Source organism: Apibacter sp. B3919 (genome assembly GCF_026537405.1).
Taxonomy (GTDB): Bacteria; Bacteroidota; Bacteroidia; order Flavobacteriales; family Weeksellaceae; genus Apibacter.
In genome coordinates this window covers 1-230,686 of the sequence record NZ_JAFNMG010000002.1, presented here as the reverse complement: position 1 = coordinate 230,686, position 230,686 = coordinate 1, and the positions used below count along the sequence as shown (strand labels likewise).

Annotated in this window: 202 protein-coding genes, 6 tRNA genes and 1 riboswitch (1 of these 209 cut by a window edge); of the genes, 80 read left to right on the top strand and 128 right to left on the bottom strand. The window is 30.8% G+C overall.

The window, feature by feature from the left end; translation table 11 throughout:
- On the top strand, positions 1-683 hold the 3' end of the coding sequence (gene aspS / locus J3U20_RS04340) for an aspartate--tRNA ligase (RefSeq protein ID WP_160541780.1). The gene continues 1,069 nt to the left of window position 1, outside the view; 683 of the gene's 1,752 nt are visible here — the last part of the coding sequence; the start codon falls outside the window, past its left edge; it ends in the stop codon at positions 681-683.
- Between the two features lie 294 nt (positions 684-977).
- Here the strand turns inward: aspS and J3U20_RS04335 are convergent, their stop codons facing one another.
- A complete protein-coding gene (locus J3U20_RS04335) occupies positions 978-3,446 on the bottom strand; it encodes a tetratricopeptide repeat protein (protein WP_160541779.1) in 2,469 nt (822 codons plus the stop codon).
- 155 nt (positions 3,447-3,601) lie between these two features.
- Here J3U20_RS04335 and J3U20_RS04330 point away from each other — a divergent pair, with 155 nt between their 5' ends.
- Positions 3,602-4,357: a Kdo domain containing protein gene (locus J3U20_RS04330; RefSeq protein ID WP_160541778.1), complete on the top strand. Its 756-nt coding sequence runs from the start codon at positions 3,602-3,604 to the stop codon at positions 4,355-4,357.
- Positions 4,358-4,364: 7 nt separating this feature from the next.
- Here the strand turns inward: J3U20_RS04330 and J3U20_RS04325 are convergent, their stop codons facing one another.
- The 3 genes from J3U20_RS04325 to J3U20_RS04315 form a co-directional block, all read right to left on the bottom strand.
- Positions 4,365-6,020, bottom strand: a complete 1,656-nt coding sequence (locus J3U20_RS04325; protein WP_160541777.1) for an ArnT family glycosyltransferase — start codon at positions 6,018-6,020, stop codon at positions 4,365-4,367.
- Between the two features lie 97 nt (positions 6,021-6,117).
- Positions 6,118-6,783 (bottom strand): lipid-A-disaccharide synthase N-terminal domain-containing protein, encoded by a 666-nt coding sequence (locus J3U20_RS04320; protein ID WP_160541776.1) that lies wholly within the window; start codon positions 6,781-6,783, stop codon positions 6,118-6,120.
- Complete coding sequence (locus J3U20_RS04315; protein ID WP_160541775.1) at positions 6,780-7,496, bottom strand: glycosyltransferase; 717 nt, start codon at positions 7,494-7,496, stop codon at positions 6,780-6,782. Before J3U20_RS04315 ends, J3U20_RS04320 begins: the two co-directional genes overlap by 4 nt.
- Positions 7,497-7,651: 155 nt before the next feature.
- Between J3U20_RS04315 and mdh the strand changes: the two genes are divergently transcribed.
- Positions 7,652-8,590, top strand: coding sequence for a malate dehydrogenase (gene mdh / locus J3U20_RS04310; RefSeq protein ID WP_160541774.1), 939 nt, complete (start codon positions 7,652-7,654; stop codon positions 8,588-8,590).
- A gap of 323 nt (positions 8,591-8,913) precedes the next feature.
- The gene (locus J3U20_RS04305) at positions 8,914-10,191 is read left to right on the top strand and encodes a UDP-N-acetylmuramoyl-tripeptide--D-alanyl-D-alanine ligase (RefSeq protein ID WP_160541773.1); all 1,278 of its coding nucleotides are present in this window, start codon (positions 8,914-8,916) and stop codon (positions 10,189-10,191) included.
- Positions 10,192-10,352: 161 nt separating this feature from the next.
- Here the strand turns inward: J3U20_RS04305 and J3U20_RS04300 are convergent, their stop codons facing one another.
- From J3U20_RS04300 to J3U20_RS04280, 5 genes are all read right to left on the bottom strand, one after another.
- The gene (locus tag J3U20_RS04300; protein WP_160541772.1) at positions 10,353-10,877 is read right to left on the bottom strand and encodes an OmpH family outer membrane protein; all 525 of its coding nucleotides are present in this window, start codon (positions 10,875-10,877) and stop codon (positions 10,353-10,355) included.
- Positions 10,878-10,893: 16 nt separating this feature from the next.
- On the bottom strand, positions 10,894-11,883 hold the full coding sequence (locus J3U20_RS04295) for an OmpH family outer membrane protein (protein WP_160541771.1): 990 nt from the start codon (positions 11,881-11,883) through the stop codon (positions 10,894-10,896).
- A gap of 99 nt (positions 11,884-11,982) precedes the next feature.
- Positions 11,983-14,547: an outer membrane protein assembly factor BamA gene (gene bamA / locus J3U20_RS04290; protein ID WP_160541770.1), complete on the bottom strand. Its 2,565-nt coding sequence runs from the start codon at positions 14,545-14,547 to the stop codon at positions 11,983-11,985.
- Positions 14,548-14,565: 18 nt separating this feature from the next.
- Positions 14,566-15,315 carry an isoprenyl transferase gene (locus J3U20_RS04285; RefSeq protein ID WP_160541769.1) on the bottom strand — a complete coding sequence of 250 codons (750 nt, stop codon included), beginning with the start codon at positions 15,313-15,315 and terminating at the stop codon, positions 14,566-14,568.
- A gap of 13 nt (positions 15,316-15,328) precedes the next feature.
- Positions 15,329-16,195 (bottom strand): DUF6089 family protein, encoded by an 867-nt coding sequence (locus J3U20_RS04280; RefSeq protein WP_160541768.1) that lies wholly within the window; start codon positions 16,193-16,195, stop codon positions 15,329-15,331.
- A gap of 262 nt (positions 16,196-16,457) precedes the next feature.
- Between J3U20_RS04280 and J3U20_RS04275 the strand changes: the two genes are divergently transcribed.
- On the top strand, positions 16,458-17,435 hold the full coding sequence (locus J3U20_RS04275) for a polyprenyl synthetase family protein (protein WP_105296706.1): 978 nt from the start codon (positions 16,458-16,460) through the stop codon (positions 17,433-17,435).
- A 205-nt stretch (positions 17,436-17,640) separates the two neighbouring features.
- Here J3U20_RS04275 and J3U20_RS04270 read toward each other — a convergent pair whose 3' ends face one another.
- Entirely contained in the window at positions 17,641-19,686 is a 2,046-nt protein-coding gene (locus J3U20_RS04270) for a S9 family peptidase (RefSeq protein ID WP_160541767.1), read from the bottom strand.
- Between the two features lie 269 nt (positions 19,687-19,955).
- Between J3U20_RS04270 and J3U20_RS04265 the strand changes: the two genes are divergently transcribed.
- On the top strand, positions 19,956-20,273 hold the full coding sequence (locus J3U20_RS04265) for a YbjQ family protein (protein WP_160541766.1): 318 nt from the start codon (positions 19,956-19,958) through the stop codon (positions 20,271-20,273).
- Positions 20,274-20,286: 13 nt separating this feature from the next.
- Positions 20,287-20,961: a hypothetical protein gene (locus J3U20_RS04260; protein WP_160541765.1), complete on the top strand. Its 675-nt coding sequence runs from the start codon at positions 20,287-20,289 to the stop codon at positions 20,959-20,961.
- 22 nt (positions 20,962-20,983) lie between these two features.
- On the opposite strand, the gene J3U20_RS04255 is transcribed toward J3U20_RS04260, so the two are convergent.
- The 5 genes from J3U20_RS04255 to J3U20_RS04235 form a co-directional block, all read right to left on the bottom strand.
- Positions 20,984-22,378, bottom strand: coding sequence for a DUF6056 family protein (locus J3U20_RS04255; RefSeq protein ID WP_160541764.1), 1,395 nt, complete (start codon positions 22,376-22,378; stop codon positions 20,984-20,986).
- A gap of 362 nt (positions 22,379-22,740) precedes the next feature.
- A complete protein-coding gene (locus J3U20_RS04250) occupies positions 22,741-23,985 on the bottom strand; it encodes an NADH-quinone oxidoreductase subunit D (RefSeq protein ID WP_160541763.1) in 1,245 nt (414 codons plus the stop codon).
- A gap of 30 nt (positions 23,986-24,015) precedes the next feature.
- A complete protein-coding gene (locus J3U20_RS04245; protein WP_160542066.1) occupies positions 24,016-24,510 on the bottom strand; it encodes an NADH-quinone oxidoreductase subunit C in 495 nt (164 codons plus the stop codon).
- A 17-nt stretch (positions 24,511-24,527) separates the two neighbouring features.
- Positions 24,528-25,076, bottom strand: a complete 549-nt coding sequence (locus J3U20_RS04240) for an NADH-quinone oxidoreductase subunit B (protein WP_055424507.1) — start codon at positions 25,074-25,076, stop codon at positions 24,528-24,530.
- Positions 25,077-25,114: 38 nt separating this feature from the next.
- Complete coding sequence (locus tag J3U20_RS04235; RefSeq protein ID WP_105296712.1) at positions 25,115-25,480, bottom strand: NADH-quinone oxidoreductase subunit A; 366 nt, start codon at positions 25,478-25,480, stop codon at positions 25,115-25,117.
- A gap of 245 nt (positions 25,481-25,725) precedes the next feature.
- Between J3U20_RS04235 and J3U20_RS04230 the strand changes: the two genes are divergently transcribed.
- Positions 25,726-28,203 (top strand): TonB-dependent siderophore receptor, encoded by a 2,478-nt coding sequence (locus J3U20_RS04230; protein WP_160541762.1) that lies wholly within the window; start codon positions 25,726-25,728, stop codon positions 28,201-28,203.
- A gap of 300 nt (positions 28,204-28,503) precedes the next feature.
- On the opposite strand, the gene J3U20_RS04225 is transcribed toward J3U20_RS04230, so the two are convergent.
- From J3U20_RS04225 to J3U20_RS04200, 6 genes are all read right to left on the bottom strand, one after another.
- A complete protein-coding gene (locus J3U20_RS04225) occupies positions 28,504-29,268 on the bottom strand; it encodes a TIGR03915 family putative DNA repair protein (protein WP_160541761.1) in 765 nt (254 codons plus the stop codon).
- Between the two features lie 16 nt (positions 29,269-29,284).
- Positions 29,285-30,541, bottom strand: coding sequence for a putative DNA modification/repair radical SAM protein (locus J3U20_RS04220; RefSeq protein WP_160541760.1), 1,257 nt, complete (start codon positions 30,539-30,541; stop codon positions 29,285-29,287).
- 248 nt (positions 30,542-30,789) lie between these two features.
- A complete protein-coding gene (locus J3U20_RS04215) occupies positions 30,790-31,932 on the bottom strand; it encodes an efflux RND transporter periplasmic adaptor subunit (RefSeq protein ID WP_160541759.1) in 1,143 nt (380 codons plus the stop codon).
- 10 nt (positions 31,933-31,942) lie between these two features.
- Positions 31,943-36,250 (bottom strand): CusA/CzcA family heavy metal efflux RND transporter, encoded by a 4,308-nt coding sequence (locus J3U20_RS04210; protein WP_160541758.1) that lies wholly within the window; start codon positions 36,248-36,250, stop codon positions 31,943-31,945.
- 193 nt (positions 36,251-36,443) lie between these two features.
- Complete coding sequence (locus J3U20_RS04205; RefSeq protein WP_160541757.1) at positions 36,444-36,860, bottom strand: hypothetical protein; 417 nt, start codon at positions 36,858-36,860, stop codon at positions 36,444-36,446.
- 69 nt (positions 36,861-36,929) lie between these two features.
- Positions 36,930-38,345 (bottom strand): exopolysaccharide biosynthesis polyprenyl glycosylphosphotransferase, encoded by a 1,416-nt coding sequence (locus J3U20_RS04200; RefSeq protein ID WP_160541756.1) that lies wholly within the window; start codon positions 38,343-38,345, stop codon positions 36,930-36,932.
- Positions 38,346-38,485: 140 nt separating this feature from the next.
- Between J3U20_RS04200 and J3U20_RS04195 the strand changes: the two genes are divergently transcribed.
- The gene (locus tag J3U20_RS04195; protein ID WP_185150285.1) at positions 38,486-39,589 is read left to right on the top strand and encodes a glycosyltransferase; all 1,104 of its coding nucleotides are present in this window, start codon (positions 38,486-38,488) and stop codon (positions 39,587-39,589) included.
- Here the strand turns inward: J3U20_RS04195 and J3U20_RS04190 are convergent.
- From J3U20_RS04190 to J3U20_RS04140, 11 genes are all read right to left on the bottom strand, one after another.
- Positions 39,531-40,673: an O-antigen ligase family protein gene (locus J3U20_RS04190; RefSeq protein WP_160541755.1), complete on the bottom strand. Its 1,143-nt coding sequence runs from the start codon at positions 40,671-40,673 to the stop codon at positions 39,531-39,533. The genes J3U20_RS04195 and J3U20_RS04190 overlap by 59 nt on opposite strands.
- A gap of 118 nt (positions 40,674-40,791) precedes the next feature.
- On the bottom strand, positions 40,792-41,859 hold the full coding sequence (locus J3U20_RS04185; RefSeq protein ID WP_160541754.1) for a hypothetical protein: 1,068 nt from the start codon (positions 41,857-41,859) through the stop codon (positions 40,792-40,794).
- On the bottom strand, positions 41,859-42,914 hold the full coding sequence (locus tag J3U20_RS04180; RefSeq protein WP_160541753.1) for a glycosyltransferase family 4 protein: 1,056 nt from the start codon (positions 42,912-42,914) through the stop codon (positions 41,859-41,861). The genes J3U20_RS04185 and J3U20_RS04180 overlap by 1 nt, the downstream gene beginning before the upstream one ends.
- Positions 42,911-43,927, bottom strand: a complete 1,017-nt coding sequence (locus J3U20_RS04175; RefSeq protein WP_160541752.1) for a glycosyltransferase family 2 protein — start codon at positions 43,925-43,927, stop codon at positions 42,911-42,913. The genes J3U20_RS04180 and J3U20_RS04175 overlap by 4 nt, the downstream gene beginning before the upstream one ends.
- Positions 43,917-45,071, bottom strand: a complete 1,155-nt coding sequence (locus tag J3U20_RS04170) for a glycosyltransferase (protein ID WP_160541751.1) — start codon at positions 45,069-45,071, stop codon at positions 43,917-43,919. Before J3U20_RS04170 ends, J3U20_RS04175 begins: the two co-directional genes overlap by 11 nt.
- Positions 45,053-46,570 carry a lipid II flippase MurJ gene (locus J3U20_RS04165; protein WP_160541750.1) on the bottom strand — a complete coding sequence of 506 codons (1,518 nt, stop codon included), beginning with the start codon at positions 46,568-46,570 and terminating at the stop codon, positions 45,053-45,055. The genes J3U20_RS04170 and J3U20_RS04165 overlap by 19 nt, the downstream gene beginning before the upstream one ends.
- Positions 46,571-46,831: 261 nt before the next feature.
- On the bottom strand, positions 46,832-47,071 hold the full coding sequence (locus tag J3U20_RS04160; protein ID WP_160550005.1) for a hypothetical protein: 240 nt from the start codon (positions 47,069-47,071) through the stop codon (positions 46,832-46,834).
- A gap of 40 nt (positions 47,072-47,111) precedes the next feature.
- A complete protein-coding gene (rfbD, locus tag J3U20_RS04155; RefSeq protein WP_160541748.1) occupies positions 47,112-47,966 on the bottom strand; it encodes a dTDP-4-dehydrorhamnose reductase in 855 nt (284 codons plus the stop codon).
- Positions 47,967-47,969: 3 nt separating this feature from the next.
- Positions 47,970-48,527 (bottom strand): dTDP-4-dehydrorhamnose 3,5-epimerase, encoded by a 558-nt coding sequence (gene rfbC, locus J3U20_RS04150; protein ID WP_160541747.1) that lies wholly within the window; start codon positions 48,525-48,527, stop codon positions 47,970-47,972.
- A gap of 7 nt (positions 48,528-48,534) precedes the next feature.
- A complete protein-coding gene (locus J3U20_RS04145) occupies positions 48,535-49,023 on the bottom strand; it encodes an acyl-CoA thioesterase (RefSeq protein ID WP_105296729.1) in 489 nt (162 codons plus the stop codon).
- Positions 49,024-49,176: 153 nt separating this feature from the next.
- Positions 49,177-50,268, bottom strand: a complete 1,092-nt coding sequence (locus J3U20_RS04140; RefSeq protein ID WP_160541746.1) for a DegT/DnrJ/EryC1/StrS family aminotransferase — start codon at positions 50,266-50,268, stop codon at positions 49,177-49,179.
- Between the two features lie 202 nt (positions 50,269-50,470).
- Here J3U20_RS04140 and der point away from each other — a divergent pair, with 202 nt between their 5' ends.
- On the top strand, positions 50,471-51,778 hold the full coding sequence (gene der / locus J3U20_RS04135; protein WP_160541745.1) for a ribosome biogenesis GTPase Der: 1,308 nt from the start codon (positions 50,471-50,473) through the stop codon (positions 51,776-51,778).
- 67 nt (positions 51,779-51,845) lie between these two features.
- Here der and J3U20_RS04130 read toward each other — a convergent pair whose 3' ends face one another.
- The 7 genes from J3U20_RS04130 to J3U20_RS04100 form a co-directional block, all read right to left on the bottom strand.
- The gene (locus J3U20_RS04130; RefSeq protein WP_160541744.1) at positions 51,846-53,186 is read right to left on the bottom strand and encodes a quinol:cytochrome C oxidoreductase; all 1,341 of its coding nucleotides are present in this window, start codon (positions 53,184-53,186) and stop codon (positions 51,846-51,848) included.
- A gap of 7 nt (positions 53,187-53,193) precedes the next feature.
- Positions 53,194-53,835, bottom strand: a complete 642-nt coding sequence (locus J3U20_RS04125; RefSeq protein ID WP_105296733.1) for a c-type cytochrome — start codon at positions 53,833-53,835, stop codon at positions 53,194-53,196.
- Positions 53,819-54,361, bottom strand: coding sequence for a DUF3341 domain-containing protein (locus J3U20_RS04120; RefSeq protein ID WP_160541743.1), 543 nt, complete (start codon positions 54,359-54,361; stop codon positions 53,819-53,821). Before J3U20_RS04120 ends, J3U20_RS04125 begins: the two co-directional genes overlap by 17 nt.
- The gene (gene nrfD, locus J3U20_RS04115) at positions 54,348-55,748 is read right to left on the bottom strand and encodes an NrfD/PsrC family molybdoenzyme membrane anchor subunit (RefSeq protein WP_160541742.1); all 1,401 of its coding nucleotides are present in this window, start codon (positions 55,746-55,748) and stop codon (positions 54,348-54,350) included. Before nrfD ends, J3U20_RS04120 begins: the two co-directional genes overlap by 14 nt.
- A 19-nt stretch (positions 55,749-55,767) precedes the next feature.
- Positions 55,768-58,959, bottom strand: a complete 3,192-nt coding sequence (locus tag J3U20_RS04110; protein ID WP_160541741.1) for a TAT-variant-translocated molybdopterin oxidoreductase — start codon at positions 58,957-58,959, stop codon at positions 55,768-55,770.
- Between the two features lie 26 nt (positions 58,960-58,985).
- Positions 58,986-60,308 (bottom strand): c-type cytochrome, encoded by a 1,323-nt coding sequence (locus tag J3U20_RS04105; RefSeq protein ID WP_160541740.1) that lies wholly within the window; start codon positions 60,306-60,308, stop codon positions 58,986-58,988.
- 259 nt (positions 60,309-60,567) lie between these two features.
- Positions 60,568-61,698 (bottom strand): ATP-binding protein, encoded by a 1,131-nt coding sequence (locus J3U20_RS04100; RefSeq protein ID WP_160541739.1) that lies wholly within the window; start codon positions 61,696-61,698, stop codon positions 60,568-60,570.
- A 320-nt stretch (positions 61,699-62,018) separates the two neighbouring features.
- On the opposite strand from J3U20_RS04100, the gene dnaB reads away from it, so the two are divergent.
- On the top strand, positions 62,019-63,575 hold the full coding sequence (dnaB, locus tag J3U20_RS04095; protein WP_160541738.1) for a replicative DNA helicase: 1,557 nt from the start codon (positions 62,019-62,021) through the stop codon (positions 63,573-63,575).
- A gap of 123 nt (positions 63,576-63,698) precedes the next feature.
- Here dnaB and rplT read toward each other — a convergent pair whose 3' ends face one another.
- The 18 genes from rplT to nuoE form a co-directional block, all read right to left on the bottom strand.
- Complete coding sequence (rplT, locus tag J3U20_RS04090) at positions 63,699-64,046, bottom strand: 50S ribosomal protein L20 (protein WP_105296739.1); 348 nt, start codon at positions 64,044-64,046, stop codon at positions 63,699-63,701.
- 122 nt (positions 64,047-64,168) lie between these two features.
- Positions 64,169-64,366, bottom strand: a complete 198-nt coding sequence (gene rpmI, locus J3U20_RS04085; RefSeq protein ID WP_105296740.1) for a 50S ribosomal protein L35 — start codon at positions 64,364-64,366, stop codon at positions 64,169-64,171.
- Between the two features lie 513 nt (positions 64,367-64,879).
- Positions 64,880-65,398, bottom strand: coding sequence for a translation initiation factor IF-3 (infC, locus tag J3U20_RS04080; protein WP_255410571.1), 519 nt, complete (start codon positions 65,396-65,398; stop codon positions 64,880-64,882).
- Between the two features lie 48 nt (positions 65,399-65,446).
- Entirely contained in the window at positions 65,447-67,369 is a 1,923-nt protein-coding gene (gene thrS / locus J3U20_RS04075; protein ID WP_160541737.1) for a threonine--tRNA ligase, read from the bottom strand.
- Positions 67,370-67,554: 185 nt separating this feature from the next.
- The gene (ybaK, locus tag J3U20_RS04070; RefSeq protein WP_160541736.1) at positions 67,555-68,037 is read right to left on the bottom strand and encodes a Cys-tRNA(Pro) deacylase; all 483 of its coding nucleotides are present in this window, start codon (positions 68,035-68,037) and stop codon (positions 67,555-67,557) included.
- 47 nt (positions 68,038-68,084) lie between these two features.
- Entirely contained in the window at positions 68,085-69,419 is a 1,335-nt protein-coding gene (locus tag J3U20_RS04065; protein WP_160541735.1) for a dihydroorotase, read from the bottom strand.
- Positions 69,420-69,441: 22 nt separating this feature from the next.
- On the bottom strand, positions 69,442-69,774 hold the full coding sequence (locus J3U20_RS04060) for a DMT family transporter (RefSeq protein WP_160541734.1): 333 nt from the start codon (positions 69,772-69,774) through the stop codon (positions 69,442-69,444).
- 1 nt (position 69,775) lies between these two features.
- The gene (ruvB, locus tag J3U20_RS04055; RefSeq protein ID WP_160541733.1) at positions 69,776-70,801 is read right to left on the bottom strand and encodes a Holliday junction branch migration DNA helicase RuvB; all 1,026 of its coding nucleotides are present in this window, start codon (positions 70,799-70,801) and stop codon (positions 69,776-69,778) included.
- A gap of 415 nt (positions 70,802-71,216) precedes the next feature.
- Entirely contained in the window at positions 71,217-72,689 is a 1,473-nt protein-coding gene (locus J3U20_RS04050; RefSeq protein WP_160541732.1) for a complex I subunit 4 family protein, read from the bottom strand.
- Between the two features lie 27 nt (positions 72,690-72,716).
- The gene (gene nuoL, locus J3U20_RS04045) at positions 72,717-74,609 is read right to left on the bottom strand and encodes an NADH-quinone oxidoreductase subunit L (RefSeq protein ID WP_160541731.1); all 1,893 of its coding nucleotides are present in this window, start codon (positions 74,607-74,609) and stop codon (positions 72,717-72,719) included.
- Between the two features lie 3 nt (positions 74,610-74,612).
- Complete coding sequence (nuoK, locus tag J3U20_RS04040; RefSeq protein WP_105296749.1) at positions 74,613-74,936, bottom strand: NADH-quinone oxidoreductase subunit NuoK; 324 nt, start codon at positions 74,934-74,936, stop codon at positions 74,613-74,615.
- Positions 74,937-74,968: 32 nt separating this feature from the next.
- Complete coding sequence (locus tag J3U20_RS04035) at positions 74,969-75,463, bottom strand: NADH-quinone oxidoreductase subunit J (RefSeq protein WP_105296750.1); 495 nt, start codon at positions 75,461-75,463, stop codon at positions 74,969-74,971.
- 5 nt (positions 75,464-75,468) lie between these two features.
- Complete coding sequence (locus J3U20_RS04030; protein ID WP_105296887.1) at positions 75,469-75,966, bottom strand: NuoI/complex I 23 kDa subunit family protein; 498 nt, start codon at positions 75,964-75,966, stop codon at positions 75,469-75,471.
- A 79-nt stretch (positions 75,967-76,045) separates the two neighbouring features.
- On the bottom strand, positions 76,046-77,095 hold the full coding sequence (gene nuoH / locus J3U20_RS04025; RefSeq protein WP_160541730.1) for an NADH-quinone oxidoreductase subunit NuoH: 1,050 nt from the start codon (positions 77,093-77,095) through the stop codon (positions 76,046-76,048).
- A 15-nt stretch (positions 77,096-77,110) separates the two neighbouring features.
- Complete coding sequence (locus tag J3U20_RS04020; protein ID WP_160541729.1) at positions 77,111-78,103, bottom strand: 2Fe-2S iron-sulfur cluster-binding protein; 993 nt, start codon at positions 78,101-78,103, stop codon at positions 77,111-77,113.
- 24 nt (positions 78,104-78,127) lie between these two features.
- Complete coding sequence (locus tag J3U20_RS04015) at positions 78,128-78,931, bottom strand: hypothetical protein (RefSeq protein ID WP_160550006.1); 804 nt, start codon at positions 78,929-78,931, stop codon at positions 78,128-78,130.
- Between the two features lie 13 nt (positions 78,932-78,944).
- Positions 78,945-80,276, bottom strand: coding sequence for an NADH-quinone oxidoreductase subunit NuoF (nuoF, locus tag J3U20_RS04010; protein WP_160541727.1), 1,332 nt, complete (start codon positions 80,274-80,276; stop codon positions 78,945-78,947).
- Between the two features lie 31 nt (positions 80,277-80,307).
- Positions 80,308-80,838, bottom strand: coding sequence for an NADH-quinone oxidoreductase subunit NuoE (gene nuoE / locus J3U20_RS04005; protein ID WP_160541726.1), 531 nt, complete (start codon positions 80,836-80,838; stop codon positions 80,308-80,310).
- 410 nt (positions 80,839-81,248) lie between these two features.
- Here nuoE and J3U20_RS04000 point away from each other — a divergent pair.
- Positions 81,249-81,330 (top strand) — tRNA-Leu (locus tag J3U20_RS04000).
- A gap of 282 nt (positions 81,331-81,612) precedes the next feature.
- Here J3U20_RS04000 and J3U20_RS03995 read toward each other — a convergent pair.
- The 4 genes from J3U20_RS03995 to J3U20_RS03980 form a co-directional block, all read right to left on the bottom strand.
- A complete protein-coding gene (locus J3U20_RS03995) occupies positions 81,613-81,816 on the bottom strand; it encodes a hypothetical protein (protein ID WP_160541725.1) in 204 nt (67 codons plus the stop codon).
- An 80-nt stretch (positions 81,817-81,896) separates the two neighbouring features.
- Positions 81,897-82,814, bottom strand: coding sequence for a type II CAAX prenyl endopeptidase Rce1 family protein (locus tag J3U20_RS03990; RefSeq protein WP_160541724.1), 918 nt, complete (start codon positions 82,812-82,814; stop codon positions 81,897-81,899).
- Positions 82,815-82,917: 103 nt separating this feature from the next.
- Positions 82,918-83,049, bottom strand: a complete 132-nt coding sequence (locus J3U20_RS03985) for a hypothetical protein (protein ID WP_255448155.1) — start codon at positions 83,047-83,049, stop codon at positions 82,918-82,920.
- A gap of 471 nt (positions 83,050-83,520) precedes the next feature.
- Positions 83,521-83,850, bottom strand: a complete 330-nt coding sequence (locus tag J3U20_RS03980) for a DMT family transporter (protein WP_160541723.1) — start codon at positions 83,848-83,850, stop codon at positions 83,521-83,523.
- A 326-nt stretch (positions 83,851-84,176) separates the two neighbouring features.
- On the opposite strand from J3U20_RS03980, the gene thrA reads away from it, so the two are divergent.
- The 6 genes from thrA to J3U20_RS03950 all read left to right on the top strand — a co-directional run bounded on the left by thrA (position 84,177) and on the right by J3U20_RS03950 (position 91,638).
- Entirely contained in the window at positions 84,177-86,624 is a 2,448-nt protein-coding gene (gene thrA / locus J3U20_RS03975) for a bifunctional aspartate kinase/homoserine dehydrogenase I (RefSeq protein WP_160541722.1), read from the top strand.
- Positions 86,625-86,886: 262 nt separating this feature from the next.
- On the top strand, positions 86,887-87,828 hold the full coding sequence (locus J3U20_RS03970) for a homoserine kinase (RefSeq protein WP_160541721.1): 942 nt from the start codon (positions 86,887-86,889) through the stop codon (positions 87,826-87,828).
- Between the two features lie 24 nt (positions 87,829-87,852).
- Positions 87,853-89,148, top strand: coding sequence for a threonine synthase (gene thrC / locus J3U20_RS03965; RefSeq protein WP_160541720.1), 1,296 nt, complete (start codon positions 87,853-87,855; stop codon positions 89,146-89,148).
- A 250-nt stretch (positions 89,149-89,398) separates the two neighbouring features.
- Positions 89,399-90,106 (top strand): UMP kinase, encoded by a 708-nt coding sequence (gene pyrH, locus J3U20_RS03960; protein ID WP_105296761.1) that lies wholly within the window; start codon positions 89,399-89,401, stop codon positions 90,104-90,106.
- A gap of 43 nt (positions 90,107-90,149) precedes the next feature.
- Positions 90,150-90,704 carry a ribosome recycling factor gene (gene frr, locus J3U20_RS03955; protein ID WP_160541719.1) on the top strand — a complete coding sequence of 185 codons (555 nt, stop codon included), beginning with the start codon at positions 90,150-90,152 and terminating at the stop codon, positions 90,702-90,704.
- A 79-nt stretch (positions 90,705-90,783) separates the two neighbouring features.
- Positions 90,784-91,638 (top strand): prephenate dehydrogenase, encoded by an 855-nt coding sequence (locus tag J3U20_RS03950; protein ID WP_160541718.1) that lies wholly within the window; start codon positions 90,784-90,786, stop codon positions 91,636-91,638.
- Positions 91,639-91,796: 158 nt separating this feature from the next.
- Here the strand turns inward: J3U20_RS03950 and J3U20_RS03945 are convergent, their stop codons facing one another.
- The 6 genes from J3U20_RS03945 to J3U20_RS03920 all read right to left on the bottom strand — a co-directional run bounded on the left by J3U20_RS03945 (position 91,797) and on the right by J3U20_RS03920 (position 95,261).
- On the bottom strand, positions 91,797-92,306 hold the full coding sequence (locus J3U20_RS03945; RefSeq protein WP_160541717.1) for a DUF2480 family protein: 510 nt from the start codon (positions 92,304-92,306) through the stop codon (positions 91,797-91,799).
- A 21-nt stretch (positions 92,307-92,327) separates the two neighbouring features.
- The gene (trmD, locus tag J3U20_RS03940; protein ID WP_160541716.1) at positions 92,328-93,008 is read right to left on the bottom strand and encodes a tRNA (guanosine(37)-N1)-methyltransferase TrmD; all 681 of its coding nucleotides are present in this window, start codon (positions 93,006-93,008) and stop codon (positions 92,328-92,330) included.
- Positions 93,009-93,414: 406 nt separating this feature from the next.
- Complete coding sequence (locus tag J3U20_RS03935) at positions 93,415-93,555, bottom strand: hypothetical protein (RefSeq protein ID WP_160541715.1); 141 nt, start codon at positions 93,553-93,555, stop codon at positions 93,415-93,417.
- An 11-nt stretch (positions 93,556-93,566) separates the two neighbouring features.
- Positions 93,567-93,968 (bottom strand): hypothetical protein, encoded by a 402-nt coding sequence (locus tag J3U20_RS03930; RefSeq protein WP_160541714.1) that lies wholly within the window; start codon positions 93,966-93,968, stop codon positions 93,567-93,569.
- Positions 93,969-94,083: 115 nt separating this feature from the next.
- On the bottom strand, positions 94,084-94,779 hold the full coding sequence (locus J3U20_RS03925) for an NUDIX hydrolase (RefSeq protein ID WP_160541713.1): 696 nt from the start codon (positions 94,777-94,779) through the stop codon (positions 94,084-94,086).
- A gap of 5 nt (positions 94,780-94,784) precedes the next feature.
- Complete coding sequence (locus J3U20_RS03920; RefSeq protein WP_105296768.1) at positions 94,785-95,261, bottom strand: Lrp/AsnC family transcriptional regulator; 477 nt, start codon at positions 95,259-95,261, stop codon at positions 94,785-94,787.
- A 228-nt stretch (positions 95,262-95,489) separates the two neighbouring features.
- On the opposite strand from J3U20_RS03920, the gene J3U20_RS03915 reads away from it, so the two are divergent.
- Complete coding sequence (locus tag J3U20_RS03915; RefSeq protein WP_267434461.1) at positions 95,490-96,395, top strand: ion transporter; 906 nt, start codon at positions 95,490-95,492, stop codon at positions 96,393-96,395.
- Between the two features lie 21 nt (positions 96,396-96,416).
- On the top strand, positions 96,417-96,848 hold the full coding sequence (locus J3U20_RS03910) for a nucleoside deaminase (RefSeq protein WP_160541712.1): 432 nt from the start codon (positions 96,417-96,419) through the stop codon (positions 96,846-96,848).
- A 12-nt stretch (positions 96,849-96,860) separates the two neighbouring features.
- Here the strand turns inward: J3U20_RS03910 and J3U20_RS03905 are convergent, their stop codons facing one another.
- The 4 genes from J3U20_RS03905 to J3U20_RS03890 form a co-directional block, all read right to left on the bottom strand.
- The gene (locus tag J3U20_RS03905) at positions 96,861-97,925 is read right to left on the bottom strand and encodes an inorganic phosphate transporter (protein WP_160541711.1); all 1,065 of its coding nucleotides are present in this window, start codon (positions 97,923-97,925) and stop codon (positions 96,861-96,863) included.
- 9 nt (positions 97,926-97,934) lie between these two features.
- Positions 97,935-98,576, bottom strand: a complete 642-nt coding sequence (locus tag J3U20_RS03900; protein ID WP_105296771.1) for a DUF47 domain-containing protein — start codon at positions 98,574-98,576, stop codon at positions 97,935-97,937.
- Between the two features lie 68 nt (positions 98,577-98,644).
- Positions 98,645-100,579 carry a DNA primase gene (dnaG, locus tag J3U20_RS03895; protein ID WP_160541710.1) on the bottom strand — a complete coding sequence of 645 codons (1,935 nt, stop codon included), beginning with the start codon at positions 100,577-100,579 and terminating at the stop codon, positions 98,645-98,647.
- Positions 100,580-100,840: 261 nt separating this feature from the next.
- A complete protein-coding gene (locus J3U20_RS03890; RefSeq protein ID WP_105296773.1) occupies positions 100,841-101,953 on the bottom strand; it encodes an efflux RND transporter periplasmic adaptor subunit in 1,113 nt (370 codons plus the stop codon).
- A 224-nt stretch (positions 101,954-102,177) separates the two neighbouring features.
- Between J3U20_RS03890 and J3U20_RS03885 the strand changes: the two genes are divergently transcribed.
- Positions 102,178-104,058, top strand: a complete 1,881-nt coding sequence (locus J3U20_RS03885; protein ID WP_160541709.1) for a RecQ family ATP-dependent DNA helicase — start codon at positions 102,178-102,180, stop codon at positions 104,056-104,058.
- Positions 104,059-104,107: 49 nt separating this feature from the next.
- Positions 104,108-104,767, top strand: coding sequence for a uracil-DNA glycosylase (locus tag J3U20_RS03880; protein ID WP_160541708.1), 660 nt, complete (start codon positions 104,108-104,110; stop codon positions 104,765-104,767).
- A gap of 39 nt (positions 104,768-104,806) precedes the next feature.
- Here the strand turns inward: J3U20_RS03880 and J3U20_RS03875 are convergent, their stop codons facing one another.
- The 3 genes from J3U20_RS03875 to J3U20_RS03865 all read right to left on the bottom strand — a co-directional run bounded on the left by J3U20_RS03875 (position 104,807) and on the right by J3U20_RS03865 (position 107,856).
- Complete coding sequence (locus J3U20_RS03875) at positions 104,807-105,856, bottom strand: hypothetical protein (RefSeq protein ID WP_160541707.1); 1,050 nt, start codon at positions 105,854-105,856, stop codon at positions 104,807-104,809.
- A 116-nt stretch (positions 105,857-105,972) separates the two neighbouring features.
- Entirely contained in the window at positions 105,973-106,551 is a 579-nt protein-coding gene (gene lptC, locus J3U20_RS03870; protein ID WP_160550007.1) for an LPS export ABC transporter periplasmic protein LptC, read from the bottom strand.
- A 33-nt stretch (positions 106,552-106,584) separates the two neighbouring features.
- The gene (locus J3U20_RS03865; protein WP_160541705.1) at positions 106,585-107,856 is read right to left on the bottom strand and encodes an OmpP1/FadL family transporter; all 1,272 of its coding nucleotides are present in this window, start codon (positions 107,854-107,856) and stop codon (positions 106,585-106,587) included.
- A gap of 170 nt (positions 107,857-108,026) precedes the next feature.
- Here J3U20_RS03865 and J3U20_RS03860 point away from each other — a divergent pair.
- The 3 genes from J3U20_RS03860 (at position 108,027) to J3U20_RS03850 (ending at position 110,990) form a co-directional block, all read left to right on the top strand.
- A tRNA-Phe gene (locus tag J3U20_RS03860) sits at positions 108,027-108,099 on the top strand.
- Positions 108,100-108,778: 679 nt separating this feature from the next.
- Positions 108,779-109,042 carry a hypothetical protein gene (locus J3U20_RS03855; protein ID WP_146105549.1) on the top strand — a complete coding sequence of 88 codons (264 nt, stop codon included), beginning with the start codon at positions 108,779-108,781 and terminating at the stop codon, positions 109,040-109,042.
- Positions 109,043-109,106: 64 nt separating this feature from the next.
- The gene (locus tag J3U20_RS03850) at positions 109,107-110,990 is read left to right on the top strand and encodes an ABC-F family ATP-binding cassette domain-containing protein (protein WP_160541704.1); all 1,884 of its coding nucleotides are present in this window, start codon (positions 109,107-109,109) and stop codon (positions 110,988-110,990) included.
- 18 nt (positions 110,991-111,008) lie between these two features.
- Here the strand turns inward: J3U20_RS03850 and J3U20_RS03845 are convergent, their stop codons facing one another.
- Positions 111,009-111,722, bottom strand: a complete 714-nt coding sequence (locus J3U20_RS03845) for a Crp/Fnr family transcriptional regulator (RefSeq protein ID WP_255448154.1) — start codon at positions 111,720-111,722, stop codon at positions 111,009-111,011.
- Between the two features lie 85 nt (positions 111,723-111,807).
- On the opposite strand from J3U20_RS03845, the gene J3U20_RS03840 reads away from it, so the two are divergent.
- From J3U20_RS03840 to J3U20_RS03800, 9 genes are all read left to right on the top strand, one after another.
- Positions 111,808-114,192 (top strand): heavy metal translocating P-type ATPase, encoded by a 2,385-nt coding sequence (locus J3U20_RS03840; RefSeq protein WP_160541703.1) that lies wholly within the window; start codon positions 111,808-111,810, stop codon positions 114,190-114,192.
- Between the two features lie 143 nt (positions 114,193-114,335).
- Positions 114,336-114,518, top strand: coding sequence for a cbb3-type cytochrome oxidase assembly protein CcoS (gene ccoS, locus J3U20_RS03835; protein ID WP_160541702.1), 183 nt, complete (start codon positions 114,336-114,338; stop codon positions 114,516-114,518).
- Positions 114,519-114,539: 21 nt separating this feature from the next.
- Positions 114,540-116,771 carry a cytochrome-c oxidase, cbb3-type subunit I gene (gene ccoN / locus J3U20_RS03830; protein WP_160541701.1) on the top strand — a complete coding sequence of 744 codons (2,232 nt, stop codon included), beginning with the start codon at positions 114,540-114,542 and terminating at the stop codon, positions 116,769-116,771.
- A 209-nt stretch (positions 116,772-116,980) separates the two neighbouring features.
- Positions 116,981-117,985, top strand: a complete 1,005-nt coding sequence (locus J3U20_RS03825; protein ID WP_160541699.1) for a cbb3-type cytochrome c oxidase N-terminal domain-containing protein — start codon at positions 116,981-116,983, stop codon at positions 117,983-117,985.
- Between the two features lie 159 nt (positions 117,986-118,144).
- Positions 118,145-119,605 carry a cytochrome c oxidase accessory protein CcoG gene (gene ccoG / locus J3U20_RS03820; protein WP_160541698.1) on the top strand — a complete coding sequence of 487 codons (1,461 nt, stop codon included), beginning with the start codon at positions 118,145-118,147 and terminating at the stop codon, positions 119,603-119,605.
- Positions 119,606-119,607: 2 nt separating this feature from the next.
- A complete protein-coding gene (locus J3U20_RS03815; RefSeq protein ID WP_160541697.1) occupies positions 119,608-120,069 on the top strand; it encodes a FixH family protein in 462 nt (153 codons plus the stop codon).
- Positions 120,060-120,791 (top strand): sulfite exporter TauE/SafE family protein, encoded by a 732-nt coding sequence (locus J3U20_RS03810; protein ID WP_160541696.1) that lies wholly within the window; start codon positions 120,060-120,062, stop codon positions 120,789-120,791. The genes J3U20_RS03815 and J3U20_RS03810 overlap by 10 nt, the downstream gene beginning before the upstream one ends.
- 65 nt (positions 120,792-120,856) lie before the next feature.
- Positions 120,857-121,603, top strand: coding sequence for an MlaE family ABC transporter permease (locus J3U20_RS03805; RefSeq protein ID WP_166004694.1), 747 nt, complete (start codon positions 120,857-120,859; stop codon positions 121,601-121,603).
- Between the two features lie 3 nt (positions 121,604-121,606).
- Complete coding sequence (locus J3U20_RS03800; RefSeq protein ID WP_105296789.1) at positions 121,607-122,383, top strand: ABC transporter ATP-binding protein; 777 nt, start codon at positions 121,607-121,609, stop codon at positions 122,381-122,383.
- Positions 122,384-122,397: 14 nt separating this feature from the next.
- On the opposite strand, the gene J3U20_RS03795 is transcribed toward J3U20_RS03800, so the two are convergent.
- The gene (locus J3U20_RS03795; RefSeq protein WP_160541695.1) at positions 122,398-123,495 is read right to left on the bottom strand and encodes a mannose-1-phosphate guanylyltransferase; all 1,098 of its coding nucleotides are present in this window, start codon (positions 123,493-123,495) and stop codon (positions 122,398-122,400) included.
- Positions 123,492-124,106, bottom strand: a complete 615-nt coding sequence (locus J3U20_RS03790) for a SprT-like domain-containing protein (protein WP_160541694.1) — start codon at positions 124,104-124,106, stop codon at positions 123,492-123,494. Before J3U20_RS03790 ends, J3U20_RS03795 begins: the two co-directional genes overlap by 4 nt.
- A 168-nt stretch (positions 124,107-124,274) precedes the next feature.
- Here J3U20_RS03790 and J3U20_RS03785 point away from each other — a divergent pair, with 168 nt between their 5' ends.
- The 9 genes from J3U20_RS03785 (at position 124,275) to J3U20_RS03745 (ending at position 136,223) form a co-directional block, all read left to right on the top strand.
- Positions 124,275-125,504 carry a PSP1 domain-containing protein gene (locus tag J3U20_RS03785; protein ID WP_160541693.1) on the top strand — a complete coding sequence of 410 codons (1,230 nt, stop codon included), beginning with the start codon at positions 124,275-124,277 and terminating at the stop codon, positions 125,502-125,504.
- A 19-nt stretch (positions 125,505-125,523) separates the two neighbouring features.
- Positions 125,524-125,976 carry a gliding motility lipoprotein GldH gene (locus tag J3U20_RS03780; protein ID WP_160541692.1) on the top strand — a complete coding sequence of 151 codons (453 nt, stop codon included), beginning with the start codon at positions 125,524-125,526 and terminating at the stop codon, positions 125,974-125,976.
- A gap of 21 nt (positions 125,977-125,997) precedes the next feature.
- Positions 125,998-128,406: a penicillin-binding protein 1A gene (locus J3U20_RS03775; protein WP_160541691.1), complete on the top strand. Its 2,409-nt coding sequence runs from the start codon at positions 125,998-126,000 to the stop codon at positions 128,404-128,406.
- Between the two features lie 225 nt (positions 128,407-128,631).
- Positions 128,632-129,309, top strand: a complete 678-nt coding sequence (locus J3U20_RS03770) for a LysE family translocator (RefSeq protein WP_105296795.1) — start codon at positions 128,632-128,634, stop codon at positions 129,307-129,309.
- A gap of 83 nt (positions 129,310-129,392) precedes the next feature.
- Positions 129,393-131,837, top strand: a complete 2,445-nt coding sequence (locus tag J3U20_RS03765; protein ID WP_160541690.1) for a TonB-dependent receptor domain-containing protein — start codon at positions 129,393-129,395, stop codon at positions 131,835-131,837.
- Between the two features lie 360 nt (positions 131,838-132,197).
- Positions 132,198-132,767 (top strand): Crp/Fnr family transcriptional regulator, encoded by a 570-nt coding sequence (locus J3U20_RS03760; protein ID WP_160541689.1) that lies wholly within the window; start codon positions 132,198-132,200, stop codon positions 132,765-132,767.
- 86 nt (positions 132,768-132,853) lie between these two features.
- Entirely contained in the window at positions 132,854-133,189 is a 336-nt protein-coding gene (locus J3U20_RS03755) for a cupin domain-containing protein (protein WP_160541688.1), read from the top strand.
- 400 nt (positions 133,190-133,589) lie between these two features.
- On the top strand, positions 133,590-135,434 hold the full coding sequence (locus J3U20_RS03750) for a M1 family metallopeptidase (RefSeq protein WP_160541687.1): 1,845 nt from the start codon (positions 133,590-133,592) through the stop codon (positions 135,432-135,434).
- Positions 135,435-135,443: 9 nt separating this feature from the next.
- Positions 135,444-136,223 carry a type III pantothenate kinase gene (locus J3U20_RS03745; protein WP_160541686.1) on the top strand — a complete coding sequence of 260 codons (780 nt, stop codon included), beginning with the start codon at positions 135,444-135,446 and terminating at the stop codon, positions 136,221-136,223.
- Positions 136,224-136,408: 185 nt separating this feature from the next.
- On the opposite strand, the gene J3U20_RS03740 is transcribed toward J3U20_RS03745, so the two are convergent.
- The 4 genes from J3U20_RS03740 to J3U20_RS03725 form a co-directional block, all read right to left on the bottom strand.
- Entirely contained in the window at positions 136,409-137,275 is an 867-nt protein-coding gene (locus J3U20_RS03740; protein ID WP_160541685.1) for a hypothetical protein, read from the bottom strand.
- A gap of 305 nt (positions 137,276-137,580) precedes the next feature.
- Positions 137,581-138,606 carry a uroporphyrinogen decarboxylase gene (gene hemE, locus J3U20_RS03735; protein WP_160541684.1) on the bottom strand — a complete coding sequence of 342 codons (1,026 nt, stop codon included), beginning with the start codon at positions 138,604-138,606 and terminating at the stop codon, positions 137,581-137,583.
- On the bottom strand, positions 138,599-139,252 hold the full coding sequence (locus tag J3U20_RS03730; protein ID WP_160541683.1) for a uroporphyrinogen-III synthase: 654 nt from the start codon (positions 139,250-139,252) through the stop codon (positions 138,599-138,601). The genes hemE and J3U20_RS03730 overlap by 8 nt, the downstream gene beginning before the upstream one ends.
- 252 nt (positions 139,253-139,504) lie before the next feature.
- Positions 139,505-140,488 (bottom strand): ABC transporter ATP-binding protein, encoded by a 984-nt coding sequence (locus tag J3U20_RS03725; RefSeq protein WP_160541682.1) that lies wholly within the window; start codon positions 140,486-140,488, stop codon positions 139,505-139,507.
- Between the two features lie 308 nt (positions 140,489-140,796).
- On the opposite strand from J3U20_RS03725, the gene J3U20_RS03720 reads away from it, so the two are divergent.
- Positions 140,797-142,893, top strand: a complete 2,097-nt coding sequence (locus J3U20_RS03720; protein WP_160541681.1) for a type IA DNA topoisomerase — start codon at positions 140,797-140,799, stop codon at positions 142,891-142,893.
- A 70-nt stretch (positions 142,894-142,963) separates the two neighbouring features.
- Positions 142,964-143,356, top strand: coding sequence for a large-conductance mechanosensitive channel protein MscL (gene mscL / locus J3U20_RS03715; RefSeq protein ID WP_160541680.1), 393 nt, complete (start codon positions 142,964-142,966; stop codon positions 143,354-143,356).
- A 45-nt stretch (positions 143,357-143,401) separates the two neighbouring features.
- Here mscL and J3U20_RS03710 read toward each other — a convergent pair whose 3' ends face one another.
- Both J3U20_RS03710 and J3U20_RS03705 read right to left on the bottom strand, forming a co-directional pair.
- The gene (locus tag J3U20_RS03710) at positions 143,402-144,838 is read right to left on the bottom strand and encodes an OmpP1/FadL family transporter (protein ID WP_160541679.1); all 1,437 of its coding nucleotides are present in this window, start codon (positions 144,836-144,838) and stop codon (positions 143,402-143,404) included.
- Positions 144,839-144,861: 23 nt separating this feature from the next.
- A complete protein-coding gene (locus J3U20_RS03705) occupies positions 144,862-146,232 on the bottom strand; it encodes a hypothetical protein (RefSeq protein ID WP_160541678.1) in 1,371 nt (456 codons plus the stop codon).
- Positions 146,233-146,409: 177 nt separating this feature from the next.
- Here J3U20_RS03705 and proS point away from each other — a divergent pair, with 177 nt between their 5' ends.
- Positions 146,410-147,882, top strand: a complete 1,473-nt coding sequence (gene proS / locus J3U20_RS03700; protein WP_185150286.1) for a proline--tRNA ligase — start codon at positions 146,410-146,412, stop codon at positions 147,880-147,882.
- Between the two features lie 168 nt (positions 147,883-148,050).
- Positions 148,051-149,295: a 3-deoxy-D-manno-octulosonic acid transferase gene (locus J3U20_RS03695; RefSeq protein ID WP_255448149.1), complete on the top strand. Its 1,245-nt coding sequence runs from the start codon at positions 148,051-148,053 to the stop codon at positions 149,293-149,295.
- 90 nt (positions 149,296-149,385) lie between these two features.
- Here J3U20_RS03695 and J3U20_RS03690 read toward each other — a convergent pair whose 3' ends face one another.
- From J3U20_RS03690 to J3U20_RS03680, 3 genes are all read right to left on the bottom strand, one after another.
- Positions 149,386-150,087 (bottom strand): RsmE family RNA methyltransferase, encoded by a 702-nt coding sequence (locus J3U20_RS03690; RefSeq protein ID WP_160541677.1) that lies wholly within the window; start codon positions 150,085-150,087, stop codon positions 149,386-149,388.
- Positions 150,088-150,353: 266 nt separating this feature from the next.
- Complete coding sequence (locus tag J3U20_RS03685) at positions 150,354-150,680, bottom strand: iron-sulfur cluster assembly protein (protein WP_105296810.1); 327 nt, start codon at positions 150,678-150,680, stop codon at positions 150,354-150,356.
- A 1-nt stretch (position 150,681) separates the two neighbouring features.
- Positions 150,682-151,095 (bottom strand): BrxA/BrxB family bacilliredoxin, encoded by a 414-nt coding sequence (locus J3U20_RS03680; RefSeq protein WP_160541676.1) that lies wholly within the window; start codon positions 151,093-151,095, stop codon positions 150,682-150,684.
- Positions 151,096-151,251: 156 nt separating this feature from the next.
- Between J3U20_RS03680 and rnpA the strand changes: the two genes are divergently transcribed.
- On the top strand, positions 151,252-151,623 hold the full coding sequence (gene rnpA, locus J3U20_RS03675) for a ribonuclease P protein component (protein WP_160541675.1): 372 nt from the start codon (positions 151,252-151,254) through the stop codon (positions 151,621-151,623).
- 236 nt (positions 151,624-151,859) lie between these two features.
- On the opposite strand, the gene J3U20_RS03670 is transcribed toward rnpA, so the two are convergent.
- The 8 genes from J3U20_RS03670 to J3U20_RS03635 form a co-directional block, all read right to left on the bottom strand.
- Positions 151,860-152,453, bottom strand: a complete 594-nt coding sequence (locus J3U20_RS03670) for a MarC family protein (protein WP_105296814.1) — start codon at positions 152,451-152,453, stop codon at positions 151,860-151,862.
- A 61-nt stretch (positions 152,454-152,514) separates the two neighbouring features.
- Complete coding sequence (locus J3U20_RS03665) at positions 152,515-154,341, bottom strand: BatD family protein (protein ID WP_160541674.1); 1,827 nt, start codon at positions 154,339-154,341, stop codon at positions 152,515-152,517.
- Complete coding sequence (locus J3U20_RS03660) at positions 154,341-155,168, bottom strand: tetratricopeptide repeat protein (RefSeq protein ID WP_160550008.1); 828 nt, start codon at positions 155,166-155,168, stop codon at positions 154,341-154,343. Before J3U20_RS03660 ends, J3U20_RS03665 begins: the two co-directional genes overlap by 1 nt.
- Positions 155,169-155,187: 19 nt before the next feature.
- Positions 155,188-156,201 (bottom strand): VWA domain-containing protein, encoded by a 1,014-nt coding sequence (locus J3U20_RS03655; protein WP_160550009.1) that lies wholly within the window; start codon positions 156,199-156,201, stop codon positions 155,188-155,190.
- Positions 156,202-156,210: 9 nt separating this feature from the next.
- Positions 156,211-157,212 (bottom strand): vWA domain-containing protein, encoded by a 1,002-nt coding sequence (locus J3U20_RS03650; RefSeq protein ID WP_160541671.1) that lies wholly within the window; start codon positions 157,210-157,212, stop codon positions 156,211-156,213.
- Positions 157,202-158,116 carry a BatD family protein gene (locus J3U20_RS03645; RefSeq protein ID WP_160541670.1) on the bottom strand — a complete coding sequence of 305 codons (915 nt, stop codon included), beginning with the start codon at positions 158,114-158,116 and terminating at the stop codon, positions 157,202-157,204. Before J3U20_RS03645 ends, J3U20_RS03650 begins: the two co-directional genes overlap by 11 nt.
- Positions 158,117-158,118: 2 nt before the next feature.
- Positions 158,119-158,985, bottom strand: coding sequence for a DUF58 domain-containing protein (locus J3U20_RS03640; RefSeq protein WP_160541669.1), 867 nt, complete (start codon positions 158,983-158,985; stop codon positions 158,119-158,121).
- A gap of 20 nt (positions 158,986-159,005) precedes the next feature.
- A complete protein-coding gene (locus J3U20_RS03635; RefSeq protein ID WP_160541668.1) occupies positions 159,006-160,010 on the bottom strand; it encodes an AAA family ATPase in 1,005 nt (334 codons plus the stop codon).
- Positions 160,011-160,210: 200 nt separating this feature from the next.
- Here J3U20_RS03635 and lipA point away from each other — a divergent pair, with 200 nt between their 5' ends.
- A complete protein-coding gene (gene lipA / locus J3U20_RS03630) occupies positions 160,211-161,068 on the top strand; it encodes a lipoyl synthase (protein WP_160541667.1) in 858 nt (285 codons plus the stop codon).
- A gap of 98 nt (positions 161,069-161,166) precedes the next feature.
- Here the strand turns inward: lipA and J3U20_RS03625 are convergent, their stop codons facing one another.
- Genes J3U20_RS03625 through yidD form a run of 3 tightly spaced genes read right to left on the bottom strand, consistent with a single transcriptional unit; the run spans position 161,167 to position 163,303 of the window.
- Positions 161,167-162,201: a glutaminyl-peptide cyclotransferase gene (locus J3U20_RS03625; protein WP_160541666.1), complete on the bottom strand. Its 1,035-nt coding sequence runs from the start codon at positions 162,199-162,201 to the stop codon at positions 161,167-161,169.
- Between the two features lies 1 nt (position 162,202).
- Complete coding sequence (gene lgt / locus J3U20_RS03620; RefSeq protein ID WP_160541665.1) at positions 162,203-163,057, bottom strand: prolipoprotein diacylglyceryl transferase; 855 nt, start codon at positions 163,055-163,057, stop codon at positions 162,203-162,205.
- 6 nt (positions 163,058-163,063) lie between these two features.
- Positions 163,064-163,303, bottom strand: coding sequence for a membrane protein insertion efficiency factor YidD (yidD, locus tag J3U20_RS03615; protein WP_160541664.1), 240 nt, complete (start codon positions 163,301-163,303; stop codon positions 163,064-163,066).
- 183 nt (positions 163,304-163,486) lie between these two features.
- On the opposite strand from yidD, the gene J3U20_RS03610 reads away from it, so the two are divergent.
- The 3 genes from J3U20_RS03610 to J3U20_RS03600 are packed head-to-tail and all read left to right on the top strand — an operon-like array spanning position 163,487 to position 165,555.
- Positions 163,487-164,728 (top strand): U32 family peptidase, encoded by a 1,242-nt coding sequence (locus J3U20_RS03610; RefSeq protein ID WP_160541663.1) that lies wholly within the window; start codon positions 163,487-163,489, stop codon positions 164,726-164,728.
- 23 nt (positions 164,729-164,751) lie between these two features.
- The gene (locus J3U20_RS03605) at positions 164,752-164,982 is read left to right on the top strand and encodes a ferredoxin (RefSeq protein ID WP_105296827.1); all 231 of its coding nucleotides are present in this window, start codon (positions 164,752-164,754) and stop codon (positions 164,980-164,982) included.
- A 3-nt stretch (positions 164,983-164,985) separates the two neighbouring features.
- Positions 164,986-165,555: a 5-formyltetrahydrofolate cyclo-ligase gene (locus J3U20_RS03600; RefSeq protein ID WP_160541662.1), complete on the top strand. Its 570-nt coding sequence runs from the start codon at positions 164,986-164,988 to the stop codon at positions 165,553-165,555.
- On the opposite strand, the gene J3U20_RS03595 is transcribed toward J3U20_RS03600, so the two are convergent.
- Complete coding sequence (locus J3U20_RS03595) at positions 165,522-166,088, bottom strand: hypothetical protein (protein WP_160541661.1); 567 nt, start codon at positions 166,086-166,088, stop codon at positions 165,522-165,524. The genes J3U20_RS03600 and J3U20_RS03595 overlap by 34 nt on opposite strands.
- Positions 166,078-167,205 (bottom strand): hypothetical protein, encoded by a 1,128-nt coding sequence (locus J3U20_RS03590; protein WP_160541660.1) that lies wholly within the window; start codon positions 167,203-167,205, stop codon positions 166,078-166,080. Before J3U20_RS03590 ends, J3U20_RS03595 begins: the two co-directional genes overlap by 11 nt.
- 164 nt (positions 167,206-167,369) lie before the next feature.
- On the opposite strand from J3U20_RS03590, the gene J3U20_RS03585 reads away from it, so the two are divergent.
- The 3 genes from J3U20_RS03585 to J3U20_RS03575 all read left to right on the top strand — a co-directional run bounded on the left by J3U20_RS03585 (position 167,370) and on the right by J3U20_RS03575 (position 168,408).
- Positions 167,370-167,630 (top strand): hypothetical protein, encoded by a 261-nt coding sequence (locus J3U20_RS03585; protein WP_160541659.1) that lies wholly within the window; start codon positions 167,370-167,372, stop codon positions 167,628-167,630.
- Positions 167,631-167,841: 211 nt separating this feature from the next.
- Positions 167,842-168,003: a hypothetical protein gene (locus J3U20_RS03580; protein WP_267434411.1), complete on the top strand. Its 162-nt coding sequence runs from the start codon at positions 167,842-167,844 to the stop codon at positions 168,001-168,003.
- Positions 168,004-168,048: 45 nt separating this feature from the next.
- Positions 168,049-168,408, top strand: a complete 360-nt coding sequence (locus tag J3U20_RS03575; protein ID WP_160541657.1) for a hypothetical protein — start codon at positions 168,049-168,051, stop codon at positions 168,406-168,408.
- Between the two features lie 86 nt (positions 168,409-168,494).
- Here the strand turns inward: J3U20_RS03575 and J3U20_RS03570 are convergent, their stop codons facing one another.
- Together J3U20_RS03570 and prfB are read right to left on the bottom strand one after the other, a co-directional pair.
- The gene (locus J3U20_RS03570; RefSeq protein WP_160541656.1) at positions 168,495-169,406 is read right to left on the bottom strand and encodes an SPFH domain-containing protein; all 912 of its coding nucleotides are present in this window, start codon (positions 169,404-169,406) and stop codon (positions 168,495-168,497) included.
- A 62-nt stretch (positions 169,407-169,468) separates the two neighbouring features.
- Positions 169,469-170,587, bottom strand: coding sequence for a peptide chain release factor 2 (gene prfB / locus J3U20_RS03565; protein ID WP_160541655.1), 1,119 nt, complete (start codon positions 170,585-170,587; stop codon positions 169,469-169,471).
- Positions 170,588-171,022: 435 nt separating this feature from the next.
- Here prfB and J3U20_RS03560 point away from each other — a divergent pair, with 435 nt between their 5' ends.
- Together J3U20_RS03560 and J3U20_RS03555 are read left to right on the top strand one after the other, a co-directional pair.
- Complete coding sequence (locus J3U20_RS03560) at positions 171,023-171,541, top strand: mechanosensitive ion channel family protein (protein WP_160541654.1); 519 nt, start codon at positions 171,023-171,025, stop codon at positions 171,539-171,541.
- A 24-nt stretch (positions 171,542-171,565) separates the two neighbouring features.
- Entirely contained in the window at positions 171,566-172,528 is a 963-nt protein-coding gene (locus tag J3U20_RS03555) for an MBL fold metallo-hydrolase (RefSeq protein WP_160541653.1), read from the top strand.
- Between the two features lie 53 nt (positions 172,529-172,581).
- On the opposite strand, the gene sucC is transcribed toward J3U20_RS03555, so the two are convergent.
- From sucC to J3U20_RS03535, 4 genes are all read right to left on the bottom strand, one after another.
- Entirely contained in the window at positions 172,582-173,775 is a 1,194-nt protein-coding gene (gene sucC / locus J3U20_RS03550; protein WP_160541652.1) for an ADP-forming succinate--CoA ligase subunit beta, read from the bottom strand.
- A 216-nt stretch (positions 173,776-173,991) separates the two neighbouring features.
- Complete coding sequence (locus J3U20_RS03545; protein WP_160541651.1) at positions 173,992-176,178, bottom strand: thiol protease/hemagglutinin PrtT; 2,187 nt, start codon at positions 176,176-176,178, stop codon at positions 173,992-173,994.
- A 235-nt stretch (positions 176,179-176,413) separates the two neighbouring features.
- Positions 176,414-178,564 (bottom strand): thiol protease/hemagglutinin PrtT, encoded by a 2,151-nt coding sequence (locus J3U20_RS03540; RefSeq protein ID WP_160541650.1) that lies wholly within the window; start codon positions 178,562-178,564, stop codon positions 176,414-176,416.
- Positions 178,565-178,889: 325 nt separating this feature from the next.
- A complete protein-coding gene (locus tag J3U20_RS03535; protein ID WP_160541649.1) occupies positions 178,890-180,857 on the bottom strand; it encodes a S9 family peptidase in 1,968 nt (655 codons plus the stop codon).
- A 168-nt stretch (positions 180,858-181,025) separates the two neighbouring features.
- Here J3U20_RS03535 and J3U20_RS03530 point away from each other — a divergent pair, with 168 nt between their 5' ends.
- Entirely contained in the window at positions 181,026-181,631 is a 606-nt protein-coding gene (locus tag J3U20_RS03530; protein ID WP_185149843.1) for a 2,3-bisphosphoglycerate-dependent phosphoglycerate mutase, read from the top strand.
- A gap of 726 nt (positions 181,632-182,357) precedes the next feature.
- Positions 182,358-182,711 (top strand): DUF1493 family protein, encoded by a 354-nt coding sequence (locus J3U20_RS03525; RefSeq protein ID WP_160541648.1) that lies wholly within the window; start codon positions 182,358-182,360, stop codon positions 182,709-182,711.
- A gap of 271 nt (positions 182,712-182,982) precedes the next feature.
- On the opposite strand, the gene J3U20_RS03520 is transcribed toward J3U20_RS03525, so the two are convergent.
- The 6 genes from J3U20_RS03520 to J3U20_RS03495 all read right to left on the bottom strand — a co-directional run bounded on the left by J3U20_RS03520 (position 182,983) and on the right by J3U20_RS03495 (position 185,789).
- Positions 182,983-183,054, bottom strand: a tRNA-Glu gene (locus tag J3U20_RS03520).
- A 15-nt stretch (positions 183,055-183,069) separates the two neighbouring features.
- Complete coding sequence (gene rpsT / locus J3U20_RS03515; RefSeq protein WP_105296844.1) at positions 183,070-183,324, bottom strand: 30S ribosomal protein S20; 255 nt, start codon at positions 183,322-183,324, stop codon at positions 183,070-183,072.
- 89 nt (positions 183,325-183,413) lie between these two features.
- A tRNA-Gln gene (locus J3U20_RS03510) sits at positions 183,414-183,484 on the bottom strand.
- 49 nt (positions 183,485-183,533) lie between these two features.
- Positions 183,534-183,608: transfer RNA gene (locus J3U20_RS03505), tRNA-Val, on the bottom strand.
- Between the two features lie 96 nt (positions 183,609-183,704).
- Positions 183,705-184,928: a bifunctional folylpolyglutamate synthase/dihydrofolate synthase gene (locus J3U20_RS03500; RefSeq protein WP_160541647.1), complete on the bottom strand. Its 1,224-nt coding sequence runs from the start codon at positions 184,926-184,928 to the stop codon at positions 183,705-183,707.
- Between the two features lie 99 nt (positions 184,929-185,027).
- Complete coding sequence (locus tag J3U20_RS03495; RefSeq protein WP_160541646.1) at positions 185,028-185,789, bottom strand: class I SAM-dependent methyltransferase; 762 nt, start codon at positions 185,787-185,789, stop codon at positions 185,028-185,030.
- Positions 185,790-186,064: 275 nt separating this feature from the next.
- On the opposite strand from J3U20_RS03495, the gene nhaA reads away from it, so the two are divergent.
- The gene (gene nhaA / locus J3U20_RS03490) at positions 186,065-187,252 is read left to right on the top strand and encodes a Na+/H+ antiporter NhaA (RefSeq protein WP_160542059.1); all 1,188 of its coding nucleotides are present in this window, start codon (positions 186,065-186,067) and stop codon (positions 187,250-187,252) included.
- 43 nt (positions 187,253-187,295) lie between these two features.
- Entirely contained in the window at positions 187,296-190,211 is a 2,916-nt protein-coding gene (locus J3U20_RS03485) for a M16 family metallopeptidase (protein WP_160541645.1), read from the top strand.
- Positions 190,212-190,368: 157 nt separating this feature from the next.
- Here the strand turns inward: J3U20_RS03485 and J3U20_RS03480 are convergent, their stop codons facing one another.
- The 4 genes from J3U20_RS03480 to aroQ all read right to left on the bottom strand — a co-directional run bounded on the left by J3U20_RS03480 (position 190,369) and on the right by aroQ (position 193,049).
- Positions 190,369-190,992, bottom strand: coding sequence for an L-threonylcarbamoyladenylate synthase (locus J3U20_RS03480; RefSeq protein WP_160541644.1), 624 nt, complete (start codon positions 190,990-190,992; stop codon positions 190,369-190,371).
- Between the two features lie 32 nt (positions 190,993-191,024).
- On the bottom strand, positions 191,025-191,414 hold the full coding sequence (msrB, locus tag J3U20_RS03475) for a peptide-methionine (R)-S-oxide reductase MsrB (protein ID WP_255410572.1): 390 nt from the start codon (positions 191,412-191,414) through the stop codon (positions 191,025-191,027).
- Between the two features lie 153 nt (positions 191,415-191,567).
- Entirely contained in the window at positions 191,568-192,584 is a 1,017-nt protein-coding gene (locus J3U20_RS03470) for an AI-2E family transporter (protein ID WP_160541643.1), read from the bottom strand.
- Between the two features lie 36 nt (positions 192,585-192,620).
- Entirely contained in the window at positions 192,621-193,049 is a 429-nt protein-coding gene (gene aroQ, locus J3U20_RS03465; RefSeq protein WP_105296851.1) for a type II 3-dehydroquinate dehydratase, read from the bottom strand.
- A 96-nt stretch (positions 193,050-193,145) separates the two neighbouring features.
- Between aroQ and J3U20_RS03460 the strand changes: the two genes are divergently transcribed.
- Positions 193,146-193,229: transfer RNA gene (locus J3U20_RS03460), tRNA-Leu, on the top strand.
- A 171-nt stretch (positions 193,230-193,400) separates the two neighbouring features.
- On the opposite strand, the gene J3U20_RS03455 is transcribed toward J3U20_RS03460, so the two are convergent.
- From J3U20_RS03455 to J3U20_RS03440, 4 genes are all read right to left on the bottom strand, one after another.
- Complete coding sequence (locus J3U20_RS03455) at positions 193,401-194,564, bottom strand: HNH endonuclease (RefSeq protein WP_160541642.1); 1,164 nt, start codon at positions 194,562-194,564, stop codon at positions 193,401-193,403.
- Positions 194,557-196,380 (bottom strand): AAA family ATPase, encoded by a 1,824-nt coding sequence (locus tag J3U20_RS03450; RefSeq protein ID WP_160541641.1) that lies wholly within the window; start codon positions 196,378-196,380, stop codon positions 194,557-194,559. Before J3U20_RS03450 ends, J3U20_RS03455 begins: the two co-directional genes overlap by 8 nt.
- A 444-nt stretch (positions 196,381-196,824) precedes the next feature.
- Complete coding sequence (locus J3U20_RS03445) at positions 196,825-197,460, bottom strand: NAD(P)H-dependent oxidoreductase (RefSeq protein ID WP_160541640.1); 636 nt, start codon at positions 197,458-197,460, stop codon at positions 196,825-196,827.
- A 20-nt stretch (positions 197,461-197,480) separates the two neighbouring features.
- On the bottom strand, positions 197,481-197,945 hold the full coding sequence (locus J3U20_RS03440) for a MarR family winged helix-turn-helix transcriptional regulator (protein WP_160541639.1): 465 nt from the start codon (positions 197,943-197,945) through the stop codon (positions 197,481-197,483).
- Between the two features lie 295 nt (positions 197,946-198,240).
- On the opposite strand from J3U20_RS03440, the gene metN reads away from it, so the two are divergent.
- From metN to J3U20_RS03380, 12 genes are all read left to right on the top strand, one after another.
- Positions 198,241-199,272 (top strand): methionine ABC transporter ATP-binding protein MetN, encoded by a 1,032-nt coding sequence (gene metN, locus J3U20_RS03435; protein ID WP_160541638.1) that lies wholly within the window; start codon positions 198,241-198,243, stop codon positions 199,270-199,272.
- Entirely contained in the window at positions 199,265-199,918 is a 654-nt protein-coding gene (gene metI, locus J3U20_RS03430; protein WP_105296857.1) for a methionine ABC transporter permease MetI, read from the top strand. Before metN ends, metI begins: the two co-directional genes overlap by 8 nt.
- Positions 199,919-199,949: 31 nt before the next feature.
- Positions 199,950-200,753 (top strand): methionine ABC transporter substrate-binding lipoprotein MetQ, encoded by an 804-nt coding sequence (gene metQ / locus J3U20_RS03425; protein ID WP_105296858.1) that lies wholly within the window; start codon positions 199,950-199,952, stop codon positions 200,751-200,753.
- A gap of 29 nt (positions 200,754-200,782) precedes the next feature.
- Positions 200,783-201,442 carry a monofunctional biosynthetic peptidoglycan transglycosylase gene (gene mtgA, locus J3U20_RS03420; protein WP_160541637.1) on the top strand — a complete coding sequence of 220 codons (660 nt, stop codon included), beginning with the start codon at positions 200,783-200,785 and terminating at the stop codon, positions 201,440-201,442.
- Between the two features lie 26 nt (positions 201,443-201,468).
- Positions 201,469-202,713 (top strand): type IX secretion system plug protein domain-containing protein, encoded by a 1,245-nt coding sequence (locus J3U20_RS03415; RefSeq protein WP_160541636.1) that lies wholly within the window; start codon positions 201,469-201,471, stop codon positions 202,711-202,713.
- Between the two features lie 113 nt (positions 202,714-202,826).
- Positions 202,827-203,258 (top strand): hypothetical protein, encoded by a 432-nt coding sequence (locus J3U20_RS03410; protein ID WP_160541635.1) that lies wholly within the window; start codon positions 202,827-202,829, stop codon positions 203,256-203,258.
- A 36-nt stretch (positions 203,259-203,294) separates the two neighbouring features.
- Complete coding sequence (locus J3U20_RS03405) at positions 203,295-204,302, top strand: aspartate-semialdehyde dehydrogenase (RefSeq protein WP_160541634.1); 1,008 nt, start codon at positions 203,295-203,297, stop codon at positions 204,300-204,302.
- 107 nt (positions 204,303-204,409) lie between these two features.
- Positions 204,410-206,167 (top strand): ABC transporter ATP-binding protein, encoded by a 1,758-nt coding sequence (locus J3U20_RS03400; protein WP_160541633.1) that lies wholly within the window; start codon positions 204,410-204,412, stop codon positions 206,165-206,167.
- Positions 206,168-206,287: 120 nt separating this feature from the next.
- A complete protein-coding gene (locus tag J3U20_RS03395; protein ID WP_105296864.1) occupies positions 206,288-206,671 on the top strand; it encodes a DUF3276 family protein in 384 nt (127 codons plus the stop codon).
- Between the two features lie 216 nt (positions 206,672-206,887).
- Complete coding sequence (locus J3U20_RS03390) at positions 206,888-207,598, top strand: C40 family peptidase (protein WP_160541632.1); 711 nt, start codon at positions 206,888-206,890, stop codon at positions 207,596-207,598.
- A gap of 11 nt (positions 207,599-207,609) precedes the next feature.
- Positions 207,610-207,704: riboswitch (TPP riboswitch) on the top strand.
- 59 nt (positions 207,705-207,763) lie between these two features.
- A complete protein-coding gene (locus J3U20_RS03385) occupies positions 207,764-209,902 on the top strand; it encodes a TonB-dependent receptor (protein ID WP_160541631.1) in 2,139 nt (712 codons plus the stop codon).
- An 89-nt stretch (positions 209,903-209,991) separates the two neighbouring features.
- Positions 209,992-210,489, top strand: a complete 498-nt coding sequence (locus tag J3U20_RS03380) for a thioredoxin family protein (RefSeq protein ID WP_160541630.1) — start codon at positions 209,992-209,994, stop codon at positions 210,487-210,489.
- On the opposite strand, the gene J3U20_RS03375 is transcribed toward J3U20_RS03380, so the two are convergent.
- Entirely contained in the window at positions 210,476-212,470 is a 1,995-nt protein-coding gene (locus tag J3U20_RS03375; RefSeq protein ID WP_160541629.1) for a ComEC/Rec2 family competence protein, read from the bottom strand. The genes J3U20_RS03380 and J3U20_RS03375 overlap by 14 nt on opposite strands.
- 161 nt (positions 212,471-212,631) lie before the next feature.
- Between J3U20_RS03375 and J3U20_RS03370 the strand changes: the two genes are divergently transcribed.
- Together J3U20_RS03370 and J3U20_RS03365 are read left to right on the top strand one after the other, a co-directional pair.
- Complete coding sequence (locus J3U20_RS03370) at positions 212,632-215,094, top strand: TonB-dependent receptor (RefSeq protein WP_160541628.1); 2,463 nt, start codon at positions 212,632-212,634, stop codon at positions 215,092-215,094.
- A gap of 188 nt (positions 215,095-215,282) precedes the next feature.
- Positions 215,283-215,891, top strand: a complete 609-nt coding sequence (locus J3U20_RS03365) for a TetR/AcrR family transcriptional regulator (protein WP_160541627.1) — start codon at positions 215,283-215,285, stop codon at positions 215,889-215,891.
- On the opposite strand, the gene J3U20_RS03360 is transcribed toward J3U20_RS03365, so the two are convergent.
- A complete protein-coding gene (locus J3U20_RS03360; protein WP_160541626.1) occupies positions 215,888-217,099 on the bottom strand; it encodes a mechanosensitive ion channel family protein in 1,212 nt (403 codons plus the stop codon). The genes J3U20_RS03365 and J3U20_RS03360 overlap by 4 nt on opposite strands.
- Before the next feature lie 95 nt (positions 217,100-217,194).
- On the opposite strand from J3U20_RS03360, the gene J3U20_RS03355 reads away from it, so the two are divergent.
- Both J3U20_RS03355 and J3U20_RS03350 read left to right on the top strand, forming a co-directional pair.
- Positions 217,195-217,695, top strand: coding sequence for a DUF456 domain-containing protein (locus J3U20_RS03355; protein ID WP_105296872.1), 501 nt, complete (start codon positions 217,195-217,197; stop codon positions 217,693-217,695).
- Between the two features lie 40 nt (positions 217,696-217,735).
- On the top strand, positions 217,736-218,599 hold the full coding sequence (locus tag J3U20_RS03350) for an MBL fold metallo-hydrolase (protein ID WP_160541625.1): 864 nt from the start codon (positions 217,736-217,738) through the stop codon (positions 218,597-218,599).
- A 59-nt stretch (positions 218,600-218,658) separates the two neighbouring features.
- On the opposite strand, the gene pta is transcribed toward J3U20_RS03350, so the two are convergent.
- Positions 218,659-220,752 (bottom strand): phosphate acetyltransferase, encoded by a 2,094-nt coding sequence (gene pta, locus J3U20_RS03345; RefSeq protein ID WP_105296874.1) that lies wholly within the window; start codon positions 220,750-220,752, stop codon positions 218,659-218,661.
- 141 nt (positions 220,753-220,893) lie between these two features.
- Entirely contained in the window at positions 220,894-221,667 is a 774-nt protein-coding gene (locus tag J3U20_RS03340; protein ID WP_160541624.1) for an MBL fold metallo-hydrolase, read from the bottom strand.
- Positions 221,668-221,701: 34 nt separating this feature from the next.
- Here J3U20_RS03340 and J3U20_RS03335 point away from each other — a divergent pair, with 34 nt between their 5' ends.
- Together J3U20_RS03335 and J3U20_RS03330 are read left to right on the top strand one after the other, a co-directional pair.
- Entirely contained in the window at positions 221,702-223,129 is a 1,428-nt protein-coding gene (locus tag J3U20_RS03335) for a TonB-dependent receptor (RefSeq protein WP_160541623.1), read from the top strand.
- Between the two features lie 12 nt (positions 223,130-223,141).
- On the top strand, positions 223,142-223,459 hold the full coding sequence (locus tag J3U20_RS03330) for a DUF4286 family protein (protein WP_160541622.1): 318 nt from the start codon (positions 223,142-223,144) through the stop codon (positions 223,457-223,459).
- A gap of 61 nt (positions 223,460-223,520) precedes the next feature.
- Here J3U20_RS03330 and hemL read toward each other — a convergent pair whose 3' ends face one another.
- The 5 genes from hemL to J3U20_RS03305 form a co-directional block, all read right to left on the bottom strand.
- Positions 223,521-224,807: a glutamate-1-semialdehyde 2,1-aminomutase gene (gene hemL, locus J3U20_RS03325; RefSeq protein WP_160541621.1), complete on the bottom strand. Its 1,287-nt coding sequence runs from the start codon at positions 224,805-224,807 to the stop codon at positions 223,521-223,523.
- Positions 224,808-224,821: 14 nt separating this feature from the next.
- Positions 224,822-225,907, bottom strand: coding sequence for a glucosaminidase domain-containing protein (locus tag J3U20_RS03320; protein WP_160541620.1), 1,086 nt, complete (start codon positions 225,905-225,907; stop codon positions 224,822-224,824).
- Positions 225,904-226,809 (bottom strand): 1-aminocyclopropane-1-carboxylate deaminase/D-cysteine desulfhydrase, encoded by a 906-nt coding sequence (locus J3U20_RS03315; protein WP_160541619.1) that lies wholly within the window; start codon positions 226,807-226,809, stop codon positions 225,904-225,906. Before J3U20_RS03315 ends, J3U20_RS03320 begins: the two co-directional genes overlap by 4 nt.
- Before the next feature lie 141 nt (positions 226,810-226,950).
- A complete protein-coding gene (locus tag J3U20_RS03310) occupies positions 226,951-228,339 on the bottom strand; it encodes a peptide MFS transporter (RefSeq protein ID WP_160541618.1) in 1,389 nt (462 codons plus the stop codon).
- 33 nt (positions 228,340-228,372) lie between these two features.
- Positions 228,373-229,875 (bottom strand): peptide MFS transporter, encoded by a 1,503-nt coding sequence (locus J3U20_RS03305; RefSeq protein ID WP_185149844.1) that lies wholly within the window; start codon positions 229,873-229,875, stop codon positions 228,373-228,375.
- Between the last annotated feature and the right edge of the window lie 811 nt (positions 229,876-230,686).

Sequence of the window (230,686 nt, the reverse complement as noted above, 5' to 3'; positions counted from 1 at the left end):
ACGGAAGTATTAAATCTTCTGTAGATAAGTTTTATTCTGAAGAAAAATTAAAAGCAGTCATACAAAAAGCAAATGCTCAACCCGGTGATTTGATCTTAATTTTATCGGGGCAAGCTCATAAAGTACGCCCTCAATTAAGCGCGCTACGTATGGAATTGGCTGAACGTTTAGGCTTACGAAATCCTGAGGTTTATGCTCCTTTATGGGTTGTCGATTTTCCATTACTTGAATGGGATGAGGAAGAAAACAGGTATGTTGCCATGCATCATCCGTTTACCTCTCCAAAACCTGAAGATATTCCTCTTTTGGATACCCATCCCGGAGAAGTTAGAGCCAATGCTTATGACCTCGTTTTAAACGGTAATGAAATTGGAGGAGGTTCCGTTCGTATCTATAATAAAGAATTACAAGGAAAAATGCTTTCTTTATTAGGATTTTCTCAAGAAGAGGCCGAAGCTCAATTTGGTTTTTTAATGAATGCTTTTAAATTTGGTGCTCCTCCTCATGGCGGAATAGCTTTTGGCTTTGATCGTTTTGTAGCTATTTTAGGAGGACAAGAAGTAATCCGAGATTATATTGCATTTCCAAAAAACAATTCGGGAAGAGATGTTATGATAGATGCTCCTTCCTATATTCATGAGCAACAATTAGAAGAATTAAACTTAAAAATAACCAAAGAATAAATCAATTCTTATAGTATCCCTAGTAAAAAATAAAAAGCAAAATTTTTGTAACCAAAAATTTTGCTTTATAAACTAAATAAAATAAAACCAATTTTGTGAGAACACACAGTGAAAATTACTCCTTTACTTTATTTATATAAAATAAATTTTTCATTTATCAATTCAAAGGTATGTTTTTTATTTAGAATGATTTTAAATAATTATATGATTTAAATCATATTATCCGGTAGATAGCATTTAGTTAGCTAAATTCAACTTTTTAAAAATTATACTTACTAAGTTAAGCGAACCCGTTTAATCTATACTATCGATATCCACGTCATTGTTTTGCCAATTTTCCAGTGTAGGCAAATTCATTGAATTTGTTTCTGATACCGGGACATTAGCTTTGATTTCAGGATCATTGGCTTTTACAGATTTTTTGTTGTTTTCCTTTTCTTTATCTTTAAAGAATTTTAATAAATCTGCAGCCTTCTTTCCCTCTTCTTTATCTTTATATAAGACAGCAATGTGTTCTAACGATTGTTCAAACTCTTCTTTATTTCCTAATTTTGCATCACAAAAAGCGGAAAGTAAGGCAAATTTAGCTATAATTTCATCTTTGGGATATTTGGAAAGTGCCTCACTTGCCATGTCTTTTACTTCTGAATAGTTACCGTTTTTGTATTTTTGATAGGCATTTTCATAAAACAAGATTGCATCTGAAGAATTAGTTTTTAATTCGTTAACTTGAGGATGCAAAATAGCGTAAGCATATTTAGTATCAGGATATTGGGTAGTTATTATATCTGAGTATTTTTTTGCTAACACTTGATTATCTCCTTGATTAAATCGATACAAGTTATACATTGCCAAAACTTTTATTTCCTCATTGTAAGGTTGAGTTGATAATAAATGTTCTAAAGTGGAGGTAGCTGATTTTACATCATGTAACTGATCGTAATATAAAATTCCTAATGATAATTCCACAGAATCTCTCTGATTTTTTAAAACATCTATTTCTGATTGACTTTTAGGTAAATTTTCTGTATAATATTCAACCTCAAATCGTCTAGGATTCTTAGAATCCGATTGACCCGATAATTGCGTTTTAACATCATCTAAATTAGAAATCTTATTGCTTATTCGCCAGTTATCCTCCAACATTCTATCCCCCCATTGTTTTCTAAATTCTGATTGACCTACTTGCTTCAGATTATTATTATAAAAATACCATTTTCCTTTGGTATTGGGTGTAATCATCGTAAATGCAGATGTTGTATTTTCAAAAGATTCGGTAGCAAACTCGGTATTATTTTCTCTTCTTTGATTCTTTTCTTGTTGTAATCTTTCTTTTTCTTCTTTTTCTTTTAGTTGATTTATATATTTTTGATAATAATTATTTCTTTGCTCAGGTAACATTTTAGCAACCGTTATAATACTATCATTCTTTTTTACTAAGTAATATTTTTTGGTTACTTCTCCTAAAACTTTATTTTTAGCTGTTAATTTTCTTTTCATTGCCGGATCAACAAATCTTGAAATTGCGCTATCATAATAGGCACTTGCATAGACATAGTCAGGTTTTGAAAAATAATTATCTCCTATTTCTTGATAAACTAATGCTCGTATTTGAGGATCACTCTCTTCCTCTTTTAAAGAGGTAAAAAAATAGTTCATCGCATCTTTATTTCTTTCTTCTTTTAGGGATGTTAGACCCATTGCATAGTATATTTCATTTTTTCTGGATTGGTACAATCCTTTTTTGGTTAACCCTTTTAAAAATTTAATTCTATTCGTATAAGCTAAGCTATCCTCTTTTTTATACAATCTAGATAAAGCAATTTGTGATTTGATCTCCAACTCGGGAGTAGATTTTTTCTTAAAAGCTAAATTATAATAGTTTCTTGCCAAATCCTTTTCGTTCAATTTTTCTGATAATTGACCTTGAATAAAACTAAAACGAGCTTGGTTTGTATTGCATTTATTATATTTTTTTGCAACGTCTAAAGCTTTAACAGCTTCTGAATATCTTTTTTCATCAATTAAAAATTGAGAATATATTTTAGAGATAAATTTTGCATCTCTTTTTTTTAATTTTTGATTGATGAGTTTTTCATAAATCTCATTTGCTTGAAAAGAATTTCCTGATTGTGCTTGTGCTAAAGCCATATAACCTTCAACTTGAGCTTTTTTAGTATTTTTTACTAAGGTTGAATTCATATAATTCAAATAGTTAAGAGATTCAAACGGATCTCTTTTATAATAATAAGCTCTGGCTAATAAAAGATAAGCCTCACTCATCATGGAATTATATTCTTTTCCTTTTATAAGCATTGAATGTTTTTCAATGGCTTTCTTTCCTTTTTCTATAGCTTTGTCATAACCTTGCGCTTTTGAATCATTACCCGCACCTAACATCTTCCCAAAAGCGTCAGATAAGGAATTTATGGCTCCTTGGGCATCTAAATTTTTTAAATTATCTTTTAGTTCTCCTGATAGATTTGCAGTGTTATTATCTGAACTTGCTAAGAAATTATCAAGAGAATTTTCTTTTTCCTCCACAAAAGGATTACCCGGTTCTACCGGTAAAATGGCAGAAAAATTATCCCTGTATCTTGAGTTTCTTGATTTCAATTCTTCATTTAATGCTTCTTGGCCGTTGAATAAAGTATTGTTCCATGTGGTAATCCGATGATATGTACGATGAGTTATCCCGTTTTTTTTGGTTGAACAGCCTCCCAAAAGGCTTAAAATCAGAATTGAATATATAATTTTCTTCATTTATTTCTTATAATTGACAAAGCTAATAAAAAAACGAAAATTTATTAAATTTGTTGTTTTTAAATGCCTACTATTTCACTTATTATCTCTTATCTTATAAAACCTTAAATATAAGCTAAATTTGTTATTAAAAATAATTATAATTTTTATATTAAATGCGCAAATACATTCTAAACAAAAAATATCAGGAAAGCAAAGATGAATTATTAAACATTATCAATAATTTTGATAGTTATGATGAAATACTTGGAAACCCGGAAAGAAATGTTATAAAAAAAGTTCCTTTTAAGGGAGATTATATTACAATTAAAAGTTTTAAAAAACCTCACTTAATTAATAAATTTGTATATCGATATTTTAGAAAATCCAAAGCTAGAAGATCTTTTGAACACGGAACAAAACTTTTGGAATTAGATATATTAAATCCTGAACCTTTAGCCTATATTGAAAATTTTGATATCATGGGTTTAACTTCCAGTTATTACATATCAAAATATGTTTCCTATGATTTTACCTTGCGTGAATTATATGATCAACCGGATGGTTTTGAATGTGTGAAAGCCTTTGCTCGGTTTTCCTACTATGTTCATACTAAAGGAGTATATATTAAAGATAATACACCCGGAAATACTCTTATTATCCGTAAAAATAACGATTACGAAATGTATTTGGTAGATTTAAACAGAATGGAATTTCATGAAGAGTTATCTTTTGATATTAAGATGAAAAGTTTATCAAATAATATTAAGGAGCAACCCTATTTAGACCTATTAATTGAAGAATATTCTAAGGTTTCCGGATATCCTTTACATGAAGTAAAATCTAAAATTGCTCATTATCAAAAAGAATTTAATCGTAAAATTGAATCTAAAGCAAAATTTAAACGTTTTTTAAAAAAAATATTTAAATAGCTATCATTTATTCCTGATTTGAATTTGATTTTTTATAAATAATTAGGAAGTCACGAGCTAATCTCTCTTTGTATGATTTGCCGGAAGGAGCCACAGTATTTAAATCAACATACGAAACTTTCTTAACGTTATAAATTGAGCTTAATTCTTTAATTAAATTTTCCGTATCTTTTTGAAAGCAAAGAACTCCGACATAATTTTTATTTTTTAATACCAATTGATCTCTAATTCCTACCTTGTCAATAGGTGGAATCTTATCTTCATAATCCCAAACAATTTCGGGTGACATGTATTTATAATCATACAAGGTCATTTTATTCGTAGTAAATCTATGCAAATCTTTTACAGATTTGTAATTGGGATTATATAAAAAACTCTTGGCTAGAGGGAAAACAAAAATTATAACCACACATTGTAATAGTATAATTGAATTAAATGCACGGTGCCAAGATTTTTTAATAAGGAAATACATAATACTAATTCCTACTATAAATAAAACCAGGGATGAGTATAATGCCCAATCGGATTGTCGCGTAATTTTTTCTTTAAAAAATAAATATATTACCAAAGGATAAACAATTCCTACTAAACCTAATAACCCAAAGTTTATCTTAATCAACACAGAATCTTTTTTATTTTTAATTCCCTTAAGAATGAATTCTATATAGAATCCTGTATTCAAAGCAAGAGGAATTAAGGTGGGCAAAATATACCGTACTTTTTTTTCCGGAATAAAACTGAGTAAAAGCAAGGAAAATAGTGTCCACAGTAAGGTAAATTGATAGGCTTTAAGGTTGGAAACCTTATTTTTCATATAAGGATAAAAGAGAGCTACTAAGGAAGATATCGTCCATACTCCGGATTGAGTAAAAAAGCTCCAATAATAAAAAAAGGATTTCGAGTTATAATCATTAATCCAACGGGCTGTTTCTTTTTTTGCCATTGAATTCAAATGTTCCGGATCCATCCAATGTACATAAGCCGACCAAGAAAGGCCTCCTATAAGACCAATAAGTATATAAATGCATAGTGGTTTTAGAATCTTTTTATTTTTAAAATTAAATTTATAAATACAACCGTAAGAAATTAAAAACGGAAGCAGCAAAGCATATAATGAAACAGGTCCTTTACTAAGCATGGAAAAGGCAAGAAAAATTCCTCCCAGTATTGAATTTTTTATTGTACCGTTTTTCAAACGTAATAAATTCCATAGATAAAATATTGAAACAATCATAAAACTGTGACAATAAATATCCCATTGATTATCTCTACCTGCAAAATAAACGTAAAAAGAAGTTAATAGAATTAATCCGTTTTGAAAACCGGTTTGTCCCGTAAGCCCTAATTTCAGTGAAAATTTATAGATATAAAATACGAGGAGCATAGTCACAAGAACTACGGATATACGTAAAATTGCCACAGAATGAAATCCGAATAAATACCCAAAAAAAGCAGTCATCCAAGTTGGAAGAGGTGGTTTTTCATACCTTGGTTCTCCGTTTAATGTAGTCAAAAACCAATGTCCGTCTTGCACCATTTCTCTTGCAGTGATAAAGTTTCGTGCCTCCATTATATTAACCGGCATGACTCCTAAGTTTACCCCTAATATAATCAGAGAAGTGCAAAACAATATTGTTATATGCTTAGTGTTATTATTTTTCATGCATATTTTATTTTATTTAAAATGATATTTTTAAATAAAAAATTTTCATTACTATATAATCGAAAAATAGTCAAATATATTTTATTAACTATTTTATTTAACTATCACTTTTCTTCAGGATAATTATGTTTCTTGTATAAACAATAATTCCTATAATGTGCCCGGCAAATAATACAGGGTCTTTTCTGATAATTGAATAAATAAAGATCATCAATGATCCGGTAAGACTTAAAATCCAAAAGCCCATAGGTAATTCCGATTTCTTAATTTTTTCCGAATAAATCCATTGATAGATAAATCGCATGGTAAATAAAACTTGTCCGAGGCTTCCCCATATTAGTAACCATAAGGGTATATTTTGCCTGCTAAAAAGTTTATGTAAATCAAAAGCACTGTTCCAAAGGCTAAATATAATTGCCACAACAGGAAATAAATATAATATATATCTAAAAACTACATGATATTTCATCCAGGCATCATGAAGCTGAATATTCCTAATGTAAATGTAATAAGTTATCAATTGCCCTAACATGATTGAAAAATCATGTCTCAAATATCCGTAAACGAATAAAAAGAATGAAGCAACTAGACTTACCTGCCAAAAGATGAGATCAGAAGTAACCTTTTTATTTTTTTCTGCTGAAATCCATTGAATTATCATCCTACTTGAAAAAAGTATTTGTGCAAGAAAACCTAAACTTAAGGTAAAATACTTTGCAAATAGATCATTAAAAAAAAGATTCTCAGCTAAGATATTTTTCATATTTTTTTCTCAGCTACTTTATAATTGATATATTTATTTTTCATCCAAATGTAAGCAAAGCAATCACTTAGAGGCCCAATCAGACGATTCCATAAATGAAATTTGGATTTACCGGCTATTCTTTCGAAGTGCTGCACCGGAAGTTGTTTAATTTTCCCGTTTTGAAGTAATATCATTGCCGGTAGAAAACGATGCAATCCTTTAAACATCGGAATTTTTTTCGCATATTCACTTTGAATAATTTTTAAAGGACACCCCGTATCATCCATCCCGTCATGAGTAAAAGCACGTCGGATTCCATTCGCAATTTTCGATGAAAGATTTTTAACTTTACTGTCTTTCCTGTTGGATCGAACTCCTGTAACCAATTGGTATTGATCCGCATAATCTAAAAGAATGTTGAAATCCATGGGAGATGTTTGAAGATCTGCATCAATATATCCGACCCATTGTGTATCGGCATAATCAAATCCGGCCTTTATTGCGGCACTTAACCCATAATTTTTATCGAATGATATATAAAAGAATTCTTGATTTTCGTTGCAAATTTTTTGAATTACCGAAAGACTTGAATCTTTAGAACCGTCATTAACAAAAAGTACTTTTGACTTTTTCTTAGCAGCATGTAGAAATGCCAACATTTCTTCTTTAACTCGTTCAAGATTATCTTCTTCATTAAAAACCGGTATGATTACCGTTAATTCATATTCCATGTATGTGGGATGTAAAATAATTATCAAATTTATTAAAAAAATAGTGAATTTAAAATTGGAGAGTTATGTTTTAAAAGATGATAAACGACATTTTATTATAATTAAACTTATTATACCTTTGAGAAGATTATTAACAATAAATTAAGTATAAAAATATGAAAGTAACTGTAGTAGGCGCCGGAGCCGTAGGGGCTACTTGTGCTGATAACATTGCAAGGAAAGAAATAGTTGACGAACTAGTAATCGTTGATATAAAAGAAGGTTTTGCCGAAGGTAAAGCTTTAGATTTAACACAAACCACATCACTTTTAGGATTTGACACTACTATTACGGGAAGTACTAACGATTATTCTAAAACTGCCGGATCTCATGTTGCCGTGATTACTTCAGGTATTCCCAGAAAACCAGGAATGAGTCGTGAAGATCTTATTGGTACTAATGCAGGAATTGTTAAAGACGTTGCAACTAACATATTAAAATATTCTCCGGATGCTATATTGGTAATTATTTCGAATCCTATGGATACAATGACCTATTTAGCTCTTAAATCTTTAGGATTACCTAAATCTAGAGTTATTGGTATGGGAGGGGCATTGGATTCATCTCGATTCAAAACCTACTTATCTTTAGCTAGTGGAGCTTCTCAAAACGATATTCAAGCTACTGTTATAGGGGGACACGGGGATACAACGATGATTCCTTTAACTCGTTTTGCTTCTTGTCAAGGGGTACCTTTTTCAAAAATATTATCTGCAGATAAACTAGAAAAGGTTGCTTCCGATACAATGGTAGGTGGTGCTACATTAACTAAACTATTAGGAACTTCAGCATGGTATGCTCCCGGGGCTGCCGGAGCTGCAGTGGTTGAATCTATTATTAGAGACGAGAAAAAAGTAATTCCTTGTTCCGTTTACCTAGACGGTGAATATGGTGAAACCGATATTTGTATTGGAGTACCTGTAGTTTTAGGTAAAAACGGTATTGAAAAAATTGTTGAACTGGAACTCAATGACACTGAAAAAGCTAAATTTAAAGCTTCAGCTGATGCGGTAAGAAATATGAATAATGTTTTATACGAAATGAAGGTTCTATAAAGTTGTAAAAACTAAATAAATTTAAAACAGCTTATTAGTAAGCTGTTTTTTTTTCATATAAATTTAACATCTATATTATAATCAGATTCTCTACTACAAATCAGAAGAAATAATTTCAATCTAATTAACCGTTCGTTAGCTTCATAAATTTATTTATTTGAAATTTTTGATTTTTTTTAAATAAAACATATATCAAAAACGACTTTTGTTTGTTCTGACTATATTTATATGATTGAATTATTAAAGAATGATTATTGATCTATGTAGCTAACAATTATTTATTTTTGTATAGTAAATTTCAAAGTAAACCAGGAAGATTATATATGACAATTATTGAATTATATTCCATTTTTTTGCAATCTTCAGGAATTGCAACGGACACCAGAAAAATTGAAAAAGGCAATTTATTTTTTGCTTTAAAAGGAAATAATTTTGATGGAAATAGATTTGCTGAACAAGCAATACAGAATGGTGCTTTAGCTGCCGTTGTAGATGATATTGATGTATCAAATCCTGAAAAAGGCATTTTCTATTTTGAAAATTCTTTAGTTGCTTTACAAAATTTAGCAAGATATCACAGAAATCAAATAAACATACCTGTTATTGGTTTAACCGGAAGTAATGGTAAAACTACTTCTAAAGAACTAATAGCTTCCGTTTTAAGTGAAAAATTTCATGTTTTATACACACAGGGTAATCTAAATAACCATATTGGAGTGCCGCTTACCATCTTATCTATAAATCCCGAGCATGAAATTGCTATCATTGAAATGGGGGCCAATCATCTTAAAGAAATTGAATTATTAAGCGGTATTTCACAACCAACTATCGGCTATATAACAAATTTTGGTAAAGCTCATTTAGAAGGCTTTGGAGGCAAAGAAGGAGTAATTAAAGGAAAATCAGAACTTTATGCTTTCTTGAGAGAGTATAAAAAAACGGCTCTGATAAATACCGATGATCCTTTACAAGTTTCCTTGAGTCAAGGAATAGAAAAAATAACTTTCGGTTCTCATGGCTCATATACATTCTCTCTATTAGAAAATAACCATCGGGTTAGCATTCAATATAAAGACCTTGTAATTAATTCTCAACTTACCGGTCAATACAATTTTACAAATATTTGCGCCGCTTTTTCCTTAGGGCTTTATTTTGGTATAGATATAAATACGATTAAAAAAGGAATAGAAAATTATTCCCCTCAAAATCAACGTTCACAAGTTGTGGAAAAGGAAAACGTAGTTTTAGTATTAGACACCTATAATGCTAATCCGAGCAGTATGGAAGTATCCTTAGAAAATTTTTCTCATTTTAAAGGAACTAAATCTATAATTATTGGAGATATGTATGAATTGGGCAGCGAATCGGTTTTAGAACATCAAAAGATTGTAAATCTTGCAGAAAAGTTAAATTTTGATTTTATTTATTTAGTTGGTGAAAATTTTTATTCTACCAAGACAACGACGACTAGGGTTCAAAAATTTCATACAACTAATGATATGAGAGAATATCTTAAAAACCATACCCTACCAACGCAAAATATTTTATTGAAAGGTTCTCGCGCCATGGCTTTAGAAAGACTCATCGATTTTTTACCTTAAAATTATTTAGGAGTAATTTCTTGGGTAAATTATTATCATATAAGATGTTTATTACATCATAAATTCTTTACCATAAATGTTAAAGTTTTAATCTAATTTTTTGTTTTTATATATAAAAAAAGAGGCTATTAAGCCTCTTTTATTTTGTTCTATCTTAATTCTTATTTTATTCCTAATTTAGCTTTAACATCATTTAGAATATTTGGTCCTTCAGCATATAAAAGAGAAGGTTGAGAAGTATCAAAAACATAAAGGTAACCTTTAGATTTAGCAACACTATCAATTGCATCTTGTGCTTTTTTCATGATAGGCTCATATAAATCTGCTTGTTTTTTATCTAAAGCTTTTGCTGCTTCTTCTCGTAAAGCTACTAGACTTTGTTGATCTTTTTGGAAATCTTCTTCGTATTTTTGAAGTTGATCTTTCATTTTTTCAAGATCAGCTTGTGATTTTCCTTGCAAATCTTTTTGAATTTTTTCATACTTAGCAGAAAAACTGTCTTCTTGTTTTTTAATTTCTGCCTTTTTTTGATCTGCTAATGTTTTTAATTGATCATCAGCTGCTTTTTTTTCAGGCATCAGGCTTAATAATTCCATTGAATTAACATGAGCTATATTTTGAGCTTTAACTAATTGAAAAGCTCCAACAAATGCAGTTAAGAGGAATACTAATGTGATTTTCTTCATTTTTATTCTAATTTTATTATTTACTTGTTTTATCATTAGTTTGATTATTATTTTGAGTTTTTTTCTTAGGTATATATTTACTACCATATCCTGATTTTGGTTGCGATTTAATGGTAGTTTTAGACTCATTATTTACTGTTTTACTTTCTTTATTCTTAGGAGCCGGTGCAGTTATTTCATGTACATCTTCCTCCTTAGGATAATCTTTACTTTTTACGTTATTTATATTTTTTACCTCTGAAACTTCATCTACTTTTTCAGAAGAAACTTCATTTACTTCTTCTTTTTGAATTTGTTCCTTTTTAGTTTGTTTGTTTTTAGGAACATACTTTCTTCCCCATCCTGATTTTTGTTGCTTTTTAGTAGACTCTTTATCTTTTTTATCTATTGCAGTTTCATCAGAATTCTTAACATTTTTAATTTTAACTTCTTTGTCATCAACTTCATCTGAATTGGATATCATAGAAGATGATTTACCATTTTTATCCTCTTTCTTTTTGGTTGCAATTCCTAATTGTTTCAACACTTTATCTGTGATGTCATATTTGGAATCTGTATAAACCATAATTAAATCTGACGATTTGTCTAAGATTAAATTATATTTATCTTTTATAGCTATGGCATTTATTGCATTCCAAATTTGATCTTGTATAGGTTTAACCAAATTAATTCTTAAATTGACTGATTCTCCTTTTGATCCGAATTTTTTTTCAATAAATTCATGAAGCGCCTTATCTGTGCTATCAATTGACATCAACCTTGACTTTTGCTGATCCTCTGTTAATAAAACCTTTTCATTCTCATACTCAATACGAAGTTTTTCTAACATGGATTGTCTGTTAACAATCTCTTCCTGCCATTTTTTAACTTCATGGTCAAGTCTTTGTTCTGATTGTTGATATTGCGGCAATTGTTTTAAAATATACTGCGTATCTACGTAAGCCATTTTTTGAGCAATGCCAAAACTAAAAAGCAAGAGCAGAGCATATGTCAATGTTTTCTTCATGGTAACTATATATAAGGCTTTTCTAAAATCATACCAAGTTTTTATAAACTTTATTTTGCTATAAATATATTATTATAATTCAATATAAGCAAAAATCATCTAAAATTGTTGACCAAATATGAAATGGGTTTCCCATCCATTGGCACTGTTTGAATTAATGGTTGAATCAAATCCTTTAGCAAAATCAAAACCTAACATTCCGAATTGTGGCATAAAAATTCTAATACCAAAACCGGCAGATCTTTTTAGCTCAAACGGATTAAATGATTTATTATTGCTCCAAGTATTTCCTCCTTCCGCAAATGTTAATGCATAAATTTTCGTAGCTCCTCCTAATAATACCGGATAACGCAATTCCAACATAAACCTTGAATATGAGGTACCCCCTCCTAATGGGGTAATGTCTTCACCGGAAACTCCTCCGAAGGATGTAGCATCTCTATACCCACGTAAAGGGATAATTTCTCTACCATCAAATCTATTTCCATATAGCCCGGTTCCTCCTAAATAGAATCTTTCAAAAGGAGGAATTCCTACTTTAGAATTATAATTACTTAAAAATCCGAATTCTCCACCTGCTTTTAAAACAAATTTACCTACTAATTCCTGATACCAATAGGCTTTCATCTTTATTTTATAATATTCCAGCCATTTGTATTTTTCCTTATCGGTTTTTTTGCTGTAATCTTCATTGTTAAATGCGGAATATGGGGGAGTAAATTTCACTGAAAGCTCAAATTCAGAACCCATTGTCGGGAATATAGGATCAAATCCTGCTGAATATCTACCTAAACTTGCATAAAAACTGAAATTGTTACTTTCTCCATTATCCCATGTTGTATATCCTAAGGCATTTTCATCAGCTATATTAAACGGATAATTTCTAAAAGAGTATAATTGATAATTGATACCATAGGAAAGCCTGAAATAATTATCCGGCCAATTTAAACGAGTGGTTAAACCGACTTGACCTCCATATATATTTAGTTTGTTTCTTCCTTCTGCATAATAGTTATTATAATTCAATATCGTGCTGTAAAGAGAAACAGTCATGGAAGTAGGCCTTTTACCTGTAATCCATGGTTCTGTGAATGAAATGCTGTAATTCTGATAATTACTTCCTGCTTGGGCTCTTAAAGATATACTTTGTCCATCACCGGAAGGAATAGGTTTCCAAGCTTTTTTCTTGAAAAAATCATTAAATGAGAAATTTCCAAAAGTTAAACCTAAAGTTCCAATAAAACGATTTCCTCCATAACCTCCTTGTAATTCTATTTGACTGTTTGTTCCCTTTTCTTCTAATTTATAATTAACGTCTACCGTACGAGTTTCAACATTAGGTGTAATATCAGGACGCAAAGTCTGTGCTTCAAAGTATCCCATTTGGGCTAATTCCATAATGGTTCTTTGTATATCTTCTTTTGAGAAAAGATCTCCGGGTCTTGTACTCAATGATCGTTGGATCACGTGATCATGGGTTTTGGTATTTCCTGAGAAAGTAACTTTGTCCCAATAAGCTTGTTCTCCTTCTCTTATTTTAATTTCTATATCTATCGTATCATTTCTAACTGCTTTTTCAATGGGAACTACATTGGCAAAAACATAACCGTTATTATAATATAGTGTTGAAATATCATCGTTTTTTTCTGATCCTGATACTTTTTTATTGAAACCTACTGCATCATAGGGTTCTCCTTTTTTATATCCGATAACTTTTGAAAGTGTCTCACTAGAATATGCAGAATTTCCTGAGAAAGTTACATTTCCCAGATAATATCTTTTTCCTTCTGATACATGAACATCTATATCAAAATTCTTTTTATTGGCTCTGAGTACAGTATCTGAAGTTATTTTCGCATCTCTAAAACCGTACGATTGAAAAGTTTCAACAACTCTATTTAAATCTTCCAGGTATTTTTCAGGAACATATTTTGATTTCTTCCAAAAGCGATAAAATCTTTTTTGTTTAGTATTTTTGAAAGCTCTTGATCTGACGGTTGAAGCTTTTAATACTTTAGTTCCTTCTATTTTAATTGTTTTAACTTTAACTCTAGGACCTTTATCTATGGTTACATTCCAATTGACTAAGTTAGGATCTGTTGGATTGGTCGATTCTTTTATTATTGCTTTGGCATCCGGAAATCCTTTGTCTGTATATTCATTTCTTATGGAGTTTTGAAGTTTAGAACGCAGATCATCGGTAATTTTAGCCTTTGTTTTAAGACCATTGTCTTTTATCAACTTTTCGCCTTTAGATTTACTAATTCCATGAAATTTTACAGTACCTAAATCCGGAAGTGCTACCAAATTTATACGAAGGTACACCTCATTGTTGATTACTTTAGTTAAAAAAATTTCTACGTTAGCGAAAAGCTTAGAATCCCAAAGTTTTTTGACTGCCGTGTTAATTTGCATTCCCGGTATTTCCACAAAATCTCCTTCATACAACCCCGTATACCTCATGATTTGATTCTTAGAATATTTATCGGTTCCGGTAATTTTGATTTCTTTAATACGTAAAGCAGAATCGTCTTTTTTAATAGGGTCTATATCTTTTTGAACATCAGCCTTTGGTTCTTGTGGTGATATTTGAACACTGTCTGCAACCTGACCAAATATAAATATGTTTACTGAGAATAAAACGGCCGCTAATAATTTCTTCATGTACACTTTTTACTTCTTTTACTTTACTTTTATTTGTTCACTTATTTTCCCGAATCTTCTTTCTCTGCTCTGATAAAAATCTAATGCTTTTAAAAATTCTTCTTTATTAAAATCAGGCCATAATGTATCTGTAAAATATAATTCTGCATATGCTATTTGCCAAAGTAAAAAATTACTTATTCTTTGCTCTCCACTCGTTCTAATGAGAAGATCTACATCCGGTAGATCGTTTGTATATAAATATTGATTAAAGGTATCTTCATTTAATTGTTCCAAAGATATTTCGTTATTTGAATAATCCAGAGCAATTTTTTTGGCAGCATCGAGAATTTCATTTTTAGCCCCATAACTTAATGCCAATGTCAATGTGCCCCTTTGATTATTGCATGTATCTGTGGTAAGCAGGATTAATTCCTCTCGGACGTTAGTTGGAAATTTATCAATATTGCCGATAACTTTAACTCTAATACCTTTTTCTTTTAATTTTTTTGTCTCTTTTTTTATAGTGTTAATCAATAGACTCATCAAAGAATTCACTTCTAAAATGGGTCTATTCCAATTTTCTGTTGAAAAAGCATATAAGGTAAGGTAAGGAATATTTGCTTCATCACAAAATTCAATCGCCTCTCGAACTGCTTTAATAGCATTTTGATGGCCAAGACTACGAATCATACCTCTTTTTTTAGCCCATCTTCCATTACCATCCATAATAATGGCAACGTGTTTAGGCATTTTATTTTCTTCTATAAATATATCTTTTTTAGACATTAATAATTATAATTTAATAACAATAACATGGAGGTCTTCCAAATGTGTAAGTAAGATTTATCCCCCATATTAAATACCAATCGTTACTTTTATATGTATTACCTGTTTGATGTTTTCCTATGATTTTAGCATTTCTTCTATTTATCTCATCCTTAAGTTTAGGGTCTACAGTACTTATATTGTTTAATTGAGGATCTATGTTTATAGTTATATTTTTGTTTTTTATAGAACTATAATCAAGATTATCCTGGAATGTATATCTTGCTCCTATTTCAAGAGATAATAACCAATCGTATTTAATTTTAAATTTATATCCCACGCCAAAAGGAATATTAAAATCGAATTTCATAGATTTCTTATAATTTTCTTCTGTTACAAAATCCTGAAAATTTAAAGGATCCCTGTAAGAACCATCATAATTTTTAGCTCTCGTATGATTGATTGTATATTTCCTGTCATAAAACCCATATCCGCCCACTCCGGCAAATATATATGGAGAAGAACCTGAATATTTTATATCATTGATATCAAAGAAATAATATTCAAATAAAACTGAGGTTTCAAAAATGGTATTACTTCCTGATATTTTTCTTTTAAATCTATAATCTTCACTTGCTTTCTCATCGTCAAAATAGACTCGGTTATAAATTAAATTTAAACGTAAACTTTGTCTATTATCTAAATTATACCTATAAAGTACTCCTAGAGAAATTGGAATTCTATACCTATCCATAGGAAATATTTCAATATAATCGGTTTTACCTATATCACCAATTATATTGGCTCTTCCAATAGATATTCCTACTTCATTACGTTGAGCTTTTATATGCATTAAACAACAAGTACAAATCAGAATAACCAGTAAGAAAACTTTTTTCATTTTAATTTAATATTATTTCACGTAATTGCATAATTGCTTTAAACGTGAAATAAAGTCATTTTGTTGCATTATCCTCTGCAATATTATGTATCTTCTCAAGCAACAAAGATAATAATTCTTTTTATGTTTATACTCTTTATTTTGTTATTAACTTATTTTTAGTATATAACCTTTATTTTAATTATCTTTTTACCCCTTCTTTATAAAATAAAATGGAAATTTCAAATTAAAATATGTAAAATTTGATTATTTTTGAAACCTAATGTCCAAAGTTACTGAACAAATTAAAATTCCAATAGCTGATGAAATGAAGCTTTTCGAAAAAAGGTTCTATGAATCCATGAAAAGTAAAGTTCCCTTATTGGATAGAATCACCCAGTTTATAGTTAGAAGAAAAGGTAAGCAAATGCGCCCTATGTTTGTTTTTTTAACTGCTAAGCTTACCGGTACTGTAACGGATAAAACATATCGAGCAGCTTCATTGATCGAACTTATCCATACTGCCACACTTGTTCATGACGATGTAGTAGATGAAAGCTACATGAGACGAGGTTTTTTTTCAATAAATGCTTTATGGAAAAATAAAATTGCTGTTTTAGTGGGCGATTATCTTCTATCGAAAAGTGTATTATTAGCTACTGATAATCAAGATTTTGATTTATTATCTATTATTTCCAGAACTATACGAGAAATGTCTGAGGGAGAACTGCTGCAATTGGAAAAAAGTAGAAAACTCGATATTACGGAAGAGGTCTATTTCGAAATTATACGTCAAAAAACAGCTGTATTAATATCTGCGTGTTGTGAATCCGGAGCACGTTCTACCTATGCTTCGGATGAAAATGCCGAAAAACTTCGCCTTTTTGGAGAATATACCGGAATTGCATTTCAAATAAAAGATGATTTGTTTGATTATACAAGTACTAATTTAATCGGGAAACCGGTCGGTATTGATATTCAAGAAAGAAAAATGACGCTTCCATTAATTTATGTGCTTAACAACGCAAGTAAAGAGAATAAAAAATGGTTGATAAATTCCATTAAAAATCACAATAAAGATAAAAAAAGAGTTGCTGAAATAATCAAATTTGTAAAGGAAAACGGGGGGATTAATTATACGATTGATAAGATGAATGAATATAAGCAAAAAGCGCTCGATATTTTAGTTAATTTTCCAAAAAATGAAAATAGAGATTCGTTGGAATTGATGCTTAAATACGTTATTGAAAGAAAACACTAAATTACCTCTACTTATTTCTTCAATTTGCAATTATTTTCATATTAGTAAAATCCAAAAAATTATTTATTAATTATTTTTTACCTATAAGTAAACTTATATTTACGACTCGCCTATATATAAATATCTATAAAAAAATTATATTGGAATTAGGTAAGGAAATTTAAAAAATGATTTAATCATTTTTCAAATTTCCTAAAGTCATTTACTAGTTTAATTTATTTTCTAAATATAAATAAAAGGCATATTCTAAGGCTACTTCTTTTAAGGATTCAAAACGTCCGCTAGATCCTCCATGCCCTGCATCCATATTTGTTTGAAGTAATAAAAGGTTAGAATCTGTTTTCATATCTCTGAGTTTTGCCACCCATTTGGCCGGTTCCCAGTATTGTACTTGAGAATCATGTAAACCGGTTGTTACCAACATATTGGGATATTCTTTATTTTCAACATTATCATAGGGTGAATACGATTTCATATAATTATAGTATTCTAGTTGATTCGGATTACCCCATTCATCGTATTCTCCCGTCGTTAAAGGAATACTGTCATCTAACATAGTTGTAACTACATCTACAAACGGTACATCTGCCACTACTCCATGAAATAGTTTGGGGGCATAGTTAATAACTGCTCCTATTAATAATCCACCGGCACTACCTCCATTGGCATATAAATGATTAGACGATGTATATTCTTTTTTGATTAAATATTCAGCACAGTCTATAAAATCGTAAAATGTGTTTTTCTTTTTTAACATTTTTCCATTTTCATACCAAGGCCTTCCTAAATCTTCTCCACCTCTCACGTGAGCAATTACATAAATAAAGCCACGATCTAACAAGGATAACCGTATGGAGCTAAATGTTGCATCCATTGAATATCCATAGGATCCATAAGCATACAATAACAAAGGGGTATTTTTAGATGGCTGAGTATCTTTCTTCATTACTAAAGACAAAGGGATTTGTACTCCGTCTCGAGCTTGAACCCAAATTCTTTTAGTAACATAGTTATCTTTATTAAAATTACTCAAAACTTCTTGCTCTTTTAAAACCTTTTTTTCTTTGGTGCGCATATTAAAATCAATATCGCTCCATGGGGTAGTCATTGAAGTATAACGATATCTGATAGTATCCGTATCGAAATCTCTGTTTACAGAAGTTCCTACTGTATAAACTTCTTCTTCGAAAGGTATCTCATAATTAATTGAATTATCCCAACTCTTAATTTTTATATGAGTCAACCCTCTTTCTCGTTCTTCGGTTACTAAATAATTTTTAAATAGCTCAAAACCCTCCAATAAAATTTCCTCATTGTGTGGTATTACTTCAATCCAATTATCAATTGAAGTATCCGATATAGGGGTTTTCATTAATTTAAAATTAGTTGCCCCGTCTTTGTTCGTAAGTATATAAAAAAATCCTTCAAAATGATCAAAGGAATATTCCAATCCCCTGATCCTTTCTTGAAATATTTTCCATTCAGCTTCGGGATGATCGGCAGGAATAAATCTATATTCATCTGTTAAAGTACTTCCGGAGGCTATTACAATGTATTGTAAGGATTTAGTTTTGGTGACATAGACATTAAATGTTTCGTCATGTTCTTCAAAGATCAAAAGGTCTTCCTCTTGAGAAGTTCCTAAAATATGTTTATATATTTTAGATGAACGTAAAGTTTTAGGATCTTGTACAGAATAAAAAATGGTTCGGTTATCATTGGCCCATACTACATTTCCTGTGGTATCTTTTAATTCATCGGAAAGTATTTCGCCGGTTACCAAATTTTTTATTTGAATGGTATATATTCTTCGACTCACTGTATCAACTGAATAACAAGCCATGGTATTATCCGGACTAACGCTAACACTTCCAATTTGGTAAAATTTATGTCCTTTGGCCATCTCATTGACATCAAACATGATTTCTTCTTTGGCTTCTAAAGAGTCCTTTTTTCTTATATAGAGAGGATATTCTCCTCCTTTTATGTATTTGGTGGTATACCAATATTGATTAAATTTATAGGGAACGGACTCATCATCTTCTTTTATCCTGGACTTCATTTCCTCAAATAATTTTTTTTGCAATAAATCGGTAGATTTCATCTGCTCTTTTGTATAAGCATTTTCTTCCTCCAAATATTTTATTACTTCAGGGTTTTCTCTATCATTAAGCCAATAATAATTATCAATTCGAATATCGTTATGAGTAATTAATTTTTTAGGAATTTTTTTTGCTACCGGTGCCTTCATAAATACTTTATTTATATAAACATCAAAAATAAGGGTAATACTATAGAAAATCAATTATATTAGTCTTTTTATTTAAAAGCGTTTTTTTAATTGAAATATATCTATTGTATTTATAACTAATTGTCATTAATTTAACAATCAACTTATCTCATTGGGCTAGAAATTTTTTCTAAACTTCATACGTATAAATTGGTAATTTATGTGACTATGCATTCAAATTATAAGAATATATTTATATTTACTTTTTTATCATTTAAATTTAATAATCAATGATTTTAACTACAACTAACTCTATTGAAGGATCTTCAATCAAAGAGTACAAAGGAATTGTAACCGGAGAAACTATAATTGGTGCTAATTTTATTAAGGATTTTAAGGCTAATCTTACAGATTTTTTCGGTGGCCGATCTAACGCTTATGAAAAAGTATTGGTTGAAGCTAAACAAACCGCATTGAAAGAATTGGAAGAAAAAGCAATTCTTTTAGGAGCTAACGCTGTAATTGGTATTCATATTGATTATGAAGCCTTAGGAGCTAAAGGCAGTATGTTGATGGTTTCGATCTGTGGCACTGCAGTTGTAATTTAAAATCATATTATTTATGAAAGTTATTTTACTATTTTTTCTTTTGTGGAGCGTTTATAGCTATTCCCAAATGGAAATAGATCAAGAAAATGTTACTGTACTGTTTGAAATAAAAAAAGATACTAGCGGAAAATATATTAAAAGAAGTTTTAAGGATCTTGCTTCAGGGACAGTCTTTGAAATGGAAGCTAATCCCTATCAATTTAATTATGAGGTACGTGAAGATGTTTTACAATATTTTAAAAAAAGAACTCAGAAAAAATTTAAAATAAAAGATTTACACGGAGCCTGGATTTTAAAATCTGTTTCGGATTTTTCGGGAAAAAATTTCGAAGAATGGGAAAAATATGAAATTAATGAAACATTAGAGTTCAACTATTTTACTCATTTATTTATAAAAAAGCCTGTATCTTCTACAAATACATATACAGGATGTTTTAACTTAAATAAAAAAAGTGGAATTCTAACTACTGAATCTGTTTCTGAACCATCCGAAATAACTTTTCCGAAAAATAAAACGGATAAATTTTTAAAAAAATGTATAAATTCTCAATATAACCCGATTCAAGATAGCTTTTATTTATATAAATTAGATTCTGAACATATGATTATTTATAAGTTTGTACCTCTTGATGAAAATAATGAATTATATCGAACGCTGTTTATAAATTACATGAAAATTCATTTTTGATTATCCACCATTTTAAGGATTTTTATTTTCTAAGTATTATTGCACTTTTACCAAAGAAATTTGCCATATTTTTGTTATAAAAATGGTCATTAGTTTCCTTTAAATCACTTCTAAAAATAGTTTCTGGTTTAATCTTAATAGGCTTAACATAGATTGTATCTTCTTTAGAATTGCGTATAAATTCATACCTTTCCTCCATTTCTTTTTTATATTTTATCATATCACCGCTTACTATGTCTTTATAAGAATGATATAGATTATTTGTTAAATCATAAACTTTCTTATCTTGAACAGCAAATACATAACTAAAAATAGTTACAAATAAGATTACTACTAAAAAATAGGGTGAAATATTAATAGTATCGAAATACGGCATTATAACTATTTTATGTGCTATAATCATGGAGAAGATTAACATTTCAAAGAAAATCACATTTACCGTTCGCAAAGGCGGAAAAAAACCAACGGACCATAAACTTGGAAAAGAACCTAAAAATAAAACAGCTAGTAAAAGAAATATAAAAAATGCTATTGAATGTTTTAAATATGAAAAATTTCTTTTTTTTAGCCATTCCCTTATATTAAATAATACTAAAAGTTGAATTATAAAAACTAATATGAAATATCTTACAATGATCGTTATTGACTTTTTTATAGTTTTTAAAATACATTGAGACAAAGACAAATGATGAGCAATTGTTGATGAAGACCTGAGTTGGTTTCCGGGCGATGCAAAAATGAGCAATGTTAATGCCCCCGCAAAAATAAACAATGACAAATATAATACATCGATTTTCTTATTATTAAAATATGAATAGACGAACAATAGGAAAATAAAAACATCTATATAGATCATGGATATTTCATTGCATCCAATAATTAAAAATACTAATACAAAAACAATGATCTTATAAAAATAATTATCGCATTTTTTTGCCTTTATTATGCTTCCTATAAAAAATAAAGAAAGAATGTTACCTAAATTATAAGTAGCTGAACCCGCCAACCAGTAAAAAGCCGAGGTTATATCCGGTAACATAAAAAAATAGGTAAAGCAAAATGCAGCCATTAAAACCACTGTGATTTTTTTATTTCTTGAAATCTGATAAAACATAAAATATGATCCCAAGACAAATAAAAATATCATTAAGAATGAAAGTACATGATATCCCCCAAACCATCCAAAATAAATTGGATTAGTAATTAATATTCCGGTCGCTGTATACCTACTACCCCAATACATATATTCATAAACTTGTACGTCAAAAAAAGATCTCGATAAAAGTTTAATGGCATATACATAATCATCAAGGATCGGTTCTGAATAAAAACTTAAAAGTAATAAGGGAAATAAAGTTGCTAAAAATAATATTATAATACTCCAATTAAAAAATTTGTAGGGGAAGGTTGATTTCATAAATTATGCTTACACGCTATATACCCCGCAAAATTATTAAATTTAAACTAAAAATAAATAAATTTGTCCCATATTGAAATATATATAAAAATTAATTAGTATTTATATTATAATAAAATATTAGTAAAAATTAAATTACTATTAACCCATAAAAACAAACATTTAATATCTATTAAGCTATAATTCAATAAATATTATTACACATAATGTTATTATTTTTTATTAACAAAGTATCTTCGAGCAATTATTAAAATTATAATTATAAAACATTAAATTACAATGTCAATTATTTCAAAATAAAAAAACTCTCAAAAATGAGAGTTTTTTTATTTATATTAATTCAATTTTGTATTGAGTAATTTTTATGCATCCAGTTCACCAGCAATTACGTTTAAACTTCCTAACGTAATAATAGCATCAGACAGCATTTGGTCTTTGATCAATTCCGGATAGGCTTGATAGTAAATAAAGCAAGGTCTTCTAAAATGCAATCTATAAGGACTTCTCCCTCCGTCACTAACCATATAAAATCCTAATTCACCATTACCTCCTTCAACTGAATGGAAAACTTCACCGGTAGGAATATCTGTTTCTCCCATGATAATTTTAAAATGATAGATAAGAGCTTCCATACTGGTATAAACATCCGGTTTATCCGGTAGATAATATTCGGGAACCTCTACATGATAATTTCCTTCAGGTAAATTTTCATAAGCATTTTTAACCAATTTGAAACTTTCTCTCATTTCTTGCAAACGTACCATAAATCGATCGTAAGCATCTCCAGATGTCCCAATAGGAATAATAAAATCAAAGTCATCATAAGAAGAATAAGGGCTCATGACTCTCACATCATAGTCTACCCCTGCTGCACGTAAGTTAGGACCGGTAAATCCATAATTCAATGCTCTTTCAGCGGAAATACCTCCTACCCCGATCGTACGGTCCATAAAGATTCGATTTCTTTCCAATAATTTAGCGAATTCTTCCAATCTTTTTGGAAATTCTGCAATAAATTCTTTTATTAATTGATGGAATTTTGGACTAAAATCACGCTCAAACCCTCCAATTCTTCCAATATTGGTAGTCATTCGAGCTCCGCAAACCTGTTCATAGAGGTCATATATCTTTTCTCTATCCTGAAATACATAAGTAAATCCGGTTAAAGCACCTGTATCAACTCCCATTACTGAATCGCAAACCAAATGATCCGCAATTCTTGCCAACTCCATAATAATGATACGCATATAATCAATCTTTTTGGATACTTTCACGCCCAAAAATTTTTCCATGGTCATATGCCATCCCATATTATTTATGGGAGAAGAGCAATAATTAAGTCTATCGGTTAAGGTGGTTATTTGAGAATATGTTCTTCTTTCAGAGATTTTTTCAAATGCACGGTGAATATATCCAACGGTTGATTTTGCTGAAACAATCCTTTCCCCATCCATTAATATTTTATTTTCAAAAATACCATGGGTAGATGGGTGTGTTGGTCCTAAATTTATTTTTTGTAATTCTCCATCGACTTGTTCCTTAACAATGTATTTGTCCACCGTATTGGATAAATCGACCAAATCACTTATATTTTTTTGTTTAGACATTTTTTAATTCTAACTTTTTTAATTTACTAATTATCTGCCGAACATGGCATCATTCTTATCCGTACGGGTAGTATCTTCCAGCGTATATTGTTTTAAAAGCGGATGATAGTCCATATCATCCATGTTTAAAATCCTTGTTAAATTAGGATGTCCTTTAAATACTATTCCGTAAAAATCAAAAGTCTCTCTTTCCTGCCAGTTAGCTGCAGAATAAATTGAGGTAACCGAATCAATTTCAGGATTCTCAATAGAAAAGAATGCTTTAATTCGTATTCTAAAGTTGTTTATGAAACTATGTAGATGGTAAATAACTCCTAATTCCGATCCTTTATTATCGGGATAATGTATTCCACACACATCAGTTAAAAAATCAATTTTTATCTCATGATTTTTAATAAATGTTAGTAAGGATAGTACAATATCTTTTTTTATTTCAATGGTTAAAATTCCATCCGGCTCGTATGCCCTTATAATACCATCACCAAACTCATCTGATATGAGTTGCAATACCAATTGATTATCTATAATTTTTCCTTCCATGATTACGATATTTCATAGGATTTTAACAACTCTTTATATTCAGCAGATTCTCTTCTTCTTAAGCTTTCATTTCTAGCTATTTCTTGTATCTGCATAAAACCTTCTATAATTTGTTCGGGTCTTGGAGGACAACCGGGCACGTATACATCTACAGGTATGACTTTATCTATTCCTTGCAATACAGAATAGGTATCAAAAATTCCACCGCTGGAAGCACAAGCTCCGACAGCCATTACCCATTTTGGTTCTGCCATTTGAGTGTATACTCGTTTTAAAACCGGAGCTAATTTTTTGGATATCGTTCCGCAAACCATTAAAAGGTCTGCCTGTCTTGGCGAAAAACACATGTTTTCTGCTCCAAAACGCGATAAATCATAATTGGCAGCTTGTATAGCCATAAACTCAATTCCGCAACAAGAGGTAGCAAACGGTAACGGCCATAAGGAATATGACCTTGCCAATCCTATAATTTTATCAAAACTTCCGGCAAAATATCCGGGCCCACTTACTCCTTCAGGAGCATCAACAATCTTAACTTTTTTTTCTGCCATGTCTTTTTTAAAAAATATTTAAAATAGATATTTTATTCCTATTTTTCCCAATCTAACGCTCCTTTTTTAACAACATATACGAATCCTAAAAGAAAAACCGAGATAAAGGTTAATACTGCTAAAAAGCCTTCTACTCCAAAATCTCTGATGTTCAACGCATAAGGATAAAAGAAGATAATCTCAATATCAAATAGTACAAATAATATTGCTGTCAAAAAATATTTAACTGAAAAAGGCGAACGGGCATCACCTTCATAAGCAATCCCGCATTCAAAGGTATCATCCTTAACTTTACCGTGTACTCTCGAACCTAACATTGCTGAACCGACCAGTGCTATCACACTGAAACCCAAAGCAACTGCAACCTGTATAAGTACCGGAACATAATCTATAGGTAAACTCATCCTTTCTAATTTATTATACTTTCTAATTTAGATTGCAAAGTTAATATATTTTTTAGAGTTGATCTCTATTTAAACCTGTAAACATCACCCAATTAGTCCTTATTTTATTCATATTAAAAAAACCGTTCAAAAAACACATATCTTATTATATTTCAACTGTTTATAAAAAAAGATAATATAAAACAACCTTTTTATTTGTAATTGGTCTAAATTAAAATTATATTTGCCTAAAAATAAAAATTATTATGAAAAAAACATACATAGCTTTTGTTCTTTTATGTTTAGGGCAGCTTCTATTAGCGCAATACACATCAGGGATCAAAGGATATTTATTTGATGTAGAAGACAAACCGATAAAAAAAGCAACTTTCTACATTGACGGTGAAAAAATTTCTGAGATCGACAATCAAACCGGTTTTTTTGAAATATCGGGATTAAGTGATGGATTTCATAAATTGACCATTTCTTCTCCTAAATTCAATGATTATAACGAATCCGTTATTCTCAATCCTGATGAGGTAAAAGAAATTAATATAACATTATACGGTAAAGGAGATATTGATGATGTTACCATATACGGAACTAAACAAATACATGGTTTAGACATGATTACTCGTTTGCCGGTTGCTCCCAGAGAATTACCACAAAATATATCCGTAATTTCCAGTGAAATTATCAACGAACAGGGCGCTCTTACTATAACCGATGCAGTTAGAAATGTTCCGGGGGTTAACTTATTCGGTACTTATGGAGGTTCTTCGGAAAGTATGTCTATCAGAGGATATCGTGGGACTCCTGTATTGAAAAACGGAGTTCAGGTTGATTCAGATTTTCGTTCTGCTTCTCTTTTGACTGATATGCAAGGGGTATCAAGCATTCAAGTTTTACGTGGTTCAGCAGCTATAACTCAAGGTATTGGAAACGGATTAGGAAGTCCGGGAGGCGTAATTAATGTAGTTACCAAGACTCCATTATTTTTAACCGGAGGAAATGTTGCTATTGAAACCGGTAGCTGGGGGTTATTTCGACCAACTTTTGATTATCAAACCATTTTGGACAAAAAAGGTACTGCAGCATTTCGTTTAAATGGTGCATATCAAAGAGCGGACAGCTATAAACCAAGAGTTGACAATAATAGAGTTTATATAAATCCTTCTTTTGAATGGAGACCGGATGATAAAACGACTGTTACTTTAGAAATGGATTATATTAATAACAATATAACTCCCGACAGAGGTACTGTAAATTCAACTGATGCCGATAAAAATAATTTATTAGATACTACGCATAAATTTTTTGGCTGGGCAACGGATAATCAGAATACTAGGACTACTACCTATAGCGCCAAAATTGTACGAAAATTAAATGAAGTATTAAGTTTACGTGCCTTATACGCGGCATCAATAAACAACGAAGAAACCTATGGATTAGGTTCCATAGCTAGTCCATATACCTTTAATGTGGAAGCAAAAGGACAAAAAATTTCGGATTTTTTAAGACGTACAAGAAATCTAACTTGGTCTGAAAGTGAAGATAAAAACAAAGTGATTCAGATTGATTTAATTGGAAAAAATTTATATACCGGCAAGGTAAAACATACTTTTCAGACAGGATTTGATTATAAGATCAATAATACGAATTCTACCACTCACGGAAAATACAGAAAAGATAAAGACGGAAAAGTTATCTTAGATCCAAAAACCGGTTTGCCTCTTATTGACAGATCCATTGAAGTAGATGTTATTAATATATTTGACAAAATACCTAACGTATTACCTAAGGGAATCAATAAATCATCTTTTGATGCCATTGCTTCTACCAGCTCCAGCGAATCTGAAGTTTATGGTATTATGATTCAAGATGCTGTGGAAATCAATGAATATATAAGAGCCAATGTTGGATTACGTTATAGTCAAGATGCTAAAAAACCCAATATAGGAGCTGCTAATGAAGCATGGGATCCTTTTGTAGGAATCATGGTTAGTCCGGTAAAAAATATAAGTCTTTTTGGTAATTATGCTACTACAACCAATTTGCGTTCAGCAAGTAATCCTACTAAAGATGGAGGGACTATCGGATCTTCAGTTACCAACCAATTTGAAGTTGGAGTAAAATCTGATTGGTTTAATAAAAAATTAGATTTCAATGTAACCTATTACTTTATCAAAAATAATGATATTTCATATCAGATATACGAAAATGGAGTGGGAACAGGCTTTTACTCTAAAGCAGGTGATTTAAGAAGAAACGGTGTTGAAATTGAGGCAAACGGACATATTTTAGAAAATTTACAAGTAATTTTAGGATATTCTTATTCGGATGTTCAATATAAAAACAGCGTTGCTTATGTAAACGGTTCCAGACCAATGAATGCTCCTTATTCTACCGCTAATGGATGGGTACAATATTTATTTAATCGAGGAACATTAAAAAATCTTGTTTTGGGTGTAGGTGTTTATTATGTGGGAGATCGCCCAATTAATGACTATAGTTCAAACTTAAGAGCAGATGGACACGGTTCAACACCGGGCATTAAACCTTTCAACATGCCGGATTATACAACTGTTAATGCTCAATTGGGATACACGTATAAAAAAGTTGGTTTGAAATTCTTCTTTAATAATATATTCGACAAAATTGGTTATACTTCTTATTATAGAGGAGGTTATATTAATCAAATCGATCCTAGAAATTTTAAACTTCAACTTTCATATAATTTCTAATTTTTTCATAAAATAATTTTTAATTACACTATAAAAACTACCTGCTTTGCAGGTAGTTTTTTGTTTAAAAAAGATTTTTATTTCTTGATAATTCAATATGATATAAATAAGTTTGATAATTTTTGAAAATTAACTTATGACTTATACCACTTTTGCCAGGTTTAAAATTCCGTATGTATTACGTAATTTTTCATCTGTCTATTAAAAACTTGTTTACATTTTTTGAAACGAAATTGAATATATGAGTTATTCTTCAAAATAGATGACCTAAGAAATTAGAGTTCAAATACCTTTTTATATTTATTGCATTTCTGTGAGATATTTCCAATATCTTTTAGGCATATGTTGTTTTTGAAGTTTCAAATTAATTCTCTCTTTTATTGATAAAGCTTGAAAGTATTTTTTCCACGATTCTTGAAATAAAATTTCTTTTGAATCTAATAATTTTTCGTTGGGTTGATCTGAATTAAAATATTCATTATCGCTTTCCAAAGTCATTTCAATCACTACTTTTCCATCATAATAAAATCCATAATTGCGGTTTAAATCATAAATAATCCAAGACTGTGAAGAAAATCGATCTTTAAAATGAGGAATCGCCAATGGTAAACTATTATAAATTGGATATACGGGAGCAAAATAAATTCCGTCTTTTGACTTTTTAAATCTTACAAATTGTTTCCAATTATAGCCTTCTTTGTATACTTTTTTAGCCAAATTGTGAATGTTAATAATGACTTCATCCCCAAAATCAGTATGTCCTGTAAATTTTGTATCAATGGCTTTTTTAATAAATTTATATAATAGCCAATCTCTATCATCTTGTTCTGACAACCATACAGCTTGCATTATATTAAGAGATTCTTTAGACATCTTTTTATCTAAATATGCCCAAGTTTTACTAACAATTTCATCTCGTGTTTGTATTTCAAGTAATTGATCAACAAACAATGGGGGTATTTCTCCCGATTGAATTAATAGTTCAGGAAAAAGTTTTCTTTCGTATGCTTCATAAATTACACATAAAAGCCCATCCAACGATTTATCGTAAGAGAATACAATCATAATTTTAATAGCTTTTTTAAGGGAAAATCAAAGATATTTGATTGGTGTTTTGGGATGTATGTTTTTTGTTTACAAGTATTTTTTTTACGAATTCAGGCTTTATTTCATTAATTGTTGTTCCTGACGAATCTCTACAGGTAATAAAATATTGGGCTCTTTTTATGATAACACCTATTTTTTTTAATTGATACCTATCTAATTTACCAAATTTACGGGAGGCTATAATCAATTTAGCCGATTTAATTCCGATGCCGGGCACTCGTACTATTTGCCTATATTCTGCTGTATTTACATCAACAGGAAACATTTCGGGATGACGAAGAGCCCAGGATAATTTTGGATCTACTTCCAAATCAAGGTTTGGGTTTGTATCATCAATTATTTCATCAGCCGTGAAATGATAAAATCTCATTAACCAATCTGCCTGATATAATCGATTTTCTCTTACTAGAGGTGCTTGTTGTAAAGCAGGAAGCCTATTATCGTGAGGATTGACCGGTATGAATCCCGAATAATACACTCTTCTCATGCTAGATTGCATATATAAAAGTGAAGAAACTTTCAATATATCTTGATCGGTTTCATTGGTTGCTCCAATAATCATTTGTGTACTCTGCCCGGCTGGGGTGAATTTAGGAGTAGATTTATATTTTTTCTTTTCTTCTTTATATTCTAATACCCCATTTTGAATGTACTTCATAGGTGCAAAGACACTTTTATGGTCTTTTTCGGGAGCTAAAAATTTGAGATTTTTTTCTGTGGGTATTTCAATATTTACGCTGAGCCTGTCTGCATACAATCCGGCTTGTGTAACTAATTCTTTACTGGCGCCAGGGATGCTTTTCATATGGATATATCCATTGTATTTATGAACCGTTCGGAGTTCTTTAATTACCCGCACCATTCTTTCCATTGTATGATCCGGACTTTTAACCACTCCCGAACTTAAGAACAAACCTTCTATGTAATTCCTTTTATAAAATTCTAGGGTTAATTCCACCAATTCCTTAACGCTAAACGAAGCTCTTTTTATATCATTGCTTTTACGACTAATGCAGTAGGCACAATCGTACATGCAATAATTGGTCATCATAATTTTTAATAAGGAAACACATCGTCCATCTTCAGTAAATGTATGACAAATTCCTGAAGATGAAGTTGAGCCTATACCTCCGACTTTACTCTTTCTTCCAACTCCACTTGAGGAACAAGAAACATCATATTTAGCTGATTCTGCTAAAGTTGCGAGTTTATTGATAATTTGTTCATTCATATATAACAAAATTACAAATACTGCTATTTTTAAGGAAATATTAAATCATAAAAGAAACTTAAATATTTAATTAACAACTACTTAAGATAAATTTTTTATTTAGTTTTTTTAAATTTAGCCATTAAAAAAAACTATTTTCATAATTGGATGTTATTGATCATTTAATTATGCCAAGTTGTGTTTATTAACTTGCCATAACCAAATGATTGATTTTTATTATTTATTCAATAAGTTTAGTAATTTTTTAATCAGTGATTATGTCCGGATTCCATTTCTCCTGATTGTAGATAATAAACCCCTGAAATTACAAGTTCTTGATGAGGATCTAAATTAATCACTTCCACAAAATTATTATTTGAACTTCCAATTAGTACTTCTTTTTGTTCTATTTGATTATTTTTTCTAATAAATACATAATTTTTACCTTCTTCTTCATATACTGCCTCTTTAGGTACAGTTAGCACTTCTTTACTTTTATTAATTATATATGCATTTACAAATCGATTTTCATAGAAATTTGTGTCAGGCAATTTTGTTTGAATATCTGCATGAACCTGTATGGTGTTGTTTTCGGTACTTGTTACTTTTCCTATAATGTGAATAGTTCCTTGTAAGGTATCTGAAATTTCAGGCAAAGTGAATTCAATTTTTTGTCCTACAAAGAGGGTTGAAGCATATTTTGCGGGAACATTTAATTCTACATGTAGTTTTTCCTGATTTATTATTAAGAATAATTCTTCTGTGGTAGTTATTTGTTTACCGGGAGAAATTTCCTTTGCTTGAATAAATCCGCTTAAAGGACTTATAATTTTTAATTCCGGATTAATTTTTCCTGTTTTAATTATAGTAGCAGGAGAAAATCCCAGTAATTGTAATTCAGATTTCAGACTTTCATATTCTGCAGTTGAAACTTGATACGTTGCTAAAGATTGTTCATACGATTTTCTGCTAATTGCATCACTTTCTAATAGGGCATTTTTTCGCTGATAATCCTTATATGCCAAGTTCATTGTATAATAACTCTCTAAAAATTGTTTTTGTAAAGAGATGAATGAAGGATTATTTACCGTTGCCAATTCTTGCCCCTTACGAACGAAATCACCGGTTATGAAGTTTATTTTTCCAATAAATCCATCTACTTTACTATGTATAGATGCCTTATTTTGAGGCAAGGCATGTATTACACCGGTAACCATAATTTTGGATTCAATGGGACGTAATTCTGCAGTACCGAATTTTATATCATTGGTTTTAATCTGTTCTTCGCTCAAAGTAATTCCTGAATGTACACGGGATTCTTTTTCGATAGAGTTTTCTTTATTTTTGGATGAACAGGAATAACCAAGCAATATTGAAATAAAAAGTAAGATTATATGAGTTATTGTTTTCATGATGGATAAATTAATTGGATTGTGTTAAATAGTTTAGCTCAATTAAGGTTTGATTGTAGTTGTTCAATAAATCTAAATAGGTGGTTTGAGCATCTATGGAAGATTTTAGTATACTGCAATATTGCAAATAGTCTATTTCTCCGTATTGGTATTTAATCGTCGCTATTTTTATCATTTTTTGTAGTTCTTCTGAATGTGAAGTTCCAAATATGCTTAATTCCTTATCTAAATATTTTTGCTGCTTTTTTAATTGCCTGATTCTTAAATTTAAATTTCGTGTTATCTCCTTTTTTTTAAATTCAACATTGTTATTTTCAAGAAGAGTCTGTTCTTTAATTTTTTTATAAACATTGTTAAATAAGGGAATGCTTATATTAACCACACCCGCAAAATAACTGGTTTTGTGTTCAATGCTTTGCATTAATCCGCCAATTGAAAATTCAGGTAATTTTTTGGCTTTTTCCAGAATCAATGTTTTGTTATTAACATGCAGCTCTTTATCTAATTCATCCAAGTATAGATTATTCAAACTATCCGTCAAGGGATTTTTTTCTAATTTTTTAAATGATTCAAGAGGTACTATATTTTCATCTGCACTTATTCCACATAATGAATATATCTTATTTTCAACTTCCATATTTTCTTGCTCATTTATAGTTTTTTGCTGAATTACTTGTTCTAATTCTGCCTTAAAAAATTGTTTTTCCATATAATCCGTCTCTCCTTTTACATATTTTAATTCAGCTTTCTTTAATCCTTCTCTATATATGGAATCTATTCGGATAAATAAATTATTCTTTTCCAAGATGTAAATCCATTTATTATATAATTGTTCTAAATGATAGGTTATTATATGTTTTTGTAAGTTAGATTTAGCCGTCAACCATTCTAACTGACTATCAATGAGGCTCTTTTTTTTGGTTTGTGAAAATAGATTTCCTAAATCTTGTGACACTTCCCATTGATAATCAGCATCTTTATTGTTAAATTGTCCAAAACCGATAGTCATTGAAGTAGAATTGATTGTATAGGCATATTTTTTTTCAATCTTTTCTTTTTGAATTTGCAATTGACTGGATTTAAGCTCTCTATTTTCTTTATAAGCTCTTTCTACAAGGTAGGAAAGAGAAACTTTTTTTTGAGCACTCACTGAGCCAATACTGCCTAAAAAAATTAGTATGATTAGCATCTTTTTTACATTTATATTCTTTTGAAAATTTTTATTTTCAAAAACATAATATAAAGCCGGAATAACGAGTAAGGTTAATAAAGTTGAGGTAACCAGTCCTCCAATAACTACAGTAGCCAAGGGTCTTTGTACCTCTGCTCCGTTTGATGTTGACATGGCCATTGGAATAAAGCCTAAGGTTGCAACCATTGCCGTTATAACCACCGGACGCAGACGGTTTAGTCCTCCTTTTTTAATTATTTCTTTGAGTGAAATATAGTTGCCTGAATTTTTCAGTCTATTTAATTCACTTACTAACACGATTCCATTTAAGACAGCAACTCCAAAAAGGGCGATAAAACCTATTCCTGCTGAAATGCTGAATGGCAATTCACGTATCCATAAAGCTATAACTCCTCCTATGGAAGCCAGGGGTACGGATGTAAAAATTAATATTGCATCTTTAAAGCTTTTAAAGGTTGTATACAATAATATAAGTATAATTACTAAAGCTATGGGAATTGCAATGCTCAGTCTCGAAGTTGCTTCTTGTAAATTTTTAAATGCTCCACCATATTCAATTGAATATCCCGGTGGTAATTTGATATTTTCTTCTACTCTTGATTGAATTTTTTGTACCAGGGAATTTATATCGGAATTACGCACATTTACTCCTATATTAATTTTTCTTTGCGCTTGTTCCCTTGAAATCATCATTGGTCCGGATTCATAATTCACGGTAGCCACTTCGGAAACGGGAATTAAATTTTGGGTAGCCGTACGTATTGGTAATTGATCTAAATTTAAATCTTTTCTATATTTTTCATCCAGTCGCATTATTAAATCAAAACGGCGTTCTCCTTCCATTATAACTCCTGATTTTACTCCCGCTACCCAAGATCGGATAACTTCATTTAAGGTAGTTATATCCAATCCATATTGTGCTAATTTATTTCTATCATAACTTATTTTCATTTGTTTTAGCCCTTCGGTTTGTTCTACTTTTACATCGGCTGCTCCTTCTATTTTATTTATAATCTGAGCCGTTTGATCTGCCACCTTTTTTAATTCTCTTGCATCCTCTCCATAAATTTTAATTACTATGTCTGATTTTGCTCCTGTCATAAGCTCATTAAATCTTAATTGTATTGGTTGAGAAAATTCAAAAGAAGCTCCTAATATTGTCGACAGCTTTTCTTTTATTTTTTCCACTAATTCATCTTGTGTTTTGGCTGAAACCCACTGATTTTTTTCTTTTAAAACAATCATGATATCTGAATCTTCTATACCCATTGGATCCGTAGGTATTTCGGCCGTTCCTATTTTTGAAATTACATGTACTACCTCCGGAAAATTGTCTTTAATTATCTTTTCAACTTTTGAAGTAGTGCGTATACTCTCTTCTAATGAACTTCCGGGCTGGATGCTCATTTGCATCGCTATATTTCCTTCTTGTAAGGTGGGTACAAATTCGGCTCCCATATTGGAGAAAACAAAGAGAAAAAAAAGCCAGATTACAAAAATGCTACCTATGAGAATATAGGGTATTTGCAACACTTTATCCAAAACAGGCAAATAAATTGATTTTAATTTATTCATGATTTTATCTGAGAAGGTTACTTTGTTTTCAATATTTTTTTTAAGGACAAATGTTGACAATACGGGTACATAGGTTAATGATAATATAAAAGCTCCAACTATGGCAAAACTAACAGTGAAGGCCATGGGCCTAAACATTTTACCCTCTATTCCCTGTAAAGTCATAATGGGAATAAACACTAAAATGATAATAAGGATTCCGAAAGCTGCTGATTTATATATTTCTCCTGCTGTTTTAGATACTACGTTATCTAATTCTTTTTGAGTAAGCTTTTTTCCTAAATAGTTTGCATGTAAAACTGAAATGACCGATTCTATAATTATAATTGCCCCATCTACAACTATTCCAAAATCTATAGCTCCTAAGGAAAGTAAATTTGCTGAAACTCCGAATAAATTCATCAGTATCAGAGCAAATAATAATGAAAGTGGAATAATGGATGCTACTATTAGCCCCGCTCTTATATCGCCTATTAAGATAATAACCACTAACATTACTATTATTCCACCTTCTAGTAAATTTTTTTTAACTGTTGAAATAGTCTTTTCTATAAGATTTGCTCTATCTAAATAAATATAAAGATCTAGGCCTTCAGGTAATGTTTTTTTAATTTGATTGATTCTTTCTTTTACCTTGTTAACTGTTTTATAAGAGTTTTCTCCTTTTAACATCAACGTGATTCCTCCAACCACTTCTCCCTTTCCATCCATTGTCATGGCTCCAAATCTTTGGGCAGAAGCATATTTTACTATCGCTATATCTGAAATTTTAATGGGTACTTGATCTTTTACTGTTATAACCGTATTTTCAATATCTTGAAAATTTTTTAGTCTCCCTTCTGTTCGTATGTAGAACAAATTATGCTTTTGTTGAATGTAACCGGATCCGGAATTTTGATTATTTTTCTCTAGTGCATTATTAACTTCTTCTAAAGTGATATTGTAACTTTGTAATAAGATAGGATCTATAGCTACTTCATATTCTTTTACTTTTCCTCCAAAACTTGAGATTTCTATTAATCCTTCGATTCCGTTGAGTTGCTTTTTAATTATCCACTCTTGAATGGTCCTTAACTCTTCAAGATTATAAGTAGATTCATATCCGGGATTAACTTTAATTATATATTGGCAAATTTCTCCTAATCCTGTAGTAATAGGCATTAATTGCGGTTCTCCTATTCCATCGGGTATTTCACTTTTAGCGACATCAATTTGTTCTTTAACCAGCTGTCTGGCTTGTATTATGGGAATGTCTTCTTTAAATACAACGGTAATTATGGATAAACCAAATCTTGAAATAGATCGTACTTCTATAGCTCCGGGAATATTTCTTAATTCTGATTCAAGGGGTATGGTTAATAATTGTTCTACTTCTTGTGGAGCTAAGGTAGGTGAGGTAGTTACTACCTGTACTTGATTATTGGTTATGTCAGGGGTAGCATCTATGGGTATATGTTTAAAAGAATAAAGACCCCATACCATTAATGCTACTACTCCCAATGCAACCAATAATTTATATTTTATTGATAAATCAATTATGGTTTGAAACATGATTAAATTGTTTGAATTATGAATTGAAATGGATCATTATTCTCATTATTTAAACAATAGTTTAAATAATGAGTTGTAATTCATCAATATTATTTTTTATGTAAAAAATAACTGTTACTTAATTTTTTGAATAGAAACTTTAGTTAAGGAGAATAAGAATCAATAATATATTTATTATCTCCAAATACTTAAATCAGTTTGAGTTTAAGGGATTTACTAATGGGGGAGCTCTCAAACCTCTTCCTAAAAATTTTTCAGAAGTGGTTTTTGTATATGCATAGTAGAAATTTGAATCTTTATTCGAAGAATTTAATAATAGAAAATTATGCCCCAAAAAAGATTCCGGTATAATATAAATGAGTTGTTGAGAAAATTCATAATTAGAAATAGATAATTTAAAATCGTCTAAATTTTTTTCTCCTAAATTTATATGTTTGATTATATCTTCGAGTTTCTCGAATAAGTTTACAGAATGATTATTTTTAGCCTCAGATAAAAAACATTCGTGAAGAACAATTTCAAATTTAACCTTGTGTTGATGAGGAACAAAGGAATGTGCTACAATTAATAACGTAGCAAAAAATATGAATATTTTACTTATTATCTTCAAACACTACAAAAATATATATTTTATTAAAATAAATTATATATTTTATGTATTATTTCACTATAAAAGAATTTAAATTGCTTTTTTATCTCCTCCAATAGTCTTAAATACGGTTCTCAAGATTATAATCATATCTAAATAAAAAGTCCATTTTCTAACATAATAAATGTCTGCAATTATTCTTTTTTGCATATCTTCTCTGGAATTTATTTCCCCTCTGAAACCTTTTACTTGAGCTAATCCGGTAATTCCGGGTTTAACATGATGTCTACGACTATATCTTAATAAAAGATCATTATAATAATTATCTTGAACAACCATATGAGGTCTTGGTCCAACAACAGACATATTTCCTTTCAATACATTAAAAAACTGAGGCATTTCATCTAAACTTGATTTTCGTAATATTCTACCTAATTGGGTAACTCTGGAATCATCTTTCACGGTAGCTTTAATGTCATTATCTTCACTGTTTTTCATCGTTCTGAATTTATAGCAATAAAATATATTCCCTCCTAATCCCACTCTTTTTTGAGCATAGATTACAGGTTTGCCCGATTCTAGCAAAATTGCTATTGCAATAAGAGGGTATAGCCAACTTAAAATAAAAATTATAACAAACAATGAAAATAGAATATCAAATAGCCTTTTTATAAATTGATTCCAAAAATCATCTAAAGGAAATTTTTTAAATAACAATATTGGATACGTATCATAATATTCTAAATCCAGACTATAAAATGAATTGTATAAAGTGCTTGGAATAAATCTAATTTCCATATGAAGTTTTTGTGCTAATACGACTAATTCATCATGAACAGAATGCGATAGTTTACCGTTTAATGAAAAAAATATGATTAGTATTTCTTCTTCAAGTATAAAACTTTTTAACTTTTCTAAATCAAATTTGTATTTATTTTTTTTTATATCGTCTTTAATATTTGCTAAAAAACTTCCACAATTAACATATCCATAATCTTTTCTTTTAGACAAAAATTTTATAAATGATAAGGTATTATTATTCTCATCAACAAAAATAACTCTTATATAATTTCCTCCTAGACTTCTATATATTTTTAAAAATAGAAAAAGAACAACTCTAATAAAAAAAGTAATCAGAAAAAGTGATATTAAAAAATATATAGTTACTTTATTTGAAAAAAGATCATCCTTTTTTAATCCGGAGACAAAGAAGGTTATGACACCAAATAAAATAATCTGAAAAATGTTATTTTTTAAAATTATCCCAATACCGGTATTCCTTTTAATCTCATATAAATGGGTTTTTAGTGAAATAAAATACCAGCTCATCAAAAGTAATATTAATACCTTATAATGTGCATCTAATAATTCTTTTAATGAAACAACATATATCCCTAAATGATAATACTGAATTTTTAAAAAATAAAAGAATAAAATAATTATGAAAACTATATCGAACAATAGTTGTAAAAAATAACTATTTTTTAAATATCGAGTATATCTCATACATCCTATAATTTATAAAAAAAAAATAAATATTTATTAATTGATAAAAATAGTTATTTTTTATTAAACAAATATCTATAATTTTACTATATTAGACTAAATTAATGTGAACTTAATAAATATTAAATAATTTTATATTGATGAAAAAAATAAAAGTTTTACATATAGTTGAAGCTCTAGGTGGAGGGGTATATACATATATAAAAGATTTATCTATTTTTTTTGGAAAATATAATAATATATTCGATACTACTATTGCATATAGTTCTAAACGCCCGGAGGTATCCAATTTAGATTTAAAAAAAGAGTTATCAAATGGGGTTAGATTAATAGAATTGGATATGAATAAAGAAATCTCTTTAAAAGATTTTAAAAGTACTTACGAACTTATAAATTTATGCAAATCTCTACAACCTCAAATAATACACCTTCATTCTTCTAAAGCAGGAATATTGGGTAAATTTGCATCATTATTTTATAAAAAAGCTCTGCTGTTTTATACTCCACATGGATACTCTTTTATAAGAAAAGATATTTCTCCTGTTAAAAAAAAATTATATTATAACATTGAAAAATTTACTACTAAATATTTGGGAGGCACCACAATTGCCTGTGGAGATAGTGAATTTGAAAATGGCACTAAATTAGGTAAGACCTTATTAATTAGGAATGGAATTAATTTAGAATCTATATTACCTAAATATGTAGAAAATAAGATCATTAAAAATCGCCTAAGCATAGGAATTGTAGGAAGAATAACCTATGCTAGAAACCCAACTCTTTTTGACAAGATTGCAAAAAATAATTTGGATATTGACTTTTTATGGATTGGCGATGGTGAATTAAGAAATGTTATTACTTCTCCTAACATTACAATTACCGGATGGTTAGACAGAGATAAGATATTTGACTATTTAATTAAATTAGACATATATATTCAAACATCTTTATGGGAAGGCCTGCCTATTGCCCCCTTAGAAGCTATGGCGTTTCAAAAGCCGGTTCTAGCAACAAATATTATTGGAAATAAAGACATTGTAAAACACGGAGAAACCGGATTTTTATTTACGAATGAAAATGACATTCAAGAATTTATTGAAGCTTTAAAAGACCGTTCAACACGTGAAAAAATGGGTAAATTAGGATTAAAAAGGTGCGTAGAATATTTTGACCTTAATAAAAATTTTACTCTTTTAAAAAATATTTATCTTGATTCCTTACATATAAATACCCAAAAAAACTAACTAAAATACAGCTAAATACGATTCCATCAAAACGAATTAAAAAATCATCCGTTATATTGGCTACTATAAATGATAGAGAATAATAAATTATTAAAGAGTTATGCAATTTAAATCCAATATAAAGTGGTAATGCCATAAAAATAATTAATAATACGAAACCTAAAATTCCAAATCTAACTAAATAATCTAAGTATTGATTGTGAACCGGAAATTTATATTTAAACAAAAACATTTGGTCTGTTTCATAGTAGTAATCGAATAGTTTTCTTTTTCCGTCTGAAGCTCCTACTCCAAACCAGATATTTCTTTTAGACAAATCAAAAGCTGATTTCCAAATACTTAATCTTGTTACTAACGAATTGTAAATTTCACCTTCAGGGTTCTCAACTTCATCCAGCTTTCCGATTTTATCCATGTTCCCAAACGAAACCGTTGTATATTTCTTTATTGTATAGGGGAAAAGTGTTATAAAAACGACTATAAATATAAAAACTATGGCTGTAATTAAAACGCTTTGTTTTAAAGTAAACGATGATTTAAATTGATACAAGGTTATGAATACAGAACCTAGTATTGAACTGCAAACAGCTATTCTAGTATTTATTAAGAAAACAAAACCCAGCAATATTGTATAGGTTATAAAATTAGTTATCTTTTCAAGACGTCTTTTGGAGTTAGTATTATAGAAATTATATAACGAACTAATACAACAAAATGATACAATTAAATTGAGTGCCGGTGCATGATTGTTGTCGATACTTCTCGAAAAGCTATACCCCATATCCCACACATCTATTCCATTTAAATAATTATTTATATTATCTTGATAAAAAATCACATACCTAATTAAAAAGAAAAACAGCATCAAGCATATAATTTTTGTCCAATAATTAATTATTTTAAAAATGTCAATTTTAAAAGGAGATAAAATAATAAAAAAGGGAAAAAATAAATAGATAATTTTTTTCTCTAAAGACTTAAATCCATAATAAGCATAATCATTATTCCAAAACATTAAAACTTCAATAAGAAAAGGCATCGATAATAAAAATATCAACCCATTTAATTTTATTTTGACTTTCAAATTTATAAAAGCAAAAATTTGGAACACAATATAGGAAATAATTAAAATCGTACAAATCGATCTGAATAGTATAGTACTTAAAATTAATATTAAAAAAATAAAATTTATCTTTTCAAAATTATTTTTCTTTATCATCATAAAATAAAATAAAATAAATCAATGGAAATATACCCGCTTTATGTCTAATGGAAGATCCTAAGTCAGGTTCAAACAAGCCTTGAACAATAAAAAATGAAAATGTTATATAATATGCCCATCTAATATTATTATTTTTTTTAACCTTCAAAATTTGATCAAATTTTAAAGATAAACAAAAAAATAATGTCAATTGCCAAATTGAAAATAATGAAACTTGTGGTGAGGCAGAAAAAATTGATGTGATAGGAATATTAACTACCATAAATCCGTATATTATTGACACAGCATCTCCATACCAAGTATTGGTCGGTAATGGAGGGATTATAGCAGATCTTGATTCTTCTTTTATTTTAGGATCATCTAATCGTCTTTCATTTAGCTCCGTGCGAGTTTTATCTGAAAGATATCCATGTTTTACCATATTATGTCCACAACTTATAAGAATAATCATTATCAATCCGTATATTATAATTAAAAATGAATTAAGCTTTAAATTACAATAACTCAAAATACTAATAAATATAGATAAAATTAGAACTAAATAATAATATTCCCTAAATATATAGGAATATAATAAAATCATTAAACAAATAATTATCCTATTTCGAAAAACATATTCTTTATTTTTATTTTTAATTAATTTAACAAGAATAGCACAAAATATAAATGTTATAAACTCTTTAGTTTGCATTGATATAAATATACCAATAACAAAAAAAGAGGCATACATCAAAAGATTGTTTACTTTTACCTTATCAAAATTAGAAGGAATACCAATTTTAGTTAAAATATATATTAGAATCGGATATTGTATTAAAGCCACTAAAGAAAAAGGCATCCACCTCATACCTGTAATGGAATAAAAAAAAATTGAAAGTTGAAAGCCTCCAACTACTCCCTTTAAATTCCATGGATTATGAATGATCGTTAATGCATCTGAAAAATATTTTTTAGGTAATACATAGCTACTGCAGATTGCAGCTATTAATCCTAAAAAAGAAAAACTGAAAAAAATAAACTTACTTTTTGTAATCGTCAGATTATTCATTAGTATTTTAAAAATTTAAATATTTGCAATGAAATTCTATCCCAACTAAGGGATGTTTTCTTTTTATGCATTTGTTTAATTAAATAGTCTCTTTGAAATTGATCTTCAATTAGATGTACTAAACCTTTTTTTAATGAATCTTTATTGGGCTCAACCCAAACACATTCATCTTGATCTAATTGTTCACAAAAACCTCCAACATTTGTACAAACCATAGGTAATTCTGAACTAATCCCGAGAGTAATAACTCCCGATTGTGTCGCTTCCAAATATGGTAAAACTAAAATATCAGCCCAATTTAAAAGTTTACCTATTTCCAAATCTGACAGGTATTTATCCTGTATCTTTAATTTTTCTGTATCTTTGATTTTTAATTCGTAAATGCTTTTTCCGGCAATTATACATCTATCTATTTTATCTCTTATATCTTCAACAACTTCAGCTAAAAGCTCTACCCCTTTATAGGGACTAATCCTGCCTATAAAAAGTATATTTTTTCCCCTATTTATTTTCGCAGGGGAATCACTTAATGACGTTGTTTCAATTAATCCATGTGGAACTATAATACTCGGTTTAATTAATTTTAATGTTTTCTCTACATTAACTTTAACATAGTTTGTCAAAAATATTAATTTAGAGCTCAATCTAATATTTAAATTAGAATATTGCTGGATCAATAAACTATTTTCTCCTTTATGTAAAACACCATCATGTACTGTCAATATTACGTCGCGACCTAATAATCTAAAGAGCATAATAAAGGGTAAATTCCATAAATGAAAATACGGTAAATATAGTATTCTATAATTTTTCACTATTTTAGGTAAAAGAACTATACAATAAAATGGAAGTATAAATAGTGTATTTAAAATAAATGAAAAAGCTGATTTATAGGTTATTAATGATTTTTGATTAGGTATTGAAATTCCTTCTATAGCAAATTTAGATTTATAGTAATCGTAACTATTTTCAGGAAAATGTAAAACTATATTGTCAGAATATAGAGGTAAACTTCCTGTCCTACCTAATGATAAGATCATAATCTTACGACTCATTTTAAATTATATTTTAATCCTAAAATTATTTTAAATATCATCATTATCCTATCCCATTGCCCTCGTCTTATTCTATTAATTAAGATGGGTACAAAACTTAAATAAACTGATGGTAAATGATACCATTTTAAGTTTTTCTTTGCAAAAACCAGTTTATTAATTAACAAATAATAATCTGAAAATAAAGTTTTTGATTTACCTTCATTATTTCCGTTATCTATAGTTGTTCCATGTTTATGAAAAATATATAAATCAGTAAATATTATAGATTTCCAATCTTTTTTCTTTGCTCTACTAGTATAATCCCACTCTTCAAAATACAAGAAATAATCTTCTTCGAGAAAACCTACTTCCATAAAACATTCTTTTTTTATAAACATTGAAGCTCCTATGGGGATTAAATTATAAATTGCTTTTTTAGGAATATCTGAATAATTCATGCATTCATATAAAGGAAAGGTATGAGCAAGCCAATCATTATATTTATTTGCTGTACATTGCAATATTTCCGGCTGATTATAATAACATAAAGAATTACCAATTATACCAATAGTATTCTGCATTGTTTTAAATTTTTCAGATATATTATGCAAAAAATCAACGGGTACTACTGTATCATTATTTAAAAGCCAAATATAATCAAATTTATCCTGTTTTTTCAAATATTTTAAAACAATATTATTTGCAGCTGAAAATCCTTTGTTTTCCTTTGCTTTAATAAAAACAATTTTTTGTTCAATATCTTTTAACTCATATAATTCTTCTTCATTTAAATACAACAGATCTTGACTCGACTTTTCTGAAATTGGAAAAACTAATTCCGGAAATTTAGTTTCTATTTTCATGGAAATGTTTTGACCCCATTTCTTAAACATTTCAAAATCATCAAATTTCAATGAATTATCTACAATAAACAACTGAAAGTTTTGTATGGTAGATTTTAATAATGATTCCAAACATTCTATAGTGTCTGAACATCCATTATAGTTTACAATAATAATTTTATACTCCAATTTTATTATTTTTAATACTATCAACTAATGATTTTAAACATATTTGCCAAGAATTATCTGAATGATCCTTATCAGGATATTTAATTAAATAATTATTATCATTAATTATTTGTTCCAAAACAGATTTTAAATCTTCATCATTATTCTGTCCCACTAATTTTCCAAAATTTTCATTTTTTTCTATGGTTTCTTTTGCCCCACCTACATCCGTAGAAATAATATAATTATTAAATCTATAAGCTTCCGAAAAAACGATAGCATATCCCTCCCATATTGACGTCAATACAAAAACTTTTGCTTTATTATAATATTCCCATAAAATTTTCTTTTCCAAAATTGGCCCAGTAAATATTACCTTATTTTTTAATGATGGATTTTTATGATAAAATAATTTAATTTCTTTTTGGAAATTTTCCTCTATTGTACCTATAAAATAAAATTTCCAATTTTTAAAATTTGAAATTTTTTCAATAGCTTTTAAAAACATTACTGTATTTTTTTGAGATGTACCTAACCGCCCAACAGTTATAATTTTATTTTCTTTTTCTGAAAAAGGAATAACATTAAGTGATAATTTCATTAATTCCTCTTCATCAAATCCATTTTCAACCAAGAAGATTTTTTCTGAAATATTTAAATTTTCATTCCATAATTTAAATGATAAATGAGTTTCAACTGATATATAATCGCATTTCTTCAATAACTTATTATAAATTTGGTTTTTAATAAATGAAGAATTATTTTTAACATCTAAAATATCTTCTCCTCCATCCACTTTTAAATAAAACTTTCCATTAGGATTAATCATTTTATATAAAATGCATAAAATGGCACTTGTAAATCTGAAATGAAAAGTCATTAATAAATCAATCTTTTTACCATTCTTAATAACATAAAGCAATGAAGATAAAAAAAATGATATATTTTGTAATTTTTTTAGCTTAAATATATTTATTAACGAACGTAGTTTAACTCCTTTGTAGTTATTATTTTTAAATAAATTGTTTGTTTTAGTTTTTTTATATACAATGGTTACTTCATAGGATAATTCTTTTCCAAGGTAATAAGGGACAAGAAAAACATCTTTTCCTAAATGTTCTTTTTCAAAATGAGCAAAAACTAAGGTTAAATTTTTAGATTCCATTTATTTAAAAGCTGATTAAAATAAAATAAAACATTTATTCCTAACAAAGGTGTGAAAGCTAAAATAATAATTGACATTATTCCGGTTTTAAATAAAAGTGAAAAATAAATATTATCAAAATGGATAAAACGGTTTATTATTTCTCCAATTACTAGTAATAATATTAAAATTAAGATAGATTTAAATAGATATAAAAAAATTTTCTTCTTATTATGAATAGATATTATATAAAGCATTATAAAAACTATTAATAAATGAAAAAGACCTATAGAAACAGGAAATGTAAATTGATTAAATAGCTTATAAAAAAAACAATTAAATATTATAATTCCTATTTGAGTTAAAACGCCCAATACCGCTTGTTGTTTATTTTTTAATTGAGAAATCATAACCGGTGATATATAAACATATAAACAAATAGCTATAAAAGATATGGAATATAATTTTGTTAAAAGGGAAATTTGTTCTATGTTACTTATGCTAACTTCTCCTTTTTTAAAAAATATATAATTAATTTCATAGGCATTTAAATATAATAAGGGTACAAAAAAACTTATTATTAAAATGATAAATTTCAAATAATTATAAAAGGAAATATAATATTCTTCCCATTCCTTTCTATAAAAATTTTTAGTAAGTTGGGGGATTATAGCTGTTAATATAATACTGGTAATAACAACCTGAAATAATAAAGTGAATTTTTGAGCATAATCAATCATTGAAATTATACCTACTCCCATTTTATTGGATAAGCTTTTTTCAATTAATGAATTTATTTGACCAACTATATAAGGAAAATAAAAAGGAATACCAAATACTATAAACACCTTTGCTTGAGATATAAAAGTTTTATTCCATTTAAAAATAGGTAATAATTTTTTTTTTCTTAAAAAATAAAGTATTACTAAAGATAAAATAAATAAATTAAAGTATTGCCCTACATATAAAGAAAATATACCTATATATGCTGTACCAAAATATATTATCCCTAAGTTAAAAAAAGATGTAAAAAATGATGTTATTTCCGGTATATAAAATATATTATTAGCATTTAAGATACCTATCCCTATTGAAGTAAATTGCGTAAACAAAATACTATAAAGTAAAATATTAACAAATAAACAATATCTATTTAGTAATATACCATCCACAGTGAATAAACTATGAATAATATTTTTACCGTAAAAGAAAAAAATAATGACTAATAAAATAACCATAATAGCATAGACAAGTAACAAAGAACCCGTTTTAGTTAATGCTGATTGAACCGATTCTTCCTCTTTCACTTGAACATATTTTATCCTAAAAACATCTGATATAGGATTAAAAAATGTATTATTTAAGTTGATAATAAATGCGGTAGCTATAATCCAAATATCCCTATCTATAGATAATCCAAAATACTTTGCAGAAACACTAACAATTAATAAATTTATAACAAGAGTAAGTGCCTTTATAATAAAGATATTTAAACTAATTTTGCGTGATGAAATTGCCATTTCCTACAAAATAATTTATTATCAAAATAAGAACTTATATCCCTACTTATAAAGCAGAAATAATTTTTTTACTTCAATCATATTTATTTTTATATAGTGTAGAATATGATTGATTAAAAATTATGATTCGTATATAAATAGTAAAAAAACTTTATAAAATATTTTTTAATAAATTAATGCTTTACTTTGATAATATAAACAATTAAAAACTCTCCATTATTTTTATGTAATAATTAAGAGCTACTTAGAAATATTTATTTTTTAATTATTTTTTTGCGCAGTTTTAATTCCGGAATCATTCCACCATTTTCCGTCAGGTGTTCTAACGAAAACGTCTCCAGTTTTACCATCGAAAACATAGGTTCTTAATCCGTCAGCAGACTCAATAACTTGAAAAGAATACCTGTTTGATGGTGCTACTTCTTGACCGTTAACCGGTTTATCGCAACTTGTAAGCAGTAAAGTTAGTCCTAACATGAAGAATGAAATAAATTTTATCATATTTTTTTTATACAAATATAGATAATTCATGTCATTATATTCATTTATTAAGCATTTCTTTTAAGCTATCTTTCCATTCAGGGATTGAAATTCCAAAAGTATTTTTAATTTTAGTTTTATCTAACAAACTATATTGTGGTCGTTTTGCAGGAGTGGGAAATTCTGAAGTTGGTATAGGATTAATTTTGATTTTAGATTTACTTAATTTTCTTATTTCTTCACTGAATTGATACCAGGAACATTCTCCTTCATTGGAAAAATTGTAAATTCCATAAGCTCCAATATCATTTTGTATAATAGTTAAGATAGCATCTGCTAAATCAAATGCATTCGTAGGAGATCCAATTTGATCGTTAATGACATTTATTTCTTCTTTTTCTTTAAATAATTTTAACATGGTTTTCACAAAATTATTCCCAAAGGGAGAATATAACCATGCCGTTCTAATTATATATGTTTTTGGATTATAATATTGAGCAAGTATTTCACCATTTAATTTGGTTTTTCCGTAAATACCTAAAGGAGCTACGGGATCATCTTCTTTGCGCGGTGTAGATTCTTCTCCTGAAAACACATAGTCTGTTGAAATATGTATAAAAGTAGCTTTTTGAGAGGCGCTTGCTTTTGCTAAGAACTTTACAGCATCAGCATTAAGTTTTTCTGCCATTTCAATATCTGTTTCTGCTTTATCAACAGCAGTATAGGCAGCACAATTAATTACGTAATCAAACTTGTTTGAAAAAAAATAAGTTTTTACAAATATTTCATCTAATATATCCAACTCTTGAACATCCGTAAATGTAAAACTATAATTTGCAAGAGGTTTTTCTTTTAATCTTTGCTTTAAAGATCTTCCTAATTGCCCATCCCCTCCTGTAACTAATATTTTTTTCATAATCTATGATAATTCAATGGGTTTGAATTCTTTAAAAGAAATCGCATTTAAGTCTTTTTCAGAAATAATTCTATCCCCTGCATCTATTCCCCAATCAATATTTAAATCTTTATCCAAAGGATTAACCCCCTGTTCACTTTCCTTATGATAAAATCCTTCACATTTATAAGCAAAAATAACTGATTCTGATAGTACTGAAAATCCATGCAAAAAACCTTTCGGGATAAACAATTGTTTTTTATTCGATGCCGATAATTCAACAGATATATATTGCCCGTACGTAGGAGAATTTTTTCGAACATCAACGGCGACATCAATTACTTTACCTTGTAATACATACACTAATTTAGCTTGAGAATAGGGGGGTAACTGCTGATGTAAACCTCTTATAACCCCATAAGAAGACTTAGAGACATTATCTTGAACAAAATTGGGTTTATATCCTACCTTTTTTTCAAATGTATCAAGATTGAACGTCTCCATAAAAAATCCTCGTGAATCTTCAAAAACTTGTGGTTTTAAAATATAGCATCCTTTAAGTGTGGTTTCAGTTACTATCATCTATTTTTTAACTAATTTTTTTATTTTGCTTTCTTAAACTTTCCACACGTTCCTCAAACAAATTTTCAGGTATACTTACACATATTTCTTGAAACAAATCCAAAAAATTTTGCGGTTGAACTTCAGATTTTCGGGTAGATAAGTTAAAATATATCAAAGTAACCCATAAAACAGCATGTGTCAAACTTTTGTCTTTATTTAACATTAACACTTCTACTGTATTAGTCCTGTCAGTATATTTTACTATTTTACTAGTAATTATAATATCTTTATTATACCTAACTTCTTTGATATAAGCAATCTGATTTTGCAAAGCAACCCATAAACATCCTGTTTTTTTAGATTGTTCAAAATTATCTAACTGATAATTATCTAAACAGTGATCTTCCCTAGCATTTAGCATATAATCAAAATAACGAAGATTAGAAAGATGACCTATAGGGTCACAATCTGCAAATCGTACTCTGTATTTAGACTCAGGTTCTTTTACTTTCATAATGTGAATTTAATGATTTACTATTTGATCATATTATTAAATTAAAATTAAATACAATTTAATTTGAAAGTTACTAAATATCTATAACTTACAAAATTTTCAAGAATCCCGTTTTAATTTATAAATGATTATTTTTTTAAAAATATAAAATTATTATTCACTATATCTATTTACAAGTTTTGTTATTATTTCCAATTCACTATTTTCTAAACCTACATATAAAGGCAGACATAAAATTTTTTCTGATATGGACTCTGATACTGACATTTTACTACCTTTAACATAATTTATTGTATTTAATGAAGGGTAAAAATAACGTCTGGGTACAATATTTTGTTCTGCTAATTTTTCTTGTACCCTTAATAGTATCTTTTCAGAATTAAATATAACGGGATAGTAGCTGTAATTCCACTTAGTATTTTCTCTTATTTGGAGTGATTTTAATTTACTAAAATCTAGTGATTCATCGTAAAAATCTACTACTTTTTTCCTTTCAGCAATTATATAATCTATATAATGTAATACTGACAAGCCCATCGCAGCTTGTAGTTCAGATATTTTAGCATTAATTCCTACATCATAAATATCATTGGTTTCAGTGTATCCAAAATTATGACTATAATTTAACCTTTTCATCAATTCGGAATCTTTGCAAAATATAGCTCCTCCTTCTCCTGTATGAAATAATTTGGTAGCATGAAAACTACAGGTACTTATATCACCATATTCGAATACGGATTTGCTGTCATGCTCTACTCCAAAACAATGCGCTGCATCATAAATAACCTTTATCTGATATTTCTTTGCAATTTTTTCAATTATTTTTACATTGCAAGGATTACCAAACACATGGGTTGCTAATATTGCCGTGGTTTTATCTGTAATTGCTTCTTCAATCTTATTTTCATCTATAGTCAGATGATTCGGATCAATATCCACAAACACCGGTTTACAACATTCCCATATAATGGCGGAAGTAGTAGCCACAAAGCTAAAAGGTGTAGTAATAACTTCTCCTCCCTTAGCAATATTTTTCAATGCTATTTGAATAGGGACGGTACCGTTATTAGTAACTAATATATTAGTAATATTTAAATACTTCTTGAGCTTCTCTTCAAGTTTTAAAACTAATTCACCTCTATTGGTCAGCCATTGGTTTTTCCAAACTTTATCTAAATATTCATTATATTCAGATAAAGGAGGTAAAAATACCTTAGTTACATTAATTCTTTTTTCCAAAATCAAAAAACGCCTTTAATTATTAAAATTTAAAAATCAAAAATATAACAAATTAATAATTCTCACAAAGAATACACATAATTTTATATCTAGAGCATAATTTATTAAACACAAACTTTTAAAACAATTATAATAGCCTCGATAACGTTTACATACTCCAAATATAAATCTGCTATTTATTTTTATTTACCTTTGCAAAAAATATGATATGTCAAATATTATAGCGCTTGTAGGAAGGCCTAATGTAGGAAAATCTACTCTTTTTAATCGATTACTACAAAAGAGGGAAGCAATTGTTGATAGTGTGGCCGGGGTTACTCGTGATCGGCATTATGGAAAAAGTGACTGGAACGGCGTCGATTTTACTGTTATTGATACTGGAGGTTATGTAGTTGGATCTGAAGATATTTTCGAAGAAGAAATAAGAAAACAAGTTGAACTTGCCGTAGATGAAGCTTCTGCGATTATATTTTTAGTTGATGTAACAGAAGGCATCACCGATATGGATAAAGAGGTTTCCAATCTTTTAAGAAAGACTGACAAACCGGTCTTTTTAGTTGTTAACAAAGTGGACAATGCTATGTTGGAAACGGAAGCCATGGAGTTTTATTCATTGGGAATGGAGAAATATTATACTATATCAGGAATGACAGGTAGCGGTACAGGAGATCTGCTGGATGATATAGTTGCCACATTTAAAGAGGAAGATTACGTAGACCCTTTTGAAGGCTTGCCGAGAATAACCATTGCAGGAAGGCCTAATGTGGGAAAATCAACATTTACCAATGCCTTATTGGAAAACGAGCGTAACATCGTAACAGATATAGCCGGTACTACCAGAGACAGTATCGAAACCTTATATGAAAAATTCGGATATAAATTTGTATTGATAGATACTGCCGGTATGCGGAAAAAAACTAAAGTAAATGAAAACCTTGAGTTTTATTCCGTAATGCGTTCCATACGTTCAATTGAGGATTCAGATGTTGTAATCTTAATGATAGATGCAACCTTAGGTTGGGAAAAACAAGATATGAACATCTTATTTTTAGCTCAAAAATACAGAAAAGGAGTTGTAATCGTCGTTAACAAATGGGATTTAGTTGAAAAAGAAACCAATACGTTAAAACAATTTGAAAATTTTATAAAAGAAAAGATTGCTCCATTTACGGATGTACCCATTATTTTCACCTCGGCTATTACTAAACAGCGTGTGTATAAAACGGTAGAAACTGCCATGAAAGTTTATGAAAATCGTTCACGCAGGATTAAAACCAGTAAATTAAATGAAGTCATGCTTCCTATAATTGAATCTACACCCCCGCCAAGTATAAAGGGTAAATATATAAAAATTAAATACTGTACTCAGCTTCCCACCAGAACTCCACAATTTGCATTTTTTGCAAATTTACCGCAATATATCAAAGAACCCTATAAACGATTTATTGAAAATAAATTACGTCAAAATTTTGAATTGACAGGTGTTCCGATTGAAATATATTTCAGACAAAAATAAATTCCATAATAAATAAAAAGCATCTCATGATAGAGATGCTTTTTTTTATAATAAATACTTTTAATGATTAGAAAGGATATTCAAATAATTCACTTTCATGATAGTATGGATTACCTTTAGCTTCTAAATTAAGCTTACTTATAGAATACATTACAGTAAATATAAATAGTCCCAACATAAAAATAAAAGCCCCGATTTCTAATAATCCTATACCCCAGAAAGCACCAACAGTTCCCGGCATAATAATATTAAACATATCCAAATAATGACCGAATAGTACTACACAAGCCATAATAGGAACAATGACATAATTTCTCTTCACTTTACTGCTGACTAATATCAAAAACGGTAAAACTAAATTCGGGATCAACATGGTAAAATAAGTAGGTCCATATAATTTATATCTTCCAAAGAAATATACCGTTTCCTCAGGAATATCAGCATACCAATACAACATGAATTGCGCAAACCACAGGTAAGACCATAAAAGGCTAAACCCAAACAAAAATTTAGCAAGATCATGCATATGGTTATCGTTAAATGCCGGTAAAAAACCTTTCTTTTTCAGATATATGGAAATAATCAACATCACTCCAACGGAAGAAACCAAACAGCTGATTAATACATACCACATATATAAAGTGGAATACCAATGAGGATCAATGGACATTAACCAATCCCATGCCCAGCAAGCGGACGCCAAAGCAAAGAAAACAATAGCACCTACGCTCCAGTTATAAACTTTTTTATAATCGGAAACATCTTTAGTTTCATCCAACTTTCTCGTTAGAGATTTTATTTTCCATAAAAAGAAAATACATCCGGCCACATAAATCAGCGTTCTAATAACAAAAAACGGTCTATTTAAAAACGGTTCTTTAGATTTTATAAGCAAATCGAAATGCGAAGAATTAGGATCGGTTAAAGAGGGATCCATCCAATGATATAAATGATTTAGTCCTCCGTGTTCACCACCATATGATGAAAGAAAAATAAATACAACCATTAATAAGCCGCCTACAGGTAGAAACGAAGCAATACCTTCCATTACTCTGATAACAACAATAGACCAACCGGCATTACCTGCATGTTGGACAGCAGCAAAAAACAAGGCGGTAGCTGAAATACCGAAAAATAACATCAAAGACACAAAAAATGCAGACCACGGCCTGTTATGAATTTGATGTTCAGCATGTTCAATATGTTCTTTAGAGTGCGCAACATCTCCTTTATAAACTGAATTCATGGGTTGAGCTCCCGCTAATTCTTCATTATGATGTAAAATTTCCTTAACAGCATGTTCATCTATACGTGAATTCTGATAATACCCTATACCAAAGGCTATCAATCCTACTACGATTAATACTATGGACGTTAATTTAAGACTTGATGAAAATGTATATCTCATAGCTGTATTATTGTTCTGTTGTTTGTGTCTGTTCTGCAGAGTTTGATGTTGCAGAAGGTTTAAATTCGTTAATTACATATTCTGCAACTCTCCACATATCTCCGGGTAAAAGTTGCCCCGCATAAGATCCCATGGCATTTCTTCCGTGTTCCATAACATAATGTACAGATCCGACTGTTATATCCCTATCTTTATAATTAGGTACTCCCGAAAATGCTCCGGATTGAACAATATCACCTTGTCCGTCTCCGGCTGTACCATGACAAGCCGAACATGTTTTTATATATAAATCTTTTCCTCTGGCTAAGTCTTTATCTTTGTTTAAAGGGTTTAGCGGTGAAACCGTTATTTTTTTAGAAGCATCATATCCTTCAGGAGTATTTGGTAAATCCATAGGTAAAATTCCTTCGGGATTTTGAGCTATGGTTCCGGGTACAGGCGCTAACGCGGTTGCTCCTCCTTGCTTTGAAAATAAAGGAACCGTCGTTCCTTGTTCTCCATAAGCAATTACTGCCTCTTGATAAGGATCATAGGCTACCGGATAGTACATATCTGGAAAATAAACCAAACTGGGTTTTTTCTTACTACAAGAAATTATAAACAAACTTCCTGTTATAGCAAAAAGAATATATTTAGTTATTTTTTTCATCTTCAATTTTTTTTACAGTTATTTCCTCAACACCTGTAGCTATCAAAATTTCCTTTACTTGGTCGTAATTTTGATTAGAAATTTCAACTAAAAATTTATCATCGGTAGTCCTTGGATCTGGATTTTGAGCTTTTTGTCCCGGATAATGTTTGTTTAAAATAAGGTATGTTATGGACATGAGGTGAGCGGCAAAAAATACTGTCAGCTCAAACATAATTGGAATAAAAGCCGGCATATTTTCTGTCCAAGTAAAACTCGGTTTTCCTCCTATATTTTGCTGCCAATCATAATTCATCGTATACCAAGTAAGCACAGAAGCAACAGCTAACCCCATAGCTCCATAGAAAAAAGCAAATTCAGACATTCTCGATTCTTTTAATCCCATTGCCTTATCTAATCCATGTACCGGAAAAGGTGTATAAACTTCATTAATTTCAATTCCTCTATCACGAAGTTGCTTAACCCCATCTATAAGGAGATCATCATCTCCGTATAAACCGTAAATAATTGTCTTAGTGGTGCTCATTTTCTAAATGATGTTTTTTAAACCCTTCACTTGATGTTTTTATAATTGTCTTCAATTCTGCCTGAGCTATAACCGGGAAAGTTCTAGCATACAACAGATATAATACTGAAAAGAAACCTATCGTTCCGATGAATATTCCTACGTCTACAAAAGAAGGTTGGAACATTGTCCATGCACTCGGTAAATAATCACGTGACAGATTGATAACAATAATGTCAAATCTTTCAAACCACATACCGATATTTATAACAATGGAAACAATGAAAGTCCATAGAAAATTTCTTCTTAATTTTTTTATCCAAAGAGAAGCAGGAATTAATACATTACAAAGGATTAATAACCAAAATGCCCACCAATATGGTCCAGTGGCAGCTCCAACTGAGAAATAAGTAAAATCTTCATATCTGCTACCTGAATACCATCCGATAAAGAATTCCGTAATATAAGCTACTGTTACCATTCCTCCCGTCACAACAATTACAATATTCATATATTCGATATGCTTTTGAGTGATATAATCCTCTAAATGACATACCTTTCTCACCACGCTAAGCAAGGTTTGAACCATAGCAAAACCGGAAAATATAGCACCCGCAACAAAATACGGCGGATATACTGTTGAATGCCATCCTTTAATAACTGAAGTTGCAAAGTCAAAGGAAACAATGGTATGAACAGAAAAAACTAAAGGAGTTGCAAGACCTGCCAAAACTAATGAAACTTCCTCAAATCTTTGCCAATGCTTGGCTTTTCCTCCCCATCCAAAACTTAATATAGTATAAATCTTTTTAGTTACCGGTTTAACCGCTCGATCTCTAACCATGGCAAAATCAGGAATTAGTCCGATATACCAAAATACCACAGATACCGAAAAATAGGTACTGATGGCAAATACGTCCCATAATAAGGGGGAATTGAAATTAGGCCATAAAGTTCCGAACTGGTTAGTTATAGGAAATACAAAATAAGCTAACCATATACGCCCCATATGAATACATGGGAACATGGCAGCCTGAACCACCGCAAAAATAGTCATGGCTTCCGCAGAACGGTTAATGGAAAGTCTCCATTTTTGACGGAAAAGCAATAATACAGCAGAAATCAATGTTCCTGCATGACCTATCCCTACCCACCAAACGAAATTTGTTATATCCCATCCCCAATTTATCGTTCTGTTTAGTCCCCATACCCCTATTCCGGTACCTATCGTATAAGCGATACACCCTACACCATAGATAAAGGCTACTAAAGCAATATAAAAAGCAAACCACCAAAGTTTCCCGGCTTTGGTTTCAATAGGACGGGCAATATCTTCCGTAATGTCATGATAGGTTTTATCCCCTAAAATTAACGGCTCGCGAATAGGTGCTTCGTAATGTCCTGACATAGTAACTTTCTTAAAATTTTTATGATTCTTTTCTATTCCTAATTTTGTGCTGATAGAATACATTAGGTTTTGTTCCTACTTCTTCTAACAATACATATTTCCTTTTATCTTTTGATAGCCTTGCAATTTCTGATGAAGAATCATTTATATCTCCAAATTTAATTGCTCCGCTAGAACAAGCCAGTGAACATGCTACTTGAAATTCTCCATCTTCCACTTTTCTGCCTTGTTTTTTAGCCTCTAAAATGGTAGCCTGAGTCATTTGTATACACATGGAACATTTTTCCATGACTCCTCTGGAACGAACAACGACATCCGGATTTAATACCATTCTTCCTAAATCATTATTCATATTATAGTCAAACTTATTGTTAAGCGCGTAGTTGAACCAATTGAAACGACGTACTTTATACGGACAGTTATTGGCACAATAACGGGTTCCTACACATCGATTATAAGCCATATGATTTTGTCCTTGTTTTCCATGAGAAGTAGCCGCTACCGGGCAAACAGTTTCACAAGGTGCATGATTACAATGTTGACACATCACCGGTTGGAAAATTACATCCGGATTAGTTGGATTCGGTTCAATTAATTCCTTATACATAGGAACTTGATCCAAATTATCCAAGATTTCTTCTTTTTGCTCTATTTGCTTTTTAGAAGAATAATATCTGTCTATCCGTAACCAATACATGTCTCTTGACATCCTTATTTCTTCTTTTCCAACTACGGGAACATTATTTTCGGCTTGACATGCTATAATACAAGCACCACATCCGGTACATGCATTTAAATCAACCGAAAGGTTAAAATGTGGACCGTCTGTACTGTCATAATCTCTCCATAGATCTACTTTATTCATAGGAACTTCTCCTACGTATGAATCCATTTTTAACGGCTCATTCCATTCTTTAGGATCCTCGTTTAAGAAAGTATCTAAGGAAACTTCTCTTGCTATTTCATACCTACCCATCAAGGTACCTTGCATTTGCATTGATGCAAATTCATGCATTCCTTGAGTCGGTTTAATAGTTATGTTATATTGAATTAAATTAGAGTTAAGATAAAAAGGATAGGCATTTATTCCGGTTTGACCTACTTTTCCTGATTTTGATTGGCCGTATCCTAAGGCTAATCCAATCGATCCTTTAGCTTGTCCCGGTTGAATTAATGCCGGAACACTTTTTATTACTTTTCCATTAACCGTTAAATCTACTAAGGAACCATCCAATTGCATTCTGCCATTGATCTCATTCTTAATTCCTAATTGTTTAGCATCTTCTAATGAAATTGTAATATAGTTATCCCATGCTAGACGAGAAATAGGGTCCGGCAACTCTTGCAACCAAGGATTATTTGCTTGAACTCCGTCTCCAATAGCTGTTTTAAGATATAAGTTTAATTCAAAAGTTCCCGCTTTAATAACTGCTAAGTTAGATAATGCCTGTTCCGCATTTCCTCCGATTACATTTAATTCTGTAATTTCAGATGTTTCATTGTATCCATTATATAAAGCCTGATTAAAACTATAACCTAATTTAGTTCCTAACTGCGTTTGCCAATATTGTTTTAAATAATTATAATAAGCATTGGTTTGCTGAGGCGTTGCTGTTGTAGTATAGGTAGAATTAAACGGAGTGGTTGCATTTTGAACCGTATCTTTTATAGATTGAGTAGCTAAAGAATCAACCGATGGAGTCGAACCAACGGGAGCAACTGTGATATTTTCCTTAACCGCATTTGTTTGTAATCCCGCATTTCTCCAAACCAATAATGAATCTTGAAATTGACGAGTATCAAAAATTCTTTGGATGGTTGGTTGTGATAATAAGTAAACTCCTGTTGCCGGATTTAAATCTCCCCATGATTCTAACCAATGAGGAACCGGTGCAATGGCTTTACATATAGAAGCTGTTTCATTTTCATATTCTGAAAGAGATACAGAACAATTTACCTTTTTAAATAAATCTTTCAGTTTTTCTCCCTCTGAATATGAATAAATCGGATTGGTATTAAAGTTAAGTAATACTCCTACTTGTCCAGTTGACAACCAAGATAGTAATTCCGAAAAACGTGCATCATTGGATTCTTTAGTCAATAATACTTTATCCTTTCTAACTGCTAATGAATTTAATTTTTGATTTATCAGATTGGCTATCACATAGGCTGATTTATCGCCTTCCGCAAATACAACCGCTTTTGAACCTTTTTTTGTAAGTTCTTTAGCTATTTTTTGAGCAGTAGGATTGGAAGAAGTTCCATCCAATGCTTTATACACTTCACCCAATAATTTTTGAACTTCCGAAGGTTTTAACGGCATTCTTTCATCGGAACTAGCCCCTGATAAACTTAAATTGGATTCAATTTGAATATGCTTAAGCATAGTTTTCCCCGGGGTTTTGGCCTTGGCATAATCTGCCTCAAAATGTCCTCCATTCCAATCATTCAAAAAATCAGCACCAAAAGAAACCAATAATTCAACTTTAGTTAGATCATATAATGGTAAAGCTCTTACTCCATAAACCTCTTCTGCAGCATCTAAAGCCGGTGAATATGAAATCGCATCGTAAACGACATGTTCTGTGCTTGGGTATATGGTTGTAAAATCTTCAATGATTTTTTTAGTGGAGGGAGAAGGAAAAGATGGTGTTAAAATTACAATCTTTTTACCCGAAACCTTAGCTGCCTGTAATTCTTTATTTACATAGTCATCTAATGATTTCCAATCGGTTTCAGATCCATTCAGTTTAGGTGTTTTAGCTCTGTTATTGTCATATAATGAAAGAACAGATGCTTGACTTCTGGCTGTGCTTTCACCAAAAAAGGCAGCATTTTTATTACTTTCAATTTTAATGGGTCTTCCTTCCCTTGTTTTAACTAAAACACTGGCAATGTCAAATCCATTGTAAAGAGTTGAGGCGTAATAACTGGGTACTCCCGGAATGATACCTTCGGGTTTAACCACGTATGGTACCGATTTAATAATTGGAGCTTCACAGGCTGCTAAAGTTACAGCTGCTGTTCCAAAACCTAAGAATTTTAAGAAATCTCTTCGAGAAGTTTTTGTAGAATACATTGCTTGATCATCTCCTAAAAATTCATCGATAGGAAGCTCTTCTACAAATTCATTTGCTGCTAATTTCTCTGGTAGTGAAGGATCTTGTAATTCTTCTAAACTCCTAAATTTTATTTTATCTTTTGAAGCCATAATGATCTTCTGATGATTTTAATTAATTAATAATGACATTTACCGCATTCTAAACCTCCTATGGCATCTACCGTTATTTTAGATTTATCTTCTCCATATTCTTTCTTCAATTTTTCATGAAGTTTATTGAAGTAAGCTGCATTATATCCATTGGTCATATCGACTTCTGTAGTACGGTGGCAATCTACACACCATCCCATTGTGAAATCATTCGCCATTCTTACAACATTCATGGTATCTATGGAACCATGACAGGCTTTACATACCACGTCAATTTGATGATTCGGGTTCTTTTTATTGAAATCGGCTATTATTGTTTTTTCTCCTGCTACTACGTGTTGTGAGTGATTAAAATATACGAAATCCGGCATATTATGAATTCTTTCCCATTTCACCGGTTTTTGTTTACCTGTGTATTTTTGGTTTTCTTCATCCCAACCAATATGGTCATAAATTTTCTTAATTTCAGCAGTATAGAATTCTTTAGATTTGCCCGGTTCGATATATTTGCCGGTATATTCGCTGATATTTCTATGACAATTCATACATACACTTAGAGAAGGAATTTCGGAAACTTTCCCATATTTTGCTCCGGAATGACACAATTGACAATTGATTTTATTTTCTCCTGCATGAATTTTATGTGAAAAATAAATAGGTTGATCCGGTTCATAACCTTTATCTACTCCTATTCCCATCAACCAAGCCCATAATCCGTAAAAGGATAAGGCTAATAGTAAAGTTACCAATCCATACAAGACTCCTTTATATTGTACATAAAATTGTGAAAAAGTTCTAATTCTTGTAGATTCAAGTTCTGATAATTCAGCGCTGGAGGTTTTTAGTTTTACTAGCTTATTGATTTTCAGTAAGGTAAAAATCAATATTACCCCTATTGAGGCAAAGGAAAGTAAAATATAGTTAAGATCATTTGATGTTTTCTTTTCAACTACGGCGGGAGCAGCTTCTTCCGGTGGAGCCGGTGGATTTTCAAGATAGGCCAAAATATCATCGATATTTTGTACTGATAATCTGCCTTCGAAAACATCCATAGCAATTTGATTGTTCTCTTCGAAGATTTTATTCGCACGCTTATCTCCACTTTTTCTTAAGGCTTCATTATTCATGATCCATTTTTGGATCCATTCTACATCAGCGCCTTCTTCAGTTAATTTTGTTACAATTCCTTTTAGTGCAGGTCCTGTAAGTTTTCGGTCTAACGCGTGACAAGCGGTACAATTGTCTTTGAATAATTTCTCTCCATTCTTTACATCTCCATTTACTTTCTGCGCTAAAACAGAAACACTTGTAAAGAGAGTCAGCATACAGACTGCTATAATTTTATTCATAATAATTGATTTCAATTGAATGAAACTTATTTATAATATAATTGTCCCATTAAAAGCGACTTATGCAAAAATAAAAATATGCTCTATATTGCCAAATGTTTTTTTTAACATATCTTTTAGTTTTTGTTAATTTGTAATTATTCTAAATAACGATCGCTTTTATCTAGCTGTTAAACAGCTTATTAAATTGAAATACACGCAAATAACCTTTCTAAAAACCAGATGTAAAAACAGCTTTTTTTATCTTATACGGCAAAATTTACTCATTTTTTCTAGCCAAAAATCGTGTTAATTTAATACCCATATCTAAAAAAATGATTTTAGCACTTCCATTTCTTTCAATATGAAAAAATGCGTTATTAATTTCTTCTAAAATATCTTCTATATTTTTCCCGTGAACAAAATGACTAAAATTATCCCATTTAAAGTTTTCATATGTTAATGGATTATTTACTAAGCTTGATGATTCGTAATTTTGAAGTAAGGCTTGTCTAAAAGTTTCGGCACAAAATTGTAAGAAATTCTTTTGTTTTTCTCTACCCCAAGCAGATATTTCTAAAGACCAATCTACTATTTCTCTTAAAAATTGTGGTTTTTTAGGAGCCATAACCGCTGCACGGTTCCATCGAATAAAATATTTCTCGAATTCTTCTTGTAAGGTATTGTTTTTTATTAGCTTACAAGCTACATCCCAATCGCCATCAGCTCTTTTTGCTAAAATATCGGCCGTTTCTTTGTCTAAGGAAAACCTATTTTGTAAATGATCGGATATTTCATTGTTTTCCAAAGCATTAACAGTTATTTTTTGACAACGAGACAATATGGTTGGAAGAATTTTTTTATCATCTTCAGCAATGAGTATAAACAAAGTTTTTGCAGGCGGTTCTTCCAATATTTTAAGTAATTTATTGGCAGCTTCTACTCTCATAGTTTCTACCATCCAAATTATTTGAACTTTATATCCTCCTTCAAAACTTTTTAAGTTTAAGTTATCAATAATATTTTCAATTTCTTTAACAGAGATGATCCCTTGTTTTTTATCTTCATTAATATATGCATACCACTGGTTTATATCCCTATAAGGATCTTCGATAATAAACTCCCTAAACTGTTTAATGTAGTCAGAGCTTATGGCTTCTTTTTTTTCTGTTGTATTATTAATGGTAGGAAAAGATAAATGCAAATCGGGATGTTGTAATCGATTGATCTGTAATAAACATTTTTCAGATTGTTTGCAAATAACTTCTGAAGCATAGGCAAGTGCAAGCGGTAAAACTCCGTAACCCGGTTTTCCTATATACAGTTGCGCATGGCTAATTCTATCTTCCTTGATTGAATTTTGCAATTGCTTTTTTAAATTTTGCTGACCTATTATTTCATCCCATTTCATGTAAACAAAGATAGATCAACTTTTCTAATTCACTTACTTTTATATAATAATTGAATCACTTGGTAGGTTTACTTTTTTATCTTAGGCTTAATAAATTTAGTTTTATATAGACTGACAATCGATAGCCGGAAATCGTTTCCATTATTTACTAAAATGAATAAAAGACAGCATATCTCTAAATTGTTCATAAGTTGTTTAGATGAATTTACATATATGAATAATTATTGCAATAGTTTATTAAAAGTTATATCTGACTTCTAAAAAATTGTTTAGAAAAAAGATAGGTCTACCTTATAATTTTGCATATTTTTGAAATTGATATGGAACAACTAGAATCTAAATACAATAAAATTCCTAAATCCAACAAAATCATTAACTTAGAAAAAGGAAAGCTTCCCCCTCAAGCTATTGATTTAGAAGAAGCTGTACTAGGTGCCATGATGATCGATAAAAAAGGGTTAGATGAAATTATAGATATTTTATCTCCCGAAGTATTTTATAAAAAAGAGCACCAACTAATATATGAAGCCATTGAAGATCTTTTTAAGCAAACAGACCCTATTGATATTCTTACTATATCCAATAAATTACGATCTCAAGGTAATTTGGAGGCTGCAGGAGGTGATTTTTATTTGATTCAACTTTCCAACAAAATATCTTCTTCGGCTCACATTGAATACCATTCAAGAATTATTCTTGAAAAATATATACTTAGGAAACTCATCGAAATATCATCTAATATGATTGAAAAATCGTATGATGAAACTTCAGATGTTTTCGATTTGTTGGATTATTCTGAAAGTCAGTTATATGAAATTACCAACGGTACTTTGAAACGAACTTTCAATGAAGCGAAAAACTTAGTTTCCAATGCTTTAAAAAAGATTAAATCTTTAGAATCTAAACAAGGAATGAGCGGTATTCCTTCAGGATTTAAGCATGTGGATAAAATTACTGCCGGTTGGCAACCTTCGGATCTTATAATTATTGCAGCAAGACCCGGTATGGGTAAAACGGCTTTTATTCTTTCCATGGCCAGAAATATTGCCATAGGGGCAGAAACTCCGATCGGTGTATTTTCATTAGAAATGTCCGCAGAACAGTTGATGATGCGTATGATATCCAGTGAAACCGGAATAGAATCTGAAAAGTTGAGAAAAGCCAATTTATCCGAATTAGAGTGGCAACAACTTTATTCCCGAGTTAATAAATTGGAAAATGCGCCGATATTTATAGATGATTCTCCCGGGATTTCTGTTTTCGATTTGAGAGCTAAAGCTCGTAGACTTGTTTCTCAGCATGGAGTAAAAATGATTATGATCGATTACCTCCAATTAATGTCGGCAGGAGGAAAAGGTATAGGAAATAGGGAGCAAGAGATTGCTACGATTTCTCGTTCATTAAAAGCTATTGCTAAAGAGCTTGAAATACCTGTTATAGCACTTTCGCAGTTATCCCGTTCTGTGGAAACTCGCGGAGGAAGTAAAAAACCTTTACTTTCGGACTTGAGGGAATCGGGGGCTATTGAACAGGATGCCGATATTGTAACCTTTATATATCGACCGGAATATTACAAATTAGATACTTGGGAAGACGGAACACCTTGTACAGGTCAAGCAGAATTTATTATTGCAAAGCATAGAAACGGTGCTCTGGAAGATGTTCGATTACGTTTTACGAGTTCTCAGGCTAAATTTTCGGATATAGATGAAGATTATTTTTCCGTACAGGAAAGTATAAGTTCTACCACTTTTGAAAGTAAAATCAATGATGAAACTTCATTTGACAGTTCCATAAATATTCCATCTATTAATCCTAGCGATTCGTTTGGAATTGATGATACTATTGATGATCAGGATTCTGATATGCCTTTTTAAAACTTTGGCAGCATCTTGTGAATCTTCTGCGTATTTTTAGCATTTAAATCAAGTATAATAAAAATAAAAAACACTCACTATATAGTGAGTGTTTTTATTATGATAACGAAAATATTATTAAATTTATTTTTTTACAGTATCCACAACCGCTTTGAAAGCTTCTGGATGGTTCATAGCTAAATCTGCAAGAACCTTTCTATTTAAATCTATATTTTTTTCTTTTAGTAAACCTATAAATTTAGAATAAGAAAGACCGTATTGTCTGACACCTGCGTTAATTCTCTGTATCCATAAAGCTCTGAAATTTCTTTTCTTTTGCTTTCTACCTACATAGGCATATTGCAAACCTTTTTCAACAGCATTTTTCGCTACTGTCCAAACATTTTTTCTTCTCCCGTAATAGCCTTTAGCTAATTTTAGGACTCTTTTTCTGCGCGCTCTTGACGCTACTGAATTGACTGATCTTGGCATACTTTTTTGTTTTTTTGAAGTGGGTGGAAGTATTTTTTATCTTCTCTTCTTTTACCCAATCCAGGGTTAAACTTTTAAATGATTTTTAAAAAACCGGAATATCTTTCAAAAGATATTCTCTCTTACTTAATTAATAATTGTCTTTTAACGCTTTTTTCGTCTGCGATATCTACTAAAGTAGAATACGTCAGATTACGTTTACGTTTTGTGCTTTTTTTAGTTAAAATGTGACTTTTAAATGCATGTTTTCTTTTAATTTTACCAGATCCGGTAATTGAAAAACGCTTTTTAGCACCTGATTTTGTTTTTAATTTTGGCATTTTCTTATTTATTTACCTCGTTATCAATTGTACAAAATTAGATATTTTTCAAAAAATAAACAAATCATTTAGACTTTAGCAAAATTTTTTGTTTAGACTTTCCTTTTCTATTCTGATATTTTATTTTTAAAATTCCTGGATGATAAATTTATATCATTAAAAAAATACAATATAATGTAATGTATTAATAAAATCAATGAATTTCCTAACCAATGTTTTAATTATAGTAATTTATGAGTAAAATAACCATATCTAAAAAAAATTATGAAAATAAATTACGTATTCTTTGAACATGGAAAAAATAACATCCAAGTTAACTAACTAATAATTGTAATAAATTATACAGCATAATAGGTATCAATTTAAAATTTAAATTGATGGTTTATCTTACTCAATTGATAAGTAATACAAATTTAGTTACTATCAAGATAAGAATAAAAAATAAAGAGCTCTTTTTATGTATACTTACTATAAAAGAATAAATAGCTATTTTTATAGCTATTTATTTTTATCCTATTTTTTGGGAGACATCATCATAATCATTCTTTTCCCTTCGAGCTTTGGCATTTGCTCTACTTTACCCCATTCTTCTAATTCTTGCGCTAATCTTAATAATAAAATTTGTCCTTGGTCTTTAAAAACAATGGAACGCCCTTTAAAGAAAACGTAAGCTTTTAGTTTAGAACCTTCTTCCAAAAATTTTTGAGCATGTTTCTTTTTAAATTCGAAATCATGTTCATCGGTTTGTGGTCCAAAACGAATTTCTTTAACCACTACTTTGGTTTGCTTAGATTTGAGTTCTTTTTGCTTCTTTTTTTGTTCGTACAGGAATTTTTTATAATCAACAACTCTACAAACAGGTGGATTTGCACTTTCTGTGATCATTACCAAATCCAACTCTAAATCTTCGGCAATAGCTAATGCCTCTTTTATAGGATAGATTCCTTGAGTAACATTATCTCCTACTAAACGAACTTCCGGAACATCAATTTTTCCGTTAATTTTGTGTTCTGGCTCTTGCTTCTTTGGGATATACTTCCCTCTTGAATTATTTCTGTTAAGTGCTATGGTATTTAAATTTTATTGATTATTTGTTGCTTTTTTCATCATCGTTACTACTTCTTCTAAAGAAAAAGTACCTAAATCTCCTTCTCCACGTTTACGAATCGACACAGTGTCGGAGGAAGCTTCCTTCTCTCCTACTACAAACATGTAAGGAATTTTATTGATCTCTGCATCTCGTATCTTTTTACCTGTCTTTTCGTTACGATCGTCTATTCGTCCGCAAATATCCGAATTTTCCATTAAATCCAAAACTTTTTTTGCATAATCTACATACTTTTCACTAATAGGAAGTATAATAAACGGTTCAGGACTTAACCATAAAGGTAAATCTCCGGCAGTGTGCTCTAACAGAATGGCTACAAAGCGTTCCAAAGAACCGAAAGGCGCTCTGTGTATCATTACAGGACGATGTTTTTCATTATCTGCTCCTATGTAATAAAGATCAAACCTTTCCGGTAAATTATAGTCTACTTGAATAGTACCTAATTGCCAGTTTCTACCTAAGGCATCTTTAACCATAAAATCGAGCTTTGGTCCGTAAAAAGCTGCTTCGCCATATTCAACAACTGTCGGCAATCCTTTCTTTTCGGCTGCTTGTTTAATCGCATTTTCAGCTTTTTCCCAATTTTCATCACTTCCAATATATTTTTCTTTATTTTCTTTATCTCGCAATGAAACTTGGGCTGTAAATTCGTTAAATCCTAAGGATTTAAATGTATATAATACGAGATCTATTACATTTTCAAATTCCCCGATCAATTGATCCGGAGTACAAAAGATATGGGCGTCATCCTGAGTGAATCCTCTAACTCGAGTAAGTCCATGCAACTCTCCACTTTGCTCATATCTATAAACGGTTCCAAATTCTGCGAATCGTTTCGGTAAATCTTTATACGACCAAGGGGAAGATCGATAAATTTCACAGTGGTGTGGACAATTCATCGGTTTTAATAAAAATTCTTCACCCGCATTAGGTGTTTTTATAGGTTGGAAGCTATCTGCTCCGTATTTTTCATAATGTCCGCTAGTAACATATAAATCTTTATGCCCGATATGAGGGGTTGCTACAATTTCATATCCTGCTTTTCGCTGTGCCGCTCCTAAAAAGTCAATAAGTTTTTGTCTTAGTTTTGCACCTTTTGGTAACCATAAAGGTAATCCTGCTCCTACTTTTTCGGAAAAAGTAAATAATTGAAGCTCTTTTCCTAATTTTCTATGATCACGCTTTTTTGCTTCTTCTATTCTTTCTAAGTATTCAGTTAATTCTTTTTGTTTTGGAAAAGAAATTCCATAGACACGAACCAACTGTTTATTTTTTTCGTCGCCTCTCCAATAAGCTCCTGCTGCATTTAATACTTTTACGGCTTTAATTATTCCGGTAGAAGGAATATGTCCACCTCTACATAAATCGGTAAAATTATCGTGTGTTACAAATGTGATCAATCCATCTTCTAAATTTTCAATTAATTCAGTTTTAAACGGATTATCTTTATAGGCTTCTAATGCATCATTTTTAGAAACTGAACGGATAGAGAACGTTGAGTCTTTTTTGGCATTTTCCAACATTTTTTTTTCAATTTTTTCAAAATCTTTTTCTGAAAAAACTTCATCTCCAAAATCAACATCGTAATAAAATCCGTTTTCAATGGCTGGACCAATAGTTAATTTGGCATTTGGATAATACTCCATTATCGCCTGTGCCAATAAGTGGGCAGAAGAATGCCAAAACGCTTTCTTTCCTAAATCATCATTCCATGTTAATAATTGTACCGTTGCATCCTCCGTAATAGGATCGGTAATTTCAACTTGTTTACCATTTACTATTGCAGAAATTGTATTTCTAGCCAAACCTTCAGATATGGATTTGGCAATGTCCAACGGTGTTACGGAATTTTCAAATTCTTTCACACTTCCATCAGGAAGAGTAATTTTTATCATTCTTCTAAAATTTTTAGGATACAAATTTACGAAAGTTTTATAAATGAAATTATTGCGTTTTTTAAATATATCGAAAATAATTTTTTATTTATTCTTAGATTGCAATTATCTCTTTGCGAAATTGTTATCTTAATATTAAAACCTTATTTGTTTTTATGAACACAGAAAATATTTATTGATTTTATTCAACTGTTTTTAAAAATTTTTGCTTGAAGGAGCTTAATTAAATCTTGTGGATTTAATTGAATTTGTAATCCTCTTTGTCCGGCACTAATGTAAATGGAATCAAAATTCAAGCAGGATTCTTCTATATAGGTTGGAAATAATTTTTTCATGCCTATAGGTGAGCATGCTCCTCTGATATAGCCCGTTAATCCTATTAGATTTTTCATCGGAATTAAGTCGCATTTTTTATTACCGGATAATAATGCCATAAGCTTTAAATTAATTTCTTCATTTCCGGGAATTACACAAACAAAATAACCGTTTTTATCCCCTTCTAATACCAAGGTTTTAAAAACCTGATTTATATTTTCCCCTAAAGTCTCTGCTACATGTATGGCGCTTAAATCATTTTCATCTACTTCATAGGGAATAAGATCATATGTAATTTTGTGTAAATCCAGTAATCTCGCCGCATTCGTTTTATGTATTTTCTGCTTACTCATGCAAATATTTCCCAGACTTTAATTCTTGACTTAATTTTTTATACAATTTATCTTTCAAATTCTAATGCCATTCCTCTTACTTCTTTTACTTCCCCTTCACTGTAAGCTAATTTTCCGTTCAAAAAAGTTTTTTCAACGGATGAACTAAAAGTTATATTTTCTAACGGTGACCATCGACATTTGTAAAGAATGTTCTCTTGTGATACTGTATATGGCTTTTCAGGATTAATCAAAACTAAATCTGCATAATATCCTTTACGTATATAGCCTCTTTTTTTAATATGATACAGTTGAGCCGGGGCATGACACATTTTAGTAATAACTTTTTCTTTGGTAATTTTCCCTTGTTTAACCAATTCTAACATCATCACTAAAGAATGTTGTACTAAAGGACCTCCTGAGGCAGCTTGCAAGCATCCGCCTTCTTTTTCACTTAATAAGTGCGGAGCGTGATCAGTTGCAACAACGTCTAACCGATCTTCTACAACTGCTTTAAGTATAGAATCTCGGTCTTTTTTTGTTTTTACTGCTGGATTCCATTTTATTTTGGATCCTAATTTTTCATAATCTTCATCAGTAAACCACAAATGGTGTACACAAGCTTCTCCGGTAACTTTCTTTTCTTCTAATGGTTTATTTTCAAATAAACTCAATTCTTTTTCTGTGGATATATGTAAAACATGAAGACGTGTCCCATATTTATGGGCTAATTCTATTGCCTCAAATGAGGATTGATAGCAAGCTTCTACGCTTCTAATTAAAGGATGACAAGGAATCGGTATATATTCGCCATAAATAGCTTTATATTTTTCGATATTTTTCCTTATAATTTCTTCTTTTTCGCAATGAACCGCAATCAGCATATCAACCTCAGAAAAAATAGTCTCCAGGGCTTTTTTATTGTCAACCAGCATATTCCCTGTGGATGAACCCATAAAAATTTTTATTCCGCAAACCTTCTTGGGATTAACTTTCATTAGTTCTTCTCTATTATCATTGGTCGCTCCCAGGTAAAAAGAATAGTTCGCATACGATTTTTGTGAAGCAAGGGCAAACTTATTTTCCAAGGCTTCAATTGTTGTGGTCTGTGGATTGGTATTAGGCATTTCCATATATGAAGTTACTCCACCGGCTAGAGCAGCACGGCTTTCACTATGAATATCTCCTTTATGGGTTAATCCCGGTTCTCTGAAATGTACTTGGTCATCGATAACTCCGGGAATCAGCCATAAACCTTCTGCATTTATTTTCGTTGATTGAGCGCTAATTTCCGCAGGAACTTCGCCTCTGTATATTTCGGAAATGATATCTTTTTCCAGTAAAACTGATCCTATAAACGATTGTCCTTCATTTATAATTGTAGCGTTTTCAATAAGTATCATTTGTTTTTTTATTTATTTGTAGTTAATGTCCTGCTGTTTTGGAAAATAGGTTTATAATAAGTACACCTATGATGATAAATACGATTCCAATAATAGCCGGAATATCTAATTTTTGTTTGTATAAAAAGTAGCCTGAAAGACTTATTAATACAATTCCTATTCCTGACCAAATAGCATAGGCTATCCCGATTGGTATGACTCTAATGGCTTTAGTCAGGCTATATAAAGCTGCAAAAAAGAGAGCAAAAAAAAGGGCTGTTGGCTTCCATTTAGTAAATTCTTTAGTCATCGGAAGTAAAGAGGTACCCGCAGTCTCTAAGCATATAGCTATGAATAAATAGATATAGGATTTCATATTAAAATAGTTCTGATTGATTGCCCAGCATTTTTATTTTGCCTAAATGTTTATAGGCTTTTTCTGTTGCTTCTCTACCTCTGGGTGTACGCATAAGATAGCCTTCTTGAATTAAAAAAGGTTCATATACTTCTTCTAAAGTTCCCGGATTTTCTCCTACTGCTGTTGCTATAGTTGTTAATCCTACCGGTCCTCCTTTAAATTTATCAATAATGGTACTTAAAATCTTGTTATCCATTTCATCTAGACCGTGTTTGTCTACTTTTAACGCTTCTAAACCAATTTCAGAAATGGTAAGATCTATCTTTCCATTACCTTTAATTTGCGCAAAATCTCTGATTCTTCGTAGCAACGCATTGGCAATACGCGGAGTTCCTCTGCTACGGGAAGCTATTTCTATAGCAGCCTGCGTATCTATCGGCATATTCATTATGCGCGAACTTCTTTCCACAATACTGCTTAATAATTCTGTGTGATAGTATTCGAATCTAAAGTTAATTCCAAAACGTGCCCTAAGCGGAGCTGTTAACAATCCTGAGCGGGTTGTTGCTCCAATTAAGGTAAAAGGATTTAAATTGATTTGAACTGATCGAGCATTTGGCCCGCTTTCAATCATTATGTCTATTTTATAATCTTCCATGGCTGAATACAAGTATTCTTCAACTATGGGAGAAAGTCTATGGATTTCATCAATAAACAGTACATCATTTTCTTCCAATCCTGTCAATAAACCTGCCAGATCACCGGGCTTATCTAATACAGGCCCTGAAGTGATTTTTATTCCAACATTTAATTCATTTGCAATGATATTAGCTAAAGTAGTTTTACCTAGCCCCGGAGGTCCGTGTAGTAATACATGATCCAAAGATTCGCGTCTTAATTTGGCAGCCTTTACAAAAATCTCCAGATTATCCATAATATGAGATTGACCTACAAATTCGTAAAAACTTTTAGGACGTACCTGCTCTTCTTGAGCGATATCTTCTTTTGAATATTTATTCTTATCCGGATCTAATAAATCTGACATTTTGTAAATTTAAAACTTCTGGAGAAATATAAAAAGTAAACAACTTTAAAATTATTATTTACAATTTTTGAATTGTTTTCTTCCTTTTCTTAAAGATGGTAGTTTCTTAATCTCTAATTTTAGATTAGAAATTGGAAATAAAAAAACATTTTAAGCTTTTATCAGCTAAATAATTTTATAAATAATAAAAAGAAGATAAATTTCAACAACAATTGATATGAATAATAAATGATTTATTTCTTGGAATAGTCTTTTTCCAAATTTTCACATTTACCACTCATTTACCTAGTAAAATTGTCAATTGAAATGAGTTGATACCATATCAGTATCTGCCTAATTTCAAAATGTTTAAATTTTTTAATCTAACCCGAAAATTACAACTATTAGAAAAATTGTTACTTATTGATCAAGTAACTTATTTAACTAAAAGAGATACTATGTGTTGAGCCGTTTCTGAAGATAATGATAATAGGGGTTGAGGATAAATTCCACAAACTATAATTAAAGCCGCTATTACGATCAATCCTAATTTAGTTTGTAAATTAATATCTTTCTGACCTTCTAAAAATTCTTGATTTCCTTTACCAAACATTGACATTCCGTACATTTTGGTAATATAAACGGCACATAAGATTAAGGTTAATCCGGCTATAATTGCTCCCCAAATGCTTAATGTAAAAATACTTTTCAATAAAAGGAATTCACCTATAAATGCATTGGTTAACGGAACAGCCATAGTCCCAACAGAGATTATCATAAATAAAACAGCTAAAAATGGAGCTTTAGATGCTAATCCTCCCATTTTACTTAAATCTCTGGTACCGAATTTTTTAATTAATACATCCGCTACATAAAATAAACCGACTACATTAACTCCGTGTGCCAACATTTGAATTGAGGCTCCTTCAATACCGGTACTATCAATACCGCAATGCATGGATACGATTGCACTTGCAAATATACCGGCAGCAATAAGTCCCACGTGTGCCATTGAAGAGAAAGCAATAAGTCTCTTAATATCTTTTTGAACGATAGCGATTAAAGATGCATATACAATTCCAATAATTGATAAAATTAAAGCTATGGAACCGGAAGTTCCTCCTACCGCTTCAGGTGAAAGAGGTAATAAATATCTTATGATTCCAAATACTCCCATTTTAAGCATGATACCGGATAATAGCATGGAGCCTTGGGTAGGAGCCATTGTATAGGTATCTGCTTGCCAAGTGTGGAAAGGAAATATGGGTAATTTGATTGCAAATGCTAAGAAAAACATCCAAAAAATGAATGTTTGAGCTTGTGCAGGAATTTTAACTGCATATAAGGCATTTAAGTCAAATGATCCCGCTTGCAAATAAACATAAATTAGTGCAACCAGCATAAATAAAGATCCAAAAAAAGTATAAATAAAAAATTTATAGTTTATTTTCAATCTGTTTTCACCTGTTCCAAAAATTCCACATATAAACCAAATAGGAATTAAAGTTACTTCCCAAAATATATAAAACATTAAACCATCTAAGGAAGAGAAAATACCCACTAATCCAAATTGCATTAATAAAATTAATGCATAAAAGCCGGAAGGGCGTTCATCGTTCCATGATGAATAGAGTATAATTGGCGTTAATACATTGGTTAATAGAAGCATTAGGACAGTTAATCCGTCAACTCCGAAATGTAACGTAGATTTAATCGGTGAAAAATACAACTCTTTTCCAAATTCAAACTGAATTCCTGAATCTGCTTTGAAGTTACACCATATAATAGCGGTTAATACCAATTCGGATATTGCAATTATAAATGCTATATATTTTGAAATATTCCCTTTTAAGGCAAATAATAAGCCTGATCCTATGATTGGTAAAAGTAGTACTGCTAAAGTTAACATTATATCTTTTTACTTTTTGTATTTTAATTAATGACTTAAAAATTCTGCAACTAATAATAATATGAATATTCCCAAGGACATTGCAAATACATAAAATTCTACATTTCCGTTTTGTATTAGTCTAAGGACACTTCCGCATCCCTTAACTGTTTTTGCTGTTCCTTCTACTATTCCGTTTACTATATATTTATCAACTATATTTTTCAGAAATTTTCCTAAGTTTAAAACCGGATTTACAATGACTTCATTATAAAATTCATTGATATAAGCAGCATGTGCTGAAAATTTTTCCCATCCGGTCATATTTTCTACAATAGTTGCCTGTACTTTTCGGGTAACATATTTGTTGTAGGTAACAAGGGCTACCATAGCTATTACAGCTAAAGTTATTCCTAGTAACATCATTTCAGTACCTAAAGAAGGTTCTTGATGTATAGGTAAACCTACATAAATAGGATGCAACCAATGTGACAATTTTTGAGAAATTCCTTCTCCTAAATAATGAGGTAAGTTTATTCCTCCGCCAACAACGGTTAATAAAGCTAAAACCAATAAAGGAATGGTCATTATAGCCGGACTTTCATGCAAATGTTTCTTTTGCTCCTCAGTACCTTTGAAATCTCCAAAGAATGTAAGGAATAGTAAGCGAAACATATATATACAGGTTAAAGCAGCTGAGAATAAGGTAAGTCCCCAAATAATTTTGTTTTTAGTCCAAAGTGCTACTAAAATTTCGTCTTTAGAGAACATCCCTGCTAAAGGTGGTATTCCGCAAATAGCTAATGTTCCAATTAGGAATGTCCAATAAGTTACCGGGATTTTTTTTCTTAATCCTCCCATATATCTCATATCTTGTTCTCCACTCATCGCATGAATAACACTACCCGCACCTAAAAATAATAAAGCTTTAAAGAATGCGTGAGTGATTACATGGAATAAAGCAGTAGTGTAAGCTTCTGCTCCTAAAGCGGTAAACATAAGTCCCAGTTGTGAAACTGTTGAATAAGCCAACACTTTCTTTATATCGTTCTGTCTTAATCCGATGAATGCTGCGAGTATAGAAGTAGCTAAACCAATATACATAATAAAGTCTAGAGTAATCGGCACTAAACTATAAATGGCATTGGATCTGATAATCATATAAATACCTGCTGTTACCATGGTAGCGGCGTGAATTAATGCAGAAACCGGTGTAGGCCCTGCCATTGCATCAGGTAACCATGTATAAAGTGGTATTTGAGCAGATTTACCCATAGCTCCTATGAATAGAAATACAGTAGCTGTAATTAATATAGGATCATTTAACTTAAATAAATGGGCTTTGGCTGCTATGTCGGAGTATTCTACACTTCCAAAGTAATAAAATAACATGAATATTCCTATTAAGAGCCCTAAGTCTCCTATTCTATTCATTACAAATGCTTTTCTGGCAGCATATCCATATTCTTTATTGGTATACCAGAAGCCAATAAGTAAATAGGAACAAAATCCTACTCCTTCCCATCCTATAAATAGTATTAAGAAATTACTTCCCATTACTAACAACAGCATGGAAAATATAAAGAGATTTAAATAAGAAAAGAATTTATAAAAGCCTTTATCTTCATGCATATATCCAATGGAATACAGATGAATTAAAGATCCGATTCCTGTAACAATCATCATCATCACTAAGGATAACTGATCTATTTGAAAGGAAAAGTTAACTTTTAAAGTGTCAACTTCAAACCAATTAAACAGGGATGCTTTAACGGGTTCTGTAAACGTGCAAAATAAATATACGGATAGAAAAAAAGGTATCCAAACAGCAAGATTTGCAATTGTTCCTACTGCCGTTTTAGGCATTTTACTTCCAAAAATTCCACAAATAATAAATCCAATAAGTGGTAAAATTGGTATTAAACATATTATATTCTCCATTTCTTATCCTTTTAATCTATTAAATAAGCTAACATCTACAGATCGTGTATTTCTATACATCATGGTTATGATGGCTAATCCTACTGCAACTTCGGCTGCTGCCACAACCATAATAAAAAATACTAATATTTGACCGTCTGCATCTCCTTTGTAGGCAGAAAATGCTGCCAACAATAGATTCACTGAATTCAACATCAGCTCCACACATCCTAAAATTATGATTGCATTTCTTCTTACTAATACTCCTGTTACTCCTATACAAAATAGTAATGCGGATAAGTATATAAAATAATCTACCGGTATACTTTGTAATAAACTGTTAACCATTTCTTTTTTGTTTCAAGAAAATAAATATTTTTTTATAAATCTCTTTTTCCTATCATAACTGCACCCACTAATGCACCTAAAAATAGAATCCCAGCTAATTCGAAGGGTAATACGTATTGACTAAATAATAAGTGTCCTAAATTTTTAGTTAATCCAATTTGACTGTCGGGATTCGTAGGAAAATCTATTTGTTGATATCCTCTTAATGCTCCAATAAATCCAATGAATACTAATCCTCCGCATATGGTTGCCAAAATTCGAAAAGCACTTCCTTTTAAAGGCTCATCTTTTTCTTTCAAATTTAACATCATGAGCACATAGAGGAATAAAACCATAATGGCTCCGGAGTAAACTATAATTTGAACTACACTTAAAAATTGAGCATTTAACATTATATATAAACCTGATATGGAAAAAAAGGTTATGATCAATGAAATGATGCTGTACATAGGGTTTTTACTGAATACAACAAATAATGCGCTCACAATTGCACTAGCAGATATTAAATAAAACAAAATTGCTTCCATATTCTTTATTTTTCTACCGTATATTTTTTTATTTGCCTTTGTGAAACGTCTATTCTATTGTCCATGCTTTCTACAAGCTTATCTTTCTTGTATATAAATTCTTTGCGTAAATGTTCCGGCATTACTAAACGGTCAGTAAGAAATATGGCTTCTTTAGGACATGCTTCTTCACACATTCCGCAAAATATGCATCGTAACATATTTATTTCATAGTTTTCTGCATATTTTTCCTCTCTATATAAGTGTTCCTCTCCTCGCTTTCTTTCAGCGGCAACCATTGTAATGGCTTCAGCCGGACAGGCTAATGCACATAATCCACAAGCTGTACAACGCTCTCTTCCTTCATCGTCTCTTTTGAGTACATGTCTGCCTCTGTATACAGGACTAAACTCTCTTTTCTTTTCTGGATATGAAGTGGTAACCGGTTTTTTGAAAAAATGACTAAAAGTGATTTTCATACCTCCTAATACTGCAGGAAGATATATCTTTTCTTTTAAGGTCATTTCTTTATTTGAAATTATCTTAGATTTATTGGTAAGCCTCTGCATAAATTTAATTTCTTTCTTTACTTTTTTCTTTATTTTAGCCAAATACTACAATAGTAGCAGTTATTAATAAATTGAGAATGGACAAAGGTATCATGACTCTCCAACCTAAACGCATTAATTGGTCGTATCTGAATCTAGGTAATGTCCACCTTACCCACATAAAACAGAATATACAAAAGACTATTTTTATTAAAAATGCTACTATACTAATAATTCCTATTGCATTTTCTCCAAGTGTTCCATTTTTGGCCAATTCATTCATAAACGGAAAGCTGTAACCTCCAAAAAATAGAGTGCTTATTAAAGCTGAACTAATAAACATGTTTATATATTCAGCAAAAAGGAATGTACCGAATTTCATGGATCCGTATTCTGTATGATAACCTCCGATCAACTCGGATTCACACTCTGCCAAATCAAAAGGGGCTCTGTTTAGTTCTGCAAACGAACAGGTAACGAACAATACGAATGCTAAGGGTTGATAAAATACATTCCAAGCCATACCATTTAAAAATGATAATCCGTATAAGTTGGAAGCTTGTTGCTCTACCATGGCTCTTAAATCCAATGTTCCTGTCATCATAATGATGGATAGAAGGGATAATCCCATAGCCAACTCGTAAGAGATCATTTGTGAAGAAGCTCTTATAGCCCCTAACAATGAATACTTATTATTGGAAGCCCAACCTCCCAGCATGATTCCGTATACTCCGATGGATACGATACCCATTATATACAGAACTCCTACATCAATGTTTGCTACTTGAACTAAATGAGATTCTCCTGCTATAAATAAAGATTTTCCCCAAGGAATCACTGCTCCTGTGCTTAATGCTATTAGCATTAAAATTCCCGGTGATATGATAAACAACCATTTTTCTGCATTTTTTGGAACAAAATCTTCTTTGAAAAAAAGTTTTCCTCCGTCGCATAAAGGTTGCATTAAACCAAATATTCCTGCTCTATTGGGTCCTATTCTATCTTGTAAAAAGGCTGCTACTTTTCGCTCCATTAAGGTTTCATAAGCTGCAGCTCCTAAACACAACGCAAATAAAATAACTACCAATACTACTGTAAACCACATATTATATTATATATATTATTCTAATGTTTTAGCTTTAAATTTTTTGATTTTATAATGCGGATCATTTTTAGGTAATGGTAATTCGTAATGATTTACCGAAATTACAGAATGATCGCTGATATGGGCAGGACCTTCTATATTCCAATAATTCAGGTCTTTTCTTTCAAATCGACAATCATTGCATATAAATTCTTCTACTTCATTGTATGCATCTTTTCGCGCTGTTACCCGTATAATGGTATCTCCTTTCATCCATAATACTGCTTTACCGCTACATTTTTCACAAGTACAAGTTGCATTTACCGGTTCAGTAAACCAAACTCTACTTTTAAATCGAGCGGTTCTATCTGTTAAAGCTCCCACCGGACAAACATCGATCATGTTTCCTGAAAAATCATTTTCAATAGCTTTGCTTATGTATGTACTTATTTCCGCATGATCCCCTCTGAATAGTATCCCTTGATTTCTTTGGTCGGTAAGTTGATTGGCAACTAATACACATCTTGCACAAAGAATACATCGGTTCATGTTTAATTTTATGTACGGTCCTAAATCATCGGATTGAAAAGTTCTTCTTGGGAATTCAGAACGGGTTTTGTCCAACCCATGCTCATAAGCCAAATCCTGAAGTTTACATTCTCCCGCCTGGTCGCATATAGGACAATCTAAAGGATGGTTAATTAATAAAAATTCTGTAACTCCTTGTACGGCTTGTATTACTCTTTCAGAAGTAATAACTTTAACTTCCATACCATCCATTACATTGGTACGACAAGCCGGTACTAACTTAGGCATAGGACGTGGATCTTTTTCTGATCCTTTAGTCACTTCCACCAAACAAGTGCGGCAACGTCCCCCACTTCCTTCCAATTTACTATAATAGCACATAGTAGGCGGAACAGAGGCTCCTCCTATTTGTCGTGCTGCTTCTACAATTGGAATCCCTGGATTTACTTCTACAGTAATTCCATCTATTGTTACTTTTATTTTATTTGGTTCTTCGTTCATTAGATTTTAATATATCTTGGTGCATTAAAAATGCCAACTGAATCCGAATGTGTAATTCCATTGGAGATACAAAATATTTTGAGAAGCTTTATCTGAACTGCTGGATGTTGTTCTAATATCCGGCATGGATATAACTCCTTCTTTTAATTCCGTTCTAAGGAAAAAAAGATCCCAGAACAGCAATTCTGCTCCTACTTTTGCATCTAACCCCCATCCTGCTAAATGAAATTTATCATGTCTTTCATTATTCATTATAGTTGCATTGGTTTTTGGGATTAGCAATCCTAAACCTCCTCCTGCTATACTATTAAATTTAAAAAAGCCGGAACTTATGAAATTATGATAATATTCTATTTCTGCATTCAAGTAATTTAGACCGTCAGTATGTTCTAAATGTAAAAAATCATCAGTTAAATAAATGTATTCTCCGTCAACGATTGCATCCTCATATCCGGGAGTGTTAATTGTTCCTGTTGATTTAACCCATTGCCCCGGTCTAACTACATATTTCATATGATCCATACCTAAAGAAACCGCCCAATTATCTTTGAAGAAATAACCGATTCTATAATTTACTTGAGGGATCGTTACTCTGGTTGGGTCTAAAAAATCGTGAAAGTTCCAGCCAATCGGCTTATCGTCGCCTTTTACTCCATGTAGGGTAAAATTATAATCATTACCTGTGAAATGGACGGATGACCTTCCATAATAGGCTCGGTTCCAACCCCAGTAGGCGTATACTTCACCTTTTCTGTGGGCTTTTCTTTTGTTTTTTTCTTGTTCTTGGGCATCTACTGCACCAATTGTAAATATTGCTAATAAAAACAATAAATTACTTTTGTTAAATAGTTGCATATTCAGCTATACCATAATTTTTTGTTAAACATTCTGGATTATTTATATGCCATTGGAACTCATCTCTAAAATGTCTAATAGCTGCTGCAACCGGCCAGGACGCTGCATCTCCTAAAGGACATATCGTATTACCGTCTATCTTACTTTGTATATTCCATAGCAAATCGATATCGTCGTATGTTCCCCGTCCTTCTTCTATTTTTTTTAGTATTTTGTACATCCACCCGGTCCCTTCGCGACAAGGTGTACATTGTCCACAACTTTCATGATTATAAAAACGCGCCAGAGTCATCGTATGTCTTACTATACACTGGTCTTCATCTAACACTATAAATCCACCTGAACCTAAGGCTGTTCCAGTAACAAACCCTCCATCTGCCATACTTTCGTAATTCATCAAACGGGTTTCGCCGTTAGCTGTCTTTAGTAATAATTTAGCGGGTAAAATAGGAACTGATGATCCACCCGGAATACAGGCTTTCAATTTTTTACCTTTAGGTATTCCTCCGCAATATTCTTCGCTGAAAATAAATTCTTCTATACTTAAATTGAAGTCAACTTCGTATACTCCCGGTTTATTCAGGTTTCCACAAGCGGAAATTAATTTAGTTCCCGTTGATCTTCCTACTCCCATTTTAGCATATTCTGCTCCGGTTATGGAAATAATAGCCGGTACAGTTGCAATGGTTTCTACGTTATTAACTACGGTAGGGCATTGATATAACCCCTTAACGGCCGGAAAAGGCGGTTTCAATCTAGGATTACCTCGTTTTCCTTCTAAAGATTCCAACAATGCGGTTTCTTCTCCGCATACATAAGCTCCTGCACCGCGTTGAACATAAATTTCCAGATCATATCCTGTATTCTTTATATTCTTACCTAAAAAGCCATTGGCTTTTGCTTCTTGTATTGCGTGTTCTAAGATCTCGGGAATCCAAGAATATTCTCCTCGTATATATATATAGGAAACGTTGGCTCCTAAACAAAAAGATGAAATAAGTATACCTTCTATTAATTGATGAGGTATATATTCCATTAAATATCGGTCTTTAAAAGTCCCCGGCTCTGATTCATCAGCATTTACCACTAAATAGCGCGGCACTCCTTCCGGCTTAGCCAAAAAGCTCCATTTCAACCCCGTAGGAAATCCGGCACCTCCACGCCCTCTAAGTCCACTGGTCTTAACTTCTTCCAAAATTTCATCAGGAGTCATTTTAAGGGCTTTTTCCGCTGCAGTGTAGCCTCCATGCTTTCTAAAAACTTCAAAAGTTTTTATTCCTTCTACATCAATATTTTTAAGCAATAATTTTTTACTCATTATATTATAATATATGCTTCTAACTTATTGTTTAATCAATTGCAATATTTCCCGCCCTGCAAAGGTCAATGATTTCATCTACTTTTTCTTTTGTCAGATGTTCATGATAAAATTTACCAATTTGCATCATAGGGGCATACCCGCAAGCGCCTAAGCATTCTGCCGGTTTTAGAGTAAACATACCATCTGCGGTTGTTTCTCCTTCTTTTATCTGCAATTTTTCTTTAATATGTTCTATGATTTGATCGCTTCCATTTAACATGCATGGACCGGTTCTACACACTTCCAACACATATCTTCCGACAGGCTGCATATTAAACATTGTATAAAAAGTAGCTACTTCATATACTTCTATTGGTGAAATATTTAATAAAGAAGCCACATAATCCATAACAGGGACATCTAGCCATCCTCCAAATTCTTTTTGAGCCAAATGCAACACAGGAATTAAAGCAGATTTTTGCTTACCTTCCGGATATCTTGCAATTATTTCATGTACTTTATTTAAGGATTCGCTGCTAAAAACTATCTCTTTATCAGGGCTTACACCGTTTTTAGTCATTTTTATTTTAATGTTAGGTTGCAAATATACAATAATGAATTTTACTTGAAAAGTTTAAGTAACTGTTTTTAATCTATATTTAACAATCTGGAATCATTATAAATAACACAAAATAACTGTTTTATAGAGATTAAACTGTTTATAAGAACCTTTGCTCACCTTATTTCGTGTTAAATTTATTTTTTATATACTCCTTTTTTCCTATAAGATTTGTTTTATAACGCATTATCTTACTCTATTGAAATTTATTCACATACATTATTAGTATGTTTAAATGAATAGTCCTTACTAAAATAATATGATTTTTAAATTATATTGAATCAATGTATTAATTAAAATCTCAAAAAATAATTAAAATATTATTTTCCGTTTTATAAAATAAATGTATATTTGCAGTCCAAAACCAGTAAGCGGATGTGGTGGAACTGGTAGACACGCTAGACTTAGGATCTAGTGCCGTGAGGCGTGGGGGTTCGATTCCCTTCATCCGTACAAAAATAAGAAGCAATTAACTGAATAAAGGTTAGTTGCTTTTTTATTTTATAGAATTTGCAAGATTATTGCACGATTATATAACACTAAGAATGATTTCTAATACCATCTTTGTAAACATATTCAATATATTTTAACGTCTCTTTATAAGAATATTCGCTTATGGATGTAAAAAGATCATATTTGAAAAATTACCTGTTTAGAGGCTGTTTATTTATTTCCTAAATAATTGTAAATTGTTCGTTCATGTTCAATTAAACATGATTTTTAAATAGCTTCAACCTATTTTAGTATGATTTGATTCTTTTCATTTGAAAATATACCTAAACTAACTCCGACAGATATTTTAATAGGAGTACAACTTGTAATCATTCTTGACAGGTATTTTAATAATGTATAAATACTGTTTTGAGAAAATTTATTTATAAACTGTTCCTCAACAATGATCTTATAAAGCTCTAGGGATGCTAAAAAGATAGCTTCCATAATTTTTTTTATTCAACAATTTACAGGATTTTCATTTATTTTTTTTAAAAAAATTTAAAAGGGATGTTCTTATTATAAATTTATGAAATAAAATGTAATGGTTCATTTGTTTTTTTACTTAAATTATAATCAATTAAAAATACTGTTAATACTGAAAAAAACATTAATAATCCAACAGGGCCAAATAAATCATTATAATCAATCTGTATAAAAGCTAACGTTTGTTCAATAGCATTAATTCCTCCGTGTAAAGCGCCAATGACAAATAGGCTTTGTGTTCTTTTTAAGGCAAAAGAAAAGTAGAATGACATAGCAATACATAATACAACCATCATAAGAATCCCCCAATAAGGGTGGTTAGGATAATTATGTCCAGATATTATTATGGGTGTGTGCCATACTCCCCAAATGATCCCGATTATTATATTTTTTTTAAAAAAAGAAAAATTTAAATTTTTCTCTAAAAAGCCTCTCCAACCAATTTCCTCCCCCAAAGCAATGAAACCATTTATAGATATCGAGGACATTAAACTTGCGATGAACATTAGTGGAACCAATAGGAATAATAAAGAGTCGATTTTTAATATAGATGGTATTTTTTGTAAAATTTCTGGATTTAGTTGTCGATAACTTGTAATTAGTTTTCCAAAGGGTTCAATTTCTAATACATTCCCAAATAAATACCCATAAAACATCACTAAAACTGGAAGTAACAAATTGGTTATCAGCAGATATTTAAAAGTTTGTTTCCAGTTAATATTTTTAAAATTTAATTGAAATTTTTCTGATGTTACCAAAAATTTCCTATTTTCTACTTTAAATGCTACTAAAGCAGGAATAATCATTAATAATAATGTGAATAGTAACTGAATGGGATTAACAGTATTTTGTGACTTCGGAATATTCCAGATAATCACCCCTATTATACCTGATATAAGATAACATATACTTATAAATGCAAGAATTTTCTTCACATTTAATAGGTTTTTAATTTTCATATAAATATACTAATTTTCCTAATTTATAATACTTCTCTGATATGTCATATTGGCTAATTTCATTTTCATTCTCTGGTTTTCTCTTAATGAAAATATCTATTTTTTACTTTAACAAATCTTTACTTATTTCAATATCATCATTATTATCTAGATTGAATATTTCAATAATATGGTTTTCTAATTTACCTAAATCATCTTTCTCTTTTTTTACTCCTGCAAGTTTATCATAAGGCAAATCATGTTGTTTACCATCACTTTTAAACCAAAATTTTCTATGTGAAATATAACCTGTATTAATAAAATAGGTCTATTTCGTTCTTATGAATTAAATGAAGTGTAATTGCTCCTGTTTCTATTTTAGATTTGCTTCGATAGAGAAATTAACTATTAGCCAAGGTTTTATGATTTAAAATTGCGCTTATACAAAAGCAAGAATATACATAATATTTGCGCGATTATATTGTATTTAGTTAGATTATTTTACACCTATTTAGATTTATACATTTTATTAATAATAATCAAATATATAATTAATTATAGGGTTCAACTCCCTTCATATGCATCAAAATAAATAGCAATTAACTAATTGAAAGTTAATTTCTTTTATTGTTTTATAAAATTTAGTAGATTAAATCGTTTTTAATTATGTATAAAAATTTTAAATAAATTCTTTTGTAAATTATAATAAACAATTAATCAATTGCTTTTAGTGATTAGATACAAATTTAAGGCCTACTATGGAGCTAACCAGAGTAATTATAAAAAATATTCTCCAAAAGGTTGCCGGTTCTTTAAAAACAAATATTCCTAACAATACTGTGCCCACTGCTCCTACACCGGTCCATACTGCATAAGCTGTACCTAACGGAAGGGTTTGAGAAGCCTTAATCAACAATAACATGCTCGAAATCATACAAATTAAAAAACTGATATACCAATAGTATACGGCATTTCCTTGAGAATTTTTTGCTTGCCCTAAACTAAAGGTAAATCCGACTTCAAACAAACCGCCGATAATTAACAAGATCCAATTCATATTTTTCTCTAATAAGCTTTTATTTTCCACACAAAAATAAATAAAAACTTATTTTTTATTTAATATGGTTTATATCTTTATATATAATGTATTTATATATAATTAACAATCTTGAGCTGTAATACTTCTGTTAAATCATAATTAATTTTTTATCAAACATTACATAAAAATAACTGATCTTAAATTATGCATATATTTAATTCAAAGTTTTAACAACTTATCTGAATATACTTTTATTCTATAAAAAATATTTAAATGCATTTTCAAGTAATATTTTTTAATCCTATAAAATTTCACTAAAATTGTAACCAATTGATAGTAATCGTATGAAAATAGTAAAATTTGGAGGATCATCTGTCGGTTCCGGTCAAAGTATACAAAATGTACTTAATATTCTGCAGAACAAATATGCTTCAGGTGAAAAATTTATAGTTGTATCATCTGCCATGAGCGGAGTTACCAATATTTTAACGGAACTAGCACAAATTGCCTCTGAGGGAAAGGATTTTAAAAAAGGTCTTATTGAAATTGAACAAAGACATTTTACGGTTATTAAAGAAATGATTACGGTTAAAAATCAAAATCCTGCATTTACTCAGATTAAGATTTTTATAAACGAGATCGAAGATCTTTTGCAAGGAGTCTATAGCTTGAGGGAACTCAGTCTTCAAAGCAAAGATCTTATTTTAAGTTATGGGGAAAAATGCTCCACTTTTTTATTGAGTCAAATAGCCAAACAATATTTTTCAGAAAGTATTTATGTAGATGCTTCAATCCTTATAAAAACAGACAGCAATTTTGGAAATGCCCGAGTACATACTCCCGTTACAGAACATTTATTGCAAGAGTTTTACAAAGAGCATTCACATCAAATCATGTTTTTTACAGGTTTTATAGCCTCCAATGAAAACAATCGAATTACGACATTAGGAAGAGGAGGCAGTGATTATACGGCGGCCATAATAGCTGCCGCCTTAGATGCAGAAGAAATTGAGCTTTGGTCTGATGTAGACGGTATGTTAACCGCAGATCCTCGTGTCGTAAAAAAGGCTTTTTCATTATCTGAACTTTCCTATACGGAAGCAATGGAATTATCTTATTTTGGAGCGAAAGTTATCTATCCTCCAGCCATGATTCCGGCTTTTCGAAAAAAAATACCTATTGTATTGAAAAACACCTTTAATCCTTCTTTTAAAGGAACAAGGATTGAAGAACATACTCATAAAAATGCATACCCGATTCGGGGTATTTCTTCCATAGATGAAATCAGCCTGATCAATATTACGGGAAGCGGAATGATTGGTAAGATTGGTTTCAGCGGCAAACTTTTCTCTTTATTAGCACGCGAACATATTAATGTAATCCTTATTACCCAATCGTCTTCCGAACACAGCATTACATTTGCCATTGAGCCCAAGGATGTTCATAAAGCAAAACAGCTTTTCAACAGTGAATTTGAGTTGGAACTGGAAACCAATAAATTAAATCCGCCAATCATTGAAGAAAATTTATGTGTATTAGCCATAGTTGGTGAAAATATGAAACAAACCCCGGGTATATCGGGCAAGCTTTTCCAGGCTTTAGGACGTAATGGAATCAACATACATGCTATTGCACAAGGATCATCCGAATACAATATTTCGGTAATAATAAAACGGAAAAATATATCTAAAGCTCTGAATGCTGTTCATGATGCGTTTTTCACTCAACTAACCAAAACACTTCATGTATTTAGTGTAGGTACAGGAAATATCGGGGCAACCTTGTTGCGACAAATCGATGCTCAAAGTGATTTTTTACGTGAAAACAATGGTATTGAAGTAAAGATAAACGGAATAGCTAATTCCAGAAAAATGATTATTGACGAAGAAGGCATTGATCTTACACAATGGCAGGAAAGAATAAATAAGGGAGAAACCTCTAATTTGGATGAATTCATCCAAAAAATAAAGTTGTTAAATCTTTCCAACTGTATTTTTGTGGATAATACTGCAAGTCCTATAACCGGAACGTATTACAAAGAACTTTTCGAATCTAATGTTTCGGTAGTTACCTGTAATAAAATAGCTAATTCCTCTTCATATAAAGATTATAAAGATTTAAAAGATACTGCCAGAAGAAGAGGCGTCGATTTCTTTTATGAAACGAATGTAGGAGCCGGATTGCCTATCATACGGACTTTAAAGGATTTAATGACCAGCGGGGACAGGATCATCAAAATTGAGGCTATTTTGAGCGGTACTATTTCTTATATATTCAACAATTTTAGAGGCAAAACTTCCTTTTATGAGGTTGTTAAAAAAGCCCATGAATTAGGCTATACGGAGCCGGATCCTCGAGAAGATTTGAGCGGAAAAGATTTTATGCGTAAAATGATGATTCTCGCGCGTGATGCCGGATATCAAATTGAAGAAAAAGATGTTGAGTTAGGAGCTATCCTTCCTGAAAGCTGTTTCAAAGCTCCCTCGATTGATGACTTTTATGAAGAATTAAAAAAATCTGATTCTTATTTTAACGAGCTGAAAGAAAAGGCTGAAAATGAAAATAAAGTCTTACGATATATAGGAAAGTTGGAAGATGGAAAGGCTTCCGTAAATTTGGAATTCGTGGATGCTTCTCATCCTTTTTACAATTTAACGGGAAGTGATAATATTATCTCATTTACAACGGAACGATATAAATTTAATCCATTGGTAATAAAAGGACCGGGAGCAGGTGCTGAAGTTACCGCAGCGGGGGTTTTTGCTGATCTTATTAATGTTGGAGCTAATTAATATTTTATAAAATCTAAATATCTATTTGATTTTAGGTTGAAAACTATCTTTTTAATTTAGGTATAGGCTTTATTATAAAATAAGACATATAAATTTATTTAAAAATAGTACAACTTAATCGCATCGAAATATTTAAGAAAAGTATTAATTCTTGTAGAATTATAAACCTGATACACCTATTGTTTAAAAAAGTTAGTCTTTTGAAATCAAATATAATTAGCTTACATTTGTCTCACTAAAAATTGAACGTTTTCAAATTTCGATGAAAGAAAAAGATAGTGTGCATGTATTTGCTCCGGCGACTTCAGCTAATTTTATTTGTGGATATGATATTTTAGGATTAGCGTTGAATGAGCCGGGAGATGAAGTTTTTTTAAAACGCGTGGATGAACCCGGAATAAGAATTACTAAGATAACCGGAGATCAAGGGCTTTTACCTACCCATCCGGATAAGAATACGGTGAGTGCATGTGTTAAAATGATTCTCGATTTTTTGGGTAAAAAAAATTACGGAATTGAAATTGAACTTCATAAAAAAATGCCTATCGGTAGCGGTCTGGGCTCTAGTGCTGCAAGTACAATAGCGGGTCTGTATGCTATTAACCAGCTTTTAGGAGAACCATTATCTAAAAAAGAACTGTTGCCTTTTGCCTTAAAAGGTGAAGAACTGGCTTGCGGGCATGGCCATGCCGATAATGTTGCCCCTTCATTAATGGGCGGGATAACTTTAATTAGAAGCTATCAACCATTGGAAGTAATTAACCTTCCCGTGCCTACGGAACTTTGTTGTTCCATTATTTTTCCTCATGTAGAGGTTCAGACTCGCGCAGCCAGACAAATTTTAAAGAATAAAGTTGAACTAAAAGACGCCGTTTCTCAATGGGGAAATATTGCCGGATTGATAACAGGCTTATTTACAGAGGATTACAACTTACTATCCAAAAGTTTACAAGACCAATTAATTGAACCTACTCGTTCCATTCTTATACCCGAATTTGAAGCCATGAGAAGAATTGCTATGGAATGCGGGGCCTTAGGTTTCGGTATTTCAGGTTCCGGACCTTCAGTAGTTGCTTTTACCAAAGGAATTGAAACAGCAAAAACAATTACTGCAAAACTTAAAGAACATCTTAAAAATCACGAAATAGAAAGCAATGGTTATTCCTCACCTATAAATTGTAAAGGAGCAACTGTACTTTCATAATTCAGCCATATAATCTACTCTATCATGAAACTATACAGCACAAATAATAAAAATCTTTCCGTTTCTTTTAAAGAAGCCGTATTTACCAGCTTTCCTTCTGATAAAGGATTGTATATGCCTTGGCAAATCCCAAAATTATCGGAAAGTTTTATTCAAAATATTACGGATTATTCTTTTCCTGAAATGGCTTTAGAAATTGCCCATTCTTTTATTGGAGAAGATATCCCTAAAAAAGACTTGGAAAAAATTATAAAGGAAACGATTAGTTTTGATGCCCCATTGGTATCACTAGAAGAAAATTTGGCTGTATTGGAATTATTTCACGGTCCTTCGTTAGCATTTAAAGACTTTGGAGCTCGTTTTATGAGTCGACTTATGGCTTATTTATCCGACAAAAACGATAAAACGTTGGATATTCTGGTGGCTACTTCAGGAGATACAGGAGGTGCTGTCGCTTTAGGTTTTTTAGGGGTTGAAGGTACTCGGGTAACTATTTTATACCCGAAAGGTAAAATCAGTGAAATACAAAGAAAACAATTGACTACAAACGGTCAAAACATTAGAGCCTTGGAAGTAAATGGAACTTTTGATGACTGTCAGGCTTTAGTTAAAATGGCTTTTAATGATGCTGAACTTAATTCAAAATTACGATTAACTTCGGCTAATTCCATCAATATTTCAAGGTTAATGCCGCAAACATTCTATTACCTTTATGCTTATGCTCAAGCAGTCAAAAAGAATAAGAAAGATATAGTTTTTGTAGTTCCCAGTGGAAATTTTGGTAATGTTGGTGCCGGTTTACTAGCCTATAAATCAGGTCTCCCTGTAAAACATTTTGTTGCAGCTACTAATGTAAATGATACTGTTCCCGTTTATTTACAAAAAGGTACTTATGAGCCTAAACCATCCATACAAACTTTATCTAATGCCATGGATGTAGGAAATCCAAGTAATTGGGTACGAATTACCGATTTATTTAATGAAAGCTTAGATTCTTTGCGTAATCTTATATCTGCTCATTCTTTTACCGATTCGGAAACGATGAACGGTATTAATGAATTATATGAAAAATATAACTATATCGCTTGTCCTCATACTGCAGTTGCTTATTTAGCTGCAAAGAAGTATAATCATCCACAAGATTTCACCATATTTTTATCTACTGCTCATCCTTGTAAATTTATGGATGTATATCCTGAAAACTTAAAAAATAAAATTATTATACCTGAACAAGTAAAAGAGTTGGATCATAAAATAAGTTCGGCTACATCTCTTGAAAATAATTTTTCCGATTTGAAAACATTTTTAATGAATTCATAAACCGTAAAATATGTTGAATTCTTAAATGGAAATGAGAACAGCACATTAAGGGAAAAATAAAAAGCAGTTACATTTTTTAAAAAATTCCTTATTATATTTGCATACAGAAATTTAACATAAATGATTTTATTACTATTTATAGTACTTTCTGTATCTATTTACTTTCTTTTAACTCTTCTATTTAAGTATATAGCATTACTATCCTTTTCGAATTCATTGTCAAAAAATAATAAATATACGCTAGTTAATCATGAAATATAAAAGAATACTTTTAAAGTTAAGTGGAGAAGCTTTAATGGGAAATCAACAATATGGAATAAGCTCTGAAATTCTTCAAAGCTACTCTAAACAGATAAAAGAAATTTCTGAAATGGGAGTAGAAATAGCAATTGTTATAGGAGGCGGAAACATATTCAGGGGAGTTGCGGGAGTTGCTACCGGTATTGACAGGGTTCAAGGCGACTATATGGGAATGCTTGCCACGGTTATTAACGGAATGGCTTTACAAAGTTCTTTGGAGGCAATGGGAGTACATACCCGTTTGCAAACTTCCATAAAAATGGATCAAATTGCTGAACCTTTTATTAAACGAAGAGCCGATAGGCATTTGGAAAAAGGAAGAGTTGTAATTTTTGGTGCAGGAACCGGAAACCCTTATTTTACTACTGATACAGCCGCTACATTAAAAGCTATCGAAATTAACGCAGAAGTTATCTTAAAAGGGACTCGAGTGGACGGTATTTATGATACAGACCCGGAAAAAAATAAAAATGCAGTAAAATTCAACAGTATTTCTTTTGATGAAGTTTATAAAAAAGGACTTAAAATTATGGATATGACTGCTTTTACGTTAAGTCAAGAAAATGCGCTTCCTATCATTGTATTTGATATGAACAAAGAAGGGAATTTAAGAAAAATTATTGAAGGTAAAGAAGTAGGAACTTTAGTTTCAATTTAATTAATTAATAGTTTATATTTGCAAGGCAACTTATCTGAAAATTATGGAAGAAATAAATTTAATTATAGATACGACTAAGGAAAGCATGGAATCCTCTCTAAAACATTTAGAGTCAGCTTTTAATAAAATACGAGCAGGGCGGGCTAACCCACTCATGCTTCAAAACATTTTAGTGGAATATTATGGGACTCCTACTCCTTTATCTCAAGTTGCCAATATTTCCGTTCCCGATGGAATGACTCTTAGTATACAGCCTTGGGAAAAATCTACTTTGGGCGCTATTGAAAAAGCTATTTTTCAATCCAATTTAGGCTTTACTCCAAATAATAACGGGGAAAATATTATTATTAACATTCCTCCGTTAACAGAAGAAAGAAGAAAAGACTTAGTAAAACAAGCAAAAGCAGAATGCGAAAATTCTAAGGTTGGTATTCGAAAAGCCAGACAAGAAGCAAATGCCGATATAAAAAAGATAGAGAGTGCTTCAGAAGATGAAAAGAAAAATGGTGAAGAGCAAATACAATCGTTGACTGATAAATATGTTAAATTGGCAGAAGAACATCTTTCCGTTAAAGAGAAAGAGATCATGACAGTATAAGCCGTTCTTAACATACTTTTAAAATACCCAATCGGTTTCTTTTTTTAAGAACCGATTTTTTTTATCTTTGAATCTTTATATGTCAAAAACTATAAGTGTCATCGGATTAGGTTTGATTGGAGGTTCTATAGCTCTGGATCTTAAAAAAAGCGGATTTGCTTCAAAAGTTATAGGGACCGATAAGTCTAAACTTCATGAAAAAGAAGCGTTGGAATTATCCATTGTCGATGAAATTATGCCGATGGACGAGGCAATACGTTCTTCCGAATTAACCATTCTATCCACTCCGGTCGATGTAAGCATTAAACTTCTACCTCACCTATTGGATATTCTCCCTGACGGTTCGGTACTTATGGATGTGGGAAGTACTAAATCTTCTTTGATTGAAAAGGTTAAAAATCATTCAAATAGAAAATCATTCGTTCCTTCTCATCCCATGGCAGGAACGGAATATAGCGGTCCATCTGCTGCCTTTCATGGGTTATTTAAAGATCGAGCTGCTATCCTATGCAACTCCAATGAATCACATCAAAAAGCAGTTCATCTGGTTTCTCAAGTTTATTATCATTTGGGATCGCGACTTATTCTTATGGATGCGGAATCTCATGATGAACATGTGGGGTATGTTTCACATCTTTCTCATGCTATTTCCTATGCTTTAGCCGTTTCCGTTCTTGAAAAAGAAAAAGATGATGCTGCCATATTCAATTTAGCATCCGGAGGGTTTGCTTCTACTGTTCGACTGGCTAAAAGTTCCGTTGATATGTGGCTTCCTATTTTTGAACAAAATTCCAAATATATTTTACCTATTCTTACTACTTATTTGGAAAAGTTGACTAAATTTAAATCTTATTTGGAAAATGGAGAATCTGAACATTTATATGAATTCATTAAAGAAGCTAACCGAATAAAAAATAAGTTAGAGAAAAAATAATCGATGATTTATTAGCTTCAGTTTTCTAAATTTTATTTTTTCAAAAACTTTTATTAAGTTAACAATTTCATAGCCAATTACTAGTGAATGAAACAGTTAAATAACTAAATATTACTAACAATTTTTTATTCCAGTCAGTAATTTTTTGAAATTTTAAATTATAATTTTTTCTTTTTGAAAATAGGAACAGTACTACAAGCCTCTCCAAACATTAAGGAAGAAGCTATAGGCTTAAGTTTTTGTATAAGTTGTAAATAAGCATTTTGTGGAACAGGTTTACGTGAGCAGCCTTTAATAATAATTTTTTTATCTTTATAACTATCCACGTCCATTTTATCTATGATTTCAGTAAATATGTCTCTTTCCAAATCCTCTAAAGTGCCGAATGAAATCAACTTTGCCACACCTGTTAAATAATTAGCAATTAATAGATATGACCAGGAAGGCACAATAGCATCGGAAGTGCAAATTACTGACACATAAGCATTTTCATACATTTTCCAATCCAATTTTGAAAGATTCTCACGAAACTCTTTTTCTCTTAAAACTAAACCTTCATATAAATAGTCTTTTAAATCAAACAGCATTCTGGGTTCTTTAGGATAAAAATCTTCTAAATCTAGAGTAATGAGTCCGCTTTTTTCGACTTTATTAATTATTTCATCCATAATTTTTAATTAATAGTGGTATTAATTTTCATTTAGTAAATCGGGTCTTCTCTCTTGTGTATGTTTGTAAGACATTTCCTGTCTCCATTCATCAATCTTTGCAAAATTACCACTCAAAAGTATATCCGGAACTTTCATATTTTTATATTCTTCCGGACGGGTATAAACCGGAGGTGCAAGTAAATTATCTTGAAATGAATCGTATAAGGCAGATGTTTCATCATTTAAAACCCCTGGTATCAACCTAACTATGGCATCAACCAGTACACAAGCTCCTAATTCTCCTCCGCTTAGTACATAATCACCAATAGATATTTCACGGGTAATATATAAATCACGTACTCTTTGATCTACACCTTTATAATGCCCACAAAGTATAATTATATTTTCTTTTAGTGAAAGTGTATTGCATGTTTTCTGATTTAAAGTATCTCCATCAGGAGTCATATAGATAATTTCGTCGTATGATCTTTGGGAAAGTAGTTGGGAAATACATTTATCAATCGGTTCAATCATTAAAACCATTCCTGCACCTCCTCCATATTGAGTATCATCAATCTGCCTATAATTTCCCTGTCCATATTCCCGTAAATCGTGGAAATATAGTTGTACCAATCCTTTGTCTTGCGCTCTTTTCATAATTGATTCTTCTAAAGGACTTTTTAGTAATTTGGGCACCGCACTTATAATATCTATTCTCATACATTTTTTATTTGGCAATGATTGAAATACAAAAGTAACGTTTAATGATTAATTATATCAACCGACAATGTTAACTAAGTCTTTATTATTCTAATTTAGTCATTAGAATAATTCTCAGTATTTTATGGATTTTTTATTTATTCGAATATCTGCATAGTTTAATTTCAGCCGGTTTTGACCTTTGGATCATTTAAGATTTTCGTATATATACAGAAAAAAATTATATATTACAATTATAACTAATTTAAATGATTACTGAGTATTAGATCTATATAGCTATAAATCAATTGAATTTGTTATATGGGCTAAATGATGATTTCCATACCATGTAAATAAAGCGATTACTTGCTCATTAGCTGTCTTATAATCATCCACCCGGTCTGTAAGGCGTATCTAACTGCGTATCTTATAATGGAAGTACTGCTTGTTTTAATCTTTCCGGAAAAGATTTTAATTGAGTAATCCATAAAGTTATATTTTCTTTAGATATGTTTTCAGGAATTTTAAAAGTACCTATGGGATATTTTAATTTTTCAATATTTTGCATGATCGTATCATTTAGTTAAAAAATTTCCATCGAGGTATTATGGGAACTAAAGCAAAACCTATAAATAAATATAAGCCGTTAATTGCATCAAGTTCTTCAAATCCTAACGATAAATGAAATAAAATATCTACAAATAAGGTCAAGCCGAAAAGAAAAACTCCCCATTTTTTAAAATAATAGGTACTGATCGATCCGATAATCATTACTATTCCTAAAATAATATTTAGAATAAAAAACCAAGAAGGAGCACCTGGAAAATAAATTTTCATAAAGCCAAGAATACCGAGAAAGATAGGTATAAAGCCCATAAAGCCCATGTAAATACATGAAAGAATAAAAGGTATTGATTTTTTTTCTTTTACTTCAAAATATTCTTTTGGGCGCTTTCCGAAAATTTCTTCATCACTACTCATATAGTATTATTTAGTAACTTAAGTAAATATACAACATTTATGATGGTATATAAAAAATACAGGAGGAATAATATTCCTCCTGTTCATCTAATTTATGAAGTATTTTTTGATAATTTTAAAATAAAAAATCGTATCCTTTTAAGCTAAGTTTCTGATATTTTTCTTCATCAAATTTATACAATTTTGCTGATTTTCTTGACGAGGAATTATCTGTTAAACCTGTTTCTAAAATCAATTGAGAATTAACAATTTTTTTTCTAAAATTCCTTTTATCCATTTCTCGATTTAATGCGGTTTCATACAACTTTTGTAATTGCGAAATGGTAAAATGTTCCGGTAATAGATAAAAACCTATGGGTCTTCTTTTAACTCTCCGTTTCAACCGTTCTTTTGCATAATCAATGATTTCATTATGATCAAATGCTAAGTCCGGGATTTTTGAGTATTCAACCCATTCTTCACCTCTTTCTTTAGTGTATTGCAATAGTTCTTCATCTAATTTTACCGTTGCGTAGTAAGCAATGTTTACTACCCTTCCTAGTGGATTTCTAAAAACTTTTGCAAAAGCTTTTAGTTGTTCAACAAATATGTGGTCTTTTTGTGTATGTAAGAATAATAATTTTTCTACATTTGAATCAATGCCCTCATGGGCTTTCACATAAACTGAGGGAAGTCTTGGAGCTCCTTGAAAAGGTCCATTTTTTGTATCATTACTTAATAAAATACGCAGCATTTCCCCATCAAACCCAAATAAAACCAAAGATACAGAAATTGCTACTTTAAAATAAATTTCTTTTTCTTCAGGAAGCATTATTTTTATTTAAACAAAGCATCCATTAATCGGTTTTGATCATTGATGCTTTCTTCTAAAGAAATCATACTTTCTGTTCTTAATACGTCATCAATATCATCTATTTTATAAATAACATTTTTTGCATCTTCAGCATCTTTTGCGCTGATTTTACAATAAATATTGTATTTACCTGAAATTACATTAGCGGTTGTTACGTTTGGTATTGCTGCTAATTTTTCTAATACACTTTGAGTTTTGCTTGATTTGGTTAATAAAATCCCAACATAAGCTATAAAACTATAACCTAAAATATTATAATCAATATTTAAACATGTTCCTTTTATAACTCCTACATCTTCCATCTTTTTAACTCTTACGTGTATTGTTCCTGCGGATACATCCATTTTTTTTGCAATCTCGGTAAAAGGCATTCTGGTATTAATAGATAAAAATTGTAAAATTTTCTTATCAGTTTCATCTATATAAAATTTCTCTTTCATGGTAAAAAACTTTATTGTTTGTTAATTTAATTTATCTTTATTTTACAAATATATAAAATTAATCTTCAACCTATACATGTTTTTATATAAATTCTTTAAAATATAAACAAATTCGCTACTAAATGAACAATTCAGGGTATTCATTTTAAGTATAATTAATTTTATTTTTATCTTTGTTATCATATTAATTAATAATAAGATAATTTTTTTACTATTAATAATTTAGTTGTGAAAAAAATTGTAAAAGAAATAAAATTATTTTTTATAGGTAAGACACCGGAATGTAAAAAAGGCACTGCCATTTGGAAGGCTGAACTTCACGACATTATTTTTGAGTCTGATACGGTGAAAGGCAAAATATTTGACATCATTCTTCTCTTTTTCATCACTTTAAGCACTCTAATTATTATGTTGGAAAGTGTTCCGGGCATTAGTTCAAAAATCGGCTTTTGGCTTTATATATTGGATTGGTGGGTTACTATTTCTTTTACCGTAGAATATATTTTAAGAGTATCCAGTGCGAAAAAGGCAAAAAAATATTCGACCAGCTTTTATGGAATTATTGATTTATTATCCATCATCCCAACCTATTTAAGTATTTTTTTCGTTCAATCGCATTATTTAGCCATCATACGAATATTAAGGCTTTTGCGAATCTTCAGGATTTTTAAAATGGGAACTTATATCGATGAAAGTAATTCTCTTTTAATTTCATTGCGACGAAGTAAACGTAAAATTTTTGTATTCTTATATTTCATCATAATTACTACGTTAATCTTAGGATCTTTAATGTATGTAATTGAAGGAGGAAGAAATCGAGAAAGTTTTTCCAGTATTCCTCAATCGATGTATTGGGCCGTAGTTACTTTGACAACTGTTGGTTATGGAGACGTAGCTCCCGTAACGGTCTTAGGGAAAATTATTGCATCGGGAATTATGATTTTAGGATATTCTATTATTTCCGTTCCGGCAGGTTTGTTATCTGCTGAATATACCAGACATAAAAAAAATCAATTAAACAGTAAAAAGTGTAATTTTTGTAATACCATAAATAATGAAGCGGATGCTATATACTGTAAACATTGCGGTCATATTTTAAATTCTTCTACTAAAAATAATGATTTAAACAGCTGATTAAATATTTTATAATTGATCATGTTTACCGATGAATACTATATGAAAATAGCCTTACAACAAGCTAAAGAAGCTATGTATAAGGATGAAGTCCCGGTGGGTGCCATTATAGTAAGTAATAACAAAATTTTAGCTAAATCGTATAATTTAACTGAACTATTAGTTGATGTTACGGCTCATGCCGAAATGCAAGCTATTACCGCTGCCAGTAATTTACTGGGTGCAAAATATCTTACTAATTGTACTTTGTATGTTACCTTAGAGCCTTGTACAATGTGCGCCGGAGCTTTATATTGGTCTCAAATAAGCAGAGTTGTTGTAGGGGCATCAGATGAAAAAAGAGGCTTTCAGTCTAAAGGCTTATCTCTTCATCCTCAAACGGAATACGTATCGGGAGTTTTAAAAGATGAATGTTCTTTATTGTTAAAAAATTTTTTTTCATCTAAAAGATAGGGCTTATTAGTATTACATAAAGAGTTTAACTACAGAATAAACGATCATTGCTAATACTGCACTTACCGGAATAGTTAGAACCCATGCCCACAATAATTTAATGGTAATTCCCCAGCGTACGGCAGATACTCTTTTAACCAATCCTACTCCAATTATTGAACCTGTTATAGTATGGGTTGTACTTACCGGAATCCCCCAATGTTCACTAAGGAATAAGGTAATTGCACCGGATATTTCTGCTGTTACCCCTTCTAAAGGAGTTACTTTCGTAATACGAGTTCCCATTGTTTTAATAATTTTCCATCCTCCTGACATAGTTCCTAAAGCAATTGCTATAAAACTGCTTATGGGCACCCACCAATAATCGGTTGTAAAATGCTGAAATCTTTCGGCTGTCGTTAGATTAACATATTCTGCAGAATGGGCAATATTCACTTCATAGAAGATAAAGGCTGCACCAATAATTCCCATTACTTTTTGAGCATCATTACCTCCATGACCTATACTAAAAGCTGCAGAAGACACTAATTGTAATTTTTTAAACCATTTATCTGCTTTGTAAGGATTGGCATTTCTACAAATATTCATTATTATGAGTGTAATGATGGATGAAACGATCATTCCAATTATCGGTGCTATGAAAATAAATAAAATAATTGGGATAACTACGGGATAATTGACTACTGTTTCTCCTGCTTTACTAAAGCCGCCAACATGAGCAACAGCCGCTCCAATAAATCCTCCTATTAATGTATGGGATGAAGAAGAAGGAATACCCGCCCACCAGGTAAATAAATTCCATATGATTGCAGCTACCAGTCCTGAAAAGATAACTTCGAGAGTAATAAAATTCTCATGGACAGACTTAGCTATCGTATTTCCTATTTTAAATTCACCTACGATATATAAAGAAACAAAATAGGCAACAAAATTAAAAAATGCTGCCCACAATACTGCCTGGAATGGCGTTAATACTTTTGTCGATACAATCGTGGCTATTGAATTTGCCGAATCGTGAAAACCATTAATATAATCAAATATTAATGCTAATATGACGATGGTTATAAGTAGAGTCATGAAAAAAGGTTATGAATATTTAACTAAAATAGATTCTATAATATTTGCTGAATCTTCACATTTGTCTGTGACATCTTCTAAATATTCTAATACATTTTTCAGTTTTATAATATCTAATACATCTCTTTTGCTTTCAAATAAATCTCCAATTTCTTTGCTAAAAAAGTCATCGGCAACATTTTCAATTCTATTGATTTCTACACATGAAGCCAATACCTCTTTGGGTTTCTTAAAATTTCTTAGATTATAGATTGCTTTTTGCAGCTCTAATACACAGTCATGTATCAGATTTGCAAAAGTAAAATATGCCGGAATATACGGAGATTTGTACAGTAATATGTATTTACAGGATGCGAACAAGATATCAGCAATATCATCAAGTGCAGAAGTTAACTGATGTATATCTTCTCGATCAAAAGGGGTAATGAAATTTTTACCTAATTCTATAAAAATATGGTGAGACAACTTATCATTAGCATGTTCATAATCTTCCATTTTTTTATAAAATGCTTCTGTTATAGTTTCTTGTGATTTCATTCCTTCTACCATATCCTTGGACATGGCAGCCAGATTATCAACAACTTGTTCGAATAAAGTATAGAAAACCTTATCTTTTGGTTGAAATAATCTAAAAAATGCACTAATACCCATAGTTTGCTTTTTAGTTTACTTTATGTAAGCAAATATATCGAATTTTAAATTAACCTAAATATCTTTTTTTAAATTACCCGATTTTCCAGCTTATGTATTTGTTTTAGAAGCTTATCTAAAGTTATAATCTGATTAAAAATTTCTAATCTTCTTTCTTCTGATATATTCCCCGAACTTAATTCTTTAGCTAAATTTTTATTCATTTCCGCTATTCTTATCGCTTTGTATTTAAGTATTACATCTTTTGTGTTTTTTGCAAGATTTTGCTCCAGTGTTGGAACATATATTTCTTTGAGTTCCCAATTATTGCTTATTGAGTATTTTTTTAATAATTTTCCTACGGCAAATTCGGTGATGTCGACTTCTTTGGATTTAACAAAATATTCTCCGGTTCTCAATTGATTGTTTTCAATACCTTCCATGATTTCTAAATAAATTCTATTGTAAAAATCTACGGTAAATTGTAAATCATCCTCTTTTAAGCGGTGAACAATTTCTTCTATTACAGTAGTTTTATAGGGTTCTTCTTCTTCCACATAGTTTATTAAAATTTCATGGTCTCCATAGGATAGCATTAATTCTAAAATATCTTCTTCAATTTTATAGGTAAAATCAATTTCTTCTTGTTGAGATGTAGTTACAGGTTGTAAAGCAACTTGTTTTCTTGTATTCCGATCTCTAGAATGTATATTTTGTTGTGTTAATTGAGCCAATTCACTAAACAGAACTTGCTCCGAGATATCCAATATCCTTGAACATTCTTTTACATAAATCTCTTTTTGAATAAGATTTTTTATTAAGGCTATACTCCCAACTATATCTCTAATTAAACCGGCCTTTTTTATGGGATCGCCGTTCGTTTCTTTTAATAAAACATCTGTTTTGAATTGAATAAAATCTTTACTGTTTTCTTTAAAAAATGCTTCTATTTCATCGGCAGTGTGTTTTCTTGCAAAGCTATCCGGATCTTCTCCATCCGGAAACAGCAATACTTTAACATTCATTTCTTGCTCAAGAATCATATCTATGCTTCTGAATGAAGCTTTAATTCCTGCTTGATCCCCATCATATAAAACAGTAATGTTGTTGGTTAACCTTTTTATTAATCTAATTTGCTCAACAGTTAATGAAGTTCCTGAAGAGGCTACTACATTTTTAATACCATTTTGATAAAGGGATATTACATCCATATATCCTTCCACCAAATAACAATTATCTTCTTTAATGATAAAAGATTTTGCATGAAATAATCCATATAAAACTTGACTTTTATGATAGATTTCACTTTCAGGGGAATTAACATATTTAGCCGTTTTTGCATTATTTTGTAATATCCGACCTCCAAATCCCAATACTCTTCCTGAAAAACTATGAATGGGAAATAATACTCGCTCTCTAAATCGATCGAACCCTTTATCTGACCCTTCTTTAAAAATACTTAAACCGGATTGCTCCAGAATTTCTTTTTTATACCCTTTTTCAAATGCAAAATGTGTAAATGAATCCCACTCTTTCGGTGAATATCCTAATTGGAATTGTTTAATAATATCATCCCGTATGCTTCTTTCTCTAAAATAAGATATTCCTATGGTATTGCCTTCTTCAGTTTTCCAAAGTTGGTTTTGAAAATATTCATTGGCAACCTCAGATAATTGATATAGGCTTTCTTTATTTAATTGTAATTCTTTTTGACTGTCAGACAGTTCATTACTGTCTTCTTCAATTTCAATATTATACTTTTTTGCCAAATAGCGTAAGGCCTCCGGATAGGTATAATGTTCTTGTTCCATTATAAAAGTAACCACATTACCGCCTTTACCGGATGAAAAATCTTTCCAAATTTGTTTGGATGGGGAAACCATAAATGACGGCGTTTTTTCATCTACAAAAGGACTTAAGCCTTTATAATTACTCCCTGATTTTTTCAGATTTATAAAATCCGATATTACTTCTTCCACTCTTGCCGTAGAGAAAATCTTATCTATGGTCTCTTTAGAAATCATAAGTACAAAAATACGTTAATTTAAATTTCCATTTTTGAAAAAATCTTCACATGGTTCTTTTTAAATTTAATTATATATATATCAGTACTCAAGAGTAAAATAGAATTTTAATGGTATAATAAAAACATTACCCTGCGCAATATCTTTAGAAATCTTATGTTTTAATGATTTTTATACTATCAAATAAAGATCGATTTAGATTTTATAAAATAAAAAACACCTGATTTACATCAGGTGCTTGTTTAAACTATTTTTTCAAAACTACTTTTTTCTTGATGATTTATCTTCGTCTGAAGAATTCCATATTTTAATTTGATCTTTCAGTGAAATACCTTGAACTTCAACAAATATACCGTCTGATAATCCTAATTTTACATAAACTTTTTTGAATTTTCCATCAGGCTGTTGTACTTCAACGAAAGGTCTCTCTCCATCATATTGCATTAAAGCTTCTCTCATTGCTAAAATATTTTTTCTCTCACTTAATATTACTTCTGCATTGGCACTATATCCGGCGCGAATCGAAACCCCTTCCGGAATAATTATATCTGCTTTAATTTCATATTTAACAGCCCCGTTTTCTTCTTTACCTTGAGGAGAAATAAAGGTTAAAATACCATTTATATCTTTGTCTTGAAGTGCTCCGATTATTATTTTTAATTTCATTCCCTCATGCATTTTCCCTGCATCTGACTCGTCCACTTTACCCTCAAATATCATTTTGCTGACATCGGCAATGCTTGCAATAGTTGTTCCTGCATTAAATGTATTGGCTTCAATAACCTGATCCCCTACTTCAACGGGTACTTCCAGTGCCTGTCCATTTGCAGTAGAACGAACTTGAATACTCGCTAAATCTTCTAATCCTGAAGTAATACCTGTTTTAGCAATATCATAATCTTTCTGTGCTTGAATTAGATTTTGTTTTGCTATTTTATATTCCGTTTCAGCACTTTCATAATCCTGCTTAGAAATTACTCCTTGCTCATATAATAATTTTTGACGTTCAAAAATTCTTTTTTGATTATTTAACTTAATTTCTGCTGAATTTATATTCTGCATAGCAGTATTTACTGTAGAAACGACCGGAACCACTTTAATTGTAGCCAATAATTGTCCTACTTTTACTTCATCTCCTTCTTTGATATAAATCTCCTTGATAATCCCGGAAATATTAGGTTTGATTTCTATCTTTTCTTTTGGATTAATTTTACCGGTTGCCACAGCTTTTTGCTGAATAGTCATAGTAACCGGAGACTCTGTCTCAAACTTATCATTAGATCGTGTATTGGTTATAATTACATACCATATACAATACAATAAAAGTGCAATAAAAGCAACAGATAAAACTATTTTAAGAACCTTATTATTCATGACAACTTTTTTCACTATAATTTGTATTATCTTAACAAATTTTGTTACGTTAAAATCACTTTTTTTAAGTATTTTTTTTATTACTTGTTTATCTTGCCTGTAAATATATAATTCTTTTTTAATTTATCTTGCATAAAATCAACACCAAACAATTGTGTTAATTCAAATTAGGATAATTTTTTCTTTTATATATTTGTTACTTGCCAATAAAAATTCTAGTCTAAATGGACTTTTCATTACCAAATAAAATTCTTGAATCTTACTGGGGGTATAAAGAATTCAGACCTCTTCAAAAAGAGATCATACTTACTATATTGGAAAGTAAAGATACTATTGCTCTTTTACCTACAGGAGCAGGAAAATCTATTTGCTATCAAGTCCCCGCTCTTTTGGTTCAAGGCACTTGTATTGTTATTTCTCCATTATTGGCTCTTATAAAGGATCAAGTGTATTCATTAAAAAGGAAATTAATTCCGGCCGAGTATATTTCTTCGGATCAAACAGCGGATCAACAACTTTCCGTATTTAATAAATTGAGAAATAATGAATTGAAATTATTATATGTATCTCCGGAACGATTGTTAAATAAAACTTTTCTAGAGATCATTAAAGATATTGAAATTTCGTTTATCGCAGTTGATGAAGCCCATTGTATTTCTGAATGGGGTAATGATTTTCGTCCATCGTATCAACAAATTATAAAGTTTAGAGAATATATCGGGATTCAAATTCCTTGCATGGCACTTACTGCAACCGCAACTGAAAAGGTCTTAATTGAAATAATAAAAAAACTTGATTTACATAATGTTCAGGTATTTAAAAGATCATTTAATAGAGAAAATCTTTCTTTACAAGTTTTAAATGCCGGAGACAAATTTGGGGAAATTGAAAGAATTTTACATAGGTATAAGGGTTCGGGAATTATTTATTGTAGAACTCGAAATGAAACTAAAACTTTGTCTGAAACTTTAAAAAGAAAGGGATTTGAGGTTGAATTTTTTCATGCAGGATTATCCCCTAGTGAGAAAATGCAAAGACAAAAAAATTGGACGGAAAGTACCAACCAAATTCTAATTTCAACAAATGCTTTTGGAATGGGTATAGATAAGAAAGACGTTCGTGTGATCATTCATCTTTCTCCTCCTTATTCATTAGAAAATTATTATCAGGAAGTTGGTCGTGCAGGAAGGGACGGACTTTTATCACATACATTTTTATTGTGGAATGAAGCGGAACTTTCTGATATATACTCATCACTCATACAAACTATATCTTCAAAATCTGAATATGAAAAAGTTATCCGTTATTTATATTCAATGTTTTGTATTGTTCCTAATGAGTTACCCGATACAATTTTTGATTTCGACTTGAAATTATTTCAACAACGTACAAAAATTAATAAAAGTAAGATTATACCTATTTTAGAATTTCTTCATAATAGCTCAGTTCTTCAATGGAAATATGAGCCTTCAGATAGTCTGCTTAAAATTAACTTTCCTATAGAAAGACTTGACACTAATTTTTACGGCAATGATTCCTTTTTATTTGAAAAAATTGCCAGAAAAATAACAGGTGTTTTTTCTTATCAAATAAAATTTGATGAAAAAAAATTAGCCGACAGCCTTTTAATTCCTCTTTCCGTATTACACTCCAAATTTATTAAATATAACCAATCAGGTGATATTTCTTACGTTGATGGTAATAAGCAAAAAATTTACTTTTTAGAACCACGAAACGATCAAAAACTTTTAGGAAGCTTTTGGAATGAATTTCAACTTATACAACAAAATAAATTAGTTAAATATAAAGAATTGGAATTTTTTATCAAAAATTCAAAATATTGCAGGATGAAATTAATCCTTGGATATTTTGGTGAAAAAACCAATCAAACATGCGGTAAGTGTGATGTATGTTGTAAACCCAAATTAGATGAACAATCTTATCTGAAAGATATTTTATCTTATATAAAAGAACAGCCTAGAAGCAGAGAGGAAATTTATGCCGAATTTAGGAATGTTTCTTTTGAAAAAATTCATGAATGCTTACAAGATCTAATTTCAGAAAATAAAATTAAAGCATTAAATTTCAACACATATTCGGCTTAATATTTGTCTTATTTCCAACTATTTTTATATTTATTTTTACCTTTACTGAATGAATATAAATATTGAAGAATCATGGAAAAATTTATTAAAGTCTGAATTTGAAAAACCTTATTTTTCATCTTTAATAAATTTTGTTAAGCAAGAATATAAAGAACATACTTGCTATCCAAAAGGCAAAAATATTTTTAAGGCCTTTGAATTGACTCCCTTTGATCAAGTAAAAGTCGTTTTACTGGGACAAGATCCATATCATGGAGAAGGACAAGCTATGGGATTATGTTTTTCTGTACCAAATGGAATGCCCTATCCGCCTTCTTTAAGGAATATTATTATAGAATTAAAAAATGATACCGGTATTGAATTAAAGTCGGGTGATTTAACTCCGTGGGCTAAACAGGGTGTTTTTTTACTTAATGCAACTTTAACCGTACGAGCACATCAAGCGGGTTCTCACCAAAAAAAAGGATGGGAAACGTTCACGGATTCTGTAATTCATAAAATATCTGAAGAAAAAGAACATGTTGTATTTATTTTATGGGGAAGCTATGCGCAACAGAAAATTAATTTAATAGATACTCGAAAACATTTCATAATTAAATCGGTACACCCCTCTCCTTTATCCGCACATAGAGGCTTTTTCGGTTCAAGACCTTTTAGTCTTACTAATGAATATTTAACCTCAAAAAAAATTGAACCTATTCAGTGGTAGACCGAATAGGTTCATTTTTTATATTAAATTTTATATCTATTAATTTTTAAGTTCTTTTTCTAATTGCTTCATTAATTTTTTTTCATTCTTTTTATATAATTTCTTTTCCTTTCTAGACATGTCCTCATAATTTTTTTCAAACATATTAGACACATCTCCTACTTCTCCATCTATCACTTGAATTTCTTCAATTCCATCATCTCCTATAGTAGAAATTATAGTTTTATCTTCTTCCGGGGCATCTTCTTCTAAAATAATTTTTTCTTCTGATGGTACTGAAACTTCTGAATTAGCTTCTTGACTAGGAATAGTTTCGATTTCTACTGTTTCTGCTTCTTCAATTTGCGGAGTTGGGGTTGAAATTTCTTCTATATTTTTTGATTCATTTTCATCTATAACTATGCTAGAAGAACTAGGTACTGTTTCCACCTCTTCTGTAGCAGACGGAGTAGGAATAGCGATAGACTCTGCTTGTTCAGTCTCAGATACATCATCTGAATCTTGTTCATTTATAAATTGAGCTTCCGGTATTAGTGTTTCCTCTTCAGGTTTTTCTTCAGCTATGTCTGCCTCTTCAATTTCTATTTCTATTTCTTTTTCCGGTAAAGCATTTACTGTTTCCGGTGTTTCAATTATTTTTTCTTCAACAACTTCTATAGGAACTTCTTTAATTACTGTTTCAACCGGAACTTCATTTACTACTGCATTATTTTCTTCTTTTCTGATTACAGAAACTTCTTTAGCAGCCGCAGATTTTGATACTTCTCCCGCTAATTCTGTTTTTACAATAGTTCCATCAATCAATTTCCAATATCGATTTCCCGCAGCATCTTGAACTATTACCACATCATTGGGTGATTTAAATGTAGGAGCAGATGCTTTTCCTTTTACTTCTAATGTTCCATCTTTTCCATAAGTGAATGTATAGCCACTATTAGCTTTACCTTCCTTTGATCCCCTATAAACTAAAATCATTTCCCCATTCTGTTCAAAATAAACTCCTTTTTCAGAAGTTTCTTTTACTTTTCCTTCTTGAGCATAAACAGAAAGCGTAAGTATTAAAAGAAAAACAGTATACTTTTTTTTCATTGTTCGCTATTTTTATTAAAAATATAAATTTTGAAGCTACTAATATACATCTTTATTTAATAATTTCATATTTTATTTGTAAATAACGTTTATATTATTTTTATTCAAAATAAAATTTATTTGCTATCTGTTTTTAAATCATTTGCATAGGGCAAAGTACCTGTGTTTTTTTTCAGTTTAAAATTCTTAAAGTCTTCTGAAGATTCAATTCCATGAACAGAAATATTCGTAGTTACCCCGTCTGCCCTGTAGATTTTAACGGTATCGTTTGAAAAAATTTTTCTTTCTTTCTTATTCCAAAAAATTTGATTGGTTTTTAATGTGTCTTTATCCGAATTAATAATAACTACATTTTTCCTTGCTTCATACCATCCTGCAGTTTCAATTATCTTGGCATAATCTGCTTTCAAATGCCCGGGATCTTTACCTTTTTGGTAGAAATCCATATCTAAGCCTTTAGGAAAAACTGTATACGGTGTCTCTACAAATTCATATTCTTCCATAAGTGGAGTCCTTAATCTAATAATTGCATACACTGAATCTGTTAAAGTTATATTAGCATTATAGATTCTCCTGGAAGCAAAGTTGGTTTTTTTTTCTCCTAAATTATCCCCTTTTTCATCGGAACATGATATGGAAATAATCGCAAAAAAAATAAGATATAAATAGATTTTTATTTTTTTTATAGTCACCATCTTTCCATGGATAAAAAATGATAGTTATAAATTTTAATCGTACTGTCTCTTTCTAAACCAAAGATCATCAAAATTAAATCCAACCTTAAAATTTACGAAATTCTCTTTGATTAGACCGTTTGATTTTGAACCTCTTTGCCCTAATTCAATTCCTAAATTTAGCATGGAAGGATCATGTTTACCGGATTTACCCAAAGGCAGGCCTAGCCCGGCAGTTACCCCGTATTGATCAATGGTTTTATTGTTCACATTAAGCCCTGTATTTTCATAATACAGCCCATATCGATAAATAATTTTTTCAAAATAAGATCTGAAACCGTTTATATTAGGCAAATACCAGCCTCCTACAGCTACGCGGTACTTATTTTTGTAATCAAAATTATCTTCCGGTATCTTTAGTTTAAATTGATCTGTAAATTTAAAATCTGCTCCTAATGACCATTTATGCTCTTTTCCATAGGCCACTCCTATTGAGTATGATGAAGGTAATTTTGCATCATGTGTTCCCTTAACATAGTTTAAGGTATCCATTGAAACTTTTTCATTATTATTGTTATAATAATAGGTTGAATACAAATAATTTACATCAGCATCTATGGTATGCCCTATATTATAAGTTGCTCCAATTTTAAGTAAATGATTATTAGTTAATTTTTTTCGATAGGCTACTCCTAAAGTATAATCGAAAAAACCATATTCTTGCTTATTAAATATACCGGAAATCAAATTAGCATTCTGTAAAGATGTTTCTTGATCTTTTTTCAAATCGCCCCAAACATACCCAATTTTAGCTCCTAAGGAAAATTCATTGGATATATTATATGAATACATACCACTAAAAGCATTAAGTCCTCCCCTTCCCTTAAATAATGATTTTTGATTTACAACATCTGAATTATCTTTATTTATATCATATCCTATGTTGGTGTAGGGTTGTAAATTTACTCCTACTCTGGACTTAGTTCCTATTGGAAAGGCTAATGATAAATTAGCTAAATAAGTAGTGGATCGATCACTGCTTACGTTAGAAGTTTTAGCATTGGTATAATCGGTATTGATCACGATGTTATAACTGGTATATCGCAAGTTTCTATTCGCTGCCGGATTTACAAAATTGGCTTCATTGGTAAAATCTGAAATATATGAAGTTCCCAATCCTCCCATAGAAGAAATTACTATATCGGAATTGGTTTTACTTTCTCCTAAGCCAAATGAAGAATAAGGAGAGGTAGAAGTTTGCTGGGCATAAGCTGCATTCAGAAATATGATAAATGATGATAATATGGAGAAAAATTTAATTTTCATTCAGTGTGTTTTATATACAAAGTACAAATATGTTAATAATGTACCGATTATAAAAATAATTATAAGTAAAAATTCTTAGTCAAATTTTATAGCCGAAAAAAAAATTCAAATTTTTTTTAAAAATATTTTGTGATTTAAAAATATGCCCTATATTTGCAATCCCAAACGAGGGTACCTTAGCTCAGTTGGTAGAGCAAAGGACTGAAAATCCTTGTGTCCTTGGTTCGATTCCAAGAGGTACCACTTCAAAAATCCATAATCAATTCAATAAGAAAAGATTGTGGATTTTTTGTTTTTTAAAGAGATATTTTCCTTAAGAATTTCTTTAAAAAAATCATTTGATTTCCTAAAATTAAATATTTTTCACTGTTGAAGTTCCTAATACATTAGCTTTTTTTCCTTTATAATATTATATAATCCCATGTAAAAAATCAGAATATTTTTTTTTCCTTCCGCAAAACATATACTCCAAGAAACTATGGTTGAATATAGTCAATGCAGTGGTTCGTGAATAATCCTTTCTTTTTTTATTGTTTTTTAGGCATTTTTTATCCAATAAACAACAGGCAAATTTATTTAATGTGGTATGGGGGCTGTTTTATTCCAAACAAAACTCTGTATATACCAAGTTAACATTTTTAAAATCAATAAATTATTATTGTTAAAAATCTTGATATTAAAAGCCTCTTTTGTCTCTTATTTACCTAGTAATAAGCTTACACTAATTTGCACAATCACATATTACTCTTTTTCTTAAACATTGAATATTTAAAATTTTTTGTTTGATTGTTTAAATCTTGGAATAAAATTAGATTATTAAAAATGTAACACTATTAATTTCTTTTACTTAAATATATCATTTAGAAATTAAAGAGAACATTTTGATATAATTAGCATTTTTTAAATTTAATTTTAATAAATTATGAATAACGTCAGTATTTTTGTGTTTTTAGCAGGAATAGTAATTTTAAATCTAATAGCTTTCTTGCTTGGCAATTTATATTGTTTTGTACCTTCCTGGCTAAACTATACTATGGTCGGTGTTGAATTATTCTGTCTCCTGCTTAGTATCTATGCCCGTATTAAAGATTTTAAAAATATTGATGCTTCTGTAGGAGTTATACTCAATGTTTTTCTGACTATTTTGCTGGTTTGTCATATGATATTATATAAATCATCAAACTAATGCCCAAATTGACTTTTTATAAAATAATTTAGAAAGCGTATTTTTGCTTTTCTATATATACCCTATGAATTATCTTTCAGTTGAAAACATTAGTAAGTCTTTTGGCATAAGAACTTTATTTTCCAATGTTTCTTTTCATATAAATGAAGGAGATCAAATTGCTTTAGTCGCTAAAAACGGTAGTGGAAAAAGTACTTTATTAAAAATCCTGTCCGGATTAGAATCTGCCGATTCCGGATCGGTTACGCTCAATAAAGACATAAAAGTAGTTATGTTTGAACAATCTGAACTATTTAATGATGATTTGACTGCTGAAGATTATATATTTACCCATTCTAACCCTGTATTGGATATCGTTCATCAATACGACACCATGGTTCAGAATGATCCTTCCAATCCTGAATTATTAGGATTAATAGAAAAAATGGATCAATGGGACGGATGGAAAGTCGAACCTGTAATTCAAGAAATTATTAATAAATTAAAAATTGATTTCCTTGATCAAAAGATAAAAAATTTATCGGGTGGACAACAAAAAAGAATTTCTCTTGCCAAATTCCTGATCGATATAAGCTTTGAAAAAGGCACTGTATTATTAATTCTGGATGAACCAACTAATCATTTAGATATTGAAGTGGTAGAATGGTTGGAATTTTTTCTTAACAAAGAAAACAAAACCCTTATTTTAGTTACTCATGATCGATATTTTTTAGATGCTATTTGCACTCGGATCTTAGAAATGGAAGACGGAACCTTATATTCGCATAATGGCGATTATGAGACCTATGTAACCAACAAATCTCTAAGAATTGAAAATCAAATAGCTCAAACCGATAAAGCTAAAAATTTATATCGAAAAGAGCTGGAATGGATGCGCAGACAACCTCAGGCCAGAACATCCAAGTCAAAAAGCAGAATTGAAAGTTTTTATAAAACGGAAGAACTTGTTAAAAAAAGTATTTCTGATGCTCAAGTTCAATTGGACATGCAAATGACTCGTTTGGGAAAAAAAATCATTGAATTAGAACATGTTTCCAAAAATTTTGGAAATAAAATAATCTTGGACAACTTTTCCCATACTTTTGCCAGAGGATCAAAAATCGGGATTATCGGTAAAAATGGAGTAGGTAAAACAACTTTTTTGAAGATACTTGAAAGAAAGGAAGAATTTGATTCAGGAACTATTGAATGGGGCGAAACTTTACAAATAGGGCATTTTAAACAGGAAGGCCTCGTATACAAAGAAGATCAACGAGTTATTGATTTTGTAAAAGAAATAGCAGATTATTTTCCTCTATCCAATGGAAAACAAATTACTGCCGGTCAATTTTTAGAAATGTTTCTTTTTACGCCTGAATCCCAATATACTTATATATCTAAATTAAGCGGCGGAGAGAAAAAGAGATTACAATTGCTATCTATTTTATTTAGAAATCCCAATTTTTTAATACTTGATGAGCCTACAAATGACTTGGATTTGCCAACCTTAACTGTTCTTGAAAATTTTTTAAATGAATATCAAGGCTGTGTTTTGATCGTAAGCCATGACCGATATTTTATGGACAAAGTGGTTGATGAATTGATGATTTTCGAGGGCAACGGTAAAATTTCCTGGTTTATAGGTAATTATACCGATTTTTATTTAAAATCAAAGGAAAAAGAAAATGAAATCATCAAAGACTTTTCTAAAAAGGAAATAAAAAATAGTAATCCAACTAACGGGAACAAATCTCCAAAACTTTCTTTCAAGGAAAAAAGAGAATTAGAAATGCTAGAAAAAGAAATTCCTCAGTTAGAAGAAGAAAAAAATAAATTAACTGAAAAATTATCCTCTTCGAGTTTAAGTTTTGATGAAATACAAGAAATTAGCAATAAGCTGGAAAATCTTATTCAAAGTTTAGATTACAAAGAATCTAGATGGCTGGAACTCAGCGAGCTCAACGCTTAAATTTAAAATTTATAATTTTTATGACATAACATGCCCTAGTCGGGACAATTTTTGATGATTAAGAATTTTTATTCTTCTTCCCTCCACTTCTATAAGCTCATCATTTTTAAATTCAGAAATTAATCGTATCGCACTTTCTGTTGCTGTACCGATTAAATTTGCCATTTCTTCACGAGTAAGAGTAATTTTAATGAAGCCTTCATGATCAACATCAAGTTTTTTCTCTAAAAGAAGTAAAACGGCAGCCAATCTTTCTCTCACCGTATTTTGAGCTAACCAAGTGATGGTTTTTCCTGCTTCTCCTAAGTCTTGGGATATTTTTTTTAATACATCAAAAGAAACTCTGGAACTTATTTCTAACAGTCGATGAAAAATAATTTCAGGGATATATACTGCAGTAATATCTTCTAGAACGGTACAAGAAGCACTAAAACTTTCTCCCCCTAATAAAGAACGGTATCCTACAATTTCTCCTTTTTTTACTAAACGCAGTATTTGATCTTTACCATTATATCCTTTTCTGTTAATTTTACCCGTACCGCTTATAACTCCAAATATTCCGGTAGGTTTATAACCTTCATGTATAATTTCTTGACCTCTTTCAAAACGAATCTCCTTCATTTCTTTATCCAATATGCTATGTTCTTCTTTTGTAAATTGGCTTAAAACATCCTTATTTTTTAATTCTGATATTATTAAATCTACTGAATTTTTAGGCATGATATTACTCATATTTTTAATAATTTACGGACAAAAATAATACTTTAATTTTAAATAAAAGGATATAACTTTGCAGGTTTAGTGATAGTACAAATATATGAGTGAGCATTGTTATCATTGCGGACAGATCATTGAGGACACTCCAATTGATTTTGATAATAAATTATTTTGCTGTAACGGATGTAAATCTGTATACGAAATTTTAAATCAAAATAAATTGGAAAATTACTATAATTTAAACTCCAAAGCCGGAATAAAACCTGAAAAGGGGCAAAATTATTTTGAATTTTTAGACACCCCTCAAATCTTTGATAAAATTATTGATTATTCGGAAGGGGGATTAACTCTTATAACTTTTAAAATACCCGTTATTCATTGCAGTGCTTGTATTTGGTTATTGGAAAGTTTAAAAAATATTAATACCAATATTACATATTCTACTGTTAATTTTTCTTCTAAAACGGTACAAATTGCCTACAAAAATGAATTCTATAAATTAAGTGAATTAGCTAATTTTCTAACAGATTTAGGCTATAAGCCGGTCATTAATTTTGAAACTACTGAAAAAAAATCTGAAAAAGTAGATCATACCCTACTTGTAAAAATAGGTATAGCCGGATTTGCTTTCGGAAATATTATGCTTTTTGCCTTTCCGGAATTTCTCGAAACTGAAAAAGACCCTTGGCTTCAACAATACAGTTATTTTTTCAGAATTCTTATGTTTCTTTTCTCATTACCCGTAGTTTTTTATTGCGCTTCAGATTATTATAAATCTGCATGGGGAGCTCTAAAACACGGAGTATTAAATATTGATTTGCCCATTGTTATCGGCATATTTACCTTATTTTCCCGTAGTTGCTTTGAAGCGTATACGGGAATGAGTAACGGTTATTTCGATTCTCTAAGCGGACTTTTATTTTTTATGCTTTTAGGTAAGTATTTTCAGCAAAGAACTTATAAAACTTTAGCTTTTGATAGAGATTACAAATCCTTTTATCCCATAGCCGTAACTAAAATTACCTCCAATAAAACTCATGAAAATGTTCTGATCTCAAATTTAAAAATAGGTGACAGAATACTAATACGCAATCAAGAAATAATTCCTGCCGATTCTATTCTCATTCATGGAGATGCTTTTATTGATAACAGCTTTATTACCGGAGAATCCAAACTAATAGAAAAGAAAACAGGAGAAAAAATATTTGCCGGAGGAAAACAATCCGGCACTACTATAGAACTAGAGATCATTAAAGAAGTTAATCAAAGCTATCTTACCCGACTATGGAATAATGAAGCATTTAAAAAAGATACTTCAACTATTGATTCAATCACCAATAACATAAGTAAATATTTTGTGATGGTCATACTGATCATCACAATTGTAAGCGGATTATACTGGTATTTTATTGAAAAAAACACTTCGCAAATGTACCAAGTAATCACGGCTATATTGATTGTTGCCTGTCCCTGTGCATTAGCTCTTTCCGCACCCTTTACCATTGGAAATATCATGAGAATTTTCGGTAAAGAGAAATTTTACGTAAAAGATGCCCTCACAGTTGAAAAACTGGCAAAAATAGACCATATAGTTTTTGATAAAACCGGCACTTTGACGATTAATAAAGTCAACAAAATCAGTTATGAAGGAGAAAAACTTACTATTGAAGAGTTAAAAAACTTAAAAGCTATACTTCAAAATTCCAATCACCCTTTAAGCAGATCACTTTATGAATCTATTTCCATGCCCATTGATCATATATCTATTAAGGACTACGAAGAAATAATAGGTAAAGGAATAAAAGGGTTCATTAAGGGTATAGAATACAAATTAGGCTCATCCGATTTTGTAGGAAATAAAAAAAATATTAATTCCGAAACATCTGTTTATATTTCCATCAATGGTATATATAAAGGGTTATATAAAATTAAAAACCAATACAGAAAAGATTTAAAAGAAATTATCAGATCACTTAACCATTATAAAATATCATTATTAAGTGGAGATAATAATTCTGAAAAGCATATTTTAGAAAAAATATTTTCCACAGACACGGTTATTAAATTTAATCAGTCTCCTCAAGATAAGCTCGATTATATTAAAAGTTTACAAGATCAAGGGCATACAGTTTTAATGCTTGGCGACGGACTCAATGATGCAGGAGCCTTAAAACAATCTAATGTGGGTATTGCCATTTCAGATGATATAAACAGTTTCACTCCTTCGTCTGATGCCATATTAGACGGAAACAATTTTGCTTATCTACCTAAATATTTAAAATTATCAAAAAAAGCCTTAGTTATAGTTTCCATTTGTTTCATTATTAGTTTTTGCTATAATATAATCGGATTAAGTTTTGCAGTTTCTAACAGGCTTTCCCCCTTAGTAGCAGCCATACTTATGCCTGTAAGTTCCATTTCAGTAGTACTATTCACTACCGTGGTAAGTAAAGTTATTGGATATGAAACATTTAAAAAAAGATAAGGTAATTTCTTTATTAGAAAACACATCAAATAACCTAAAATATACCTCAATTTAGAAATATTCTAAATTAAAGATGCAATGTAAAAATATGTTACAAATCATTATCATTCATATCAAATAAAATGTATTTTTGTTCAGTCAGTATGGAAATATTATATTTAATGATATTATGCAGTGTTTCATTAGCTGTTATATTTTTGATCCTTTTTATCTATGGAATCAAGAAAGGACAATTTGATGATGATGAATCACCTGCAGTAAGAATTTTATTTGATTCCAATGATGGCAATTCAACAGAATCCAAAAACGATAAGAAAGAAAAATAATAAAGTAACTACATAACACCAATGGAAACACAAAAATTTTCATATGATAATAAAATTACAAAAGCGTTTGCCTATGCCACTATACTTTGGGGTATTGTTGGTTTTATAGTCGGACTTACTGTAGCCTCATTATTATTCATACCGACATTACCTGAATTTTTCTTTGGTACTGAAGGAGCCGATTTAGCCAGATCACAAGGCTTTTTGGGATATGGAAGATTGAGAATGCTTCACACCAGTGCCGTTATTTATGCGTTTGTAGGTAATGGTTTTTTTACAGGGTTTTATTATGCTACCCAGCGATTATTAAAATCTCGAACCAATGATCTGTTAAGTTGGATTCATTTTTGGGGATGGCAATTAATTATCATTTCTGTAGTAATAACCTTCTTAATGGGAATAAATACATCCAAAGAATATGCAGAGCATGAATGGCCGATTGATATTATGGTAGCCATAATCTGGATATTATTTGGATTGAACATGTTTATTACCATTGCTAAAAGAAGAATCAGTCATATGTATGTTGCCATTTGGTTTTTTATAGCTACTTGGGGTGGAATTACCCTGTTGTGGGTATTTAATAACTTGGCAATCCCGTTAGATTCAAATATTTTACGAGCAAAAAGTTACTCTATATATTCAGGAGTTCAAGATGCCATGGTGCAATGGTGGTTCGGCCACAATGCAGTAGCATTCTTCTTGACTACTCCTATCTTAGGATTAATGTATTATTATTTACCTAAAGCTGCCAATAGACCGGTTTTTTCTTACAAATTATCTATTATACACTTTTGGTCCTTAATATTTGTCTACATGTGGGCCGGTCCTCATCACCTATTATATACCTCTTTACCTGCATGGGCACAAATGCTGGGAACCGCATTTTCCATCATGTTAATAGCGCCTTCTTGGGGAGGTATGCTTAACGGGTTATTAACTTTACGAGGTGCATGGGACAAAGTACGAGAAGATCCTATTCTTAAAATGTTTGTTGTGGCAGTAACTTGCTACGGTATGGCTACTTTTGAAGGTCCTTTATTGGCTACTAAAACATTAAACAAAATCGGACATTTTACCGATTGGGTTATAGGACACGTGCATTTAGGAGCTTTAGGATGGAACGGTTTCATCATTTTTGGAGTTATTTATTATATCATTCCAAGAATATTTAAAACTAATCTATATTCTGTAAAATTAGCCAACTGGCATTTTTGGTTAGGAACTATGGGAATCATCTTATATGTTATCCCTATGTACATGAGTGGTTTTACTCAAGGCTTAATGTGGAAACAATTTAATCCGGATGGAACTCTTGTTACAAAGAATTTCCTTGAAACCGTTACATCGCTAAGATATTTCTTTATATTTAGATTTATTGGAGGGGTACTTTATCTTTCAGGAGCCATATTATTAGTTATAAACATTATTGCAACTGTTAGAAAAGGTACATTTATAGCTAACGAAGAGGCAGAAGCTCCTGCTTTACATGTTTCTCCGGCAAAAGGCCCGAACGAAAAAACGCATTCCTGGTTAGAAAGAATGCCTCTATTCTTCTCTGTTTTAGCAATAATTGCTTTGGCTGTTGGTGGAGCCGTGGAAATTTTACCAACCATTTTCGTTAAATCCAATATACCACAAATAACAAGTGTAAAACCCTATACACCTTTAGAATTGGAAGGAAGAGACTTATACATACGTGAAGGTTGTAATGCCTGTCATTCCCAAATGATACGTCCTTTTAGAGATGAAGTAGTTCGATACGGAGAATATTCTAAAGCAGGAGAGTACGTATACGATAGACCTTTCCTTTGGGGATCTAAAAGAACCGGACCTGATTTACACAGAGAAGGAGGAAAAAATCCAGATTCATGGCATTTTACTCACTTATTCGACCCTAGAGAAACTTCTCCCGGATCCATTATGCCTAGATATCCGTGGTTAATTTATAACGAATTAAATGTCTCCAAAACTAAAGAAAAGTTAGAATTAATGAAAAATTGGTTCAATGTTCCTTACGAACAAAAGGATATTGACAATTATAAATCAAATATGGAGGCTCAAGCAAAAGAAATTGCAGCCAGTATATTTACAGACAGACCCGACTATAAGGCCGGTTTTGATGCCTCTGCAAAGGCTGAGGGTGCTAACTTTGTTCCATTGGAAAAAAGGGAAATTGTAGCTATAATTGCTTATTTACAAAGACTTGGTGTTGATATCAAAAAAACACAGGTAGAAACAGCAAATAATTAGAAAAATGCTCAAATTTTATAATAAAATAATTGCAGGAGTAGATAATGCCATAATTTATCAAAGCTTAGCTCTTCTGCTTTTTGTCTTATTTTTTCTTGGAGTAACTTTTATGGTAATGAACAAACCAAAAAATTACTATAACGATATGAGCAATCTACCCTTGGAGGATAATGAAAAAAGAACTAATAATATAAATACTAAATGATCATATGAAACCTAGAACACCCTTTGTCATAAATGCTATCTTATCGGTATTTTTAATTACCGGTGCATTTTACATGTTCTTGCAAAACTTTGATTTCATCACAAATCCTATATTTTTAGCCACTATTGCCATTTCTTTTGTGTTATTACTTATTAACAATTCTTTAAATGCTTTAATAGATGCTGAAAAATTTAAGTTACTTTCTGACAGTGAAAAAAAGGACTATTTAGAACTTTTAAAAACCCCTTATTTAACTCGACTTTGGAGAGACGCATTCAAAGAAAGCAAAGCAGAAGAAACCGGTGAGATTAAATTAATAGATCATGGGTATGACAATATAAAAGAATTGGATAATCAATTGCCTAGATGGTATATAGGTTTATTTGCCGTAACTATCACTTACGGTGTTGTGTATCTTTTTTCCTATGCATTTACAAGTTTTGCGCATCCGGATGTTGAATATGAAGAAGAATATAAAACTCAGATGGCTGAAATTGCCGAATATGAAAAGATAGCTCCTCAAGCCACTATAGAAACCGCTCAATTTAATCCGGATGCAGTAGCAGATGGAAAGGTAATTTATGAACAAATTTGTAAAACTTGTCATGGCGAGGGAGCTAAAGGACTTTCCGGTCCTAACCAAACGGATGATTATTGGATTAATATTCAAGAAGAATACAATAACGCAAAAGAAGACTCTGAATTTAAAAATATTTTTTATACAGTATGGAACGGTAGTAAAAATAATCCTACCATGAGAGCATTCGGAGCGACCGGAGAAATAAAAGGAAATGATATTGTTAAAGTGGCAAGTTACTTGTACCAACTTAATAAAAATTCTCCTAAAGATTCTGAAGGCCGTTCAGTAGATAAAACCGCCAAAGAACCTCAAGGTAATTTAGCCCCTTGGTCCAAAGCATATAAAGGGGGATCCGGTACAGCTGCAGCACCAACTGAAACAACTCCCCCGGCTGCAACTACGCAAAACTCATCAAACTCAGAGAAGTAAAATAAAAATTATATAAAAGTCTGTTTAGTTTCAATTGGAGATTAACAGACTTTTGCTTTTTAAATATAATTTTACTCTTTTTTATAAATGTAGAATTTAATGAAATAAAGTATAATTATAGATATCAAACTTAATAATTAACTAAATAAACAAAACATCATGTCTCAGGAAACGGAGGATAAAAAAATTCCTGACCTTGAACAACAAAAGGAAGAATTCAGAGAGAACCTTGCTACTGCAGACGTATCAGGAGAAAGAAAATGGGTTTATGTCCGAAAGCCTCATGGCAAATTCACAAAATACAGAGATATAGTCAGTGCATTCCTTCTCATCATTTTGTTTATATTTCCATTTGTTAAAATCAATGGAAATCCTATTTTCCTATTTGATATATTAAACAGGCAATTCTATATATTCGGAGCTTATTTTTCCCCATCCGATTTCTATCTTTTTGGTATAGGTTTAGTTACAACTACGGTTTTTATCATTGTATTTACCGTGACTTATGGGAGAATTTTTTGCGGTTGGATATGTCCACAAACTATATTTATGGAACATGTTTTCAGGAAAATTGAATTTCTTATCGATGGAGACAGAAATATGCAAATTCGCCTCGACAAACAAGAATGGAACGGCCAAAAAATTAAAAAGAGAATTTTAAAATGGTCCATCTTTTTAATTGTTTCTTTACTAATATGTGCTGTATTATTTTCCTACGTTTTAGGCACCGATGAGATACAAAAAATTTTTAAAGAAGGTATTTCAAAAAATGTCACTGTATTTATAGTATATATCATATTTACCACTTTATTTTATTTTGTATTTGCTTGGTTTAGAGAACAGGCATGTACTTTTGTTTGTCCATACGGCAGACTTCAAGGGGTACTAATTGATAAAGACACGATAAATATTGCTTATGATTTCGTGAGAGGAGAAGGTACTGCCGGGAGAGCAAGTTGGAGGAAAAATGAAGACAGAAAAGCTTTAGGAAAAGGAGATTGTATAGATTGTAAACAATGTGTTGAAGTTTGTCCAACGGGTATTGATATAAGAAACGGAAGTCAATTGGAGTGCGTGAACTGTACTGCTTGTATTGATGCTTGTGATATGGTAATGACACGAATGAAAATGCCAACAGGTCTAATTAGGTACGCTTCGGAAAATATGATTGAAAAAAGAACGGATTTCAAATTTACTCCGAGACTAATTGCCTACACCATAGCTTTATTGGTTTTGACATCGGTTTGTATATCATTATTGTTCATTAGATCAAGTGTGGAAACCAAATTTTTAAAAATTGTAGGTACTCAGTTTACTATAGAAGAACAATTAGTTGTTGATGAATATCAATTTATATTTTCTAATAAAACTACCGAAAAGAAAAAACTAAACGTAAAAATACTTAAACCCAATCATGCAAGTATAACTTTAGTAGGATATGGTACACAATTTATCATACAACCTAAACAAACTCTCAAAGGTACAGCTACTATTAAAATTCCTCAGTCTGATTTAATTAAAACCAAAGAAGAAGTAATTATTGGTATCTTTGACGAAAATGGTAAGAAAGTAGATGAGTATAAAACTAATTTTATTGGTCCGTCTAAAATCCGATTTTAATTATGAAATTTAAATTTACTTGGGGGCACGGGGTTATTTTAGCACTTGCCTGCTTTATTATATTTATTTGTACATTGATATTCACCATTGAATTTTCAAAGAATACTTTTGACCTGGTAACAGATAATTATTATGAAGAAGAAATAAATTATCAAAAAGAGATTGATGCTACCAACCATGCTGCTTTATTACAAGAAAAACCTAAAATTGAAATATTACCTGAATTCGGCATTAAAATAATCTTTCCAAAAGAATTTAATTATACTAATACCACCGGAAAATTTAAACTTTTCAGAGCCAATTCTCAAGCTTTAGATATTAACAAGAAAGAACTTGATTTATCTCCTTCTAATACCATATTAATTCCGTCTAAAGTTTTAGTAAAAGGAAATTATACATTAAAATTATATTGGGAAAAAGAAAAAACTAATTATCAGATGGAAATACCGTTAACATGGAATTAGATATCGTTTACTTATATACAGCACTTAGTTTAGGATTATTGGGGGGATTTCATTGCATAGGAATGTGCGGCCCGATCGCTTTTTCCATCGGGTTGGATGCAACTAATAAATTTAAATTCTATACTCAGAATATTTTATATCAATTGGGAAGAATAACCACTTATTCTTTATTAGGAGGCATTTTAGGAATTGTGGGTAAAAGCTTTAATATAGCCGGATATCAAAAATACATATCAATCTTTGCCGGTATTCTATTAATTCTCATGGTACTATTACCGGGAAAAACCACTGAAATTGGAGATAATTTCAGACCGATAAATAAGTTCATGATTAAAATTAAACTATTTTTAGGTAGATTTCTTCAAAGGAAAGATAATACTTCCCGATTTCTTACTGGAGTACTTAATGGATTTCTTCCTTGTGGTGCTGTATATGTAGCATTAACCTCTTCGATTGCTGCCGGTGGAATTATTCAAGGTATGCTATTTATGGCCGTTTTTGGATTAGGGACATTTCCTTTCATGTTCATAACAACATTAACCGGTAAATTTATTGGAGCTAAAGTTAGATTCAAGATTCTAAAAATATTTCCCTACTTTATAGTTTTAATAGGCATTTTATTCATACTAAGAGGGTTGGGTTTAGGTATTCATCTATTGTCTCCCTCAGATAAAGCTTTAAAATTGGAACAAAGATCGCATGCGAAAAGTTGTTGCCATTAAAACGGTTTCCTTTAAAAATAATCTTTCTTTTTTTAAAAATAAAAAAATAGTAACTTCGCACCATTATGGGGATGATTTCGAATATTGGAGCATATTCTTTCTTAATGGCAAGGGTTTTTAAAAAACCCCAAAAAAGAAAAATTTTCAGAAAAAATTTACTTAGAGAAATAAATGATTTAGGAGTTAATTCCGTGGGTTTGGTTGCTTTCACCTCTTTTTTTGTGGGTGCAGTAGTTGCCATTCAAATGTATAATAATTTCAAGACATCCTCTTTCCCTATTCCTGATTATTATGTGGGATATGCAACCAAAGTGGTTCTTATACTGGAATTTTGCCCTACAATAATTAGTGTTGTATTAGCCGGAAAAGTGGGTTCTTTTATTGCATCGAGCATCGGTACTATGAGAGTTACCGAACAGATTGATGCTTTGGAAATCATGGGAGTAAACAGCCCATCGTATCTAATTCTTCCAAAAGTGGTTGCTTCTTTATTTTTTAATGTAATCTTAATCATGATTAGCCTTTTGATGGGTATTCTGGGAGGTTATTTTGCGGGAAGTTTTTCCGGAAGCTGGGCCCCGGTAGATTATGTTCAAGGACTTCAAATGGCATCACCTGATTTCTTTATTTACTATTGTTTTATAAAAACTATCGTATTTGCCTTTATCATAGCAACAGTACCTTCTTATTATGGTTATACCGTAAAAGGCGGTTCATTGGAAGTTGGGCGTAATAGTACTTCAGCTGTTGTATGGACAACAGTCCTTATCATCATCACAAATTTAATGTTAACTCAACTTTTACTAGATTAAACAATGATTTCAGCAATAAACGTTACTAAATCATTTGATGGAGTAGAAGTCCTTAAAGGGATTACTACTACTTTTAAAAAAGGAAAAACAAATTTAATTATCGGACAAAGTGGTTCCGGAAAAACTGTTTTTCTTAAATGTCTTCTTGGCTTATTTGAACCTACTTCCGGACAAATTCTATACGAAAATACAGATGCATCCAAATTATCTGTATCTGAAAGGCAAAATTTACGAAGCGAAATAGGAACAGTGTTTCAAGGGAGTGCCCTGTTTGATTCCATGACGGTTGAACAAAATGTAAAGTTTCCTCTTGAAATGTTTGCAAATATATCTGAAAAAGATATGAGGGAACGGGTTGATCAAGTATTAGAACGAGTAAATCTAACAAATGCGCGTAAGAAATTTCCATCTGAAATTTCCGGAGGAATGCAAAAAAGAGTAGCTATTGCACGTGCTATTGTTAATAATCCAAAATATTTATTTTGCGATGAGCCAAATTCAGGTTTAGACCCTCAGACTTCTCAAATAATAGATAAACTTATTCATGAAATTACCCGTGAATACGACACAACTACTATTATAAATACTCACGATATGAATTCTGTTCTTGAAATAGGTGAAAATATAGTTTACCTAAAAAACGGAGTTAAAGAATGGGAAGGAGATAAAAACTCTATCGTAACTTCTGATAATCAAGCTTTATTAGATTTCGTATTCTCTTCAAAAATATTTAAAATGGCTCGTGAAGCCATGCTTTATCATCAAAATAATAAAAAGTAAGAAACGAAGAAATATTATTCTTTTGAAGATTTCTTACTTTCTTCCAATTTTTTAATATTTTCTAAATAATCCTTAATTTTTTGGTCATTATTTCGGGGACATACTAATAGTGCTTCTGAAGTATCCACTATTATAAAATCCGTTAGTCCATCAATAATATATATTTTATTCGAGAGGTCTGTTTTTATAATGGTATTACTGGTATCGTATGTATAAATATTGTTACCGTGTACTGCATTCCCTTCTTCATTTTTATTAAAGTTCTCATATAATGCACTCCATGTACCTAAATCACTCCATCCGAAAGTAGAAGGAATTACCCAAACATTATCAGATTTCTCTAAAATGCCATAATCAATTGAAATTTTTTCAATTTTAGAATAAATTTTTTCTACAGCCTCCGGCTCTTTATCTGTATTATATTCAGGGATTATAGATTCAAAAGATCGATACATATCCGGAAGATATTTTTGATAAGAACTTAGAATACTTCGGCTTGACCAGATAAAAATGCCTGAATTCCATAAAAAATTCTTACTTTTTAAGAACTCTTTAGCCGTTTCAAGATTCGGTTTTTCTTTAAAGGATTTCACTTGGTAAAGTCCCTCTTTGCCTTCTTTAACGTACTCAATATATCCGTATCCGGTGTCTGGTCTTGTAGGAGCAATTCCTAAAGTTACCAATATATTATCTTGACTAGCGTGTTTTAAAGCGTTTAATACATTAGTAACAAATTGATTTTCATTGATAATTAAGTGATCTGAAGGAGCAACGATAATACTTGCATCCGGATTTAATTTATGGATTTTTTCTGCCATATAAATGTTACAGGCAGCTGTATTCATCATTTTGGGTTCACCGATAATTTGGTTTTTGGAAATATCGGGTAATTGACTCAATGTAAGATCAACGTATTCTTGGTTGGTGATAACAAAAATATTTTCTTTTAGGATAATTTTACTTAATCTTTCAAATGTTTGCTGAATTAACGTTTTCCCTGTACCTAAAATATCATGAAACTGCTTTGGGAATTTTGTGGTACTTATTGGCCAAAAACGACTACCTATACCTCCGGCCATAATTACACAATAATAATTCTTATTCTTTGTCATAAAACATTTATTTCAGTAACCGGAGCATTCTCCGCAATCAAATATCTTTTACCTGTATTTTTTTCAATGCAAATATAGCGAGTTTTTGATTTCTTTAATTTATAAAAAAATTTATTATTAATTTTAAATAAAGCATTTACATGTAAATCTTTCAATAACAACGCATTCGGATCTTGCTTTCTTATAAAATATTCAGATAATTTTTTATCTGCATAAAAACTTGCTTTGGGATTCTGCATAAAAACTTTCAATATCACTTTTAATTCTTCTTCATATACATCAATACTTTCAGAAATCATTTCAGAAAATGTTTTTTTCCACTCTTTACCATGAGGTTGAATTCTTCTGGAATACAAATCAAAAGCTTTTAAATGCGCTATTTCATGGGTTAAAGTTAAAAAACATAACGATTTCAACATACCCGAATTTACTGTTATTATATGAGGATTACCTTCTTGTGGAACTCTATAATCTCCTAATTTAGTTGATCGTGGTTTTTTTATAACCAAATGAAACCAATATGGTTCCAGCCATTTTTCAATATAAGCTATTGCTTCCTTTGGGATATGGGGATTTAATTTTGAATAATCTACTTTTTTAGAAGTTTCCACTATATTTTTAAATATTTCTGTAAATTTTCTTCAAAAGTAAGCCTTTTATATTAAATAATGGAATATAACGACTATATACCTTTCTCAAGAAAGGTAATTGTAAAAAATATTTTTAAGACTTATAACTTTAAAAATATCTATCTTTGTGAATTAGATTAATATCAAAATATGGAAACATGCAGTTCTTGTAGTTCGGGAGAACTACCTAAAGGATGTAAAAATAATGGAGCTTGTGGAACTGGAAATTGCAACAGTAAACTTTCTGTATTCAATTGGTTATCCGACATACACCCCCCTACTCAAAAAAATCAACCCCAATATATTGAAGTACGATTTAAAGACGATAGAAAAGATTTTTACTTAAATGATTCCCATTTACCTCTATCAATTGGTGACATAGTTGCTGTGGAAGCTAATTCAGGACATGATGTAGGGATTGTATCTTTAACCGGAGAGTTAGTCAAAATCCAAATGAGGAAAAAAAAGGCTAAAATTGATGAACTGTTTAAAGTATATAGGAAAGCTTCTCAAAAAGATATTGAAATTTGGCAAAACTATAAAAACAAAGAGCACTCGGTTATGCTTGATGCGAGACAAATTGCCAGGAGTTTGGGACTTCAAATGAAAATTTGTGATGTAGAATTCCAAGGGGATGGGTCAAAAGTTACCTTATATTATACGGCAGAAGGCAGAGTAGATTTTAGACAGTTGATAAAGGAATATGCTATGTCCTTTCGCTCAAAAATTGATATGCGGCAAATTGGTTACAGGCAGGAAAGTGCCAAAGTGGGAGGAATTGGATCCTGTGGGCGAGAGTTATGTTGCTCTACTTGGCTGACAGATTTCAGATCTGTTAACACTGCGGCGGCAAGATATCAACAATTATCCATCAATCCGCAAAAATTAGCCGGACAATGTGGCAAATTGAAATGTTGTCTTAATTTTGAATTAGACACCTATGTGGATGCCTTAGCTGATTTTCCTTCCAGCCAAACTGTATTAGAAACTGAAAAGGGTAAAGCATATTGCATTAAAGTGGATGTATTTAGAAATCAAATGTGGTTTACATATACTGATAATTCTATTTCTTGGTATCCTGTAAATATTTATGAGGTTAAAAAATTAGTTGAACTTAATAAAAAAGGTGTAACTATTAAACCATTAGATGAACTTCAGGAAAAAGAAGATTTAAAAGTTGATTTAATTGAAGAAAATAATTTGAATCGATTTGAAAAAAAATCGAAATCAAATACTAAACGGAAATCCAAAAATAAAAATCAACAGCGAACCAATTCAAAAAATACAACTGAAAAGCCTAAACCAAAAGCTAAAACTAATACTAACGTTCAATCAAATTCTAATCAACCAAAAAAAAGAACTCCTAAAAAACCTAAATAATTTTTTAGAACAATTTTAAATGAAAAAATTTCTTTTTATATCTCTTTGCTCAATGCTTCTTTTCATAAATTGTAATCATAAGTATGAATACTCACAAATGAAAAGCATCAATAATTCTTGGAGTAAAAAAGATACTTTAAATTTTAATTTTACCATTAAAAATGCTTCCGACAAAAAAAATATAAACTTTATAGTAAGGAATAATGAGGATTATCAGTTTAGTAATCTCTATTTATTTATTAAATTAAAAGAAGGAAAAAAAGTTATTAGTACCGATACGTTAAATTATATATTAGCTGATAAAACAGGAAAATGGCTTGGTTCGGGCATGGGATCCATTAAAGAAATTTATTTTCAATATAAAAAAGATTTCTCATTTACTAAAAACGGGGACTATACACTTTCCGTTGTTCAAGGAATGAGGAAAGACACTTTAAAAGGCATTGTAGACTTTGGAGTAACTATTGAATAAACTTACCATAGAATATATATTATGGCATTAACAAATAAAAATAAGAATAAGACCAATACTATAAATAAAATAAATAAATCTAATTCCACTAAAAAATTTATAAGAAAATTTTTTATATGGTTTTGGGGATTATTTTTTGCCGGAATTTTATCATTTGCTTTACTTTTTTTATTAACAATTTATGGCTTCTTTGGAGAAATGCCCAATGTTAGAGATTTGGAAAATCCGGATATATTTGTTGCCTCTGAAATTATATCTGCAGATGGTGTTGTAATTCAAAAGTTTGAAAAAGAAAAAAGAATCCCGGTAGAATATCAAGATTTACCTCCCTACCTTATTTATGCTTTAATGTCTAAAGAAGACGAACGTTTTCCTTACCATTCAGGGGTTGATAAAAAAGCTTTATTCAGGGCTGTTTTTTATGGTGGAAAAAGAGGGGGTGGTAGTACTATAACCCAACAGTTAGCTAAACTTCTTTTTACGCAAAAAGATGATGACGAGGGTAACTTTTCTTACAAAGGGGTATCGCAAAATAAATTTCAACGAGCTTTCCAAAAAATAAAGGAAATTATAATCGCGGTTCAACTCGAAAAATTATATACTAAAGATGAAATCTTAACTCTTTATTTAAATAAATTCGATTTTTTATTTAATGCTAATGGTATTGCAACCGCATCCAAGGTATATTTTAACAAAAATGTTAAAGATTTGGATCTATCACAAAGTGCCACATTGGTAGCTATGTTAGAAAATCCGGTGGTAAACAATCCTAAAATTAATCCTGAAAATGCTAAAAAAAGAAGAAATGTTGTCTTAGGCTTGATGAAGGACCAAGGTTACATTACTGAAGCAGAATTCAATTCGATTAAAGAAACTCCTATTGAGCTTAACTACAGACCGGTAAAAGAAATTGGCGAAGGATATTCCGCTTATTTTAAACATGCATTAAAAAAAGAAGTTAATGCTGTTTTAAATGATTATGAAAACCAAACAGGAAAAAAATATAATCTTTATAAAGACGGACTAAAAATATATGTAACTCTAGATTCTAGAATGCAAAAATATGCTGAAGAAGCAATTGAAAAGCATTTAAAAAATCTACAAAAATCTTTTTTCAGAGAGCAAAAACAAAGGAAATATGCTCCTTTTTACACTTATCCGGGAGATCCCAAAATTGATTTTTTATACAATAAACTCATGACAGATGCCATGAAAAGAACCGGAAGGTATAAAAACCTAAAAAATAAGGGATTATCTGATGAGGAAATTGTAACGGAATTCAAAAAACCAATCAACTTACAAATCTTCACATGGAAAGGCGATAAAGATACTTTACTATCTCCTTGGGATTCTATAAGATATCATAAACATATTATTCAAGCCGGACTAATGGCAATGGAGCCTCATTCGGGAAATATAAAAGCATGGGTTGGAGGAATCAATTGGAAACATTTTCAATACGATCATGTTAAACAAGCACGTAGACAGGTAGGTTCTACATTCAAACCTTTTGTATATGCCACTGCCATTAAAAACCTTAATTACACCCCTTGTACACAAGTTTCAAATGCAACTTATACCAAAGGTAAATGGACAGTTGCCGGTAACGGCGCTTCTATGCCTTTAAAAACAGCTCTTGCCTACTCCAAAAATGCGGTAACAGCAAGGTTAATTGATGCTACCGGATATGATGCAGTTATAAAAATGGCCAGAGATTTAGGAGTTGAAAGTCCTATCCCCAGAAACAATACTATTGCCTTAGGATCTGCAGACTTAACCATTTATGAAATGGTTGGAGCCTATAGCACTTTTGCAAATTTTGGGAATTATACCAAACCTGAAATGGTTTGGCGTATTGAAGACAGCAACAATAAAGTAATTAAAGAATATCAACCACAGGTAAGAGAAGTTATGAATGAAATATACGCTTACACTATGATTGAATTAATGAAAGGGGTAATTGATCAAGGTACAGGCCGAAGAGTCAGGAGTATGGGTATTGATGCTGAAATTGCAGGTAAAACAGGAACGACCAATAAAAATGCCGACGGATGGTTTATAGGAATTGCTCCTAAATTGGCTACCGGCATATGGGTTGGATGGGAAGACAGATATGCGCATTTTGAATCAACTTCCATTGGTCAAGGAGCAAGTATGGCTTTACCTATTTGGGCCTATTTTATGCAAAAAATATATGCTGATCCTAAATTGGAAATAACCCAAAAAGATAAATTTGCCAGACCGGAAACTATGAATGACAATTTTAGTTGTGATGATTTGGCTTCTTACGGTGCTTACGACGGAAGTTATTCTTCAGATGAGAACGGAGGGTATTATAATAATTCATCGAACGAAAACCATGGTTCTAATAAAACGGAAAATATAAATCGAGATACCAGAAAAAAAGATACGGTGAATTTTGATAAATAAATAATAAAAAAGTTAATTCACTCTTTATTTTACATTAAAAATAAGTTGATAAACTTTATTATTATAAAGAGCATTTTTTTTATTTTTTTTGTATTTGAGATAAAAATTAGGGATTGCACTCAAATAAACATGATAAACAATCCATAAAATAATCTCATCTAACTAATATCTGTCACATTATGTTAACACAAAATTACGTACCTTGCAAATTATTATAATAATTTAATGATTTCTCTAATCACATCTGCAATTTTACTTGGGCTAATTCTCAGTCTTGTTTTAATAGGTCCCGTATTTTTTCTTCTGATTGAAACCAGTCTTACTAAAGGTATAAAACCTTCCATAGCTCTCGAAGCGGGTGTAATTTCTGCAGATATACTTTGTATTTATGTTTCGCATACAGGTAGTAAAGGTTTACTAAAGTTTATAGACACACATCCGTCGGTATATATGATTGCCGGTTTTGTAATTTTTATTTACGGATTATACAATATTCTTTCAAAAGGTAATTTGCATATTAAAACAGATGCTAATATTGCGACTACCAATTATTTTAAAACCTATATGAATGGTTTTTTACTCAATTTGGTTAATATTGGTGTTATCGTATTTTGGCTGACAACAGTTGTATTAATATCCGCACAATATTCAAAACCTTCCGATTTTTATTTATACATAACCATTTTATTAATTACTATGGTGTCTGTTGATATGTTAAAAATATTTTTAGCTTCCAAGTTTAAGCATCAGCTGACCGATCAACTTGCCTACAAAATAAAAAAAATTGTAGGTATTGCCCTTATCGTATTTGGCATTATTATCTTTGGTAAAAGCTTTATTAAAACTAAAACAGAAAATCCTTTTGAATTAATCGAAAATAATAACTTCCGAAAGAAAAAGTAACACTAAAAAATAACTCTTCTTATTTACTTTACGATGTAACCTTTCAGTTTTAGCTTTGTCTATACTGAAAATAAAATTAATAAATGACTTCAAGTAAATCCATACTATCAACATTTTGTTTAGTACTATATACCTTTATATTTTCACAAAACATTGTTATAACAGGAACCATAATTACAGATAATAACCGTCCCGTACCCTACAGCAGCATTACTTTAACCAATTTAGAAGATACTTCTAAAGTATTTGGAGGATTGGCTGACGAAAAAGGTAAATTTTCTGTTAAAGTAACACCGGGAGAATACGAATTGGTGATAGATCAGGCGGGATTTGATTCATATGTCGATCAAAAGTCACTTCTTCAATCAACTTCCTTAGGAAATATAAAGATTGAACAAACGGCTAAAGAATTGGAGGGAATTGTTGTAGAAGGAAAAAAGCCATTATATAAAGTTGAGTTGGATAAAAAAATATATGACGTTTCTCAAGATTTAACTGCCAAGTCAGGAACTCTTTCAGATGTTATGCAAAATGTTCCATCGGTGAATGTGGATGTAGATGGAACGGTTAGTTTACGAGGTAATGACAATGTTAAAATTTTAGTTGACGGTAAACCTTCTGCCATGTTGGGAATTAATGATACTGCCGAAGCTTTAAAATCCATACCGGCTGATATGGTTGAAAAAATCGAAGTAGTAACCAATGCTTCTGCTCGTTATGAATCTTCAGGAACTGCCGGTATTATAAACATAATTACCAAAAAAAATAGAAAAAAAGGTGTTACCGGAAGTATTCAAATGTCCGGAGGATCTCCACAATCGTACGGTACATCCATTAATTTAGGATATGGCAAAAAAAAATGGAACTGGTTTACTAATATCGGTTTTAGGTATGGTAAAAATAAAGGTAAAGAGAAAAAAAATTACATTGGTTATGATATGAACCACCTTATGGATGAAAATTCCCTACAAGATTCTAAAAGGAATAGAGAAAGAACTTCTCTAAATGCAAGTACGGGATTTAATTTTACTTTTGACGAACAAAACTCATTATCTACCTCTGTAGGGTATAATTATAATACCAGCAATTATTTAAGTACCACCCACTATAATACCACATTATATCCCTCACTTATACAAAGCCTTACAGAAAGAAAAGAACGAGAAAACAGAAATAATTACGGAATCGACGGAAACCTAAATTTCACGCATAATTTTTTTAAAAAAGGAAATGTACTAACCGTTGACGGATTCTACTCCTATAATCTAAAAGATTCCGATTCTAAAATCTTTGACCGAATTGCCGGTTTAAATACCAATGATAATACGCAAACCAAAATAATGTTGAAATCTGATTATGTATTGCCTTTTAAAGAAGGTTCTCAATTAGAAGCCGGAATGAGAGCTGATTATTCTAAAATTAAATCAGATTTTTCTTTAAATGAATTTATAAATAATTCGTGGGTAGTGAATCCTGATCAAACAGACAATACGGTTTATCAAGAAAACATTTTATCTTCTTATTTACAATATGGAAATAAATGGGGGGGATTTTCATTTTTAGCAGGATTAAGAGAAGAAACGTCAATTATCAAGGTTGTTTCTCGTCAAGCTAATTCAACCATTACTAAAAATTATACGGACTTATTCCCTACTCTGCACCTAAATTATGATCTAACGGAAAAAAGCCAATTACAAATCAGTTACAGCCGAAGGATATTTCGTCCGGACAGCAGAATGCTTATCCCCTATAAAAACATTTCTGATGACAGGAATACTCGTCAAGGAAATCCGGACTTAGACCCGTCATATATCAATTCTTTTGAATTGGGATACAACCTTCAACAAAGTAATTGGGGAATTACTCCTTCTTTATATTATCAACGAACACAAGATCCTTTACAATTCATAACTACATCAGACCCTCTCGGAAATTTAAACACCATGCCTACCAATTTAGGACATGAAAATAGATACGGTGGAGAATTGTCTTATTCTGTAAATCCTTATAAATGGTGGAAAATTTTTGGAGATGTAAATTTATTTCAATACGAAAGCTATGGGAATTATTCGTATGAAAAAATTAATACTATAACCGGAAGTACCACCTTAGTTACCGAGAATTTAGATAAAAAAGGGTTTACATGGAGAACTCGTATGAGTATGACAGTAAAACTCCCGGAAAATTTTAATTTTCAATTACAAGGAAATTATATGGCACCTTTTAAAAATGGACAAAATAAAAGTAAAGAAATGTACGGAATGGATTTAGGAATCAGCAAAGATATATTAAAAGGTCAAGGGACATTCCTTTTCAATATTCAGGATGTTTTTGATTCTAAAAAAAGGAAATTTAAAACATACGGAGATGATTTTTACAGATACTCGGAAATGCAATGGCGTCCAAGACAATTTACCCTATCTTTTACTTATAGATTCAATAATAGTAATGATAAGAGGAGTAATAATAAAAAGAATCGCCAACAAAATACTGATACTAATTCCGATTTTGACGATATAAACATGTAAGCCTTATTTTTTAAGTATTAACATCACAAAAATCGCATGGGTGATTTCATAACTGTATAAAAACTATTAATATAGCCCATAAACTTTTATAATTCATTATATATTATTTCTGTAATGGTTATTTATAAACAAAAAAGTTCTGAACTTTTATTTAATTACTCTATGAAATAGCCGATACTTATGTTATATAAATCTGTTTCCTACTTATAAATTCATTATAAAAACGATGTAAAGTTGCAATATCACTTAAACACTATATTTTAATATCTAATCTGTACAATGGAATATCTGAAGTTCGAAAGTTAGTTAACACACTAAAATTACTTATTACTTAGGTATATTTACATAAAAATACAACATATGTTTTTAAAGGATTTAATTTGTACTAAATTAGAATTAGCAACTCAATATTATACCAGATTATCGGAATTGCTGGAAGTAAAAACATTGTTTAAAAAAGATTTTCTTATAGAAGAAGGAGAAATTTGTTCTTTTATTGGTTTTGTGAAAACCGGAGTTCTAAGATCTTATTTAGATAAAGATGGAAAAGAATTTAATATTGACTTCTATTTTCCTGAATCAATAGTAACTTCATACAGAAGTTTCTTAACAAGAGAGCCAAGCATTGGCAGTATACAAGCATTGGAAAATTCAACTATTTTATGTCTTTCTCAAACTAATTATGATTTGCTTCTCAATGAATCAAAAGCATGGTTTAAAGTTGCAAAATACATTTCAGATACTTTATTCGTTAAAAAATGCCAAAAAGATATTTCTCTTTTAATGAATACTGCTTATGAAAGATATAAATTATTGCTACAAACATATCCAAATGTGGAACAATTCGTACCACAATATCATATTGCTTCTTATATAGGAATTGAACCCGAATCATTAAGCCGTTTGAAATCTTTTAACATAAGTCAATGAAAAAATAATTATATACAACTACCTTTGGATCAAATTAATTTAATAAGCACATAATTACTTAGTGTTTTTTATTTAAATATATAATCATGTTAAAAAGTAATGTTACAAGAAAAGATCTAAAGACTGTTGTATTAAAGAACCAAACCGTTTCAAGAATTGAAATGAAAGAAGTCATCATCCCTCCAAAAGGAAAAGCAGATTATCACCTTCATCCCTGTCCGGTTATCGGACATGTATTATCCGGAACCTTGTTATTCCAAATTGAAGGACATGAACCGGAAATCATTAAATCCGGAAATGTGTTTTACGAACCTAAAAATCAACCTATTAAACATTTTGACAATGCTTCTGATACAGAGAATCTTATTTTTTTAGCATATTATTTACTGGAAGATAATGAAGATCTAATAACTATATTATAAAAATAATAGACAATGTTTAATATACATGTATAAATTATCATAAATACAAGAAAAAAAACACATAAAAATCACTTCTTTCCTATCATGATAATTATTAAGTTTTAAAATTCAACATTTGGAAAAATTATTATTCTCTAATTAGTTGCATTAAAACAATACTTTATATTTTCCTCAAATTATATGATTTGGGGATTTTTAAATATTTATACTATATCTTGTTATTTTATCGTTACTAGTAACATTCCTTTTAAGGATATAATTTTCTTACTATAAAACATTTCATTAACTTAAATATACGCACAAATGATAGGATATTCCTGCAAAAGTTAAAAAATTATTGAAATGTAATTTATTGCTTATTTAATAAAATTAATCTTTAACTTGCGTTAAATCAATTTTAATGAAAAAAATATTTTTTATTTGTTTCCTAACCTTAGGATTACTTTCTAATTCACAAATAAATAAATACTATCAACAACAGGCAGATTATAAAATGAATATTGATGTTGATGTTAAAAATTACCAATATAAGGGTCATCAACAAATTACTTATACAAACAATTCCCAAGACACACTTTCTGTTTTCTATTTCCACTTATATTGGAATGCATTTCAACCAAATTCAATGATGGATCAGAAATTACAAGAACTAAATAAAACTGCTGACAAACGAATGATTACCGGTGAAGGGAAATCACGAATCTCATCGTTGAAATCTAATGAAATAGGGTATCAAAAAATTAAATCCTTAAAACAAGAAGGTATACCGGTTACGTTTACTGTTGAAGAAACTATTTTAAAAGTTCAATTGGCAAAACCTATATTACCCCATACCACCACTCATTTTGAAATGGAATGGACCTCACAGATTCCTCCGGTTATTCGAAGAGCCGGAAGAAATAATTCCGAAGGCATTGATTTAACCATGACCCAATGGTACCCGAAAGTAGTAGAATACGATTATGAAGGATGGCATACCTTTGATTATATCGCAAGAGAATTTCAAGGAGTTTTTGGAAATTATGATGTAACGATAGCAATTGATAAAAATTATATTATTGGAGCCGGTGGAGTTCTCCAAAACCCCAAAGACGTTAAAGGATATCTTGCAGATGCTCAACCGGTTGTTAAAAAAAATAAAACATTCTGGCATTTTAAAGCAGAAAATATTCATGATTTTGCCTGGGCTGCCGATCCTGATTATACAGTTGATTCAATCTCCATAGAAAACGGACCTTTGGTTTATTTGATTTATCAGAAGTCTAAGCTAACCAATTATTGGGAAGAATCTAAACCTTATATCAAGAAATACTTTTCTCTTATGAAAGAAAACTTTGGCGCCTATCCCTATCCAACCTATTCTTTTATTCAAGGAGGAGACGGTGGCATGGAATATGGGATGTGTACTATGATCATGGGAAATGCAAAATCTTTGGAAGGACTTTCCGATTTGATGTTTCATGAAGCCTCTCATTCTTGGTTTCAGCATATACTTGCTTCCAATGAAAGTATGAGAGCTTGGATGGATGAAGGATTTACTTCGTATGCAGAACATTTAATGATGGCTAAAATATTTCCTGACTATGTAAAAAATTATCCAAACCCTCATTATAATAGTGTTGAATTTTACACAGAATTTATAAAAACTAGACAGGAAGAAGTAATGGGTATTTTTTCTGATCATTTTTTAACTAATAATGGCTATAGTGTTGCTGCCTATATTAAAGGCGAGTTGTTTTTAGTGCAATTAGAATATATTGTTGGTAGACAAACTTTTTTCAAAATAATGAAAAATTACTTTGAAACATGGAAATTTAAACATCCTACCGACAAGGATTTTATACATATTGCTCAAAAAATATCAGGCATGGATTTAAAATGGTATTGGAACTATATGACTTATACCACACGGACTATTGATTATGCTATTAAAAGCGTAGAAAAAGAAGGAAAAACCACTAAGGTAACACTTGAAAATCTGGGTAATTTTCCGATGCCGATAGATGTTAATGTAACATATTCAGATGGTTCAAAACAAATATATAATATTCCTTTAAATATGATGCATAATTATAAGAAACAAGAATCTGATGTTAATCAGAAAAATCTACCTTATTGGAAATGGACACAAAAGGAATATGAATTTAGTCTGAATGTATCACCTGAAAAAATTAAATCTATTGAAATTGACGCGACCTATCGAATGGCAGACATCAATAGAGAAAACAATATTTATCCTAAATAAAATATACATATGCTTTTAGTAGTAAACATCGGAAATAGCAATATACGTTTTGGAATATTTCAAGAAGAAGAGTGTATTAATTCATGGGTAATGAATACTAAACCTTATAAGAGTGAAGATGAGCTATTTTCTCAATTTAAAATGACTTATCAAAACTATGGGATTAATCCCAATGATATTACCGAAATAGCAGTAGGCTCCGTTGTACCCCATTTAACATATCCTGTAAGAAAATCGCTAACCCGTCTTCATAATATAAAAACGGTTCAAGTAACCAGAAATACACCTACAGAGCTAACGTCTAGTACTCCGCAAATGGGTACCGATCTTTATGCCAATGCATATTATGCCTATAAAAAATATAAGGGGACAAAAATTATCGTAGATTTCGGGACTGCATTAACTTTAACTTGTGTCGATAAAACCGGAGATATAAAAGGGGTAATTATTGCTGCCGGTGTCATCACTTCTTTAAATTCTCTAATTGGAGCAACTGCACAACTTTCAGATATTGAAATGCGCACTCCTAAAAGCGTACTTGGTAAAACCACGGAAGAATCTATGCAAAGTGGAATGGTGTTTGGTTTTTTAAGTATGGTTGAAGGTTTAATTGATCGGATTAATAAAGAATTAGGGGAAGACACTTTTGTAATAGCTACCGGAGGACTCGGCCATCTATTTGCTCCCTTAACAACTAAAATTCATATTTATGATCGTTTCCATACCATAAAAGGCTTACGGGAACTATACTTAAAACAAACCTTAGAAAATAAAAATTCTAAATTTTAGTTACCCATTTTGTATGTATAATTATAGATAATAGTGGATACTTTTTTCTATTTTAAACTTTGTGATATATCATAAATCTAAAAATACACACAACACATAAAATAGTTGTATTATCATTTTATAAAAATATTTACATAAATAAAATTAGAAGTTATCCCCTTTTTTACAGCTACTATTTTTATTAATTAATTGATTCTTAAAATATCAATAATTTTAACTCCAAGATTATTTGGTAATATAGGTAAAGCTGTATCGGCTTGAAACATAATCTTATATCCTTGACTAATTGAATTTGAATCGGAAAGTGTAGGAAAAGCTATTTGAAATTTTACACTGCTGCCGACATTAGTTCCTGCGGGAACAATAATTGCATCTGAATAAACCGTTTCTCCGGTAGCAATTGATACAATTGAGACATAAAATATACCATTAGTAATCGGTTGTCTGTTTAAAATTTGATATTCAAAATTAATACGGAAAAAATTGGCTTGATCAGCCAGTTTGTTTTCAAAAAGTAGTGTTCCTGAATCTCCATTTTTAGGACTGAGAATATCTATCGGCGAACTTGATGGTGAGGGCCAAGTACCATTTATAAATTGAGGATTTACTGCGACTGAATTATTTTGAAGTAATAATCCGTACGATTGAGTTCCTGAAAGTGGAACATACCCCGATTGATTAATGCTTATTTTTACACCTACTAAATTTTTACCATCTGAAGGCGAAATACTATTGTTGTTATTACTTGAATAAAGGCGTTGCCATTCATGTCCATTAAACATATAAACTCCGGCTTCTCTAGTATAAACTTGGTTATTAATTGTTTCTGTAAATCCATCCGGATCATAAATAATTAAACCGTTTGCAGGTTTTTTAATTGTAACGGTATCTTTTATAGAAGTAATATTTACTCGAGGAGGTAAAAAACCTTTATTAGATGATTTTATGTCTAAAATGGAAGAGCTGTCCGGAGTTTCTGTACCTATACCTACTTGTCCAAAAAGAATAATTGCATGCACAATGAATGCGAAAATTGATAAAATTTTCTTCATAAAATTAAATTTAAAAATGTTATTTTGGGTAAAAATTGAGAACTTTAAATCTTCTCAGACAGATAATTTAGATGTAGAGGCATTTAAATAATTTACAAATATCATGCCCATATAGTGCTATGTATGAATTATTTACAATTGATCAACTATACAATTTGAAGTAAAAAACGTTTCGTTGTAGAGGATATATGCAATCCCGCTGATCTTTATTCGATGATGGTATATTTTTTCTAAAAGATATAACTATGAAGTTATGTAAAAACTAATTATTATTTAAGTAATATACAGATTTCATCGATTTATTGCTATTCTTTAAATTCCACAATAGCCTTAATAAATGCCTCAGCATTTTCTAAAGGGACATTTGGTAAAATTCCATGACCTAAATTGGCTATATATCGTTGAACACCAAAATCACGGATCATTTGTTGTGCTTCAGAATATATTTTTTCAGGAGAAGACAGCAATTTAGCCGGATCAAAATTTCCTTGTAATGTAATTACGCCGCCCGTAAATTCTCTAGCTTTTTGAGGCGTGATCGTCCAATCTACTCCTAAAGCAGAAGCCTTAGATTGGGACATGGTTTGTAGTGCATACCAACAGCCTTTTCCAAACACTATAACCGGAACTTTGGGCGCTAAAGATTCAATAATCTGATTTATATAGTTCCATGAAAATTCATCATAATCTTTAGGAGAAAGCAAGCCTCCCCAACTATCAAAAATTTGTACGGCATCTACACCATATTCAACTTTTTTTAATAAATACCGGATGGTATAATCTGTAATTTTTTGCAGTAATACATGAGCCCGTTTTGGATTTTTAAAACAAAACGATTTAGCTTTATCAAATGTTTTAGAACCTTTTCCTTCGACTGCATAGCATAAAATCGTCCATGGGCTTCCTGAAAAACCGATTAAGGGAATTTGATTATCTAGATGTTTTTTAGTAAGGGTTATAGCTTCCAATACATATCCTAAACTTTCTTCAATCGGAGGATTTTGCAATCTATCAATATCAGATTCAGAAGTGATAGGATTTTCCAAATAGGGGCCTACGGATTCCTTCATTTCAAAATTCAATCCCATGGCTTGAGGAACTACTAAAATGTCTGAAAATAAAATAGCCGCATCTATTGGAAATCTTTTTACAGGCATTAGAGTTATTTCTGCTGCCAATTCAGGAGTTTGACAACGGGTAAAAAAATCATACTTATCTCGTAAAGCTCTAAATTCAGGTAAAAATCTACCTGCTTGACGCATCATCCATACCGGCGGACGTTCGACATGTTTACCTTTTAAAGCATCCAGAAATAAAGTATTTTTAATCATTTATTTTCTTTTTTATTAGTTCAAGTAAGGATTCCTTTGTTGTATCTTCCGGATAATATATTTTGTATTCTCCCAGTGTACTAACCGTTTCAGCGGTGGTTTTACCGCTTGTAAATATAATAGTTTCCTGCGGAATCTCATTCATGGAACTAAAGGATCTTACTGCAGAAGGACTTGTAAAAACAATAGCATCATATTGCTTATCTATTTTATGAGGAGTTAAAAGGGTTTTATAACATTCTATTCCAACAACTTCCACTCCATTTTTACGTAAAGCATCCGGTAAAATAGTAAGCGACAAATTTCCTTTAAAAAAAACATATTTTTTTATATCTGTTTCCAGCATTCTTTCCAACAAATCTTCAGCATAATTGGTTATAAATGCAATATCTCTGTTCTGTCCGTATAATTCTTTTGCGGTACTTTTTCCTACTACAAAAAATTTACCTTCCAATTCTATATCCTTGATCGCTTTTGCAGAATTTTTACTGGTTACAATAAACGAATCAACATCTAAAGGAATTTGCTTAATAAATTCATAATAAGGATAGATTTCTACATATATAAAAGGAATATAATCAATTTCATATTCCTGCTCATAATCATCCGGAATTGAGAAAGAAGAAGTAAATAATATTCTTTTCATATTAAATTGATTTATACAAATATACTGTTATTAAATGCACCTAAAAAATCAAAAACTAAAAATATCTTCGTTTTGTAACAAAATTCATACATTTTATTATTTTTTTATCCTTATTACTGAGTATTTAAAACAATATTGCATTTAGAATCATTATTTTTAAAGTATAATTAATAGGAAATTCAACCTACTATACTAAGTGGCTAAGCAATAACGATTATTTGGTAAATCTATAATGAGATTTTAAACTATTAGTTAATTAAATTTATTATCCAATAATTTCTGATATTCATAAAATTGTAAAAAACACCCTTTGCCAATCGGTAATGATTCATCACTAATAAACCAAAATCTTTTAAATTTTGAAATACTTTCCACGAGATAATGACTGCCCATAAAATAACTTCTTATTACTTTTACAGGAATACCCGATTGAGAAATTATAAATTGATGTGGATAAATTAGAATTTCATCTTCTACTAAATCTTCAAACAGGTTCGGAAAATCTGATCTTTTTAAAATGGTATTTTCACCAAATAAATTGGCAACATAGGTATTTTCGGGATTTCGATATATATCATGAGGATTGCCTTGTCGTATAATTTTACCTTCTTTAACAATCATCATTTCATCTGCATATGCCAAAGCGTCTTCTATTTCATGGGTGGCTAAAATAATGGAAATATTATTTTCTTTAGCAAAATCAAAAACAGCTCTTTTTAGTATATTTTTCTTAAAAGTATCGACTTGAGAAAATGGTTCGTCTAATAACAATACTGAAGGAGTTTGAGCTAAGGCTTTCGCCAATGCTACTCTTTGTTTCTGTCCTCCGCTTAGTGAGATAGGTTTTTCATCTACATAATCCGCCATGCCCACTAAATCGAGCAAAAACATAATTCTGTTTTGCTTTTCTTTCAAATCTATATTAGAGAGAAATTTACCCACATTTTCGCCAACGGTTGCATAGGGCATAAGCCCGAAATCTTGTTCCAAATATTTAAATTCAGGTTCTCCGGGAACTAAATTTCCTTTAAATCCTGCTAATTTTTTTCCTCTATAAATAACTTCTCCACTCTCCCATTCCAACAAACCATAAACTAACTTTAAAATGGTACTTTTACCGCTTCCACTTTCTCCTACAAGTGCCAGCATATTTCCTTGCTTTAAAGAGAAAGAAAGAGATTCAATTATTTTTTTATCTTTAGTGTATGAAAAACATAGATTCTTAACTTCTAACATATAGACTTATTTGTAAAATTCTCTGATTATGATTCAATGCTACAAATGATACTGGATTAAGCATAATTTCACAAATTTAAACTATTAATGCTAAAAACATCTTTTAAACTTTTATTTATTTTACTATAAATTTAATGCGGTTTTAACTGTTCTTTGGACAAAATTTTGAATATAATTTTTATAATTAATATCAAATATTGTTTTCAAATCATAAATTATTCAAATGCTAATCCGACCTTTTTTAAAAGATCAATTACTTAGTATACTTAAAAAATTGCAATTTTGCAGGAAAAATCCTTCCATCAGTAATGATTGTATGTATAGCTGAAAAACCAAGCGTCGCTAAAGATATTGCTCAAATTGTAGGGGCAAAAGAGAGAAAAGACGGATTTTACCAGGGAAACGGTTATCAAGTTACCTGGACTTTTGGTCATTTGTGTACGTTAAAAGAGCCTCATGATTATAACCCGAACTGGAAGTATTGGTATTTGGAAGACCTTCCTATCATACCGTCTAATTTTGGGATTAAGCTTATTTCCAACAAAGGGGTGGAAAAACAATTCAAAGTAATAGAAAGCCTCGTTGCTGAATGTGAAGAGGTAATCAATTGCGGGGATGCCGGACAGGAAGGTGAATTGATCCAACGGTGGGTATTGCTTAAAGCAAAATGTAAAGTTCCCGTAAAACGATTATGGATATCATCTCTTACAGAACAGTCTATTAAAGAGGGATTTGAAAACCTTAAGGATTCTTCCCAATATGAAAATTTATATGCTGCCGGAAGTGCCCGCGCAATCGGTGATTGGCTTTTGGGAATAAATGCTACCCGACTTTTTACTAAAAAATTTGCCATAAATAAAACCTTATTATCAATCGGTAGAGTTCAAACGCCAACGTTGGCAATGATTGTTCAACGGCAAAAAGAAATTGATTCTTTTGTTATTGAGGAATACTGGGAATTAAAAACCATATATAAGAATGTGGAATTCATTGCTGATATCGACCGATTGAAAAGCGAAGACCGAGCTAAAAAAGGATTAGAATATTTACAGAAATATCCTTTTGAAATAGTTTCTTTCGAAAAGAAAGAGGGAAAAGAAAAGAATCCTCGTTTATTTGATTTGACTTCTCTACAAGTAGAGGCAAACAAAAAGTACGGTTATTCTGCTGATAATACTTTAAAATACATTCAAAGCCTCTATGAAAAGAAATTCGTTACCTATCCTCGGGTTGATACCACTTATCTTTCGGAAGACTTATATCCTAAGATCTACGGAATTCTTTCCGGCATGAAATATTATGAAAATCTTATTGCTCCTCTTTTAGAAAATCCGATTCCAAAATCGAAAGCTGTTTTCGATGACACTAAAGTTACGGATCATCATGCTATTATACCTACCGATATTTTACCCGAAGGTATCTCGACTGATGAAAAAAAGATTTATGATCTTGTTGCCCGAAGATTTATTGCTGTATTTTATCCTGAATGTAAAATTTCCAATACTTTGGTAACTTCAAAAGTTGGTGAAGTACCCTTTAAAGCAAGCGGTAAACAAATTTTGGAACCGGGATGGAAAATCATCTATGAAAAAGATAAAAAAAATGAAAAAGAGGAAAATTTAATTCCGGTTTTTGAAGTTGGAGAAAGCGGTCCTCACGATCCATTCATTCATCAAGGAAAAACTACACCTCCTAAATATTTCACCGAGGCTACTTTATTAAGAAGTATGGAAACCGCCGGTAAACAAGTAGATGATGAAGAGATGAGGGAAGTAATGAAGGATAATGGTATTGGACGTCCTTCTACTCGAGCAAATATTATTGAAACTTTACTACACAGAAAGTATATCGAGAAAAAAAGAAAAAATATTTATGCCACCTCAACGGGAATGGATCTGATCGACACGATACAAAGCGAAATTTTAAAAAGCGTGGAGCTTACAGGTCTCTGGGAAAAAAAACTCAGACTCATTGAAAAAGGGGAATATTCTTCCGATCTTTTTAAAAAGGAACTTATCGAAATGGTAACCGACCTAACTCAAGAAGTTAAAAACAGTCAATATAGACGAATATCCATACAAGAGAAAAAAAATACTGAAATAAACGAAAAATCTAAAAAGCAAACCACACCCCTACGACCTGTAGAAGATTTATTTTGTCCAAAATGTAAAACTCATAAATTGATAAAAGGAAAATCTGCTTACGGCTGTTCTGATTTTAAAAATTGCAGTTTTACTATACCTTTTGAAATATTCGGCAAAAAATTAACTTTAAAACAAATATTCGATCTAATAGGTAAAGGTAAGACAACAAAAATAAAAGGATTTACAGTTCCCGAATCTCAGGAGAAAAGGGACGGTATTTTATTATTTGATGAAAATTTCGGAATAGTATTTGAAACCTAACCAAATCAGCATATATTATGTTAATTTGAAATTTAATTTATTTTTGCAATTATAATTAAAATTATTATTTATGAGTTTAATAAAAGAATTTAAAGAATTTGCCCTAAGGGGAAATGTGGTTGACATGGCTGTCGGTGTAATTATCGGGGGCGCATTTAACCAGATTATCACGTCTTTAGTTGAAGATATTATCACCCCTCTTGTTCTCACTCCTGCATTAAAGATGGCTGATTTGACCGATTTGGCTAAATTAACCATTCCGGGAACAGCTATTAAATATGGTAACTTTTTATCCACTTGCCTATCATTTTTAATTATTGCTTTTTGTTTATTTATGATGATAAAAGTGATCAATAGGCTTAATAAGAAAGACGAAGAGAAAAAAGAACAAGATAACACACCTAAACCGCCTTCTCAAGAAGAATTATTAACTGAAATCAGAGATTTACTCAAAAATAAATAAAAAAAATCCTAACTTTTGTTAGGATTTTTTATTGTGAATATATTTTTAAAACCTCATACCCAAAGTTAATACAAAATTATTTTGGATATTATTAACTTTTCCTAAATAGGGTTTATCTAAACTTATTGCAAGATTGGATCCACCTACCGTATAAAAGTCACCGGAAAGGGTCGTGCGATAATCTGTTTTAATATATTGATATCCTAGGTCCACAAAAAATTGACCAATATCATATCCGGCTCCAAAAGACAATTTATTTTTTTCACCTGCCAAGTAATTTTTTACAAATACAGGATCACTGTTTGTATCCCATATTCCTGATATAGAGTTACTTTTTACAGGAGAAGAAGCATATGCGTAACCGGCGCGTAATTTAAGTTCTCTAAACCTGTACTCAATACCTGCGCGGTATTCTTGTGAATTTCTTACGTAGTCATTAACAAAATTATTATTTAACCTATAGTCAACATCTCCTTTAAATTCCATGTCTTTATTAAAGTAATTAATAAAATCAAAATTGAAGGCCAAGGAATTATCATCATCAACGATATTGGAAGCAAAAGCGCCACTTAATACCAATTTTCCGGGAGATACATTTTTATAATGATCATAATAAACATAATCTTCTACGAATTGTCCTTTATCATCGTATCCATATATCCATCGGTAATCATCCATATCAGACCACCAAATAGGAGAATGATAGGCAGCCCCTAAACGAATCTCAGGTGTAATTTTACCGATTACCCCCACATTTAATCCGAAACCGTTGGCTTCTTGACTATAAGGCGTTAATTGCTCATTGAATTTCATATATTCCCCATCTACTGTGTTTCTATGACCATATTCAGAATTGCGATCAATATTTAAATAATGCCAATCTAATCCAATACCGAAATATAATCTATCCATGTAATTGGCTGCCAAACTGAATTTCATTTTTGATTTATATCCATTGGTATACTGATCATAATTTACCATTTCATAAAGTTGATCTACATTATCTTTATTAGGATATAAATAATTTAATTTGGTATTTCTGGAAAAGTTTACGTCGTTATCTACTCTTTGATAAGAAAAGTTTACTCCAACGTTTACTTTAAATATATCTGCTTCATCACCTAAAGCCAATGCAACTCCGGCACCGGGAACATTAAAATTGGTATCGGTATTGGAATTTACTCCGTTGCCCATAGTGGCTTTATTTTTATTCGATAAGATACTCATTGAAATATTCGCTACAGAATTTCTAAAAATACCTAGACCGGCAGGGTTTGTTTCTACGGCACTAAGATCACCTCCTAAAGCTCCCATAGACCCCCCCATACCTATATATCTGGCAGTACCTGTTGTATTATTGGAATTATCACCAAAAATAGTAAAAGCATCCGATACATCATTGGGATAAAATCTATTGGTTTGTGATTTACCTATCAAAACCATGCATGAAAGGATAAAACCGTATAATAATTTCTTGTTCATAATTTGAGTTATATTATTATATATTATCTTCTACCACCTATAACGCCTCCGCGACCACCACCTAGGGAGCCTCCTCCAAAGCCGCCACGGCTGCCACTACTTATGGAACCTCCTCCAAAGCCTCGATTACCTCCTCCAATTATAGATCCGCGAGAACTTTCGCGACTGCTCGAACTTGGGGTTTGATAGTTTGGTGAAGATATTCTAGAAGAACCTGATTCGTAATTTCTGGATCCTCCCATAATTCCTGTACTGTTTCTAGATCCTCTTATTGTACCTGAATTGGATGATTCTCTTCCGGTTCCGGAATTTCCGATCCCCACTTGATTTCTTGATCCTTCCAATGTACCTACACTATTTCTGGAGCCTCTAATGACGCCTGTGGATCTTGATCCTTCTGAATTAGTTATCGTATTATTTCTTGAGCCTCCAATTACAGCCCCGGAATTGTTTCTTGAATTTTCGGGAGTAACAACTGCGGCATTAGCTCTTGAGCCGCCTATAATTGAACCGTTTCTTCCACTTTCATTGTTTCTTGAAATAGTAGATGTAGAACCTCTATTGATTCTTGAATTACTTATCCCATTGCTTCGGCTTCCCGAAATGATGGTATTTCTACTATTTTGTCTTTGAATATCTTGTATTTGTCTAGAACGAGACGTTCCGTAAGATCTTGAAATATATGAGTTACCTCTTGAACTATTCAAATAGGAAGACCTTGATCCGTAATTGGCATAATATCTTGAACAACACCAACCATTATCCCAATAATGGTGATGAGGTCTCCAATAACCCGGATAATTCCAACCCCAAGATGGACCCCAATATGAAGGATAATCCCATCCCCAGCCGGACCATCCCCAGCCCCAGCCTACTGAAACGCCCCAATTCCATCCATAATAGGGACTCCAATAACTTCTCCATCCCCAATATGGGGCGCCCCAATAATAGGAATAATAAGGACTGTAACCTCCGTAATAATAATTATTAACTACAGTTCCGCCATCATCTCCCCAACCGTCTCTGTTATAATTATTGGAATACGATTGATTGATATCATCACTGTAGCGATTGACAGTATTGGAAGAAGTATCACTTTTGTTATAATCATCATCGTATAATAAATCACTGGCATTAGAAGTTGGATCAATATATTTTTTACCTATTCTTACTTGACTGTCTGAATATGAATTGGATGAGCTTGTACCCTCATCATATACGTAATCATAAGACTTTTGTTTATTATTTTTTCGAGTCTTATTTGAATAATATACACTATCCTCACCGGCATATGAAGATTGGCCGACATAACATGATGTTAAAAAAACCGACACCCATAAGAGAGTACCAACTTTCATGAAAACTCGTCCTAAATTACAACTGATATTCTTCATGATATTTTTTTAGTAGTTTATATATTTATTATAATTTTGTTCTTGAATCATTTTAAATTCGCAAAAGTCGTACCAATTAAGAAATACCTATTTTGCTGCAATAGTAATGTGACAAAGTATCTTAAGAATTATGACAGTTATAATTACAGAAAAGTTTAAAAACAGTAGAAAAGCATTATGGCAACACTTACATCAAGAGAAGAAGATTACAGTAAATGGTATAACGAACTGGTAATAAAAGCCGATATGGCTGAAAATTCCGGGGTTAGAGGATGTATGGTTATAAAACCTTATGGATATGCTATTTGGGAAAAAATGCAACGTCAATTAGATCAAATGTTTAAAGATACCGGACATGAAAATGCCTATTTTCCTTTGTTTATTCCTAAATCTTATCTGTCTAAAGAATCGGATCATGTGGAAGGTTTTGCCAAAGAATGTGCTGTGGTTACTCATTATCGATTAAAAAATTCTCCTGACGGAAAGGGAGTGATTGTTGACCCGGATGCCAAATTGGAGGAAGAATTGATTGTTCGGCCAACTTCTGAAACCATAATTTGGAATACTTATAAAAACTGGATTAAATCTCATAGGGATTTACCTATTTTAATTAATCAATGGGCTAATGTAGTTCGTTGGGAAATGAGAACCCGATTGTTTTTAAGAACTGCTGAATTTTTATGGCAAGAAGGACACACCGCCCATGTATCCAAAGAAGAGGCTATTGAAGAAGCTGAAAGAATGTTAAATGTTTATACCGATTTTGTTGAAAACTTTATGGGTATTCCTGTAATTCAAGGGGTAAAATCTCCTGCGGAAAGATTTGCAGGTGCTGAAGAAACTTATTGTATTGAAGCTATGATGCAAGACGGCAAAGCGTTACAAGCCGGAACTTCTCATTTTTTAGGTCAGAATTTTGCCAAAGCATTTGATGTGAAATATCAATCAAAAGAGGGTAAACAAGAATATGTTTGGGCTACCTCTTGGGGAGTATCTACCCGTCTTATCGGAGCTTTAATCATGTCTCATTCCGATGACCATGGATTAGTACTTCCTCCCAATATAGCTCCAATCCAAGTAGTTATTGTACCTATTCATAGAAATGAAGAACAATTAAATGCAATTTCTGAATTAGCAGATATACTTATCTCTCAACTTAAAAAGTTGGGAATTAGTGTTAAATTTGATGATAGAACTGAATATAAACCGGGTTGGAAATTTAATGAATATGAGTTAAAAGGCGTACCGGTTCGGGTTACCATTGGCCCTAAGGATCTTGAAAATAAACAAGTTGAAATAGCTCGAAGAGATACTTTAGAAAAGCATCAACATTCTGTAGATGGTTTAGCTGAACATATTCAAGATTTATTGAAAGAAATTCAACAAAATATTTTCAATAAAGCAAAATCTCACAGAGATTCTTTAATTACCGAAGTAAATTCTTACGAAGAATTTAAAAAAGTATTGGACGAAAAAGGCGGATTTATTTCTGCTCATTGGGATGGTTCGTTAGAAGTGGAAGAAAAAATAAAAGCTGAAACGAAAGCAACCATTCGTTGCATCCCTTTAGATGCTAAAGAGGAAGAGGGAGTATGTATATATTCAGGGAATCCTTCTAAAAGAAGAGTCTTATTTGCAAGAGCTTACTAACTAATCTATAGTACTTTTTATCGAACAGATATTTGTACTATTTTCAAATATTAATTTATTTTTCAACTCAAATATGAATAAAAATTGCCTTAATTGAATTAAGGCAATTCTTTTTAAACTAGTGTTTTGAAAAAAGTTAAATTTTTAAATAACAGTAACAGATAAATTTTGAATTCATTTTTATATTCTTTCGGCATTAAACTCATGGGAGCAGGAATGAAGATTGCTTCTTTATTTCATCCTAAAGCAAGACTTTGGGTACAAGGAAGGGCTCATGTCTTCACGGAAATACAAAATAAAATTTCACCAACGGATCAAGTGATTTGGATGCATGCATCATCTCTTGGTGAATATGAACAAGGACTTCCTGTGTTAACTGCTTTAAAGAAAAAATTTTCAAAACATAAATTTGCTCTTAGTTTTTTTTCTCCTTCCGGATATGAAGTGGTTAAAAATAATTGCATAGCCGATCTTATATTTTACATTCCCTTAGATACTCCATCAAATGCCAATCAGTTAATTGAACTCTTACATCCAAACTATGCTATTTTTGTAAAATATGATTTTTGGTATCATATATTGCAAGCACTTGCGGCAAAAAAAATACCTACTTTATTTATCTCAAGTATTTTTCGTCAAGACCAGATATATTTTAAGCCTAACGGAAAATGGTTTGTATCGATTTTAAAGAAAGTAACTCATTTTTTTGTACAGGATGAAAATTCAAAAAAATTATTGAATTCCATCGGCATTCAACAAGTAACGGTTTCAGGGGATACACGTTTTGACAGAGTTAAAATGTTAAGTAAACAGAATAACCACTTAAGCTGGTTGTCTTTGTTTAAAGGAACTAACACCTTAATTGTTGCAGGAAGTACATGGAAAGAAGATGATACGCTGTTAAAAAACTTTATTAATTCTTCTTTCTTTATGAATTGTAAGATACTTATAGCTCCACATAATATGAATCATGAATATTTTCAGAAATTAAAAGCGGAGTTATTACCTAAAACGGTATTATTTTCAGAATTAAGTCACACCCATCCTGCGGACTATCAAGTCCTAATTTTAGATACGGTTGGTATATTGACGAAAGTTTATTCCTATGCCGATATTTCTTATGTGGGAGGTGCATTTGGTAAAGAAGGGGTACACAACGTATTGGAGCCGGCCGTTTTTGCTTCTCCAGTTTTATTCGGACCCATTTATGATAAATTTATCGAAGCCGTAGAATTAATCCAGTGTGGAGGAGCAAAAGTAATTCACAATCAAAATGAATTTAATGAAGAACTCGTTGAATTACTTACAGATACAAATAAAAGATATAGAATGGGTGAAAGAGCTCGCGAATATGTCTTTAGTAAACCTGATTCGGTTCAAATTATTGTTGATTATTTGGTTCACTTACAATAATTGATTTAAAACTTAATTTTATAGGTCATAACATTTTATTTAAAATTATAGTCAATAAAAAATTGATCATATAAATTTTAATGATTCTGTTTATGGTTGGTTGTGAAAAAAATAATAACTGGAAGCAATGAAAATTCCGGCAGTTTCTGTCCTCAAACGATTTGCTCCTAAACTAACCCCTATAGAGCCTAAAGAATAAAGCTCTTCTACTTCTTTTTTAGAAAAATCTCCTTCCGGTCCAACCATCAAGGTTATTTCTTTTTCTCTGTTTAACGTTTCGTTTAAAGTGATCTTCTCATATTCTTTATAACAATGGGTAAGGTATAATTTTGTATTCGAAGATTGTATAAAATCCTTCAAAGGTGTCAATGGATAGAGTTCAGGAAAATTTATTCTCAAAGATTGTTTACAGGCGGTTTCAATTTGTTTCTTGATTTTTTCTGTATTTAAAACCTTCCTCTCTGAATTAGTACATAAAAGTGGGGTAATTTTAGATACTCCTAATTCAACTGCTTTTTCTACAAAAAACTCAAATCTGTCTATATTTTTGGTTGGAGCAATAGCAATATGTAATCCATTTTGTCCTCTATTTGAATGGGGAAAAATTTCAATTATTTGAACCTTAACTTTCTTTCCTGTTATTAGTAATTGTCCTTTTATTAATGCTCCTTTTCCATTGGTCACATAGACCATATCTCCTTCCTTCATTCGCAACACTCTTACTATATGGTGTTCTTCTTCTTCCCTTAGTTGTACTTCATTCGGATATATCTCTCCTATAAATAATCTCATGAAATCAATCTTATATTTAACAAATGTAATTATTTACCGGTGAATTGAGATGATAGTATTTATTGAGTTAAAGTTGTATAAATTTTTTAACCATTTGCTTCAATTTCAACATAATCTCAAATTTCACTTTTCTATTATCACTTAAATTTATTCAATTCCACTACTTTTTTAAATTTAGGAAAAAAGGACAGATTAATACAATTAAATCTGTCCTTTACTATCATTTACTTACTAAAGTTTAGTTACTTAGCTTTTGTCTTATGATGCTATAAAAGTCCTAAATTAAATTTAGCTTCTTCGCTCATCATATCTTTATCCCAAGTTGGTTCGAAAGTAATTTTTACATTTACTTCTTTTACTTCATCTATAGCACCGATTTTTTCTTCTACTTCCATGGGTAATGTTTCTGCCACGGGACAATTAGGGGTTGTCAAGGTCATCAATATTTCCACGTCTCCTTCTGTACTAATCTGAATATCATAAATCAATCCTAGTTCATAAACATCCACGGGAATTTCAGGATCGTAAACCGTTTTTAATTTTTCTACGATTTTTTCGGAAAGGGATTGTATTTGTTCTTCGTTTAAAGACATGTTAGCAAAATTCAGCGTATGCTTGTTTTAAATTTTCAGCAATTATTTCCGGAGAATGACCTTCAATATGATGTCTTTCTAGAAAATGAACCAATTCTCCATCTTTAAAAAGTGCTATGGACGGAGATGAAGGTGGAAAAGGGGCAAGATGTTCTCTAGCGGTTTTAACTGCATCCACATCAAATCCTGCAAATGAAGTAGTTAAATGATCCGGTTTTTTTCCTTCGCCTTCTACAGATAATATTACTCCGGGACGAGCTCCTCCGGCAGCACATCCACAAACGGAATTAATTATTAATAAGGTTGTACCGGGTCTTTTTAAGGCTTCTTCTACTTTTTCTGATGTGTTTAAATCTTCAAAACCTTTATTTGTTAATTGCGCTTTCATTGGCGCAACCATTTCTTCTGGATACATATTTTATATTAGTTTTTATTGTTATACAAAATTAATTAATGTTTATGATTATTACAAATGCCCTATCTTTGACAAAACATTTCTTGAAATTTTATGTAATCAAAAGTCTCAATAATATCATCTTTGGGAATGGTATTGTGATGAAATGCATATTATATGAACCAAAAGTATACGAAAGAAGAACATTTAAAAGGGTATAAGCTTATTAAATATTTGTTTGAAAAAGGGACGTGGAATAAAAAATATCCTTTAGCTATGGTTTATTGTCCTTCTCCTGAATTTTTGGAAACCCATAAGGTTGGAGTGTCCGTTTCTAAAAAAATTTTTAAACATGCAGTGGATAGAAATCGGATAAAAAGACTTTTGCGTGAATGTTTCCGTTTGCATAAAAATGAGCTAAACAACACTTTTACAACATCTCATTTACTAATGATTGTCTATAATGGTAAAGACAAAAAAATACCTGCCTTTAAAGAATTGGAGAGTTGTTATCTGAAATTGCTTGAAAAAATTAAATCTTCAGATTAATTTATTTGGTTTGGGATAATTTTTTTAGTCCTTTTATTATGAATACTATTAAAATGCCTACAATAGCAAATAAAATTGAATAAAAATATTTATCGTTTGGATCGGTAGTTATCCCATAACTATAATTAATTCGCGTTGCATTAAAAATTATTAAGAGGACAAAAGCTAAAAGAGTTAGATTTAAAAAATATTTCATCTTTATATTTTTACAAATATACAAAATGAGATATTATTTTTTAAGGAGATACTTTTTCTAATAAAGAAGTTATGTTTGCAGTAAATAACTTAATGGAAATTGCTAATAAGATAATACCGAAAACTTTTTTCATAATTGAAATTACTCCTTGTCCTAAAATTTGTTCTAATTTACCCGAATATCTTAATACTAAATATACGACTACCATATTAAGAAGTATGGCTATGATAATATTTTCCGTATGATATTCTGCTTTTAAAGCCAACACGGCTGTTAAAGCTCCTGCTCCTGCGATTAAAGGAAATGCCAAAGGAATTATGGAAGCAGAATGCGGTTCATCGATTTTATTAATTTCAATGCCCAAAATCATTTCCAGTGCAATAACAAATAAAACTAAAGCACCTGCTACAGCAAATGAATATACATCAATTCCTATAAGTTTTAGTAATTTATCACCAACGAACAAAAAGGATATCATGATTGCACAAGCAACCAATGTTGTTTTTTTAGCCTGAAGATAACCGACTTTACTTTTTATGCTTACTATTACGGGAACACTGCCAAAAATATCTATAATGGCAAATAAAACCATAAAACAACTTGCTATTTCCTGGATAGAAAAATGTAAAGGCATAGTAAAATTATATTTTTAAAGAATTTTGTTAATTAAATTTCCTAAAAAGTTTTTAGGCGCTCTATTTTTTTATATTTAATTTCTTAATTAAGTCTTTAGCTTTTGTATACACAGATTCCAGGGATTCTTGTTCTGTTACGCTTGAATATCGTTCAATTTGAGATTGAATAACCATATTCTTCCATTCTTCTGAAATTTCATCTCCTAATCTCTGAGCTAATTCATCTTCTAAGTCTGAAGTAGAAACAAAACTATCTTTTTCTAAATTTAAATATTGTTTTGCTGCTTCTATCAAAGTCTTTTCTAAAAGAATGTAAAATTCTTTTTTATCTGTTCCTTCTTGTGCTAAATGATTTAATTGTGATAATTCATTTTTAAAATCATTAGTAATGTTAGAGCTTGTATAAGGTAAATTATGTGATGTAAATTTTTTTTCTTTATTTAATGAATCAAACGATTGTTCTTCTTCTTGTTTTTTTAGCTTATTATTTTTATTTCTTTTAATTACTAGTATACAAATTACCAGAATAACTATAATTGATATAATTCCTGTAAATAATATAATTATCAATATTTTTTCTAAGCTGTTATGGTCTCTTTTCAATACTTCAGTGACCTTATTTTTAATGGCAGATTTGGGATCATATTGGTTGACATCACTCGTGTCCTTTCTGATGTCCGTACCGGTTTTATCATCATTTTTTGCTAAAGTATTAGCTGATACTTTAATGGGAATTGGCTGTACAATTAAACTTTTATATTTTTCATCTATGGGATCAAAATAGCTAACCGATTCTACATTTATATTATAAGTACCTTCTTTTTGAGGAACTAATATGGTAGACGTATTTAATTTTCCTTTTATGCCTTGTAAGGTTGCCTCTGAATCAAATTTACTTTTAGGGGTATATTGTTCTATATCATCAGATATTAGAAGTCCGGGAGATTTAAGAAGCGTAAGATTTCCCTTACCATTTATTTCTACATTTACAGTTACTGCTTCTTCTGCTTGTAAATCTTTTTTGTTTGCTGAAGCTCTCATAGTAAATTGACCAACCAGCCCATGAAAATCTTTTGGAGCATTATCAGGAAGTCTCTTAACTTGTAATGTAACCGGTGCCGATTTAATATTTAAGTCGTGTTCATCAAAAAATCCATCCGGAATTGTTAATGTTAAGGTAAATGGATTTATGACAAGGGTTCCCGATTGAGTAGGAAACATAACATAAGTTCCTATAACTCTTGAAAAATAGGATTCTCCATTAATTATTTCCTGTTCGTAGGTATTGCTTCTTTCTTTTACCGGCTGTACAAATACCCCCTGCCAATCCGGAGAAACCAGATTGGTCATACTATTGAGTAATTCAATCCTTCGAGTATAAAATTTTAAATTCGCAACTACCCCTTCATTTTGATACGGATTCTTTTCTGATATTTTAAATTTAAGAAATACTTCACCCAATTTTGAATTAAAAGCTGTGTCATCTTCACTTCCACTAGGATTTCCTGACACAGTTATTACGGTGGGCTTGGTCTCATATTTCCTATTATTAACAGTTATTTGTGCGGCATCTATACGGATATTCCCCTTTTTAACAGCTCTTAATATAATTTCAATTCCATATTCGAAAACACTATTCCCTTCATCATCAAAGCCCTGGTTCTGAATTACCTGCCTGCCAATTACCTGCGTATTTGAAAAAGAAGGCAATTTTAAACGCCCCATATTTTTAATTTCTTCATTTTTTATGGAAAGTAAAAATTGTAAGCGTACAGGTTCGTTGACTCCTACCTCATTTTTTTGGGGTATGAGTTGAAAAGAAACCTGAGCTTTTGCCCAAATTCCGCTTAAAAAGATAAGTAAAAAGAGTATTACATATTTCTTCATCACCAATCTTTGCTACTTTGTCCTTGATTTGAATTAGCTCTTTTATTAATAATCTTTTGATGCGCTCTTTTTTCTTGTTCTTCCATAGCTCCTAAAATATTTTCATAATGTTGATTAGAGGCATCTGACAGATTAGCATTATTTGTATCTGCTTGTGATTTCTGATTGTTTATTGAATTTTTTTCATTTTTATTGGGCTGTGTTTCTTTATGATTTACAGAATTGTCTTTATCTTTTTTATCGGTTGAATTATCTGTTTTATCTTCTTTAGCATTGGATGAATTCTGCTTATCTTTTCCATTTTGCTGAGAACTATCCTTTTTATCTTCTTTATCTCCTTGATTCTTATCTTGATTTTTTGAATTTTGCTTTTCTTGTTTTTGTTGAGCTTCTTTTACTTTTTGTTTTGACACCGTATAATTATACCTCGCCTTATCATCTTTCGGATTTAATTTCAAAGTATTTTTGAACGCTTCAGCTGCTCTTTCATATTCTCCTTTTTTAAAATAGCTGTTTCCCATATTGAATAAAGCGTTGGCTTTTTCCGACTGATTTGCCGCCAATTGGAGTGATTTTTCATATTGAATCAATGCGTCATCATATTTTTTTAGTTTATACATGGCATTTCCTAAATTGTAATTAGATCTATATGAATCTTCTCCGTCTTGTATCGAATTTAAATAATTAGCTGCTGCATCTTTATAAGATTCAGCCAAATATTTATTATTACCCTCTAATAAATGCTTTCTTGATGCTTTCGTCTGAGCTTGAAAAATATTTATTAGTGAAATAAAAATTATAACTAAATATTTATTTTTTAAATACATTTTAACAAAGATACTAAGATTAAATCATAAAATCTCTCCTATAATTTGTTAAAGAAACAATAAAAATAACTAAAAATGCGGCTCCTATAAAATAATGAAAATACTGTTTTGTGTCGTAATTAATACTTACGGATTGGTTTGTTTTGTCTAAGGTGGACATGGATTTAAATAGCTTATTAACAACATCTTTTGTATTATGACCGCCATAGAAATATTTACCTCCGGTTCCTGCTGCCAATTGTTTTAATGTACTTTCTTGCAATTTCGTTAATACAATATCCCCATTATCATCTTTTTTGTATTCTGAATATTTACCTTCATAAAATAAAGGAATGGGGGCTCCTTGAGTTGTACCTACCCCTACGGAAAATATGGAAATTTTATTTTTCTTTGCCGTATTTATTGCCCGTTTAACGTCTCCTTCGTGGGCTTCTCCGTCAGATATTATAAAAATTACTTTGGATGTATTGGAGGTTTGAGATAAAAGAGTGGAAGCTTTTAAAACGGCATCTGCTATATTTGTTCCCTGGGTTGTAATAAGATTAGTATCTATACCATTTAAGTAGAGCTGAGCAACGCTATAATCACTGGATAAAGGCATAATGGGATAGGAATTTCCTGCAAATGCTACTATTCCTACTCGATCCCCACCTAGTTTAGATAAAAAATCACAAACAATTTTTTTGGCTTTTTCCAATCTTGAAGGAGCTATATCTTCTGCATTCATGGATTTGGAAACATCTATTACGAAAACCAAATCAATTCCTTCACTCTTTACTTCTTTTTTCTCTGTTCCTCCTAAAAAGTTAGCTAATCCTAAAATCATCAGGATATAGGCTATAATTATTCCTATATTACTTAAAATAAATTTTGAATAATTTTCCTTTCCAAAAATCATTTTTTGAAAACTTGGTTCAGCAAATTGATTTATTTTGGACTTTTTCCATTTTATGAGATATAGTAATCTCCATAATAGAAAGGGTATGAATAACAATAAATAAAAATATGATATTTTCTCAAACTGCCAATTCATAATATCTTTTTAATTTATACTTCTAACTACAAAGCCTCTTAAGAATAATTCTAGTAACAAAAGTATTAATGCAGGAAATAGAAATATTCTATATTTCTCTTTATAATTATAATATTTTAAATCATTTATATCTGATTTTTCTAATTTATTTATTCTATTGTAAATATTTTGAAGACTTTCCGAGTCAGTAGCTCTAAAATAGGCTCCGCCTGTTTTTTGGGCTATTTTCTTTAATAAATCTTCATCAATTTCCACTTTTTGTTTTTCAAAATAAATTCTTCCGGTAAAGCGGTCTATTTGAGTAGGAAATAATGCGTAGCCATTAGTACCGATACCTATGGTATAGACTTTAATTCCTTCAGCAGCTGCAATATCTGCTGCAACAATTGGCTCTACATATCCGTCATTATTTACTCCGTCTGTCATTAGAATAACTACTTTACTTTTTGCCTTACTTTTTTTAAGATGATTGACAGCTGTAGCTAAGCCCACCCCTATAGCCGTTCCTCCTTCCAATGTCTGAGTTCTTAGATTTTCAATTTGTTGAATAAGAATTTTTCTGTCTACCGTAAGAGGAACCATAGTAAGTGCTTCCCCGGAATAAGCAATTAACCCGATTCGGTCAACATATCTTTCTAATGCAAATTTCTGCGCGACTTTTTTAAGTGCTGATAATCTATCCGGATTCAAATCCTTTGCTAACATACTTAAAGAAACATCAACAGTCAGCATGATATCTATTCCCTTATCGCTCTGGTAAACTTGCGAGGTGCCTATAACTTTAGGTCTTGCCATGGCAAATATTAATAATGCTAGGATAAGCAAACGTATCCAAAATAATAAAGGCCTTAAATATGTTTTATAATTTTTTTCAGATTTAAAAGCAGAGACATTCGGTATCGATAAGGCCTTGATCTTAGCTTTCGCTCCAAATTTTAAATATATAAAAATGGGTATTACCAGTAAAAGAAGCAACATCCAAGGATAACCAAACAGTATATTATGATTCATCTTGCAGCTTTATTTTAGGTGAATCTGTTTTAGTAAGATTTATGAAATTAATTGCCTTTTCCATATGTAATTTCGTTTCTTCCGGAGTTGATTTATATTTCGCAAACTTTGCCAAGTCTGAAGTTTTGAAAATACCGCTCAGATTTTCAATTTCATTTTCATCTATCCATTTTTCTTTTTTTAAATACTTCAACAAATCATCAGATAAAAGTTTGGTTGCCGGAAAATTCCAACGAGCTTCCATATAATCTTTTATTATGGACGTTAATTCTGAATAATATTTTTTATATAAATCTTTAGCTATATAATTAGATTTCTTGAGCTTTTTCAATCTTTTGATGGCTAATACATCCGGTTCGCTTTTATGGGTTTCCGATTTTTTCTTATTTCTTCTTATGAAATAGATGATTACACATACTAGGATTACAAGTAATACTAGTACATACCCTAGGAAAGGCTGTATATAATCCCATACATTTTTAGGAATCTGTACAATACTTTTAATATCGAATAAAGGAGTTTTTACGCTATCCGTAACAACAGGAGCTACCGTGACTTTATAGGAAGGAGTAAAATATTCTTTTGAATTGACTAAAATTCTTTGAGGCGGAACCGAAAAAGTTCCTTCTTCATAAGCTGAAAAAATTATACTGTCACTTATAAAAATAGAATTGTTTTTTCTTAGCGTATCTTTTTTTTGTCTTAAAACTTCAAATTTTTCACTGAGTGTATCTGTAATCGTTGGAAAAATTATGGTATCCTTTTGACCCGTTTTAACGGTTATTTTTAAAACAATAGGTTCTCCAAATTTTATATAATCTGTTGAAATTTTGGAAACAGGGATTTGTGCATGAATAAGTATTACTGCTATAAAAAAATATACTATGAAAATTTTAAACTTCACAATTAATGATGTCCTCTAAAATAATTAAACAATATTTTTATATAATCACCTTCGGAAGGGATATTTAGAAAACCGGCTCCATTTTTAATAAATGCATTTTCTGTTGTAGCGATTAATCGCTGATAATATGCTGAATATTTATCTCGAACAGTTTTTGAAGAAGTATCTACCCATTGCAATTTTCCTGTCTCTAAATCTTCAAGATAAATTAAGCCCATATCGGGAAATATTTTCTCCCAACGATCGTAAACTCGAATCCCTGTAATATCATGCTTTTTAGTCAATATCCGTAAATTTCTTTCAAAATAGGTGACATCAAAATCAGATATAAGAAAAATGGTAGATTTTCTTTTTATAGTTTTTATAATAAAATCAAAAACTACCGATAAATCTGTTTTAGTATGTTTAGGCTCTGCTTCTAAAATCGTTTTTATGATTCTTACAATGTGAGCATTTCCTTTTTTGGGAGCAATAAAATAATCAATTTTATCCGAAAATAAAACCAACCCTACCTTATCATTATTTTTAATGGCAGAAAGAGCAAGAGTTGCTCCTATTTCAGCAACCAATTCTTTTTTTAATTGTTTTTTGGTTCCAAAATTCATCGAGGCGCTAATATCTATTAAAATCATAGATACCATTTCTCTTTCCTCTTCAAATATTTTTACAAAAGGTTCATTAAAACGGGCTGTTTTATTCCAATCAATTTTTCTGACATCGTCTCCAAATTGGTATTGACGAACTTCTGAAAATGTCATTCCTATGCCCTTAAAAGAACTGTGATATTCTCCTAAGAATATTGAATTAATTCTTCTTTTAGACTTTAGCTCAATAAGCCTTACCTTTTTTAGAAGTTCTTCTGTCGTCAATTTTTTTGTTTTTTATAATACTACGGAGCTTTTACTGAATTGAGAATTTGATCAATAATATCCTCGGAAGTTATATTTTCTGCTTCTGCCTCATAGGTTATTCCTACGCGATGACGAAGGACATCTTTGGCTACGGATTTAACATCTTCCGGTACTACAAATCCTCTTTGGTTTAGAAAAGCATTTGCTTTTGCCGCCAATGCCATACTTATGCTACCTCTAGGTGAAGAGCCGAAAAGTATGTAAGGTTTAAGATTTGGCATATTATATTTTTCAGGATAACGGGTAGCAAATATCACATTTAGGATATAACTTTCAATCTTTTCATCCATGTAAATTTCTTTCACCAACTCCCTCGCCTCAAATATCTTTTCTAAAGTGATAATTTTCTTAACCTCATGTTTTTCTCCTGAAATATTTTGTCTAAGGATTGTTCTTTCTTGTTCAAAATCAGGATAAGAAACAACACATTTTAACATAAATCTATCGATTTGGGCTTCAGGGAGTGGATAAGTACCTTCTTGATCGATAGGGTTTTGTGTTGCCAAAACCAAGAACGGTTCTTTCAATTTAAATGTTTCATCTCCAATGGTCACCTGTTTTTCCTGCATGGCTTCCAACAGAGCTGATTGAACCTTAGCCGGAGAACGATTAATTTCATCTGCCAAAATAAAGTTAGCAAAGATAGGCCCCTTTTTAATAGAAAAATCATTTTCTTTCATATTATAAATTAAGGTTCCTAAAACATCCGCAGGTAATAAATCAGGCGTAAATTGAATTCGAGAAAACTCTCCATCAAGAGCCTCTGCAAGTGTTTTTATTGCCAAAGTCTTTGCTAATCCGGGAACACCTTCCAATAAAACATGACCGTTACTTAATAAACCAATTAACAGGCGGTTAATCATGTATTTTTGACCAACGATCACCTGATTTATTTCTTTACTTAGTAAACTAAAATCTTTGCTTTTTTCCCGTACTTTTTCAATAATAATTTTTATATCTTCGGAAGTCGATGTATACTCCATGCTTTCTAAAAATTAGCTAGCTGCAAAGTTCACTATTTTATTCTAATTGTGCTGCTAATAAATCGTTAAAATTTATATTAAAACTCCTAATTTTATGTATTTATAGCAGTATAATTATATAATTATATTTTTTTTATATTTATAGCTTAAATAATTATCCGTAATAAAGTTACTAACTTTGTACGATATAAATTTGTTTTATGGACTCGTCAACAATAACAAAACCTAAATGGATTCGGGTTAAGCTGCCTTCCGGCAAGAATTATAAAGAACTTAGGGGAATTGTAGATAAATATAAGCTTAATACGATTTGCCAAAGTGGAAGCTGTCCAAACATGGGAGAATGTTGGGGTGAAGGCACGGCGACATTTATGATTTTGGGTAATATCTGTACCAGAAGTTGTGGGTTTTGCGGTGTTAAAACAGGGCGACCTTCCGAAATTGATTGGGAGGAACCCGAAAAAGTTGCGCGTTCAATTAAATTAATGAAAATTAAACATGCGGTATTAACTTCCGTTGACCGTGATGATCTTAAAGATATGGGATCTATTATTTGGGCAGAAACCATAAAAGCGGTACGCAGAATTAGTCCCGGCACAACCATGGAAACTTTAATTCCTGATTTCCAAGGAATTCACAGGCATATAAATAGAATTCTGGAAGCTGCTCCTGAAGTAATATCCCATAATATGGAAACGGTTAGGAGATTAACCCGTGAAGTACGTATACAAGCAAAATATGATCGAAGTTTGGAAGTTCTCCGATATATGAAAGATCAAGGGCAACGAAGAACAAAAACAGGAATTATGCTAGGTCTTGGAGAAAAGCCTTCTGAAGTTTATGAATCTATTAGAGAAATTCATGACGCCCGAGTAGATGTAATCACGATCGGTCAATATTTACAACCTAGTAAAAAGCATCTTCCTGTAAAGGAATTTATTTCGTTGGAACAGTTTAAAGATTATGAAGATTACGCTAAAAGTTTAGGAAATTTCAGACATATTGAAAGCAGCCCGCTAGTTCGCTCATCTTATCATGCTGAAAAACATGTTAATTAAACGATCCCTTAAGATAATATATATAGAGTATGAAATGATGTTTTTTTCTAAAATTATATTTCAGCTATAATCACGATCCACTAGAAAAATTATTTCACTTACTTCGTAAATTCAACTTTGTAAATTTTAGACCATAGTTTTCCAGTAATTAAGAAAGTATCTCCATCAACATAGGCAATCCCATTCAAAACAGCCTCCTCATTGGTTTGGTTCATTTTAACTAAACCTGAAAAATCTGCTTTAGCAACCACAATTCCTGTACTAGGATCTATTTTTAAAATGATCGGTTCATCAAAAACATTGGCATAAATAAATCCGTTAGCGTATTCCAATTCATTAATCCTAGAATAAATATTTTCGTAACCAATCACTGAAATACTCTTTTTTAAATTAAAATCTTTATCATAAAACTTTAATTCTGAAGACCCGTCAGAAACAACCATTTCATCTCCAATGGTTGTTGCTCCCCAACCTTCATATAAAGTCCCCGGATAGTTGAATTCTTTTAAAAGTTTAAAATCTGATGCATTATAAATGAATCCTTTTTTCTCTCTCCAAGTAAGTAAATATAATTTCTCGTTTAGCAAGGCAAACCCTTCTGCGAAAAATTTAGGGTCTATTTTAACGCTTTGAGAGTAAGAAGTTGAACCTAATTTATATTTAACTAATAATGATTTTCCATAGAGTCCTGAACTTTCCGTAATCCATCCGTCTTTATAGGTAAATCCTTGTGTAAATAATTCAGGATTGTGCGGAAATTCTTGAATCAATTTATAATGTAGATCCTTTTCTTTTTCGTTTGGAAACACGGTAAAAGTTGCATCAATTTCTTTTTTATATTTTCCGTTATAGTTGATTATTAGTACTATATAATTTGTACCCAACTTAGCATTGGATTCATCTAAAGTAATATTTTTTTTATCGTATGTTTGATCATTCAATTTAATACTATACGAATCAATAATTCCATCTTGTGTATTAAATTCTAAAGGTAATTTATCTCCTATGTGTAAGGGTTTATCATCTAATTTATCGAAATTGGTACTAATACTTATATTCTTAGGATCTTTACAACCCACTATACTTATAACAATCAGCAAACATAGTATTAGTTTTGTTATTAGATTTTTCATTTTATATTGCTTTTGATGTATAAATCCTATTTTTTGCGGTAACTAGTATGCAAATTCCTGCGATAATAAAGGGTACACTTAACCATTGTCCGGTATTTAATCCCAGCCAATTAATATATTCTTCTCCCTGCGGTTCCTTAAAAAATTCTACGATAAACCTGATACCGAAAAGTACAATTAAAAAATATCCAAATATCCAACCCGAATATTTCTTTTTATCGGTTTTTAAATAGATAAACATAAGGGATATAAACAAAAGTAAATAGCCAAAGGCTTCGTATAATTGAGAGGGATGTCGTGGAACAATACTTCCGTATTCATCGGTATCCTGTTGAATAAAAAGTACTGCCCATGGAAGTGAAGAAGGTTTTCCAATAATTTCCGAATTAAAAAAATTTCCAAAACGTATAAACATTCCTCCTATGGAAACCGGAATAACTATTCTGTCTAATATCCAATAAAAAGTTCGTTTTAAATATTTTCTTGTAAATAGATATAAAGAAATTAGAATTCCTATAGCAGCTCCATGACTGGCTAATCCTGAATAGCCTGTAAATTCAAAATGAGGTTTAGTTCGTATGGGTAAGAAAACTGCTAATGGATCTTGTATAAATAATTGTTTTTGATAAAAAAGTACATGCCCCAATCTAGCTCCAATTATTACGGCCAGAAACATATAGACGAACAAGGGATCTAATAATTTTTTATCTTCCTTATCTTTTTTAAAAATAAATTCCATGAGATAAAAACCTAAGCCAAAAGCAATAACATACATCAAGCTGTAGTATCTTAAAGTAAAGCTGCCTATATGAATACCTAAACTCGGATCCCAGGTAATATATAAAAGTTGATTCATCTAGTTTTAATTATGTTTTTTATGTGGCACCGGATCGTACCCCTCTCCTCCCCAAGGATGACAACGAAAAATACGTTTACTTCCCAACCAAAATCCATAGAACAGCCCATGAATTTTTAATGCTTCCAACATATATGCGGAACAGGTGGGAGTAAACCTGCAATTATTTCCCATCCAAGGAGATATAGCGATCTGATAAAAGCGTATTAATACAACTAGTGGGAATATTGCTATTTTCCTTATCATTATATCAATTTCTTTACAAAGATACGGTTTTCTCTAAGATGATATTATGCGTTAATAAATATTTAACAGGCTAAAATTAACCGTAAAAAATTGAAAGGTTTTAATCATGGTTTACCAACCAAATAAAGGCTTCTTTTTATATAGGTTATATTTATTATTTTTGCGTAAAATTTTAATTCAGTAATGACAGAAAGTGGAAAGATAGAATTGATGTGTCCGGCAGGTAATTTTGAATCATTACAAGCAGCTTTGGATAATGGTGCAGATTCAATTTATTTTGGAGTCGAGCAATTAAATATGCGTGCGCGTTCATCTGTTAATTTTACTTTAGACGATTTGGAAGAAATTTCCAAAAGATGTTCTCAAAAAGGGGTACGAACGTACTTGACCTTGAACACAATTATTTATGATCACGATTTATCCATAATAAAAACTGTCTTGGATCGAGCAAAATCTGCTTCTATAACAGCAGTTATTGCCATGGATCAAGCGGTTATTGCTTATGCAAGACAAATTGGAATGGAGGTTCATATTTCAACTCAAATAAACATTACCAATATTGAAACGGTAAAATTTTATTCTTTATTTGCCGATACTATGGTTTTAAGCAGAGAATTGAGCTTAAGTCAGGTTAAAAAGATCACTTCTCAAATTAATAAAGAACAAATTAAAGGCCCGGGTGGAAAATTAGTTGAAATTGAAATTTTTGGACATGGCGCTTTGTGCATGGCTGTATCGGGAAAATGTTATTTGAGTCTACATTCTCATAATTCTTCTGCTAATCGAGGAGCTTGTAAACAAAATTGCAGAAAAAAATACACCGTTATCGATCAAGAATCCGGTTTTGAGATTGAAATCGATAATGAATATATGATGTCCCCTAAAGATTTATGTACTATTGATTTTCTTGATCAAGTTATTGATTCCGGGGTAAAAGTATTGAAAATAGAAGGTAGAGGAAGGGCGCCGGAATACGTGGCTACTGTAACTAAATGCTATCGTGAAGCCATTGATGCCATTGCTTCCGGATCTTTTACTAAAGAAGCAAGAGCCGAATGGATGAAAAAGTTAGAAACTGTTTATAACCGAGGATTTTGGAGCGGTTATTATCTTGGGCAAAAATTAGGGGAATGGTCTGATAATCCGGGATCTAATGCTACTCAAAAAAAGGTTTATATTGGAAAAGGCAGACATTTTTACCCTAAAACAAAAATCGGCGAATTTGAGATTGAGGCTTATAGTTTAAATGTTGGTGATAAAATATTAATTCAGGGACCTACTACCGGTTCACAAGAAGCTCAAGTTTCTTCGATGATGGTTGATGATATACCCGCTCAGGAAGCTAAAAAGGGAGATATACTTACTTTACCTATTGGTTTTAAAATACGTCCGTCCGATAAATTATATAAAGTTGTTAAAGCGTAGATTTTCGAATTTTTAATTAAAATATGGTAATCATTACATTGCAAAGAGATAAATGCATAGGATGCAATTATTGTTCAGAGTTTGATCCTGAAAATTTCCGCATGTCTAAAAAAGATGGAAAATCTGTTTTACTAAGGTCTACTGAAAAAAAGGGTTTTTTCACTTTAAAAAATCCTGATAACAATTGTTTTGAGGCTGCAGATAAAGCGGCTAAAGCCTGTCCTGTTAAAATTATTTCTGTAAAAAAAATATGATTCATGTTAAAAAAAGAAGTTCGTAAGAATTTTCTAATGTTAAGATCTTTGCTTACGAAAAAGCAGGTATTATCTAAATCTGAGCAAATTTTTTTACAGTGGAAAAAATCCATTTTGTCCGACTACAATTCTTACCATATTTTCTTAACCATTTCTGACAAAAAGGAGGTTGATACTTCTTTCATACTAAATTATTTGTGGGCTAATCAAAAAAAGGTTTATTGCTCCAAAGTACATCATAATTCTTTATTACATTTTGAACTTACTCCAGAAACTAAACTTGAAAAAAATTTGTGGGGAATCCCTGAACCGACAGATCAAGATAATATACAAATTAAGAATATAGATTGCATATTTACTCCTTTATTGGCTTATGATATTTCAGGAAACCGCGTAGGATATGGTAAAGGATATTATGACAACTTCCTTAAAAACCACCTTTCTTCTACTAAAGTTGGACTTTCTTTTTTTGAACCCTTGGATGCAATTAACGATATTTCAAGATCGGATATACCTTTGGATTATATTATAACTCCCAATTATTGTTCGGTTTTTCCAATTGAGGTAAAGTAAAATTTAAATTCCGATTTAAATTTTTCCGGATTCTTTTTTAAAATATAATTTGCTTGGGATCTCTGAGTAGAGAAATATTTTTTCTTATTATTATAATAATGAACCTTATAATGTACTACTCCTATTGAATCATTTAGAATAGTAGTGGTATCTGATTTTTTCTTTTCAAGTTCAATTGTAACATATTTTACCTTTAAAGAATCCAAATTATTCACAATTTTACTCACATACACCGTGTCTTTTTTAGGAAAATATCCTTTTAATTGTGAAACTATAAGAGTATCAATATCTTTGTTTGATTTATTTTCGGTTGCTAAAATAGCTAAATCATAAACTTCTTGTAACTTTTGTTCTGTTATATGTGATATTACTGCCAATGAATCCATTTTTTCAGAAGCATAATAATTTTTATTGTTATATTCTTTTATTTTAATGGGATCTTTTTCTCCTTCGTAATACTTTTCCTTCTTACAAGCTACAAAACCTATTATCAGAAAAACTATAATAATTTGAATTATATGCTTATTTTTCATTTTTTTGTATTTTGAATTTAATTAAATCTATTTTTTTGTTCTTATTAATCTGACTGTTAATCAGAATATAATTTTTGAGTGAGGTAGTAGGAGTAGTCATAAAGTCAATGTATTTTTTCTTATCCAGCACTTCAACACCAAATAATTCATTATCGTATACTTGATAAATAAGTGCATCATCAGCGATTAGTTTATTTAATTCTTCTTTTCTTTGTTTTATTAATTGCGATTTTTTATTTTCATCTGCATCGTTTACACCTGTTGAATAATAATATAACATAATAGCATAATCATCAGGTCTCAATTTGAAATTTCTATTATTCTCTTCTCCCTTATCTCTTATTTCTTTAAGTCCGACTACAAAAGATTCCTTTTTATACATCGGTGAGCTAATAGTCATTTTGAGAGTGTCTGTTGATGATCGATAGGTAAAACAACCGTTAGTAACAGTATAATATTCAGGAGATACTCCATTTTTTTGGATAATTATTTCTAATTTGGATTTTATTAAAGAGCTTCTATCGGCATCATAAAAACAAAACTTGAAGGTATTTCTATATTCGTAATATTTATCTACTGAAAAAACTACAACTAATAATGTGATCAATCCTAACAGTATATATATTAATTTTTTAATGCCAAACGAATGATTTTTATTTTTAGATACGTTTATGCCTAAAGATTCTGTTTGTATAGTTTCATCATCATAACCATTAGTTTTTACCTCTACATTTTCTAAAAAATTTTTTTGATCATCGCCAACGGTTTTGTTTATCAATGGCTCATTCGTCACATGTGAAGTTAGATTGTCTTGAGATATTTTAGATTGATATTTTTCCTGAAATTCTGTCCATCCTCTCTTATATCCACAATATTGAGTTAATAAATTGAGCATATCAATTCTGGGTAATTTTTCAAATGAAGATTTAAAATATGTATAGAACCATTTTTCGCTAACGTTTCCTCTAACTTTTTGTCTTAAATGTTCTTGAAAATATATAATGTCTAATCCTTTCCATTTTGAGATGTCAGGATTTAAGGTAGGAAAATCTTCTAAAAAGGTTTGGGTAACCTCCTTTTTTAATTGCTCAAAAAGTATTTTTTCCTGACCCTTCATTTGTAAAATAATTTTAACACACTGATAATCAGTATATATTTTTTGTAAAATTCAAAAAACAGTTTTTACAAAAATATTACAAGCATTTGAATCTTGCAACAAAGTTTAACTCTCCTATATTTGTTTCTCTAATTTAAATTATATATAATTAAAAAAACTAAAAAATGAAAAAATTAATTTTAAACATTGCAGCTGTAACTGTTATTGCAACAACTTCTTTCATCGCATGTGATAAAAAACAAGCTAGTAGTGATGCTGCTGCTACAACTGATTCTACAGCAACTGCTGCTCCAGCTATTGATTCTACTTCGGTTGAAGAAACTCCTCAAACTCAAGCTCCTGCAACAGATACAGTTAAAGCTGAAGCTCCTAAAGCTGAAGAAGCTGCTGCTCCTAAAGCTGAGGAAGCTGAAAAAGCAAAATAATTTGTTTAAATTAAACAAAATTCACAAAAGGTTACAACTTTTTTGTAGCCTTTTTTCTGAAAGTAAATTTTACTTTTTTAAAACTTAACAAAAACCTTAAGTGATGAATAAAAATTTTTTGAAATTTACTGCCATCACGTTACTTAGTATAACTAGCTCCTTCATTGCATGTGAAAATAATCATAAAAATAAAACCAATGAAACAAATTCCGTGCAAGGTCTAAATGCTCAGCCTCAGCAAGAAATTGCGCCGGCTCCTCCTATAGACAGTTCTGCTAACTTTAAGAACAAAAACAATCCTGCTATCCCGGGCATGAATGCTCAACCACAGCAAGAAATTGCTCCCAGCTCAGCATTAGATGAGAGCAACTAAAAAATAAATTAAATTTCAAAAAAAATCATTTAAAAATTTATCGTTATGAAAAAAACAATTTTAAACATCTTAACTATTGCTACTATTACTTCTATTTCTTTTATTGCTTGTGAGAAAAAACAAGTTAATCATGTAGATGCGTCTAGTTCTACTGCTGATTCTCTTGCAAAAGATACAGCAACTTTAGGTGAAAAAATTGGAAATTTTACCGATTCTGCTACCACTCATATAAAAGAAACAGCTCATGAAGCTAAAGAAAGCTTAGACAAGGCTGTAGATAAAGTTAAGGACGAAGCAAACGATCAAAACCATAATATCAAAGAAACAGCTAATAACGCTAAAGAAGGCGTAAAAAATGCTGCTGAGGATTCTAAAAATGATATTAAGGAGGCCACTAAAAAATAATTTTTGGATAAATATTTAATATATTTTCATAAAAAAGAGGCATTGGAAATCAATGCCTCTTTTTTTATATTCTTTAATTAATTTTATTACAAGGATCGTTTATCATTTAATTGATCGCTAACTTTTTGTGAAGCTACAAAAGAAGTAATTGTATTAGTTAACATATCACTTGCTGCACTCGGATTATTAGGCAGCAATATTAAATTAGATCGAGAACTGGCTCCTATAGAGCTTAATGTATCATAATGTTGAGTAACAACAATTAAAGAAGAGGCCTCTTGTGAGTTTATATTTACTCCGTTTAATACTTTAACAGATTCCTCTAAACCTCGTGCGATTTCTCTCCTTTGATCGGCAATACCTTTTCCTTGTAATTGTTTACTTTCTGCTTCCGCTTTGGCTTTAGCTACAATTTTAATACGCTCTGCTTCTGCTTCATATTCTGCGGCAACCTTTTCTCTTTCTGCTGAATTTATACGATTCATTGCTTGTTTAACCTGCTCATCGGGATCAATATCTGTAACTAAGGCTTTCACAATGCTGTGTCCATAGCTCTGCATCGCTTCTTGCAATTCACTTTTAACAGCAATTGCTATGTCATCTTTTCTTTCAAATACATCATCTAACCGTAATTTAGGAACTTCAGCCCGAACTACATCAAAAACATATGAAGTGATTTGTTCGGATGGATTTTGTAATTTGTAAAATGCATCAAACACAGCCGTTTGAACTACTTGATATTGAACTGAAACTTTAAGGTGAACAAATACATTATCTTTTGTTTTAGTTTCAATCATTACATCCAATTGCTGGATTTTTAAATTCACTCTTCCTGCGATCATATCTATGAAGGGTACTTTAAAATTAATCCCTGCATTACGTGAAGAATTAAATTTTCCGAATCTTTCAATAATTACTGATGTTTGTTGCTTTACAACAAATATAGGCGCGCTTAAAAAGAATAATATAATTAGAACTAATAGCATTATAATACCCATAATTTATCAAATATTTTTAGTTTTATTGTAAACAAATATAAATAATTTTATTTTATCGTATCTTATTGTGGTCTCTGTCCCATCAACATTAAATATGACTTTAAAAAATCATCTATATTACCATTCATAACTGAGTCAACATCTGAAGTTTCAGTACCTGTTCGAACATCTTTAATCAATCGATAGGGCTGCATTACATAATTTCTTATCTGACTTCCCCATTCTATCTTCATTTTACCCGCCTCTATTTCGTCGCGTTTCGCATTTCTTTTTTCAAGTTCAATTTCAAATAAGCGTGATTTTAATAATTGCAATGCTTTTTCCTTATTTTGTAGTTGGGATCTACTTTCAGTATTTTCAATGATGATTTCTTTTTCTTCTGCTGTGTCTTCATCTTTATATTTATAGCGTAGTCTAACTCCTGTTTCCACTTTATTAACATTTTGTCCTCCGGCTCCACTGGAACGAAACGTATCCCATGAAAGCGAAGCTTGATTAATCTGAATCTCAATGGATTCATCTACTAAAGGATATACATATACAGAAGCAAAAGACGTATGTCTTTTTGCATTAGAATCAAACGGTGAAATTCTAACCAATCGATGCACTCCGTTTTCTCCCTTTAAATAACCAAAGGCATAGTCTCCTTCAATCTCTAATGTTACTGTTTTAACACCTGCTACATCTCCGGCCTGATAATTAAGCTCTTTTACTTTAAAATTATGTTTTTCAGCCCACATAATATACATACGCATGAGCATACTCGCCCAATCACAGCTTTCGGTTCCACCTGCTCCTGCCGTTATTTGTATCACAGCGTTTAAATCATCTCCTTCAGATGATAACATATTTTTAAATTCTATATTTTCAAGCAAAGTAACAACTGCTTGATAATGAGAATTTATTTCATCTTCGGAAACATCGCCTGATTTAAAAAAATCGTATAAAACCACTAAATCTTCATATTGTGCGTTGATTTCTTGGTACTCTTCAACCCATTTTTTTTTGGCCCTTAATTGTTTTAATATTCTTTCTGCTTCTTTTGGATCTTCCCAAAATGAGGGATCTGCAGATTTTTCTTCTTCATTTTGTATTTCTACTTGCTTTTTTTCTATTTCCAAGTACTCATACAAATCGTTTATCCTTGTCTGTAATTCTTTTAGATTTTCTTGAGTAATCATAAGTAATACAAAAATACAATGTAAAATTTTATAATTAAAATATCATATTCAATATATAATTCAACTTTACCGGGAATTAAATTTTAATAATCTGATAAATTAGTTCTAAATTAAATAAAAATTGATAAATTTTGTTTGTAAATTTGTCTTCGTTTTAACAGAGTTCATAATAATTATATACCATAATGCCGAAGATAACATTAATAAAAAAATGTGTTGTAAATAAGACATTTCATCCATGTATATATTAGGAGAATATATCTTTTCTTTTTTTTAATGAGCCTTAAAACTTATGTGTATAAATGAAGTAAGCTAAACACTTTTTTTCTAAATAAGTAATAGAGATCTTTCTATTTTGTGAAAAAATGCCATTCCAATTGAACAAAACTAATTTACTAAGAAGATTTACGAACAAATTAAATGATATAATATAAAATGGAATTATTAAGTAAATTTTTTAAAGATTATCACCTTCAATTAATAGCAACTATAATTGTTATTATAGCGATATATTTTTTAAAACTTATTATTAATAAAATAATTTTAAAATATGGTAATCATACCCATATTAAAGAATTACGAACACGAGTAGTGATTAAATATTCAAGTATATTAATTAATATTTTGGGCTTTGTTCTTCTTATAACCATATGGGGAGTTACACCGGAATGGATATTTGCTACATTTGCCTCTTTTTTTGCAATTGTAGGTGTCGCTTTTTTTGCACAATGGTCATTATTAAGCAATGTTACTGCGGGGTTTATCATCTATTTCACAGTTCCATTTCGAATAGGAGACATTATAAAGATTATTGACAAAGAAAATCCAATCACCGCAACTGTTGAAGATATTAAGGCTTTCTATGTTGTGTTACGTACTGATGATGGATTACCGGTAACTTTTCCGAATAATTTAATTTTACAAAAAGCCATATTAACTTTAAACGCATCCTAATGAAATTTATAAAAACCTTTAAATATGAGAAATTTTTTAAATCAATTATTAATTGTATTTACCCTTTTTATTACCGGGGTAACGTCTGCTCAAAATTTTAATTATTCCGGATTCCAAAATTTGAAAATCGGTGATATTCAAGGAGTATTACTTACCGATGGCTATTTTTACAATCCTTCTGTACAACCCGAAATGGCGCCTGTAGCAAAAGCCGAAGAGGTTAATAAAATACTTTTAGACAATTATTTACCAACCGATAAATTAGAATTGGCCTTAAATGTATTATTATTAAAAAAGGATAACCATTTAATTTTATTTGATACCGGAACGGGAGAGATTAATGGTAATGGCGGAAAATTGCTTAATGCCCTATCTGTGGTCGGTATTAAACCGGATCAAATTACAGATATTGTGATTACTCATGCTCATTTAGATCATATTGGAGGATTGGTTGCCAATAATAAACCGGTTTTTCCGAATGCCACTATTTATTTAACTAAAAAAGAATATGATTTCTGGACAGGCAAAAAACAAGATTTTTCAAAGTCTAAACGTTCAGGAAATGAAGCTGAATTAAAAGAAAGTATTAAAGTAATCAGTACTAAATTAAAATCGATAAAATCGAAAATTAAATTTATTAAGGATAAGGAAACCATTTTGAATTGCATTACTTTTTCATTAGCTCCGGGACACACTCCGGGACATATTATTTCAACTATTCGCTCCAACAATGAATCATTGGTGCATATTGCTGATTTAGTTCATTATGGAGCATTATTATTCCCACATCCTGAATGGGGAACATCTTTTGACTGGAATTTTGATTTGGCAGTTAAAACACGTATTTCCGTTCTTGATACTTTAAGCAGGGATAAAACCCTTGTTTTTGGTTATCATCTTCCTTATCCGGGTATTGGTTATGTCAAAAAAACAAATTCCAATAGCTTTCAATGGTTAACTTATCCCTTTTTGACTCCTTTACAATAATTATAAAGAAAGGCTATCCATTGATAGCCTTTTTTATTATTTATTTTTTAAGATTATGCTAAAGCTTTAGTAACCTCATTTGCCGCATCTTCTAAGGTAATAGCAGATATAACTTTTAATCCACTTTCATCAATCATTTTTTTAGCTATTTCTGCATTAGTTCCCTGTAATCGTACTATGATTGGCACTTTTATAAAATCACTCATATTTTTATAGGCATCTAAAATGCCTTGTGCTACTCGATCGCAACGAACAATACCTCCAAATATATTTACGAGTATCGCTTGTACTCTATCATCTGCTAAAATTATTCTAAATGCTTTTTCTACTCTTTCAGCGTCAGCAGTGCCCCCAACATCTAAAAAATTTGCCGGGTCTCCTCCTGAAAGTTTAATAATATCCATCGTTGCCATAGCTAATCCTGCACCGTTTACCATACAACCTACATTGCCTTCTAATTTTACAAAATTTAATCCTGCCTCTCCTGCTAGTACTTCGGTCGGATCTTCTTCTCTTATATCTCTTAATTTTACATATTCGGGATGCCTGAAAAGAGCGTTGTTATCAATGGTAACTTTTGCGTCTACTGCCGCAATTTGATTATCTGATGTTTTTAAAACGGGATTTATCTCGAATAAGGTAGCATCGCTTTTTATATAAGCTTTATATAATGCAGTCACAAATGTTACCATATTTTTAAATGCCTCTCCGGATAATCCGAGATTAAAAGCAATTTTTCTTGCTTGAAAATTTTGTAAACCAACCGATGGGTCAATTTCTTCATTAAATATAAGTGACGGAGTTTTTTCTGCTACCGTTTCAATGTCCATTCCTCCTTCTGTAGAATATATAATTACATTTTTTCCTTTTACTCTGTCTAATAAAACAGACATATAAAATTCTTCAATTTTACCCTCTCCGGGATAATACATATCTTCCGCAATAAATACCTGATGAACTTTCTTACCATTTTTAGGTGTTTGAGGAGTGATTAGATTCATTCCTATGATTTCAGAGGAGATTTCTTTAACTTCATCCAAAGATTTTGCCAATTTAACTCCTCCTCCTTTTCCTCTTCCTCCTGCATGAATCTGAGCTTTTACCACCCACCATTTAGTACCTGTTTGATCATTAATGTCTTTAGCTGCTTCAACGGCTTTCTCCGGTGTAGTAGCAACTATTCCCCTTTGAACTCTTACTCCAAATGATGAAAGTATTTCTTTCCCTTGATATTCATGTAAATTCATGGCTTATTACTTTAGATTTATATTAATCTACTTCAATTTTTAAATGCTATAGGGACAAATATACAGATTTTTTAAATGAGATATTTATTAATTAGTAATGCAGTGATATAAATAAAATTTCAAACATTTTCATTACAAATCTATATAGTTTTTTATAGCAAAAAGCGTTTCCTTTAGGTTATTGGGAAACGCTTATTATATATTAAATTTTATGAATTATTTTTTAATAAACTTATATTTCATTATTTCTTTTGATGTTTGAATTTTTACAATGTAAGATCCTGAACTTAATGAACTTACATTTACCCCATTAGAAGAATCTATATTGCTACGCAATACTTCTTTACCTGATAAATCAAAAATTGAAATGGATTTAATTTGTTGTTCTGAATCAGATTTAATATATAAAATATTTTTAACCGGATTAGGATAGATTACAAATTCATTTTTTTCATTCTTTAAATCTTCTATTCCCAGTTTGCCATTTACAATAGTAAGGGGAAGATAATTAACGGCTGCTCCTTCCAAGTATTGCCATTCTTGCCCATCATTTTCACGTGCAAAAATCCTGATTCGATACGCTCCATTAGCTATATCATCCGGTATGTAACCTGAAATTATATATGATCCATAGAAATAACCCTCTCTTAAATTATTTATTAAATCTTTTCCAAGTATATAGATCAATTTATCCTCCTCATTAGTCAAAGCTAAAGCTATCGTTCCATTAAAAGGTTTACATCGATTATTTCCAAATGAAAATTCTGCTTGCAGGTAATCTTTAGGTTTAGCTTGCCTTATGTTAGCCGTAAGAACTTTATTATTTAATAAATTAAGATTATGCGATTTAACACCATCCAGTAATTCAATTATACTTGTATCATCTACATTTTGAGCCGTTTTAACAGGTATATACGTTTCTCCTTTCTTTTCCACTACTTTTAAACGATACTTCCCCGCTTTAATAGTACTGTTTAGCGTATAATAATTATTGTTAAAATTAGAAGGATGATTACTTTCATTAAGTAGAGCTACCATTGTATTGTTAAGATCATATAAAGCCATGTATTGATCTTTATATATAATCGTATCTTCTATACTTATGTTGTATAAATCATGTTTTTCTACAAAACATTCATCTTTATATATTTTATTTTTAGAAATCGTAAGCTTATTTACAAAATATCTATTGACTTTTTCGCCTCCTTCATTGGGTTTTATATTAATACCTATACTTTGACCATATTTATATTGTAATGGGGCGTTTGAATTGTAATACCCGTCTTGATATCCTCCCCATCCAAAATTAAAATGTAAGAGTCCGTTGGAATCGTATCCATCACAAACAAATGCATGCCCTGATCTATTTTCCGTACTTCCTGAATAATAAATAGGTCTACCTTCATTTAATTCTTTTATTATGATAGTATTCCATTCTTCATCACTGATAGGTATTTCATTAAAATCACCTAAATAATATTGGCCTCGAATTATATAATCTACACTTTTGTCATAATCATAATAAGTATACAACGCTTTTAGTGCTTTCCGGCTAGAAGTCCCGCTTGCTTTTACTCCATATTTCATTTGAGCACTTGCTCCTATATGATACATTAAGAGCCCTACAGCCTTTGCTTGTTCATTAGTATAATTGGGAGTAGGTGAATTATAATATTCATTTGACATATTTGCCCAATCATACTCGTATTGATTTAAATCTATCTGGGGAATATTATAGATTGCATTGTTACTTGGATCTTTGGTCTGATAGGCCGGAATGAAACCAGTTCCTTTGTTGGGATGTTGATGAAATTTCATAATCTGTGCTGTAGCCGTTGCTACACAACCGGTATAAACTTTATAAGGTATTTGACTATTATAAGGCTCATCTTGATTCCATTTTGTTTTAAGTAAAGGCTGGAGCGGGGTAATCCTGGTATTTATGCCCTTATTTGAATTTCTATACAATTCCCATTCCTTTTCAATTTCTTTGGTAGGTTTGATTGAATTATCAAAAGCTTGTTGCATACCCAATTCTACGGTTTTCATCCAAGATTGGAAATTTTCCGGAAGATTGGCTGCATCGTAATATCCGGAATTGGAATATCCTATGATCGGATAATTTATATCGTCTGCTGAAATGATTATAAAGCCTTGCTTTACTCCAATGTTGTAAACATAGTAATATTTTTGAGAATGATTTTTCTTTAAGTTATTTATTTCATTCTCTGCCGTATAAACTAATTGTAATTGGAATCTTTGACTTTTTTTTAGGTTAGAAAATTGGTTATTAACAAAATTTTCTGCAATATGTTTTGCTTCCTCTTGATCTATTTGCTTAGACCATAAATATAAATTACTAAATATAAATAATAGTAAGATAGATAATAAAAGTTTTCTCATAATAAAATTTTTCAGTTATCCTCAAATTTAATAAAATAAATAATTATTTATTTTATTATTTTTAAAAAATATATATATTATATTAACATACTAAGTAATTAGACAACAATATGTCATATTTTTAATCAATTTTATTTTATAAAATATAATTTTTTTAAACCATAAAAAAAAGGGTGAAGAAAATTCTTCACCCTTTTTTAAATTTTATATGTTTTACTGATAATTTAAGTAAAATTTATATTTTAATAAATTTATATTTCTTTATTTCTTTAGACGTTTTAATTTTTATTATGTAAGCCCCTGAACTTAATGAACTCACATCTACCCCGTTAGAAGGATCTATATTGCTTTGCAATACTTCTTTACCTGAAAAATCATAAATTGAAATGGATTTAATTTGTTGTTCCGAGTCAGATTTGATATATAAGATATTTTTAACCGGATTAGGATAGATCACAAATTCATTTGTTTCATTTTTCAGTTCTTCTATTCCCAGCTTTCCATTTACAACGGTTAGAGGAAGATAATTAACGGCTGCCCCATCCAACAATTGCCATTCTTGACCATCATTTTCACGTGCAAAAATCCTGATTCGATATGCTCCATTAGCAATATCATCCGGTATGTAACCTGAAATTGATATATTATATTTATAATTGCCTATATCTAATTTAGTAGACATTTTTCCAATTATATATTGCAATTTGTCTAAATCATCAGTCAAAGCTAAAGCGACCATTCCATTAAAAGGTTTATATAGACTAATGATTGAAAATTTAACTTGCAGAGGATCTTTAGGACTGACTATGTTGGCATTTGCAGACAAAGGAGTCTTATCGTATAAATTTATATTATGTGAATTTGTAAATTCTTTAACTTCAATTATATTATTATCCCCAATACTATTATCTGATTTTATAACAACATATTCATCTCCTCTTTTTTGTACTAATGTCAATCGGTATTTTCCGGCAGAAATATCTGTTCCAATTGAAAAATATTTTGCACCATAATTTCCTATAATTGATTTCATTTTATTTTCATTAAAATCAAATAAAGCTATATATATATCATCAAAATTTGATTTATGTAATCCAATGTTGGCTATTTTATACTTCACTTCAAAGAACTCATTCTTTGATACTTTATTTTTAGGAATTGATAATTCTTTTACAAAATATCTAGCTATTCCTTGACCTCCTTCATTTGGTTTTATATTTATACCTATCCCTTGATCATATTTATATTCTAATGGGGCATTTGAATTGTAATACCCGTCTTGATACCCTCCCCATCCAAAATTAAAATGTAAGAGTCCGTTGGAATCGTACCCATCACAAACAAATGCATGTCCTGAATTTTTGTCCGTACTTCCTGAATAATAAACGGGTCTTCCTTCATTTAATTCTTTTTTTATTATCTCCTCCCATTCTTCATCACTTATAATTATATTTAGATTAGCATAATAATTTCCTCTTGCGACTAAATCTAGGCTTTTATCATAATCAAAGTACGTAAACAATGATTCAAGCGCATCTTTGCTAATAGCCCCACTTTCATTTACTCCATACTTCATTTTTACACTTGCTCCAATATGATACATTAAGAGCCCTACAGCCTTTGCTTGTTCATTGGTATAATTAGGAGTAGGTGAATTATTATATTCATCTAACATATTCGACCAATCATATACGTATTGTTGTAAATTTATCTGGGGAATATTATAGATTGCATTGTTACTTGGATCTTTGGTCTGATAGGCCGGAATGACATCAATTCCTTTTTTAGGGTATTGATGATATTTCATAATCTGTGCTGTAGCCGTTGCTACACAACCGGTAAGAACTTCATAAGGAATTTGACTATTATAAGGCTTATCTTGATTCCATTTTGTTTTAATAAGCGGTTCTAGTGCGGTAAGTCTGGCTTGGATACTTTTTTTTGAATTTCTATACAATTCCCATTCCTTTTGAATATCTTTGGTAGGTTTGGTTGAATTATCAAAAGCTTGTTGCATACCCAATTCTACGGTTTTCATCCAAGATTGGAAATTTTCCGGAAGATTAGCTGCATCGTAATATCCGGAATTGGAATATCCTATGATCGGATAATTTACATCGTCAGCTGAAATGATTATAAAGCCTTGATTTGCTCCAATATTATAAACATAATAATACTTTTCGGAATGATTTTTCTTAAATTTATTGACTTCATTCTCTGCCGTATAAACTAATTGTAATTGGAATGCTTGACTTCTCTTTAGGTTGGTAAATTGATTATTAATAAAATTTTCAGCAATTTGTTTTGCTTCCTCCTGATCTATTTGTTTAGACCATGCCGGCAGACAATTAAATATAAATAATAATAAAAATAAAAAAATTCTCATAGTGATTTGTTTAAAAATTATATTCAAATGTAATAAATAAATGCATTTATTATGTTATGTCAATTAATTTATTTGACACATTTAAATTTATATATCTTAAAAAATACTCGTAACAATCACATTTTTAATGGAATAAAATTTTACCATAAATTGATAATAATTTTGATTTTTTTTATTTTTTAAACCATGCTTGATAAAAAGTTCTTTTATTCTTATAAAAAAAGGTTGAAAAAAATCTTCCAACCTTTTTTAGAACATTATTTATATATTTTAATTTTGTAATAGGTATAATAAAATATTATTATATTGAATGGATTATTAAAAACTAAAGTGTCTCGTTTAACCATTTAAAAAATTCTTTTTGCCAGATTATACCATTTTGGGGTTGTTGAACCCAATGGCTTTCTTCCGGAAAATACAAAAGTCGGCTCTTTATGCCCTTCAACTGCGCTGCTTGAAAAGCTTCAAGACCTTGAGTATAAGGAACTCGATAATCTCTTCCCCCATGAATAATTAATATAGGAGTATCCCAATTTGAAACTAATTTAATAGGATTAAATTCTTTGTAAGCTTTGGGTTGAGGATTTTCCCAATAAGATCCTCCTATATCATAATTGGGAAAGAATATTTCTTCGGTTGATCCATACATGGATTCTAAGTCAAATACCCCACAATGTGAAATAAAAGTTTTAAATCTTTTCTTATGAATACCTGCTAAATAATAAACCGAATAACCGCCATAACTGGCACCTACAGCACCTAAACGATTTTTGTCCACATAGGGTTCTTTAGAAACTTCATCAATAGCAGATAAATAGTCTCTCATAGGTTGTCCACCCCAGTCACCTGATATCTCTTCGTTCCATTTCACGCCGAAAGAAGGCAATCCTCTTCGATTGGGGGCTACAACAATATAACCGTTGGATGCCATAATCTGAAAGTTCCAACGGAAACTGTAAAATTGAGATACCGTACTTTGAGGCCCTCCCTGACAGTATAATAAAGTAGGGTATTTTTTATTTTTATCAAAATCAGGAGGAAATATTACCCAAACCAACATTTTTTTTTCGTCGGTGGTATTAATCCACCTTTCTTCAACTATACAACTTTTTATCTTTTGATAGAGTTCATCATTTACTGAAGTTAACTTAGTTTCTACTCCGGTTTTAATATTTACTTTATAAATTTCAGACGCATGATTCATGTCTTGACGCTCTCCAACCAAATAATCTCCGGTGATACGTATACTAATATAATCATGCTGACCGTTAGTAATTTGTCTAATTTTTTTTGTTTTGATATCTAACTCAAAAAATTGTTTAGTAGCATTGATACCGGCCAAAAAATAAATTTTCTTTCCATTTTTAGCCCAAACATAGTCTATTACCGTATTATCCCAAGTTGAAGTTAAATTTATTGTTTTCTGAGTAGCCAAATCATAAATTTTTAGATCATTTTTATCTGCCTCATATCCGTCTGTCTTCATTGACAACCACGCCAACATTCCACCTTGTGGACTAAACTTAGGGTTAGTATCATATCCTTTATTTTCAACAGTTAAATTTTGCGTTTGTTGTGAAAATATATCATAAAGGTATATATTCGTATTGGTTGAAATTGCATCTTGAGTTCCGAAAAGTTTTTTGGATTGGTAAACTAAATATTTACTATCCGGAGAAAATGAATAACCTTCGGAATTATATTTTTCATCCTTATTGATATCCACCAAACTTCCGTTTGTACTACCAATGAATATATGTTTAAATTTTCCGTCTTTCCAGGTATCCCAATGTCTATACATTAAATGATCATACACTTTCACATCTGATTTTTCCATTGTTGGATATATATCTGTGCCTAAAACTTCTTCTAATTTCACCGATTTTGATATGGCAAAATGGTTGGAATTATTCGCATAAAGTAACCCGGAAAGAATTTCGTTTTCTTTATTTATTTTTTCTGTTTTCTTAGTTTTTAGATTATAAGAATAAATATCATCTCCCACCGAATATATAAATTCATTTTGTGAATGAAAAGACAACGCTTTTTCCTTGTCTTTACTTTCAGTAAGTCTGATAATTTGCCCATCTAGATTTAGATGATATAAATCTCTGGTACTGCTGTTTTCATCAACATTATAATATTGAACTCCATAAATAATGTCTCCGGTATCATTTACAGCGTCTATAGATACCCTACCTAAACTCCAAAGTAATTCAGGAGTCAAATTTTGTTTTTGTGCCATAGTAAAAATCCCAATTAGAATTGATACAAGTAAACTACTTTTTCTCATTACTAACTCTTTCCGTTTTTTGAAATAATTTCAAAATTAACATTTTCTTAAACACTTATTTCATTACTTCTTAACTTTAATCAGATTTATGGGTAAATTAATAGTCATTATTTTTATATTGGCACAATTATTTCAAGATAATATAGCTAATATAAATATTTTGTAATCATGGCAATTTTAGTATTACTGAGACACGGTCAGAGTGTTTGGAATCTGGAAAATAAATTTACCGGTTGGGTTGATGTAGAATTATCCGACAAAGGAAAAGAAGAGGCTAAAAAAGCCGGCGATCAGCTTAAAGGTTTACATTTTGATTATGCGTATTCATCTGCTTTGAAAAGAGCTCAAGAAACTTTACAAATCGCGTTGAATGAAGCCGGAATAAAAAATGTATCCACGAAATTTGATAAGGCATTAAATGAAAGAATGTATGGAGATCTACAAGGTTTAAATAAGGCTGAAACAGCTAAGAAATTCGGAGATGAACAAGTTCATATTTGGAGAAGAAGTTACGATGTTGCTCCACCTAATGGAGAAAGCCTTAAAGATACTGCAGAAAGAGTAATTCCTTATTTTGAAAGTGAGATAGTTCCAAAAATTAAGGCTGGAAAAAATATAATCATAGCTGCACATGGAAATAGTTTACGTGCTTTAGTTATGTATTTAGAAAAAATGACTCCCGACGAAATTATAAAATTTGAATTAGCTACAGGAGTACCCAGACTCTATGAATTAGATTCCAATTTACACGTTTTAAAGGTTAAAAATCTCTAATATGTGTTAACTTCTTATGAAATTAACAAAATTATATTTTTTAAGCTAGCTTAAAATAAAAATATTAAAAAAAGTTCTTTTCATAGTAAGTTATTCTCTTCGAATAGCTTTTCTCAAATATTTAACTAAACATATGGTCCTGATTTCAATTGAAATCAGGACTTTTATTTTATTCTATTCCTTATGAGTTTTAATTTTTAATGAAAATTTCATCAACAAACTATTCAAATTAAAAGCTTTTATATACATATTTTTAATAAAAAATGGTAAGTTTTTGCATATTAAAAAAACTATATTATATACCAATGTTTATGTTGTTATGCATTGTATTAATATACTTGTATTTTTATTCAATATATATTTGCAATTTACTATATCTTTTTATACATTTACAAAATATAAAAACTTTATCATACTACATTAGATCACATACTTTTGAATAACCTAATATTGTCTAATTAGGTGTCTCCAACAATTACTTAGTAAAAAACGAAAGTCCTATCTTATAACCATTTAATTCACCTCCTTATCATAGTTGAAATTTATAAGTACTGCATTGATCTGTGTACTTTCTTAGTGATTGATATGAATTGACTATGGTATTGATTGGATTTGACACGTGAATAACTAGTTACGAATTTCAAATGACATTCTGTGTCTTTGAATAAAAATAATCATATTATTAATGATGTAGTTAAAATAAGAGGTATCATAAATTTAATAAACATGGTTGATCATAAATTACAATTATTTTTAGAGAAAGTTTTATTATCCCAATGGGAGAATAGAATACAATTTAAACCTGAAATGAAATTATATGAAGATTTTGGATTAATTGGACATGATGCAAATGATTTTCTTACATATTTTACGAAAGAATTTAATGTAACGATTAGCAATGAATTTAAATTTAACGAAAGGTTTTATCCTGAGACTTATTCTGCTTTAGATATATTAAAAAGTATATTTAATAAAACCGTAAATATATTTCTTTATCAACGATTAATTTATGAAAAAGAATTAAAGGATCTTAGTATAAAAGAATTAGAATTAGCTATTGAAAGTGGGGTGCTATTATAATACAATTGATTTTACCAATAACTATATAATATTAAAAAATGATATTTTGCTTCATTTATTGTTATTCTAAACTTTTTAAATAACAAAAGGTCTCTATATTAAATAGATTTGAGCATTGGAGAATTATAAGAAGTCATTAAATCAAATAGCAAATAAACATTATAAAATTTTACAATTAATTTATTCATAATTTTTTCTTACTTTCTGAAATGACAATTAATTTACATAAAAAAGGCTTAAGTTACTTTTAGTAATTTAAGCCTTAGATTAGTAGCCCGTAGGGGAGTCGAACCCCTCTTGCCAGAATGAAAATCTGAAGTCCTAACCGATAGACGAACGGGCCTACTATTATTTTTATTTACGCTAATGCGTTAACGTGCTTGTTTAATTTAGATTTCAAGTTAGACGCTTTATTCTTATGAATAATGTTTCTTTTTGCTAACTTATCAATCTGAGAAAAAACAGCCGGTAATTTACCTACCGCTACAGTTTTATCTGTTTCAGCTCTTAATTCTTTAATAGCTGTACGAGCTGATTTATGATAATACTTATTACGTAATCTTCTTACGTGATTCTGTCTTATTCTTTTTATTGCTGACTTATGATTTGCCATTTTAATTCTTTCTTTTCATTATCTATTTGCGGTGCAAATGTAATTATTTTTTACAATCCTACAAATATACTTTTTCATTTAATTTGTTGTAGACCCACAGGGATTCGAACCCCGACAAACGGTACCAAAAACCGGTGTGCTACCGTTACACCATGGGTCTGTACCAACAAAAAAACCTTAACTGAAAAAAATCAAGGCTTTTCTTGTTGTGGGCGATGCAGGATTCGAACCTGCGACCCCCTGCTTGTAAGGCAGGTGCTCTGAACCAGCTGAGCTAATCGCCCCTTTAAAACAAAGATATTTAAGAGCTTTTCTTTATTACTTTGTTCCGTAATTGGATTGCAAATATACGCTCATTTTTTATACTTGCAAATATTTTTTTAAAAAATTTCTGCTACTACAAAATTACTTCCTCCTATAAAAATCAAATCTTCTTTGTCAGACTGGGTTTTAGCGGCATCAAATCCTTTTGCAACACTATCGAATTTTTGATAATTTTTGAAGTATAAATCTATTTTTTCGGAATATTCATTGGGATGTAGTCCTCTTTGAATAGCCGGTTTTACAAAATAATAGATGGCATCAACAGGCAATAGTGGAAATATTTTATCTAAATCTTTACCTTTTACAAAGCCGATTACAATTCTCAGTTTTTTATAGGTTACCCGTTTAAATTGTTCGGCCAATTGTTTAAAGCCATCCTCATTATGGGCTGTATCGCAGATAATCATTGGATTCTCACTTTGCAATATTTCCCATCTTCCTCTAAAGTTCATTGAATCTTTTACATGCAAAAGGCCCTTTTTAACCTGATCAACAGATATTGTAAATCCTTTATCATTTAAAACATCGATGATACTTACTACCGTTTTTTTATTTTTTTCTTGATATATACCTTTTAAATCTGATAGATAGTTTACCTTATTTTTTGTCGCATCTATATATTCGGCATTACGCTCTTGAGCAATATGTATTAGTAATTTTTTAACTTCTTCCTTATCTTCTCCAATAACTACAGGAATTCCGGGTTTAATAATCCCCGCTTTTTCTGTGGCTATTTTTTCAAGGGTATCTCCCAATAAATCCACATGATCCATCGATATACTGGTTATTGCACATACTTCGGGAGTAATGATATTTGTTGAATCCAACCTTCCGCCTATTCCAACCTCTATTACAGCTATATCAACTTTTTCTTTAGCAAAATAGCTAAAAGCCATAGCGGTCGTTAATTCAAAGAAGGAAGGATTAAAATCCTTAGTAAAATGATCTCTAATAGTAATTAAAAAATTATATACAAACTCTGCGGGGCATTCTTTTCCGTCAACCCTTATCCGTTCAGTGAAATTTTTAAGATGAGGAGAAGTAAATAATCCCACTTTATACCCGGCTTCTTTTAAAATGGAGGCGGTCATATTAGAAACACTCCCTTTTCCATTAGTTCCCGCAATATGTATGGATTTAAATTTTCTGTGAGGATTTCCTAAAATTTCACTCAGTTTTATTATATTTTCAAATCCGGGCTTATATGCAGAATTCCCGACATTTTGATAATTTGAAACTTGGGTATACAACCACTCTAAAATTTCTTCATATGTCTGCATGACTAAAAATAATACGATTTATATTATTAAAAATTAAAATACACTTGAAGCAATCCGTAAAATTTTAAATAACCATTTTTTAATAAAGAAATTATTTTTCTATACTTTTTTTACAATTCCCACATACTTTCCTTCAAATTCAACAATTATGGTTTGTAAATGATTTTGATTTACCCAATCCATAAAAGCAGAATTATCTCCAATATCATCACTGATAAAAAAGCCGTTTTTTTCTATTCTTTCCCATAGTAAAGGATAGGCCCACATTCTACCTTTATAACTTTTATCACTGTCATAATGGGCTACCTCAAAAGTCTGTTGTTCTTTGAATATTTTAGGCAGGGATTCTTTATCTGCTTGTCTAAATAATTTCCAATAGTTTCTAAGATTATCAGGAACTACACATCCAACAAATTTATCATTATTCCTGTCCAAATAAGGCATATCTGAACTATACAAATTTCCACCTCTTTTTTGTAAAGACAATAAAGCCGCCAGAGAACTCCATCCGTAAGCTACTCCGGTTTCTATAACATTTTTAGCCTGAGTATATTCACATAATGCGTAGATAAGATCTAGTGCTCCGGCTCCGCCCATTTTAACCGGACAAGCCGCCTCAATTTTTTTGGACTCCTCCATTGGTCCTGCAAAATCTTTATATAAAGAGTATTCATTTTTTGTAATCTGGTAAATTGCATCATGCTGACTGATTGCTCTTTCAGCACACCATATTTCGGATTCTTTTTTTCCTTGAACCGCGCTCCCTCTGTCGAAAATATTTTTATAAATTTTTCTTACTAATTCCGGATATAATTGTGGCCTGGCTAAATAACCGAATAATGTTCTTAAAACTGATTGCATTTATATTTTACTTTTTATTATACTGATATGATGCAAATGTAGTTAAAATACTTATACCATTAGATTGCGACATATATTGGACATATAGAGCGTTAATTCGCATGAAAAGGTTCGTTTTATCTTTTTCTCAATTTTTATAATTAAATAATTAATAGTATACCGTTTGATTTATAAGTGAACATAAATTTAAAAATTATATTTTAGCTATATATATATTATCCTCGATAATTCAAATCTTAATAATTCAATACAGTAATTAACAATAAATGAGTATAATGCGAAAAACGATTAAAGATTTTATGAATAATGAGAAGTCCGTCGGGATACTTCTTATCTTATGTACAATCTTTTCCATAATATTGTCAAATTCAACGTTTCACAATTTCTATCATAATTTTTGGGAAACATCGGTATCCTTCAAATTAGGAAATGAATATCTTTTTAGCACCCAGGGGAATGCATTAACTGTATCTGAACTAATAAATGATGGGTTAATGAGTATATTTTTTTTAATGGTGGGATTGGAACTTATCCGTGAAATACATATTGGAAAACTTTCCAATCGTTCGCAAGCCCTTTTACCTGTTTTGGGAGCTATAGGCGGAATGATTATTCCTGCGGGAATATATGCATATTTAAATTTCGGAAAAGACACCATTTCAGGCGCCGGAATTCCTATGGCAACCGATATAGCATTTGCGTTGGGGGTATTGAGTTTATTAGGAAAAAAAATTCCCTTGTCTCTCCGTGTATTTCTCACTGCCTTAGCTGTAATTGACGATTTAGGGGCTATTTTAGTTATAGCCTTTTTTTACACTAAAAAACTTTCTTGGATCTTTTTATTTTTTGCCTTGTTCATATGGACGATACTATTACTTTTTAAAAAACTAAAGATCAATCATTTATATTTATATATAATCGGCGGTATAGGAATTTGGTATTGCTTACTTAATTCCGGTGTACATGCAACTCTTGCGGGTATACTACTGGCATTTGCCATACCCTTTGAAGGTGGTAACCCCCATGGCCAAGCCATGAAATTACTATCTATACTCCAATTACCTGTCAATTTTATAATACTTCCTCTTTTTGCACTTGCCAATACAGCCTTATCTATTCATTTAAACATTCAAGAGCTTTTCTCTCAATCGTACACTCTTGGAATATTTTTTGGCTTAATCGTTGGAAAACCTTTAGGAATTATTTTATTTACTTATCTGGCTTGTGCTTTGAAATTTTGTAGGCTTCCTTCGGAAACAGATTGGAAGCAAATGATAGGAATCGGTTTTTTAGGTGGAATTGGATTTACTATGTCTATTTTTATTACCTTACTGGCTTTTAATCCGGCTATACATGCCGACTATATAACTCATGCTAAAATTATGATTCTATTTTCCTCCCTATGTTCTGCTTTAATTGGATATATATACTTATATTTTATATTCCGAAAAAATAAAATCTAACAAAAATCTTTTGTATTTTCACACCTTTAAACCTAATAATAATATGAAAAAAATATTTTTATTACTTGTATTAACATTTTTTATAATGACCACGAACGCACAAATCTATAAAACTAAAACAGTAACAGATTCAAAGGGGTATACTTATGAAACGGTAACGAACGATCCCTCCAATTCAAGAATTTATACGCTGAAAAATGGTTTAAAAGTATATTTATCCCGAAATAATGATGAACCAAGAATTCAAACATACATTCCGGTACGTACCGGATCTGCTAATGATCCGTCCGAGAATACCGGCCTTGCTCATTATTTAGAGCATATGATGTTTAAGGGAACCAGTAAACTCGGAACTTCTGATTGGGACAAAGAATCTATATTATTAAACCGTATTTCAGATTTATACGAACAACATAAAGCTGAAAAAAATCCAAAAAAGAAAAAGGAAATTTATAAAAAAATAGATGAAGTATCCCAAGAAGCATCTAAATACGCCATTGCTAACGAGTACGACAAATTAATTTCAGAATTGGGCGCAACCGGAACCAATGCGCATACTTGGCTAGATGAAACAGTTTATAAAAACAATATTCCATCCAACGAATTAGAAAGATGGTTATTTGTTGAAAAAGAACGATTTTCCGAATTAGTTTTACGTCTCTTTCACACAGAATTGGAAGCTGTTTATGAAGAATTTAATCGTGCTCAAGACAACGATATGCGTTTAGTTAATTATGAATTGATGGATGCTCTATTTCCTACCCATCCTTATGGACAACAAACCACTATAGGAACATCCGAGCATTTGAAAAATCCATCCATGAAAGCAATTCATGAATATTATGAGACTTATTATGTTCCTAATAATATGGCAATTGTATTGGTGGGCGACTTAAATTTTGATGAAACCATACAATTAGTCGATACCTATTTCGGCAGTTTCAAATATAAAGAATTGCCCGTTTTGAAAAAACCCATTGAACAGCCGTTGACCTCTGTTGTTAAAAGAGTAGTAAAAAGTCCATCTTCAGAAAGAATCCAATTAGCTTTTAGGTGTAGTGGAGCCGGAAGCAAGGAGGCTCTTTACGTTAAAATGGTTAATATGATTTTGAATAATTCCGGTGCGGGGTTAATCGATATAAATATCAATCAAAAACAATTAGCTCAAGGGGCTGGATCTTACATATCTATTTTTAAAGACTATGGTCTTCATTCCTTATATGGAGCTCCAAGAGAAGGACAATCTTTAGAACAAGTACAAAAACTTTTACTAGATCAGTTAGAAATCATAAAAAAAGGAAATTTTGATGATTGGTTGATTAAAGCTATTGTCAATGATTTAAAAACGCAACGCATCAGCAGCTGGGACACAGCTAACGGAGTAGCAACTCAAATGTATAATGCTTTTATCCAAAATTTATCTTGGCAACAAATTTTAGATGAATTTAATGAGTTGGATAAAATGAATAAAGAGAGTATTGTAAAATTTGCCAATGAATTTTATAAGGATAACTATGTTGTGGTTTATAAAGAAAAAGGAACCAATGATAAACTGGTTCGAGTTGAAAATCCGGGAATAACTCCAATAACTTTAAATCGTACGGAACAATCAGATTTTTATAAAAAATTCTCGCAACTTACCGAAAAAGAAATTCAACCTCAATTTATAGACTATAAAAAATTAATAACTTTTGATCATGTAAAAAATATTCCTCTTTCTTATATTAAAAATTCAAATAACGAATTAGGAAATTTATATTATATATTTGACTTTGGATCAGATAACAATGAAGAATTGGATCTGGCCTTAAATTATCTTTCACTTCTGGGCACTGATAAGTATACAAAATCTAATCTTGAAAAAGAGTTCTATAAAATAGGAATCAGTTATTCTATTCAAGTCCAAAATGAACAAATTTTCCTAAACCTGCAAGGTTTAGAAAAAAATATCCCAAAAGGTATAGAATTATTTGAACATTTTTTGCAAAATGCTAATCCTGATTCAGAAACATATCAAAAATATGTACAAACTATACTTAAAGCCAGAAAAAATTCTAAATTAAATAAACAGGCAATACTGAATGCTTTAGCTTTGTATGCCCGTTATGGAGAAAATAATAGATTAAGAAATTCTATTTCTGAAGCGGATTTATTAAACAAAAAACCTGCGGACTTAGTTAAGATATGTAAAAGTTTATTTGATTACAAACATGAAATATTTTACTATGGACCGAATGAATCTGTTATTAAAAAAGCGGTTCAAAAATATCATAATTTCGGAAGCGGAAAAGAGTATAATTCCCCTATAACTTATAAGGAACTTGCTTCTGACGGCAGCTTGTTTTTTGCTCCGTACGACATGGTACAAGCCGAAATACTTTTCCAATCAAGAGGAAATAAATTTGATGTAGCTAAAATGCCTTATGCAAAAGTATTTGGTGAGTATTTCGGCAGAGGTCTGTCTTCCATTGTTTTTCAAGAAATTCGTGAAAGTAAATCATTAGCTTATTCTGCTTACGCCAGTTATACCATCGCCTCTGATAAGGATAAATACGATTATGTTTCTTCCTATATTGGAACTCAAGCCAATAAATTACCACAAGCTGTTGACGCAATGAAAGATTTAATGAACAATATGCCTGAAATTACTAAACAATTTGAAAATGCTAAAAAAAGTGCTTTGAAACAAATTGCTTCAGACCGTATCACTAAATCAGCAATTTATTGGTCCTATCTTTCCGCCAAAAAAAGAGGAATTGATTATGATTTAAGAAAAGATATGTATTCTCAAATACAATCATTGCAACTTAAAGATCTTAAAGATTTTTTTAATCGTGAAATCAAGGGAAAAACCTATAATGTATCTTTAATTGGAAAAAAGGAAAATCTAAATTGGAATTCGGTTAAAAAATTAGGAACAGTTCATGAATTATCTATTGATGAATTATTTAATTATTAATACATCTTATTCTACATGAATTGTTTAAATTAATATCCTATTAAAAAAGAAAATTTTCAAATTTTATAAGAAAAGAACCGAATAATTATATTCGGTTCTTTTTTACTTTTTATATAAACTGACTTTTTCGATCAGAAATAGTAAATGTAAATGGAAATTAAATATACAGATCTAAATCACCTTTTCCCCGGCGGAGTATTTCCGGACTCCCGGAAGTTAAATCTACAACCGTGGAAGGAGTATAACCTCCCGCACCGCTATCAATAACTATATCTACTAATTTATCATATTTCTCGGCTATTAATTCGGGATCTGTAATATATTCTAAAATCTCGTCATCATCATGTGTTGAAGTGGATGCTATGGGATTGCCTAAATTTTCAACGATCATTCTAGGAATACTATGATCGGGAATTCTAATTCCTACTGTTTTTTTATTCTTATAATAAGAGGGCAGCGTATTGGAAGCCGCAAGAATATAAGTAAAAGGCCCCGGCAAAGTTCTTTTCAGAAGTTTAAATAGATTCGTTTCTATGGGCTTAGTGTACTGAGATAAATTTCGTAAATCATTACAAACAAAGGAAAAGTTTGTTTTTTCCAGTTTAACATTTTTAATTCTGGAAAGCTTTTCCATGGCTTTGTGATTAAAAATATCACAACCCAATCCATAAACCGTATCGGTAGGATAAACAATAATTCCTCCCTTTTTTAATACCTCAACTATTTCATTAATTGCTTTTTCTGAAGGATTTTCCGGATAAATTCTTAGGATTTTGGCCATAATGTTAATTCTTACAATTGGTAAATAATGTATTATTCTTTTACAAAATCCAGTGAAGCAGAATTAACACAATATCTCAATCCGGTTTTTGTAGGGCCATCATTGAACACATGTCCTAAATGACTCCCGCAATTAGCGCAAAGGATTTCCATTCGGGTCATACCATGAGAAGTATCTAATTTTTCGATAATTCGGCCTTTGGCTATTTCATGATCAAAGCTGGGCCATCCGCAATGCGAATCAAATTTAGAATCACTATCAAACAGAACCGCACCACAAGCTTTGCAAGTATACACTCCTTTTTCAAAATGCATATTGAATTTTCCACTGTAAGGAGCCTCTGTTCCTTTTTCTCTCAAAATGTAATATTCTTCGGGAGAAAGCTGCTTTTTCCACTCTTCTTCTGATTTTGTTACCTTCATTTTTGTTTCTTTTTTTGTTACTTCTAATCTGTCTTTAGAAATGCAAGATAGTATGAGTAATCCCAAACCTATACTAACTGCCGACTGAAACAGTTTATTGAATTTATTCATGGTAAAAAACAAAATTCATTCCAATAGTAGAACTACATTTTCTTAAGGATTATCGCTAAATTCGTTATTGTAAACATCTAAAAGCAGGAAAAAGCCGGATAATAATATAGGGCCGAAAATTAATCCGATAAATCCAAAAATATTCATTCCTAATATTACCCCAAAGATGGTAATTAACGGATGAACATCGTCCAGTTTTTTAAGTAATGTAAACCTCACGATATTGTCCGATGTTCCAATAATTATAATGCCGTACAATAAAATAAATACAGATTGCCAGGTTTCTCCGGAGGTGAACAATAAAATGGCAACCGGAACATAGGCCAATGCAGAACCTACAATAGGCAACATGGATGTAAATGTTGTAACCGCAAACCAAAACCATAAATTATCCAATCCTACAATGGCATAGCCGACAGCTCCTACCATTCCTTGAACAACAGCAACTAATGGGATGCCGATGGCATTGGATTGGATCATTTTTTTCAACCTTTGCCCTAGCCTTTCGGTATTTTGTTTTTTTAAGGGAGACCACTTTAAAAAGGTGCTTTCAATTTTCCTGATATTCATAATCATAAAATAGAATAAAACAAAAGAAAAGAAAAAAACAACTACAGAATTTACCGTTGAATTTAATATTTTAGGCACGACCCTGCCTACCCAGGTGGTCGCTTGAATGATATTGTCTTTGCTAAGTATATTTAGTCCGTATTTTGTTTGTAAATCATTTACAATACTGACCAGTGAATTATTTATTTTATCAAAATAAGTTATAGCCGTATGTACCTGAGAATAGGTCAATTCAATAATAAAATAAACCGGAATCGAAATGATCAATAAGGCAAGAAGAAAAACTATACTAATTGATATCCATTTTTTCAATCCCTTTTTTTCTGTCAGATATAAGAAAAAATCTTTGGATAAGGCATATAATGTAATTGCTCCTAAAAAGCTGGGAAGAAATATAGCCAACTGACTTATAATAAGGATAAAAAGAGATATTATTATAATCAAAAACAATATCTGATGTATTACTTTTCCACTTATTTTTTCATTCATTTATACTATCAATTACTTATTATTTATACTCGCTAGTTAAGGTTGTTTCATTTTTATTAAATATTCAATAGCTTCTTCATAACCGGGTAATCCTTTGCCTTTAATCTGATGTACACAAGCATCTTTAATGACTGAAATTTTTCTAAATTCTTCTCTTTTTTCAATATCGGAAATATGAACTTCAATAGCCGGTGCGGTTACTGATTTTATAGCATCGTGTATTGCATAGGAATAATGGGTATATGCTCCCGGATTAATTACAATACCTTCACATTTAAAACCTTTTTCATGAATCTTATCAATAATCGAGCCCTCATGGTTGGTTTGATAGTATTCTAATTCCACATCAATAAATTTTTTTTGCAAATGTTTAAAATAATCTTCAAAAGAATAATGACCGTAAATATCTGTTTCTCTTTGTCCAAGCAGGTTTAAATTAGGACCATTTATAATTAATATTTTCATAATCTTTTTTTACGAATATAAGGAAGAATGAATGAAATAAAAACATAAATTTTGGCGAAAAAGAATATTTAAGTATATTTGCACACCTGAAAAAATGCCCAGGTGGCGGAATTGGTAGACGCGCTGGACTCAAAATCCAGTGGTAGCAATATCGTGCGGGTTCGATTCCCGCCCTGGGTACATGTAAATCGCAACATGTTTATTTATAAACAGTTGCGATTTTTTTATATTTTACCTATAGATTTAGATTTCTTTAACTTTTACCTTAACCATTTTAGCAAACCCGAGCTTTTACGCCTGGTTTTTACTATCTTTTCGATCTCTCTGATTTTTATCGAATTTTTGTAAAAATTAGCTAAATTTATTTTTTATTGCACCCGTTGCAAAAGCAATATCTTTGGTTAATTTTGCTAAGGGTCTTTTAGTAAATTCTTTTTCATCATAAAAGTTGCCGTAAGCTAATTGATAGGCCTCTTCTAAGGTCAGATGAATATCGGGAAATGCTTGCTGTAAGGTTTCTATATATTTATCATTAAATAAAAATCTTTTCTTTATAATCTCTTGTACAATATCTCTGTGTTCATTTGCTATTTTATTATATTCAAAAACTTTGATATTTCCCTTTACTTTTTCTTGTAAACGTTGATCTTCATTTTCCTCATTTATTTTAGTGAAAACCTTTATTTCATCAGTTTTGCCAATAGCACCCAAATAGGTTTCCGGTTTGTAATCATATTTTATTAATTGGTGCTTAGGATTGGATTCATAGGGTGACAAATATTTTTCATAAGAAAAATCTACAGTTCCTTTGCAGTCTCTATTGCAAACACTGCATGAAGGAATCAAATTAAAAAAATTTAGTGCTAATAAAGGATGTTTACTTTTGGGCAAGAAATGATCAAGTTCGGGCCTGGTTATTTTTTTTACTCCTTTAGATAAAGTAAACGTATATTGGCGATTGCAATAGCAACATACTTGTATTCCTAGTTTTTTTGTCAATTGATAAGGTCCCCATTCTTTTTCCGGTGTAATTTTCTGAAACCAGTTTTCATAATCAAAAATCTTATTTAGCAAAATTTTATAATTCCTATAATTTTCTTCATATTTTTTATATAGAACGATGTCTTCTTCATTTGAACTTAAATCCAAACCTAAAATACGACGACAATTAGTATGTAAATCATTAAGTATATTTAAAACCTTCTTGAAATCTTTAAGTTCTTCACGGAATAAAGATTTATTTTTTAATTTTTTATATTTTTTATCAACACTTTTATTGTCTTTAAAGATTACTTTAATAAAAGAATTATATTGTGAATGATGAAGCTTATCTTTTTTTATATTATTTTCAATATCATCGTCTTCTATTTTTCCTTGATGGATTAATTGTATCGTTTCAAATAAATTTATATAAAAATCAACTCTTTTTTTAACTTCCTTGGAAATAAATGCAATGTGTTGTTCTCTGGCAGTTAACAGATCAGATTCTGAAACGCATTCTCGTATACTAATCATGAGTTTTGTTTTTTAGATTTTTAAGATAATTTAGTCTTTCTTCCAATTCTTGTATTTCATTGTCTATGGATGGCCCAAAAACCTCATTATACATTTTAATGAGCTTACTTTGGATTATATGTTCGTCAACCATACGGATTAAATTTCTAATCCTTTGTTGTTCTTCGTCTGAAATGTCAATGTGTTGATTATTGTTTTTATTTTCAATCATCTTATTCAAAACATGGATCACTTCTTCAATTTTCTTTTTAGCAAAATCTCCCACTAATCCATCTTCTAAAAAAAAGGAATCTGCCAATAAATTTGAAATATTAGCGCCAAAAGTTTTTCTTTTGTTTGTTAATACTTTTGTATAATTTTTACCTTTTCCCAAAAAAAGGATATTTTGATGAGGTATATCTGAAAGAGTTAGAGGGTCATGGGTGGTAAAAATGATTTGAAGCTTTTTATTAACAAAAATTAAAGGTAGAACTTCTAAAAGCATGTTAATGTATTTCTTCTTCCACAAAGGGTGAAAGCATACATCTGCTTCATCCAGTAGAATTAAATATTCATCTGTATTATTCAATTTGTCTCTCTTTTTTTCAATACGATAAATTTGTTCATTGAAAATTGAAAATTGTTCATACATCAATTTTTCTCCACTGCTTAACTCTCTATCTGTAGAAAAATTAAATAAAGGCTTATGAGTAACTTTTTTAAAATGTTTTTTAAATTCCTTATTAAAATCCTGATAAGCATCTATAATTTCTAATGTATCTAAATTATTAGCAATGAAATCGTAATTGTGATAATCGCGATTATCGCGATTATCGCTAAGAAAATCAAATTTATTTGATTTTTCAATTGTTGATAACAAAACTTCAATTAATTTTTTTATTTCTTGTACAGGTAATTCAAATTCTTGATTATCAACTTTGATATAGGCATTATCTAAAAACCAATAAAAAGCTTCTTTAAGTCCATATATATTTTTAGTTTTTAAATATTCCACTGTTTTTTCCCCTCTTATAAAACCTTCTCGTATATATATGTTACCCGTTTTTCCAAAAAATAAACGTACTCTCTCTATTACAGCCTCTATAATTTTTACTTTTAAATTTTCTTTATCTTCATTATTTGAATAATCTTTTCTCTCTAATATTTTTTCTCGTTCTTTTTGTTTTCTGTCTTTATCATTTTTAAAATATTTAAAAAAAGGTTTAAATTTATCCGGCATATTTTTATTAGAAATAAAGTAACTATTTACTTTTATTTCAATATTATTTATCGTAGGCAGTCCCAGTTCTAATAATTTAGTATATACTTTTTTGTTTTTAATTAACCTAAAAATTCTTTCTAACATTGCATTATTATGAATTTTCAAGAACCTTGAAAATTCCGGGTCAGCATACTCTCTATCTTTTTTTAATATCGAAAACTTTGAAACTGTTAGAACATTTTTGGTTTTTGATCTGCTATTCGGAGTATCATCATATCCAAGAATTGAATTATAATAGAATATTAATTTAGAATTATGGGGTATTTCTTCCCCATCAGTTCCTATAAATTGGCAGTTACCATCTCTTATGGCTTTTAGCAAAGTAGATTTACCAGCACCATTATTTCCTACAATAGCGGATACCGATTGAATATTTTCTCCCCAAAAATTTGAAATGTACTTAGACTCTCTTTTTGAACCGGATGAATTTTTATTTTCAATATAATTTAAATCTATATCCATCGCCTCGTTAACCAAATTTAGTGTTAACGCCTCATGATCTGAGCCGAAAATATAAGGCAAGGTCCCTTTAAGGATATGTATTTTAGAAATCATAATATATTAGTTTTTTCAGATAATAAAGATAAAAATTTGTCTTGATTGAAATAAATTTTTTTAATCTTTATTTTTTTATTTGTCTACCATATATTTTACATTCTAAATACCTTAAAACATTTTTAGATCTATAAACAGTTTTACTTAAAGTTCCGATTAATTTTTTTATGGTTTATATATTTCGTAAATCGTATATCCGTTAAGTTCCTATACATTCAATACTTAGTAACAGCAAGGGTATACCTCGTAAACAATAGTTATAACTTATCCATAAAGCATTGAATCTTACCCCTAATTAGTTTCCGATGGCTATTTCATTACTTTTTAACTACTTAACTGTAATTTTTAAATTTTCATACTCATCCAAAAAAATAAGAGAACTTTAATAATAAAGCCTCTTATTGTTTTTAATGATTAAAAATTTTGTGTAAACTAAGTTTTTCTCTAAACTATTTTAATTAAAAAATCTTTTTTAGGGTGTCTAACTTTTGGATAATTAACTAACCAATCATTCTCTTCATCTCGGTAACCCAAAGGAAGCATGACAACACTTCTTAAACCCAGTTCGCGTAATTGTAAAAGTTCATCTATAGCCTGATTATCGAATCCCTCCATCGGAGTAGTATCAACTTTTAATTCTGCAGCAGCAGCAATCGATAAACCAAAAGCTATGTACGCTTGTCGTGCTGCATGTTCAAAATTATTTTCAGCAGCTGAATTCAGATATACTCCTTTAATACGATCCGTATAGCTTTGATAAGCATCAGAAGGCTGATTGCGTTCTCTTGTTATATGTCCGTAAATAGTATCGATTCTTTCTTCTGTATAATTATCCCAAGCAGCAAAAACTAAAATATGTGAACAATCTTCCACTTGTTTTTGGTCCTTAGACAGGGAAACCATCTTTTGCTTTAATTTCTGATTAGTAATTTCAATAACCTTAAACGGTTGTAATCCGGAAGAAGTGGGAGCTAGCCAAGCTGCTTCAATGATTTGATCTACCAACGATTGTTCAACTTTTTTTGAGGCATCGAATTTTTTTGTTGCATACCTCCACTTAAGTGAGTCTATTAATTCCATATAATTAATTTTAAATAATATTATTTTGATTCTGATTTATTCTTGCATTTATTCTTACATTTTGTCGTAACAATAGATAATAACTTATAAAATTCTTTCTGAAGTTCTGATAATTCATTTTCCTCCATTTCCAATTCTGCCTTAAGGATATGAGGAATTATCCATGCTTCATCTTTCATTTTCCTTCCTTGATCTGAAAGATGAATCAACATATGCCTTTCATCTCTAGTAGACCGACATCTCTTTATAAGTCCGTTTTCCTCCATTCTTTTAAGCAGTGGAGTTAAGGTTCCGCTATCTAACCACAACATTTCTCCTATATCTCTCACGCACATTTCTTCATTTTCCCATAAAACTAACATCACTAAATACTGAGGATAAGTTACCCCTAATTTTTCTAAATGTGGCCTATAAAGCGTTGTAATCAGTCGGGACAACGCATAGATGGGAAAACATAATTGATCTTTTAATTGTAAACTTTCCATATTGTTTTTAGATTGAGTAAAATTAAATTGCACACAATTAATATGCAAGTTTTTTAGTTTATTTTATTAATAAATTTATTTTCAAGAGTTCTTACTTGGTTTAATTATATACTATTTCATTTTATAGAATTTACACCTCCCAAAAAACTAATTTATTATAAACTTATAATGGTTCGGATGATTTAAAATGTTCTCCTAGCAGTAAATGTTGTAATTTAATATGAGTTTCTATATACTATTTGTACCTTTGCACAAATCCTAATCGTATAAAGACTTAAAAAATTTAATCAATTAAATGATTGAGTTAAAAAATATTACTAAAACATTCGAACATAAAGGCAAAAAAAACATAGCCCTTTCCAATATTTCTCTGTCGGTTTCCGAAGGAAAAATAGTTGGTGTAATTGGTGAATCCGGTGCAGGAAAAAGCACACTGATAAGATGTGTTAATTTACTGGAAAGGCCTAATTCAGGAGAGGTTTGGATTGATGGTCAAAATTTGATGGAATTATCTCCTTCCAAATTAACCTCTGCCCGTAGGAATATAGGAATGATTTTTCAGCATTTCAATCTGCTTTCCTCCCGAACTGTATTTGATAACATTGCTTTTCCTTTAGAATTAAATCATACTCCCAAGACTAAAATAAAAAATAGAGTTTATGAATTGGTTGAAATGGTAGGACTTACGGATAAATTAGACAGTTATCCGGCGAACCTTTCCGGAGGACAAAAACAGAGAGTTGCTATTGCCAGAACGTTGGCCAACAACCCTAAAGTTTTATTATCCGACGAAGCAACCAGTGCCTTAGACCCCTCCACTACTCGCTCCATTTTATCTCTACTCAAAGATTTAAATAAAGAGTTGGGAATCACTATTTTATTGATTACTCATGAAATGGATGTGGTAAAACAAATTTGTGATGATATAGCTGTCATGAACGGTGGAAAATTAATTGAGCAAGGAAGTGTTTCTGAAATTTTTTCAAATCCTAAAACGGAATTAGCTCAGCGTTTTATATCTTCATCCTTACATTTAGAGATACCGGTAGATTATCAAAAACGCATTACCCATATGCCGGAAGAAGGAAAACATCCCTTACTAAAACTACAGATTTCTGGTAATACGGTAGATGAACCGGTATTATCCGAAATTTCCAGATTATTTGATATTAACAACAATATTATAAGTGCTCAAATGGATTATGCGGGGGGAGTTAAATTCGGGGTCATGCTAACGGAAATTATCGGTACGATTTCTAAAGAAATGGCTGCCATAGAGTATTTAAAAAGTAAAAACATTAAAGTAACTTTATTAGGATATGTCTAATTCAATTATTGATCTCTTAGCAAAAGGAACTTGGGAAACCATAGTCATGACTTTTGTCTCCGGCTTTTTCGGTTATTTGATAGGATTGCCTGTCGGAATCCTTCTATTTATTACCCGCAAAGGCCAATTTAAAGAAAGTCTTGTTTTCAATCAAACGGTTTCTACCTTAGTAAATATATTCCGCGCCATACCTTTTATTATTTTAATTGTTTGGATGATTCCTTTTACGCGGATGATTGTTGGAACTTCCATAGGAGTACCTGCAGCCTTAGTTCCTCTAAGTTTGGGAATTGCCCCGTTCATTGCCAGAATGGTTGAAAACAGCCTGTTGGAAGTACCTAACGGTTTAGTTGAAGCTTCCAAAGCTATGGGAGCAACTCCTTTTCAAATTATTAAAAAAGTATTGTTACCGGAAGCTTTGCCTTCATTAATTAATTGCGCTACCATTTCATTAATTACTTTAGTCGGTTATTCGGCTATGGGAGGAACTGTTGGAGCCGGAGGATTGGGGAAAATTGGATATCAAGAAGGATACGTAAACAAGAATATGGAAATTATGAATTTTGTTTTATTATTATTAGTTTTACTTGTTTTTGCGATCCAATTCGTCGGAGATTATCTTTCAAAAAAAGTGGATCATCGTTAAAAATTTAAAAAAAGTCTAAAATAATATGATAATGAGAAAACTAATAGTATTTACCTTACTTGCTTCTGTTTTTTTTCTAAGTTCTTGCAAGAAAGATCGGGCAAATAATCCTAATTTTATTAAGGTTGGAGTTGAATCGGGGCCGGAGTTTGTGGTTGCTCAAACCGCTCAAAAAGTTGCTAAAGAAAAATACGGGCTAGATGTTGAATTGGTAGAATTCAATGATTATATTTTACCGAATACAGCACTTAATGATGGGGATATTGATATTAATATTATTCAACATAAACCATTTTTGGATAATATTATCAAACAAAGAGGATATAAACTTGCTATAGTAGGAAATACTTTTATTTACCCATTGGCCGGATATTCTAAAAAAATAAAATCGCTTGATCAATTACAACCCGGAAGTACTATTGGAATTCCAAATGATGCCACCAACAGAGGAAGAGCATTACTGCTTCTTCAAAAAGAAGGATTAATCAAATTAAAAGATCCTAAAAGCCTTATTTCAAGCGCTTCTGATATAATTGAAAATCCTAAAAATTTAAAGATAGTCGATATGGATCCTGCTATTTTAACTGAAATTCTAAATGATGATAAAGTAGCTGTTGCCATTATCAATAATACATTTGCAGCCAAAGACGGTTTTACATTAAAAGATGGTCTTTTCGTTGAAGACAAAGATTCCCCTTATATGAATGTAATCGTTTCAAGAGAAGATAATAAAGATGCTGAAAATGTAAAAACATTTGTTAAAGCTTATCAATCGGATGAAGTTGCAGAAACTACCGATCGAGAATTTAAGGGAGGAGCTGTTAAAGGCTGGTAATTCATCCGTTTTTAATCAATCAAATTTTAATGAAGATTTTTAGATGGATTAAATGGATTTTTATTGGTTTATGGGTACTTTCTATTGTAATGGTTTTTGTATACAAATGGTTGCCTGTTCCATACACAGAACTTATGTTAAAAAGATTTTTTGTGAATGGCTCAACCATTGAAAAAAAATGGATTCCGATAGAACGTATGAATAATTCCATAAAACTTGCGGTAATTTCCAGTGAAGATCAAAATTATTTTAAACACGGCGGATTTGATTTTAAAGAGATTCAAAAAATAATTGAAAAACAAGGATCTCCCAAAAGAGGAGGAAGCACCATTTCACAACAAACCGCAAAAAATGTTTTTTTATGGGAGGGTAGAAATTATGTTAGAAAGGGCCTGGAAGTATATTTCACTTGCCTCATTGAGTGGATTTGGGGTAAAAAAAGAATATTGGAAGTCTATTTAAATGTAATAGAATTCGGTAATGGAATTTATGGGATAGAAGCCGCTTCTCAACATTATTTTCACAAATCGGCTTCTCAGCTCACAAAAAGCGAGGCTGCAACTTTAGCTGCTCTTTTACCCAATCCCCGAGAATATGGAAAAAAAATTAATGGAAAGTTCATTCAAAAAAGAAAACTATGGATCATGCGGCAAATGTCTAATTTACAAGGCTCTGTAAAATTTCTGTAGTATACATAACTTAAAAAAAACTAAAAATGCTTAAAAAGATTCTCTTCTTCTGCTTACTTTCTCAGCTCTGTTTTTCTCAGCAGGCTATAGAAAAAGTATATAGCTCATCCGTCAATGGTATACAATTATTCAATCCCGATACGAATGATGAAACTCCTTTTATCTCCATGAACAAAGGTATGTTTGTGCTTACTTTTGATCTGTTAGATAGAGGCTACGAAAAAATTTACTATACCATTAAGCATTACGACAGAAATTGGAATGAAGACCATCTTTTTGAATCAGAATATATCGACGGATATACCTTACCTCAAATATACGATTATCAACCTTCCTTTAATACGAGACAAAATTATACTCATTATACCTTAGAATTCCCAAATAAAGACATGCAACCTAAGGTATCCGGAAATTATCTCCTAACTGTTTTTACTGATAACCACAAACCTTTATTCAGTAAGAGAATTGCGTTTTACGACGATTTTGCTCATATTAATGTCGGATATGAGAGGTATTCTACATCTAAAAACCCGAACATAACACAGCGAGTAAAAGCACAAGCTGTCGTCTCGGGAATTAATTCAATCTCCACCCGGCAACTTTCTTTATGTTTACTTCAAAATAACAATTGGCTAACTGCGATCTATAATATAGAACCACAGTTTGTAAACGGTAATTCTTTCACGTTCGGACAACTGACCAATTCTTTTGAAGGCGGTAATGAATTTTATACATTCGATACCAAAAATATTTCCATCCCGGGTTACGGAGTTTTTAAATCGGAAGAAAATAATCCGCTTTATCTTACCTATTTATATTCCATTGCTCCGTTTCCGCTTGACTATGCATATAATCCTGATGTCAACGGTGCTTATTATTTCAGGAGATTTGATCTTAACCAGGAAAGGGATGCCCGAACAGAAGGCGATTATACTCCGGTAACTTTTTCTTTGGAACTTAAACAGCCTTTAGAAAATAAAGATTTGTATATTGTAGGATTATTCAATAATTATGAACTTTCCGATTCTAATCGGATGATTTACGATGAAAATCAAGGTTTATACGTAAAAACAATGCTATTAAAACAAGGGTATTATAATTACACTATTGCAACCGTTGACAAAAAAAACAACCATTTTAGCATTTCAGAAATTCCCGGTTCATTTTGGCAAACAGAAAACCTATATCAAGGTTTGTTATATTATACTCCTTTTGGTGGCACTTATGACGCACTTATAGGCTACGGAGAAATTAGAGCCAACAGATTATAATTCTTATCTAGTTATGCGGTATTTAAAATTTCAATAAAAATGATTAAAATACCCTTATATTTCTATAGGTTTACTATTTTTGTTACATATTAAAATGAAATAGAATCAAATTTATGTATATCCTTTTTAAAAACATACACCATTATGTAGGTATGATTACCCTCGTTTTTGTTTTATTACTTACTGTTGTATCGTTTATTTATTATTTACAGGAAAGACCTGTCAGTGGTCAGGTGAAAAGAATCTCTCTTATAACTTTGATATTCACACATACACAGATACTCCTTGGAATACTATTATTTTTCAGCTCTCCTATCTTTCAAAATGCCAGTATGAAAGATATTATGGGAATTGCTGCAATACGAAGAAATTATATAGAACATCCTTTCTCTATGGTTTTGGTTGGAGTTTTAATTACAATTGTAAATGCAAAAATTAAAAAAGCACCTAAAATTTCAGTTTGGACACTTCTTATGTCTGTCGTCTCACTTGCTTTAGTACTCGGAATGATTCCTAGAGCATTTTGGAACAGTTTATTACCCTAAAAGATAAATAATTAAAAATCATTAAAGTATATATTTATGAAAATTGCAATTGTTGGAGTAAGCGGAGCTGTTGGGCAAGAGCTTCTCAAAGTTTTAGACCAAAGAAATTTTCCTTTAACTGAATTAGTACTTTTCGGATCCAAGAGAAGTGCAGGACAAGTTTATAAATTCAAGGACAAGGAATATACAGTCAAGGAACTTCAACATAATGACGATTTTAAAGGGGTAGATATTGCTTTAGTTTCTGCGGGAGGAGGTACTTCGTTGAATTTTGCGGAAACCATCACTAAATATGGTGCGATCATGATTGATAATTCATCTGCGTTTAGAATGGATGATGATGTACCCTTAGTAGTACCGGAAGTAAATGCGGAAGATGCATTGAATACTCCAAAAAATATTATTGCAAATCCCAATTGTACAACTATTCAAATGGTGGTATCTTTAAAACCAATTGAACAATTATCACATATAAAAAGGGTGCATGTTTCTTCTTATCAATCAGCATCCGGAGCAGGTGCTTCTGCAATGAAAGAATTGATTGAACAAGCAAAACAATCAACTGCCGGTGAGGAGGTCTTAGTTGAAAAATTTGCTCATCAATTGGCTTTTAATTTAATCCCTCATATTGATGTGTTTACAGAAAATGGATATACTAAAGAAGAAATGAAAATGTATAATGAAACTCGTAAAATTATGCATTCCGATATACAGGTATCTGCAACCTGCGTTCGTGTTCCTGTTATGCGCGCACATTCTGAAAGCATATGGGTGGAAACTGAGGACGAATTAACTGTTGAACAAGTTAGAAACGCTTTTGAAAATTTTAATGGGATAATTGTTGAGGATAATCCTTCAGAAAAAAAATATCCTATGCCTTTATTCTTATCAGGAAGAGATGAAGTTTTTGTAGGAAGAATCAGAAAAGACCTTACCAATCCTAAAGGTATTGCTTTCTGGAGTGTAAGTGATCAAATACGTAAAGGTGCTGCTTTAAATGCTGTTCAAATTGCAGAATATTTGATTAAACATAAAAAAAGATAAATCGTAATCTATACCATAGATGACAAAGTGTATCCGATTGAATCCAATCAGATACACTTTTTTAGTTTATACGAAATAAAAACTACAAGTTTTGTAACTTTGCTTTTATGAGTGCCTTAAAAACTTTAAATCCATATTTTTTAAAACACAAAAAACTCCTTCTGTATGGAGTTGTATTTATAATACTTTCCAATTTTTTAACTATTTATCCTGTAAAATTTATTGGAAAGGCCATTAACATTATTGCTCAATCTCTTACCCATTCAGATTCGCTAGATAAAAAGCAATTAATGAAGCAGCTTCTTCTTTATGGAGGAATTATTGTGCTGGCTCCAATCACTTCCGGAATCATGAAGTTTTATATGAGGCAAACCATAATCGTTGCTTCCAGAAGAATCGAGTTTGAACTTAAAAATAATATATATAAACATTATCAAACACTTTCTTTCAGTTTTTATAAAAAATCTAAAATAGGAGACCTCATGAATCGCATCAGCGAAGATGTGGTAAATGTTCGCCAATATTTAGGCCCCGGAATTATGTATAGTGCCAACTTATTTATAATGCTTATACTGATTCTCGGGTATATGCTGGCTTCTGATCCGGTGATGACCTTTTATGCAATCCTTCCCTTACCCTTCCTTTCTTATTTTATATACAACCAAAGTACTATTATTAATAAGAAAACTAAAATTGTACAAGGCAAACAATCGGAACTTTCTTCATTTGTTCAAGACTCTTTTTCCGGGATAAGAGTTATCAAATCGTTCACTAAAGAAGACTATATCATATCAAAATATATAAACCAATCCAATCAATATAGAAATGAATCTCTTTCGCTTTCAACCACAGAGGCCATTTTTTCTCCTTTAATGGTTTTAATCATCGGATTAAGCAACTTATTTATACTCTATATTGGGGGCCAAAGATATATAGACGGTAAAATAAACGTCGGGACTATTACAGATTTTTTTCTTTACCTTAATGTTTTAATTTGGCCATTTACAGCTTTAGGGTGGGTTATATCTATGGTACGAAGAGCTGAAGCCTCCATGGAAAGAATTAATGATTTCTTGAACGTTAAAGAGGAGGTTAAAAATACCAACTTTAATGTTTATCCTATAAAAGGTAAAATCAGATTTGAGAATGTTTCTTACACCTATCCGAATACAGGAATACAAGCTCTTAACCGTGTATCTTTTGAAATACAACCGGGAGAAACGATTGTGTTTATGGGAAAGACCGGATCGGGAAAAACAACTATTGCTCTGTTATTGGAACGTCTTATTGAGCCGGATTCAGGAGCAATTTATATTGATGATGAACCTTTGTCCCAACATAATTTAAATGTAATTCGAGATAAAATCGGATACGTACCTCAGGAAAGTTTTCTTTTTTCGGATACCATTTTCAATAACATTTCTTACGGGGTTGAAAATGCGACATTGGAACAAGTTGAAAAATATGCTAAAAAAGCAGAAATTCATTCCAATATTATCGAATTTAAAGATAAATATCAAACGGAAGTAGGTGAACGAGGGGTAACCCTATCGGGAGGTCAAAAACAGCGTATATCGATTTCAAGAGCATTGATTAAAGATCCTACCATATTTTTATTTGATGACAGTTTATCCGCTGTCGATACTGAAACAGAAGAAAAAATATTATCTAATATTGAAAATGACATTGATATTAAAACAACAGTAATTATTACTCACCGTGTTTCATCCGCTAAACATTCAGATAAAATTATTGTGCTGGATCAAGGGCAAATAAATGAGATAGGAACTCATGCAGATCTTATTTTAAATCAAGGTTTTTATTCTGAATTATATAAAAAACAAATTACGCAAAAACTATCATAAAAACAATTGTAATATTAAGAGTATTTTTTATATTTTTGCTCTGTTTAAACAAAAAAAATTAAATTTTATTATCCCTTAAAAGATATTATTTAAGGCAATAAAAAACAAAACACATATATGATGAATGATTTTGAAAATGTAGAGAAGAAAGAAAATGAAATTTTCTCTAAAGTATTAAGAGCAGGAAAAAGAACTTATTTTTTCGATGTAAGAGAAACTAAAGCAGGTGATTATTATCTAACAATTACTGAGAGCAAAAAGAATATTTCCGAAGAAGGCGCTTTAGGTTTCAAGAAATTTAAAATCTATTTATATAAAGAAGATTTTAAAAATTTCAAAGACATCTTTGAAGAAACTACCGCTTTCATTATTAAAGAAACCGGAGAAAAAGTTATTTCCGAAAGACATAGAGACGATTTTCATCTTCAATCCGAAGAAAATAAAGACAATGCAAATTCAGCAAATATTTCAAATTATACTAACGTTGAATTCGATGACATTTAGTTAATATTTTTTAAAAATATAAATTTATACCATATAAAAAAGCAGATATTTATCTTGAAAATATCTGTTTTTTATTGCACCTATTTCATTAACTTTTATTTAACATATTCTAAACATTGTGTTAAATATATATAAAAAAAGTTAAATTGATCGTATAAATATCTATATGATTCTTATTTTTGATCAACATAAATTAGTTGTATCATCTTTGAATATATGAAGTCTTTAATAAAAATACTCTCTGTAATTATAGTAATTTCAACTTCTGCTACCTCGTGTGTATCTAATTACGTAGCAAGTAATAACGATACCTATAAATATCCTACCACTAACGAAATGCTGGTTTATCATCCTAAAACTGTTAAACTTTACAGTACGGTATCGGTTAGTGATGAAAATTATTCTACAACATTAAGAAAAGATGCTGCTTTACTTGAAAACAGCAATATCTATGCCGAAAGCAGATTTTCAACTAGAGCTTATAATTTGCTTAGTGAAGCCAGAACTTATTTAGGAACTCCTTATAAATACGGAGGAACAACAAGAAGGGGTATAGATTGCTCTTCTTTTGTTCAGCATGTGTTTGCTGCATTAAACATTTCTTTGCCTCGTACATCAATTGAACAATCCCATAGAGGAACTTTCGTTTCTAAACATAATCTTAAAAAAGGAGACCTTATTTTCTTTGCTCATACTCCTAAAAGCAGAATTTCTCATGTAGGTATTGTTGAAAGCGTAAGTCCAACCGGGGAAATATTTTTTATTCACGCGTCTTCATCCAAAGGGGTTACTATTTCTTCTCTGGATACTGCTTATTGGAGTGCGAAATTTAGAACAGGTAAAAGAATTTTAGATTCTGATATAGATATTCAAAAAATACATGAAGAAGCTCAAAATGATACTAGCCTAGCTAAAGCTTCTGTATAAAAATTAATTTTAACACTACGAAGGGGTGCTGTATATAACGGCTGAGATTATACCCTAAGAACCTGGACAAGTAATGTTGTCAAGGGAAATCTTAGATAAAGATTTCAAATTTTTGAAATCTTATTTTTTTTTAGTCCTGTAACATATCCCTGAAATTTATTTATTATGAAAAAAAGGGATTGGTTTTATTTATTAGTTATCGCTCTTTTTAGTTTAAGCCTACAAGGACAGATTAAGAAAGATTCTTTAATTGAATTGAAAGAAATTATTGTTTCAGGCAATGCTCCCATTACTAAAGAACGTATTACCTCAAAACAACTTGAAGGCAAAAATTTAGGTCAAGATATCCCCTACTTGTTAAAAAATAATCTTTCGGTAGTTTCTACTTCAGATGCCGGAGCGGGAGTGGGTTATACCGGTTTAAGAATAAGAGGCAGTGACCAGACACGGATAAATGTTACTTTAAATGGAGTCCCTATCAACAATGCAGAATCTCAAGGTCCTTTTTGGGTAAATATGCCCGATATTGCCTCTTCATTATCTAACCTTACCATACAACGGGGAGTAGGTACGTCAACGGAAGGAACGGGATCTTTCGGTGCTAGTATTAATGCAAAAACTCAAACACCGTCTAAAACTCCTTATTTCCAATCAGATCAATCTGTGGGTTCGTTTAAAACCCATAAGCACACCTTTGGATTGGGGACGGGTAAATTTTTTAATGACGCACTTACTTTAGATGCCAAAGTATCTTTTATAAAATCGGATGGATATATAGACCGTGCTTTTTCTGATCTTTTCTCTTATTATGTCCATGGTCTGTACGAAAAAAATAAGACATCTATCGGGTTAATGACATTTGGCGGACAAGAAAAAACCTATCAAGCTTGGAATGGTGTTAATGAAGAAATGATGAAGAAAAGAAGAACATTTAATTCATGCGGAGCCATTTATGATCAAGATGGAAATATTATCCGATATTATACTAATGAAACCGATAATTATAATCAAGATCATTATCATTTATATTTTAAACAAAGGTTTACTAATTCTTGGGTATTAAATTCCACGCTTTTTTATACTCGTGGTAAAGGATATTATGAAGAGTATAAACAAGATTCCAAATTATCCAATTATAAATTAAAGGATCTTATAATAGGCAATGAAACCATTTCGCGTTCAGATTTGATTCGAAGACAATGGCTGGATAATAATTTTTACGGAATATTAAATCGTGTAACCGGAACGATTAATAATTGGAATCTTGAAATTGGAATGGGTGCAAATACATATAAAGGATATCATTACGGAAATGTTATTTGGGCTCAATATTTTTCAAATGGTCTGAAAGATCATGAATATTACAGAAATAAAGCCAATAAAGACGAGTTTTCAGGCTTTTTTAAAGCAATAGTAACTCTTACACCCAACTTGGACTTATTTGGAGATATTCAATATCGATCCATACAATATAAAGGTCATGACCTCCCGGGTGGAGAAAGTGTTTATAAGAATGGTGGACCTATAAAATTTGATAAAAACTATAATTTTATTAATCCCAAAATAGGAACATCGTATAAAATTGATAAAGGTTCTATCTATGTAACCTATGGATTAGCTCAACGAGAACCCAGCCGAAACGACATATTGGAAAACAAAAATGTAAAAGCAGAACTTCTTCATAATGTGGAGCTAGGAATCCAACAAAATTTCCGTGAATTTTCATATTCTGCAAACTGGTACGGAATGTATTATATTAACCAATTAGTATTAAGCGGTAAAATAAATGATGTAGGAAGTTTTATACGAGAAAACAGCGGTAAAAGTTATCGAACCGGAATTGAACTTTCGGCAGCCTATCAATTTTCTGCCCAATTTTCACTTTCTGCTAATTCAACCTTAAGCATCAATAAAAATATAAATTTTAAAAAGGAAACTGATTCTGAAATAAAAAAACTAGGAAATACAACTATCGCTTTCTCTCCCGCGTATATTGGAAATGTTATAGCAGAATGGAAGCCTATAAAAAATTTAAATTGCAAATGGATGAACCAATACGTTAGCAGTCAATATCTGACCAATGAAGAGCCTAAAAATGGAAAATTGGACAGTTATTTTATTTCTGACATGATATTTGAATTTTCTCCATCACTTTTTTCAATGAAATCTTTTAATTTGAAACTTGCCTTAAATAATATTTTCAATACTAAATATGAAAATAACGGATATTATTATGATAATACTCCTTTTTATTATCCTCAAGCCGGATTTAATTTTTTAACAGGCATCAGCTTTAAATTCTAACTATATGCTTTTGTGAAAACCTCGGATAAAAATTTTATTTTAGTTGACTGATTCTATTTAAATATATATTTTTGTATTAAAGATTTAATATGAAAAATCTGTTTATTTTATTTTTTGCCTTATCGATTATAAACTTATCTGCTCAAGATAAAAAATTAATCCAGTGGAAAAATTTATCAGAAGGTGACAGTCTTCAAGTGCATGGAGATAATAGGTTATTATTTGTTGATATTTTTACTGACTGGTGCGGTCCTTGTAAATTTTTAGATAAGTATACATTCCAAAATCAAGAAGTAGCCTCTTATATTAATGAGAATTTTATCCCGGTTAAATTTAATGCAGAATCTAAAGAATCCATAACTTTTAAAGGAAATACGTTCGATTACATTACAAACGGACAAGCCGGAATACAATCTTGGGCTTATTATGCATTAGGGGGTAATTTAAGATATCCTTCCATGGCATTAATAAATGAAAGAGGAGAAACAGTTTCAGTAATTTCAGGATTTATGCAGCCCGAAGAGTTTTTGAATACTATAAAAAATGTAAAATCTCAATTAGACCAAAATTTAGTCAAAGACAACTAATAAAAGCTCCTTGCCTTGACGTATACCAACATTTTGAAGAATTATTGTTGAAACGCCTATGCTTATTATTGTTTCCTGTAATTATAATTGTACCGTCTGAAACTATTTCACATTCAATTAATGGATTATTTACAATCAGATAATCAACGGAATCCTTACAATTTTTTGAAGATTTATTTAATATTTGAATTTTTTTACCTTCCCATTTATAAATTTTATCTCCCTTATAAGGTCTTATTTGTATCTCATTGATTCTTTCTCCTATGCTGTAAGGATCTATAATATATCGTTTTACTAGTTCCCAATTTTCAGTTGAATCTCCTACGACTAGCAATTTCTTGCCATCCCTGAATCCCAGTAAAGAATTTTTATGATTGAATACTATAAAATTTTTCTTTCCGGATAAATGATAATCATTATATAAAATACTCAACTGAAAGAGAACTATGCACAATAAAGGCGGAATTAGATGGTTCAATTTTAATCCTGAAAGATAATTTTTTAAAAAAATCAGAGAAAATGAGATCAAAAATAATTCCCATAAACTCAATGGAATATTTTTTAGCATTAGTGGTTCAACCGAAGATATATAGTAGGTAGAATCTACCAAAAGCTTAACTAAAAAATCATAAATAAATGAAAAATATTCTTGATACTCCCACGGTAAGAAAACCAAAAATAACTCTACTATTGATGAATAAGTAATTATAAACGTATAAGGTATTATCAAAATATTGATAGGAATCGATAACAATGAAAATTGATGAAAATAAAATAATACAAAAGGAAGCGTTCCTACCTGTGCAGCTAAAGTAACCGCTAATGGATTTACGATCCATTTATTAATTTTTTTATTCTTACTTTTCATATGATAAATCAAGATAGGGGACAACCAGACAATAAAAAATACGGCTATATAACTTAATTGAAAACCCACGGAATATATTTCATTCGGATCGCATAAAAGAATAATAAAAGCAGATAAGGCCATACTGTGATAGATAGAACCGGTACGTTTCAACAATTCAAAACAATAATAAATCGTTATCATTAAACATGATCGGAAAACAGAAGAGGTAAGTCCAACCAAACAGCCAAAAAACCATACAAATAGTAATGAAATGATAATGATGGTTTTTCTGTTTCCACTTTTCATCATTAGGGTTAATAGGTTGAAAATAATACCAAATAACAGAGCAATATGCATTCCTGATATGGCTATTAAATGCATAATTCCGGATTTAGAATAAACATTAATAGATTCTTTTTTCATTTCCGACCGATCACCCAATAAATATGCTTTTAAAAATTCTTTTGAATCTTCTCCTAATGTTGAACTTTCAATTTTTTTAACTAAATACTGATTAAAATTTTTAATCGAATAAATTAGTGATGCATGTGGCGATTCTGAAATAATCTCATCTACTCTGCCCGTCTGCAAAATATAATTTCTTTTTAGATAATTCGAATAATCAAATTGATGAGGATTCAAAGCCCCTGTCGGATCAGTAATTGTAAGCTTCAAAATATATTCATTGCCTAGAGTTAAAACCGAATTATATTTTTGTTTATCAACAAAGAGCATAATTGATCCTTTAGTTTGAAACTGTTTGTTTTTATATATAATACTTGTAACCTCTGCAGTATATTTTCGGAAATTTTTAGTTGAATTGTTTTGCTCTTTTAATATAACTGTTAGTACTTGAGATTTTCCATTTTCCTTATAATTTATATAATGATCATCTAATAAACTGTTATTTAATTCAACCACAACCATTCCAAGTAAACTCCAGCTTACTAAAGTTAAAATTGAAAATATGCCTTTGTAATCAGCTTTATTTATAATAAATCCTAAGAGCACTATAAGTAACCCCAATAAAATTAATATATAAGGAATCGGAATGAAAATGAGATCACATAAAAAAATCCCTATTATCAAAGCCAAAAAATAATATACATAAGGATTTTTTGAAAAATTCATAGAAGTTTATTTAGCTAAAAATAAAAAATTTAAAGTTGAAAGTATATAAAATTCTACATTTTGTTGCATTTTTTTTCAATATAGATTTTAGTATTTTATTTAATACTATTATATTTACTACTGTAAAAGAATACAAAAACAAACTAATTAAATTAATATTTATGAATCTAAAGTATAAAGCATTAGATCTATTTTGCTTTTTAAGCATTATGGCTCCTACGGCTATTGGTTTTGCACAAAACATATCTCCGGATTCAACTCAAATTTCAGAAAAAGAAATTGACGATGTTGTAGTCATTGGAAAAGGAGTTATTGATGTTGTAAAAGAAAGAGAAACCCCTATTGCTGTCTCTATTATTAAAAAACAAGAAATCAGGGACAAAGGAGGAAATCAGGAATTTCCTGCACTTATGAAAAATGCACCTTCCATTTATGTTAATGATGCCACCGGATATGGGGACTCAAAAATGATTACAAGAGGATTTAATCAATCCAATACCGCTGTTTTAATAAATGGCCAGCCTGTTAATGGAATGGAAAGCGGAAGTGTGTATTGGACCAATTGGACCGGATTAATAGACATTGCCAACACCATCCAAGTACAAAGAGGTCTTGGATCTTCTAAACTTGCTATATCTTCCGTTGGCGGCACCATAAATATTGTAACTAAAGCCACCGAAAAAAAAGCCGGTTCAACGGCTCGATTTTTAACGGGCAATGACGGTTTTTGGAGAACTACCTATGAATACAACAGCGGTTTACAGGGAAAATGGGGAGTATCTTTTTCAACCTCAACGTGGAGAGGCGACGGGTACAATAGAGGAACTAAAGGTTATGGTCAAAATTACTTTTTATCAATTGGCTTTCAACCCAATGAAAAACATAATTTCAATTTTATAATTTTTGGAGCACCTCAAAATCATGATCAAAATTATTATACAAAAATATCTGATTTTAAAAGATATGGTTACCGATATAATGTAAATCAAGGATGGTTACACGGAAAAGAACTTTTATTACGAACCAATTACTACCATAAATCAGTAGCCAATTTAAATTGGGACTGGAAAATCAATGAAAAAAGTACTTTGTCTACCGTGTTCTACGGCTCTTTAGGAAGAGGTGGAGGAACCGGAGGATATGGCTCTAAATACATTGAAACTCAAAACATTTCGACTCCTCAAAGTCCCAACACTATACCCGGAAGCAGAAATCAGGAAAATGGAACCATCAGTTGGGATGCAATTTTCGATTATAATTCTACACATAATAGCGATGGAATAGGAACAGGGAGTGATAATTTCATCATACGATCTTCGGTAAACAATCATCAATGGTACGGGCTGGTATCCAACTTTAATCATAAATTTAAAAAACATTTTGAGTTTAATGTCGGAATTGATGGGAGAGCTTATACGGGTACTCATTTTCAACAAGCCAATAACTTTTTAGGATTATCCGGAATTACTGACAATATTTCAACCAATGTAAACGGTACCCATACTGCAACTAAAAACTATAATATTAATCCTTGGAGTTCCTTATTTAGAAATGTAAGTAGGGGGCAAAGACTGAGTTTTGATTACGATGAAACCATTCAATATATTGGAGCATTCGGACAATTTGAATATGTTAATCCATTTATGAGCGCCTTTATACAAGGAGTAATTTCCGAACAATATAATTCCAGAAAAGATCGATTTAATTACACTCCCAACCATCAAAAATCTAAAACACTAAATAATACCGGTTACAATATCAAAGGAGGAGTAAATTTTAAAATTAATGAAAATCACAATATTTTCGGTAATGCCGGATATTATTCCAGACAGCCTTTTCAGAATAATTTATTTTTAAATTGGAAAAATGATGTTAATCCGCTGGCTGATAATGAGGAAATTATTGGTTTTGAAATCGGATATGAACTTCACTATAACTTTTTGGATTTAAGTATAAATTTATACAGAACCAGTTGGAATAACAGAGTTGAAACTATTTCAAACGAAAGCATCAATCAAATAGAAAATCGATCAGGTATCGATGAACTCCATCAGGGAATTGAAATTGAATTTCTTGCCAAGCCTATCAGAAAATTACATTTTAAAGGGCATTTATCTTTAGGCAATTGGAAATATAATGGTAATGCGCATTCTACAACGTACGATTCCAATAATTTGTCCAATATCTTAAGTGAAAAGGATATTTTATTGGATGATGTAAAAACTTCAAACGCTCCCCAATTCAGTTATGGAGTTGGTTTAGTGTATAAAGCGTTTAAAAATTTCACTTTTGATGCTGATTTAAACAGATATGAAAAATTATATTCAGATTTTGATGTAACCCGGGCGGCTCCAAATACAAAAATCGATTTAATTGAGCTACCCGATTATTTTACGTTAGATATGGGAGCTTCATATACTTTATATTTCGACAAAGCCTCATTACGTTTTAGAGCCAATGTCAACAATGCGTTAAATGATGTATTTATGACCTATTCTAAAACCAATATAAAATCCGGCGATAAAGGAGCAGAAAATGTGAAATTTAAAGGAATTGATACCGCTAATCAGGTCTATTTCGGAAACGGAAGAACTTGGAATTTTGGTGTTACCTACAATTTTTAGTTGATAAGTTAACGATAAATAATCCTACATACTCATAAGATCTTATATTAGATTTTTAGGATCAAATTCATACATGATTAAATTCTAAAATACTTTTGTAATTACTTGATAATTACAATAAATAGTAGAGTAAAATAATAATTATTTTACTCTATTTTTATTATATTTGTTTGAATAGCATTAACATTATGGATGTAATTAAAGATCAAATTATTAATAAATCAATTGAGCTGTTTACTCAAATAGGAGTTAAAGTGGTCACTATGGACATGATCAGTAAAGATTTATGTATGTCCAAAAAAACTATCTATGAACATTTTTCCAGCAAAGAAGATTTAATAAAAAATACATTCAGTAAATGCATCACCGCTGCTATTCAAGAACTTGAAAATAAAATTAAAAATTGCCCGAATATCATTCAACAAAAATTTATTATTCTTGAAGACAGCAGCCATTTTATTTTTTTTAAAGAAAACCAAACCTTATTTCAACTAAAAAATTTCTATCCGGATATATATACCGAAATGATTTCTTTACAAAACGATTCCTTAAAAACATTAATTAAAACAAATATTATTTTAGGTATTGAGGATGGATTATACAGACCTAAAATCAATAAAAAATTAACGGTTGAATATTTTTACCTGATTGAAAAGATTATAGCTATTGATGATAAACTTTCAGAAGTTAACGTAAATGATAACGTTGTGAAAAAATATTTTATAGAGTTATTAATACGTTCAATTGCTACCAAAAAAGGTTGTAAAGAACTTGAAAAATATATTTCTAAAAATTAAGAAGGAATTACCGAAACAGTTTTAAGTCCGAAAAAAGATGAAATGGAAATGATATGCTCAAAGACCTCTGCTTGAACTTCTTCATATTCATTCAAATCCGAAGTATTGGTAAAACAATAAACCTCTAAAGGAATTCCATAAATTGTTGGATCTAACAGCCGTATCAAAATTGTATCTTTTTGAGATATGCTCGAGTTTTTTTTAAGATAAACTTGTACATACTTTCTAAATATTCCCATATTCGTATGACTTACGCCTTCATCCATTGTAATAGTGGTAAAATATTCTTTGAGAAGGCTACTATTTTTCAGCTCTTCAAACTCTTTTTTTCCTAAAAACTCAATGGATTGGCTATTGAAAACAATTGACCTTTTTATTCTTCGAGTATGTGAAGTTTTCATGGGGTCATAGTTTCTAACTTCTGTGGATATTAAATCATAAGTGGGTATGGTAGACACGGTTTTGTCTTTATTTAAAATTTTAGTGGTAATTAAATTAATGTCCACTATGCTTCCTTCTAAATTATATTTGGAGATAGAAATGTAGTCGCCCGATTTTAATTGTTTGGAGTTTGAAATATTAATTCCTGCCACAAAACCTAATATAGGATCTTTGAATACCAGAATTATAACAGCCATGGTAGCCCCTATAAAGGTAAAAATATTAGAGCTTGTTAAATCAAATACAATTGAGATAATTATAAAGCTGGATAATACTATTATTAACATTTTAAGAAGTTCTAAAAACGTATTTAATCCAACGGTAACGTAGCTTCTGTCTCTATTTTTTACTTGAGCATAAGAATTGATAACACTAATTAGAAATTTAGCAATAAACGTTATTAAAAATATACTGAATGCTAAATCTAAAATATGGAAACTCTGAGGATGAGGGTAAAAAATAACGGGCACTAATAAATAGCATATCCCCAAAGGCAAGAGACGAAAGAAACTGGTAAATACATTTTTTTCAATAAAGGTATTCATCCATATATTTTTTGTATTCGGAACAATTTTCAATACAATTTTTAATAATACTTTACGCTGTAAAAAATCTAAAATCAAAAAAATAACTAGTATTATTAAAACTTTACTTGCAATTTGAGTGATTAAAACCACTTCATCGGGAAAATGATTCGAAATATAGCGATCCAACTGATCGATTATCGTATTTTGGTTTTTTTGCCTTAATGTAGTTGTCTCATTCATTAATCCGCTAAGTTTATATCAATTTATTAGAGATAAAGAGAAAAGTTTATAAATTATTAAGTATCTTTATAGTTACTTTTAATGTATCATATTTTATGCCTGATTTAATTTGGATAATTTTAATATTTATTCTCATACTTATTGGAATTATAGGCTCCGTTTTACCTGCATTACCGGGAACACCTATAGCATTTATAGGTTTATTAGTTTATAAGTTATGCCCTCTTGGTGAAAATCTAAGTTGGTGGTGGATTTCTTTTTGTGCGATTTTAACCATACTAGGAATGGTCATTAACTATTTTATGCCTATTCTTACTGTTAAAAAATTCGGTGGTTCCAAATACGGCGCTATCGGAGCTACTATTGGAACATTGATAGGTTTTATCGTACCCTATGGTTTTCTGTACGGACCTTTTTTAGGAGCCTTTGTTGGAGAATTGATTTATGATTTTATGAATAAAAGAGGGGCCTTAAAAGCCTCTTTGGGTGCTTTATTGAGTTATTTTCTTTGTATGGGCGTAAATATAATTATATGTGGAATCATGATGACCATTTTTATTATCCATCTTACCTTTACTTATTTTAGCGTTAATTGATAAATAAACTTTATATTTAAAGTATCAAATACAATACTTTATGAAATTATATCCGATTGAAACCGGAAATTTTAAACTCGATGGAGGCGCTATGTTCGGCATTGTACCTAAATCTATCTGGCAAAAAACACATCCTGCAGATTCTAATAATTTGGTCGATTTAGCTATGAGATGTCTTCTTATTGAAGATGGCAAAAGACTAATATTAATTGATACGGGTATTGGAAACAAACAAAATAAAAAATTTTTTGGATATTATTATTTATGGGGCGATTTTTCTTTAGAAAAATCCTTAGCTCGATATGGCTTTACCTGTGATGATATTACTGATGTTTTTCTTACACATTTACATTTAGATCATTGCGGGGGAGCTATTAAATGGAATAAAAGCAAATCAGGTTATAAACCAACATTCAAAAATGCTATTTATTGGAGTAATGAAGATCATTGGAATTGGGCCGTCCAACCTAATTTAAGAGAAAAAGCTTCTTTTTTAAAAGAAAACATTCTTCCCATTAAAGAAAGTGATCAATTACAATTTATATCCATTCCTAAAGATAATTTCCTGAAAAATTCACCTTTAGGCTTTGATATATATTTTGTTAATGGACATACAGATAAGCAAATGTTACCCGTAATAATTTATGAGGGAAAAACAATAATTTACGCTGCTGATTTGTTACCTACTACCGGACATATTCCAATTTCTTATATTGCGGGATATGATACCCGCCCCCTACTCACTATACCCGAAAAGGAACAAATTTTAAATCTTGCCGAATCTCAAAATTATTTTTTCTTTTTTGAACATGATGCCGTTCATGAACTGTGTACAGTTAAAAAAACAGAAAAAGGAATCAGGCTCGATCAAACGTTTAGCTTTTTGGATATTTTTGGAAAATAAAAAACTCTATCAATCGTAATCAATGATAGAGTTTTATTACTTCTTTAAATACTATTTTTTTAATTGTCGTTGGCTGCTTGGATAGCTGTAATTACAACCGTATTGTAAATATCTTCTATTTTTGCGCCTCTACTTAAGTCATTGATAGGTTTTCTCAATCCTTGAAGTACAGGACCTAGCGCTAGTCCTCCGGATTCCCTTTGCACCGCTTTATATGTATTATTACCGGTATTTAAATCCGGGAAAATCAATACATTTGCCTTTCCTGCAACTAAAGACCCCGGCATTTTACTGCTACCTACACTTGGAACCACCGCCGCATCATATTGAATCGGTCCTTCAATTAATAAGTCAGGACGCAAAGATTTTACCAGCTCTGTTGCTTTTCTAACTTTATCCACATCTACTCCCGCTCCTGAATATCCGGATGAATAAGAAAGCATGGCTATTTTCGGCTCAATTCCAAATTCTTTTGCAGTTCCTGCAGCAGAAATTGCTATATCTGCCAACTGTTCGTAAGTAGGATTAGGAACAATAGCACAATCACCGTAAACTAGTACCCTATCTTGCAAGAGCATGAAAAATACGGAAGAAACGGTTTTAATTCCCGGTTTAGTTTTAACAAATTGTAATGCAGGGCGTATCGTGTGAGCCGTAGTATTTTGAGCTCCCGAAACCATTCCATCTGCATCTCCTTTATACACCATCATTGTCCCAAAATAGGAGGCATCCAACATTAAATCTTTAGCCTGAGCATGTTCCATACCCTTATCTTTTCTAAGTTCATATAAGGTATCAACATAATCATTTAACTTATCGTTTTCTGTATTATCTAAAACAGAAATCAGATCCGTATTCCAACTTAGTCCCAGTTGGTTAACTTTTTGTATAATTTCATCCGGTTTACCTAAAATTGTGATCTTTACAATTTCATCATCCGCTAACATTGAAGCGGCGCGTAAAATTCTCTCATCTCCACCTTCCGGTAAAACTATATGTTTGTGGGCTGCTTTAGCTTCTTTCAACAAATTATACTGGAACATTCTAGGGGTAATTCCTTCAATTTTAAATGAAGAAATTCTCTTATCAAGCTCCGGCACATCCACATATTGTTCAAACAGGTCAATATTACGTTTAATTTTTGCCGTGTTTTCAGGATAAATTGTTGATTTTATATTGTCAATAGCTGTTGCTGCTTCAAATGTTCCCATATCAACAAGCATAATAGGCATGTTTACACTCGATCCGTCAATCATTTTCATGATTGAAGCATCAGGACCTATTCCGGCAGTTAGTATTATTCCTGAAATTCTTTTAAAATTAGATAAGTTGGAAAGTAAAGTTCCAACGATTAAATCGGATCGATCACCGGGAAGTATTACAACGCAATCTTCTTCAACATAGTTAATGAATTGAGATAGTAACATTCCTCCAATCATAAACTTAGTGATGGATCGATTTAAATTTTCACTTCCATGAAGTACTTTAGCTCCTAAAACATCAGCCACTTCTTTTAGTGTAGGAAAGCTTAAAGGTTTATCGTTAGGAATTATAGATAATAAAACGGAATCACCAATGCGTTTCTTACTTTTAGTAATAACTTCTTCTATATCTTTATCACATTTATTAACAATTACCGCAATAACTTTATTATCCTTCTTTAAAAAATTGTTTAATTCCAGACTTATATTTTTAGCTAAATCGTGCGAATTTTTAAATGAATCTTTTACAACAAGAACGACCGGAATATTTAATGATTTAGCAATGATAACATTCAAATCATATTCTAACGAAGTACTACCTGCTGATATATCAGTACCATCGATTAGTACAAAGTCAAATCTATCTTCTAATGCTTTATACTTTTGAATAATACTATCGTATGCCTCATTTAATCTGCCACTATTTTGAAGATCAATAATTTCACTTTTAGTAAAAGCGTATGCATCTTCATAACTCTGATTAAGATTAAAATAAGAAATCATAGTTTCAATATGGTTGTCTTTTATCCCATCATCTAAATCATCAATAATAGGACGAAAATAACCAATATTCGGTGTTCTTCTCATTACCATTTGCAATATCCCCAAGCTAATCAAAGATTTTCCGCTATAAGGACATGTAGCCGCTACATATACTGATCTATTGTTCATTTAATATTATAATTGTAAGTATTGCAAAAGTACAAAATTGAGGAATATACATTTAATTAAATTTATAAATTAAAATATATCTAAATAATGCTTTTTATTTATTATAAAATATGATTTTTAGTAAAAAAATATGCATTCTTATTAAAATTCAACTTTCAATCCGTCATAAGCTAAAAAAACATGATTAGGCAATGTTTTTTCTACCTCTTCATGAAACCCTAGTTGATAGCTGATGTGTGTTAAATAAGCCTTTTTAGGTTTAACTTTCTCAATGATTTCCAATGCCTCAAACAAAGTAAAATGGGAAGCATGAACTTCCTTTCTTAAAGCATTGATAACTAATACTTCTGAAAATTTAATTTTTTCTATTTCTTCTTCAGAAATAGAGGAAGCATCAGTGATATATGATAATCCCCCTATTTTATATCCTAAAATGGGCAACTTACCGTGTAAAATATGTATGGGTTGAATAGAAACATCTTGAAAAGAGATATCACCATTCACTGAATGTAATTCAAAACCGGGAGCACCCGGATATTTTACTTCTGCAAAAGCATAAGAAAATCTTCTTTTTATATCTTCTAATACCCTTTCCTTTCCAAAAATAGGAATATCTTGTCCTTTCAAAAAATTGATGGGACGCAAATCATCTAATCCTCCAATATGGTCTGTGTGTTCATGCGTTATTAATACGGCATCTACATTGGATTTATTTTCTCGCAACATTTGCTGTCTGAAATCAGGACCGCAGTCAATTAATAAATCCAAACCTTTATATTGAACCAATGCAGAAGTTCGTAATCTTTTATCTTTTTCATCTTGAGACTTACATACCGGATCATTTGAACCTATAACCGGAATTCCTTGAGAAGTTCCTGTCCCTAAGAATGTTATATTACTTTTTTGTAGTACCATAATTTTTGTAAATTTACGAACAAAAGTTGAAAATATGCTCTCTCATAAACAAGTACTAACCCCTAGGCAAAAAGCTCTTCAGATTAATTTAAATAAAGATATTTATGGGACTTTTTCTGAAATAGGAGCAGGTCAGGAAACCGTACGCTATTTTTTTAGAGCGGGCGCAGCTTCTAAAACTATTGCCAAAGCAATTTCTGCCTATGATAAAGAAGTAAGTGATTCTATTTATGGAAAAGAACCGGATAATAGATATGTTTCTCAAGCACGATTGCATAAAATGCTTGACCATGAAATTGAATTAATTGAGAAACGAATCGATAGAAGCAATTGTTCAGGCAGAAAATTTTTTTCCTATGCCAACACAGTTACTACCATCAATTTTAATAAAACTTTTAAAGGACATGGTTGGGTTGGAATCCGATTTCAATTACATGAATTAGAACCGTATAATGAAATTATTTTACATGTTCGTTTCCATGAAAACGACACTAAATTACAACAGGAAACCTTAGGTATTTTAGGAGTAAATTTAATTTATGGTTCTTTTTTTTACAGCGATAATCCAAAAAAAATAATTTCATCTCTTTATGATGAACTCAGCACCGTTCAGATTGAAATTGATATGATTAATTTCAGCGGACCGGATTATGCTGCTGTGGACAATCGTTTAATGAGCTTACAGTTAGTTAAAAACGGAATGGCAGATGCAGCTGTTTTTGAGCCTAACGGAAAAAATGTTCTTCCCGCGGATGAATTATATAATAAAAATATTTTCGCATTAAGAGGAAGTTTCCGTCCGGTTACCCATGTAAACATTGATATGTGTAATCAAGGTTTGAAAATGTTTATGAATGAAAAAAAGGTTACTAAAGAAAATACTAAGGTACTATTTGAGATTACTTTATCCAACCTGCTTGCTTCCGGAGAGATCAATGAACAAGATTTTCTAGATCGGGCGGATGTTTTAGGAAAATTAGGATATACTGTTTTAATTTCTAATTTTTCCGAATATTATCGTTTAGTAGATTATTTCAGCAGATTTACTACGGAACGAATCGGTATTTCAATGGGTGTTAATAATTTATTGGACATTTTTAAAGAAGGATATTATAACCACTTAAGCGGTGGTATTATGGAAGCTTTTGGAAAGCTGTTTAAGCAGCATATGCGAATTTATCTTTATCCATATGTTGATCAAGAAACAGGAGAGTTTCTCAATTCTGAAAATTTAAAAGTTAATGAAAGCCTTAAAGATTTATACAAGTATTTCAAAAAAAATAAGAGGATTGTAGATATTAAAGATTATAATGAATCCTATCTCAGAATTTATGGAAAGCAAATTCTTACTCAGATTGCTTCCGGTAAAAACGGTTGGGAAATTAATATGCCCAATGAAGTTGCCGATATGATTAAAGAAAAGGGTATGTTCGGGTACTCAGTGGATTATGCTATTAATTAATATTTTAATGAAATGATTATATATTCAGAAAGTTTTCACGTTGAATATCCTTTAGAAAAGGAATGGATCGATTGGGTTAAAAATACTTTAATCCCTGAAATGTATGAAATTCAAATATTTACTAAGGTTATATTTTCAAAAGTTATTTCTCATCCGGATGAATCAGGATGTACCTATTCCCTCCAATATTATGCCGCTAACAAAAAAGTTTTAGAAGACTTTTATAAAAACCATTCCGATCGATTTGCTCAATTATTATTTCATAAGTTTGGAACTCGAGTCTTGCCTTTTAAAACTGAATTAGAGCTAATTGAAAGTTTCGAATTTTAATTTGCCATTTCTTCTATATAAAAAGAAAATATACTATACTAAGTAATTTATTATTTTCCAATCAAAGTGAGGATATAAATTTTTTTGTATAATCTAATGTTTTTTCAATTTCAATATCTTTTATACAATCAGAAATAAACCATGTTTCATAACCTGAAGGCGGCAAATATATTCCGTGGTTTAGTAGATAATGAAAATATTTGTTAAACATTTCATGATCAGCTTTTGTTGCATCATCAAAGTTTGAAACTTCTGATATACCAAAAAATACGGTCATCATCGATGAACATTGGTTAATATATACGGGTATACCGGCGTTTTTAAAAATAGTTCTTAATTCATCGGATAGGATTTCTGTAGTTTGTGTAATTCTATGGAAAATATCTAAATCATTTTTCAGTATGGATAAGGTTGTATATCCGGCCCTCATAGCAATTGGATTTCCGGATAAAGTACCCGCTTGGTAAACCTTACCAACCGGAGATAAACAATCCATTATTTCCTTTCGAGCGGCAAATGCTCCGACGGGCATTCCACCTCCAATAATTTTACCATAAGTTACTATATCTGCCTGAATGTTAAAAAACTCTTGAGCTCCCCCCATCTTTGCTCGAAAACCTGTCATGACTTCGTCAAAAATCAGTAATGACTGATTTTCTTCACATAGTTGCTTTAACTTAACAAGAAAATCTCCTTTAGGAGGTATACATCCCATATTACCTGCTATAGGTTCAAGTATAACTGCTGCAATCTCGCCCTTATTCTTTTCGAAAACAGATTTTACAGATTCGATATCGTTATATTTAGCCAACAAAGTATCCTTTGCAGTTCCTTCCGTTACCCCCGGACTATTAGGATTTCCAAAGGTAACAGCACCACTTCCGGCTTTTATAAGAAAGGAGTCGGAATGTCCATGATAGCACCCTTCAAACTTAATAAATTTATTTTTTGATGTAAAACCTCTTGCTAATCGGATCGCAGACATACAGGCTTCCGTACCTGAATTAACCATTCTTATTTTATCAATAGAAGGCACAGAAGAGGTAATCAATTTAGCAATTTCTGTTTCTAATTCCGTAGGAGTTCCAAATGAAAACCCATTTTTCATTTGCTCTATTACTGCTTCTACTACTTGGGGATGATTATGACCTAGAATCATGGGACCCCATGAGTTTATATAATCTATATATGTGTTTCCGTCTTCATCTGTAAGATATGCACCTTTTGCCGATTTCATAAAAACCGGAACTCCTCCGACAGATTTAAATGCTCTAACGGGCGAATTTACCCCTCCGGGTATATATTGTTGTGCCTCTTGAAATAAAGCCTTACTTCTTATAAATAACATCTAACAACTCTATTTTAACTTTTTCTCCCTTTTAGTAAAATTCTATCTCCTTGTTTAGGCTCATCTCCCGGAAACATCAAATTTCGTTTGTATAATTCAATTAAGGAAATACCATTTTCTTGGGCTATATCGTACATCTTCTCACCTTCCTTTACAATATGTTCTTTGTTGATTCCTTTTTTCTTTTTTGGATCTAAAAAGATTTTTTGGTTAATTACTAAACTATCCTGAAAGAGTAAATCATTATAAGATTTTAATTGATTTAATGAGATGTGATAGGCTTTTGAAATATCTTCCAACGTATCTCCTTTCCTTAATATAATATATCTTACTTTCCCATTGGGATGAATTCTAATTCTAGAGCTAGGGAATTCAAAATTATTGGTCTTAACGGCTGCTATTTTCTTTACATTTTCTACTTTTTTAGCCGTTACTTTAACAGGAGTTGTTTTTTTGGGAACATCAATTTTTACTGTTTTTGTATTAGCATCTGCCAACAAAATTGATGATTCATCTACCTTTTCAATACTATTATTGGATTTATATGTATCCGGATATAACTCTGCTAACTTTTTATCTACATTATCAGAGGTTAAAGAATCAAACTGGTATAATTTATATCTTTCAATTAAATTGATTAACATATATGCGTACTTAGGATTAGTAGCATACCCTGCTTTTCTTAAACCATGTGCCCATGCTTTATAATCTTTTCTATCTAATTGAAACAGTTTTTTATAATAGGGTCTTTCTGCTAAAAATAAAGAATGGTCTCTGTAAGATTCTTTTGCAGAGGTATATTTTCTAAAACATTCTCCTCTGGCATCATCATCATGATACATTCTCCCTCCGGTCCAATCATTTTTACATTTAATGCCAAAATGATTATTTCCTACCTGTGCTAAAATACTCTGCCCGTTACCTGTTTCTAAAATTCCTTGTGCTAAGGTAATACTTGCAGGAATTTGATACATTTCCATTTCCTCTACTGCAACTTTAGCATAGGTTTGAATGTATAATTCATCTTTTTTTACAGATTCTTGAGCCAGAATGAAATTTCCTAAAACTATCGCTATTAGAAATATTCCAAATTTTTTCATGTTACAATTATAGGTTTATTTTTCTTCTTTAAGTACTTATTCATTTCTTTAATCCCTTGTAAACCTCCTGTGTGTATTGCTAAAATTTTTTTGTCCTTATGGATTTGCCCCTTTTTTATCATGTCTCTTAATCCGAACATCATTTTTCCTGTATATATGGGATCAAGGGGAATATGATTGAGATAATAAAATTCGTTAATAAAATCGATTAATTCATTCGTAATTTTAGCGTATCCTCCAAAGTGGTACTCCAAATTTACTATAAAATTTTCTTTGCTAGTATGTTTTAATAATTCTTTAACTAAAAAATGAGCGTTTTTTAATACCGGAAATCCGATTACTTGTTGGTGAGGAAATGCTCCTACAGATAATCCCGAAACAGTTCCTCCGGTACCCATTGCAGAAGTAATTATGTCATAAGAAGAGGTTTTTTCTGATAGTATTTCTGCTGCTCCTTTTACAGCCAATGAATTTGTTCCGCCCTCAGGTACTAAATAATGATTAGGAATGGTATTAAGTATATTTTGTATATAACTCGACTGTTCTTTTAATCTATATTCATGCCTGGGTACAAAAATAAATTCCATGCCATAAGTGGAAGCTTCTGTTAGAGTTAAATTATCTTTCCATTTATCAACAATTTCTTCTCCTCGAATTATACCTATAGATTGGAAACCATTTTCATTAGCTGCTGCCGCACAGGCTACAATATGGTTAGACATTGCTCCGCCGAAAGTTACCAATATTTTCTTTCCTAATTCTTTAGCTTTTTGAATATTATATTTTAATTTCCAAAATTTATTTCCTGAAATGACGGGATGAATCAGATCTTCTCTCTTTATATGAAGAACTTGATCTGTTTGTAAGCCCGGAAATTGAAAAGTTTGTATAGGTACATTCATTTTATTTTCATGAATTTATTTTTATATGAATTATATCTAATGATTTAATAAACATTCCATAAACAACTAAAGCATATTCATTTATACTAATTTAAATAAAGAATATGCTTTAGTGATATAACTTTTTAATTATTTTTAATCTTATCTTACTCCATGCATCATTTTTACTAGTACTTTATTTAATGCGATCATTAATACTCCACAAATGATTACAAATAATGAAATATATAAAAATATTTTACCTGCTCCTAAAGTTTCGACTGTAGAAGCTAAAAAGCCTCCTACTATATTTGCAATAAAGGATGCCATTAGCCATACTCCCATTAATAGAGATGCTAATTTAGGAGGTGCTAATTTTGTTACTACGGAAAGTCCAACAGGCGACAAACATAATTCCCCTATGGTATGAACAAGATACGTTAAAATTAACCACCATATACTCGCTTTAATGGTAACATCGGCTATATCGCCCCCTCGTTCCGCAACTGCTCCTAACATAAAGAAAAATCCAACCCCTAAAATTATCATTCCTAATCCCATTTTTAACGGAGTCGTTAGTTTTTGTCCTAATTTACTATTCCAAAAATACGCAAAGATCGGAGCTAAAACTACTATAAAAAATGGATTTACCGATTGAAATAAAGAAGTGGGTATATTATATTCTCCAATAAAAGGCAAATTTACATTTCTGTCGATAAATTTATCTGTATACAATGATAAAGATGAACCGGCTTGCTCAAATCCTGCAAAAAAGAAAATAGCAAAAAAGAAATAAATAAATATAACAGCAACTCTTTGTTTTTCATTTTTAGTTAGTGGAACGTTTGGATTTACATCACTATTTGTATCGTTTTTGGTGACTTTTCCTTGAGGTTTTAACCCTAGATCTCCTAAATATTTTTTCGCCAACGTATTATAGGTAATTTGTCCAAAAAACATTCCGACTGCAGCTGCAAGGAAACCATATTTATACCCATATGATATTATTTTTCCTGCGGCATCTCTTGTAGAGAAAATATCATCGGTTAATATTCCTACAATAATGGGAGCAATCAATGCTCCTAAATTTATGCCCATATAAAAAATAGAGAATGCTGAGTCTCTTTTAGGATCGCCATCTGCATATAAACCACCTACCAAAGTTGATATATTGGGTTTAAAAAATCCATTTCCTATAATTAGAAGGAATAACCCTACATACAGTCCACTTTGGGTATTTAATGAAAATAATGCCAGTTGCCCACACATCATTATAATTCCCCCTATTGTAATGGAATGTCTTTGTCCTAAATATTTATCTGCCAACCAACCTCCAATTAATGGAGTAAAATAAACAAACCCCGTAAAGAAACCATATATTAAGCTGGCTGTTTGAGCATCTATACCTAAACCTCCTTCTAAATAAGATTTTGTAAGATATAGTATTAAAATTCCTCTCATCCCATAATACGAAAATCGTTCCCACATTTCTGTTAAAAACAGTAGGTATAACCCTTTAGGATGCCCTTTTTTAACTTGAGTTTCTGTCATAATATAATTTATACTTAGTTTTACTTATTATTATTATTTAACTTCTTGCATTAATTTCCTTATCAAAGGAGAAAATAGAATTAAAGCAATACCGGTAATTAATGCATAATTGGCCAATTGTCCGAATCCTGTAGTATATGAATATAATTTAGTTACTAAAGATGCATTTTCATCCGGAGAAGACATTTCTGCCCCTAAAAGACCTGCTACATATTGCGCATAAGAACTGGCTAAGAACCACATTCCCATCATCATTCCTGACAAATTTTTGGGAGATAATTTGGTAACTATAGATAAGCCTACCGGAGATAAACAAAGTTCTGCGAACGTCATAACCAAATAGGCTATTGTAAAGATATTTAAAGATGTCATTCCGTTCGAGTCAGCAAAATATCTTGTACTATATAAAATATAAAAAGAGCCGGAAAGAAATAAGAATCCCAATCCAAATTTTATTACCGTATTGGGTTCTAATTTTATTTTTGCCAACCATAGCCATAATAATCCAAATAAAGGACTTAAGATTATTACAAATAAAGCATTGGAGCTATTATTTACAATATTGGGGTCAATATTAAAAAACAGTAATTTATGACTTAGGTTTCCTTCGGCAAAAATAGCCAAAGCTCCTCCACTTTGTTCAAAAAATGCAAAAAATAGTATTGAAAAAATAATTAAAATCATCGCAGCAACAAGTTTTTTTCTTATTTGTGCGCTTTTTATTTTAATAAGTTCTATAATAAACAAAGCTATTGCCAACGGACCAATGGTATACATAAAATAATCCGTGTATCGAGTATTATGTATCATGGCATAAATAACAGGTATGCATAATAAAACTCCTAAGTACACAAACGTCTCTCGGGTTCTCCTGGTTGAAGGTTTCATATCTATCAATGGTGAGTCACCAATAGGTCCTAAATATTTTTTGGTTGCTAAGAAGATTAAAATACCTATTAGCATTACTATAGCTGCGGCTAAAAAACATAAATTCCAGGAATGATATTTTCCCAAATAAACACATAAAACACCACCAAATAAGGCTCCTAAATTTATACCTGAATAAAACAATCCAAATCCTGCATCTCTTCGTGGATCTTTTTCACTGTATAAATCTCCAACCATAGTGGAAATGTTAGGCTTAAAAAATCCTGTTCCAATTATTGATAATGTTATTCCAAAATAAAAAAAATCATGTGGAGAATAAGCGATAATTAAATTACCTAAAACCATGGTTAAACCTCCAATGAAAAGAGATTTTTTAAATCCTAATATTTTATCTGCCAAAATGCCCCCAATAAAAGTAAAAGCGTAAATAAATGCTTGTATCGCTCCATATTTAAGGTTAGAATCTTTATCAGTAACTCCTAATTGACCCACCATAAAAATTGTAAGAACTCCTCTCATACCATAGAAGCAGAAACGTTCCCACATTTCAATCAAAAATAGATATATTAGCTGTTTTGGATATTTTCCGCGAAAATTATGAATTTCTTCTAGAGTAAGTTCTTTATTTTTTTGGATATTGTCATTCATATTATTATCACTGTTAGTAGTATTAATCGTTTTAAATTCATAAATGCTTAAAAATCAATTATTTAATTTTTTTAATTGATTTTTTACTATCAAAAATACTAAAAATTCCTAAAATCAAATAGAAGTATAAGCAATAATCTCAAAAATAATATAATTTATGAATAAAAAATAAAGCATATTTATTTTATTATCTAAATTTTTTTTTACTTAATAATGAAATAATTTTAAGCTATTATTACTAACAATAAATATAAAGGCATATATTTTTATGGATTTTTTAAACTAATTGGTATAAATATTTACTACAAACTATCATGTAAAATAATTTTCTAATTAGTTTAATTTATTATTAATTTTTTAATTCATCATATAATTACTTTTTAGTAGTTATTATATTATGAAATTTGAATTCTCTTAGCTAAAAAACCTATCAAAAAAGAGTTACTAAAGAAATAAAAATCAATAAAACCTATTTCTTCAAATTATATGATTTCAAAAACTATTTAGATTTACTAATTTTAAATAAGAAAGTCCTTATCGGGATTGAGATTGCTTTTAATAACCTCAAAGAATATGTATAGTAAATATCATCATAGATATTAAAAGGTCTGATATAAAATTATGAGAGTTAGCTTATGAGTTTAGCTAAATTAAAAGTCTATAACTTTAAAATTCCACCAACCAAAAAAACCACTCCAAAACAAAACAAAAAAAGCCTTGTATAATCCTATACAAAGCTTTCTTTTTTAAAAAACCGGCGGCTACCTACTCTCCCGCGTTTGCAGTACCATCAGCGCAAGTAGGCTTAACT

Excerpts from the sequence above, each read along its gene's own strand:
- J3U20_RS04335 (WP_160541779.1), bottom strand. The coding sequence starts at position 3,446 with ATGAAGAAAATTATATATTCAATTCTGATTTTAAGCCTTTTGGGAGGC.
- J3U20_RS04330 (WP_160541778.1), top strand. The coding sequence starts at position 3,602 with ATGCGCAAATACATTCTAAACAAAAAATATCAGGAAAGCAAAGATGAA.
- J3U20_RS04325 (WP_160541777.1), bottom strand. The coding sequence starts at position 6,020 with ATGAAAAATAATAACACTAAGCATATAACAATATTGTTTTGCACTTCT.
- J3U20_RS04320 (WP_160541776.1), bottom strand. The coding sequence starts at position 6,783 with ATGAAAAATATCTTAGCTGAGAATCTTTTTTTTAATGATCTATTTGCA.
- J3U20_RS04315 (WP_160541775.1), bottom strand. The coding sequence starts at position 7,496 with ATGGAATATGAATTAACGGTAATCATACCGGTTTTTAATGAAGAAGAT.
- mdh (WP_160541774.1), top strand. The coding sequence starts at position 7,652 with ATGAAAGTAACTGTAGTAGGCGCCGGAGCCGTAGGGGCTACTTGTGCT.
- J3U20_RS04305 (WP_160541773.1), top strand. The coding sequence starts at position 8,914 with ATGACAATTATTGAATTATATTCCATTTTTTTGCAATCTTCAGGAATT.
- J3U20_RS04300 (WP_160541772.1), bottom strand. The coding sequence starts at position 10,877 with ATGAAGAAAATCACATTAGTATTCCTCTTAACTGCATTTGTTGGAGCT.
- J3U20_RS04295 (WP_160541771.1), bottom strand. The coding sequence starts at position 11,883 with ATGAAGAAAACATTGACATATGCTCTGCTCTTGCTTTTTAGTTTTGGC.
- bamA (WP_160541770.1), bottom strand. The coding sequence starts at position 14,547 with ATGAAGAAATTATTAGCGGCCGTTTTATTCTCAGTAAACATATTTATA.
- J3U20_RS04285 (WP_160541769.1), bottom strand. The coding sequence starts at position 15,315 with ATGTCTAAAAAAGATATATTTATAGAAGAAAATAAAATGCCTAAACAC.
- J3U20_RS04280 (WP_160541768.1), bottom strand. The coding sequence starts at position 16,195 with ATGAAAAAAGTTTTCTTACTGGTTATTCTGATTTGTACTTGTTGTTTA.
- J3U20_RS04275 (WP_105296706.1), top strand. The coding sequence starts at position 16,458 with ATGTCCAAAGTTACTGAACAAATTAAAATTCCAATAGCTGATGAAATG.
- J3U20_RS04270 (WP_160541767.1), bottom strand. The coding sequence starts at position 19,686 with ATGAAGGCACCGGTAGCAAAAAAAATTCCTAAAAAATTAATTACTCAT.
- J3U20_RS04265 (WP_160541766.1), top strand. The coding sequence starts at position 19,956 with ATGATTTTAACTACAACTAACTCTATTGAAGGATCTTCAATCAAAGAG.
- J3U20_RS04260 (WP_160541765.1), top strand. The coding sequence starts at position 20,287 with ATGAAAGTTATTTTACTATTTTTTCTTTTGTGGAGCGTTTATAGCTAT.
- J3U20_RS04255 (WP_160541764.1), bottom strand. The coding sequence starts at position 22,378 with ATGAAATCAACCTTCCCCTACAAATTTTTTAATTGGAGTATTATAATA.
- J3U20_RS04250 (WP_160541763.1), bottom strand. The coding sequence starts at position 23,985 with ATGTCTAAACAAAAAAATATAAGTGATTTGGTCGATTTATCCAATACG.
- J3U20_RS04240 (WP_055424507.1), bottom strand. The coding sequence starts at position 25,076 with ATGGCAGAAAAAAAAGTTAAGATTGTTGATGCTCCTGAAGGAGTAAGT.
- J3U20_RS04235 (WP_105296712.1), bottom strand. The coding sequence starts at position 25,480 with ATGAGTTTACCTATAGATTATGTTCCGGTACTTATACAGGTTGCAGTT.
- J3U20_RS04230 (WP_160541762.1), top strand. The coding sequence starts at position 25,726 with ATGAAAAAAACATACATAGCTTTTGTTCTTTTATGTTTAGGGCAGCTT.
- J3U20_RS04225 (WP_160541761.1), bottom strand. The coding sequence starts at position 29,268 with ATGATTGTATTCTCTTACGATAAATCGTTGGATGGGCTTTTATGTGTA.
- J3U20_RS04220 (WP_160541760.1), bottom strand. The coding sequence starts at position 30,541 with ATGAATGAACAAATTATCAATAAACTCGCAACTTTAGCAGAATCAGCT.
- J3U20_RS04215 (WP_160541759.1), bottom strand. The coding sequence starts at position 31,932 with ATGAAAACAATAACTCATATAATCTTACTTTTTATTTCAATATTGCTT.
- J3U20_RS04210 (WP_160541758.1), bottom strand. The coding sequence starts at position 36,250 with ATGTTTCAAACCATAATTGATTTATCAATAAAATATAAATTATTGGTT.
- J3U20_RS04200 (WP_160541756.1), bottom strand. The coding sequence starts at position 38,345 with ATGAGATATACTCGATATTTAAAAAATAGTTATTTTTTACAACTATTG.
- J3U20_RS04195 (WP_185150285.1), top strand. The coding sequence starts at position 38,486 with ATGAAAAAAATAAAAGTTTTACATATAGTTGAAGCTCTAGGTGGAGGG.
- J3U20_RS04185 (WP_160541754.1), bottom strand. The coding sequence starts at position 41,859 with ATGAATAATCTGACGATTACAAAAAGTAAGTTTATTTTTTTCAGTTTT.
- J3U20_RS04180 (WP_160541753.1), bottom strand. The coding sequence starts at position 42,914 with ATGAGTCGTAAGATTATGATCTTATCATTAGGTAGGACAGGAAGTTTA.
- J3U20_RS04170 (WP_160541751.1), bottom strand. The coding sequence starts at position 45,071 with ATGGAATCTAAAAATTTAACCTTAGTTTTTGCTCATTTTGAAAAAGAA.
- J3U20_RS04165 (WP_160541750.1), bottom strand. The coding sequence starts at position 46,570 with ATGGCAATTTCATCACGCAAAATTAGTTTAAATATCTTTATTATAAAG.
- J3U20_RS04160 (WP_160550005.1), bottom strand. The coding sequence starts at position 47,071 with ATGATAAAATTTATTTCATTCTTCATGTTAGGACTAACTTTACTGCTT.
- rfbD (WP_160541748.1), bottom strand. The coding sequence starts at position 47,966 with ATGAAAAAAATATTAGTTACAGGAGGGGATGGGCAATTAGGAAGATCT.
- rfbC (WP_160541747.1), bottom strand. The coding sequence starts at position 48,527 with ATGATAGTAACTGAAACCACACTTAAAGGATGCTATATTTTAAAACCA.
- J3U20_RS04145 (WP_105296729.1), bottom strand. The coding sequence starts at position 49,023 with ATGAAAGTAAAAGAACCTGAGTCTAAATACAGAGTACGATTTGCAGAT.
- der (WP_160541745.1), top strand. The coding sequence starts at position 50,471 with ATGTCAAATATTATAGCGCTTGTAGGAAGGCCTAATGTAGGAAAATCT.
- J3U20_RS04130 (WP_160541744.1), bottom strand. The coding sequence starts at position 53,186 with ATGAGATATACATTTTCATCAAGTCTTAAATTAACGTCCATAGTATTA.
- J3U20_RS04125 (WP_105296733.1), bottom strand. The coding sequence starts at position 53,835 with ATGAAAAAAATAACTAAATATATTCTTTTTGCTATAACAGGAAGTTTG.
- J3U20_RS04120 (WP_160541743.1), bottom strand. The coding sequence starts at position 54,361 with ATGAGCACCACTAAGACAATTATTTACGGTTTATACGGAGATGATGAT.
- nrfD (WP_160541742.1), bottom strand. The coding sequence starts at position 55,748 with ATGTCAGGACATTACGAAGCACCTATTCGCGAGCCGTTAATTTTAGGG.
- J3U20_RS04110 (WP_160541741.1), bottom strand. The coding sequence starts at position 58,959 with ATGGCTTCAAAAGATAAAATAAAATTTAGGAGTTTAGAAGAATTACAA.
- J3U20_RS04105 (WP_160541740.1), bottom strand. The coding sequence starts at position 60,308 with ATGAATAAAATTATAGCAGTCTGTATGCTGACTCTCTTTACAAGTGTT.
- J3U20_RS04100 (WP_160541739.1), bottom strand. The coding sequence starts at position 61,698 with ATGAAATGGGATGAAATAATAGGTCAGCAAAATTTAAAAAAGCAATTG.
- dnaB (WP_160541738.1), top strand. The coding sequence starts at position 62,019 with ATGGAACAACTAGAATCTAAATACAATAAAATTCCTAAATCCAACAAA.
- rplT (WP_105296739.1), bottom strand. The coding sequence starts at position 64,046 with ATGCCAAGATCAGTCAATTCAGTAGCGTCAAGAGCGCGCAGAAAAAGA.
- rpmI (WP_105296740.1), bottom strand. The coding sequence starts at position 64,366 with ATGCCAAAATTAAAAACAAAATCAGGTGCTAAAAAGCGTTTTTCAATT.
- thrS (WP_160541737.1), bottom strand. The coding sequence starts at position 67,369 with ATGATAAAAATTACTCTTCCTGATGGAAGTGTGAAAGAATTTGAAAAT.
- ybaK (WP_160541736.1), bottom strand. The coding sequence starts at position 68,037 with ATGAGTAAGCAGAAAATACATAAAACGAATGCGGCGAGATTACTGGAT.
- J3U20_RS04065 (WP_160541735.1), bottom strand. The coding sequence starts at position 69,419 with ATGATACTTATTGAAAACGCTACAATTATAAATGAAGGACAATCGTTT.
- J3U20_RS04060 (WP_160541734.1), bottom strand. The coding sequence starts at position 69,774 with ATGAAATCCTATATCTATTTATTCATAGCTATATGCTTAGAGACTGCG.
- ruvB (WP_160541733.1), bottom strand. The coding sequence starts at position 70,801 with ATGTCAGATTTATTAGATCCGGATAAGAATAAATATTCAAAAGAAGAT.
- J3U20_RS04050 (WP_160541732.1), bottom strand. The coding sequence starts at position 72,689 with ATGTTAACTTTAGCAGTACTACTTTTACCAATCATAGGATCAGGCTTA.
- nuoL (WP_160541731.1), bottom strand. The coding sequence starts at position 74,609 with ATGGAGAATATAATATGTTTAATACCAATTTTACCACTTATTGGATTT.
- nuoK (WP_105296749.1), bottom strand. The coding sequence starts at position 74,936 with ATGGTTAACAGTTTATTACAAAGTATACCGGTAGATTATTTTATATAC.
- J3U20_RS04035 (WP_105296750.1), bottom strand. The coding sequence starts at position 75,463 with ATGGAAGCAATTTTGTTTTATTTAATATCTGCTAGTGCAATTGTGAGC.
- J3U20_RS04030 (WP_105296887.1), bottom strand. The coding sequence starts at position 75,966 with ATGACCTTAAAAGAAAAGATATATCTTCCTGCAGTATTAGGAGGTATG.
- nuoH (WP_160541730.1), bottom strand. The coding sequence starts at position 77,095 with ATGTGGTTTACAGTAGTATTGGTAGTTATTTTATTTGCGTTGTGTTTA.
- J3U20_RS04020 (WP_160541729.1), bottom strand. The coding sequence starts at position 78,103 with ATGAACGAAGAACCAAATAAAATAAAAGTAACAATAGATGGAATTACT.
- nuoF (WP_160541727.1), bottom strand. The coding sequence starts at position 80,276 with ATGAGTAAAAAATTATTGCTTAAAAATATTGATGTAGAAGGAATAAAA.
- nuoE (WP_160541726.1), bottom strand. The coding sequence starts at position 80,838 with ATGACTAAAAACGGTGTAAGCCCTGATAAAGAGATAGTTTTTAGCAGC.
- J3U20_RS03995 (WP_160541725.1), bottom strand. The coding sequence starts at position 81,816 with ATGGAAGCTATCTTTTTAGCATCCCTAGAGCTTTATAAGATCATTGTT.
- J3U20_RS03990 (WP_160541724.1), bottom strand. The coding sequence starts at position 82,814 with ATGAAAATTAAAAACCTATTAAATGTGAAGAAAATTCTTGCATTTATA.
- J3U20_RS03980 (WP_160541723.1), bottom strand. The coding sequence starts at position 83,850 with ATGAATTGGATCTTGTTAATTATCGGCGGTTTGTTTGAAGTCGGATTT.
- thrA (WP_160541722.1), top strand. The coding sequence starts at position 84,177 with ATGAAAATAGTAAAATTTGGAGGATCATCTGTCGGTTCCGGTCAAAGT.
- J3U20_RS03970 (WP_160541721.1), top strand. The coding sequence starts at position 86,887 with ATGAAAGAAAAAGATAGTGTGCATGTATTTGCTCCGGCGACTTCAGCT.
- thrC (WP_160541720.1), top strand. The coding sequence starts at position 87,853 with ATGAAACTATACAGCACAAATAATAAAAATCTTTCCGTTTCTTTTAAA.
- pyrH (WP_105296761.1), top strand. The coding sequence starts at position 89,399 with ATGAAATATAAAAGAATACTTTTAAAGTTAAGTGGAGAAGCTTTAATG.
- frr (WP_160541719.1), top strand. The coding sequence starts at position 90,150 with ATGGAAGAAATAAATTTAATTATAGATACGACTAAGGAAAGCATGGAA.
- J3U20_RS03950 (WP_160541718.1), top strand. The coding sequence starts at position 90,784 with ATGTCAAAAACTATAAGTGTCATCGGATTAGGTTTGATTGGAGGTTCT.
- J3U20_RS03945 (WP_160541717.1), bottom strand. The coding sequence starts at position 92,306 with ATGGATGAAATAATTAATAAAGTCGAAAAAAGCGGACTCATTACTCTA.
- trmD (WP_160541716.1), bottom strand. The coding sequence starts at position 93,008 with ATGAGAATAGATATTATAAGTGCGGTGCCCAAATTACTAAAAAGTCCT.
- J3U20_RS03935 (WP_160541715.1), bottom strand. The coding sequence starts at position 93,555 with ATGCAAAATATTGAAAAATTAAAATATCCCATAGGTACTTTTAAAATT.
- J3U20_RS03930 (WP_160541714.1), bottom strand. The coding sequence starts at position 93,968 with ATGAGTAGTGATGAAGAAATTTTCGGAAAGCGCCCAAAAGAATATTTT.
- J3U20_RS03925 (WP_160541713.1), bottom strand. The coding sequence starts at position 94,779 with ATGCTTCCTGAAGAAAAAGAAATTTATTTTAAAGTAGCAATTTCTGTA.
- J3U20_RS03920 (WP_105296768.1), bottom strand. The coding sequence starts at position 95,261 with ATGAAAGAGAAATTTTATATAGATGAAACTGATAAGAAAATTTTACAA.
- J3U20_RS03910 (WP_160541712.1), top strand. The coding sequence starts at position 96,417 with ATGTTTACCGATGAATACTATATGAAAATAGCCTTACAACAAGCTAAA.
- J3U20_RS03905 (WP_160541711.1), bottom strand. The coding sequence starts at position 97,925 with ATGACTCTACTTATAACCATCGTCATATTAGCATTAATATTTGATTAT.
- J3U20_RS03900 (WP_105296771.1), bottom strand. The coding sequence starts at position 98,576 with ATGGGTATTAGTGCATTTTTTAGATTATTTCAACCAAAAGATAAGGTT.
- dnaG (WP_160541710.1), bottom strand. The coding sequence starts at position 100,579 with ATGATTTCTAAAGAGACCATAGATAAGATTTTCTCTACGGCAAGAGTG.
- J3U20_RS03890 (WP_105296773.1), bottom strand. The coding sequence starts at position 101,953 with ATGAATAATAAGGTTCTTAAAATAGTTTTATCTGTTGCTTTTATTGCA.
- J3U20_RS03885 (WP_160541709.1), top strand. The coding sequence starts at position 102,178 with ATGGACTTTTCATTACCAAATAAAATTCTTGAATCTTACTGGGGGTAT.
- J3U20_RS03880 (WP_160541708.1), top strand. The coding sequence starts at position 104,108 with ATGAATATAAATATTGAAGAATCATGGAAAAATTTATTAAAGTCTGAA.
- J3U20_RS03875 (WP_160541707.1), bottom strand. The coding sequence starts at position 105,856 with ATGAAAAAAAAGTATACTGTTTTTCTTTTAATACTTACGCTTTCTGTT.
- lptC (WP_160550007.1), bottom strand. The coding sequence starts at position 106,551 with ATGGTGACTATAAAAAAAATAAAAATCTATTTATATCTTATTTTTTTT.
- J3U20_RS03865 (WP_160541705.1), bottom strand. The coding sequence starts at position 107,856 with ATGAAAATTAAATTTTTCTCCATATTATCATCATTTATCATATTTCTG.
- J3U20_RS03855 (WP_146105549.1), top strand. The coding sequence starts at position 108,779 with ATGAATAACGTCAGTATTTTTGTGTTTTTAGCAGGAATAGTAATTTTA.
- J3U20_RS03850 (WP_160541704.1), top strand. The coding sequence starts at position 109,107 with ATGAATTATCTTTCAGTTGAAAACATTAGTAAGTCTTTTGGCATAAGA.
- J3U20_RS03845 (WP_255448154.1), bottom strand. The coding sequence starts at position 111,722 with ATGAGTAATATCATGCCTAAAAATTCAGTAGATTTAATAATATCAGAA.
- J3U20_RS03840 (WP_160541703.1), top strand. The coding sequence starts at position 111,808 with ATGAGTGAGCATTGTTATCATTGCGGACAGATCATTGAGGACACTCCA.
- ccoS (WP_160541702.1), top strand. The coding sequence starts at position 114,336 with ATGGAAATATTATATTTAATGATATTATGCAGTGTTTCATTAGCTGTT.
- ccoN (WP_160541701.1), top strand. The coding sequence starts at position 114,540 with ATGGAAACACAAAAATTTTCATATGATAATAAAATTACAAAAGCGTTT.
- J3U20_RS03825 (WP_160541699.1), top strand. The coding sequence starts at position 116,981 with ATGAAACCTAGAACACCCTTTGTCATAAATGCTATCTTATCGGTATTT.
- ccoG (WP_160541698.1), top strand. The coding sequence starts at position 118,145 with ATGTCTCAGGAAACGGAGGATAAAAAAATTCCTGACCTTGAACAACAA.
- J3U20_RS03815 (WP_160541697.1), top strand. The coding sequence starts at position 119,608 with ATGAAATTTAAATTTACTTGGGGGCACGGGGTTATTTTAGCACTTGCC.
- J3U20_RS03810 (WP_160541696.1), top strand. The coding sequence starts at position 120,060 with ATGGAATTAGATATCGTTTACTTATATACAGCACTTAGTTTAGGATTA.
- J3U20_RS03805 (WP_166004694.1), top strand. The coding sequence starts at position 120,857 with ATGGGGATGATTTCGAATATTGGAGCATATTCTTTCTTAATGGCAAGG.
- J3U20_RS03800 (WP_105296789.1), top strand. The coding sequence starts at position 121,607 with ATGATTTCAGCAATAAACGTTACTAAATCATTTGATGGAGTAGAAGTC.
- J3U20_RS03795 (WP_160541695.1), bottom strand. The coding sequence starts at position 123,495 with ATGACAAAGAATAAGAATTATTATTGTGTAATTATGGCCGGAGGTATA.
- J3U20_RS03785 (WP_160541693.1), top strand. The coding sequence starts at position 124,275 with ATGGAAACATGCAGTTCTTGTAGTTCGGGAGAACTACCTAAAGGATGT.
- J3U20_RS03780 (WP_160541692.1), top strand. The coding sequence starts at position 125,524 with ATGAAAAAATTTCTTTTTATATCTCTTTGCTCAATGCTTCTTTTCATA.
- J3U20_RS03775 (WP_160541691.1), top strand. The coding sequence starts at position 125,998 with ATGGCATTAACAAATAAAAATAAGAATAAGACCAATACTATAAATAAA.
- J3U20_RS03770 (WP_105296795.1), top strand. The coding sequence starts at position 128,632 with ATGATTTCTCTAATCACATCTGCAATTTTACTTGGGCTAATTCTCAGT.
- J3U20_RS03765 (WP_160541690.1), top strand. The coding sequence starts at position 129,393 with ATGACTTCAAGTAAATCCATACTATCAACATTTTGTTTAGTACTATAT.
- J3U20_RS03760 (WP_160541689.1), top strand. The coding sequence starts at position 132,198 with ATGTTTTTAAAGGATTTAATTTGTACTAAATTAGAATTAGCAACTCAA.
- J3U20_RS03755 (WP_160541688.1), top strand. The coding sequence starts at position 132,854 with ATGTTAAAAAGTAATGTTACAAGAAAAGATCTAAAGACTGTTGTATTA.
- J3U20_RS03750 (WP_160541687.1), top strand. The coding sequence starts at position 133,590 with ATGAAAAAAATATTTTTTATTTGTTTCCTAACCTTAGGATTACTTTCT.
- J3U20_RS03745 (WP_160541686.1), top strand. The coding sequence starts at position 135,444 with ATGCTTTTAGTAGTAAACATCGGAAATAGCAATATACGTTTTGGAATA.
- J3U20_RS03740 (WP_160541685.1), bottom strand. The coding sequence starts at position 137,275 with ATGAAGAAAATTTTATCAATTTTCGCATTCATTGTGCATGCAATTATT.
- hemE (WP_160541684.1), bottom strand. The coding sequence starts at position 138,606 with ATGATTAAAAATACTTTATTTCTGGATGCTTTAAAAGGTAAACATGTC.
- J3U20_RS03730 (WP_160541683.1), bottom strand. The coding sequence starts at position 139,252 with ATGAAAAGAATATTATTTACTTCTTCTTTCTCAATTCCGGATGATTAT.
- J3U20_RS03725 (WP_160541682.1), bottom strand. The coding sequence starts at position 140,488 with ATGTTAGAAGTTAAGAATCTATGTTTTTCATACACTAAAGATAAAAAA.
- J3U20_RS03720 (WP_160541681.1), top strand. The coding sequence starts at position 140,797 with ATGATTGTATGTATAGCTGAAAAACCAAGCGTCGCTAAAGATATTGCT.
- mscL (WP_160541680.1), top strand. The coding sequence starts at position 142,964 with ATGAGTTTAATAAAAGAATTTAAAGAATTTGCCCTAAGGGGAAATGTG.
- J3U20_RS03710 (WP_160541679.1), bottom strand. The coding sequence starts at position 144,838 with ATGAACAAGAAATTATTATACGGTTTTATCCTTTCATGCATGGTTTTG.
- J3U20_RS03705 (WP_160541678.1), bottom strand. The coding sequence starts at position 146,232 with ATGAAGAATATCAGTTGTAATTTAGGACGAGTTTTCATGAAAGTTGGT.
- proS (WP_185150286.1), top strand. The coding sequence starts at position 146,410 with ATGGCAACACTTACATCAAGAGAAGAAGATTACAGTAAATGGTATAAC.
- J3U20_RS03690 (WP_160541677.1), bottom strand. The coding sequence starts at position 150,087 with ATGAGATTATTTATAGGAGAGATATATCCGAATGAAGTACAACTAAGG.
- J3U20_RS03685 (WP_105296810.1), bottom strand. The coding sequence starts at position 150,680 with ATGTCTTTAAACGAAGAACAAATACAATCCCTTTCCGAAAAAATCGTA.
- J3U20_RS03680 (WP_160541676.1), bottom strand. The coding sequence starts at position 151,095 with ATGTATCCAGAAGAAATGGTTGCGCCAATGAAAGCGCAATTAACAAAT.
- rnpA (WP_160541675.1), top strand. The coding sequence starts at position 151,252 with ATGAACCAAAAGTATACGAAAGAAGAACATTTAAAAGGGTATAAGCTT.
- J3U20_RS03670 (WP_105296814.1), bottom strand. The coding sequence starts at position 152,453 with ATGCCTTTACATTTTTCTATCCAGGAAATAGCAAGTTGTTTTATGGTT.
- J3U20_RS03665 (WP_160541674.1), bottom strand. The coding sequence starts at position 154,341 with ATGAAGAAATATGTAATACTCTTTTTACTTATCTTTTTAAGCGGAATT.
- J3U20_RS03660 (WP_160550008.1), bottom strand. The coding sequence starts at position 155,168 with ATGTATTTAAAAAATAAATATTTAGTTATAATTTTTATTTCACTAATA.
- J3U20_RS03655 (WP_160550009.1), bottom strand. The coding sequence starts at position 156,201 with ATGAATTGGCAGTTTGAGAAAATATCATATTTTTATTTATTGTTATTC.
- J3U20_RS03650 (WP_160541671.1), bottom strand. The coding sequence starts at position 157,212 with ATGAATCATAATATACTGTTTGGTTATCCTTGGATGTTGCTTCTTTTA.
- J3U20_RS03635 (WP_160541668.1), bottom strand. The coding sequence starts at position 160,010 with ATGGAGTATACATCGACTTCCGAAGATATAAAAATTATTATTGAAAAA.
- lipA (WP_160541667.1), top strand. The coding sequence starts at position 160,211 with ATGGACTCGTCAACAATAACAAAACCTAAATGGATTCGGGTTAAGCTG.
- J3U20_RS03625 (WP_160541666.1), bottom strand. The coding sequence starts at position 162,201 with ATGAAAAATCTAATAACAAAACTAATACTATGTTTGCTGATTGTTATA.
- lgt (WP_160541665.1), bottom strand. The coding sequence starts at position 163,057 with ATGAATCAACTTTTATATATTACCTGGGATCCGAGTTTAGGTATTCAT.
- yidD (WP_160541664.1), bottom strand. The coding sequence starts at position 163,303 with ATGATAAGGAAAATAGCAATATTCCCACTAGTTGTATTAATACGCTTT.
- J3U20_RS03610 (WP_160541663.1), top strand. The coding sequence starts at position 163,487 with ATGACAGAAAGTGGAAAGATAGAATTGATGTGTCCGGCAGGTAATTTT.
- J3U20_RS03605 (WP_105296827.1), top strand. The coding sequence starts at position 164,752 with ATGGTAATCATTACATTGCAAAGAGATAAATGCATAGGATGCAATTAT.
- J3U20_RS03600 (WP_160541662.1), top strand. The coding sequence starts at position 164,986 with ATGTTAAAAAAAGAAGTTCGTAAGAATTTTCTAATGTTAAGATCTTTG.
- J3U20_RS03595 (WP_160541661.1), bottom strand. The coding sequence starts at position 166,088 with ATGAAAAATAAGCATATAATTCAAATTATTATAGTTTTTCTGATAATA.
- J3U20_RS03590 (WP_160541660.1), bottom strand. The coding sequence starts at position 167,205 with ATGAAGGGTCAGGAAAAAATACTTTTTGAGCAATTAAAAAAGGAGGTT.
- J3U20_RS03585 (WP_160541659.1), top strand. The coding sequence starts at position 167,370 with ATGAAAAAATTAATTTTAAACATTGCAGCTGTAACTGTTATTGCAACA.
- J3U20_RS03575 (WP_160541657.1), top strand. The coding sequence starts at position 168,049 with ATGAAAAAAACAATTTTAAACATCTTAACTATTGCTACTATTACTTCT.
- J3U20_RS03570 (WP_160541656.1), bottom strand. The coding sequence starts at position 169,406 with ATGGGTATTATAATGCTATTAGTTCTAATTATATTATTCTTTTTAAGC.
- prfB (WP_160541655.1), bottom strand. The coding sequence starts at position 170,587 with ATGATTACTCAAGAAAATCTAAAAGAATTACAGACAAGGATAAACGAT.
- J3U20_RS03560 (WP_160541654.1), top strand. The coding sequence starts at position 171,023 with ATGGAATTATTAAGTAAATTTTTTAAAGATTATCACCTTCAATTAATA.
- J3U20_RS03555 (WP_160541653.1), top strand. The coding sequence starts at position 171,566 with ATGAGAAATTTTTTAAATCAATTATTAATTGTATTTACCCTTTTTATT.
- sucC (WP_160541652.1), bottom strand. The coding sequence starts at position 173,775 with ATGAATTTACATGAATATCAAGGGAAAGAAATACTTTCATCATTTGGA.
- J3U20_RS03545 (WP_160541651.1), bottom strand. The coding sequence starts at position 176,178 with ATGAGAAAACTTTTATTATCTATCTTACTATTATTTATATTTAGTAAT.
- J3U20_RS03540 (WP_160541650.1), bottom strand. The coding sequence starts at position 178,564 with ATGAGAATTTTTTTATTTTTATTATTATTTATATTTAATTGTCTGCCG.
- J3U20_RS03535 (WP_160541649.1), bottom strand. The coding sequence starts at position 180,857 with ATGAGAAAAAGTAGTTTACTTGTATCAATTCTAATTGGGATTTTTACT.
- J3U20_RS03530 (WP_185149843.1), top strand. The coding sequence starts at position 181,026 with ATGGCAATTTTAGTATTACTGAGACACGGTCAGAGTGTTTGGAATCTG.
- J3U20_RS03525 (WP_160541648.1), top strand. The coding sequence starts at position 182,358 with ATGGTTGATCATAAATTACAATTATTTTTAGAGAAAGTTTTATTATCC.
- rpsT (WP_105296844.1), bottom strand. The coding sequence starts at position 183,324 with ATGGCAAATCATAAGTCAGCAATAAAAAGAATAAGACAGAATCACGTA.
- J3U20_RS03500 (WP_160541647.1), bottom strand. The coding sequence starts at position 184,928 with ATGCAGACATATGAAGAAATTTTAGAGTGGTTGTATACCCAAGTTTCA.
- J3U20_RS03495 (WP_160541646.1), bottom strand. The coding sequence starts at position 185,789 with ATGCAATCAGTTTTAAGAACATTATTCGGTTATTTAGCCAGGCCACAA.
- nhaA (WP_160542059.1), top strand. The coding sequence starts at position 186,065 with ATGCGAAAAACGATTAAAGATTTTATGAATAATGAGAAGTCCGTCGGG.
- J3U20_RS03485 (WP_160541645.1), top strand. The coding sequence starts at position 187,296 with ATGAAAAAAATATTTTTATTACTTGTATTAACATTTTTTATAATGACC.
- J3U20_RS03480 (WP_160541644.1), bottom strand. The coding sequence starts at position 190,992 with ATGGCCAAAATCCTAAGAATTTATCCGGAAAATCCTTCAGAAAAAGCA.
- msrB (WP_255410572.1), bottom strand. The coding sequence starts at position 191,414 with ATGAAGGTAACAAAATCAGAAGAAGAGTGGAAAAAGCAGCTTTCTCCC.
- J3U20_RS03470 (WP_160541643.1), bottom strand. The coding sequence starts at position 192,584 with ATGAATGAAAAAATAAGTGGAAAAGTAATACATCAGATATTGTTTTTG.
- aroQ (WP_105296851.1), bottom strand. The coding sequence starts at position 193,049 with ATGAAAATATTAATTATAAATGGTCCTAATTTAAACCTGCTTGGACAA.
- J3U20_RS03455 (WP_160541642.1), bottom strand. The coding sequence starts at position 194,564 with ATGATTAGTATACGAGAATGCGTTTCAGAATCTGATCTGTTAACTGCC.
- J3U20_RS03450 (WP_160541641.1), bottom strand. The coding sequence starts at position 196,380 with ATGATTTCTAAAATACATATCCTTAAAGGGACCTTGCCTTATATTTTC.
- J3U20_RS03445 (WP_160541640.1), bottom strand. The coding sequence starts at position 197,460 with ATGGAATTAATAGACTCACTTAAGTGGAGGTATGCAACAAAAAAATTC.
- J3U20_RS03440 (WP_160541639.1), bottom strand. The coding sequence starts at position 197,945 with ATGGAAAGTTTACAATTAAAAGATCAATTATGTTTTCCCATCTATGCG.
- metN (WP_160541638.1), top strand. The coding sequence starts at position 198,241 with ATGATTGAGTTAAAAAATATTACTAAAACATTCGAACATAAAGGCAAA.
- metI (WP_105296857.1), top strand. The coding sequence starts at position 199,265 with ATGTCTAATTCAATTATTGATCTCTTAGCAAAAGGAACTTGGGAAACC.
- metQ (WP_105296858.1), top strand. The coding sequence starts at position 199,950 with ATGAGAAAACTAATAGTATTTACCTTACTTGCTTCTGTTTTTTTTCTA.
- mtgA (WP_160541637.1), top strand. The coding sequence starts at position 200,783 with ATGAAGATTTTTAGATGGATTAAATGGATTTTTATTGGTTTATGGGTA.
- J3U20_RS03415 (WP_160541636.1), top strand. The coding sequence starts at position 201,469 with ATGCTTAAAAAGATTCTCTTCTTCTGCTTACTTTCTCAGCTCTGTTTT.
- J3U20_RS03410 (WP_160541635.1), top strand. The coding sequence starts at position 202,827 with ATGTATATCCTTTTTAAAAACATACACCATTATGTAGGTATGATTACC.
- J3U20_RS03405 (WP_160541634.1), top strand. The coding sequence starts at position 203,295 with ATGAAAATTGCAATTGTTGGAGTAAGCGGAGCTGTTGGGCAAGAGCTT.
- J3U20_RS03400 (WP_160541633.1), top strand. The coding sequence starts at position 204,410 with ATGAGTGCCTTAAAAACTTTAAATCCATATTTTTTAAAACACAAAAAA.
- J3U20_RS03395 (WP_105296864.1), top strand. The coding sequence starts at position 206,288 with ATGAATGATTTTGAAAATGTAGAGAAGAAAGAAAATGAAATTTTCTCT.
- J3U20_RS03390 (WP_160541632.1), top strand. The coding sequence starts at position 206,888 with ATGAAGTCTTTAATAAAAATACTCTCTGTAATTATAGTAATTTCAACT.
- J3U20_RS03385 (WP_160541631.1), top strand. The coding sequence starts at position 207,764 with ATGAAAAAAAGGGATTGGTTTTATTTATTAGTTATCGCTCTTTTTAGT.
- J3U20_RS03380 (WP_160541630.1), top strand. The coding sequence starts at position 209,992 with ATGAAAAATCTGTTTATTTTATTTTTTGCCTTATCGATTATAAACTTA.
- J3U20_RS03375 (WP_160541629.1), bottom strand. The coding sequence starts at position 212,470 with ATGAATTTTTCAAAAAATCCTTATGTATATTATTTTTTGGCTTTGATA.
- J3U20_RS03370 (WP_160541628.1), top strand. The coding sequence starts at position 212,632 with ATGAATCTAAAGTATAAAGCATTAGATCTATTTTGCTTTTTAAGCATT.
- J3U20_RS03365 (WP_160541627.1), top strand. The coding sequence starts at position 215,283 with ATGGATGTAATTAAAGATCAAATTATTAATAAATCAATTGAGCTGTTT.
- J3U20_RS03360 (WP_160541626.1), bottom strand. The coding sequence starts at position 217,099 with ATGAATGAGACAACTACATTAAGGCAAAAAAACCAAAATACGATAATC.
- J3U20_RS03355 (WP_105296872.1), top strand. The coding sequence starts at position 217,195 with ATGCCTGATTTAATTTGGATAATTTTAATATTTATTCTCATACTTATT.
- J3U20_RS03350 (WP_160541625.1), top strand. The coding sequence starts at position 217,736 with ATGAAATTATATCCGATTGAAACCGGAAATTTTAAACTCGATGGAGGC.
- pta (WP_105296874.1), bottom strand. The coding sequence starts at position 220,752 with ATGAACAATAGATCAGTATATGTAGCGGCTACATGTCCTTATAGCGGA.
- J3U20_RS03340 (WP_160541624.1), bottom strand. The coding sequence starts at position 221,667 with ATGGTACTACAAAAAAGTAATATAACATTCTTAGGGACAGGAACTTCT.
- J3U20_RS03335 (WP_160541623.1), top strand. The coding sequence starts at position 221,702 with ATGCTCTCTCATAAACAAGTACTAACCCCTAGGCAAAAAGCTCTTCAG.
- J3U20_RS03330 (WP_160541622.1), top strand. The coding sequence starts at position 223,142 with ATGATTATATATTCAGAAAGTTTTCACGTTGAATATCCTTTAGAAAAG.
- hemL (WP_160541621.1), bottom strand. The coding sequence starts at position 224,807 with ATGTTATTTATAAGAAGTAAGGCTTTATTTCAAGAGGCACAACAATAT.
- J3U20_RS03320 (WP_160541620.1), bottom strand. The coding sequence starts at position 225,907 with ATGAAAAAATTTGGAATATTTCTAATAGCGATAGTTTTAGGAAATTTC.
- J3U20_RS03315 (WP_160541619.1), bottom strand. The coding sequence starts at position 226,809 with ATGAATGTACCTATACAAACTTTTCAATTTCCGGGCTTACAAACAGAT.
- J3U20_RS03310 (WP_160541618.1), bottom strand. The coding sequence starts at position 228,339 with ATGACAGAAACTCAAGTTAAAAAAGGGCATCCTAAAGGGTTATACCTA.
- J3U20_RS03305 (WP_185149844.1), bottom strand. The coding sequence starts at position 229,875 with ATGAATGACAATATCCAAAAAAATAAAGAACTTACTCTAGAAGAAATT.